We start from the raw sequence: 230,686 nt of genomic DNA, 5'->3' as shown, positions 1-230,686 counted from the left end.
TCGCCCTGGAAGTCGGTCTCCAGGCCGGCGACGATGCGCAACAACGTGCTTTTGCCACAACCGCTGGGCCCGAGCAGGCTGACGGTTTCGCGCGGTTGCAGCGCCAACTGCACGTTGTTCAGCACCGTAATGCCGGCAAAGCTCTTGCGCGCCACGCGAAGCTCCAATAACGCTTGCATACTCATTGCTCCGCGCCTTCGCCTGTGAAGGTGTCGCGCCAGGCCAGGCAGCGTTTCTCCAAGGCTGCGAGCAGGCCATCGCTGAGCTTGCCCAGCAGTGCCAACACGGTAATGGCGGCCAGCACGATGTCTGGCCGTGAGGTTTCCCGACCATCGCTGAGCAAGTAACCGAGACCCTTGGTGGCCGCGATCAGTTCGGCCGCCACCAGGAACATCCACGCCAGGCTCAAGCCGCTGCGCAGCCCCGTGAACAGGCCGGGCAGGGCGGCGGGCAGCAGAATCCGGCGCACCAGGCGTGCTCGGCTGAAACCGTACATTTGCCCGACTTCCACCAGCTTGCGATCAATATCGCGAATCGCCGCGACACCGTTGAGGTACACCGGAAAGAACGCGCCAATCGCGATCAGCACGACCTTGGAGGTTTCATCGATACCCAGCCACAGCAGCAACAGCGGCACCCAGGCCAGGCTCGGAATCGAGCGCAGCCCGGCGAAGGTCGGCTCCAGATACGCTTCGGCTTCACGGCTCAACCCCACCCAGGCGGCAAACACCAGCGCCAGGCTGGCACCGATGGCAAACCCCGCCAGTACCCGCAGCAGGCTGGCGCTGATGTGTTTCCACAACGCGCCTTCGGCCAGGTCGGTGAGGGTCACTGCGATGTCGCTGGGGGCCGGCATCTGGTAGGACGGCAGCCAGCCGATGCGTACCACGCCCTCCAGTACCAGCAGGATCAGTACCGGCAGCACCAGGCCTTTGAGCCGTTTTGGCCAGGCGCTTCGGTTGATCACCACGGGTGCCGGCAGCGGCAGTGCTTGGCTTTTATCGGTCATCACGCCTCCCTTAAGGCTTGGGCAGGGTTTGGCCAAACGAAGTGTCGATCAACTGATCGATCACGGGGTCGACATCCACGCCACGACGGACTAATTCCTCGGACACCAGGATCGGCGCGGCGGCCTTGGATGACGCCACGTCCCTGGCGCTCAGCAGCGGGTTGCTCAAGTCGGTGCGCGACAATTGCAGCTTGGCCACTTCCAGCGGCAAGCCGGCTTCGTCTGCGAGCAATTTAGCGAATTCATCCGGGTGCTTCACGGCCCAATCACGCGCCTTCTCATAGGCCCCGAGGACCTTGGTGATGGTCTGCGGGTGCTGTTTGGCGTATTGCTCGGTGACGCTGATTACGCCGTAGCTGTTGAAGTCTTTATTGCGATACAGCAAGCGCGAACCGGCCTGGATTTCACTCGCGGCCATGTGTGGATCAAGGCCGGCCCAGGCGTCTACGTCGCCTTTCTCCAAGGCGGTGCGGCCGTCCGGATGCTGCAAATGCACCAACTCCACATCATCCTTTTTCAGCCCCGCCAGTTGCAGGCTGCGCAGGGTGAACAGGTACGGGTCGGTGCCTTTGGTGGCGGCGATTTTTTTGCCTTTGAGGTCTGTGACGGTTTTGAGCGGCGAGTCTTTGTGCACCACCAGCGCGGTCCATTCAGCCCGACTGTAGACGTACACCGATTTGATCGGGCTGCCATTGGCGCGGCTCAACACCGCCGACAAGCTGGCAGACGAGGCAAAGTCGACGCCGCCACTGTTGAGGTATTCCAGCGAGCGGTTGCTGCCCTGGCTCAGCACCCAGCCGACCTTGGTGTGGGGAAGCGCCTGTTCGAGCCAGCCAAAATGCTTGAGCACCAGGCTCACGGGCGAATAGTAGGCGTAATCGAGGTTGACCTGGGCGGGGTCGGTTTCGGCGGCAAAGGCCCGGGGTTGCAGGCACAGGGCGAGGGCGCAGGCACTCAATAAAGCAAAGGGTTTCATGGAACAGCTCCAGACAAGGCGTTGAGAGAAGGCTTTTCTTATATTCAGAAAATTTAAATGGCATGTTCCATCATGCTTTAAAGGAATATGCAGTCTCTGTGCCACCTTGTGCGCAGCGTCTTTAGGCGGGTTTCTATGGGGGCGGCTGTAGCGGGAGAGGGCAAAGTGTTGAACGGCTGTTGACAGGCGAACACCTCGTATATATCCGTGTCGTATAAATAAAGACTTATTTATTCCTTTTAATGTTCGTGCCGATAACGCATTTTGAGGGCCTGCGCATTCGTGCGGATTGACCCAACAGCCAAAAGGAAAGCCGACATGACCATTAAAGCGATCAACGTGCGCAACCAGTTCAAGGGCGTGATCAAGGAAATTTTGCTGGGGGAAGTGGTGTCCGAAATTGATGTGCAAACCGCGTCCGGCATCGTCACATCAGTGATCACCACCCGCTCGGTGCGTGACCTGGAATTGAAAGTGGGCAGTGAAGTGATTGCCTTTGTGAAGTCGACTGAAGTGTCGATTGCCAAGCTGTAAATGTGTTCGCAAGTGTAAGAGCTGGGGTGCCTGTGATGGGGGGGCTTTTGGCGGGGTACATATCTGTTGTTGCGGTAACGGCGGCTTATGGTTCCGCTCTTACAGCGGGTCACTTTTGCAAGGACCGGAATGCCGGCCCAGTCAAAAGTAACCAAAAGGTCCTCGCCCCAACACTCGGTGCCTCGCTATGGCTCGGCATGCCCGCAATCCGCCAGTGATTTGGGGGGGCGATTTCAGATCAAGATCAAAAGCACAGATCAAAAGACCGCTGACTTCGTCATCGAAAAGGATGTAAGGGCCACTGCAACAGCAAAGCCATACTCGGACTAATGTGGGAGCTGGCTTGTCGAATCGTCGCACCGCTGCGATGCCATCAACTCTGTGTACCTGACACACCGAGGTGTCTGCATCGCAGGCAAGCCAGCTCCCACATTGATGTGTAGGAACCTGCCCAATGCATCAGTTGATGCGCGGCCCACCTCCGCCCGGCGGGTGCGGCTGCGGTTTGTCCGGTGGCGCATCGCTGGGCAGGTTCTTTGGCGGTGTGTTTGGGTCTTCGTAGTGCTTGTGCAAATCCCCATCCAGCCGATTACTCGACGAGCCGCCTTTGCTCGGCGTCTCCTCAAAGTGCTGCCATTCCGATTGCTGGAAGCGAAAGATGCTGTCATCGGTCGGCGTGTCGCGGCCGTGATAGTGGTGGATTTCGTAGTGGGCGTACTCGACCTTTTCCGCCCAGTCGTTTTGCAATAAACCGTCGTTGGCCAAGTCGCGATACCAATCGTTTTCCGCGTTGGTGGCCTTCTGCTTTTTGTTGTGGTCGACAAAGTAGCCGATGATCCCGCCCACCACCGCCAGCACCACGCCGACCAGAAACAGCGGCCCGGTCAATGCCGCTGCGGTGCCTGCGCCAAACAGTGCCGCCGCCCCGAGGACCCCGGCCGAGGCACCGAACGCGCCCCCGGCTACTTGCAGGCCACCGGCGGCCTGAGCCAGCGGGTCTTTGCTGTCGACGCCGCTCTTGATCGCCAAGGCGCCGAGCACGATATCGGCAAACCCTCCGACGATGTCCGTGGCCGGGCCGAGCACCTTGATCACGGAACCGGCGATTTTCGCAGACTTGGACGCGCCCAACTTGGCCGCACCGGCGGCAGCCAGGCCGTCATCCAGGTGCGTGGCCAGGCCATCGGTGGCTTGCTTGACCGCCGTATCGCCTTCGCCAAACAACTTGCTGATGCCGTCGTACTGACTGTCAGGCACCGCATCCAGCGCCGCGGAGATTTCCTTGCTGACCTTGGCGTCGATCTCGCCGCCGGGGCCAAAATCCAGCATTTTGCCGGTCACGCCTTCCTTGCCCCAGATTTCCGGCAAGGTTTTGTCCAGGCCCAGGAAGTCCACCAGGCCGCCCTTGCCCAGGGTCTCGCCGATCTTGTCACCCAGGCGCACGAAGTGGCTGGAACCACCGGCAAAACTCAGGAAGTCCTTGGCGATGCTCATGCGCTGCGCCGGGGTTTCGCCGAGTTTGCCGCCTTTGCCCACCAGTTGGTAAATCGCCGAAAACAGCGTCACACCCGCGCCAAGGGAGCCCAGGATGCCTTTGCTGTTAAGGGTGTTGAACACCTCACCGAGCATGCCGCGATCCGCTACCGCAATATAGGGTTTGCTCAGGGCCTTTTTGACGTCGGCTTCGCTGATGGTGCCGCTGTTCTTGTAGACCTCGCCGAGTTCTTCCAGGGCCTTGGTGACACCGGCCGATTTCTCCTTGCCTTGCAGCCCCTCGTTGAGGAACTTCTCCAGGGTTTCCTGGGTGCGGCGCGGCAGGTCGAGCAGGTTGCCCTTGAGCACGCCCTTGAGCAGGCCGAACAAGTCTTTGGTCGCCAGCTCCTTGTTGTCGTCGGAGATTTTGCTCGGGTCCGAGAGGATCGCATTAAGGTCGGTGGTCAAGCCGTCGGCCTGGATATTTTGCGCGGCCTTGCTGGCGGCTTCGGGGTCGAACAGCGACAGCGAGGTGAGGGTGTCACTCAAGTCCTTTTGTGCGTCGCTGGCCTTGCCCTGGTTTTGCAGGTCTTTGAGGTACAGCACGTAGTCGGGGTTGGCGGTGAGATCGAGCAGCTTCTGCTTGACCTCATCCTTGTTGGGCAACTTGTTGAGCGCGTCGTCCATTTTCGACTTGTAGTCAGCCTGGATGGTCGGGTCGTTGAACAGCTCGCCGATCTGCTTTTGCACGGCCTTGCCGTCGATGATGTCGTGCATGTCGGCCGCGCTCAGCTCGGTTTGCTTGTCATCCGACTCGCGCCAAGTAGTGTTGAACGGGCGTTTGGCTTCTTCATAGCCGGTGATGCCATGGCCATTCTGGTACGCGGCCTGGGCTTCCAGGGCGCGCACCAGCTTGGCCCGTGGGTCATCCTTGGGAATCGAGCCGTCCTTGACGCCAGCGCGGTAGGTGTCGATCAGTTGGGTGGTGGCCAACTCACTGACGCTCATGGTCGGCGACTTGTCGTCCTTGGGGTCCGAATGCACGCCGGTGTCCATGTTCAACACATCCAGGTCATCAGCCTTGGGCAGGTTGTGCTTGGTGCGGGTGTCGTCGATGGAACTGGCGCTGAAGGCTTCCCATTTGGCCAGCACGTCATCATAGAGCTGTGGGCTCAGTTCCTTGGAGACGATGACCTTGCCTTCGCTGGTTTCATAGCGGATCAGGCCGTCGCCCAGTTCATCGGGAGAGCCGAAGGTGATGTCGGTGTTTTTCAGGAAGTCATTCGGCCCGGCCAGCTTATAGCCGGCGTCTTCACTGGTGTGGATCTTGGCCCAGGTGTCGTTGGCCGTGGCCACGCTTTTGAACAGCTCGGGGCTGACGTCGGCAGACACCACCACCTTGGTGCCGTCCTGCAATTCGTAGGTGAGGACGCTGTCTTTCTGGTCGTTGTTCCAGCTGAAGTTCTTGTAGTCGTTGAGCCCGGGCACGGGCGTGTTGGCGTCGGCCAGTGCTGCACCGTTGTTCAGTTCGCCTTCAATCACGGCTTTTTTGCCGGGGTCGGAGTACACCGTATTAAGGCCCGCCAGGTAGTCGAACAACTTGGGGTTGTCTTCACGGGCGACGACGACTTTTTCGCCGTTGCTTTCGTAGCGGATCAGCCCGGGACCCACTTCGTCAACCGGGCCTACCGCAGTGCCGCCGTAGGGTGGCCATACTTCGTTGTCGGTGGCGCGACGGTAACCGGCATCTTCACTGCTGGAGAGGCCGGAGAAACTTTCATAAGCTTCCTTGGCCTTTTGGAAAGCCTCGGGGTTGTCACGCTGGCTGATCACGAACTTGCTGCCGTCCTGGGTCTCGTAGCGGATCACGCCAGGGCCGGTTTCATCGGGCGGGCCGAGGGCTTTGTAATCGGCCAATGCACCCGGCGCAGTGCCTTCGGCGCCCAGGCTCTGATAACCGGCGTTCTGGCTGGCGACCACGCCAGAGAGCGACTTGAAGTCCTGGCTGACCTGCTTGAACAGCTCCGGGCTGTCGTGCTCGCTGACGATGATCTTCTTGCCGTCCTGGGTTTCATAACGAATCAGCCCAGGACCCACTTCATCGGGCGGGCCGATGGCCTTGTAGTCGGCCAGGGCAGCAGGCGGCGTGGCGTCTTTGGCCGCGAGTTCATAACCGTCTTTTTTGCTCGCATCGAGCCCCGATGGCGACTTGTCATGGGGTTCGACTTTTTTATGGGCGCTGTTCTTGAGCAGCACAGCAAATGCTTCGCCCGATGTTGATAGAGTGCGCGGAAGGCTTTTGGGCTCGGACGAGCGATCAAGCGGCTGGGTCGACATGCCATGGAACTCCTGCTGTTGCCGGTGGGACGGGTCGGCAAAAACAGTAACAGCAGGGGTTCGGCACTCGTTGCGAAACGTTGTGAAATGCGTTTTAGCGGTGACGCAGTGCACGTTCCATGCGCTGCAAACCCTCTTCGAGCATCGATCGTGGGCAACCGAAGTTCAGGCGCACGAATTGCTGGCTGTCATCGCCAAATTCGATGCCTGCGCTCAGGCCGACCCTGGCCTGCTCCAGGAAGAACTGCTGCGGGTCGGCAAGGCCCAGGGCGCTGCAATCCAGCCAGGCCAGGTAGGTGCCTTGTGGCGCGTGCATCACCACGCCGGGCAAACGGGTTTGCACGGCGTGCAGCAGGTAGTCGCGGTTGGCTTGCAGGTACTGCACCAGCGCATCCAGCCATTCGCTGCACTGGCTGTAGGCGGCGCGGGTGGCTTCCAGGCCCAACGGGCTGACGCTGTCGACCATGCCGCAACGGGCATTGTTAAAGCGCTCGCGCACCTCGGCATTTTGCACCACGGCAAAGCAAGTCTTCAGGCCGGCGACGTTATAGGCCTTGCTCGCCGACATCAGGGTGATGGTGCGTTGGGCGATCTCGGGGCTGAGGCTGGCGGTGGGAATATGGCGACGGCCGTCAAAGCACAGCTCGGCATGGATTTCGTCACTGATGATCAGTGCACCGTTCTCCACGCAGGCGTTGGCCACGGCCAACAGTTCTTCACGCGCAAAGACCTTGCCCACTGGGTTGTGCGGGTTGCTCAGCAGCAGCGCACCGGCGCCCTTCAGCGCCTGGCGCATGGCAGGCATGGGCGTCATGTACTCGCCGTTGATCAACTCGAACGGCACTTCGATACGCGGCAGGTTCCAGTGGCCCGGGGCCAGGCGAATCGGCCGGTAGTTGGGGGTTTGCAGCACCACGGGCTGGCCCGGCTGTACGAACGCATGCAGGGCCATATTGAAACCAGGCTCGACACCGGGCAGGAACAGCAACTCTTCAGGTTGTACGCGCCAGGCGTACTTGGCCCACAGGTCCGCGATGATGGCTTCGCGCACATCCGCGCCAGCCACGCTGTAGCCGAGCACCTGCTGGTCGAGGCGTGCGTGCAGGGCTTGCAGGACGGCGGGTGGCGCGGCGATATCCATGTCGGCGATCCACATCGGCAGAACGTCTTGCGGGTAACGGTTCCACTTGGTGCTGCCGGTGCCTTGGCGGGGGTGGATCGTGTCGAAATCAAAGCTCATGGGTGGCTCGTATCAGGGAGGCAGGTGCAGGAATGGCGCTGATTCTAGCGCCATTAATTTTATAGGCCAGTGCTGATTGCCGCCGATAGCTGCAGGTGTGCCTGTTCCACGGCCCGAGCGACCGCTTCTTCACCGCGCACCATGGCGCCCAGGTAGACGAAATCCACCGAGTGGATGCCCACCGTAGACAGGATGGTGGTCATGTAAGGCGTGAGAAAGTCTGGTTCATGCCCCTTGCGCGCATTGCCGCTGCTGACCAGCACGAAGGTGCGGCGGTCCTTGAGCAGGCCGACTTTTTCGAACTGCGCATTGATGGTAAAGCTGCGATGGATGCGCACCACATGGTCGATCCAGACCTTGAGCGCCGCCGGTACGGTGAAGTTGTGCACCGGCGTGCAGAGGATCAACAGGTCGCAGGCTTCCAGTTCGACGATCAGCTGTTCCGACAACGCCGTGGCGCTGCCACTCAAGCCGCCAGGCGTAGTGAGTGCATTCGCGTATTCACGGGTCAGCGGCGCCAGCGCCTGGCTGCCGTAGTCGCGTTCGATGACCTCCGCGCCAGGCACCAGGTCGTTGAGCAAGGCACGGGCCAGCTTGAAGGTCTGCGCGGCCTTGCCGTGGGGGCTGAAGCTAAGGAGCAGGGCGCGGGTCATTGGCTCAGGTCCTGGGAAAAGTGCATGCCTCGCGGCAGCAGGCCTTGGCGGAAATAGAAACGCTGGGCCAAGGCCATATGCAGGCCGGTGTCCAGCACCAGGTAACGATAACCGCGTGCGCGGGTTTCTTCGCGGACGCGGTCGAGCAACTGCTCGCCCAGGCGTCGGCGCTGCAAGATGGCGTCTACCACCAGGTCATCGACGTAGATGAACTTGCCGTACAGGGTGTTTTCCGTCAGGCGGTAGCCGGCCAGGCCAATGACTTTGCCGTGTTCGCGTGCGGCCAGCAGATGATAGCCGTTCTGGCGCTGGCGTTGAACCTGCGCGGCGAAACTGGCGGCGTCGGTCAGGTGCGGGCGCAGTTGCTGCATCACGGCGAAGCTTGCGAGGCAGTCGGTCTCGGTTTCCATCAGGGCGAACTCAATGGGTTCATTAGTCATCAAGGTTCTCCAGATGGGCCTTGATCGCCTCCGGTACTTTACGAAAACTGATGGCCACGCGGTTCAAGGCGTTCATCAAGGAAATGGCCAGGGTCAGGTCGGCGACTGCCTTCTCGTTGAACACCGCTGCCACGGCGGCGTAGTCGGCATCCGGCACGTGGGTTTGCGCCACCTGGGTGACCACTTCGGCCCAGGCCAGGGCGGCTTGTTCACGCACAGTGAACAACGGCAAGGCTTCACGCCAGGCGGCCAGCAGCATGATCTTTTCCAGGCTTGCGCCTTGCTTGAGCAGGCCGCGGGAATGGGAATCCAGGCAATAGGCGCAGCCGTTGAGCTGCGAAACCCGCAGGTACACCAGTTCAATCAGTTCTTTCTCCAGGCCACAGCCATGCACATAGCTGTGCACGGTGCCCAGGGCCTTGTAACCAGCAGGGGCGGCGTTGCCGTAATCGAGACGGTGTTTCATGGGTAATCCTTGGGTTGCGTTAAGAGATGCGCCATTTTCGGTGGTGGCCGGGTTGCTCGACAGGGGCATGATTGGACAAGTGGGTTGGGACATGATCAGACTCCACCTTGTCGTCCTGCCGAGCCCCCTTGTGATGTCGTCATTGCCCAAATATCAGGAAATCTACCGCCGCTTCCGGTTGGCCATCGACCAGGGCCAACTCGGCCCCGGTGATCGGGTGCCGTCGGTGCGCAGCCTGGCGCTGGAACTCAAGATCGCCCGCGGGACCGTGGAGGCGGCTTACCAGTTGCTGGTCAGTGAGGGTTTTTTTGAGGCGCGTGGGCAGGCGGGCACCGTGATTGCGCGGACATTGCCGCAGGTGGCGATGAAGCCCCAGCCCGTCGCACCACCGCCGACATCGGCGCCGCCAGCCTTGCAAATGGGCCAGCCGGCGCTGGATGCCTTCCCGCGCAAGCTATGGGCACGGCTGGTCACCCAGCAAGTGCGCCGCACCGACGTCGACAGCCTGGCCATGGGCGATGTGCGCGGCGCCCAGGCGTTGCGCGTGGCGATTGCCAGCTATCTCGCGTTGTACCGAGGCGTGGAGTGTACGCCCCAGCAGGTATTTATCTGTTCGGGGTATGCCGGCTCCCTGACGCTGTTGTGCGATGCACTGCAAATGGCCGGGCAACGTTGCTGGTACGAAGACCCGGGCTATGTGCATGCGCGGCAGTTGTTGAGGCATCAAGGGGTTGAGCTGGTGCCGGTACCGGTCGACCGTGAAGGGCTGGATGTTGAGCAGGGCATCCAGCGTGATCGGCAAGCACGGCTGGCGATTGTGACGCCGGCCCACCAGAGCCCGCTGGGTGTGGCGTTGAGCCTGACGCGCCGCCAGGCCTTGCTGGCCTGGGCGCAGAAGCAGGGCAGTTGGGTGCTGGAGGATGATTACGACAGTGAGTTTCGCTACCAGGGCCAGCCATTGGCGGCGCTCAAGAGCCAGGATGTGCACGACCGGGTGATCCATGCCGGGAGCTTCAGCAAAATGCTGTTTCCGGGCTTGCGCCTGGGCTATCTGGTGGTGCCGGCAGCCTTGGTGGAGGTGTTTGGGCGCAGCGCCGAGGCCTTGCAGCAGCGCGGTGCGCAGTTGTTGCAACTGACCGCGGCGGATTTTCTCGAGCAGGGCCATTTCACCCGGCACTTGAAAAAGATGCGTCAGTTGTATGCGCTGCGAAGGGGCTTTTTGGTCGCCGCGTTACAGGCCCATTGCGCGGATTTTTTACGCGTGGATGAACAGGCCGGGGGGATTAACCTGTTGGCGCGGTTGCGGGTGCCTGTTCCGGATCAGGTAGTTGCCATGGCAGCCAATGAGGCGGGGTTGGCGGTTAACGCATTGTCAGCGTGGACCCTTGAGCCGGGAGGTGGGCAGGGGTTGTTGATGGGCTTTACCAATGTGGCGACGGCGGAACAGGCTAATGAGCTGGGATTGAGGCTGTTGCAGATACTGCGGGCATGTCACCCGTAAAGTGTGGGAGCCGGCTTTTTTGGGGGCGCTTCGCACCCCAGCGCAAGCAAGCTTGCTCGCCACGGCAAGCCCGCCCACACATTTAGATCGTGTTCAGCTTTAAATCGTCAGGGTTTTACGGGTGTTGGCAAGGTTACAAGGTTGACGTAGCCATCCCAGAATTTTTGCTGGTCGACACCAAACACCACCTTGGCTTTTTGCGTGCCCACCGGCGCGCCTTTTTTGTAGCCCAGCGCCCGGCCGTAGTCGGCGCCAAACGTGGCGTCCACATCCACCCACAGGTCGCCAGACTCAGTGACAATCTCCGGGCTCACCAGAAACAGCGCCGGCAAGCTGTCCCAGGTAAAGCTGTGGTAGCTCGGGTCTTTGTCGAACAGCGGCCCGAACTCGTGCTTGTAGAGATCGGCAATCGCACCTTTGTGGGCTATCACGCGCTGGTACACCGACTTGTCGAAGGTGACTTTCTCACACACATCGTTGGGGAAAATCACGTGTTCGATGGGTGAGCGCAACACAATCTTCGCGGCCTCCGGGTCGAACCACCAGTTGAATTCCGCCGCCGGCGTGGTGTTGCCCGGAATCTCCAGGGCACCGCCCATGTACACGATGCGCTTGATCAGCGGCACGATATCCGGCGCCGAGCGAATCGCCAGGGCGATGTTGGTCAGCGGGCCGACGGCCAGAATGGTCACCTGGTGCGGGTTGGCCCGCACGCTTTGCACAATGAACTGCGCGGCGGTTTCACTGCGCAGCTGGGTGTGGGTGGCCAGGCCATCCGGTGGCGCGACCAGCTGCGCGGGTGAAGTCGGGCGCGGGTGTTTGAACGCGCCCGGCCAGCCCGAACCAAACAGGGCTTTTTCTGCCTCGTAGGTGGCGTAGTCATGCAGCAACGGGTAGGCGGCGCCGGAGTAGACGCCGACCTGTTTTTCCACGCCCATGCGCTCTACGGCCTTGAGGGCGTCGACCTGTTCCTGGTCGACCCAGGCATTGCCGCTGACCAGGGTCATGCCCAGCAGGTCGATGCGTTTTTGCGCGTGCAACTGCGCGAGCATGATAAAGGCCTGGCCGTCATCATTGAGCACGTTGAAGTCGGTGTCGAAGATGACTTTTTCAGGCGCGGTTTGCGCTGCCTGTGCCGTGCCGGCACACAGGCCGACGGCGACAAGCAACGCGCAGCTTTTAAGAAAACCTTGCATGGTGATTCATCCGCAAAAAATTGTTGTTATTAACGGTTCACCAGTTTCGCCGGCAAGGCGATGACCAGGAAGCTGCTGAGGATCAGGCAGCCGGCGAAAAACCACAACGCACCCGCACTGCTGCCGGTGACGTCGATGGCAACTCCCATCAACGAGTTGCTCACTAAGCCTGCGATATTCGCCACCGAACAGGCCAGGGCAAAGCCGGTCGCCGCTGCGGTGCCTTTGAGGAAGGTTGCCGGCAGGCTGAAAAACACCGGCACGGCGCCGATGATCGCGGCTGAGGCAATGGCGAACAGCAACACGGTGGCGACCACGCTGTGGGTAAAGAACGTGCTGGTGGCCATGGCCGCCGCACCGATGAAGAACGGCACGATGATGTGCCAGCGGCGTTCGCGGTGTTTGTCGGAGCTGGCGCCGATCAGCAGCATGCCCAGCAGCGCCGCAACGCTGGGCAATGCAGTCAGCACGCCGATATGGAAGGTGTCGGTCACCCCGGCATTGCGGATGAAGGTCGGCATCCAGAACCCCATGGCATAGGCGCTGAGCAGGATCGAGAAGTCTATACCGCCGAGCATCCACACTTTGAGGTTGAAGAAGCCGTCACGGAAGCTGTGCTTGCTGCCGGTGGCGCCGGCTTCGTCCTTGCGCAGTTCGCTTTCCAGCAGGGCCTTTTCTTCGTCCGACAGCCATTTGGCCTGTTGGAAGGTGTTGGGCAGCGCCCAGAAAGTCAGCACGCCGAGCAATACGCTGGGCACCGCTTCGATCAGGAACAACCACTGCCAGCCACGCAGGCCGCCCATGTTGTCGAAGTGGCCCATGATCCAGCCCGACAGCGGGCCGCCGATGACGCTCGACAGCGGCAGGCCGATCATGAACAGCGCGATGATGCGCCCGCGTCGGTGCGTCGGGAACCAAGTGGTCAGGTAATACAAAACCCCCGGCAAAAAGCCGGCTTCGGCGGCGCCGAGCAGAAAGCGCAGGATGTAGAACTGGGTGGTGGAGGTGACCAGCATGGTGCAGGCCGAGAGCAGGCCCCAGGTGATCATGATGCGCGCGATCCAGATCTTCGCGCCCACTCGTTCAAGTACCAGGTTGCTGGGCACCTCAAAGATGATATAGCCGACGAAAAACAAGCCGGCACCGAGGCCGAACGCGGTTTCGCTGAAGTGTAACTGGTCGAGCATCTGCAACTTGGCGAAGCCGATGTTGATGCGGTCCAGGTAGGCGGCCAGGTAGCAGAAACACAGGAACGGAATCAGCTTCCAGGTGATCTTGTGGTAGAGCGTGGTAACGGGGTCGGCGACCGTGGTCGCGGGCGCTGCATTCGCAATGGGCATTGGGGTGTCTCCTGGCGGTGACTTATGGTTTTTATACAGCCGCTTTTTTCCAGCACTTCGGAGTGCTGTAAAAGCGACATCCAAAGGCAGTGTCAGAAGACTGAAAGCTGCACCGGCTTTTTAATGTGGGAGCTGGCTTGCCTGCGATAGCGGTGGATCAGCAACAATTATGCTGCATGACACTCCGTCATCGCAGGCAAGCCAGCTCCCACCGTTGGGCGGGGGCGGCTCACAGTTTTGTGCAAGACCGCGCTCTATGGCGCAGTTCTTCGTAACCTTTATTGCTCCCTGAACTTGCTCATCGCCTCCTGCTTGCTCACTACATCGCCATACTTGCTGTCGATGTCGAACAGGTTGGCTGCATGGGGCGCCGGGTGTCGGTCGCCGACGCATTCGCGCACGACAATGGTGCGAAACCCATGCTGCACCGCATCCACGGCCGTGGCGCGGATGCAGCCGCTGGTGGAACAGCCGGCCAGCACCACAGTGTCGATGCCCTGGGCGTGCAGCATCGGGGCCAGGCTGCTGCCGAAGAAGGCGCTGGCGTACTGTTTGGTGATCACCACTTCATCCGCCTGGGGCAATACCTCGGTACAGAACGCCGCGAGCGGGTTGCCCTCGACCATGTCCTTCATCACCGGGGCTTTCTTGACCCAGATACCGCCATCGGCGAAATGGCCGGGATGGTAGCGGATATTGGTGTGCACCACCGTAATTGCGTGCCGGCGAGCGGTGGCCAGCAATTCGACACTTTCAGCTACGGCCACCACCACTTCAGGGGCATACAGCGGCGCGCCTTCGGTGGTGTAGCCCTGCATGAAGTCAATCATGAGCAGCGCAGATTTTTTGCCGAAGCCGATGCGATTGCCCCAGACGCCCTGGTAGTTGGCGTCGGCGGATTGGTTGTTCATCTTCTCAACCCCTCATTTTTGTGTGGCGAGCGAGCTTATGTGGCGAGCGAGCTTGCTCGCGCTGGGCTGCGAAGCGGCCCCAAAAAAGCGGGAGCGCTGCGCACTCCAGCGCGAGCAAGCTCGCTCGCCACAACAAGCTCATTCGCCACATAAGCTCATTCACCACGAGTGTCAGTAAGCGCCGGACAGCAAGGCACCGGCACCGGGCACGATAGGCTCCAGGTCCAACGCCTTGAGCATCGCGTAGGTGGTGGCGATGGCGGCGGTGAGCACCGGTTTGCCGGTTTGCGCTTCAACCTTGGCCACCACCGGCAGCGACTGCATCTGCACGCAGGCAGAGAGCACGATCACGTCCACCCCTTCCAGGTTCATGCCGGCGACGATGCCCGGCAGGTTGGCCGGGTCGTGGCGCGCCACTTCGAGGTTGTCGGGGATTTCCAGGGCGCGCCAGTCCACCACGTCAAAGCCTTCTTCGCGGATGTAGTTCACCACCAGCTCGGTCAGTGGCTTCATGTACGGCGCGACGATGGCGATGCGCTTGGCACCCATCACTTTCAAGCCTTCGATCAAGGCGCCGGCGCTGGTGATCACCGGCGCGTTGGCGTCGTTATCGGCGGTGGCTTGACGCAGGCGCTGTTCGGAGTTGCGGTGATAACCCAGACCCATGGCCATGATCGCCACCAGGCACGCATAGCCCAGCACGTCGACCTTGGCGTCGGACAGCTCGATGGCGCAGCGGTCGGACTCGCCGTCCATGGCCGCCAGTTCTTCCTTGCGCACCTGCTTCATGCGCATGCGGCTGGAGTGAAAGGTAAAGCGTTCGGGGCGGATCGCCTGGCGCGCGTTAAGCATCGCCGGGATCTCGGTTTCCATGGTGGTGTTCGAACTCGGCACGATCTGGCCGATACGGTAAGGCTTGAGCATGGTGGTTCCCTTATTGTTGTGTGAGGAAGCCGTCGAGGGCGGCAAAAAAGCCTTCAAGGTCATCCCACGGAATCATGTGCCCGGCGTTCGGTACACGGGCGACCTGGATAGCGGGCTGCAGGTCCTGGATTTCGGCGATGTCTTCATCCAGGATCACGCCGCCGCGCCCGGCCACCATCAACAGGGCAGGGGCCTTGAGCTTGGGCAGGTGCTGGTGGAAGTCGACCGTGTGGAAGTCATTGAAAGCACGCACGATGGCGGGCTCATAACAGGTGTGCAGCCATTCGGCGCGCAGCTGCAGTTGCTCGACGGTCCAGGTGGCGCAGAAGGCGCGCATAGCGTCAGCGTCCATGCCGACCCGCGATTGGCGGATCGAGTCGACGTACCATGGCAACTTGCTCGGGTATTCACGGCGGCCAGGCCCGGACACTGGCGGGTCGATCAGCACCACGCGGTTGACGCCCTGTGGATGCTTGGCTGCACTGTGCACGGCAAATCGCGCGCCCATGGAGTGGCCGACCAGGTGGTAGCTATCCAGCTCAAGCGCATCGGCAAACGCGCCAATGTCCTCGGCGCAGGTGTCTGCGCTGTAGTCCAATTGCGTCCCTGTGGACGACAAGCCGCGCCCGCGCACATCCAGCACGTAAGTGTCGAACCGGGTGCCAAGACGCTCAGCCACAAAACCCCAGGTAATCGCCGGGCTGGTGATGCCCGGGATCAAAATCAGCGCCGGGCCTTTGCCGCCGTAGCGCAGGTAGTGCTGGCGAATACCATTGGCTTGCACATTGGCGCCATACAGGAAGGTACTCACGCGGCCACCCCCGATTTCAGTTCCTGGGCGTACAGGTCATAACCGTACACCCAGGCCGGGTCTTCCTGGGTGCGCAGCCAGGTGTTGGCGTTGGACACCGCTTGTACGCGGGACGCACGTTCCTTGCGGTTGGCTTCGTAGAGCTGGAACGCCGTGCGGTAGTCGCTGATACCGGTTTCCTGCAAGCAGCGGGTGAGCATGGCCGCGTCTTCGATGGCCATGCCGGCACCCTGGGCCATATGCGGTTTCATCGGGTGGCAGGCGTCACCCAGCAACACCAGGCGGCCACGGCTCCACAGCGGCAACGGGTTACGGTTGCGCAGCGGCCATTTGGTCACGCTTTCGGTGGACTCGATCAGCGCCTGCACGGTGGGGTGGTAGCCTTTGAAGGCGTCAAACATCTCTTCGCGGCTGCTGTCGACAAACGCGCCCTGGAAGTCCCATTCGGCATGGGGCACGCCGGTCACGTAGTAGTACTCGTCACGCTTGCCGGTGGTGTAGTAGACCATCATGTGGCGGTCCTCGGTCCACCACTTGATGCAGTCTTCGAACTTCAAGTCGTACTTGGCCAACTGGTCGCCACGGATCAGCGCACGGTGCGCGACCCAGCCGCTGTACAGCGGTTTTTCCACGCCGAGCAGCTCTTCACGGATCCTGGAGTTGATGCCATCGGCGCCGATCACGATATCGGCGTAGGTCACTTCGCCGTCGGCAAAGGTCAGGCGCACTTGGGTATCGGTTTCTTCGAGGTTTTCCAGGCGCTTGTTGAAGTGCAGGGTGCCAGGTTTGAGGGTCGACATCTGCAATGCATGCAAGTCGCCACGGTGCACGGTGATGTAGGAAGCGCCGTAGCCGGTGAGTGGAATACGCGAGAGGTAGTCACCGCTTTCGCCGCAACGGCTGAACCAGTGCTCGGGGTGCGAGCCCATCAGGTCCAGCTGTTTTTCGATGCCCATGCGGCGGAAGATTTTCATGATGTTAGGCCCCATGTGGATGCCTGCACCCAAGCGGGAAAACTCCGGCGCCTGTTCATAGATATCGACATCGAAACCGGCTTGCTGCAGCAGTGTGGCCGCCGCCGCGCCGCCCAGGCCGGCACCGACGATGGCGATTTTTTGTGTGCTTCCCATGGGGCGTGAACCTCTCTCTTTTTGATTTTTGGCGGCATCTGTCCGCAAGGTTTTTAAAGTGTATACGCTCATTTTTTGAAATGGGAAGCCTACGTTCATAATTTTATTTTTTGGCCGTATTTATCCTGTGTAACGGGTTTTTGCCTTTATCTGTAGTGTTTGTGTGGTTTGGTAACGTTTTGGTGTGCTACTTGCAGTTCGTCTTTAATTCGGGTCTTATCGTTATTAATTGGCGTACACACTATAAAAATGCACTAGGGTGAAGCGCGGTGCTTGAACTTGGTGCAGCCCCACAGGAGACAGGAAAATGCCGGTAAGCGATTGCGAACTGACCCAGATGTTTGAACACGTGTTGAAACTGTCGAAGGTCGACCCGACCCAGAGCGTCGCCGTGCTCAAGAGCCATTACTCGGACCCGCGTACCGTGCGTGCTGCGATGGACGCGGCGCAGCGCCTGGGGGCCAAGGTGTATGCGGTGGAACTGCCGTCGTTCAACCATCCCAAAGCGATGGGCAACGACATGACCGCCTACTGCGGCGACACCGCACTCACCGGCAATATCGCTGCCCAGCGCGCGTTGGAGGCCGCCGACCTGATCGTCGACACCATGATGCTGCTGCACTCGCCGGAGCAGGAGCAGATCCTCAAGACCGGCACGCGTATCCTGCTGGCGGTGGAACCGCCGGAAGTGCTGGCGCGCATGCTGCCCACCGAAGCCGACAAGGTGCGTGTGCTGGCGGCCGAGCAGTTGCTGAAGAAGGCGCGCTCGATCCACGTCAAATCCCGCGCAGGCAGTGATTTCCGTGCAGCGCTGGGCCAATACCCGTCGGTCACCGAGTACGGTTTTGCCGACGAGCCTGGGCGCTGGGACCACTGGCCGAGTGGTTTCCTGTTCTCCTGGCCCAACGAAGAAACCGCCGAGGGCGTGCTGGTGCTGGATATCGGTGACATCCTGCTGCCGTTCAAGACCTACACCCGCGAGAAGATCACCCTGGAGATCGAGAAGGGCTTTATCACCAAGATCCACGGCGGTTTCGAGGCCGAGTACCTGCGCGATTACATGAAGTATTTCAATGACCCGGAGGTGTATGGCATCTCTCATATCGGCTGGGGCTTGCAGCCAAAGGCGCAGTGGACGGCCATGGGCTTGCACGACAAAAACGATGGCATGTGCATGGATGCGCGGGCGTTCTACGGCAACTTCCTGTTCTCCACCGGGCCGAATACCGAAGTGGGCGGCACGCGCAAGACGCCATGCCATATGGATATTCCGCTGCGTAATTGTGATGTGTACCTGGATGATGAGGCGGTGGTGATCGGCGGCGATGTCGTTGCACCGCAAGCGTCCCTGGCACGCTGAGTTTTCAAGTGTGGGAGCTGGCTTGCCTGCGATAACGGTCTGGCAGGCACATCACGGCTAGCTGATCCGGCGCTATCGCAGGCAAGCCAGCTCCCACAGTTTGAGCGTGCTCCTTTAGTTTGAGGCTTGAGTCCGTTCACTATCCCCGCCATCATGCCGACCATCGCTAATCACCCACCGAGCCACGCCGTGCCTGATTCCTACGTTTTCTCTGAACAAGTTGGCCACCTGCTGCGCAAGGCCTACCAGCGCCACCTGGCGATTTTTCAGCAGAATGTCGGCGACTCACAACTCACCGCCGTGCAGTTCGTCACCCTGTGTGCGCTGCGCGATCACGGTGCAAGTTCCCTCACCGAACTGGTCAAGGCCACGGCCGTCGACCAGGCGACCATTCGCGGTATCGTCGAGCGGCTCAAGGCCAAGGCGCTGATTACCCTGGAACCAGATCCCCAGGACAAGCGCAAGGTGGTGGTTGACCTGTCGCCAGCCGGCGCCGAACTGGTCGCGCAAACCGCGCCGCGTGCCGCGCAGATCAGCGAGCTGACCATGAGCAACCTCAACCCCGCCGAGCGCGTGGCGGTGCTGTTTCTGCTGCGCAAGATGATCGACGACCCGCAGGAATAAACCGGCGCTGGCATCGTTTTTGCTCTGAGTTCATGTAGTAGTCACTTCACGTGCCAAGTGTGTCGCGAGGCCCCAACTCCGCGGCGCTTTTTTTTGGCTGTTTCGTGTAGTGATTGCTTCATCAACTGATACAGGCGAAGCGAATGATCAGCCCACCCATCACTGTTGCCCTCAAGGTCAACGGCCACATCCGCGAAGTCAGTGCGATGGCGGATACGCCGCTGCTGCTGGTGTTGCGCAATGACTTGCAGCTTAACGGCCCCAAGTACGGCTGCGGCCTGGGCGAGTGCGGTGCGTGCACCGTGATCATCGATGGTGTGGCGGCGCGCTCGTGCGTGTTTCCGCTGGCGGGTGCAACCGGGCGCGAGATTGTCACCCTTGAAGGGCTCGGCACACGCCAGGCGCCGCACCCCGTGCAGCAAGCCTTTATCGAGGAGCAGGCGGCACAATGCGGTTATTGCCTCAACGGCATGATCATGACTGCCAAGGCGTTGCTCGACCGCAACCCCAACCCCAGCGAAGCCCAGGTGCGCAATGAGTTGTCGGGCAACCTGTGCCGCTGCGGCACCCATATCGAAATCCTGCGCGCCGTACTGCGTGCTGCGCACCTCTTGAGCGTGGAAGGCCGACCATGACTGATATTTCCCGTGACCAATGGCTGGCCAAGTCGGGCGTCTTATTGATTGTCGATGATGTACTGCCACCTTCAGGCCCGGTGGCCAAGGGCGGCACACCGACCGTGAAACCCAAGGAACTGGGGTTGTTCATTGCGGTAAACGATGACGGCCTGGTGTATGCCTTTAACGGCCATGTGGACCTGGGCACCGGCATTCGCACGTCGCTGGCGCAGATTGTGGCCGAAGAGCTGGACCTGAGCATGGAGCAGGTCAACATGGTTCTGGGCGATACCGAGCGTGCGCCCAACCAGGGTGCAACCATCGCCAGCGCGACCTTGCAGATTTCGGCGATCCCGCTGCGTAACGCGGCCGCCGAAGCCCGGCGCTTTTTGCTCGCGCGCGCAGCGGGACGCTGGGGCGTGAGCACGGGCAGCCTCAAGGTTGAAGCCGGGGTTGTCCACGCTGCCGACGGGCGCACCACGACCTACGCAGAGTTGGTCAGCGGCCAGCATGACCAGTTGCGCATCAGCGGTGACGCGCCGTTAAAACCTGTTGAGGACTACCGCCTGGTCGGCAAGGGCGCCGCGCGCGTGGATATTCCCGGCAAGGCCACCGGCGAGTTGACCTATGTGCACGACATGCGCGTGCCGGACATGCTCCATGGCCGCGTGGTACGCCCGCCGTATGCGGGGCTCGACTGCGGTGAGTTTGTCGGCAACAGCCTGCTGAGTGTGGATGAGGCGTCCATCGCGCATATCCCCGGCATTGTCGCGGTGGTGGTGATTCGCGATTTTGTCGGTGTAGTGGCGATGCGCGAAGAACAGGCGATCAAGGCCGCCCACGAACTCCAGGTGCACTGGAAACCGTGGAACAACGCCTTGCCGGACATGAGCGATGTCGAGCAGGCCATCCGCGACAACCCACGGGTACGCCGCACGGTGCTCGATCAGGGCAACGTCGACGAAGCCTTGGCGGGCGCCAGCCAGCGCATGCCGCGCAGCTATTTGTGGCCGTACCAGATGCATGGTTCGATCGGGCCTTCGTGCGGCGTGGCGGACTATCAAGCAACCGGCAGCCGCGTGTGGTCGGGCAGCCAGAACCCGCACCTGCTGCGCGCAGACCTTGCGTGGTTGCTGGAATGCGACGAAGCGCTGATCGACGTGATCCGCATGGAAGCCGCCGGCTGTTACGGGCGCAACTGTGCGGACGATGTGTGCGCCGATGCCTTGCTGCTGTCGCGCGCGGTGGGCAAGCCGGTGCGCGTGCAACTGACCCGCGAACAGGAACACCTGTGGGAACCCAAGGGCACCGCGCAGTTGATGGATGTTGACGGCGGGCTCAATGCCGACGGCAGCATTGCCGCCTATGACTTTGAAACCAGCTACCCGTCCAACGGCGCGCCGACCCTGGCGCTGTTGCTGACTGGCCGGGTGGAGCCGGTGGCGGCGATGTTCGAGATGGGCGACCGCACCTCGATCCCGCCCTATGCCATCGACGATATGCGCGTGACTATCAACGACATGGCACCCATCGTGCGCGCCTCGTGGATGCGCGGCGTATCGGCGCTGCCCAACACCTTTGCGCATGAATCCTATATCGACGAACTCGCGTTTGCCGCGGGCGTCGACCCGGTGGAATACCGCCTGCGTTACCTCAAGGACGAGCGCGCCATCGAGCTGGTCAAATCCACCGCCGAACGTGCCAACTGGTCACCGCGCACGGCGCCGATGCAAACCGCCAACGAAGACCACCTGTTACGCGGTCGCGGTTTTGCCTATGCGCGCTATATCCACAGCAAGTTCCCCGGTTTCGGCGCGGCGTGGGCGGCGTGGGTGGCGGACGTGGCGATCGACAAACACACCGGCGATGTGTCGGTGACGCGGGTGGTGATCGGCCATGACTCGGGGATGATGATCAACCCGGCGGGCGTGCAGCATCAGATCCACGGCAATGTGATCCAGTCCACCAGCCGTGTGCTCAAGGAGCGGGTGACCTTTGAGGAGTCGACGGTGGCGAGCAAGGAGTGGGGCGGCTACCCGATCCTGACCTTCCCCGAAGTGCCCAGGATCGACGTGCTGATGATGCCGCGCCAGGACCAGCCGCCCATGGGCGCCGGTGAGTCGGCTTCGGTGCCGAGTGCGGCGGCGATTGCCAATGCGATCTATGACGCCACCGGCATTCGTTTTCGCGAGCTGCCGATAACGCCCGAACGGGTATTGGCGGCGCTGAATGCAGGCAGCCTTGGCGAGCCTGCCAAGTCGCCGGAAAAACGCAGAAAGTGGTGGTTCGGTGCACTGTTTGCCACCTTGGGCGCAGCGCTGGCCACCGCTTGGCCGTTTCACCCTGAAATCGCACCGATTGCGCCGCCCGGCGCGGGCACCTGGTCCAAGGCCACCCTGGAACGCGGGCGCTTGCTGGCGGCTGTCGGCGATTGCGCGGTGTGCCATACCGCGCCGGGTGGCGCGACCAATGCCGGCGGCCTGGCGATGCAAACGCCGTTCGGCACGCTGTACAGCAGCAATATCACCCCAGACGTAAAAACCGGCATCGGCGCCTGGTCCTACCCGGCATTCGAGCGGGCGATGCGTGACGGCATTGGCCGCGATGGACGCAACCTGTACCCGGCATTTCCCTACACGGCGTTTCGCAATATCAATGATGCCGACCTGCAGGCGTTGTATGCCTACCTGATGTCCCAGGCGCCGGTGAGCCAGGCGCCGACGCCGAATGCCATGCGCTTTCCGTTCAATATCCGACCATTGATGGCCGGCTGGAATGCACTGAACCTGCGGCAGGGTGAAATCACCCCGCAGCCTGAGCGCAGCGAGCAATGGAATCGCGGCAATTACTTGGTCAATGGCCTCGGGCACTGCGCCGCGTGCCACTCGCCGCGCAACCTGATGGGCGCGCAGAAGGGCGGCAAATCCTTTCTGGCCGGGGGCATGGTCGATGGCTGGGAGGCGCCCGCGTTGACGGGCTTGTCCAAGGCACCGACGCCGTGGACCGAGGACCAGTTGTTCAACTACCTGAGCACTGGCTATTCCGATGCCCATGGCGTGGCGGCGGGCCCGATGGGGCCGGTGGTGAGTGAGTTGTCAAAGCTGCCCAAGGCCGATATTCGTGCGATGGCGGTGTACCTGGCGTCACTTAATGGCGAGGCCAATGCCGAGGCGCAAACGGTGGCGACGGCGCCGCTGCCCAACCCCAATGGCCGACGTGTATTCGAAGGCTCATGCAAAGCCTGTCATGCCGATGGCCTGGGGCCGAAGCTGTTCGGGGTGAGCCCGTCATTGGCGAGCAATACCAATGTGTTCAGCGACCAGCCGGATAATTTGATCAAGGTGATTTTGCAAGGCATCAGCAGCCCGGCGACCCAGGACTTGGGGTATATGCCGGGCTTCAAGGACAGCCTGTCGAATGGCCAGGTGGCGGATCTGGTCGACTACCTGCGCGGGCAATTTGCGCCGAATGCGCCGGCGTGGAAAGGCCTGGAACAAAAGGTAGCGCACTTGCGCGCTAACCCCGGCACGCACTGACAGAACGCGGTTAAAACTGTGGGAGCTGGCTCTGCTGTTGCTCTGGCCCTTGCATTCTTTTCGCCGGCGAAGTCAGCGGTCTCTTGATCTGCGTTTTTGATCTTGATCTGAAATCGTCCCCCCAAATCACTAAAAATAACCAGGCAAAAAAAAGCCCGCGGGAGAGCGGGCAGAAGGGATACTTCTTAAAAATGAGCCTGCCGACTATAGGTGCCAGGCGCCCCTTTTACAGTGAAACAAAATTCATGCACGCATCAGACAATCACCGGAGAGTGGTAGAGTCGCATTTTTTTCAAGGAAGCGATGGCATGCGAAAGCTGGTAATTGGCGCATTGACAGTGGCCGCACTGTCTGGCTGTGCGGGCTCGAAGATGAAGGACGCGCGCAGCGGCCAGCCCTACAAGACCCTTGCGTCGGACAAGGCCACATTGGTGGTTGCCCAATGCATCCAGTTCGGCTGGCAGGACGAGGCCGTGTTCGGCGTGGATGCCGGTGGCTTCAAAGAGCCGCTCGAAACAGGCGGTTTTACCGTCTACACCACGGGCGGTGACTACTTTGCCGATGTGCGCGTAGCCGGTGGCGGCTCCAGCGTCAAATACTATGCCGCCCAGGACACGATGCCGGCCAAGCGGCGGTTGGCCGCACTGGTCACCTGTCTGTAGGCTGTCTCCTTAGCATTTTTCGGAAATGCCCGGCGGGACAGCCGCCGGACATTGGCCTATTATTCCTCCCGCTCGCTCGACGCGATGGCTCTTTACCAGTACACGGACGTCGAGGCCTGATCGTCGAGCGGGCCTCGTTTCCTTCCTATCGCGGCATGTAGCCCAAGTGCCAGCGCCGGGGAATCTTCAGTGACACCAGCCCCAGCACGGCGGCCAATGCGCCACTCACCAGCAGCGCCTTGAGCCCGAGCTGGTGCTCCAGCACCGCGCCGATCACGGCGCCCACGAACATGCCGACCCACGGCACCAGTTGCACCCGCCAACCGTTACGCCGCTCCCCCAGTATCCAGCGCCCCAACCCGCGACCAAAACGTGAGAGCGCGCCGGTCACATAGGTCAGGCCCACCGGCAACCCGTTGACCTCTTCCACGGCCGCATTGAGCATGCCCATGGCCAGGATCGCCGCCAGCAGCGCCGGCAACGTATCGTCGAAGGGCCACAGCGCCGCGCCGCACAACAAGGCGGCGATGCACAGCAGCAAAGGCAGCGCATGCCGGCGGCTGAAGCGGCTGACCACCACCCCCAAGGCGTTGCCCAGCACAAATACCGCCACCAGCAACAGCAGGCGCCCGGTCAGGCCCAGGTCACCGGCGCTGATTGCCACCGCCAGGCGCGTGGTGTTGCCGCTCATGAATGAAACAAAATCCCCGCTGGCCATAAAGCCAATCGCATCGGTCATGCCCGCCAGCACCGACAGGCTGGCCACCAGCATCAAGCCGACCCGCCCGCGCCAGCGTTGGCGATGGGCAAGCGCTGCATTGGCATAAAGCCTTTGGGACGAAGGCAACATAGGACCGGGCTCCGCGGTGAGATTATTCGGCCACTACCGTAGGACGCTTTGGCGGTGCATGCAATGACCTCAGACACTTTCCAGTCGCCAGCCGGTGTGCTGCCAGATCAAGTGGTGGGTCGGCCGGATCGCGTTAATGAACGCCTCGTCATGGGACACCGCAACAATGGCCCCGCTAAACCCGCGCAGCGCCTGCTCAAAGGCCAGTACCGATTCCAGGTCCAGATGGTTGGTGGGCTCGTCCAGCAATAGCAGTTGCGCCGGGGCATCGCGCCACAAGGCGATCGCCATGGCGGCTTTCAAGCGTTCGCCACCGCTCAGTTGGCCGGTGGGCTGGGTGACGCGCAGGGCGTCCAGCTGCAACAAGGCCAGGCGCGTGCGCAGCTCGGCTTCGGCCAGGGGCGTGTCGAGCAGGTTGAGTTGTTCGACGATGGAGCGCTCATCCATCAGCAGCGCCAGGTGCTGATCGATATACGCGGCGGGTATCGACACCGTGCAGGCGCCGCTGACCGCTTGCCATTGGCCGGCCAGCAGCTTGAGCAGCGTGGACTTGCCGCAACCGTTTGGCCCACGCACGGCCACGCGTACCGGGCCGTTCAAGTTGAGCGTCAGGTAAGTGGCTGGCTGGTGTGGGTCGAGCCACGGCAGTTGGGCATTTTCCAGGGTGAGTACGTGGCGGCCGTTGGGCAAGGCCGAGCCGGGCAGGGCGAGCAACGTGGGGGTTTCATCGACGACACGCGCATAGGCTTGGCGCACCTGCCCATCCAGCTCATTTTTATAGGCGTGGTGAGCGCTGCGCACCGTGCTGACGATTTCCGTGGCGGCGCCTTTCCAGCGGGCTTTGGTAAAGCGATCAACGTTGGCGGTTTCGGCATGCTTGCGTGAGCGTGCGGCATTGCGTTGCAGGCTGTCGTGATCCTTTTGCAGGCGCTTGCGCTCGCGGCTGCGTTGCAGGCGAGCATGCTCAAGTGCCATGGCGGCAGCGTGTTGTTCGGTATCGCGCTGCTGGCGATAGGCAGCGTAATTGCCGCCATACACACGCATGCCAAGGGGCGACAGTTCGACGATACGCGCCAGGGTATTGAGCAGCTGTCGATCATGGCTGACCACCACCAAGCCGCCGCGCCAGTTGCTCAAAACCCGCAGCAGCCACTCGCGCCCATGGCTGTCGAGGTGGTTGGTGGGCTCATCCAGTACCAGCAGATCCGGCGCGGCCAATAGCGCACCGATTACGACAACCCTGGCCAGTTGGCCGCCACTCAGTTGAGTGGCTGGGGCTTCAAAACCGAGTACGTGTAAACCCGCGTCATCAAGTGCGGCACGCAAGCGTTCGGCAAGGTCCCAGCGATCGTCAATCAGCTCAAGGTCACCGGCCCAGGCCTCGCCTCGGGCCATGCGCTCAAGCGCGGCCAATGCCTGGGCAGTACCGGTGATCTGCGCAAGGCTTGCTCCCGGTTGCAGCGTCAGGCTCTGTGCGACGTAGGCTACGCGGGCCTTGCCATCGAGCGTACCGCAAGAGGGCGCAAGTACGCCGGCCAGCAAGCGCGCCAGGATACTTTTGCCGCGACCATTACGGCCGACAATCCCGGTGGGTGTGTAATCAATGGACAGGGTGAGGTCGTCCAGCAAGGTTTCGCCATTGGCGAACTGGAACGACACGTGTTGCAGGGAAACCAATACGGGCAGGCGTTTGACGTCAGTCATCAGCACCTCCAAAAAAATGTCGAACAGGCCAACAAGCGCGCCAGGCGGCTCGTTGCAAATACATTTTGGAAGGCTTAGTTGTTCACGTCGGCGCTCATCCCGTGAGTCAGAAGGGACCCGCAGGCTAACTCAGCTAGGCGTGCTTGGGCAAGTCGGCGGCCAATTGCTCCAGGAACATCGCCAGCGCGACTTCTTCGGCTTTAAGGCCTTTGCGCATCCGTGGCTTGGGCAGCTTGGACAGCTCGCCCAGGCTGAAATGCTCCAACACCGCCGGGTGGATATAGCACTTGCGGCACACTGCTGGCGTGTTGCCCAACTGCTTGGCAACATCCTTGACCATCGCCACCACATGCCGCTTGGCATCGGATTCGGGCTGCCATTCCAATTCGCGCAACACCGCCAGGGCCATCGCCGTGCCGGCCCAGGTGCGGTAGTCCTTGGCGGTAAAATCGGCGCCGGTGAGGCTGTGCAAATAGGCATTCACGTCGTGGGAACTGACGGTGTGGCGCTCGCCGTCTTCGTCCAGGTACTGAAACAGATTCTGGCCCGGGAGTTCAAGGCAACGCTTGACCACCGTGGCCAGGCGCCGGTCCTTGACGCTGACCTGGTGCTCGACGCCACTCTTGCCGCGAAACTGGAACTGGATTTCGCTGCCCTTGATGTCCACATGGCGGTTGCGCAGGGTGGTCAGCCCGTAGGATTTGTTGTCGCGGGCATATTGGGTGTTGCCGACGCGGATCAATGTGGCGTCCAGCAGCATCACCACGGTGGCCAGGACTTTTTCACGGGTGAACCCAGGCGCGGCGATTTGCGCTTCCAATTGTTTGCGTAATTTGGGCAAGGCCTTGCCGAACTCTTGCAGGCGCGAGTATTTGTCGGTGTCGCGCACTTCGCGCCAGCGGCTGTGATAGCGGTACTGCTTGCGGCCCCGCGCATCACGGCCGGTGGCTTGCAGGTGGCCACGCGGGTCGGCGCAGATCCACACGTCGGTGTAGGCCGGTGGCACGGCCAACGCATTCAGGCGCTTTATTTCATCGGCATCGGTGATGCGCTGGCCTTTGGGGTCGACATACTGAAACGTGCCGCGCAGTTTTTTACGGCGGATGCCGGGTTGGGTGTCGTCAACATAATGCAGGTCGCGGGGCAGGTCGGCAGGCAGCGCAGAGTCGGGCATGGTGCAAGTTCCTTGGCAACAGATCAGGCCGGTATACCTGATTGACCGCAGGGTTTTACGCGCGTGCCAAATACTTACGCCAGTACGGCCACCGCCTTGATTTGCGCCCACAACACCTGGCCCGAATGCAGTTGCAACTGATCGCGGGAGAAGCGGGTAATCCTCGCCAGCAGTGGCGTACCGCCGGCATCCAGGCGCACTAGCACGTGGGCGCTGTTGTCCGCCGCTATTTCCTGGGTGACCGTCACCGGCAGGCGGTTGAGGATGCTGCTGGCTTCTTCGGCGTGCAGGCTGAGGCTGACGTCGCGTGCTTGCACCTTGACCCGCAACGGTTTGCCCAACGCCAGCGGAGCGTGAGCCACGCGCATTTGCAACGGGCTGTCGGGCAATTGCAGGGTGAGCAGTTGATAGTGTTCATCGTAGGCAATCACGCTGCCATTGATGACCACGCCGGCGTCATCGCCCAGCGCCATCGGCAAGTCCAGGCGAGCCAGGGTTTCGCCGATGGGGCCGCTGGCCAGCGCCTTGCCGTCGCTTAATAGCACGATGTGATCGGCCAGGCGCGCCACTTCATCCTGGGCATGGCTGACGTACAGCACCGGAATATCCAACTCATCGTGCAGGCGTTCGAGGTAGGGCAGGATCTCGCTTTTGCGCTTGCTGTCCAGGGCCGCGAGCGGCTCATCCATCAACAACAACTGCGGGCTGGTGAGCAATGCGCGGGCGATGCCGACGCGCTGGCGTTCGCCGCCGGACAAGTGCTGCGGGTGGCGTTCAAGCAAGTGGCCAATGCCCAGCAGTTCGGCGGCCTGGGCCATGTCCACACGGCGAAGCGGGCGGGCAATACGCTTGAGGCCGAACTCCAGGTTGGCACGCACCGACAGGTGGGGAAACAGACTCGCTTCCTGGAACACATACCCCAGTGCGCGCTTATGCGGCGGCACAAACACGCCGTTACGGCTGTCTTGCCAGACCTCTTCGTTGACCTGGATAAACCCGTCTTCAGCGCGCTCAAGCCCGGCGATACAGCGCAGGCAAGTGGTCTTGCCTGAGCCGGAATGCCCGTAGAGCGCGGTCACGCCACGGCCGGGCAGGTGCAGGTCCACGTCCAGGGCGAAGCCTGGGTACTTCACGTTCAGGCGTACTTCAATCATTGCGGTCAGCTCCAGCCCATCTTGGTTTTACGGCTGGAATAGAGCGCCAGCAATACGAGAAAAGCGAACACCACCATGGAGCCGGCCAGCCAGTGGGCCTGGGCATATTCCATGGCTTCGACGTGGTCGTAGATCTGCACTGAGACCACGCGGGTTTTGTTGGGGATATTGCCGCCGATCATCAGCACCACGCCGAACTCACCGACAGTGTGGGCAAAGCCAAGAATCGAGGCGGTGATAAAGCCGGGGCGCGCCAGGGGCAGGATCACCGTGAAAAACGTGTCCCATGGGTTGGCACGCAGCGTCGCCGCCACTTCCAATGGGCGCGTGCCGATGGCGGAGAAGGCATTTTGCAACGGCTGCACCACAAACGGCATGGAATAGATCACCGAGCCGATCACCAGCCCGGCGAAGCTGAAGGTCAGGGTGCCCAGGCCCAGCCATTGGGTCAACTGGCCGAAGTAGCCGTTGGGCCCCATGGTCAACAACAGGTAAAAGCCGATGACCGTCGGTGGCAACACCAACGGCAACGCGACAATCGCGCCTATGGGGCCGCGCCACCAGGAGTGGGTGCGCGACAGCCACAGGGCGATCGGAGTGCCGATGATCAGCAGGATCACAGTCGTCAGTGACGCCAGTTTGATGGTCAACCAGATGGCGGAAAAATCGGCACTCGACAGCGGCATATTCAGTTAGCCAGCTCGTAACCGTAGGACTTGATCACCGCAGCGGCTTTTGGCCCCTTGAGGTATTCAACCAAGGCTTTGGCGGCAGCGCTGTCCTTGCCTTTATTGAGGATGACCGCGTCTTGTTTGATCGGGTCGTGCATGGCCGCCGGCACGATCCACGCCGAACCGCTGGTGACCTTGCCGTCCTTGTAGATCTGCGACAGCGCCACAAAACCCAACTCAGCGTTGCCGGTGGACACGAACTGGTAGGCCTGGGTGATGTTCTGGCCTTCGACCAGCTTGTCCTTGACCTTCTCGGTGAGGCCTTCTTTAGCCAGCACTTGAGTGGCCGCCAGGCCGTAAGGCGCCGCTTTCGGGTTGGCGATGGACAGGTGTTTGAAGTCGTTTTTCTTCAGCACCTCGCCTTTGGCATCCACGTAACCTTCTTTGGCCGACCACAGCGCCAGGGTGCCGACCGCGTAGGTGAAGCGCGAACCTTTGACCGTATCGCCTTCGGTTTCAAGTTTTTGCGGGGTGGTGTCATCGGCGCTGAGGAACACTTCGAACGGCGCACCGTTCTTGATCTGGGTATAGAACTGGCCGGTAGCGCCGTAGGCGGCGACCAATTTGTGGCCGGTGTCTTTTTCGAAATCGGCAGCAATCGCCTGGATCGGCGCGGTGAAGTTGGCGGCGACAGCCACCTGGACTTCATCGGCGTGGGCTGGGCCAAAAGTAAAAGCGGCAATCAGGGTGGCCAGGGCAGTAGGGGCCAGGCGTGAGGCGCGGATCGTCATGAAGCAGCTCCTTGGGGGGGGTACGGCTTGTTATAGGTAGAAGGCTTTACCGCTATGTATGGGAATATATAGCGGTTGGCCATTGCCGGTACAGTGCAAAGTTGCCCCAAGTGTCAGTGGCGCTTGAGCTTGGCCAGCACCTGGTCGGCCAACTGGCGGGTCAAGTCATACGTAGAAATATCTCTACCCAGACGCAGCGCCTGGCCTGCCCACAGGTTGCTGAAGCCGGCTTCATCCTTAGCCTTGAGCGGCATCAAGGCGCCGCCGGCAGTGGGGAATGCGGGGGCAGACGGGTTGATCGCACCGAGTTCGCGCATCACCCGGTTGACGATGCCGCGCGCCGGGCGGCCGGTGAACAGGTTGGTCAGCGCGGTTTCGCTGGCCTGGGCATGGCGCAAGGCATAGTGGTGGGACACGCTGACATTGGCTTCGGGAGTAAACAGGTACGCAGTGCCGATTTGCACGGCCGAGGCACCCAGGGCCAATGCCGCGACGATGCCGCGTGCATCGCCAACGCCGCCTGCGGCGATCACCGGCACCTTCACCGCGTCGACAATTTGCGGCACCAGCGCCATCAAGCCGATTTGGGTGTCGAGGTCGTCACTGAGGAAAATCCCTCGGTGCCCACCGGCTTCAATGCCCATCGCGATGATTGCATCGCAGCCATGCTGTTCGAGCCAAATGGCTTCTTCAACGGTGGTGGCCGAGGACAGCACCTTGGCGCCGGTGGCTTTTACCCGGTCGAGCAAGGCTTTTTCCGGTAGCCCAAAGTGAAAACTCACCACCTCGGGGCGAAATTCTTCGACGACTTTGCAGGCGGCTTCGTCGAACGGCGCACGGTTGGACACCGGTGTTGGTGCATCAAAATCAGCGCCCAGCTCGCGGTAGTAGGGCTCCAGCAACGTTTTCCAACGGTGGTCACGCGCGTTATCAGCTGCTGGCGGTTGATGGCAGAAGAAATTGACGTTGATCGGGCTCGCGCTGGCCTGGCGAATGGTGTTCAAGGCATCGCGCAGTTGCTCGATGCTCAGCGCTGCGGCGGGCATCGAGCCCAAGGCGCCGGCTTGATTGGCGGCGATGACCATCGCTGTGGTGGTGGCGCCGGCCATCGGGGCCTGGATGATAGGCACGTCGATGCCCAGCAGGTCGAGAATTCGGGTGTCTGGCCAGGTGCTCATGGGATGCGTCTCCAGCGTGAATAAGACTTTGCGCTGTTTTAACAGGGCCATTGGCACCCGGCCAGTCTGTTTTATTCACTGGACGAGGGGGTAATTTCGTGCGCTGCCATGCGTCGATGGCGTGCCCCAACACCGCATGGATGCGCCCGGCGTTCGCGTTGTCGCCTGCGTGGCCTTGAAAAAACGCCTGGAACGCCGGGTACAGCGTGAGGCTGTCTTTGTGACTGACATTCGAAATGTATCAGGCTGACGATGTGGCGCTGGTGTGTATCGGTGTTCGCTAGCGTTTCACCGACTGTTCGCGCTCCAGCAGTTGCCGCTTGCGCTCTACGCCCCAGCGGTAGCCCGACAACGCGCCGTCACTGCGCACCACGCGGTGGCAGGGAATCGCCACCGCCAGGCTGTTGGCGCCACAGGCCTGGGCCACCGCGCGAAACGATTTGGGCGCGCCGATCTGCACAGCAATCTGCGCGTAGCTGGCGGTGCTGCCCACCGGGATGTCGCGCAGCGCCTGCCACACCCGTTCCTGAAAGGCGGTGCCGCGCAGGTCCAGGGGTAAATTCAACCCCAGGGCAGGGGCTTCGATAAAACCCACGACCTGAGCGATCAACTGTTCGAACTCATGATCTGCGCCGACCAGTTCGGCTTTGGGGAACTGGTCTTGCAGGTCGCGCAGTAAGGTGTCCGGGTCATCGCCCAATAAAATCGCACACACGCCGCGTTGGCTTTGCGCCACCAGAATCGCCCCAAGTGAACATTGGCCCACGGCAAACAAAATCGTGCTGTTGGTGCCGCCGGCTTTGTAGTCGCTGGGCTTCATGCCGAGCAGTCGGTTGGCTGATTCATAAAAGCGGCTGTTGGAATTAAAGCCCGCGTCATACAACGCATCGGTCACTGAATGCTCGCCCTTGAGGCCGTGGCGAACTTTGCGCGAACGCAGGGCACTGGCATATCCCTTGGGCGTCAGGCCGGTCACCGCTTTGAATATGCGATGAAAATGGAATGAACTCAGCCCGGCGCCACTGGCGAGTGCTTCCAGGCTGGGCGCGGTTTCGGCCTGCTCGATCTGCCGGCACGCCTCGGCCACCCGTTGGGCGTGGAGGGCCGCCAATTGAGTCTGGTCGCCGGCCGCGCGTTTGCTTGGGCGATAACCCGCCGCTTCAGCCTGGGCAGGGGTGTCGAAGAATTCGATGTTCTCCGGGCGTGGCAATCGCGAGGCGCTGCTGGGGCGGCAATACACGCCGGTGGTTTTAACGCCATAGACAAACAGGGCGTCAGCCTTGGCATCACGGGCGACGATGGCGGCCCAGCGGGGGTCTTGTTCGGTGGTCATGGCCTGCACTCTTGACGGATCACGGCCAGATTAACCGCGTTGCAGATGGCCGGCACTCTGAAGCTTGCGGTCAAATTAGCCAGCGGTGCGAAAAGTCAGGTTGATGCGCTGCGGGCCCATGACCGGATGCACGCCCTCTTTAATCGGCATCACCCCATGAAAACGCAAGCGATCCACGCCGCCCCAGACCACCACGTCGCCGTGGAACAGTGAAACTTTTTGAGTTTTGCTGCTGCGCTCATGGCCGCCAAACAGGAAGATCGCCGGCAGGCCCAGGGAGACTGAAACCACAGGGGCGCTATAGGCGCGTTCGTTTTTGTCCTGATGCAGGGACATCTTGGCGCCCGGCACATAGCGGTTGATCAGGCAGGCATCCGGGGCAAATGCGCTGAAGCCAGCTTCGGCTGCGGCAAGCGTGGCCAGTTCACGCAAAGTCTCGGGCATAGCCGGCCAGGGCTGCTGATTGCGGGGGTCAATCGGGCTGTAGCGGTAGCCGGTGCTGTCGGTGGTCCAACCCAATGTGCCGCAACTGCTGAGTGCGGCCGACATGGTGAAGCCGCCGGGTGTGACCATTTGTCGAAACGGCGATTGGGCCAACACCCGTCGCAGTTCAGGCAGCAGGCGTTCAATCCATGGCAGGGCGAAGCCCCTGAGTACGTAGGACTCTTCGCCAATCTGCTCGCGCCCCGCCGGTTGCTGCAAGGCATCCTCAGCGAACAGATCAGCCGTCGGGCCTGGCATGGGTTACAGGGCCTTGCTCACGGTGATGTCGGTGATTTCATCGGTGGCATCGTGGATTTTTGCCAGGGCTTCTTTGGCTTCTTCAACGCTTCCCGATTGCAGCAGGGCGAATTCAAAGCGACGTTCGCCATTGAGCTTGTACTTCATAACGTATTTAGTCACAGCGGTTTTCCTGTCGAGGGTTCGGCTCAGCTCAGTTTGGTGCTGGTGCGGCGAACAATGCGAATCTTGTGGGACAACGCAGGTTTGCGGGTCACGCTGATGGCGCGGCGCGTGACCACATCCAGGGTAATGTTCCAGAACCCGGTGCTGGGTGCGGTGATTTTTGCCGGGAATTTGTCGAACGCGCCGCCGTGGTAAGTGTGGCGGCCACCGTTCTTGAAACTGCGGAAATTGGCATCGCTCATCAGGCGAATGTTGCAGGTCTGCGAGCATTCGATGACAACGATGTCGCCCTCGTTGAGGTGCTCGCGCTGGTGGATGAATTTCATGGGGGTGTCTCCAGAAGGGCTTTTTCTGAAAAATCAGAATGATACGTAGGTTAAGATAGAGTTTATCAGCCCTGACGCGATTATTATCGGGTCGTCGTCGACGACTTCGACAATTTAAAACAGTTATTTCCCAAGTTTTCAGAGATAAATCCCACATGGGCGGGAGAAATTTCCTCTCTTCGCGGTCGTAGGGTCTTTATCGGAGGTTTAAGTATGAAGTGGAGTGTGTTGGTTCTGGCCTTGGCGTTAGGTGGATGTGCTTCGGTTGCAGATATCAAGCAGACCCCGCCAACCCTGGTGGTTATTTCAGGCAAAAAACCGCCTGAATATGCTGCCTGTGTGGTCCGAAAACTGGAGGCGACGCGTCGGCCGCCGCAGATTGAGCCGCATAAGGACGGTGTACAGGTGATTGTTCCGCAGAAATTCTCGGCCGACCCTTCGGCGATCTTCGAGATCGAAGAACGCTCCAGCGGCAGCAGTATCAAGCTCTATGAAAGCATGTCAAATGTGCCGATTCGCCCAGGCGACATCAAGAAAGCCGGGGAGGATTGCATCTCCGGCTGAGCCTTTGGTTTATCCGCGTACTGAACCCGATAAAAAAGCCTGACCCTGCCGTTGCAGCGTCAGGCTTTTTTTTGCGTTTATTCGGGTGTTGTCGCTTGTAGAGGGAGTGCTGATCGGGCAGGGCATCCGTTAAACTGTCGGCCATTCAATGCAAAGATGCCGCTCAAACTTTGAGTTTGCGCGGCATTAGTCCTTCCTGGAAAGCCCGTCATGAAACGAGAACACGTCAAAGCCCGACATGCCGAAGGCCAAATATCGGCCACCCATGTTATCCAGAACCCCGCCGACCTGGGCGAGTGGATCGTATTTTTCAAGAAGAGCGGCGGCCGCAGTTACTTTCTGGTCGACGATCAGGATGAGGTTGAGTCATTCCCGCGCCTGGATGACCTGATCGAGACCTTGCGTGGCCTGGGGCTCAAGTTCGCCGAGGTTCATCTGTAGTACGCAGTATTACTTGCACACCACGACGACGCTGCGGCTCTTGAAGTTGCCTACGTCTTTGCCCAGGGTCTTGTCGCTCTCCTTGAGTGCCGGCGTACCTTCGGTGCCGACGATGCGGTAACCGGTGCCCGCACACGAAGCGTCAGCTTTTTCGTAGCAACTGGCCCATGAATTGGCCTCGCCCGAGCAGTCGATGGTCAGGCCTTGCTCGCCGTTTTTCAGGTAGGTGTCGGACGTGGTGGTGCAGCCGGTCATCAGCGCCAGTGCCGCAGTCAGTGCCAGAATCTTGTTCATGTGTTGGGTCGTCGTCGAGGGTGTAGGAGGGGCGCAGACACTGTCGTGGGGCGTTCGTAGCAAGATTATAGCGAACGGCCATCAAGGTACAGACAAACACAAAAAAGCCCCGTTGACCGGGGCTTTGTGCGCAAGCAATGACGCTTACTTTTTGTCCTTGGGGCGCTTGCTCGATGCGTGGCCGGCTTCGTCCACAAACACTTCAGCCACCGCAACGGCCATGCTTTCGCTCGCGAATACCCCGGCGACGCTGTCGCCGTGGAAGTTGATCAGGTGCCAGCCGTCCGCACGCTTGGTGATCAGGTAGCCGTTTACGCCTTTTGGTTCTGACATCTATCAATCTCGTAGTCTGGTTCAAGCCAGTAATGATAGCGCCAATTGGCCCCGAGGCGCGCAAGTTGTTGCAGGTCAGTGCCCTGCCGCGAAAAGCGTGCTAAAACCATTGAGGCGCTCGTAAGCAAAGGGGCGATGGCTGGTTATGTCGCGCCCTGAGTGAATGCTCTTCGTAGGATCAGCGGAACTTACGCGCACATTTTTTCTCTATGTTGACATCGCAACGCCAGCAGGACCCATTGTAAGGTGACTGCGGCCTGATTAGACTGCGCCGAATTCCGTACGCACAGCCCTTTGTAAGGACTTATATGATCAAGAAATGCTTGTTCCCAGCAGCCGGTTACGGCACTCGCTTCTTGCCAGCGACCAAAGCCATGCCCAAAGAGATGCTGCCGGTGGTGAACAAGCCACTGATTCAGTACGGCGTCGAAGAGGCACTGGATGCCGGCTTGAACGAAATTTCCATTGTTACCGGCCGCGGTAAGCGCGCGCTGGAAGACCACTTCGATATCAGCTACGAGCTGGAAAACCAGATCAAGGGCACCGACAAGGAAAAATACCTGGTCGGCATCCGTAAACTGCTCGACGAGTGCTCGTTCTCCTACACCCGTCAAACCCAGATGAAAGGCCTTGGCCACGCCATCCTCACTGGCCGCCCGCTGATCGGTGACGAACCGTTCGCCGTGGTGCTGGCTGATGACCTGTGCGTCAACCTGGAAGGCGACGGCGTACTGACCCAGATGGTCAAGCTGTACCAGAAATACCGCTGCACCATCGTTGCTGTTCAAGAGGTCGACCCTCAGGAAACCAACAAGTACGGCGTGATCGCCGGCGACGATATTGGTGATGGCCTGATTCGCGTGCGTGACATGGTTGAAAAACCAGCGCCGGAAGATGCGCCGTCGAACCTGGCGATTATCGGTCGTTACATCCTGACGCCGGACATCTTCAAGCTGATCGAAGAAACCGAGCCAGGCAAAGGCGGCGAGATTCAAATCACTGACGCCCTGCTCAAGCAAGCCAAAGATGGCTGCGTGATCGCCTACAAATTCAAAGGCCGTCGCTTCGACTGCGGTGGCGCTGAAGGCTACATTGAGGCCACCAACTTCTGCTACGAGCACTTCTACAAGACCGGTAAGGCTTACTGATTCACGGTAGCCCGCCCAAAAAGCCACCTTCGGGTGGCTTTTTCGTTTTTCAGCCCCATGTAAGTCGGTATGCTGGTGCCCTGCCGAGGAGAGTGAAATGGCCTACGATTTTGATCTGTATGTAATTGGCGCCGGTTCCGGCGGTGTTCGCGCGGCGCGCTTTGCCGCAGGCTTTGGCGCTAAAGTGGCGGTAGCTGAAAGCCGTTACTTGGGCGGTACCTGCGTGAACGTTGGCTGCGTGCCGAAAAAACTGCTGGTGTACGGCGCGCATTTCGCCGAAGACTTTGAGCAGGCCAGCGGTTTCGGCTGGTCGTTGGGTGAAGCGAACTTTGACTGGGCGACCCTGATCGCCAACAAAGACCGTGAAATCAACCGCCTCAATGGCATCTACCGCAACCTGCTGGTTAACAGTGGCGTGACCCTGCACGAAGGGCATGCGCGTTTGGTTGATCCGCACCAGGTGGAGATCAATGGCGAGCGCTTTACGGCCAGGCACATCCTGATCGCGACGGGCGGCTGGCCGCAGATCCCGGAAATCCCGGGCCGTGAGCACGCCATAGGCTCCAACGAGGCGTTCTTCCTCAAAGAGCTGCCCAAGCGCGTGCTGGTAGTGGGCGGCGGCTACATTGCCGTCGAGTTTGCGGGCATCTTCCATGGCTTGGGCGCGCGCACAACCTTGCTGTATCGCGGCGACCTGTTTCTGCGCGGGTTTGACGGCGCAGTGCGCACGCACCTGAAGGAAGAGCTGACCAAGCGCGGCCTCGACCTGCAATTCAATGCCGATATCGAGCGCATCGACAAACAGGCTGACGGCAGCCTCAAGGCCACCCTAAAAGACGGCCGCGTGCTCGAAGCCGATTGCGTGTTCTACGCCACCGGCCGCCGCCCGATGCTCGACAACCTGGGGCTGGAAAACACCGGCGTCAAATTGGATGAGCGTGGCTTTGTCGAAGTCGACGACCTGTACCAGACCGCCGAAGCCTCGATCCTGGCCATCGGCGATGTGATCGGGCGCGTGCAATTGACGCCCGTCGCGCTGGCCGAAGGCATGGCGGTTGCTCGTCGCCTGTTCAAGCCCGAGCAATACCGTCCGGTCGATTACGCGATGATCCCGACCGCGGTGTTCAGTCTGCCGAATATCGGCACCGTGGGCCTGAGTGAGGAAGAGGCAAAGAAGAACGGCCATAACGTGCAAATCTTCGAAAGCCGCTTCCGGCCGATGAAGCTGACGTTGACCGATTGCCAGGAAAAAACCCTGATGAAGCTGGTGGTCGACGCCGACACCGACAAGGTCCTGGGCTGCCACATGGTCGGGCCGGATGCGGGTGAGATCGTCCAGGGCCTGGCGATCGCGCTCAAGGCGGGCGCGACCAAGCAGCATTTCGATGAAACCATCGGCGTGCACCCTACGGCGGCGGAAGAGTTCGTCACCATGCGCACGCCTGTAGCGGGCTGATCAGGCGTCGGCGGTTGCCTCTGGCGGCGTTGCAACGACGGCCGCCAGGCGCAATGCCTCGATACTGGCCTGGGCCTTGATCAGGTCCAGTTCCAGGGTTTTGCTCACCTGCTGTTGCTCACTCAGCGCTGCCTGGCGCGCTTGACTTTCCTCTACCGCAACCCGCAAGCGCTCCTGAAGCAAGGTGCGTTCGCTTTCCATGCGGCCCAGCTGTTCGCTGATTGTTTGCTGCTGCGCCTGTTCCTTGCGTGATTGCTCCTGCAGGGCGGTCAGTTCCTTGCTGGTCACGCGGTGCTCGATCAGTAGCCGCTCATTATCGCGATGCAGCTGGGTGATCTCATCCTGGCGCACCATGGCGCTTTGTTGCGCCTGGCGCAGATCGGCCTGCACCTGCTGCAGTTGGCCCTCATGGCGCCGTTGCTCTTGCTCGCGTTGCTCCTTCACCGCATTGCGGTAGTGCTCAAGCGCGTCGCGGGCGTGCAAGTGTTTGTCTTCCAGCGAGCGAATCTGCTCGTCCTTGTCATTCATGCGCAACTCGTAATCGCTGCACGCCTGGCTGAGCCCCGCATTGCGAGTTTGTTCGGTTTGCAGGCTGGTGCTGGCGGTCTGCAAGGCGGCGCTTTCTTCGGCCAGTGCGGCGGCCTGGATATCCAATTGCTGCTTGAGCTGGCCGTGGGCTTCTTCAAGCGTTTGAACCTGGGCGAGCAGGGCGGATTTTTGCTGCTCGAACTGCGCCAGTGCCGCGTCAATCGGCTCCTGGGCCTTGTCTTTAAGGCGTTGAGCCAGCCGTGCTACCAACTCGCCCAGTTCATCGTCGATGGGCGCCTGGGTGATGGTCAGCCGGGTTTCGCTGTCATCGAGTTCCTTCAAATAGCGATGAATCGTGGTTTTCGAGCCGGTATTGCCCATCTCGATGCGCACCGCGTCGATGCTCGGGTTTTCGCCACGGGCCAGGATCGCCAGGCGTGCCGTTTGAACCACTGCTTTGTTTATGCCGCCGCGCGCCATGAAGTCTCCGTCGATTTAGTACTGTGGTACATGGTATGTAGATACATACTTTATCACGAATAAAAACCCGTTTAAATTCATGATTTAACAGATGGGATATTGGCGTATTATCCCGTGTCAGAGCCGTTTTAACCGTTAATACACCCGCCAGCAGTACGAATAGGCCTTTCATGAGCGACCTGGACCGTTACCTCAACGCCGCCACCCGCGACAACACGCGGCGCAGCTATCGCGCAGCCATCGAGCATTTCGAAGTGAGTTGGGGCGGGTTCCTGCCAGCCACCAGCGACAGCGTGGCGCGCTACCTGGTGGCCCATGCCGGGGTGCTGGCGGTCAACACCTTGAAGCTGCGGCTCTCGGCGCTTGCGCAGTGGCACACCAGCCAGGGTTTCCCGGACCCGACCAAGGCGCCGGTGGTGCGCAAGGTGCTCAAGGGCATTCGGGCGGTGCACCCGGCACGGGAGAAACAGGCCGAACCTTTGCAGCTCAAGCACCTTGAACAGGTGGTGGCATCACTTGAGGTTGAAGCCAGGCAGGCCATTGAAGCGCAGGATCAGCCGCGCTTGCTGCGCGCCAAGCGCGACACTGCGTTGATCCTGCTGGGCTTCTGGCGCGGCTTTCGCAGCGACGAGTTATGTCGCCTGAGCATCGAACACGTGCAAGCGGTGCCCGGCGCCGGCATCAGCCTGTACCTGCCGCGCAGCAAAAGTGACCGCGACAACCTCGGCAAAACCTACCAGACGCCGGCGCTGCTGCGCTTGTGCCCGGTGCAGGCCTACAGCGACTGGCTAAGCGCCTCGGCCCTGGTGCGGGGGCCGGTGTTTCGGGGGATTGATCGCTGGGGCAACCTGGGCGAGGAGGGGCTGCACCCCAACAGCGTGATCCCGCTGCTGCGCCAGGCTCTGGAGCGCGCGGGCATTCCGGCTGATCAATACACCAGTCACTCGCTGCGCCGCGGTTTCGCCACCTGGGCCCATCGCAGTGGCTGGGACATCAAGTCGCTGATGAGTTACGTCGGCTGGAGCGACACGAAATCCGCCATGCGCTATGTTGAAGCGACACCCTTTTTGGGCATGACCTTGGCGACTCCACCGCTGCGTTGAGATTTCTTCTATTAATACAGATACCTGATAGGGAAAACCAATCGTCAGCATCAGGTTTGCCAATGAGCCACCGACGGAAAGAGTGAGTAGGATTCATCTCATCAACTTTTCAACCACTGACGGAGAGTCACCGATGCCTATCATCAACAGCCAAGTAAAACCGTTCAAAGCGACCGCCTACAAAAACGGCAACTTCGTAGACGTGTCGGACGCTGACCTGAAAGGCAAATGGTCCGTAGTCTTCTTCTACCCAGCCGACTTCACCTTCGTTTGCCCAACCGAACTGGAAGACCTGGCTGACAACTACGCCGAATTCCAGAAACTGGGCGTCGAAATCTACAGCGTGTCCACCGATACCCACTTTGCCCACGCTGCCTGGCACAACACTTCGCCAGCCATCGGCAAAATCCAGTACACCATGATCGGCGACCCAACCCTGACCATCTCGCGCAACTTCGACGTACTGATCGAAGAAGCTGGCCTGGCAGACCGCGGCACCTTCGTGATCAACCCGGAAGGTCAGATCAAGATCGTTGAACTGAACGACGGCGGTGTTGGCCGTGACGCCTCCGAGCTGCTGCGCAAAATCAAGGCCGCTCAGTACGTCGCTGCTCACCCGGGCGAAGTCTGCCCAGCCAAGTGGAAAGAAGGCGAGGCTACTCTGGCTCCGTCCCTGGACCTGGTCGGCAAGATCTAAGTCTGTGAAACATCAAGGGCGGGTTGCCGCACCTTAAGTAAGCTGCACCGCCCTCAAAACGCCCGGGCGAGATTCGCTCGGGCGTTTTTTTGTCTGCAATAAACCGAATTAACAGGAAATCGCCCGTATGTTGGACGCCAATCTTAAAGCTCAGTTGAAGTCATACCTGGAACGGGTCACCCAGCCGATCGAGATCGTCGCCTCCCTCGACGACGGTGCGAAATCCCAGGAAATGCTTGCCCTGTTGCAGGACGTAACCAGCCTCACCATGCTGATTACCCTCAAAACCGATGGCAATGATGCGCGCAAGCCGTCGTTCTCCATCAACCGCCCGGGTGCCGATATCAGCCTGCGTTTTGCCGGCATCCCCATGGGCCATGAATTCACTTCGCTGGTGCTGGCCCTGCTGCAAGTCGGTGGCCACCCGTCGAAGGCCAGTGTCGAAGTGATTGAACAGATTCGTGCCTTGAAAGGCGAGTTCAGCTTCGAGACCTACTTCTCGCTGTCGTGCCAGAACTGCCCTGACGTGGTTCAGGCGCTGAACCTGATGGCCGTGCTTAACCCGAACATCCACCACGTCGCCATCGACGGCGCGCTGTTTCAGGCTGAAGTCGATGAACGCCAGGTCATGGCAGTGCCCAGTGTGTACCTCAATGGTGTGAACTTTGGCCAGGGCCGCATGGGCCTGGAAGAGATCCTCGCCAAGCTCGACACCAGCGGTATCGAAAAGGCCGCCGAGAAAATCAGCGCCAAAGAGGCCTTTGATGTGTTGGTGGTCGGTGGTGGCCCAGCCGGTTCTGCCGCAGCTATCTACGCCGCACGCAAAGGTATTCGCACCGGCGTGGCAGCTGAGCGTTTCGGCGGCCAGGTGCTGGACACTATGTCCATCGAGAACTTCATCTCCGTGCAGGAGACCGAAGGGCCGAAACTGGCCAGCGCCCTGGAGGCGCATGTGCGTCAGTACGACGTGGACATCATGAACCTGCAGCTTGCCAGCCGCCTGATCCCGGCAAAAAATGCCGGTGACTTGCACGAAATTCGCTTTGAAAGCGGTGCGACCCTCAAGTCCAAAACCGTGATTCTGGCCACCGGTGCCCGCTGGCGCGAGATGGGTGTGCCGGGCGAGCAGGAATACAAGGCCCGCGGCGTGTGCTTCTGCCCGCATTGCGACGGCCCGTTGTTCAAAGGCAAGCGTGTGGCAGTGATCGGCGGTGGTAACTCCGGCGTTGAAGCAGCCATTGACCTGGCCGGTATCGTCAGCCACGTGACCTTGCTCGAGTTCGACAGCAAGTTGCGCGCCGATGCCGTGTTGCAGCGCAAGCTCTACAGCCTGCCGAACGTGGACGTGATCACCAGCGCATTGACCAGTGAAGTCAAAGGCGATGGCCAGAAGGTCACCGGTCTGGCGTACAAGGATCGTGACAGCGGCGAGTTCAAGACCATCGACCTGGAAGGCATCTTTGTTCAGATCGGCTTGTTGCCCAACACCGACTGGCTCAAGGGCACGGTGGAATTGACCCCGCGCGGCGAGATCATCGTCGATGCGCGTGGCGAAACTTCACTGCCGGGCGTGTTTGCTGCCGGTGACGTGACGACCGTGCCGTACAAGCAGATCGTGATTGCGGTAGGCGAGGGCGCGAAGGCTTCGCTGAGTGCTTTTGATCACCTGATCCGTACCTCGGCACCCGCTTAAATCCGGCTGCGAAAATAAAAAACCCCATGAGTGATCATGGGGTTTTCTCGTTCCCACGTTCTACGTGGGAATGCATCCGGTGACGCTCCGCGTCACGCAGAACGCTTACAGCGGCGCCGGCTGAATAATCTCAACCCAGTAAGCATCCGGGTCTTTGATGAACGCCAGGCTTTTCATGCGGCCATCGCTCAGGCGCTTCTGGAAATCACAGCCCAAGGCTTCAAAACGCTCGCAAGCGGCGACAATATCCGGCACCGAAATGCAGATATGGCCAAAGCCACGCGGGTCAGTATTGCCGTTGTGGTAAGCAAAGTCGGCGTCGTTTTCGGTGCCGTGGTTGTGGGTCAGTTCGAGGATGCCAGGGATCGACTTCATCCACTGCGTACGCGCGGCGGCGTCGGCTGGAATCTGGGCCTTGTCCACCAGGGCCAGAAAGTAGAGGCTGAATTCGGCTTCCGGGAAGTCACGCTTTTCAACCAGGGAAAAGCCCAATACGCGGGTGTAGAAGTCCAGCGATTTGGTGATGTCCTTGACCCGCAGCATGGTGTGGTTGAACACGAAGTTCGACGTGGCGGTGTCAGGTTGGGCGGTGACGCCCGGGAAAGTGTTCAGATCGTGCAGGCTCATGGGCCCTCCAGAAAAAATGGGGCAAACGCGACTCGTGACTTGAGTGGTCCCTTGGCTTGCGGCCGGCATCCGTGCCGCACCGCCATGATACGCAAGCGTTGCCGGCCGAGCCAAATGAAAAAGGTTACTCAGCCCTTGCGAGCCAAGGGTGTCAGGCTCAAACTTCGACGCTTGAACCTTGGGTGTTTTCTTGATGATTGAATTTCGTAAGCCGTTGTTGAGCGCTGTATGTGTGTTGCTGGGCAGCCCCTTTGTGTTGGCGGCCGACCCGGAAATTCATTGGCCCAGCGGCTGGCAAGTCGAGGAAGTAGTGCCCGACGACGAAGCGCCGGTAAAACCTCAGGCGGTGTCCCGCCAACGCGCAATCAAGAATGATGAAAACGGCAACACCTTGATGGTCATGGAGTTGACTGGTACACCGATTGAGGCGGGCCATAAAGTTAATCTTCAAGGCGTACTGCTGGAAATGCGCAAATCCATCCAGAAGGATTTTGCCGGCAGCGGTTATCAAAGCGTGTGCACCAAAATGCACACCAGCACATTGAGCCGTCTTGAAGCGCTGGAAACTACTTGCGTGATTACCGAGAACGGTCGGCACATATTGTCACAAACATTGGTCGGCGCAGTTGATAGCGATAAAGCCTATGTCTTTTCCTTCGCCGGTCAGGCCGAGGCCTATGAAGCCAGTAAGGCTGAAGTCAGTTCAGTGCGTGATAGCCTTAAACTTTGAGCGGGTTATCTCACTCGTTTTTGAACAAAGTGAACACTTGATTAAGTTCGTTTTCGAAGCAAAAAAAACCCCGCATCAGCGGGGTTTTTGCAGCGTCTTTCGATCAGCCGCGCAACCAGGAATCTACTGTGGCAGCGCCATACTGTTCTTTCCAGGCTTTCAGGCCGCGGTGGTTGCCGCCTTTGGTTTCGATCAGTTCGCCGGTGTGTGGGTTGTGGTAAACCTTGACCACACGTGCGCGGCGCTGTTTTGGTGCGGCGGCAGCAGCGCTGGCTTTGCCAGGGTTAGGATCAAGGATCGAGATGATGTCGCGCAGGCTTTTGCCGTAGTGCTTCATCAGCCCTTGCAGCTTTTCTTCGAATTCGATTTCTTTTTTCAGGCCGGCGTCGTTCTTCAAGGATTCCAGCTGAGCCAGCTGTTCTTGAAGGGCTTTTTCTGCTGCGCGAAATTCGGCGAGTCTGGACAAAATCTGTACTCCAATAGTGTAGTTGGCTGATATCAACTGCAGATAAAGCGTGTAAGCCAGGAGCTTTAAGGTAACTCAAAGAAAGAGGCCTTTCTGCGAGTTCAGCACAGGCAGGAAAAATTGTAGTAGTTAATGCCGCACGAGTAAATCACGGCGTTACCTAAATAAGATTATTTCATCCAGCGCACTAGATGGCTATTCAATGGCTGCTCAGCGACTTCATGAATTCTTCACAGGGTAGCGGCCGGCCGAACAGGTAGCCCTGCAGGAAGTCCACACCTTGGGCCGCGAGGTATTCGCATTGCTCTGCTGTTTCCACGCCCTCGGCGACAATACCCAGGTCCAGCTTGCCGCTGAGTTCTATGATGCTGTCCAGAATATGCCGTGAGAGTGCATCGGCGCCAATCATGGCGACAAAACTTTGATCGATTTTCAAGTAGTCGACGTTGAAGTTGCGTAAGTAACCCAGGCTGGAGTGGCCGGTTCCGAAGTCATCAATCGCGATCATCACCCCCAGTTGATGCAGGGCGTCGAACAGGCGGGCGGTGGTGTCGGTAGGCTGAATCAGTTCACGTTCGGTCAACTCCAGTACCAGCGTCACCTGGCCGGGGGCGAACGCAGCGAGAAACTCCCGGCAGTCCTGCACCAGGTCGAGGTCCTGGCAGTGACTGGCGGTGATGTTCACGCCGATATGGAAGCCCGGGGTGAAGCGCCCGGCATGCGGGGCCAGTTGCGCAGCGGTCTGGCGTAGCAACGAGCGGGTCATCGGCACGATCAGGCCAGAATGTTCGGCCAACGGTATAAACAGGTCAGGGCGAACCAAGCCTTCCTTCGGGTGCCGCCAGCGCATCAATACTTCACAGCCGGCCCATTCGCGGGTGTCGCCACGCACCACTGGCTGGAAATACGGAATGAATTCATTGGCCCCCAATGCCCGCTGCAACTCATGGGTCGGCGCGGACGAGCGCTTTTGCAGCCAGTGCGCCAACACGCCCGCCAGCACACCAAAGAACACCAGCAGACTGAACAGCGCCGGGTAGCGCGCCTCCATGTACCGCCAGACCTCACCGACAGGCATGCCGGCATCGACGCTGTACGGGTAACGCTCAGAGTTCAGGTGCTGATGGGCCACTGCAAACTGCGGCATTGCAGTGGTGTGCACCTTGCCGTCAGCGTCCAGCCAGTTGGCTCCCACTTGCAGGATCAGGTGTGCGTAGCGGCTGATCAGGCGCAAGGCGTTGGTCAGGTGATAGCCGTCAACCGAGGCAAACGCGGCTTTATCGCCATCGACCAGGCGGTAAACCAACAACGCGGTATCGGGCGTTACCGGGTTGCCGTTCATCAACCACAGCGTGCCCGCTACGTAATCGTCCGGGTTGACCGGTGACTGGTAGCTGCCGCCGAACAACGAGCTGCAATAGATGTTTTTTTGCCAGGACAAGGTCGTTGCCCGCACAAAGGGGCGCCGCGTGACCTGTTCGCGCAGTGCCAGTTGCGCGCCGTTGTCGCACGGTTGGCCGGCCAGCGGCAGCAATGCCTGGGCGGCGAGGGCGGTGTTGTCGAGCATTAAATCGAATTGGCGCACAGCCTCCAGCGCGGTTTGGGCGGTGCTTTGCTCAAGGGTGCGTTCGGCTTGCCAATGAAGAATCACAACCCCCAATAAAACGGGAACCAGGCCGCAGACACTGCTGATGAGCGCGCGTGCAGTTCGGCTTCGGGGGCCTTTGGCAGTGAGGGGCATAGAGGCAGCCAATAACAGAATAAAAAGACGGGTGTGTGCCGATGATAGTTGGCATTGCGCAGTGCCGCTCACTTGTTTGGCGCGAATTGACCTAGCCGTTCGGTCAGTTGTTGCGATTGTCTCAACTTGGCAAGATAAACATCGTTGCAAAAAGTAAGAGACTTCGGAGCACCGACCCTTCCAGCCTCTCTCTCAGCCGTTTCAGCCCACTTCTGGCGGGACGGTCGACCCTCGTCTTTCAATTGTTGAAATTCGTTTCGTAACCCGTTAACGCTACTTGATAAGGAATTACCTGCAATGAACAACATCCGATTGGCCGCTGCTTTCCTGGCTGCTACCGGCGTCGCCGCGCTGCCTGCTTTTGCCGCAGACGGTACCATCAGCCTGACCGGTGAAATCACCGGCACCACCTGCAGTATCAGTGGCGGGGCAGGCTCCGCGCCTGGCGCCAGCCCGAACTTCGCCGTTGTGCTCAACAAGGTCCAGGCCAGCGCGCTCAAGGCAAAAGGCCAGACGGCCGGCACCACCCCATTTGTTGTGCGTGTGGGTGCGTGCCCCAAGGATACGACGGTGGCGGTGTTGTTCGAGAGCAGCAGCCCGGCGATCAACCCGGCTACCGGCAACTTGAAGAATCAAGCGCCGGCCAAACCAGTGCCTGCCAGCCTGGTTGAGGTGCAGATTGTCGACGGCACTACCCAAAAGCCTATGGACCTGCGCCTGGCACTCAATTCGAGCAGTGCAAAAGTCCCCGACAACGGTGAGGTGTCGCTGCCGTTCGCCGCGCAGTACTTCGCCACCGGCGCCGCAACCCCAGGCCCGGTAAGTACGCAGGTGCTGTATTCCGTCACGTTTCCCTGATCAAGGCCCGGAGCCTGGCGGTTCGCCAGGCACTGGACAGCGCCTTGGAGGACCGCCCCATGCTTGCCCGACTCATGTTCGCAATTGCCTTGCTGCTCGCCATTTCGATGGTTAGCGGATGGCCATCCGTTGCCCATGCCGGTGTAGTGATCGATGGCACGCGGCACATTTACCCGCAACAGCGTCGCGAAATCACCTTGCGCCTGACCAACGACGACGAACGGGCTCCGCGCCTGGTCCAGGTATGGCTGGATCAGGGTGACCCGGCGTCAGACCCTTCTAACAGCGAGGTGCCTTTCAGCCTTTCGCCGCCGGTGTTTCGCCTGAACCCGCAGAAAAGCCAGGCCGTGCGCCTGGTCTACACCCAAGAGCCACTGCCGGCTGATCGGGAATCGTTGTTTTGGCTGAATGCGCTGGAGATCCCGCCCAAGGTCAACACCGAGGCCGATGCAGAGGTTGGCCCGGCGAATCACCTGCAATTCGCCTTTCGTATCCGTACCAAAGTGTTTTTTCGCCCCGCCGATCTGCCTGGCAGCCCGAACGAAGCGCACACGCAATTACGCTGGTCCTTGCGCCGCAGTACCCAGGGGACGCTGCTGGACGTGCACAACCCATCGGCCTATCACGTGACATTCAACGAGGTGGCGTTGGCCATGGGCCCGCAGCAAGACGCGCCGCTGCTGCCGGCGGAAGAGGGCATGGTGCCGCCAGGCGGCAACCTGACCCTGAGGGTGCACAAGGCCGTGCGGCCCATCCCTGCGGATGCCCGGGTGCATTTCAAATACATCAATGACTACGGCACGTTTTCCGCGCCGCAGCGTGCTCCTCTGAAGTTCTGACTATGCCTGCCTTGTTGCCATTCACGTTTTGCCAAGGCGCTGCCTGGCTGTTTTCCCACCCTCGGCTGGTGCTGTTGTTCGGCCTGCTGAGCACGCTTGTGTTATCGGCCGAGGCTGCCCCGTTATTGTTTGACCTGGAGGCCTTTACCAGCGGTGTGTCCAGCCCGGCGGATCTCTCACGCTTCAATACCAGCAATGTGTTGACGCCAGGGGTTTATCGCGTTGACGTGATACTCAACGGCCAATCGCTGGGCCGTCGCCCGATCACCTTCGTAAACCTGGACAAACAGGACGCTGCGCAACCCTGTGTGAGCGCGCAGCAACTGGCCGAACTCGGAGTAGTACTGCGCAAGTTCGAGGCAGGCGCCGAGGGGGATTGTCGCGATTTCGCCGCATGGATGCCCATGGCCAGCAGCCATGTCGATGTCGAGTCCCTGACCCTGGATGTCAGCATCCCGCAGGTCTACATCAATGGCTCCGCACGCGACTACATTGACCCCGCCCAATGGGACGCGGGCGTTGATGCCGCGCTGCTCAATTACACCTACAGCGCCGCTGCGGTGACATCAGGTGCGGGTGAAGACCGCAGTTATCTTGGCCTCGACGGCGGGGTCAACCTGGGTGACTGGCGGTTGCGCCACCAGGGCGGGCAAGCCTGGGCTTCGCGAAGCAGCCACTTGCCTTATCAAGCCACGGCCACCTACTTGCAACGCGCCGTTTCAGCCTGGCAGTCGCAACTGACCGTAGGTGACAGTTTCAGCAGCGGTCAGATCCTTGATGGCGTGCGCGTGCGTGGCGTTACGCTGGCCACGGATAACCGTATGCTTGCGCCGTCGCAACAAGGCTATGCGCCTCAGGTGCGCGGCGTTGCCGACAGCAATGCCACGGTGACGGTGCGCCAGAACGGCTACACCCTTTACGAAACCACTGTGGCGCCTGGGCCTTTTGTGATCGATGATCTCTACCCCACGGGATACGGAGGCGACCTCGACGTCAGTGTCACCGAGGTAGACGGGCGACGCAGCACCTTTGTCGTGCCTTATTCGGTGGCCCCGCAACTGTTGCGTTACCGCGCCACACACTACAGCGCAACGGTGGGCCGGGTGCAGCAGCATGGTGTGCGTGATGCCAACGCTTCAGTGTTTCAAGGCACGCTGCAACATGGGCTAGTCGATAACCTCACCGTTTATGGCGGCGCCACGCTTTCCCAGGGCTATAGCCAAGGCAAGGCGGGCCTGGCGATGAGTACGCCTGTTGGTGCATTCGCCTTGGACACTACCCACTCGCGCACACAGGTGCAGGGGCAAGCCCTGGCCCACGGACAAAGCCTTGGCCTGGCCTACAACAAGAATGTGCCGTTTTCGGGAACGCATTTTGCACTCGGCGCCTATCGCTTCTCGACCGATGGCTACCTGAACCTGCCGGACGCATTGAATGTGCGCGACCTGGGCCGTCATGGTGGGAACCTGGACAGCTATGCCCGGCAAAAGAGCCGCCTGGACCTGACGATCAGCCAGCAGCTGGGGGAGGGCACCCTGAGTTTGTATGGCAGCTCCACTGACTACTGGGCCGGGCAGCAAGGGCGCCAGACGTCGTTCACCGCCAGTTATGGGGCCAGTTGGAAGTCGCTGAGTTGGAACCTCTCGGCGCAGCGTTCGAGAGTCAGCGAGCTGTATCGGGCGAGCGACCGCGAACGCGGTGAGGATATTTTCTTCGGCCGCTCGACGCGAACCGAACGCGTTGAGAATCACTGGGTGCTGAGCCTCTCCATGCCATTGGGCGAGGGCACGCGCGCACCGACCCTGAGCAGTTCACTGTCGCGGGATGCAGGTGAGTCGCGCGGCAGTCAGCAACAAGTCGGCATCAATGGTTTGTTGGGGGATACGGCGCACACCCATTACGGGTTGGTCGGCAGTCGCGGCACCGGCGATCACGGCGGCTCAAGCTTCAACGCTTACGCGGGCTATCGCAGTAACGCAGCCAACCTGCGCGGCGGTTATGGCCAGCGCCAGGGCAATGCGCAAGTGTCCATGAGCGTCGACGGCGGCCTGATCGCCCACAGCGATGGCGTCACCCTGGCGCAAAACCTCGGTGAAGCTTCGGCGCTGGTGTATGCGCCGGATGCCCAGGGAGCGCAGCTCGGCGGTTCCGGGGTGCGTATCGACAAGCAGGGTTATGGGGTCATGCCTTCTTTGCGGGCGTACCAGCCCAACGCCGTGGACATCGACCCGCAAGGCATGCCCATGGACGTGGAATTAAAGGAGTCGAACCGTTCCGTGGTACCGACCCTGGGCGCAATATCGCTGGTCAAATTCGAGACCGTCAGCGGCCGGGCGGTAGTGATCAAAGCCACCCACCCGAACGGCAGACCCCTGCCGTTCGCAGCCCAGGTATTTGACGAGCAGGGCAACGAAGTCGGGGTGGTTGGCCAGGCGGGCAAGGCTTTTGTACGCGGGGTTGCCGACCACGGCAGGCTGACCGTGCAGTGGGCTGAGGCGGCGGGCGAACGGTGTTTCATTCGTTACCATCTACCTGCCCGTGAACCCGGTCGCCGCCAGGAAAATACAGATCAATTGGTCAGCCAGTGTCGCTACGAGGAGAGCACCTGATGAATCACACGATGAACGGTGCTCAACGCTTCACGATCAGGTTTTCCGGCGTCGTCGCACTGCTGAGCGGCTGGGCTTTCGCAATGCCTGCCCAAGCGCACTTTGGTAATGCTGGCGATTGTTCGCCCCAGGCAAACCTGAATGTCTCGATTGCGCCCATCACCTTGCAGGGCCACGTACAGATCGGGCAGGCCCTGGGCGCGGCAAACGGCTACGACTTCGATAGTGGCAATGGCTATGTAATGCGCTGTCAATACAAGGATTGGCCTATCGAACAACCCGTGACAGCGAACATAAGCATAGTCAATTCGCCGGCTACGGGGATCACGTTCAGTGCGTCCGGCCTCTCGATGCCGGTCTACGCCACCAACCTGCCCGGAGTGGGATTCGCGGTGATGGCCAGGGACCCCGGCCAGCCTTTTCACCCACTCCATCACGGCACCACGGCGTTATTAACCGTCAAACACAACAGGCCCAATGGGTGGGGGCTCCAGGGGCGGATCTACCTGGTGGCTACCGGCCCTGTCTCGGCCGGCACGATCACTGCGCGCACGTTTGCCAACTACACGCTGACCAATGTCACGACCTCAGGCCCGGGCTACGCTTCGGTAAGCCTGAGCAACGCGGTCATAGTGCCGCCGCTGCGGCCTACCTGCCATGTTTCGACACCTTCGGTTGTCATGCCGATGGGGCCTGTGGCCAGCCGTGATTTCACGGGCGTAGGCAGCTACGCCGCAAGCGTGAGCCATAGCATCAGGCTGGACTGTGCCGGGGGAACCGGTGGCAGCCTGGATATCTGGGTCACGGTGACCGACCAGACTAACCCCGCAAATCGCGGCAATCAGTTGTCGCTGACGCGTACTTCGACAGCCAAGGGTGTGGCAATACAGCTGTTGAGTGGCCCCTCAGTGCTCAACTATGGCGCCGACTCTTCGGCCGTCGACAACCTGAACCAATGGCGGGTGACAAGTACGAGCAACGGCACTATCACGATCCCTTTGACTGCTCGTTATGTGCAAACCGAAAAAATGATCCGACCCGGTACGGCCAACGGGTTGGCTTCGTTCACCATGAGTTATCGGTGAGTGCCGGTGTGTTGCAGCCCTTGCGCGAGTGTGAGGAACGCAAGGGCAGCAGGTGAGGCCTGGCGCCGGTCCAACACCGCCAGGCCGATCCGGCGCGGCACCGGCGGTGATAATGGCCGTGCCACATAACGACTGTCGACACGTTCGGGCAACGATGCCTGCGCCACGATGCTCAACCCGTCGCCACGGCTGACGGCTTCCAGCGTACTGAGCAATTGGGCACAGCGATACCGCACGTTGGGCCGCAAACGCGCGTCGCTGAACAAGCGCATCACCAGCTCTGATGAGCCGGCTTCGGTGAGAATGAACGGATCGTCACACAGCGCTTGCAAAGGTACTGATGTGCTGGCAACCAGCGCATGGGTGGCCGGCAACAACACGACAAGCTGATCCTCGAACAACGCCACGGTGTCGAAACGCTCACTGTCTGTTGGCGTGTCGGCGAGCACCACAAAACCCACGTCGACACGCCGCTCGTCCAGCCACTGGATGACTTGCCGGTCTGGCCCCTCGTCCACATGCACTTCAATGCCCGGGTAGGCCTGCCGAAAATGGCTGAGGATTGTTGGCAACAAGCGCACCGACGCAGTGGGGCCGAAGGAGCCGATGCGCAAGGTGCCGCGCTTCATGCCACGGGCGTCGGCGGCTTCCTGCTGTAAGGTCGCGGCCAGGCCGAGCATGGCACGGGCGCGCCCGAGTAATTGCGCGCCGATATCGCTCAGCTCCACCAACGTCTGGTGGCGCCGAAACAATTCCACGCCCAGCTCCTGCTCCAAGGCCTTGACCGCATGGGACACCGCCGACTGGCTGATGCCCAGGCGGTGAGCCGCACTGGTGAAACCTTGCAGCTCGGCCACCAGTGAAAAAATTTCCAGTTGGGTCAAGGTCATGAGTAAAGGCTCATTTTACGATTACTGAACATTAGTCGAAGAATATGCCAACCCTGCCACCTGTCGAGCAACTGCTAATGCATCATTCGTCTGATCGCCTCACCTACCTGAAGCTCGCCGCTGTGACCATGATCTGGGGTGGCACCTTTGTCGCCGGACGCTACCTGGCCCATCAAGTAGACCCGCTGCTGGCCGCCAGCCTGCGGTTTATCCTGGCCAGCCTGGCGCTGCTGCTGTTTATGCTGTGTGCACGCATCCCGCTGGCGCGGCCACGTCCCCGGCAACTGCTACGTCTGGCAGTGCTGGGTTTTTTCGGGATCTTTTTCTACAACCTGTGTTTTTTCTACGGCCTGCAGTACATCAATGCCTCGCGCGCTTCGTTGATCGTGGCGTTGAATCCGGCCGTGATCGGCCTGGCTTCCTGGTGGTTGTTCAAAGAGCGCCTCGGCGCTGCCAAGGTGCTGGGCATCACTTTGTGCCTGGCCGGCGCTGCGGCGGTGATCGTCAGTCGTAACCCGCAACTGCTGCAAGGTGCATCGAGTACCTGGCAGGGCGACGTGCTGGTGTTTGGCTGTGTGCTGGGGTGGGGGATTTACTCGTTGTTTTCCCGCGCGTTGAATCAAAGCCTGGGGCCGTTGCAAACCGTCACGTGGTCAGTATTGCTCGGCACCCTGATGCTGACACTGGCCACCGCGCTCACCGGACGCTTCACCGTACAAGGGGTCGTCAGCCTGCACTGGCCGCAGGTTGTGAGCCTGTTGTATTTGGGTGTGCTCGGCTCCGCGCTGGCGTACATCGGCTATTACGATGGCATCCGGCGTATCGGCGCGACCCGCGCGGGCGTGTTCATCGCGCTTAACCCGCTGACGGCGGTGATCTGCGGCGCGCTGCTGCTCGGCGAACAACTGACGTTACCCATGGCGCTGGGTGGCGCGGTGATCCTGTTGGGCATCTATCTGTGCAACAAACCCCTTGCGCAGCCCAGGGCAATAGGGATTTGATGAGAGTGCGGACAAATACTGTTACGCTGTGTAGAATCGATTTACGCATACAAGAATATGGACTTGCGCTCACGCAAGCCTCGGCCGTCAGAGACTGATGTAATCATGAAGCTACTCGGCTCCCCCCTGATCTTTGGTGACTTCCTCGCCCGCAGCGTGCGGGGTCTCTCGTGCGCGCCACCCTGCAACCTCATCCTTGCCTGTAATTGACTGCTTGCTACTTACAAGAATGATGAGGTGCCGAAATGGCCGACCAATACGAAAACCCGATGGGCCTGATGGGCTTTGAATTTATTGAATTCGCATCGCCGACTCCAGGCACCCTGGAGCCGATCTTCGAGATCATGGGCTTCACCAAAGTCGCGACCCACCGCTCCAAGAATGTGCACCTGTATCGCCAGGGCGAGATCAATCTGATCCTCAACAACCAGCCCGACAGCCTGGCGTCGTACTTTGCCGCCGAACACGGCCCGTCGGTGTGTGGCATGGCGTTCCGCGTCAAAGACTCGCAGCAAGCCTACAACCGCGCGCTGGAACTGGGCGCCCAGCCGATTCATATCGAAACCGGCCCGATGGAACTCAACCTGCCAGCCATTAAAGGCATTGGCGGTGCGCCGCTGTACCTGATCGACCGTTTCGGTGAAGGCAGCTCGATTTATGACATCGACTTCGTGTACCTCGAAGGTGTCGACCGCAATCCGGTAGGAGCAGGCCTCAAGGTCATCGACCACCTGACCCACAATGTGTATCGCGGCCGCATGGTCTACTGGGCCAACTTCTACGAGAAACTGTTCAACTTCCGTGAAGCACGCTACTTCGATATCAAGGGTGAATACACCGGCCTCACGTCCAAGGCCATGAGCGCCCCGGACGGCATGATCCGCATCCCGCTGAACGAGGAATCGTCCAAAGGCGCCGGCCAGATCGAAGAGTTCCTGATGCAGTTCAACGGCGAGGGCATCCAGCACGTGGCGTTCCTCACCGAAGACCTGGTCAAGACCTGGGATGCGCTGAAGAAGATCGGCATGCGCTTCATGACTGCGCCGCCGGACACCTACTACGAAATGCTCGAAGGCCGCCTACCAAACCACGGCGAGCCGGTGGACCAACTGCAGGCGCGCGGTATTCTGCTGGACGGCTCCTCGATCGAGGGCGACAAACGTCTGCTGCTACAGATTTTCTCGGAAACCCTGATGGGGCCGGTGTTCTTCGAATTCATCCAGCGCAAAGGCGACGATGGGTTTGGCGAGGGCAACTTCAAGGCACTGTTCGAGTCGATCGAGCGTGACCAGGTGCGTCGTGGTGTACTGACCACCGACTAAGCACAAAAAAGCCCGGCCGAGGTTAACCCCCGGCCGGGCTTTTTATTGCCTGCGCATCAGGCTTTGCGCTGACGCAGCAGATGCTTGAAACCTTCATACACCAGCACCATCACCGCCAGCCAGATCGGGATATACGTCAGCCACTGGCCGCCCTTGATGCCTTCGCCCAGCAACAAGGCCACGAACAGTAGCAACACAGGCTCCACATAGCTGAGCAAGCCGAACAGGCTGAAGGCCAATAAGCGGCTGGCGATGATGTAGCTCACCAGCGCCGAGGCACTGATCAAACCCAGCATTGGAATCAACGCATAGAGCTTGGGGTGCAGCTCGAGCACGGCAAAACCTTGTTCGCCATGCTGCACAAACCACCAGGCCACCGGCAGCATCAGCGCCATGTCCAGCCACAAGCCACCCAGGTGATCGGTGCTCAGGTATTTGCGTACCACGAAGTAGATCGGGTACCCAATGATTACCACCAGCGTGGCCCAGGAAAAACCACCGGCCTGGTACAACTCATTAAGCACCCCGAGCGCGGCAAAAAATACCGCGATCTGCTGCAAGCGCGACAAGCGTTCGCCGTAGACCAGGCGCCCGGTCAGCACCATGGTCAGTGGCAGCAGGAAATACCCCACCGACACATCCAGGCTGCGCCCGTTCAACGGTGCCCACATAAACAGCCATAACTGTACGCCCAGCAGGGCGGACGACAGCACCACGCCGCCGATCAGCCGCGGCCTGGCCGCCAGCATTCGCAGCAACTCCCACACGCGCCGCCATTCACCGCTGACGATCATGAACACCGTCATGCACGGCACGGTCAGCAGCATGCGCCAACCAAAAATCTCCAGGCCGCTCAAGGGCGTGAGCAGCGAGGTGAAGTAATACATCACGGCAAACAACACCGAGGCCAAGACCGATAAAACAACACCTTTAGACACACTGTCCTCGCGAAAGCTGATTTTTACAGAAGAAGGGGAACTTAGGTGGGGAATATAGGGTTCGTGACACTCTTTGTCACGCCGATTACAACATTTTAATGGAACACCTTCCTACCCCCGTGCCACACAAGTATGACTTTTCGCGGCTAGCATGACTGCGCTTGGTTTTGCATGGAAAGTTTTGCATGGCTTATTAATGCTCTGCAAAAAACATCGACTAATGGAAATAAGTTAGTAAGCGCGACTTTGGTGGGCGTCATCATTGCGTGATGATAACCATGGCTCTGGCAAGGACTGGTTCAGAGGGTTGCAGACTAAGACATTAGATAATGAGGTCCACCCTATGCATGGCATTTCCCCCTATTATGGCTCTACACCTGCTACCTTCAACGGCTTGCCCGGCATTATAGGCAGGTTCGGCGAAAGCGTTGCGTTTCCGAAAGGTGACACACCGTCCTGGAAAAAACTTGAAACCTATAAGACTTTTTTCGAGTCGGTCGCCAGAGATAACAACAGCGGCGTACTCACGGCGGACGGTAAGGAATTACTGGACGCGGTTGCCTCTCCAGATACTTCTAAACAACCTCGCGTCAGTGCTTATTGCTTCAACGTGGGTCCTTATTCGGCCAGGGACAGTTTTATTGTCAAACGCGAACCGATCGTGCAGGGCGCCGTGAATTTTGTATTGTGGATGCCGGAGAAGGACTTTAAATCAAGTTATGAGTTTAACAGTTATCAGGCAATCGACGATTTTCTGAAAAGTTTACCGAAAAAGACTGACGCCTTTAACGCGTTTCTTGCCCATTTTGTCGACAAGACAGCGACTTCCCCTGTCAGAACAGCAGTACAGGCGCGTGCATCCGCAACGCAAGGCAGCGCACCCAATATGCTGATAGGACCAGGCCAGCAGATCGTAGGGAATGTGTTTGAGCACTTGGATCGAACCAGTGAAAACCCTACGACAATCAGGTTTGTCAACGGGCTTGTCAATCAGCAATTGGAATCGGTCGATCACGGCAGGCCGACCTTTAGCGGCGTGCGGCCCAATGGAGAGAAAGTGGTCTATCGGTACGACTTTCACGGCAACTTGCTGGGTTCGGGTGACAAGGGGAATTTTTACTTCCTTAAAAATGGCGCCCATAGTCAATTGCCACTGGTTCCCATCACATTGCCACAACTAAGAGAGCTCGTCTTCAGGGGCAATGGTGACCTGAACTCTGTGGTCAACGCCTTCGCCAATTTTCTAGAAAGTCCATTTTCCGGGGTCTCAACGCTCCTGCAAGCGCTTGGAGTCGACAAAGCAACTGCCGATACCGTCGAACGCGGCCTGGATAACCCCGTCAATGCCGTGTTGCTTTTCTTGAATAAGAACAACGATATCGGCAGGGTATTCGGTCTGCCAAAAAGTGAAATGAACGCGATACTTACCAACTTTGCGACTACCGCTCAGGGGTTTGTGCCTGGCTATGGTACTTACAGATCTGTCGCCGCCGTGCTGGCGAAGATATTAAAACAACAACCTGTGACACAAGAAGAGGCCAGGGAAGCCGCCCATGGGTTAGGTGTAAAAGCGGATATAAAACTATAACGCGGTAACCAACAAACCCGCCCACACTGGCGACTGTGGGCGGGGTATGACTACCGACTAATACGCCCCGACACAAAATGGCTCACGTCATTAAACCCCGGCGTAGACGAATGCCCTGGCGTCACCAGCGAGTCAATAAACGCCTCATCTTCTGCCGTGATCTTCACCGCCAGCGCCCCGGTATACGCATCCCACTGCGCCTCGGTACGCGGCCCGACAATCGCCGAACTGACCGCGGAGTTGTTCAGCACCCAGGCAATTGCGAACTCGACCATTCCCACACTCCGTCCTTGGGTGTATTGCTGAATCTGCTGGGCAATGCGCAATGACTCCACCCGCCATTCGGTTTCCAGGATGCGCTTGTCCTGGCGCGCCGCACGGCTGCCGGCTTCGGGTGTCACGTCGGGGGCGTATTTGCCACTGAGTACGCCACGGGCCAGTGGGCTGTAAGGCACCACGCCCAAGCCATAGGCGGCTGCAGCGGTAAGTTGCTCGACCTCGGCCTGGCGGTTGACGATGTTGTACAGCGGCTGGCTGATGATCGGCTGGTCGACCCCCAGACGCTCGGCCACGCGAATCACTTCGGCGATACGCCAACCACGGTAGTTGGACAGGCCCCAATAGCGGATCTTGCCTTGGCGGATCAGGTCGCCAATCGCCGACACGGTGACTTCCAGCGGTGTGTCGTGGTCCTCGCGGTGCAGGTAATAAATGTCCAGGTAGTCGGTGTCCAGGCGCTTCAGGCTGGCTTCCAGTGCATTGAACATGCGCTTGCGGCTCAAGCCGCTGCGGTTGGGCAGGCCGTCCACCGGGCCAAAGCCGACTTTGGTGGCCAGCACCCAATCCGAACGGTGGCGGGCAATGGCCTCGCCGACGATTTCCTCGGAGCGCCCACCGGTGTAGACGTCGGCCGTGTCAATGAAATTGATGCCCTGGTCCCAGGCCTTGTCGATGATGCGCAGCGAGTCTTCCGTGTTGGTCTGCTCGCCAAACATCATGGTGCCCAGGGTTAGTGCGCTGACCTTCAACCCGGACTGGCCCAATGTGCGGTAAATCATGCAAAGCTCCTCATGGCAGGGAAACGTTACCCATGCAATACCAGACTCGGCGGCTCTGGAACAAGCCCTGCGCGCGTTTCTTCATACACTCAGCAAGGTCTGGCAGCGCTGCTGTAAAAAACCATGCAGCACTTTCACCCGTTCCGACACTTGCAGGCGATGTGGGCACATCAGGTTGAACGGCGTGGGCTCGCCTTGCCAGTCGGGCAGCAGCGCCACCAACCGCCCAGCCTTGATATCGCCGGCAATATCCAGGTTGGCCTTATAGGCGATGCCGTGGCCCGCCAGCGCCCAGCGCCGCACGATTTCACCGTCATCGCTCAGGTAGTCACCCGACACCTCGACCTCCTGCAGCAAGGCGCCTTGGCGAAAGTACCAGGTGCTGTTTGCCTGCCCACGGCGCATGTAGCGCAATGTACTGTGCTGCGCCAGGTCGGCCGGCGTGCGCGGTGTGCCATGGCGCGCCAAGTAGTCGGGGCTGGCGCAGGGGATACGATGGTGGCCGGGTACCACGGGCAGCGCCACCAGGCTGGAATCCCTCGGCACACCAAAGCGCAGGGCAATGTCGACGGTGTCGCGGAACAGATCCGCGTTACTGTCGTTGAGCAGTAGCTGCAGGCGGATCGTCGGGTGCGCAAGCTTGAACTCATCCAGCCAGCCGAGCAGTACATTGCGGCCGAAGTCCGAAGGTGCTGCCAGTTGCAATAACCCACTCAAGCTCTGGCCCTGTTGCTTGATCGCCTGCTCGCCTTCGGCCAGCGCTTCGAGGGCTACGCGCACGCTGTCGAGGTAGCGCCGGCCTTCTTCGGTCAGGCGCATGCTACGCGTCGAGCGGGCGAGCAAGCGGATGCCCAGCCGGGTTTCCAGGCGCTTGAGCGCAATACTTGCCGCCGCCGGGGTGAGGTTGAGGCTGCGCGCCGCCGCCGACAGGCTGCCGGTGTCGGCGGTGCGCACGAACACTTCAAGGTCCAGGGTCGAGCTCATTTGTAAAAATCCTTTAAAGATCTTGTCGTTTTACCGGGATTTTTCGCCGATTGCCAAGCTGAGAAGATCAACGCTCACTTTTTTAGCCAGGTAGTAACCCCATGACATCTTCCCTCAGCGGTAAAACCGTTATCGTGATCGGCGGCAGCAGCGGCATCGGTGCCGCCGTGGCCAAGGCCGCCAGCGCCCGTGGCGCACACGTGGTGCTGGCCGGGCGGCGTTTGACCTCGGGTGTCGAAAACGCTGTGCGCAGCGAACCGGTCGACGTCACCGACAGCGCCTCCTTGCAACGTTTGTTCGAGACGGTCGGGCGTTTTGACCACTTGGTGTTTACCTCCGGCCCGTCAGTGCGGGCAAAACCGCTGGTCGAGACCGATCTGGACGAGGCCCAGGACAATTTCAGCGTGAAACTCTGGGGTGCATTGCGCGCGATTCAGCAAGCGCTGCCATTTTTGGCAGAGCACGGCAGCATCAGCCTGACCTCGGGCCAACTGGGCCGTAAGTTGATGGCGGGGCAGTTCATCAAGACGGGTATCAATGCTGCGACTGAAGCGCTGGGCAAGCAGCTCGCAAAAGAGTTGGCACCACGGCGCGTCAACGTGATCAGCCCAGGTGTGATCGACACGCCGGCGTATGCGGGGTTGGCAGAAGAGCAACGCCTGGCGATGTTCGCCAAGGCCGGCACGGCGTTGCCAGTGGGGCGAGTCGGGCAGGCGGATGAAGTGGCGGCGGGTTATGTACTGGCCATGGAAAATGGCTTTGTCACCGGCGCGGTAATTGATATCGACGGCGGAGGCCTGCTGTAAACACTGAGCAAAAGTGTGGGGCTGGCTCGCAAAGGGCGCAGGCAGTGCAAAAAAGGTATGGCGGCACAGGCCGCCATGCCCGCCTAGTCGCAAGTCAACGCGTTGAGGCTCGGGTTTCCAGGCAGAACCTGAACGTCGCGCCATGCCCAGGGCGCTCCACCAGTTCGATACTGCGCCCATGCAGTTGCAGAATGCGGTGCACGATGCGCAAGCCCAGGCCGCCATCGCGGCGCGCGCCGCCGATGGTGAAGGCGCGCAGGAACAAGCCTTCGCGCAATTGGGCATCGATTCCGGGGCCGCTGTCGCTGACCATGACCGCTACGGCACCGGCCTCGGGCGCCAGGATCACCTCGACTTCTCCATTCACCGGCGTATGGCGCAACGCGTTGTCCAGCAGGTTGGTGAGCACCCGTTCGATCAGGCCCAGGTCGGCCATCACCGTCGGCACCTGGGGCGGCAGGGTGGCGATGAGGGTGATGGCGCGGGCTTCAGCGGTCAGTTCGAATTTCTGAAAGATATCTTGCACCAGGTCCGGCAGCGAGAAGCCTTCTATCACCGGCTGCACAAAACCGTGCTCCAGGCGCACCAGTTCCAGCAGGGACTGGGCCAGGCCGCCGACTTTACGGCTCTGGTCCAGCGCAATGCCCAGGTAGCGCCGGCGTTCTTCGGGGCTCAGGCTCGCATCCTTGAGCGACAGGGTTTCCAGGTAGCCATGCAACGACGCCAATGGCGTGCGCAGGTCGTGGGAAATATTGGCGACCATCTCCCGACGTTCCTGGTCTTGATGGGTGATGGCGCGCCATTGCTCGCCCAAACGGTTTTCCATCTGCACGAAGGCGTGGTCGAGCACGGCGATTTCATCGCCGCTGTTGAGTTCGGGAACAGCCGTTTCGGCGGCTTTCGGCGCGCCGTTAATGTCGAACTGGCCGACCTTGTCGGTCAGTTGGCGCAGTGGCCGGGTAATCCAGGCAAAGGCGATCAGGCCCGCCATCAGGCAGAGCAGGGCGACCAGGCCGATGGACCACAGGGCGATCTTCAAGGCCATGCCGGTGGCGTCCTTGGCGTCGTACACATCATGGGCTTCGCCCAGCAGCACCACGTACAGAAAGCCGGTTTGCTGGCCGTTGGCCTTGAGCGGCGCAGCACTGAATACTTTGCGCCCGTCGACGCTGCGCGGGTCATCGCCAAGGATCGGCAGCATGGCCCCGCTGAGAAAGCGTCGGACCGGCGCGAGGTCTACATGGTCACGCAGCAAATGCCCGCTGGGTGCGGCGTTACCCACCACACGGCCGTCAATATCGAGCAGGTACACCTCGACACTCGGGTTAACCAGCATCAGTTGGTTGAACAGGTTGCGCACGGCATCCGGCTTGAGGCCGTCGGCGTCCATCAGTTGGGTATCGCGGGCAATGTGCGCCGCCAGGTCGCGGGACAGGCCTTGCACCACTTCCAGTTCATGCATGTGGTTGGAACGTACCTGCAGCCAGGCCGACGTGCCGCTGCAGATCACCAGCAACACGGCAAACACCACCGACAGGCGTTGGGTCAGGGTCAACTTCATGCGGCGCTCTCGGCGAATTTGTAGCCACGGCCCCACACCGTGAGGATGCGCGCCGGGTTGGCCGGGTCGACCTCGACCTTGGCGCGCAGCCGGTTGATATGGGTGTTCACGGTGTGCTCGTAGCCCTCGTGGCTGTAGCCCCACACGGCGTTGAGCAGGTCCATGCGCGAGAAGACTTTACCCGGCTGACGGGCAAAGAAGTACAGCAGGTCAAATTCGCGCGGCGTGAGGTCCAGGCGCTGGCCTTGCAGGGTGGCGTCACGGGTCAGCGGGTTGATGAACAACGCGCCCAGCTCAAGGCTGCCGGCGTCCATCTTCAGGTTGCGCGCCATCGCGTCCACCCGGCGCAACAGTGCCTTGACCCGCGCCACCAACTCCGGCATCGAGAACGGCTTGGCCAAATAGTCGTCAGCACCCAACTCCAGGCCGAGGATGCGGTGCAGTTCGCTGGAACGCGCGCTGGTGATGATGATCGGTGTGTAGCGCGCCATGGCACGGGCACGGCGGCAGATCTCCAGGCCGTCGACGCCGGGCAGCATCAGGTCGAGGATCAGTGCATCCCAGCCACCTTGTTCGAGCAGGCCCAGGCCTTCGGTGCCATCGGCGCTGTGCACCACCTCGAACTGCTCGTCGCGCAGGTGCAGGCAGATCAAGTCGGCAATATGGGCATCGTCCTCGACCACCAGGACGCGTTTGGGCTGATCCATATAAGAAAACCTTCGCTTGTAGTCCGCGCATTGTGCGGCTTTTGCCACAGTGTAGTTATCACGAATTGTTTAACTCTGCGTGAGGATTTCGCGACCGCCCAAGGCTCAGGATGGCGACATTGTTGCTGCGGATGGGTTTTATGTGGCGAGCGGGCTTGCCCCGCGTTGGGCTGCGTAGCGGCCCCAAAAAAGCGGGAGCGCTGCGCACTCCAACGCGGGGCAAGCCCGCTCGCCACAACAAGCACGCTCGCCATGAATGCCTATGGGTTGAGGAGAATCGTATGTACTCACGTCGACAAATGCTGCTGGCCGGTGGTGGCCTGGGTGTCGCCGTCCTGGCCGGTGGCCTGCTGAAACAGCTCAACATGGTCACCGAAGTCGAAGCGGCCGAGGCCTTTGAGGTCAGCCATACCGAGGCTCAGTGGCGCAGCCTGCTGACGGCTGAGCAATTTGACGTGCTGCGCGAGGAGGGCACCGAACGCCCCTACAGCAGCACACTCAATGATGAACACCGTGCTGGCACCTTTGCCTGTGCCGGTTGCGCATTGCCGCTGTTCTCCTCGACCACCAAGTTTGACAGCCACACCGGCTGGCCAAGCTTCTGGCAGCCGCTGGACAACGCGGTCGCCAGCCACGTCGACACTTCGTATGGCGTGGTACGCAAGGAAATTCATTGTCGCCGTTGCGGTGGCCACCAAGGGCACGTTTTTGACGATGGCCCGGCGCCCACAGGCCTGCGCTACTGCATGAATGGCGTCGCCATGACGTTCACGGCGGCTTAAGCCGATGTCCATTTTTAATTCGTATAAGGGTCGATTCCATGTGGCTGCTGGTTCTCGCGTATCTGGGCGGCGTGCTGACAATTGTCAGCCCGTGCATCCTGCCTGTTCTGCCTTTTGTCTTCGCTCGCACCGGGCAGCCGTTTATGCGCAGTGGCTTGCCGCTGTTAGCGGGGATGGCGGTGACGTTCGCCCTGGTGGCCTCTCTGGCTGCGGTGGGCGGCGGCTGGGTGGTGCAAGTCAATCAATACGGGCGTTGGCTCGCGTTGCTGTGCGTTGCCCTGTTCGGGCTCACGCTGTTGCTGCCGAAACTCTCGGAGCGACTGACGCGGCCATTGGTGGCCGCCGGCAGTCGTTTGTCGGAGGCCGCCGGGGCCGATGCCAAACCGCGTCCGGGCGCGTCGTTCCTGATCGGCGTGGCCACCGGTTTACTCTGGGCGCCTTGCGCCGGGCCAATCCTGGGGCTGGTGCTGACCGGCGCCGCGCTGCAAGGGGCCAGCATCGGCACTACCTTGCTCTTGCTGGCCTACGCCGCCGGGGCTGCCACCTCCCTGGCCTTGGCCTTGCTGGTCGGCGGTAAAGTCTTTGGCTTGATGAAAAAATCCCTGGGCGCCGGCGAATGGCTGCGCCGTGGCCTGGGTGCGCTGATGCTGGCCGGTGTGGCCGCCATCGCCTTGGGCCTGGACACGGGCGTGTTGTCGCGCTTGTCGACCGCCTCAACCGGTGGCCTTGAACAAAGCCTGGTCGACACACTGAGCGCCAAACCTGCACAGAAGAGCGGGGCGATGATGGCCGGTGGCGCCATGATGGCGGCGGCCAACCACAGCGACACACTGCCTATCGAAGGCACGCTGCCGCCGCTGGAGGGCGCGGTGCAATGGCTCAACAGCCCGCCGCTGACCGCCGAAGCACTCAAGGGCAAAGTGGTGCTGGTGGATTTCTGGACCTACTCCTGCATCAACTGCCTGCGCACCTTGCCTTACGTCAAAGCCTGGGCCGAGAAATACAAAGACCAGGGCTTGGTAGTGATCGGCGTACACGCCCCGGAGTTTGCCTTTGAACGCGACGTGAACAACGTCACCAAGGCCATGAAAGACCTGGGCATCACCTACCCGGTGGCGATCGACAACAACTACAAGATCTGGCGCGCCTTCAACAACCAATACTGGCCGGCGCATTACTTTGCCGATGCCAAGGGCCAGATTCGTTATCACCACTTCGGTGAAGGCGACTACGCCGAGTCGGAGCGGGTGATTCAGCAACTGCTGCGTGAGGCCGGCGCGACCACCGTCGCCGGTGGTTTGATCGAGGCCGATGCCAAGGGTGTGCAGCAAGCGCCGGACATGAACGAGGTGCAATCGCCGGAAACCTACCTGGGCTTCCAGCGTGCAGAAAACTTCGTCACCACCGGCACGTTGGGCACCGACAAAGTGGTGAATTACCCGGCGGCCGGCCACCTGGCCCTGAACAACTGGACCCTGGAAGGCCCATGGAATGTCGGCGGTCAGCAAGCCACCCTCGACCAGGCCGGCGGGCGTGTGGTTTACCGCTTTCATGCCCGTGACCTGCACCTGGTGCTGGGGCCTGGCGCCGATGGCAAGCCGGTGCGCTTCAAGGTGACGATTGATGGCCAGGCGCCAGGCGATGCTCATGGCACCGATGTGGCGCCGGATGGCAGCGGTACCGTGACCGAGCAGCGTCTGTACCAACTGGTACGCCAGCCCGCCAGCGTTAAGGATCGCACCTTCAGCATCGAATTTCTCGACCCGCATGTGTCGGCGTATGCCTTCACCTTCGGTTGAAGTGAAAACCTGATCCATGTGGGAGCTGGCTTGTCGGGTCGCCGCATCGCTGCGATAGCGGTGTACCTGCCGACGATGATGTTGGATCTGCCGGTGCCATCGCAGGCAAGCCAGCTCCCACACTTGACCGCGTACTGGAGTGAGTTCTATGAAGCTTCTCAAGATTTTACCCGCACTGGCCTTCGCCGCTTTCGTCGGCCAAAGCTCGGCGTTCTCCTTCGGTGGTGCCGACGACGCGGTGATGATCGCACCACCGGCCATGGACCTGCCCGCCGAGCCCGGCAACCTGCAAACCGCGGTGTTCGCCGGGGGGTGCTTCTGGGGTGTCCAAGGTGTGTTCCAGCATGTGCGAGGCGTGAAAAACGCCGTATCCGGCTATGACGGCGGCGCTGCAAACACGGCCCAGTACGAGTCGGTCAGCGACGGCGATACCGGCCACGCCGAATCGGTGTCGGTGACTTACGACCCGAGCAAAGTCAGCTACGGCAAGCTGTTGCAGATCTACTTCTCGGTGGCCCACAACCCCACTGAACTGAACCGCCAGGGCCCGGACAGCGGCACCCAGTACCGTTCGGAAATCTTTGCGCAAAATGCCGAACAGCAAAAAGTCGCACAGGCCTATATCGCCCAGTTGGACGCCGCCAAAGCGTTCGACAAGCCGATCGTGACCAAGGTCGAGATGGGCAAGACGTTCTACCCGGCGGAGTCCTATCACCAGGATTTTCTGACCGAGAACCCGTCTTACCCGTACATCGTGATCAATGATTTGCCCAAGGTGGCGCAGCTCAAAAAATTGTTCCCTGACCAGTACCGCGCAGAGCCGGTGTTAGTCAAAAACCAATAACCACCCGGACTGATCGTTCCCACGCTCTGCGTGGGAATGCAGCCCAGGACGCTCCGCGTCCCAAGACGTGACGCAGAGCGTCACAAGAGGCATTCCCACGCGGAGCGTGGGAACGATCGTCTTCAGGATTTGGCCTTGGCCAGGTACGGCGCCAGCCGGCGGCCCATTTCCTCACCCAGCGCCTGCAACCCACTCAACGGGCGCACCATCACTTCAAACTCGACGATCTGCCCCTGTTCATTGAAGCGAATCATATCGATACCCTTGAGCTGTTTTTCACCCACGCGCGCGCTGAACTCCAGCACCACGTTAAGCCCATCGGCACTCGCCAGTTCACGGTGATAGGCGAAGTCTTCGAACACCTTGATCACCGTGTTGAGGATCATCGACACCACCGGCGCGCCGGGGTAGGGCGTGTGGGCCATGGGCGAGCGGAACACCGCGTCAGGTGCGAGCAGTTCGGGCAGGGCGTTGAGGTCGCGTGCGGCCAGCATGGCGTGCCAGCGTTGCAGGGTGTGGGCGGCGGCGGGGTTAAGGTGGAGTTCGGACATGGGCTGTACCTGTTCTTATGTTGGGAAGGTCGTTCACCTGCCCAACATAAGAGCGGCACTCAAGCAGGGTCAATCACCCGAATTGACAGATAAGTAACCCGAATGCACTCACACCACTTCCAGGTACGAGCTGTGAATTGCCCGCGCCAGTTCGCGCACCGTGTCGATAAAGTCCGTGAGCCGGCTGTGCAAGCCGTCCTCCAGGATTTCATCGATGCCGGTATAACGCAGCCGCGCTTCGAACTCGGCCGCCAGGCGTTGAGCCTCGCGCCCGTAACTGCCGGGCAGGTCGGCGAGGATATGGCTCAACTCCTCGATGCACGCGTGCAGTGAGCGCGGTACATCACTGCGCAACAGCAGCAACTCCGAGACCGAGCGCGCATTCAGCGCATTCGGGTACAGCTCGGTGTAAGCCTCAAATGACGACAACGCACGGAGCAGGGCGCTCCACTGGTAATAGCCGCGTGCCGAAAGGTCGCTGACCTCTTCGGATTCTTCGCCGAACATTTCATAACGCGCGTCCAGCAGACGCAACGTGTTGTCCGCACGCTCGACAAAAGTGCCCAGGCGAATAAACCGGTAGGCGTCATTGCGCATGATGGTGCCGGAGGTGGCCCCGCGAAACAGGTGCGAGCGCTGTTTGACCCAGTCACAAAAGTGGCTGATGCCATGGCGCGCCAGGCCGCCGGCGGCGATGCTGCGCATTTCCAGCCAGGTGGCGTTGAGGTTTTCCCACATGTCGGCGGTAATGCGCCCGCGCACGGCGTGGGCATTGCCACGGGCGGCGCGCAGGCAGTTGTAGATGCTGGCCGGGTTTTCTTCGTCGAGGGCGAAGAAGTGCAGCATGCGTTCGGCGTCCAGTTGTTTATGGCGTTCGAGGTAGCTGTCCAGTGTGCCGCTGCTGAGCAGCGACATGGCCAATTCATCCAGCCCGTCACTGCGCCCGGCCTGGGGCATCAACGACAGCGAATAACTGACTTCCAGCATGCGCGCCAGGTTCTCGGCACGTTCCAGGTAACGGGACATCCAGTACAGATCTGCGGCGGTTCTACTCAACATACTCAGCCCTCCACCACCCAGGTGTCCTTGGTTCCGCCGCCTTGCGACGAGTTGACGATCAACGAGCCTTCCTTCAACGCTACACGGGTCAGCCCGCCAGGCACCAGGCGGGTTTCCTTGCCCGAGAGCACAAACGGGCGCAGGTCGATGTGCCGTGGCGCGATGCCGTTTTCGACGAAGGTGGGGCAGGTGGACAGGCTCAGCGTCGGCTGGGCGATGTAGGCGTGAGGGCGCGCCTTGATGCGTTGGCGGAAGTCCTCGATTTCGGCAGCCGTTGAAGCCGGGCCAACCAGCATGCCGTAGCCGCCGGAGCCTTGGGTTTCCTTGACCACCAGTTCCGGCAAATGCGCCAGCACATGGGACAGTTCATCCGGTTTGCGGCACTGGAAGGTCGGTACGTTTTGCAGCACCGGCTCTTCGTCCAGATAGAAGCGGATCATTTCCGGCACGTAAGGGTAGATGGACTTGTCATCGGCCACGCCGGTGCCGATGGCGTTGGCCAGCACCACATTGCCGGCGCAGTAAGCGGCGACCAGGCCGGGCACGCCAAGCATGGAGTCCGGGTTGAAGGCATGGGGGTCAAGGAATGCGTCGTCGATACGCCGGTAGATCACGTCCACTGGTTTAGGACCGTCGGTGGTGCGCATGAACACTTTCAGGTCGTGCACGAACAGATCGGCGCCTTCCACCAGCTCCACGCCCATTTCCCGGGCCAGGAACGCATGCTCGAAGAACGCGCTGTTAAAACGCCCCGGCGTCAGCACCACCACATTGGGGTTGTCGAGCCGGCTCGAGCTTTTCAGGGTCTTGAGCAGCAGGTTGGGGTAGTGGTCCACCGGCGCGATGCGCTGCTTGGCGAACACTTCCGGGAACAGGCGCATCATCATCTTGCGGTCTTCGAGCATGTAGCTCACGCCGCTGGGGGTGCGCAGGTTGTCTTCAAGCACGTAGTAGGTGCCGTCGCCGTCGCGTACCAGGTCCACGCCGGAAATATGTGAGTAGATGTCACGGTGCAGGTCCAGCCCGACCATCGCCTTTTGATAACCCTCGTTGCCCAGCACCTGGTCCGCCGGGATGATCCCGGCCTTGATGATGCGCTGGTCGTGATAGATATCGGCAAGGAACATGTTCAACGCATTGACGCGCTGGATGCAGCCGCGTTCGATCATGGCCCATTCACTGGCGGGGATGCTGCGCGGGATGATATCGAAGGGGATCAAGCGCTCGGTGTCTTGTTCATCGCCGTAGAGGGTGAAGGTGATCCCGGCGCGGTGGAAGAGCAAATCGGCTTCGCGACGCCGTTGGGCCAACAGTTCCGGCGGCGTATTGGCCAGCCAGCGGGAGAAGTCCTGATAGTGCGCACGGCAGGCGCCGTTTGCGTCATTCATTTCATCAAAGAAAGATCGAGCCATTCCAGTACCTTGTCAGTGCCCAGGGTTGCCTTGGGTGGCACTGCCGCTTAAAAAAACGCATATTTTTATGAGCCTGTGGCTGAGGGTGCCAACGGGCCTGGTCCTTACTTTCTTATGGGGTCGGCTCTGGGTCGGGGGGTAACGAATGCTCCTGTATCCGGGCAGATGAATGCATTAAGCAATGCTTGTGCCGGAACGGTGTTCAAGGCAGTGATTCACTTGTGGCGAGCGAGCTTGCTCGCGCTGGAGTGCGCAGCGCTCCCGCTTTTATTGGGGCCGCTACGCAGCCCAACGCGAGCAAGCTCGCTCGCCACAAAAGCGTGGTGCCACTAAAAGCCGCTCACTACAAGGGTGCAGCGAATGCGCCAAATTGGTGCATGAACAAACTTGAACTTCATCCAGCCCCGATTCTTCTAACAAGGCTCGTCACCTTGTGGAGCACCGCCGTGCCCAGAATCATCTCTCCCAACACACCGGCAGCCGCCCTGGACGATCACAACGAGCACAATGCCAAGATTTTCGGCTCACCCAAAGACCGCCTCGATTTCTATCGCCGCGAGATCCAGTACGAAACCACCATTCTGGCCAACCGTACCGACGCCTATCTCTCGGCACAGTCGTTCCTGGTGATCGCCTTTGTCTCCGGCATGGGTAACCTGAACCCGGAGTGGGGCAAGTTTTTTACCTTGGTTGTGCCCGCGTTTCTGGCCTTCCTCGGCATTCTTAGCTCATTGAATGCCTGGCCAGGTATTCGCGCCGCCTACGAAATTATCGACCACTGGCACTACAAGCAGAGCGAGCTGCTGCGCAGTGAGCCGGTGATGGGCATGGCCTACGATGATTCGCCGCTGTTCTGCGAGACCGAATCGTCACACAAGGGCTATCGCAAGTCGCTGCTGTTCTCCATGCGTGCACCGTGGCTGTTTATGGTGTTCTGGGTGCTGCTGGGTGCCTACGCGTTTTATATCCAGGTGGATAACCCGGTCTCTTAAGCAATTTGAACTTCGTGGTGCTGCGCACACCCTTAACTCTACGCAGGCTGCGTTTTACTCAAGAGGTGACCTATGAACACCAGCAAGGACCCCCAAACCGGCAACCGTAACGACCCGGCCATCGATGGCGGCGAGCCGGCGCCCGGCACCGCTGCCGATGCGCCAAAAGACCCGAAACCTGCCAGCGACCCCAAAGCCCGGGAAAACGACTACAGTCCAGACTTCAAGCCCACGCGCGAGCCCAAGCCTGAAACCGATGCCGATATCGACACCCAAGGTGGTTAGAGGAGAAGGTCATGTCCCAGGAACTCGATGACGATGAAGAACTCAATGACCCGGGCAATGAAGACCCAGGTTCATTGATGGATGATGCAGAAGTACCGTTCAACGACCTCGATGATGCAGCGGATGTAGGCAACACCGAAAGTCAGGATTGAGCGTTCGCCTTGGCTCGTCGTTCATACCACGCCAGCTTTGGCTGAGTGCTCAGGTCATGAACGACGGCCCAGCAACTCGGTGCAGGCTGGATCAACGGGTTTCGATCAGGTATTGATCCAGGAATGGTCAGCCCCAATTTTCACGTTGAATTTGTAGCGAAGCGGAAAGTAATGCTCCTTGGCCCTCTTGATCTGTAAGGGCTCTGTTATCGGCACCACCATGCCCTGACGCGCATAGGCCTCACTCACTGTGTTTTCAATGCTGACGACTGGACCGTGCGGCACGAGTTTGACACCGTCCCACTTTGCTTCTCTAGCGAGGCCATCGAAACCTAAGTCGTACATATCGGGTCTTTTGGTTTTAAGCGTGTCATTAAACATATCCGGGCCTACGGTATTAAAAATTTTTTCCTCATACTCTTTGAATTCCTGGGTGAATTGAACGTTGCCATCGGGACCGCGACTGACGGTCGGTCGATTGTTCGCAAAATAGGATTTGTTAGCCGCAAACCGCTTGTTCATCTCCTTGATCATCTCTCCAAGTACAGGGTTGCCGGGTCGAGTAGCAAAGTTACTGGTGTTATAGAACGTTTTGTAATTGGTTACGTAATTCGTCATTGCTGCGCCGAGCAGCACATCGTCGGCGCCTGCTGCTACATCGACGGCCCCGACGTTGCTTTGGATAAGATCATCGGTGTCCAGGTAAAAACCACCGTGTTTATTCATTATCGGGTAGCGGGCTACATCCGAAGCTGCCGCCAGATTCTTCCCTTGCCCTTGTCGGAAGTAGTTGTACATTTCGCCGGTCTTCAACTGCTTGAATGCGGCATCTTCATTAAGATTGAGCACCGTCACGCCGGGAATTTTCTCCTTCAGCTTGCTTTCTATTTGTTTGAACACAGCGGGGCTGTCGGCGTCCACGTGCAGGACTGTTTTATAGCCTGAAGCTCGGGTGGCGTTTTTTGTCATGTTGTCGACCAAGAGGGTGGGAATCTCCTGGCCCGCCCAGAAATAGTTCAACGTTTTGGGCACGGGAGCCAGTTGTTTGGGGATTCTGGGAATCGACGAAATATCCACAAAGTTATAGTGATGGGCGCTGGCTTTTTTAGCCTTTTTGGACGCTTCAAGTGTTCCCCGTTGCCAGTGGCCTTTGGTAGTTCGCCAGTAATACTGCTGGCCTTGCTCGTGGGTGCCTCTCCATGCGCCGGCCGTGCTGTCGAACGCAACTTCCTGATCGACGTTTTTGTAAGTAATCCTGAATGGATTGCCTGAGGTTTCCACGCGTTTAATATCGTCCATCGGCACTACGTAGGTTCCATCTCCCAGCCTGAAAGGCGTCGGTGTGCCACCTGCGCCGGCCAGCAAACGTTCGGATCGGGATAAAGGTGCCCACCCTGTAGGGCCAAGATCCTTGACGGGTATATCGGGGCTCGTGCCGTTCGGATGGCGGATGACGCGCCGGCCGTCTTTGACTTGGGACTCAAAGAGCCTGCCATCAACCTTCACATATTCGCGTTTACTGCGGCCCACCAACACGTTGTTCTGCAACCCCGTGGTCGATAACTCGTCTGCGGCGATGTAGCGGGCTTCATAACTGTGCAGATCATCCAGTGAGCGTACTTCTCCATTGGCAGCAACGCGGTTAGGTTTAAAGTCTCTCAAGGGCAGGCCCATGGCGCGTTGCTTCAATGCATCGTATTCATGCCAATTACCCAGAAACATCACAGCCTGGCGCTCGACTGTTTCTTGGCCCACCTGGATTGTCCCGGTTGCTGCCAGGCCGTGTTGCTTGCTGATGTTCTGGATTGCGTCGTCACTGGAGATTGCTCGCAAACTATTCGAGTCGCCCGGTTTTGGCACGTCTGGGACGAAGTTCTCCAGCGGCTTGCCGTAGGCCTGCTTCGTGCGCGGATCCAAGGCGTACCACTTATGGGTTGCCTCATCGAACTTAGCCAGGGCTTTTGTGTTGCGAGCGCTGTTGGCGGCACTGAATGCGCCTTCAGCGATATCGGCCCTTTTGGCCACCTCCAACAGGTTGACATGGCGGTACGAACGGCGCAGATCATTGACACCTTTATAGGCTTTGCCGGCTACAAACTTTACGCCCCTTATCGCACTACGCGCGAGGTCATCAATACCGCCCAACGGATTGAGCGCGCCCACTGCTGCCCGCCCGACAATCTTGAACCCCAGGGCAGCTTTTGACAGCACGGAAGCACCGACAAATGAAGCTCTCGCGGCCTTGGCTGCGGAGCCGACGCCGACCACGAAACCAAAAATGTCGAACGCCAAGTCGAGAACACCGTCGGCAGTCTTGCCCTCGTTGAAATTTTTAATGGCCGACCTGAACGGAATAAAGCCCAGCAAGACCTCGCGAATGGCTTCGGTGGTGCTGTGTTCCGTCTGAAAGGTCGTTGTTCCCCTGGAATATGCGCCCAACTCAGGCAGCTTCATATCCTCAATCAATGCATCGGCCAGGTATTGGGTTCTGGCACTGGCAACGCTATCAGGTATACCCGTGGCGCCTTTGCGTTCGTCTGTTATTCCCGCGGGGTACTCACCCCTGGGCGTTATCTGGTCTGCTATATAACGTGGGCCGGTAGACGCAAGGCTGGCGGGCGGGAGTGATGCATAAAACAGGCTCGGCTGCGGGGTGATAGTGCCCTCCAGCCGGTTGATTGCGTACTGCCTGGTCTGAGGTTTACCGTTGACGGTACGCAGGGTCTCGACCAGTAACACGCCTGTTTCAACACGCTTGTCATAACTGGAGCCTTGAATGCGGTCGTAGCGAATTTCTTTGTGTACGACGATTTCGCCGAACGCCAGATTTTGCCGGTCTTCCAGTTGCAATTTCGAAATCATGACCTTGAACTGCGCCGACGTGGCCTTTTTGACGGCGTCAGAGAACGTGCGAAAGTCCTCATTGAACTGCTTGATGGGATCCGGCAGGGTTTTGAGGATTGGCAGCAGATCGCCGATATTGATTTCGTCTGATGATGAAACCCATACCGCAGGCTTTCTGTTGTCGGAATCTGGTGGTGGGGATCTAAGCGCCCTGCGATCAATGAGCAGGTCCAACAGTGAGTAGGGGCCGGGGTATACGTTGGTAGAGGGCTGCGACGTAATGCACTTTTTCTCAAACAGCGCTGGGTCCATCCCGGGGCATGCTTTTTTCAAAAGCTCGACCGCAATGGCTTTGGTGGTCGGCGTCTCGAGGAGCGGCAGTGAGGCGGCTTCGCTCATTTCGCTGATATGCCGGTTGAACGCCTCACGCACCTCGGACAGGGCTGTCTGCGTGGTCGGATAGCCCATGCCGTTGGGAACGCCCCAGGCTTTGATCGCCTCGTTCTGGGCGGCATATTCGATCTGGCGTTCCTCGTTCGAGATCGGTGCAATATTGGCCGCGAGCATGATTTGCGCGTAGTCCATGTTGGCTGTCGCGCCTGGCGCTTTCGCTTCCACGCGCGCTACCGCCGTGGTGAAGCTGACCCAGCTGTGCGAACCCATCGTCACTTCCTGCGGGATACCCTTGACCAGAAACTGCGGTGCGCGACTGGCGAGCATGAGGTGGGCCTGCACGGATGCTGTTTGCGCGCTGGAAGCGAGGCCGTTGGCAAGCAGATGCTCCTCCAGCTCCTTGACCACCCTCGAAGCCGATTTATGGCTGTTGTGGGCTGAAACCAGGGGGTAGCCCTCAATACGTGTTTCACCGTGGGCTTGGTCGTATTTCCCCACGCCCAAGGCCGCCAGCAGCCAGTCGGTGACACTGCCTTTGACTGAGCGAGCCTCGAATGTGGCTTCAATTGCCTTGCCCAGTGCGGTGCCTCTGTCTGAACTTATCAAGCTGCTGATCAACTGCCGCGGATTCAGCTGTTCCTGCGCGGAGATCGATCTGCCGTTGAGCAGATAATCCAGGACATGCTTGAAGGGTTTTAATCTGACGTCGCCGAATTTTCCTTCGGTAATTCCCGTCTTCAGTTGTGTCTGGTTGTCACGTGCAAGTGGTTCGGGCCATGTCAGCGCGCCGCCCAAGTCGCCATGGGGGGCGGCCTTGGGGGGCGTCGTGAGGAGCGCGCTGGAGAGGTTTTCCAGTTGCTCGGGGTTGGTGGGGACGTCAATGCCATGCTCCGTCAGAAATTGAAGCAGGCTGGTTTCGTTGGCGGCGCCAGTGCCCGTTGGCCGGTAGGTGCTGTCTGCAGACAGTGGCAGCGGCTGTCCCAGTTCGGGCTGGAGTTCCTCGAATTTTTTACTGCCATCCTCCAGGGCCATCGCCAGGCGTTGCAGTGCAGCACCCGCCCGGTGCCAGTTGTGGATATCACCCAGTGCCGCTTTCTGTTCCTGTAGTGTTTCTTCGCTGCGCGACTGGATCTTGTCCGCAAAGCGGCCTGGATCGAGGGTTTTGAAGTTACCCGTCTGGTGGCTGATTTCGTCCGCTCGCTTGAGCATGCCAGACAGCGTCAGGTTCTGTGGCTCCTGATAAAATCGACCGACGAGCTTCCAGGGTACAGGTACGTCCGGGCTATTGACGGGAGGCGCAAAAGGAAATTCGCCATCTATGACGCTCGCGGCCCGCAGGATAGGCCCGCTCAGGGCAGCCCACTGGCTGTCGTCCTGGCCCAGCGTGTGTAATGTGCTTAGCGGGTCAAGAAAGCGCTCACGGTAAAAGGAAATCTGACCTGATTTTGGATCGATTTTTATCGAGGTGGTATCAACCCCCAAGGCCTTGATCCACTGCTGAACATCGGGCAATTGGAAGGCATCATGCAAGTGCCTCCACCATTGGCCAAAGGTGGAGTGGGGAGCAATGTGATCGAAGTCTTCAACATGAGTGCGACGGCCAGCCAGGTTCAGGGCGATCGCGTATTGCATGGCCAGTTCGCTGTCTCCATTGGCCCGTGTGGCAGCCTGCTCTTCCTGCGGGGACGCGGTGTCACGTTTTGGCCTTGAAAGCGGCGGCAGTAGCGGCAACGTTGGAGCAGATGAAGGGCGTGCGATGATCTGATTGGAAACACTGTTCATAGTGGGCTGCCGTTGTGCGTGTGGGAATAGCGCCTCGACGTGGGAACTAACGAGGCATTTCCCTTACGTAACAGCCGCTTCGGTTTGATTCCCTGCTTCCACCGATTCAGTCGTAACCCTATATTTCGCCCCCTCCAGGCCAACCTGCCTGGCCCAGGTTCAATGTGTTTCCATTAACTGCGAACCGATGGTTTTCATCCGGATCATATCCATCAACTGGCGCAAACCCGGTTGCGACTGGCGGCGGCTCGGGTAGTACATGCACAGCGGTTCGCCCATGCAGGCCCAGTCCGGCATGACTTCCACCAGTCGGCCCTCGGCAAGCTGCTGCTGCACGCGGTCGGACAGGCAATAGGCAATCCCCACGCCTTGCAACGCAGCATTGACGATGGTTTCTGTGTCGGCCGCACTGAAGTGCCCGGGCACATCGATGCGTTGTTGGCGCGCACCGTTGCCCAGCTCCCATTTGTAGGTGGTCTTGTCGCCCAGGTACATGCGGATGCACGCGTGCTCCAGCAGGTCCTTGGGTACCTGAGGTGTACCGCGACGGGCGAGGTAGGCGGGGGAGGCGACCATGATCCAGCGCAGTGCGCCGGTCAGCGGCACCGCGACCATGTCCTGTGGCACGGTCGCACCGTAGCGGATACCCGCGTCGTAGCCTTCGGCAATGATGTCGAGCATGTGGTCTTCGACGATCAAGTCCAGGCGCAACTGCGGGTAGGCGTCGGTGAAGTCGCCGAGGATCGGCGCCAACAGCAGCACGGCTGCATCCCGTGGCACATTGATGCGCAAGCGGCCAATCGGCGCTTCGCGGTGCAGCTCCAGGGTATCGAGACCGTCCTGGATGACGGCAAAGCCCTGGGTGAGTTTTTCCGCCAGCAGGGTGCCGGCGTCAGTCGGTTCCACCGCGCGGCTGGTGCGGTACAGCAGCTTGACCCCCAGGCGCGTTTCGAGGTTGCGCATGGTGTGGCTCAGCGCCGAGGTGGTCACGCCCAGCTCATGGGCGGCATGGCGAAAACTGCGGCGCCGGATGATCGCCATGAACACATTCAGATCGGCCAATTCGGAACGATTAAAAGCCGCCATATCAAGCCTCTTTACTAGGAGTTCGGTTGCATGGGGCGTTGAGCCCTATTCAACATCGGATGATCTAGAGTAATTGTTTTCCTACGTATTTTTGCTCTTCGAGGAGTTTTTTATGCGCATCGAGACCCTCCGGATTGCCGGCATCGACAAGGCCGTCTCGCGGATTGCCCTCGGCACCTGGTCCATGGGGGGGCATTTGTGGGGCGGTGCGGACAACGAGCAGTCGATCAAGACCATTCGTCATGCATTGAACTGCGGCATCAACCTGATCGACACCGCGCCGGTGTATGGCCTTGGGCTGTCCGAAGAACTGATCGGCAAGGCCGTGCGCGGCATGCGCCACAGCGCGGTGATTGCCACCAAGGCCGGCCTGCAATGGGACGACGGCACCACCCGGCGCAATGCCACGGCGCGGCGCATCCGCAAAGAAGTCGAAGACTCTTTGGTGCGCCTGGACACCGACTATATCGACCTGTACCAGGTGCACTGGCCCGACCCGCTGGTGGCCCAGGAAGAAACCGCCGAAGAGCTCGAGCGCCTGCGCCGCGAGGGCAAGATCCTTGCCGTTGGCGTGAGCAACTATTCCTGTGCGCAAATGGACGACTTCAGTCGGCACACGGCGCTGGCCACCGTGCAGCCGCCCTACAACCTGTTCGAGCGCGCCATCGACAGCGACATCCTGCCCTATGCCCGCCAGCGCTCGCTGGTGCTGTTGGCCTATGGCCCGCTGTGCCGTGGCTTGCTGACCGGCAGCATGCACTCGGCCACCCGCTTTGCCGGGGATGATGTGCGCAAGCTTGATCCCAAATTCAAGGCGCCGCGTTTCGAGCAATACCTGGCGGCTGTGGCGGCGCTGGACAGCTATGCGCGCGAATGCCATGGCAAGTCGGTGCTGGCCCTGGCCATGCGCTGGGTGTTGGACCAAGGCCCGACCATTGCACTGTGGGGCGCGCGCCGCCCGGAACAATTGAAGGGTTTTGAAGAGGTGTTTGGCTGGCACCTGACCGCCGATGACCTGACACATATCGACCGTATTCTTGCCAGCACGATAAAAGATCCAATCGGGCCGGAATTTATGGCCCCCGCCAAACGTTAGCCTTAACGACAGGGATGTCGGCACACAAACACCATCCCTGTTCGTAGAGGTTTTTGCATGAAGCGCGGTACCGTATTCAAGAATGCTGGTGGTTTGCTTGCTGTGTTGGCTTTGCTGGGGGCCTGGCCAAAGCGATCCCCGACGCTTTCGTATCGGCGGCGCACGCTGGATGCCAATCACTGTGGCGGCTGCGCCCCCAGCTTGTCCCACATCTTCTTGCTGATCTTCTGCCGGTTGGCGTAACCGGCCCAGGGGTCATCCTTGAGCGTGCTCAAACGCTCATGCAGATTAGCCACCGTCCATTGCTGCGCACCGCGTAACCCTTTCAGTTCGTCCTTGCTCACCGGCACCGAGACCGGCAGGCCCGGGCGTGCCCGTACCGAATAGGCCGCCACCGTACTCGCGCCGCGGGCATTGCGCAGGTAGTCGATAAAGATCTTGCCAATGCGGTTTTTCGGGCCGCTGGTAGCGGTAAAGCGTTCAGGCAGTTGCTGTGCCATAAACTGTGCGATGGCCTTGGCAAAGGCCTTTACTGTCTCCCAGCCGTCCCGGCGCGCCAGCGGGATGACCACGTGCAGGCCTTTGCCACCGCTGGTTTTGACGAACGCCTCAAGGCCCAACTCATCCAGTACCGACAGGGTCAATTGCGCGGCCTCCAGCATGCTTTTCCAGGGCAGCGCCGGGTCCGGGTCGAGATCGAGCACAAACCGGTCCGGGGTTTCGATTTTGTCGGCAGTCGCGCCCCAGGTGTGCAGCTCAATGGTGCCCATCTGCACGGCGCCGAGCAGGGCTTTGGTGGTGTCGATTTCCATCAGCCGTGCATGGCCAGGGTCGAGGTTCTGGTCCAGTTGTTTGATATGGGGAATGGCCAGGCGCTCTGCATGTTTTTGGAAGAATTGCTCGCCTTCGATGCCATCCGGCGCGCGCAGTAGCGAGACCGGCCGATGGCGCAGAAACGGCAGGAGCCATTCGCTGATGCTGGCGTAAAAGTCTGCCAACTGCTGCTTTTGCGTGCCACTTCGTGGATCGATCACGCGATCGGGGTGCGTGATGTTCACGCCGTTGCCGGCTTTTTTCGGCACTGAGGCCTGCTTGAGAGATTTGGCCGCGCGCGGTTGCTCATGGATGATCTGCGCCACAGGCTTGTCGCTGCGCATCGCTACGAATGAGGCTTGGCGTACCACGCCTTCGCGGGTCCATTCGGCGAAATTGACTTCGCCGACCAGCTCGGGCTCCACCCAGTGCACGCCGCGTGCCTGGCTGCTGGTCAGCGGGTTTTGCAGTGGCGAAGTTTTGCGCGCCAAAGGCGTGAGCTGGGCGTAAATCGCTTTGAGCGCGTGCTGATCAAACCCGGTGCCGACACGCCCGGCATACACCAAGCCGTTGTCGTCATTGACCGCCAGCAGCAACGCGCCGAAGCCGGTGCGCGAACCTTGCGGGCGGGTGTAACCGACAATCACAAACTCCTGACGCAGGCGGCATTTGAGTTTGATCCAGTCGGCACTGCGGCTGGACACATACGGGCTGCCGACGCGCTTGCCGATCACGCCTTCGAGCGCCAGGTCGCAGGCGCTTTCGAAGATGTCGCGTTGGTTGGCGGCGAAGGTTTCGGAAAACCGCAGCAATTTGCTGCGGCTGCCCGACAGCGCGGATTTAAGCGCAGCACGGCGCTGTTCCACGGGCGCTTCACGCAGGTCTTTTCCGTGTAAAAAAGGTGCATCGAACAGGTAGTAAACGATGTCCAGGCTGCGGCCGATATCGAACGCATTTTGCAACGCCTGGAAGTCCGGTAAACCGTCGGCGTTAAGGCTGACCACTTCGCCATCCAGCCAGCTGTCCTTGAGCTTGAGGGCTTGGAGGGCCTTGACCTGGCGCGGCAAACGCTCGGTCCAGTCATGACCGTTGCGGGTGAACAGGCGCACATCGCCGTCGCGGATACGCGCCAGCATGCGGTAGCCGTCGAATTTGATCTCGTATTGCCAATCGCCGGGCGGGGCGCGGTCGACCAGGGTGGCCAGTTGTGGCGCGAATTGATCGGGCAGGGCGGTCTTGGCTTTCTGGCGCTTTGCACGCGGTGCAGGCGCGGGCTTGCCCACGGTGGCATCGCTGAGCACGCTTTTGGGCTGGGCCTTTACGATGTCGTAGTCTGCGGCCGGGCGGGCTTGCTGATCCTTTTCCTTGATCAGCAACCACTGCTCCTTGTCGCCGCTGCCCTTGAGGCGGGTGCGTACCAGCGCCCAATCGCCGGAGAGTTTTTCACCGACCAGGGTGAATTTGAGTTTGCCGGCTGCATACGCCTTGTGCGGATCGTCGTGAGGCTGCCAGACCCCCCGATCCCACACGATCACATCGCCGGCGCCATACTGCCCGGCGGCGATATTGCCTTCGAAGTTGCCGTAACTCAGCGGGTGGTCCTCAACGTGGACCGCCAGGCGTTTCTGGCTGGGGTCCAGGCTTGGGCCTTTGGGCACGGCCCAGCTTTTGAGTACACCATCGAGTTCCAGGCGAAAGTCATAGTGCAGGCTGCGCGCGTCGTGTTTTTGAATCACGAATGACAATGCCGAGGCTTTGGATTTGCTGGCAGGTGCATCACCTGCGGGCTCTGCGGTGATCTCGAAGTCGCGTTTGCGCGTGTATTCGCTCAGGGGCTTGGCCATGGCGTTCTCCTGCTGATGGCGGGCTCAAGAGGCCTTTTTGCTGGTTTTTTTTGCGGTCGGTTTTTTTGCTGCGGGCTTTTTCGCGGCGGGCTTGCCGGCGAGGCTGCGCTTGAGCAGTTCGGTCAGATCGATTACATCGGCAGATTTGCGTTCTTCGCTGCCGGGCTGGCTTTCGACGTCTTCTATTTTGCCGGCCTTGGCCTTCTTCGCCACCAGCGCCATGATCTTTTCCTGGAAGCTGTCGCGGTATTCGTCCGGCTGCCAGTCGGCGCTCATGTCTTCGACCAGGCGCTTGGCCATGTCCAATTCGCCCTTGGCCAGGCTCGGTTTGGTGACGTCACTGCCCAGTTCCAGTTCGTCGAGGCTGCGCACTTCGGCGGGCCAGCGCAGCATCACCAATACCAGCGCTGATTCCAGCGGCATCAGCGCTGCCAGGTGCTGTTTGGTGTGCAGCACCACATTGGCCAGGGCGACCTTGGCGGTTTTTTTCAGGGTCTCACGCAGCAGCGCGTAAACTTTGCCGCCGCGTTTGTCCGGGGCCAGGAAGTAGGGCGTGTCGATGTTTTGCAGCGGGATCTGGTCGGCGGCAACAAAGGCAATGATTTCGATGGTCTGGGTCGACTTGGGGTGGGCCGAGCGAATCTCGTCTTCGCTGAGCACCACATAGCGGCCTTTCTCAAAGGCCACGCCCTTGACGATATTGTCTTGGGTGACTTCCTTGCCAGTCGTCTTGTTGATGCGCTTGTAGCCCACCGGGTCCATGCTGCGTTTGTCCAGCCAGTCAAAGTCAACGCCCTGGGAGGACGTGGCCGAGACCAGCGAGACCGGGATATGGACCAAGCCGAAACTGATGGCGCCTTTCCAGATTGCCCTTGGCATGGCTGCGGTTCCTTGAGAAGAGTCGGTGTTCTGGTGACTCGCAGGCTGGCGCAAAAGTTTCGGCGGACGGATGCGCGGACAGATCGTGTTACATCTGATGAGAAACTATTTAATGTCGAAAGCCGAACCCAAGGCGTAGCGTGTTATCGAAAGCACGTACTACTCGCCCCAATGAGGCTTTGTCATGAACAGCTGTGTGCGTTACCTCGCCGTAGTCGCGCTGGGCCTGGCCCTCGCGCCATTGGCCCAGGCGCAGAACCTGCCCGGCAGCTACAACACCAATAACAGCCCAATCCATCGGGCTAACCCCAACAGCATGCAGGGCACCCAGCCCAATGCGCCGGCCGCCACCCGCGGGGTTCAACCCGCGCCGACCGGCCCTGCACCGACCGTGGAAAACGGCGGTATCGGCAATCGTTACCCGACGCGTAACGCGGCCCCAAGCCGTCCTGCCACTGCACCCAAAGCGCCCACTTACGATGCCAACGGCAATCGCCGGTAAGGACTCTGTCTTATGTTTCTACGCAAAACCCTGTTAGCCGCTATCTGCGCAACTCTGCTGCCCGTGACGGCCGTCATGGCGGCGGATGCCCAGCAGTTCCCCAGTGAGCAAGGCAGCATCACTGCCACCCCCATTGCCAAAGGCCTCGATCACCCGTGGGCCGTGGCGTTTCTGCCGGACAAACAAGGCTTCCTGGTGACCGAGCGCCCCGGCCACCTGCGCTTTGTCAGCCCGGACGGCAAGCTCTCTGCGCCGCTGACCGGCGTGCCGCAGGTGTGGGCCAAAGGGCAGGGCGGTTTGCTCGACGTGGTGCTGTCGCCAGACTTCAAGCAGGACCGCCTGGTCTACCTGTCGTATGCCGAAGGCGGCGGCGAGGGTGGCAAGGCCGGCACTGCCGTGGGGCGTGGGCGTTTGGCCGATGATTTGAGCGGGCTCAAAGACTTCAAAGTGATATTGCGCCAGGAGCCCAAACTGTCGACCGGCAATCACTTCGGCTCGCGACTGGCGTTCGACCGGGACGGCTACCTGTTTGTGACCCTGGGCGAGAACAATGACCGGCCGACGGCCCAGGACCTGGACAAGTTGCAAGGCAAAGTCGTGCGCATTTACCCGGATGGCCGTGTGCCGGACGACAACCCCTTTGTGGGCCAGCAGGGCGTGCGCCCGGAGATCTGGTCCTACGGCCAGCGTAACCCGCAGGGGTTGGCGTTGAACCCCTGGAGCGGCACGATCTGGGAAAACGAACATGGCCCGCGCGGTGGCGATGAAATAAACATCATCGAGCGCGGCAAAAACTATGGCTGGCCCCTGGCAACCCACGGCATCAATTATTCGCTGACGCCGATTCCGGAAGCCAAGGGCAAGGCTGTGGAGGGCACTGTGGAACCCCACCACGTCTGGGAAAAATCACCCGGCATCAGTGGCATGGCGTTCTATGACGCCGAGCGTTTCAAAGCCTGGGACCACAACCTGTTTATCGGCGCGTTGGCCAGCCAGGAGTTGATTCGCCTGCAGTTCGATGGCGACAAGGTGATCCACGAGGAGCGCCTGCTGGGCGGGTTGAAGGCACGGATTCGCGATGTGCGTCAGGGGCCGGACGGCTTCCTGTATGTGCTGACCGATGAGGACAAGGGCGTACTGTATCGCGTCGGCTTGAATCAGGACTGACAGAGGCTGATGGTCCAATGTGGGAGCTGGCTTGAAGGCCGCCAATTTTTCCTGTGGCGAGCAGGCTTGTCCTGCGTTGGGCTGCGAAGCAGCCCCTAACCCGGACGCCGAGTTTTTTCAGGAAAATTGCAGTGCCTTCACTCGGGCCGCTTCGCAGCCCAACGCAGGACAAGCCTGCTCGCCACAATAACCGGTTGTGTAGATACCTATGCGTGTGGCTTACAGGCCGAGGTCGGATAACCCCGGATGATCATCCGGGCGCCGGCCCAACGGCCAGTGGAACTTGCGCTCGGTTGCTTTGATCGGCAGATCGTTGATGCAGGCAAAACGGTTGGCCATCAGGCCGTTTTCGTCGAATTCCCAGTTTTCGTTGCCATAGGAACGGAACCAGTTGCCGGAGTCGTCATGCCACTCATAGGCATAGCGCACGGCGATACGGTTGTCGGTGAATGCCCACAACTCCTTGATCAGACGATAGTCCAGTTCCTTGGCCCATTTGCGCGTGAGAAAACCCTTGGCCTCTTCGCGGTTATGCGCGAATTCGGCACGGTTTCGCCACTGCGTGTCCAGGGTATACGCCAGCGACACGCGTTGCGGGTCGCGGGAGTTCCAGCCGTCTTCGGCCAGGCGCACTTTTTCAATGGCCGATTCACGCGTGAACGGTGGCAGCGGCGGACGTTGTTCTGCTGTCGATGACATGGGGCAGCTCCTATCAATACCAAGGTGTTGTCGAAAGTTGCTCAGCCTGTGCGTTCAAAGTCCTAATAACGTTCGCGCCATGCATTGCGCATTATCAGCTGCTGTTGAATCGCCCATGACCAGGGCAACGGTAATGGCGCCATCGATCAGAATCAGCAGGTGCGCTGCCTGCCGTTCGGGGTCGGGGGTGCCATGTGCTTTACACAGTTCGAGGGCGTACTCGAACAGTTTTTGTTTATGCGCCTTGGCCAGCAGGCGCACCGGGTCTTGCGCATCGCCGGTTTCGCCACTGGTGTTGATAAAGGCGCAGCCGCGAAAGTCTGCCGAGCCAAACCAGGCCTTGAGTGCGCTGAACAGCGCCAGCAGGCGCTCGCCGCTGCCTTCGCTGCGTTCCACTTCAGTGCGTAGCCACTGCATCCAGCGTGCGTCGCGGCGTTGCAGGGCGGCGATGACCAGCTCGTCTTTATTGGCAAAGTAACGGTAAATACTTTTGCGTGAGACGCCGGCGGTTTTCACCAGTAACTCCATGCCGGTGGCGGCGATGCCGTGCCGATAGATCAACTTCTGGGTGACGTCGAGGATAATGTCGCGGGTTTCGTTGCTGTTAATATCGTTCATGCAACAAACAGTAGAACGATCGTTCTTCATGGTCAATTAAATTTTTTCCATTGGCCACGACGAGACCTGAGCAGCCCCATGGTGTAAGCTCTGTGCCTCTTCGGATTCGACCCATTGCGAGCCTTATGCCGTCGTTCTTCAAACGCTCCCTGTTGCCCAAACTGCGTGGTTTCCCGCTGTCTCCCGATGCCATCGACGTGCTGTCCGGTGCCGCTGCGTACCGTCTGTGCCTGCTGGAAAAAATCGCCCAGGCCACACAACGCATCTACATCGTCGCGCTGTACTTGCAGCAGGACGAAGCGGGGCAGGAAATCTACGACGCCTTACACGCCGCCAAGGCGGCACGGCCCGAGTTGGATATCGTGGTGGTGGTTGACTGGTTGCGCGCCCAGCGCGGCCTGATCGGCGCCGGCAAGCAGCCGGGCAACAGCGCCTGGTACCAGGCCATGACCCACTCCCACGCCAGCGAAGTACCGGTGTACGGCGTGCCGGTGCAAACCCGCGAACTGTTCGGCGTGTTGCACCTCAAGGGCTTTGTGATCGATGACAGCGTGCTGTACAGCGGTGCCAGCCTGAACAATGTGTACTTGCACAAGTTCGACAAATACCGCTTTGACCGCTATCACCTGATCCACAGCAAGTCCTTGGCTGACTCGATGCAACACCTGGTGGAACACGGCCTGGTCGCGTCCAAAGCCGTGCATCGCCTGGACCTGCCGAACCTGCCGACCACCCGCAGCCTGCGCAATGACATCGGTGACTTGCGCAGCCGCTTGAAGCACGCGACCTACGACACCACCACAGGTTTGCTGCCCAATGGGCACTTGTCGGTCAGCCCGTTGCTGGGTGTGGGCAAGAACAATCCGTTGAACCGGGTGATCCTCGAACTCATTGCCAGTGCCCAGCATCAACTGACCATCTGCACGCCGTATTTCAACCTGCCGCTGCCGGTGACCCGCGAAATAAACCGCGCCCTGGCGCGTGGGGTGAAGGTCGACATTATCGTCGGCGACAAAACCGCCAACGATTTCTACATCCCGCCCAGCGAGCCGTTCAAGGTGATCTCGGCCTTGCCTTACCTGTATGAAATCAGCCTGCGCCGCTTCGCCAAACGCCATCAGCCGATGATCGACAGCGGCCAGTTGAACCTGCACTTATGGCGTGACGGCGACAACACTTATCACCTTAAGGGTATGTGGGTCGACCAGCGTTACACCTTGCTCACGGGCAACAACCTCAACCCACGGGCATTCCGCCTCGATCTGGAAAATGCCTTGCTGATCGATGATCCCAAGGGCGAGTGGCTGGCGCCGCGGCGCACAGAGCTCGCGCAGATCTTCCAGCACACCACGCGCATCGAGCGGTATCAGCAATTGCAGACCCTGGTGGAGTATCCGCCAGCAGTCGGCAAGTTTTTGCGCCGGGTCAGCCGGGTGCGGATTGAGCGGTTGCTTTACCGGATCTTGTAGGAAAGCGGACGCGTTACCGCAAACTCTCAGAAGGTCTTCGCCATCTTGAGAGTTTGCCTACACCCAGGTTCGTACATTTCTCTGTGGAACAGATCTAAGGGACGTGCACGCTGCCACTCGCTTGTGCGCACATACCTGCGCTCATTGAGTGGATCTCCCACCCGCAAGGGCTTGGTCGCCAGATGGTGGCCCACAACGGGCACATCCTTTCGGTGCCGGTTCAAGCGCTCAGGTTTTCACACTATTCCTCAGTCAATCGAGAAATTTCCTACTCTGCATCTCAAGAATTCTTAATATTTTCTTAACCGACTGTTTTTAGGGACGAGAACTCTCATCAACCCAACCGGTAGAGAGAATTTTTGAATGTCGACAAGCCTTTCCAAGGGTAGCGTTACAGTTGTCAGTCATCCCCACCTGTCTCAGATGCAGCTCCCCACGGGGCCTGCTGTAAAGCCTGCAACGCCTGACCCCGCTGTTTTGCCAATGATTGAAAACGGGCCGCCTGCAGGCGCACCCCGCCCGGTACGCGGACAGCTGACGCAATTCAAGTTTGAACCCGCATCGATACGCAAGACGCGCGAGGTTGCGTCTGAAAGTGACGCGCACGCCCCCGACGCTGAGCGCAAAACAGCGGTTTATCCCGCATTGGCGCAAGCAAAAAAAGCCGACAGCAGCCTGCAGAAAACCCTCACTCATCTGCTGACTACCCACAAACTGAACGCCGACCCGTTTCCTCCAGGTGCCTCGATAAGGCCCTTCATTGATGCCTACACTGAGGCGGTGAACGAGCCACAGGTGCAGGCCTGGCTCACATCCAAAGGCCTGGATCTATCAACTGCGCTTGTTTTCAGCGACAGGGTCGAAGGCACAGTGGTGGTTGACGGCAAAACAGTCGCGCGAACCTTCACGACCACCGACGGCTCCGGCTGGTGGGAGGTCAGCGCGAAAGTTTGTGCGGCGGTGAAGCAGTTGAAGCCGAGTGATATGGGTGTATTGCTGCCGGGCCAGCACACGGTCAAATTTCGCGATTTTAATGCGGTGCTCGAATTCTACGGTGTGGAATATCCGGCCCCTCAAATAGATGCAAAGGCGCTTGGGAAACGCCTGAAAAAACACGGCTGGCCGCCGATATCCGACCAGCATCGCGACCAGTGGCGCCGGCAGTATGAGCAGCTCATGCAGCACAACAGTGACATTGATGTGCGAACGCACCTCACCTCTCAGTTGCGAGGGTTGGTCAAGGACCGTGGGGAGGGTGATACGCCCACTCTGAGCGCGCAGTACGCCACCGTTTATCCTGAATCGACGCTGGCACACAAAAGTCATGCGCCCCGTGAACGTTTTGTTGAGTGGCTGGGCAGGCCGGCGTTCAAGGCTTTCATCGAGAGGTCCGGTCTGGGTGGTGCTGAGAGCGTTTACAGGATATCCAATGGAAGCCTTGAGATACGTGACTCGGCCAATCAATGGATCAGTGTTCAAGTCATTCTTGACCAAGAGATCTACAACGTTTCGATAGGTGGCAGCCCGGCCGAAAAAGCCGCTATCCACGCGCTCAATAACGACCTCCATCAACTGGTAGAGATGAGCAAGGCGACCGGGAATGCCCTGTACTCCCAGGCCGTTTATGACGTGCGGCAAGTACTGGCGTTTTCCGGGCTGGGAAGCCCCGAAACGGTTACGCAGATCAATTCGGCCATCAGTTGGCTGACCGCCAAGCTGCCACCCGCGCCAACGCAGGGTGACTATGCCCGTTTGTCACCTTATACATGGGCCCCTGGCGCGCTGTCGCCCGCTGACCTGAACGTGTTGAAGGCAGCGTCCAGCGGGCCTGGCTCGGTGTCCGAACTGTTCGCCAGCCATATGGCCCGGACAAATTTGCCCCGCGACCCTGACCTGCAACTGCAGCAGTTTTTCGACTCGCACGAGGCGATCATCAAGGCTCAGGCATTGGCGCAGCAGTTGAATATGGCTGAGGTTACCGGCGGCAAACAGCTGTCAAAGGCTACCCGCCATCAACTCCTGGCGGCCACCATCAAGGCCAGCGTCAATGCACAGATGCCTGGCAAGCCTGGGATGGTTGCGGGCTACGACATTTATCAGCCCAACAACCTTGGTCGTACCTTGGACGAAGTACGTGCTGACATTGAAGGCTTATTGAGAAAAAAGGGTGCCGACGTCAATACCGCGCCCTTGATCGCCCATATGTTGTTGGCACAGGCGGCCCCCGAGTTTCTGATCAAACCGGATCCTGGGTTATCGCCACAGGCACCTGAGGCGCTCAAGCTGTCTCCTGGCCAAGTCAGCGTGGGCTCGACCGCTTGGATGAGCCTGCGCCTGGGTTGCGCCATGGCGGAAAAACTCAGTGGGGCAGGCAGTTCGCGCGCATTGAACATCTCGGAGGCGCAAGCCCTTACCCGACTCGAACCCATGGGGCCGGAGCACGAGACGCTGATCAAATGCCTGGGGGCTGCGCCTCTGTTGGATTGGGCGGTGATGGCCGGTGTGTTTCCCAAAACCAGCGATGGGGCTTATTCCGCAGGGGATTATCGGGCGGCCGCGCAAGCGTTTGCTGACCGCCAGAGCAGTACTGTCGCGGCCTTCCAGAGCCTGACAAGTGAGCCACCTTCGCAGACGAGCCTATTGATTGATCAATTGGTTCTGTTGTTTCCCGAAATGACGCGGGATGAGATCGCCAAGATCAAGTTGACGCTGGTGACCGACAAACCGTATGACGCCAGAAACGAGGGCCACCTGGAAACACGTACCCCGTTGTTGACCGAGTTGATCCTTGCCGGAGAACCTGAGGAGGACCCTTTTTTCGTGGCTCAGCAGTGGGTGAATACGCGACTTTTTGGCGAGAAGAAATACGCATTCACGCACCCCACTATCTCCCAGGAAACCTTTGAAGAAAGAATCAAGAAGCTTCCACGTATCAAGCCGCTGGTAGCGCCGGCAGTGGACCAATACCTGGCCGACAGTCGTCGCGCACAGGAAACGGTGATCAAACTGATGATCGCCAATGCACCGCTGGATGTACGCACAGGGTTGGAGTCCGGCGATGTGGAGATTTTCACGTTGCGTGAGGAAACCGGGGAATCCCTGGCCCAGGATCAGGGGAGCGACTCGAAGGTGGTCGAAAAGAGGGCCAAGCAGGGTGTGTTGTTGCGCTACAAGAACAAGGGGCCAGAGGGAGGTTATACCTGTCTCGAAATGTTCCCGGGGTCCATGAAAGTGTGCAAGCGTAACTTGCTGTTCTCTACGCTAAAGTTGGACGGTGTGATTGAAGAGGGGACGGTCCCGTATGGTCCTTTTGCCAATGTACCGGCGGGCTATCGCAAGGCAACACAAGTAGATTTTGACCTTCAGGCCTATCAGACAGGCAGCGAGCTGCGTCCCGGCGTGCGAACCAAGGCCATTATCGAAAAGTTCGGAGAGACGTTGCCGGGGCAGAATTCGTCGAGGTGGGCCAGCAGCACGCCAGGTGCTGTGCCTAACAGTTGGGCGTCGAAAAAAACCAACGATATAGCCAGGGCCATCGTCAACGCTACGTTCGATGTGAAGCGCGAGACGCTGTTGGAATACGCCAACGCGCCGACAACGCTACAGAGAAGACGCAGTTATCCGTTTGATTCCGGAAAGGTCTTTACCCGTGAAAACCTCAGGATGGTATTAAGCCTGATCCCATTTGTGGGGGCGATTGCCGATATCGCCGACGGCAACATTGGCGCAGGCCTGAAGGGGCTGGTGATCGACTTTACTTCCTTTGCGTTTACCGGTGGGTTACGTGGCTTTTTCAGTGGGTTCAAAACGGTTGTGCCGTTCGGCAGTCGTGCGTTTACGATGACCGCGCTGAAGGGTGGATCGAAAACGTTGCGCGGTTTGTTCAACCCGCTGGACGGGGTTTTTGATGTGCTCAGGATTGGCCCCAAAGCCCTGGGGGCAGCCAGGCAGGTGCTCAGAGGCGAATTGGTTTGTGTGGGGCCAGGCTTTTTTCTGACGACCACCGCCTTTGAGAAATGCCGTTGGGGGCTTGGGGCGTATGACGCGTTAGCCCCACGGCAGGAGGCCGGCGCTTACCCAGGAAGCCAGCTGGGCGTGAGTCGAAGTTGCCCGACATATGCGGTACAAATAGACACTAAATGGTATGCGATTGATCCGGTAACGCAGACACCCACTGGTGCGCCAATTGAAGACTTCAAGCCCGACGCACCGGTGAACTAAGCACCGATAAGCCCCGAGCCGTGCATTGCGGTATGAATGCATGGCTCGGGGCTTTTAATCAGTTCAGACCCAACTTGCCGCGCAAGGTCGACAGGTCCTCAGCCAAGGTGTTGACCGGGCCCACCAGGGCCTTGCGGTCGGTTTCCTTGACCTTGTCGTAGGTCTCATAACCGCCGTCCTTGGTTTTGTACTTGGCCAGGATCTTGTCCACGGCGGCAAAGTTCTTGTCGACTTTGGCCAGGAAGACTTTGTCCTGCTTCTCGATCTGGCCACGGAACAGGTCGACGATTTTCTTCGCGCCGTCGATGTTGCCCTGGAAGTCATACAGGTCGGTGTGGCTGTAACGGTCTTCTTCACCGGAGATCTTGGTGGCAGCCACTTCTTCCAACAGTGCTGCTGCGCCGCCGACGACTTTTTCCGGCGGGAAGGTCAGGCCATCCACGCGGGTTTTGAGGTCGTTGACGTCGGTGTTGAGTTTGGCGGTCAGCGCTTCCAGACCTTTGGTGGTCTTTTCGGAGAACAGCACGTATTCGATGCGGTGGAAACCGGTGAAGTCTTCAGCGGTCACGCCTTTCTCGTGGTCGTCAACACGCGAGTCGATCGAAGCGTCGAGGTCGCTGAACAGCTCGGCGATCGGCTCGATGGACTCATAGTGCACGCGGGTCGGTGCGTAGAGCTTCTGCGCAGTGGCCAGGTCGCCTTTGTTGATGGCATCGGTGAACGCCTTGGTCTGGGTGACCAATTCGCCGATTTCTTCGGTGACGTAGATCTTGTAGTCCGACACCGGGCCTACCAGGTCCAGAGGCGCGGTGGCGGCGAAGGCTGCCAACGGTGAAAGGGTCATTAGCAACGACAACGCGATAGTCGACTTCTTCATGGGGCTTTTCCGCTCTGGGTTTGTTTTAGGTCTTGGCAGTGGTTTGAGAGTGCGTTGCAGCGAGCAGCGTGCGGCCAAGGAAGTCCTTAGGCCCCGTCACCCCAGGCAAGGTGAAGAAGTACCCGCCGCCAACCGGCTTGAGGTATTCCTCCAGGGGCTCGCCGTTGAGCCGGGTTTGCACACTGATAAAGCCTTTCTCCAGGTCAGCCTGGTAGCAAATGAACAACAGCCCCATGTCCAACTGACCGTTTTTGTTGACGCCGTTGGAGTAGTTGAACGGCCGACGCAGGATCAGGTTGGCCTGTGTCTGCGGGGTGCGCGGGTTGGCCAGGCGGATGTGCGCATCGAGCTTGGTCAACTTGCCTTCCGGGTCTTTGCTGTAGTCAGGTACTTGGGTTTCTTTGTCGCCATCCATGGGCGCGCCAGTCGGTTTGATACGGCCGATGATGCTTTCCTGTTCCTGCAGCGGCGTGCGGTCCCAACGCTCGACGAAGTTGCGGATGATGCGCACGGCCTGGTAGCTGCCGTGGGCGGCCCACGCCGGTTCGTCGCTGCCGGGCTGTACCCAGACGATCTGGTCCATCGCCTTGGCATCGTTGGAGTTCGGGTTGGCCGAGCCGTCACGGAAACCGAGGAAGTTGCGTGCGCTCTGCGCCGGTTCACCGGGTTTGGCCGGTGCCTGGGGCGGCACGCTGCCTTCCTGTTTCCAGCGCACCAGCAGCAGGTCGGGCAGGTTCTTCACGATGTCGCGCAGGGCGTGGATGTTGGTGTCCGGGGTGTTCGAGCTGAATTGCAGGCTCAGGTCGCCGTGACACTGCGCGGGTTCCAGCGCATCGTTGGGGAAGCCGACCATGCGGCTCAGGCGCTTGGGTTTGGCTGCCGCCAGGCCGAAGCGCTCATCGAACAGCGATTCGCCGACCGAGACGGTGATGGTCAGGTTATCCGGCGTGACCACCGGGCCGAGGATTCCGGAGTCGGTGGGCGGCAGTTTCGGGTCGACTTGCGGCACGGTGCCGCCGGTCATCAGAAACGCAATGCGCTCATTCAAGGTGCGGAACAGGCGCTCCAGGTCTTCGCGATCGCTGGCCAGCACGTCGAAGGCGACGAGCATGCCGCAGGCCGGGCGCGGGGTGACGATGCCGGTCTGGTGCTGGCCGAAAAAGTCGTGGTGGTCCTGGGTCTTGTCACTGCGTGGTGCGGTGGTGACTTGCTCGGCTGCGGCGGCCATGGCCGGGCAGGTCAGGGTGCTGCCGGCAATCGCGGCACCGGTGGCGGCCATGCCCAGCAGGACACGGCGACGTTGCGCGGAAAACTGTTCTGAATCACTCATCTATTAGGTCGTCTTCACTGCAGGCCGGAAAGGCCAAGGGCGGGGTCGATTCCATCGAGTGCAACGGCCAGAGCCTTGGCCTTGTCGGCGATCTGCTTGCGCTGATCGGCCGTGACGCTGTCGTAGCGGCTGTACTGGCCGTCGACTTTAAAACTGTTGAGTTGGGCATCGAAGGCATCGAGCGCGCTGTCGATTTTTGGCAACAGGTCCGCCGCTGATTTGGTCAGCAATGGGCGCATCAGGTCGACCACCTTGCGGGCAGCCTCCAGGTTGGCGGCAAAACCGTTCAAGTCGATATGGCTGTAGCGTTCCTCTTCACCGCTGGCGGCACGCACATCCGCCAGGCTGTTGAGGTTGCGCACCACAATGCTGACCAGTTGTTCCGGCGGCAGTGATTGCGCAAGCAGCTGTTGCTTGAGGGTGGTTACGTCAGTGACCAGGCGCTCGGCGACCGGGCCGAGGCCATCGAGGCTGCGCTGCTGGAACAGGCTGTATTCGAGGCGGTGGAAGCCGCTGAACGCGGGGTCTTGCTCGCGTTTTTCGAAGTAATCGGCGCGGGCGTTGATCGCGTTGTCCAGCTCGGCCAGACGTTGCGCGGCGGGAGCCAGGCGCTGATACGCTTCACGTGCCGGCACATACAGCGCCTGCGCCTGGGCCAGGTCATCGGCGGCAATGGCTTGCTGCAGCGCGGTCACGGCCTTGACCAGCGCACTGCCTTGGCCGCTCAGGTACACCCGGAACTCCGACAGCGGGCCGATAAACGCCACCATCGACGGTTTGGCCTTGGCCTGGGCATCGGACTCAGCGGTTGGCGTGACATGTAAGGTGCCGCGCGGGTTGCTCAGCAAGCCGCAGGTGATCGCATAGTCGCCGGGCAACAGGTTGGCGTTGATCACCTGGCTTAGGCCCGGCGCGATATTTTCGCGTTCTTCAATCACCAGCACGCCGTCGAGGATTTCCCATTCCACCGCGCGGTCGGAGCGGTTGATGATGCGAAAACTCGCGCGCCCGGCGGGCACGCTGATTTCATTCGGCTCGCAAGCGTGAGCGTGAATCGTCACGGCGATTTCATTGTGGTTGGTCTGACGCTTGGCGGCAGCCAATTGCGAGGCGTAATAAAACAGCGCACCGGCGGCGATCATCACCACCACCGAGCCGGCCACTGCCCAGCGCAGGGCGCGCGACGGCGGTGCCGGTTGAAGGGTTGGGTTGGACAAGAGACGGTCCTTAATGGCTGGAAACGGAAGAAGGTTGGGCGACAGGCTTGGCAGGGGCCGAGGGCAGGAAGAACATCACCAGCGCCACTACCAGATAAATCAGATAGGCACCGAGGGTGCTCACGGTCGGCGCTTCCTGGTAGCCGAACATCCCGGCGAGCACCGAACCCAACGGGCTGTCCATCGGCAGCACGGCGCTGAAGTCGAACAACACGGTTTGCAGGTGGTTCCACACCCCGGCTTCATGCAGCGCCTGCACCGAGTTGGCAAGAATGCCGGCGGCCACCACCAGGATGAACAGGCCGGTCCAGCGGAAAAACGCGCCGAGGTTCAGGCGCATGCTGCCGGTGTAGATCAGGAAGCCGACGATAATCGCCAGGATCAAGCCGAGCAGGGCGCCAATCGGGGCGCCCGGACCTTCGCTTTGCTGGAACACGGCGAGCAGGAAGAACACGGTTTCCAGACCTTCACGGGCCACGGCAAAGAACACCATGGCGATCAGCGCGATGACTTGGTGCTTGGAGCCGGCCAGTGCATGATCCAGGGATTCGTGCAGGGAATGCTTGATGGAGCGCGCCACTTTGCGCATCCAGAACACCATGGAGCTGAGGATGCCGACGGCTACCAGGCCGACGATACCTTCGAACAATTCCTGTTGTTTCTGCGGGAACTCCGCACTGACCAGTTCCAGGCCGCCACCTACCAGCAGGGCCAACGCAGCGGCCAGGAACACGCCGATCCACACGGCGGGCATCCACTGGCCACGGCCGGTCTGTTGCAGGTAACTGGCAATAATGCCAACGATCAATGCGGCTTCAATGCCTTCGCGCAGCATGATTAGAAAGGGAACGAGCATTCGGCACCGCATCAAGGCTGGATAGGATGCTAATTTGTAACATAATGATACTCATTACTAAACAGCCAATATTGACCTTTGCTGAACTGCGGCTGAACGGTGGTGGCGAATCGCAACCGCCCTTATGATGCATCCCATCTTTTGCAGCATTGAATAGCCCGATTCCCATGGCGGAAAAAGACACCATCTCTATCCATCTTGTGCGCGAAGCCTTGCTGCAGAGCTGCGCGCCCGGCACGGCCACGGTTGAAGCCTTGAGCAAGGTCGGAATAGACCCGGCGCTGCTCGAGCAGCCCGACGCTCGCGTGCCCGCCACGGCCTACGCACGCCTGTGGCGCTTGCTGGCGCGGCGCATGGACGACGAGTTTTTTGGCATGGACCCGCGCCAACTCAAGTCTGGCAGCCTGGCGTTCCTGTGCCGCGCCGCGATGGCGCAACCGAGCCTGGATGCCGGCCTGGAAACCGGCCTGGGTTTTTTGTCGCTGATGTTCGAGCAGATGCCTGCACAGCTGGTGCGCCAACAGAGCCTGGCAGAAATCGTCTTGCTCGAACCCGAACCCAAACGCGCGTTTACCTATTTCACCTATTGGATGATCGTCCACGGCGTGGCCTGTTGGCTGGCGGGTCGGCGTATCCCGATACTCGCCATTGAGCTGCGTTGCCCGCAGCCGCAATTCTGTGATGACTACCGCGTGATGTTCTCCGACAACCTGCGCTTTGATCGGCCACGCACGCGCATGATCTTTTCTGCCGACTGTCTCGACCTGCCGATCAAGCGTAGCCCGGAAGAACTCAAGCGGTTCCTGGCGCATGCGCCGGCCAACATACTGGTCAAGTACCGCGACCCGGCGAGCCTGGCCAATCGCATCAAAAATGATCTGCGCCATATGCCTGCCAATACCTGGCCCGAAACCGAAGGCTTGGCGGCCAACCTGTGTATATCGGCGTCAACCTTGCGTCGCCGCCTGGCAGATGAAGGGCAGACTTATCAGGGGCTCAAGGATAGCGTGCGCAAGGAACTGGCGATTGTCTGGCTTGCCGAGGCCGATATCAGTTTTGTTGAAATTGCCGTGCGCCTTGGTTTTGCTGATGTCAGCTCATTCTACAAAGCCTTCCGCAAATGGTCCGGCTCAAACCCAGGGCACTACCGCAGCCTGATTCTGAGTGACGCGTTGCCGTCTTTGTGACGCAGGCTCATGCGTTGATTAGCAGGAGGTAATGTGTACATACACTTGCTGCACTGCGCTTCAGAATAAGCCGATCCGTTTCGAAGGGGCGGCTCTCAGATTATTAGGCTCCTTTCTCTGGAGTACGTCTAATGAGCTTATCCCGTGTTGATACAGGCAACAGTGCGCTCTCACACCAATCAAATCCGTCACCCGGTGAGCTGAACCTGGCGACGTCAACCGGCCAAACGGACAAGCTGGCGGTTGCCGTTAAACCAACCGCTGAAGCTGACGCTGAACTGGCCACCCTGCTGAGTAGCGGGCACCAAGACGATTGGCGCTTTCAAGATTTGTCGCCAGAGACGTCGATTGGCAAATGGATGGGCCACTTTGTTGACGCGTGGAACGCGCCGTCCCTGCAGGCTTGGGTAAGGGCGCAAAATTTCGTGATGCCTAGGTTTCACATAGTGGGGTCCACCCTGACGGTACAAGCGCAAGATACCGGTAAAATCACTACATTTACCCCGTCTGATGGCAGCGGTTGGTGGCCGATCGGACGGCAGGTGATTGCCAGTGCTGCCATGCTTGATCCGCAAGCAAATGGCCTGAGCAACCCCGGAACCAGGCTTTTGCCCGCTGAGATTGCGGCGTTCTACGGCGTTCGCTGGCCCATCAACAGTACCGATGCCGACGCTCTCAAAGCCAACGGTTTTCCGGTAAAGCCTGTTGAGGAAGACCCCCTGCGGTCGCCTGAAATGCGCAAGCTGGCAGAGCGTGAGTTCATGGATGTAGAAAATGAAAGCGCATTGATAAATACGCTGCTCAGTAAGCTCAAGGACAAACCAGACAACGAGGACATCGACCTCAGAGCGATTTCCCAGGACATTGCACCGGGTTCGTCACTTGGGATTGCCAATCGCTCGGGGCTCAGAATAGTGAAGCGCTTGATGCGCGATCCTCTGATGGCACCCATCTTGAGCGCAAACCGCACAGGCGTGAATGCCCAGGTTCGGCTGGAGAATGGGCAGTTTATGGTCAGCGCCAACGGCACATCTGGACCGTGGCGCAACGTGACGGAGCAAGTTCTGGCCCATCCCACGCTCGCGCAACTGCTCGACAGTGCCATTCAGCAATCGGAAGCAACCGGAAAAATAATCAGATCACATTCAATCGGCGATGTATGGCAATTGCTGCGCTATGCAACGTCGAGCGAATTACCGGCCGTCATGACTGCCAGCGACTTGCGCAACATTGTGAATTGGAAACTCAACCCGCTACCACCAGAACCACCACTTGGCAGCTATGCCCGTAATTTTCTGGAAGATCAGCAATCACCTGATTCCCTGACCGAGGGGCAACGTATCAGAGTCCGCCGCTCAGCACCCGGCAACAACATACCCCCACAGTTGACACTGCTTGATTGCTCACCCAAACCCTGGGCAGGCCAGAGCCCGGTATCCATCCGCCAGAATGCCGACGAACTCATTAGCCAAGCGTTGACTCAAGGTGCAGGACTGAGGCGCTGTGAGCCCATTCTTGCTGCACTTAAAGACGACGGGGCAGAGGTGCGCGGGAAGGCTTCGCCAAGCTATCGCAAACAGCTGATCCTTACCCGTGATCTGCTGATCATAGATCCAACGCTGGGTACGCAGCGCAATCATATCGGCGGCTACAACCTGTACTCGGCATCAAACGCAGGAAAAACCCTGTTCGAGGTGCGTACTGAGCTTGAACAACACCTGGCCAGAGAAAAACAACTGCCCCTCGAGCAAGCCATACTGGTCACGCATGCATTGTTGTCGACCGTCGCCCCCGAGTTTCTGGTGAAGGGCGCGGATACTGTACGTGTGGGGACGTTGCCACTGGTCAGCCTGCGCGTCCACACGGCACTGGCGGAAATGGCATCTCAAGGCAGTTCGCGGCTGATGAGTGTAGAACAACTTGGCTCTCGTGCCTTACTGAGGCCGGTCTCGCCTGAACACGAACAATTGGAAGCAATGCACTGTGCCGGACCGATATACGATTGGGCCTTGGCCCAGGGGGTCGTGACCGAGGAGGATGATTACTCACCCACAGCGCTGAATGCCGCGGCAATTGCTTACAACAAGCGCGTGGAGGACAGTGGGCTAGTGGCCGCCAGCCTTGATAAGGCCAGCTCATTACTTAAAGCCCGCACGCATGTAGGTGAACAGGAATTGGAGCGTGTTTGCCCTGGCCAGAGTGAGTTCTTTAGTAAAAGGACGGTACTGTTCAAGCCCAGTTCTTCAGTTGTTAACGCTGTACCCTTGAGCAACATTGCGAACTCAGCCATCAACGCGTGGAAACCTGATACCACTGTCCTTGGGCTTGCAGCGGGGCCTTGTTCAATCAAGGATTTATACTTGTCAGGCGAGTTGACGGCTGAAAATATAAACACGAAAGAATGGAACTTTATCAACCCTTCAGATAAAACCGCGTTCGAGGCATTGAAGAATCAACTTGTAAAGTTGAAGCCGATCGAAAGCGTGTTTCTATTGCCCGTCGTGCAGGGAATTACAAGCTTGGCAACCTATCAGGGCATTGCCACGAAAATGCTGATGAGCGAATTGCCTGTTGAAGACAGGCGAAGGTTAGAGTCTGGCGAAGTCACCGTCTATGGCGCTTCGACTCAAGAGGGCGACCTCAATCAAGAAGAGGCTCAGCAAAAAATCGGGCCTGTTCTATTTCTCAGAGATGCGTCGGGCGCCAAGTGTTATGAGTTTCTCCCCGGCTCTAACCGCTACGCAGAACGCCCGGAACTGGTCGACGCCATGACGTTTATGAGTGATTCGGGTACCGATTCCTTCGGGAAAATCATGCGCCGGCGTCTAAGCCCGACACTGCCGGTTGATATTGAGGTCGTCGCGCACTTTCCCGCGCCGCCTAAGCGTCAGGACGCTTCAGCGGGCTTGCCCAATACCTATTCATCGACACGAACGGCTGAAATTCTTAGAGCCCTGCAACTGGAAAATTTGCTCGTCGACCCCTTGCTGCTGATGAAGCAAGCTGCAGGCACGACGTATAACGAAGCCGTTCAGCAGCGTTTGGATGCTATTGATAATTTCGTCATCAATACCCTGATTCCGTTCAAAGGCAATATCGAAGAGCTCGCCTCAGGCGATCGCCGTCGTGTTGCCGTGGGCGCTATTGGGCTGGGCTTGGAAATTGTAGGTGCTCTGTTTGTGGCCGCCAGTGCCGTCAGCGCGGTCGCAAAGGCAGGGTCGATAGCTGCCAAGTTAGCCGTTGCGGGTAAAGCAGTGCTGTCGATGTTTAATCTACCGGGGGCAGTGGCCGGCACGGCGAAATCCTTGTTTCGTCTCACCGCAATGGGCGTCAGAAGCGTGGGGGTGAACGTCCCTAAATCATTAGGGAAAGGACTCTCTGATTTCAGAAAACTGGTGTGTGGTAGCAAAAAAAACGCGACATTAATCAGGCTATCGCCACGCGAGCGTACGGGCAAAGAAGTCACTAACTTAGTGGGAAACATCGGATTGCCAAATACGGTTAACGGCACGATAGATTTTGCCCAGCAATCACCGCCCAAGGCGTCTGAAGGCTGAATCGTTTCTAAAACGTAACCACTGTTGTTTCGAGCAGGGATGCTCATCTCTCGCTGGTTTGACCCCGACTCTGCGCGCGCCCCGACAACTGTCGCCCTCCTGCACGACCGAGCTGAAAGCCTCACCTCAAATCATCAGCAAAAAAAAGCCCCGCGACCGAATGAGCCGCAGGGCTAAAAATTGGCTGGATGCGACCAACCAAAGGAGCTCGTTACATCACTTGCTGCTGGCGACGACCGTGTCCGGCTGCCAGCCACCGCCCAGGGCCTTGTAGATCGCGACGATGCCGCGATACAAGTCCACTTCGGCCTGGGCCTGGGAGTCTTCAGCCGCCAAGCGCTCACGCTGCGCATCGAGCAGCACCAGGAAGTCCACGGTGCCTTCGCGATAACGAATCGCGGCGAGGTCTGCGGCAGCGCGGCTGGATTCACTTTGACGAATCAGCGAGACCAGGCGCTGCTGGCGTTTGCCGTAATCACTGAAGGCATTCTCCGATTCTTCCAACGCCAGCAACACTTGCTGCTCGTAGGTCGCCAGGGCGCCATCGGCTTCGGCATTCGCACCGCGCAACCGTGCACGCACGCTGCCCAGGTCAAAGGCGGCCCAGGTGATGCTAGGGCCAAGGGACCAGGCATTGGCGGCAGCCGAACCGATCTGCGAACCACGCCCGGCGGTAAAGCCGAGGAAGCCGCTGAGGCTGACCCGTGGGAACAGGTCGGCCTTGGCCACGCCTATACGCGCGGTGGCGGCGGCCAGTTTGCGTTCGGCGCTGAGAATGTCCGGGCGACGTTGCAGCAACTGGCCGGGGTCGCCGATCGGCAAGGCCTTGGCAATCGCCGGCAGGTCTTTGGGGCTCAGGTCCACGCTCAGCTTGTCGGGGCGCTGGCCGAGGAGGGTGGCGATGCGGTTACGCTCGCGCACTTGCTCGGCTTGCAGTTGCGGCACGCTGGCTTCAACGGCGGCCAGGCGTGCGTCGGCGCGTTCTACATCGAGCTGATCGCCCACACCGGCATCACGCAGGCTCACGGTAATGGTGCGCGATTCCTGCTGGTTCTTCAGGTTGTCCAGAGCAATGCGTTCACGCAATTGAGCGCCGCGCAGTTGGCCGTAGGCGTCTACCAGTTCGGCAATCATGGTGACTTGCAGTTGGTACAGGTCGGCTTCGGCGACCTGTTGGTCCGCATCGCTGGCTTCCAGGTTGCGGCGGATGCGGCCGAACAAGTCGACTTCCCAGGCCATGTCCAGGCCCAGGTCGTAGCGCTCACTGTTGACGCGTTTGGTGGTCTGGCCCGGGATCTGGCCTTTGCCCACGTCGCTGCTGGCGCGAGAGGTGACGACCGGCATGATGTCGGTGGCCACGTCATCACGGATGGCGCGTGCCGCCCGCAGACGGGCGAACGCCACACGCAGGTCGCGGTTACCGCTCAACGACTGGGTGACCAGTTGGTTGAGGGTCGGGTCCTCGAACTGCTGCCACCAGATGCCTTCGTACTTGGCGTGGTCATAGCTTTTGGTGTCGGCGGCGGCCGTGATATTGGCCGCCTCCAATTTTTCGGTTTTGTAGTCCGGGCCTACGGCACAGGCGCTCAGCGCCAGTACCAGCAAGCTCGGCAAAAATACTTTCACGCTCATTGCTGTGTCTCCAGCTTCAAGGCCTTGGCCGCTTTGCGTGCTTCGCCGCGCTCCACATAACGACGGATCAGTACGTAGAACACTGGGGTCAGCAACAGACCGAAGAAGGTCACCCCGATCATCCCGGAGAACACCGCCACACCCATGGCATGACGCATCTCGGCACCGGCACCGCTGGACAACACCAGAGGCACCACACCCATGATGAAGGCGAACGAGGTCATCAGGATCGGCCGCAGACGCAAGCGGCAAGCTTCCAGTACCGCGGCCAGCGGATCGAGACCTTCCTGCTGTTTATCCTTGGCAAACTCGACGATCAGAATCGCGTTCTTACACGCCAGGCCCACCAATACGATCAGGCCGATCTGGGTGAAGATGTTGTTGTCGCCACCGGAGATAATCACCCCGGTGATGGCCGACAGCAGGGTCATCGGTACGATCAGGATCACCGCCAGTGGCAGGCTCCAGCTTTCGTATTGGGCGGCGAGCACCAGGAACGCCAGCAGTACGCAGAGCGGGAACACGAACAGCGCGGTATTGCCCGAGAGGATTTGCTGATAGGTCAGGTCGGTCCACTCGTAGGTCATGCCGTTGGGCAATTCATCTTTGAGCAGTTTCTCAATCGCCGCCTGAGCCTGGCCGGAGCTGTAGCCCGGTGCGGCGTTGCCGTTGATTTCGGCGGTGATAAAGCCGTTGTAGTGCATCACGCGGTCCGGCCCCGAGGTGTCGCTGACCTTGATAAAGGTCGCCAGAGGGATCATCTCGCCCTTGTTGTTACGCACTTTCAGCTGGCCGATCTGGTCTTCATCCAGGCGGAACTGCTGGTCTGCCTGCACGTTGACCTGGTAAGTACGGCCAAAGCGGTTGAAGTCGTTGGCATACAACGAACCCAGGTAGATCTGCAGGGTGTCGAAGATGTCGCTGATCGCCACGCCATGGGTCTTGGCTTTTTCGCGGTCGATGGCAGCATCGACCTGCGGTACGTTGACCGTGTAGCTGGTGAACAGGCCGAACAATTCAGGCGTGGTACGGCTCTTGGTGATGATGTTCTGCACTTCCTTGTACAGCTCGTCGTAACCCAGGTTGCCACGGTCTTCGATTTGCAGGCGGAACCCGCCGATCGTACCCAGGCCCTGTACCGGCGGCGGTGGGAAGATCGCCATGTAGGCTTCCTCGATGCTGCTGTATTTGCCGTTCAATGCACCGGCAATTGCGCCAGCGGACATGCTCGGGTCTTTACGCTCATCGAAGGGCTTCAAGGTCACGAACACGATGCCGCTGTTCGGACTGTTGGTGAAGCCGTTGATCGACAGGCCCGGGAAGGCGACGGCGGCTTCCACGCCGGGTTGTTTCAGCGCGATGTCGGACATGCGCTTGATCACGTCTTCGGTACGGTCCAGGCTCGCGGCGTCCGGCAATTGCGCAAAAGCCACCAGGTACTGCTTGTCCTGGGCCGGTACGAAACCGGTTGGCGTGTGGGCAAAGCCCAGCCAGGTCAGGACCATCAGGCCGGCGTACAGGAACAGCGCGATACCACTGCCGCGAATCACCCGGCGTACGGTGCCCACATACCCATGGCTGGCTTTCTCGAAGAAGCGGTTGAATGGGCGGAACAACCAGCCACCCAACAGCTTGTCGAGCACCTTGGAGAAGCGATCCTTCGGCGCGTCATGGCTGCGCAGCAACACGGCGGCCAGGGCAGGGGACAAGGTCAGCGAGTTGAATGCCGAGATCACCGTGGAAATGGCAATGGTCAACGCGAACTGCTTATAGAACTGACCGGTCAAGCCGCTGATAAAGGCCGCTGGAATGAACACCGCACACAGCACCAACGCGGTCGCGATGATCGGGCCGGTTACTTCGCTCATGGCCTTTTCGGTGGCCGGGAACGGTTCGAGTCCCAACTCGATATTTCGCTCGACGTTCTCCACCACCACGATGGCGTCGTCCACCACGATACCGATGGCCAGTACCAGGCCGAACAGCGACAGTGCGTTGAGCGAGAAGCCAAACAAGTGCATCACCGCAAAGGTACCGATCAACGATACCGGCACCGCCACCAATGGAATAATCGAGGCGCGCCAGGTTTGCAGGAACAGGATCACCACCAGCACCACCAGAATCAGTGCTTCGAACAGGGTGTGAACCACCGCCTCGATAGAGCCACGCACGAAGATGGTAGGGTCATAGACGATGCTGAAATCCATGCCTTCCGGGAAGCTCTTTTTCAGCTCCGCCATCTTGGCGCGTACTTCGTTGGAGATCTCGATGGCGTTGGAACCTGGGCGCTGGAAGATCGGGATCGCCACCGCCGGCTGGTTGTTGAGCAACGAGCGCAGCGCATACTGGCTGGAACCCAGCTCTACCCGTGCAATGTCTTTAAGGCGGGTGATTTCACCGTTGGCGCCGGAGCGGATAATGATGTTCTCGAACTCCTCCTCCGTCACCAGGCGGCCCTGAGTGTTCACCGACAACTGGAAGCTGGTGGCATTCGGTGCAGGTTGCGCACCCAGGGCACCGGCGGCCACTTGACGGTTCTGCTCACGAATCGCGTTGACCACATCGGTGGCGGTCAGGTTGCGCGAAGCGGTTTTGTTCGGGTCCAGCCAAACACGCAGGGAGTAGTCGCCCATGCCGAACAACTGCACGTCACCCACACCGCCCAGACGCGCCAACTCATCCTTTACGTTGAGTAAGGCATAGTTGGACAGGTAGAGCATGTCGTAACGCTTGTCCGGTGAGGTCAAGTGCACAACCATGGTCAGGTCAGGGGAAGCCTTGTCGACGGTAATACCGATGCGCGTCACTTCCTCAGGCAGCTTGGGCTGCGTGCGGGTCACACGGTTCTGCACCTGCACCTGCGCGTTATCCAGGTCGGTGCCCAGGGCGAAGGTGATGGTCAGGGTCAGCTTGCCATCGGCAGTCGACTGCGAGGACATGTACAGCATGTTCTCGACGCCGGTAATGGCTTGCTCCAACGGAGCGGCCACGGTTTCACCGATGACTTTGGGGTTGGCGCCCGGGAAGTTGGCACGTACCACCACGGTGGGCGGCACCACTTCCGGGTATTCGCTGATCGGCAGTTGGAACAGCGAGATCGCACCGGCGATCAAAATCAACAGCGACAGCACCGCTGCGAAGATCGGCCGCGAAATGAAGAACTTGGAAAAATTCATCTTGAGTTGTATCCCTTAACCGCGTGGAGTCGCGACGGCTGCGAGCTTGGGCGCGGCTTTATCCGGCGCCACTTGTTCCAGGTTGCTGGCTTCAAGCGCTTGTCGTTGTTGTGCCAAGGCGGCGAGGGTTTCCTTGCTGGCCATCGGGATCGTTTCCGGCGCAACCGGCGAACCCGGACGAATGCGCTGCAAGCCCTTCACGACGATGGTGTCGTCCTTGGTCAAACCGCTGCGCACGATGCGCAGGCCTTCGATCTTCGGCCCCAGTTCCACCGAGCGATAAGCCGGCTTGTCACCGTCCATCACCAGCACGAACTTCTTGCCAAGGTCGGTGCCCACCGCTTCGTCGTTGATCAGCACGGCGGAGTAGGTGCCGCTGCCGACCAACTTCAAGCGGGCATACAGGCCCGGGGTGTATTCGCCCTTGCTGTTATCGAACACGGCGCGACCACGGATGGTGCCAGTGGCCGGGTTGACCTGGTTGTCGACGAAGTTCATCTGGCCCAGGTGCGGGTTGCCGGTTTCGTTGGACAGGCCCAGGTACACAGGAGTGGTCGCGCCACGGCGGCCTTCGCGAGCCAGCTCGGTGTACTTGAGGTACACGCGCTCGTCGGCGTCGAAGTAGGCGTAAACCTTGTCGGTAGAGACCACGCTGGTCAGCGGCGTGGTGTCGGCGGTCACCAGGTTGCCGGCGGTGATTTCCGCACGGCTGACGCGGCCACTGATCGGCGAGGTCACGCGGGTAAAACTCAGGTTCAACTTGGCCAGGTCCAACTGCGCCTGGATCCCGGCGACAGCGGCGCGGGCTTCCTGGGCGGCGGTGGTGCGCGAGTCAGCCAGTTCAGCGGAGATCGCATTGCTCTGGCGCAGACGCTCGCCACGTTGCGCTTCGTTATCGCTACGGCTGGCGGCGGCTTTGGTTTGTGCGAGCTGGGCTTCGAGGCGGCGCACCTCAGCCTGGAACGGGCGCGGGTCGATCTGGAACAGCAGGTCGCCTTTCTTCACCAGAGCGCCTTCGGTGAAGGCCACCTGGTCGATCTGGCCGGATACGCGCGGACGAATTTGCACGGTTTCCGGGGCTTCCAGGCGACCGGTGAATTCATCCCACTCGTTGACCGGCTGTTCCAGCACCTTGGCCACACTGATTTTCGCGGGGGGCATGGCGGCCGCTTGATCCGGGGTCTTACCGCAGGCGCTCATCACCACAACGGCCAAAATCGCCAAGGGGAAGCGCAAGTGTTTGAGTGACTGTTCCATGAGGTGCATCCGCCAATGTATTTGAGATGGGCGGATCATGCGCGGCGAGGTGCTATGTCACGAATCGAATGAAACAAAGGTAACTATCATTCGGAATGATATAAGCGAGAGGCGAGCCCTCTAGAATGGCGTTTTCGTTAGGGAGCTATCAATAGGCGTGATGACAAAGGTGTATTGCGTAGCGTGCAAGGAACGAGGCTCACAACCCGCTGTCGTTGCCTCGCAACAAGATGAATCCACTCCTTCAAACGTCTTACGGTGGCGTCAGGCTGCCACGCTTACTAGCAGTCAGCCCTCCCAAAAAGTACATCAACCCGCCCGCCACAACAAAAACCACCAACATATAAAACATGCTGTACGCCGGCTGCGTAGCCAACACCCACCCACACAACACCGGCCCCAACGCCGCGCCGACATTGCCCAGGTTCTGCGCGGCGTAGTACATGCCGCGCAGGTGATTGGGCGCGATGTTATCGATGAACATGTATTCGGCCGGGAACACGATAATTTCGCCAAGGGTGAAAATCGCCATCGACAGCACCCACATCAGCAGCGTGGTCGACAGCGCAAACCCGCCCAGCCCGACAATAAACAGGCTCAGGCCAGCGGCAAGCCACCGATTCAGGTCGCGCGGGGAAATCCGCTTGCCGAGGCTGTATTGCAAACTGATAACTGTCAGGGCATTGGTGGCCACGATCGTGCTGATGATCCGGTAGGTCTCCTGAGGTGTAGTGGTGACGATCAGGTACTGCGAGAGGTAGGCCGTGAACTGGCCGAATACCACGGCACTGAGAAGTCCGCCGAGGGTAAAGCACACCAGGCGGTAATCGCGCAGCAGCAGTGTGGCGACCGCCAGGAACGCTACGGGTGGCTGGTTTGCTTGGGCCGTCTCCAAACGCCTGTCGCCCCACACGAAGTAAATAAACAAGAACCCGGCACCCAGCCCGGCTGACATCAGAAACGGCAGGCTGGCATCCACGGCGGCCAACCCCGCGCCCAGGAACGGCCCGACGGCATAACCGATATTGGTCAGCGTGTATTTGATCGAAAACGCTTCACTGCGCTGTTCAACGGGGAGCAGGCTGCCAAACCCGGCTTTTACCGCGATATCAATCACCGCATACGCCAGGTTCACCAACACCAGGCACAGGTAAAACAGCCAGAGCGCAGGCGCGATAGGGGCGCCGAGAAAGCCCAGCGTGAACACACCGCAGAAGAGCAGGATAAGCCGGTAACTGCTCATCCGATCCACCAGAAAGCCGCCATACAGGCTCAGCAGCGAGCCAATGATCAGTGTGCTGCCGATCACCAAGCCGATATCGGCGATGCTCAAGCCAAAGTGGCTCGACAAATAGATGACCAGGTAGGGCAGGGTGATTGCGCGGGCGAGCGTCAGTATCAGCGAGGCGCTCAATAGCAGGTTGAGGGTGGCGGGGTAGTTTTTCAGCGTGGCCAGCATTCGAGCCTCAGAGTCCATTTATCAGAGTACAAGCAGCTTACCTTTGAACCGAGTTCTGATTTAGGATGGTTTTTATCCAGACACAGGAACTCAATTCATGAATAAGGGCTGTGCATGTTTTCTTCAGAGCGCCTGAAGGGCATCGATGTATTCGTCTGTGTCGCGCAGTACGGCAGCTTTACGGCGACCGCCGGGAAAATGAACCTGACCGCCTCGGCCGTGAGTAAAAGCATTGCGCGCCTGGAAGCCCGTCTGGGTGCCCGACTGTTCCAACGCACCACGCGCAGGTTGTCGCTGACCGATGCCGGCGTTGCCTACCTGCGCACCTGCACCGGCGTATTAACCGACCTGGAAGAAGCCGAATGGGCATTGCAGGCTGAAAACACCGAACTGCGCGGGCGTGTGCGCATTGACCTGCCCGGCGCCTTTGGCCAGGCGCAGGTGCTGCCGATCCTGCTGCCGTGGCTGAACACTCATCCATTGCTGACCCCGCACATCTCCTTCTCTGATGGCTTTGTCGATCCGTTCAAGGAAGGCGTGGATATCGTCGTGCACATCGGCGACGACCCGGCCTGGCCGGAGACGGTAGGGCACCAGTTACTTACCCGAGAGTGGCATGTTTTATGTGCGTCCCCTGCGTATCTCACTCGCCACGGCACGCCACAGTCCGAGCGTGACCTTGAACAGCATCAGTGCATTGCCTACGGCTGGGTCGATGGTCGCGTCAGCCACTGGCAGCACGCCGGCGAACATGGCGCGACACTGCACAGCCACGTGCAGCCGCAACTGGTGATCGGCCATGGCAACGGCCTGAAGATGGCTGCGCTGGCCGGCTGCGGTATTGCACAACTGCCGTCGTGGCTGATTGAGCAACACTTGCAGGACGGGTCGCTGGTGCAAGTCTTGCCGCAATGGGCAAGTGAAGGGATGGGCATCAGTGTGGCCTGGGTCAAAAGCCGCCACGCGCTGCCCAAGGTGCGTGCGGTGGTGGAGGTGCTGGTTGCAGGGTTGGGCGCGGTTGAGTGACACTCCTTGATTTTCCGAACAAATTTTCCACAGGATGCGCAGATGCCAAACCTCCCGACACCGCCTTCCACGGGCGACGATCCTTACCTTTGGCTGGAAGACGTCGACAGCACGCAGGCGCTGGATTGGGTGCGCGCACAAAACCTCAAGGCCCACGCCCGACTCGCCGAATCCGTGTCTTTCAAGGCCATGCAGGCCGACCTGCTGGCGGTGCTCGATTCGGACAGCAATATCCCTTACGTGGAAAAAATCGGCGCCCACTATTACAACTTCTGGGTCGACGCCGCCCACCCTCGCGGCCTGTGGCGGCGGACCACGCTGGCGCAATATCGCAAGGCGCAACCGGCCTGGGAAACCGTGCTGGACATCGACGCGTTAAATGCCCTGGAAGGTGAGAATTGGGTATGGCACGGCGCCGACTGCCTGCACCCTGGCTATCAACGCGCCTTGGTTGCACTGTCCCGGGGCGGCGCGGACGCGAGTGTCACGCGCGAATTCGACCTGGTCGAAAAAGCCTGGGTCAATGATGGCTTCGAGTTGCCCGAATCCAAGGGTGGGCTGGGCTGGATCGACCACGACAACGTGTATGTGTTTACCGACTTCGGTGCAGACAGCATGACCCGCTCGGGTTACCCGCGCATCGTCAAGCAATGGCAGCGCGGTACGCCCCTGAGTGCCGCGACGATCGTCTACGAAGGCCGGCACGACGATATGTATATCGCGGCGATGCACGACAGCACACCGGGCTACGAGCGTGATTTCGTCAGCCGCACCCTGGCGTTCTACAACAACGAACTGTACCTGCGCGCCCCGGATGGCACGCTGAGCAAAATCGACGCGCCGAACTCGGCCGACAAGTCGGTGCACAAAGACTGGTTGCTCCTGCAATTGCGTGATGATTGGACGGTGGGTGATGGCTACGTGGCCGGCTCGTTGCTGGCGATCAACTTTGCACGGTTCATGGCCGGCGCGCGGGATTTCGACCTGTTGTTCGTGCCATCGGACAGCACCTCACTGGCCGGCATGGACTGGACCCGCAACCACTTGGTACTCAACGTGCTGGAGGACGTCAGAAACCGCCTCAGCGTGCTGACGCCAGGCCCACAAGGCTGGGCACGCAGCGCATTTATCGGCGCGCCGGCGATGGCGACCGTGGATGTGAGCGCCGTCGACAGCGATGACAGCGATGCCGTGTGGATGGTCACCCGAGGTTTTCTCACGCCGGTCACGCTGTCACTGGCCGAGCTTGGCGCGCAACCTGAAGTGCTCAAAGCCATGCCGGCGTTCTTCGAGGCGAGCCGGCATGAGGTTGAACAGCATTTTGCCGTGTCCAAGGACGGCACCCGCGTGCCGTATTTCCTGGTGCACGAACAGGGCTTGCAGTACAACGCCAACGCGCCGACCTTGCTCTACGGTTATGGCGGTTTTGAAGTGTCGCTGTGCCCGGAGTATTCCGGCGGGCTGGGCCGCGCCTGGCTGTCCAAAGGCGGTGTGTATGCCGTCGCGAATATTCGCGGCGGCGGCGAATACGGCCCGCGTTGGCATCAGGCGGCGCTCAAGCACAAGCGTGCGCGCGCCTATGAGGATTTTGCCGCAGTGGCGCAAGACCTGATCAACCGCAAGATCACCTCGCCCCGACACCTGGCCGTGCAAGGTGGCAGCAATGGCGGCCTGTTGACCGGCAATATGCTCACCCAATACCCCGAGCTGTTCGCAGCCGTCGTCATCCAGGTGCCGTTGCTCGACATGCAGCGCTATCACCATTTGCTGGCAGGCGCCTCGTGGATGGAAGAGTACGGCAACCCGGACGTGCCTGAAGAATGGGCCTACATCCAGACGTTTTCACCCTACCACCTGTTCGACCCGGCCAAGACCTATCCGCCGGTGCTGTTCACCACCTCGACCCGCGATGACCGCGTACACCCGGCCCATGCCCGTAAACTTGCGGCCAAAATGATCGATGCCGGCCAGGACGTGACGTACTACGAAAACATCGAAGGCGGCCACGGCGGCGCGGCGGATAATGCCCAGAGTGCGTACATGAAAGCGCTGGTCTACGGCTTTTTGTGGGAGCGCTTGAGCGCCGGCCACGGCTGACTTGCGCTGGCAGGTATGATCGGATGCCCCTTGGATAAGTGAAGAGTCAGATGCGCACACCCTATGTTTTTATCTTGATGTCGATGCTGTTGGCGGGTTGCGGCTCGTCGGGCGCAACCACTGGAAGCCATGCGTTCGAACGTCAGCCAAACGCGCCGCTGACGCTCGATGCACCGCTGGATCCTTACACCGTTGAGAAGCTCAATGCGATTCTCCATGAGCGTCCAAACTACCGGTTGCTTTCCGCGGGCCAACAGATCGGCCTGATCTCGGAGGCCTTTTTAGGCACGCCCTATGCTGCCAACAAGTTACAGGGCTCACTGAGCACGCCCGAACAGTTGGTGGTCGATTTTCGAGGCCTGGATTGCTTTACCTACCTGGATTACGTCGAGGCCCTGCGACAATCGGCAGCACAACCCGACTTTATGAAGAACCTGCTGCGCACGCGTTATGTTGATGGCGATCTCGACTTTCTGAGCCGTAAGCACTTCTACACGGATTGGGCCTACAGCGGCACGTATAAACCGGCGCAAGACATCACCGCGCAGATAAGTGCCCATGCCGTTCGCCGCGAAAAACGCCTCAACCAAAAAGCCGACGGCAGTACCTACTTGCCTGGCCTGCCGGTGGTCCAGCGTACGGTCACCTACATTCCTGCCGGTTTTATCGATAAGAAGGTCATCAATCGCCTGCACGAGGGCGATTTTATTGGCATCTATACGCCCTTGGCCGGGCTGGATGTGACCCATGTGGGGTTCTTTATCATGACGGACAAAGGCCCCGTACTGCGCAATGCGTCCTCGCATTCAGGCAGCCAGAAGGTGGTGGATTCGCCGTTTCTTACGTATGTGGCTAACACGCCGGGGATTGTTGTGCTGAGGGCCAAGGAGTAAAGGCTCATCGCCCTGTTGGCGTTCCGGATCCAGTACACCGAAAGCCTTCCCATCATTGAGCATTCAGTGTCAATTGAGCCACTGTCCCGTCAGGGAGGCGACGTTTACAGTAAGTTTGGCTGCTGCATGAGTTAACGTTCATGTACGCGCCTTTCCGATGACTCGCTGGATACCGCCCCTATGAGATATCTGCCGCCCAGTGCGACCTTGCGTGCTTCTGAAGTTGCCGCCCGCCATCCGACTGGCGCCCGACCTTAGTGACACTCGTGTCGATTTGCATAGGTGCGGGGTCGGCATGGTGGTGCACTTCCACAAGGTCAAGGTGAGGTCTTTACCGCCGCTACCTGCGAATGGGTGCATGGGGAGACACGATCTGGAACTCCATCCCCGCTGATTCGCCCACCATGCTTCAGGTCTGAATGGCTCTAAAGCGTAAATGGCGTTAGCATTCCCACCACTCGGCTTAAACAGCCTGTTTTTCAGATCAGGGTCGCATTGTGGAAAAGCTAAAACGCCTCCAAAGTGGAATCGAAGGGCTCGACGCTCTGCTCAAGGGAGGGCTGGTCGCGGGCGCCTCCTACATAATCCAGGGGCGGCCAGGTTCTGGCAAAACGATCCTGGCCAACCAACTTGGGTTCCATCATGCGAACAATGGAGGCCGGGTTCTGGTCGCCACACTGCTGGCCGAGTCACACGACCGTCTTTTTCAGTTTCTTTCTACTCTGAGCTTTTTCGACGCGTCCAAAGTGGGCGCCGACATTCAGTTTGTCAGCGCGTTTGATACGTTGGAAAACGAAGGGCTGGACGAGGTGGTAAAACTGCTTCGGCGCGAGATAAGTCGACAAAAAGCTACAGTGATGGTGGTAGACGGCTTGCTTAATGCTCGCTCAAAAGCCGACTCGCACATCGACACCAAGAAATTCATTTCCGAGTTGCAAGGGCACGCTGCTTTCGCGGGTTGCACGGTGCTGTTTCTGACCAGCTCCCGTCTCGACGACGGCAGCCCTGAACACACCATGGTTGATGGCGTCATTGAAATGGGCGAAGAGCTATTTGGCACTCGCTCGGTACGTCGTATTCAACTGCGTAAAACTCGCGGCAGTGGAGCACTGACAGGCCTTCATGAGTGTGAGATTACCGACAATGGCTTGGTGGTTTACCCTCGTCTCGAAAGCCTTTATAGCCACCCGTCCGCCCCCGACAGCGCCGACATGACGCGTATTGCCAGTGGCATTGGTTCGCTGGACGGCATATTGGGGGGCGGCCTTTACAGTTCCAGCGTGTCTCTGGTCATGGGCCCCTCCGGCATTGGTAAAACGACGCTGGGCCTGAAGTTTCTGGCCGAGTCGACGGTGGAAGCTCCAGGACTGCATTTTGGCTTTTATGAAAGCCCGCAACGGTTGCGACTCAAAGGCCAATCATTGGGTATCGATATCCAAGGCATGGAGAACAGCGGCGCCCTGAGCATTGCCTGGCAGCCTACCACTGAGGGGTTGCTGGATGGGTTGGGCGCACGCTTGTTGAGTCTTGTAGAAGAGAAGGGCATCAAGCGCCTGTTCATCGATAGCCTCAGCGGTATGACCCGAGTCTCTACAAACCCGGCGCGAACTACTGACTTCTTCAGTGCGCTGATGAATGAACTGCGCTCCAGGGGCGTAACCGTATTCGCGTCCTGGGAAATGCGTGATCTATTTGGCTCCGAGGTCAGCGCGCCAAACTCTGACCTGTCCAGCATCGTCGATAACTTGATGCTGATGCGTTTCTCTGAGAATCACTCTGAACTAAGCAGGACGCTTTCCATTCTTAAGGTACGAGATAGCTCTTATGACCCCTCCAGATTTGAGGTTGTCATCCAAGATCGCGATGTTTTCCTGAAAAAGGCTTCGAGACATGAACCTTCAGCCCCCACTGAGACATCGCCCGGTTCACTTTCTTAAGCTTTTGAGTGGGTTGAATTAACATGACCACCATCCTGGTCGTCGATGACGAGTATTTGATCGCTGACATTCTCAGCTTCGCACTGGAGGATGAGGGGTTCATGGTGGTGACTGCCAGCAATGGTCGAAAAGGACTGGAAGTGCTGGATAGAGAAAGGCCTGCCTTGATCATCACCGACTTTATGATGCCTGTTATGGACGGCCTGGAATTTGCCACAGCCGTTCGAGCCCTCCCGTGCGCTAATCAATTGCCGATCATCTTGATGAGCGGTGCTCAGGCACACATCGGTATGCAGAGATCGGATCTGTTTGATGCGGTAGTGTCGAAACCATTCAACATCGACTTGATCATTGCCGAAGTTAAAAAGCTGCTCGCCTCTGATCAGTGAGTACTGCATCTACCTACCCGGAGCCACGCAGGATCGGGCTCCGCCTGCCTAAACAATCGAGTTGAAAAAATTTTTCGAGGGGCTCTTGAAAACGTTTTGGTAGCACCTATTTTCGGTTCTACGCGATGCCGCAAACGGGTCGCGTCTTAAATCACTTGGAGAACACTCAGGAGATTTACTATGGCTACTACTCTTTCTTTGGCCCCTCTGTTTCGTCAGTCTGTGGGTTTTGATCGCTTCAACGACCTGTTTGAATCAGCGCTTCGTAGTGAGGCTGGTAATACCTATCCACCGCATAACGTGGAGAAGCATGGTGAGGATCAATACCGCATTGTGATTGCAGTGGCAGGGCTTACTGAGGAGGACATAGACATTCAGGTTGAAAATGGCGTATTGAGCGTTTCTGGTGGAAAACGTGAAAACGACGAGAAGGTGACTTACCTGCACCAAGGGATAGCGCAACGCGCCTTCCGCTTGTCCTTCCGGCTGGCTGACCATATCGAAGTGCAAGGTGCAGCGCTCACCCACGGCCTGTTAGCCATCGAGCTGCTTCGGGTTATACCCGAAGAAGCCAAGCCAAAACGTATTGAGATCGGTACTGCCGGCAAGCCAGACCAGCGTCAAGTAAGCCTGCAATAAGTGTGTTTATGGCGCTCTGCGGAGCGCCTTTTTTCTTCTGTTTTAATTAATCTCCCGTTGCCTCGTCGTTGGATGTGCGCAACGCCATCGCCTGCCATAATCCACCCGTCTCACCCCAGCCCCCCACACGGAGTCCATGCCATTCATGGTGCTGTTGAATCGATTGAGCGCGTTTTCCATCCAGGCGCGCCGGGCACTGAAGCTGGTGTGGGGCACGTCGCGGCCCTTATTCATAGGCCTGCTGTTGGCCACCATCATTGCCGGTCTGTTGCCTGCGCTGGCTGCCTGGATCGGCCAGCGCATTGTCGATGGCGTGGTGCACGCGATGCAGATTCATGCCGCCGGCAGCCAGGCGCCCGTGTGGCCGGTGATGCAGTACGTGCTGGCCGAGGCGGGCGTGTTGGCGCTGCTGGCCGCCGCCCAGCGTGCGTTGTCCATGCAGCAATCGTTGCTGCGGGTGCAGTTGGGGGTGAAGGTCAACCTGATGATTCTGGAGAAAGCCCAGACCCTCTCACTCCTGCAATTTGAAGACGCCGAGTTCCACGACAAGCTGGTGCGCGTGCGCCAGGGCGCGTCGACACGGCCGCTGAGCCTGGTCACCAAGGGCCTGGGGCTGGTGCAGAACCTGATCTCGCTGATCAGCTTTGCCGTGCTGTTGGTGCACTTTTCGCCGTGGGCGCTGGTGATTCTGGTGGTCGGCGCGTTACCGGTGTTCTTCGCCGAGACGCATTTCTCGGGCAATGCGTTTCGCCTGTTCCACCGGCGCGCGCCCGAGACCCGTCAGCAGAATTACCTGGAATCGCTGCTGTCCCACGAAACCCACGCCAAAGAGGTCAAACTGTTCGGCCTGGCGCCGCTGTTCCTCAAGCGCTACCGCGACAACGCCCGGCGCTTGTACACCGAAGACCGCCAGTTGACGGTGCGCCGGGATGCCTGGGGCTTTGCCCTGGGCTTGCTGGGCACCGCGGCGTTTTATGTGGCTTACGCCTGGGTGGTGCTGGACACCGTGCGCGGCCAGACCAGCCTGGGCCAGATGACCATGTACATCGTGCTGTTCAAGCAGGGGCAAAGTGCGATCACCGCCAGCCTCAGCGCGATTGCCGGCCTGTATGACGACAGTCTGTTTCTGTCGGACCTTTATGAGTACCTGCTAACCCCCGTGGTCGTGCCGCGTGGCCGGCTTACCCAGGGCGCGCGTCCCGGCGACGGTCTGCGCTGCGAGCACGTGGGCTTCAGTTACCCCGGCGCTGAGCGGCCGGCATTGACTGACATCAACCTGCACTTGGCGCCGGGGCAAAGCCTGGCCCTGGTGGGCGAGAATGGCTCGGGCAAAACCAGCCTGATCAAACTGCTCACGCGCCTGTATACACCGCACGCGGGGCGCATTCTGCTGGATGGCAGCGACTTGCAAGACTGGGATGAACAGACACTGCGCCAGCGCATCGGGGTGATTTTTCAGGATTACATCCGCTACCAGATGACCGTCGGCGAGAACCTTGGCGTGGGTGACGTCGATGCGCTGAACGACGAGGCGCGCTGGCGCACTGCCGCTACCCAGGGGGTGGCCGCCGAATTCATCGAGCGCCTGAGCAGAACCTACGGCACACAGTTAGGGCGCTGGCTTGGCGGCCAGGAGTTGTCGGGTGGGCAATGGCAGAAAGTCGCCTTGTCACGCGCGTATATGCGCCAGGAGGCGGACCTGCTGATTCTTGACGAGCCGACGGCTGCGCTGGACGCCGGCGCCGAGGCGGCGGTGTTCGAGCATTTTCGCGAACACGCCAAGGGCCGCATGACGTTGTTGATTTCCCATCGATTCTCCAGCGTGCGCAATGCCGACCACATCATCGTGCTGGACGGCGGGCGAATCCTGGAGGAGGGCAGCCATCACCAATTGATGGCGGCGGGTGGGCGCTATGCCGAGTTGTTCGATGTTCAGGCGCGGGGGTATCGCTAGGTACCCGAGCGGCCGTCCAATCCGGCCAAGCGTATTGTTTCAAAGTTTTAGCACGCCATGCTCACCGCAAGCCCTGCGCGCCCCGGCGCACCGCTGAAACCCTGGCGCAGAACGCCCGACAATACCTCCAGGGTATCCCTTCAGACTTTATCCATATTGGACGCCCCCGTACCCACGCGTCAGCCTGAGCCCAATAACTATAAAAGAGGCGCAACCATGACCGTGCTATTGAGTGAGCGCAGCCAGATTTTCCGGGGCGCCGATGCCTACGCGGTGTCGGACTACGTCAACCAGCACGTGGGCAGCCACTGCATTCGCCTGCCTCCCAAGGGCCGGCCCCGGGCGAGTATCAGCCATCGCACCTTCGCCAGCCTGGACCTGTGCCGCATCAGCTACGGCGCACCGGTACGGGTCACATCGGTGGCGCTGGAGACCATCTATCACCTGCAGATCCTGTTGAGCGGGCATTGCCGCTCCAGCTCCCGTGGTGAGGATGACGTGTTCGGGCCGGGGGAAATCCTGCTGATCAACCCGGACGACCCGGTAGACCTGACCTATTCCGCCGACTGCGAGAAATTCATCATCAAACTGCCGGTGCGCCTGCTGGAAAACGCCTGCCTGGAGCAGCACTGGAGCCTGCCGCAGGTGGGTATCCGCTTCGCGACGGCCCGCCACGCGCTCAGTGAAATGGGCGGCTTCCTGCCGTTGCTCGGGCTGATCTGCCATGAGGCGGAAAACGCTGCCGAGCCCCACACGCAGGGTCTGTATGAACGCATCGTGGCCAACAAGCTGCTGGCATTGCTGGGCAGCAATGTGTTGCGGGTGATCCCCCAGGCGGCCCACGGCGGTGGGTTTGAAGCGGTGCGCGAATTTATCCAGCAGCACCTGGGCGATGACATCAGCGTCGAGCAGTTGATGGCGGTGGCCAACGTCAGCGAACGTTCGCTGTACAGCCTGTTTGCGCGCCAGGTGGGGCTGTCGCCGCGCGACTATGTACGCCGCTGCAAGCTCGAACGGGTACACGCACACTTGCAACTGCGCAGCACGCGCAGCGTGACCGAGGTGGCTTTGGACCATGGCTTCATGCACCTGGGGCGGTTTGCCGAGGCCTATCGCAAATGCTTCGGCGAACTGCCGTCGCAGACCTTCAAACGCCATCGTTAAGCGACGTGCGCCGGGCGGATAACGATGTGCAGGCAGCGGATATTGACGCGCAGGGCGAACACGTACGGTGAGGGCGCCTGATACAAGAACAACGGAGGGCCCGCCCCATGATCAGTACACTCGACCGACTCGCCGGCCAATTGCGCGAGTCCGTACAGGAAGACCCCGCCACCGGAGTGTTCCGCTGCCGCCGCGACATCTTTACCGACCCCGACCTGTTTGCCCTGGAGATGAAACACATCTTCGAAGGCGGCTGGATCTACCTGGCCCATGAAAGCCAGGTGCCCGAGATCAACGATTACTTCACCACCTGGATCGGCCGCCAGCCGGTGGTCATTACCCGTGACAAACACGCCTCGCTGCATGGCCTGGTCAACGCCTGCGCGCATCGCGGCGCCATGCTGTGCCGGCGCAAACAAGGCAACAAGGGCTCATTCACTTGCCCCTTCCATGGCTGGACGTTCAGCAACGCCGGCAAGCTGCTCAAGGTCAAGGACGCCAAGACCGGCGCCTACCCGGACAGCTTCGACTGCGACGGCTCCCATGACCTCAAGCGCCTGGCGCGCTTTGAAAGCTACCGCGGTTTCCTGTTCGGCAGCCTCAGCGATGCGGTGCCGGAACTGCGCGATTACCTGGGCGAAACCCGCGTGATCATCGACCAGATGGTCGACCAGGCGCCTTTGGGCCTGGAGGTGCTGCGCGGCAGCTCATCCTATGTCTATGACGGCAACTGGAAGCTGCAAATCGAAAACGGCGCCGACGGTTACCACGTCAGCTCCGTGCACTGGAACTACTCGGCGACCATGGGCCGGCGCAACTACGAGGCCGAAGGCACGCGCACCGTCGACGCCAATGGCTGGTCGAAAAGCCTGGGCGGCGTCTACGCCTTCGACCACGGGCATATCCTGCTGTGGACGCGCCTGCTCAACCCCGAAGTGCGCCCGGTGCACGCTCACCGCGAGGCCTTGGCCGAACGCCTGGGCCAGGCGCGCGCCGACTTTATCGTCGACCAGACCCGCAACCTCTGCCTCTACCCCAATGTGTACCTGATGGACCAGTTCTCGACCCAGATCCGCGTGGTGCGCCCCCTCGCCGTGGATAAAACCGAAGTGACTATCTATTGCATGGCGCCCATCGGCGAAAGCGCCCAGGAGCGCGCCACGCGGATTCGCCAGTACGAAGACTTCTTTAACGTCAGCGGCATGGGTACCCCGGATGACCTCGAGGAATTCCGCGCCTGCCAGACCGGTTACCAGGGCGCGAGCACCCTGTGGAATGACCTCAGCCGTGGCGCCAAACAGTGGGTGGAAGGGGCCGATGAGAATGCCTTGGCCATGGGTATGCAACCGCAGCTCAGCGGGGTCAAGACCGAGGACGAGGGCTTGTTTGTGCGCCAGCATGCGCACTGGGCCCAAAGCCTGCAGCGTGCGATCGAGCGCGAACAGCAAGGGCTGATTGCCAGCGACCGCGAGGTGCAGCCATGAGCCTTGCCCCTGAGCACCTGCTGGATTTTCTCTACCGTGAAGCGCGCCTGCTCGACGACCGCCAATGGGATGACTGGCTGGCCTGCTATTCGCCCAAGGCCGAGTTCTGGATGCCCGCCTGGGACGATCACGACACCCTCACCGAAGACCCGCAGCGCGAAATCTCGCTGATCTACTACCCCAGCCGTGACGGCCTGGAAGACCGCATCTTCCGCATCAAGACCGAGCGCTCCAGCGCCAGCACGCCCGAGCCACGCACCGTGCACATGCTGTGCAACCTCGAAGTGCTGGCTGCCGACGGCGCGCAGGTGGACCTGCGTTTCAACTGGCACACCCTCAGCCATCGCTACAAAACCACCGACAGTTATTTCGGTACTTCCTTCTATCGCCTCGACATCGGTGCCGAGCAGCCGCTGATCACGCGCAAGAAGGTGGTGCTTAAAAACGACTACATCCACCAGGTCATCGACATCTACCACATCTGAGGACACCGCCATGACGTATGCCATTGCCCTGAACTTCGAGGATGGGGTGACCCGCTTCATCGACTGCAAGGTGGGGGAAAAGGTGCTCGATGCCGCCTTCCGCCAACGCATCAACCTGCCCATGGACTGCTCGGACGGTGTGTGCGGCACCTGCAAATGCCGCTGTGAAACCGGCGCCTACGACTTGGGCGACGACTATATCGACGACGCGCTGAGCGCCGACGAAGCGCAGGCGCGCCAGGTACTGACCTGCCAGATGGTGCCGCAGTCCGACTGCGTGATCGCCGTGCCGGTGCCGTCCAGCGCCTGCAAGACCGGCACCACGCAGTTTGCCGCGACGCTGGCCGGCATCACCCGACATGCCGATGCCGCGCTGCAGGTGAGTTTCGAGCTGGACCAGGCGCCGGTATTCCTGCCCGGCCAGTACGTGAATATCAGCGTGCCCGACAGTGGGCAGACACGCGCTTACTCCTTCAGCAGTCGCCCGGGCGACACGCACGCCAGCTTCCTGATCAAGCACGTGCCCGGCGGGTTGATGAGCAGCTGGCTGGAGCACGCCCAGCCGGGCGACCGCGTGGCGATCACCGGCCCGCTGGGGAGTTTCTACCTGCGTGAGGTGGCGCGGCCGCTGTTGTTACTGGCCGGTGGTACCGGCTTGGCGCCGTTCCTGTCGATGCTTGAAGTGCTCGCGCAGCGCCAGGAAACCCGCCCAATCCGGTTGATCTACGGCGTAACGCGCGATCAGGACCTGGTGATGGTCGAGGCGTTGCAGGCTTTTACCGCGCGGTTGCCCGACTTCAACCTGGTGACCTGCGTGGCTGATCCGCACACCACTCACCCGCGCCAGGGCTATGTGACGCAGCACATGGCCGACGAAGCCCTCAATGGCGGCGATGTCGACGTGTACCTGTGCGGCCCGCCGCCGATGGTCGATGCGGTGCGCGAGCACTTCAAGCAGCAGGGCGTGACCCCGGCCAGCTTCCATTACGAGAAATTCACCGCTAACGCCGTCGCCACGTGCGATGCCGCCTGAGGACTGCCGCATGACTCAACGGTTTAACAACAAGGTCGCGCTGGTCACCGGCGCTGCCCAAGGGATCGGCCGGCGTGTCGCCGAGCGCTTGCTGGAGGAGGGCGCCTGGCTGGTCGCGGTGGATCGCTCCGAGCTGGTGCATGAATTGCAGCATGAGCGAGCGCTGCTGCTGACCGCCGACCTGGAACACTACAGCGAGTGCGCGCGGGTGATGGCCGCCGCCACGGCGCGTTTCGGGCGCATCGACGTGCTGGTCAACAACGTCGGCGGGACTATCTGGGCCAAGCCTTTCGAGCATTACGCCGAGGCTGAAATCGAGGCCGAAGTGCGCCGCTCGCTGTTCCCTACGTTGTGGTGCTGCCATTGCGTGCTGCCCTACATGCTGGAGCAGGGCGCGGGCGCCATCGTCAACGTGTCTTCCGTGGCGACGCGTGGGGTCAATCGCGTGCCGTATGGCGCGGCCAAGGGCGGTGTGAATGCCTTGACGGCCTGCCTGGCCCTGGAGACTGCCGGCAGCGGGATCCGGGTCAACGCCACCGCGCCCGGCGGCACCGAGGCACCGCCACGGCGGATCCCGCGCAACAGCCAGCCGCAAAGCGAGCAAGAGCGTGTGTGGTACCAGCAGATCGTCGACCAGACCCTCGACAGCAGCCCGATGAAACGCTACGGCAGCATCGACGAACAAGCTGGCGCGATTCTGTTCCTGGCGTGCGACGAGGCCTCCTACATCACCGGCGTGACCTTGCCGGTGGGCGGCGGCGACCTCGGCTAAGGCTGTTCCATCAGCTGACACTGACTCACAACAACAATAAAGAGAGCACTGCCATGCGTAGCCATGATGTCCATTCGATTATCGATAATGCCCCGTTCAACCGCTTCCACTGGTTGATCGTGAGCCTGTGTGCCTTGCTATTGATCTTTGACGGCTATGACTTGTTTATCTACGGCGTGGTCCTGCCGTCAATCATGCGCGAGTGGGGGCTGACGCCGTTGCAGGCTGGCGCCCTGGGCAGCTATGCGCTGTTCGGCATGATGTTCGGCGCGTTGATTTTCGGCACCCTGGCGGACCGTTTCGGGCGCAAGAAAGGCATCGTGTTCTGTTTCACCCTGTTCAGTCTGGCCACCGTGATCAATGGCTTTGCCAGCAGCCCAACCGAGTTCGGTATCTGCCGTTTTATCGCCGGGCTCGGCTGCGGCGGGTTGATGCCCAACGCGGCGGCGCTGATCAACGAATACGCGCCGAAGAAATTGCGCAGCACCTTGATGGCCTTCATGTTCAGCGGCTATTCCCTGGGCGGCATGCTCGCCGCCAGCGTGGGGATTTTCATGCTGCCGGCCTATGGTTGGCAGTCGATGTTTTTTGTGGCGGTGATTCCGCTGCTGCTGTTGCCACTGATTGTGTACTGGCTGCCTGAGTCCATCGGCTTCCTGATCCGCCAGGGCCAACAAGACAAGGCTCGCGCGCTGCTTAATCGGTTGTCGCCAGGCACCAGGATCGAGGTCGACGATGCACTGGTGATCGTCGACAGCAACGGTAAAGGCGCCTCGGTGGTAGAGCTGTTCCGCCATGGCCTGGCGGTACGTACGGCGATGATCTGGGTCGCGTTTTTCTGCTGCCTGCTGATGGTCTATGCATTGAGTTCATGGCTGCCCAAGCTGATGGCCGGCGCCGGTTACAGCCTGGGGTCGAGCCTGTCGTTCCTGATCGCGCTGAACCTGGGCGGCATGGCCGGGGCGCTGCTCGGCGGCCGTTTGGGCGACCGCCTGAACCTGGTGAAAGTCGTGATCTGCTTCTTCGCCGCGGCCATGGTCTCGATCAGCCTGCTGGGCATCAACAGCCCGATGCCGGTCCTGTACCTGCTGATCTTCGTCGCGGGTGCCACCACCATTGGTACGCAGATCCTGCTGTACGCGGGGGCTGCGCAGCTTTACGGCTTGTCGATTCGCGCCACGGGCCTGGGCTGGGCGTCCGGCATCGGTCGCAATGGCGCGATTGTCGGCCCGCTGTTGGGCGGCGCGCTGATGGCGATCGAACTGCCTCTGCAACTGAATTTCATGGTCTTTGCGATCCCCGGCGCGATTGCAGCGCTGGCGATGACGGTGTTTGCCCTGAATGAGCGGCGCACCCGTATTGCCATGCCCGCTGCCCCGGCGCTGTGACTGCCAAACCGTCGGCGTTGCTCTGGCAGTTGCATTCGAGCCCTCCAGAAGACGCCTAGAGACTGTCAGGGTCGCCAAAAAACATTTTGACATGGCTCTAGGGCGGTTATTTCAGGTCGAAAAAAATAGTTGTGCCCCCATTTTTGCCCCCACTTGCACTGGCTGTGCTAGCGATCGTGAATGGCGATTCCTGATAAACACCAGTGTGGCTTTAGCTAGCTTTCAGTGTACGCCCTGAAGTCAGTATTTAATGTTCTTGTGACAGTCCTCATCCTGGCTTGGAGTTGCGTTGCAGTATTTTTATGCTGCAATGCGTCGGCAGCAGCCTTCCATCCGCGTGCAATCGATTTGTTTCTTGTTTCGGATGTGCACCAGAGTCATGCTATGGATCAATTCTGCTGAAATTGCGAGATCGCTGTGGAAGTGTCGCTCGATGGAATGAGCTTGGTTGAATCAATTGCACGAGACCTCTCTGCGCCCGGCATGACCCCTGTGCTTGCTATCGAGCGTGCTCTCGAAGCACATCTGCATGAACGATTCGCAGGAGCTTTCTCGGACATCTTGGTTAAACCTCCCAGGGTCAAATTCCACGCGATGTACTTCAAGCAACGGTACGCTTCGCTGTCAGTCCTTCTTGGTAGTGAATACGAGACTTGGTACCCGGAAATCACGCTATCCACTGCTACGTCGCACGCTTTCGATCAGATTGAGCTTACGTCTGAGTCTCTAGAATTGCTTCCCATAGTGTATGGGGGAGGGGTTTCCAAGGTTCATCAACTCAAGCGAAAAGACCTGAAGAGGCAGACAAACCACACTGTGCGGATCAATCACATCAAGCTTGGCTCAGAGGTCATCCAGGCTGTTTTGAGCCGCCTTGTGCAATCACCGCCGTCCCAGCCGCTTATCTCGAACCTCGACCCCTTGTCGAGTTCTTGGGGGCTGAGAATCGTCTCATTCGATCATATGCTGTCTGGCAAGCGACTCCTCTGTGAGTGCTCCAAAGCGTTCCATGAAAACGCCATGGCGAATGTTGAAGCTGGGGGATATCACAGGTCCGCGTTGCGTGAGTACATTTCAACGTGCGACTACGGAATGGGCCTGTGCCACTTGTGTATTGCTAAGTCGGCCCCTGAAGACGAAAGGTACGGTCCTAGTATTGAGACCAATTATGAAAGCTACCTCGATCAAGTGATGTTTGATCTGAAGGTAGATCAGAGAACCGCTCGCGCCGAGGTGATGCACGTCCTTAGGTTAAGCCGGTGGCGGCGGGAGTCCGCATTGTACGGTTTGGTGCGGGAGATTTTTCCTGATCATCAGGTTTTGCGTGAAGCCTCTCCAGGGTGGCTTGGCAGGATGAGACTCGACATTTACCTGCCAGAGCTGGGGCTCGCTATTGAGCATCAAGGAGAGCAGCACTACCGGCCTCTAAAGGTCTTCGGTGGTGAGGAGGCTCATCTACGGGTGGTGGAAAGAGACGCCTCCAAACGTAGGCTATGTGCTGAAAATGGTATTGAGGTCATTGATTTTAAATTTGATGCGCCGCTTACCAAAAGCTCCGTCAGGCAACGCCTTTCAAGATTTTTTGGGGGTTAACGAATGAAGAATTTCAGGGGTTTTGACAGTGATTTCAATATCCTCATTGAGCTGATGGTGGCAACCAGAGGCTTCAACCACCTTTCGAGCAATGGCGATGAATTTTTCTTGCCACTCAACACCTTCAGGTATGCCCCGAAATGATATTTGGCATGATGCAGGGATGGAGCAGGGCGGAAGTGGCTGGTCTTCGGATCGGACGTCATCAGTCAAGTTCATGTCTCCTTGCATAGTCCGGCCCCTTACGCCGGAGCAGGTTGCTCTTTATGATGAAAGCGCCCTTGGCCGAAGGGCGCTCAACTTAACAAGAGACGATGGCTCAGAGAGCCGGTCTGCGGCTCCATCCATGGATGGCGTAATCCAGGGTCACGATGGCAGCAGCTTCGGAAGCCACCTTGTGGAAAGTGTTGTCCTTGGTCTTGTCACCGTAATCGCTGATGCCGCGAACGACTATCACAGGCACGTTCTGCTTGTCGCAGGCGTCGAACACCCCGTAAGCCTCCATTTCAGCTACCACAGCTTTGTCGTGAATGCCTTGGAAACTCTCGAAAAGTTTCGGGTCTCGAATTAGCAGTTCGCCGGAAGCAATGGTTGCAGGGGATACTTTTAACTGGGCAGCAACCTCACCCGCTATGGATGCTATCGGCATCGCGAAGCCAAGCTTGTTCGCATGGTCTTGCAGACGATCGGGTAAGGACGCGGTTGCGAAGTAAGCATTGAGATCTTGCTGGGTAGAGAGCCCAGGTCGAGGCATTTCCGGTCGCGCTGCAAGCTTGCCACCGGCAAGCGCTGCTGCCCCTTCGTAGTACACGACGCGCTCGGACAAGATGACTTCACCAAGGCTCAGTTTTTTACGCCGGCCCGCTGCGATCCCCATCATAAGAACTTTTTTAGGTTTCAGCTCCGACAGCAGGAGCGTTGTGATGGCGGTTGCATTGACGTTGCCAGCATTGCCGAGAGAAGCGATGACGCAAGAAAGTGGGCCGTCAGGTCGTTGAATTGTCACGGGCCAATAGTGGACGCCATGTGCGGTGAAGCGCGTTGGAACATCTTCGCCAACACCGAACATTTTCTTTGCAGCTGCCAGCTCAATGGCGATAGCCGTGATGACCAGAAGGTCTGGAGAGCGTGTCGCTTCCCTGGCCACGATCTCATCTTGGAACATTTCTACGGAAAGATCTGCCAGCTTGTCCAGGCTGTGCAGCGGCTCCTGCAGAGACATGCTGTCCAGTCGGCCTTTCACCTGCTCGCCCGTGAACGGAAACAGCGTCAGGGGCTCCTTGAAGAAGTTTGCGTGAAGGCCGAGCGCTCCTTGGCCGTCCTCGCTGAACCCACCAAGGTGCAAATCAAATGGCAGCACGGGCAGCTTTCGTTTGCGCATCTTGCGGGCTCGGTCTGAAACACCTTTACCGCCACCCAGCGCAATTATCGCCGTGGCAAATTCCACTTGTTCATCACCGATGTTTCCGCCGGTGACCACGTCGTCTTCGAGGTAGATGATCTCCGCGAAATTTGCAGCCGAGAGTCGGCGGATGAACATTCGCTGCTCTGGAGTCATTTTTTTCTGCATGGCCAACTTAGAGGTCACGATCTTCAACTGGCGGGCAGGGGGGGAGCCAGCCAACAGTATTTCTGCCTCGTAGGCCACCGTCCAATCGAAGGTCAGCGCATCACCACCTTCATTGGTGGGGCAGCCTGCCAAGTAGACGACCAAGCCCCCCTGCGCAGCCAGGACGCTCTTAGTAACCGCACGAGTGAAGTCATGCGCGAAGTCGATCGTGGCCTTCTCTGTCTTCTTGGAGATGCTGCCTGCGATCAGAATGAATTCATTTTCAAGATTTGCCATCGTGACAATTCCAGTAGCTGATGTGGTGAGTGTTGGCTGGCTTCTAATCGTTATGGGTGTAGCAGGGCATAAATCTCATCCCTATTTTTGAGTGCCAGTTGAATGACTTCGGGACGTTGTTCAGCTTGATCCTCCGTGAGGTTGAGCTGGAAAAGCAGGTAGAGCAGCAACGCTTGGCGGCACTCAAGATGCATTTCTCCGTTTTCCATTGAATAGTCGCTCTCGATCAGGCGACGCTTAGCAGGACTGAGCTTGGGATGAGCCGTGAGAACGACGTCGACCATCTTGTTCCAGGCTGTATCCATCGATGCTCGCTCATGATCTGGGCCTGCGTACTGAGCACGCTTAATACGTGTCAGCGAGAAATCTCGGAAGTCATTGCGTTTATGGCAGTACGCTCGTGCATGCCAGCGATTTCCGTCATGCACTAACGCATGAGGGGTCAGCTTACGTTCACTGCCTTCGGGGTCAGTCATGGACTGGTACGTGACCTCAACTGAACCATTCTCACGAATGGCTCGCAGAATCTCACCAACAACATCTGCGTTAAGACGTCGTCCCAGTTTGGGAACGCCAGCGACGGGGGATTGCCATCCCAAAAAGCTCCCGTAAGGCACATCTGGTTGAACAGCCACGCGCAACAAATCTTCGAGGTAACGTTCAACTGCACTGGACTGAAAAACCGGCTGGAATGCTTCCGTCGCTCGGTAAACACGCGCTCGCGTGTCGTACTCCATGTTGTTAGAGGCCAGCTTTGTGTACTCGGTTATATCCAGCGAAGCTTGTGGCACCGATATGCCGAAGAAGTCAGTGAGATTGCTTCGGTTGATTTGTCCATCCCACCGCAACCGATAGTCGATGAATTCCAAGCGACGCTCCTGGCCCCAACGCGCTCCTTGCCGACCCTTAGTGGGTTGCTCGTCCGTGGGATTGGAATCGTTTGTCATGTCGAACCTCGATAGCGTATAAAAACTAGACTGCATCTAAAAACTATGCGTATAGTAATCATACGCTAGCAACCTGTTAGGTGCAATTTCTCCCTGCCATCCACCGTTTCGGTGTTTGTAGAGAATTGGCGACTGACAGCGAGCCGTTTGAATGGTGCGTGCATGAAGCAGGCGTCGTTCCGCCAATCCATCCGTCGGCATGTGGTGTAGCTGTTGGTAGGAAGGCTGTTGCAACTATCTCAACCATTTCTAGGAGGGAGCGGCCGATGCCACTTACCAATACGCAGGTCAGGTACTACGACAGTAACGTGTTGCGCTTGCCGAAGGATAAGCGCGAAACCTATAACGCCCAGGTCGATCGGCTCATCGCCGCGTTGCGCGACAGCCTTAAGAAGCAGGACAAGATATCCATCAAGCGCGTGGTGAAGGCTGGATCGTTCGCTAAGCACACCATCCTTCGGAAGACTTCCGAGGACGCCGTCGATGTGGATGTGGTGTTTTACATCAGCGGCGAAAAGGTAGATGAGGAAACGTTTTCAAGCCTGAGCCAAAAAATCTATGAGGCGCTGATCAAGCTGTATCCGAACAAAGCGGTTGAGGACTTTGAAATCCAGCGCAAGGCCGCGACCGTTACGTTCGTTGGTACCGGGCTGGACGTGGACATCGTTCCGGTCATTGAAAACCCGAACAAGGAAGGTTACGGCTGGCAGTTCGACCGTATCGATGGCTCGAAGACCGAAACCTGCGCGCCGTGCCAAGTGAAATTCGTTAAGGATCGCAAGGATCAAGATCCTGACTTCCGCACCCTTGTGCGCTTGGCGAAGCGGTGGCGTACGAAGGCCGAGTGCCCGCTTAAGTCCTTTCACATTGAGCTCATCATGGCTCACGTGCTGGAGGTGAACGGAAAAGAGGGTTCTCTGGAAAAGCGCTTTCGAGATTTTCTCCTCTACATTGTCGAGTCCGGCCTGCAGGAAGTCATCAAGTTTCCCGAAAACCGAGCTGCCTCCGATTTCACTGACCCTGTCGTGATTCTTGATCCCGTGTGCGACACGAATAACGTGGCCAGCCGGATTACTGAGGACGAACGCAAGGAAATTGTTCGGATCGCAGAGGCGTCTTGGGAAACGGCAAATTTTGCGTCTGTCGAAGGTGATTTCGAAATCTGGAAAGAATTGTTCGGTCGAGCGTTCAAGGTGGAGGATGCGGCATGACCCAGACCAGCACGCAAACGACGACCTACACCACCACAGATATCGAGGCGGTGGTGCGTCGCATAACCTCCGACCTGGTGATGATCGCTTCCAGCAGTGGAGCTGTCACTGAAGAGCGTGCTCGCGAATGGGGGAATGACATCGAACTGCTGGCCAAGAACGGCTATCTAAATTACGTCGATCTCACGCTCCTCAGTCACGGGGTCGAACAGAAGGCAACCCGTTTTTACGTCAATGAGTCGGGGACGTTAGCTAACGATCGTCCTGGCGATGCCCGCTGGCCGAAAGTTGCTGGGCCCCATCTGCGAATCGTACTGTCTCACCACAGCACTTACGATCAACAAGCACAAGAAAAATTGGCCGGGAGAATGAAGATCTCCTGGACGACGAGCAACGACGATATCAGTCACTCGCGGCTGACACAGAGCGGTGGGCGTGAATACTCCAGCAATGGCTACGGCATGCAACGCAAGGACTACACTTGATGACTAAGAACAGCGTATTCGATGCCGCAATCGACTTGCCGCAGCGGGAACTAACTGAGCGTGAGGGCGTGCTACTTGGATTTGATAGTCGTTATGAGCGTATCCACAACCAGCTTCGCCTGTTGCTCAACCAAGGCCAATTGCAGGAGTGGAGCAATACTCATCACAAAAGCGTATTGCCCATCTGCAATCTGATAGCTGACCAATATCCACTTGTAATTTTTCACGGTGACGTGGGGACAGGCAAGACAGCAACAGCAGAGTGCATTGCGAACCGAATCGTCCGTGAGTCGCGCACTGAAGATTCCGTATTGTTCAAACTGAGCAATCGGGTGCGCGGTTCCGGTAAGGTCGGTGAAATGGGAACGCTGTTGACTCAAGCCTGGGCAGAGGTGGTAGAGGCCGCGGGCAAGAACCGCCGTGCAATCTTGATCATCGACGAGGGGGATTCGATAGCTGCTTCCAGGTCTCAAAGCCAGAGTCACCACGAAGACAAAGTCGCAGTGAACACGCTAATTCAAGGTGTCGATGACCTACGGAAATACGGTGGTCGTGTTGTGGTGATCCTCTGCACTAATCGGTTGTCGGTGCTTGACGCTGCTCTACGCCGACGTGCTGCCATCGTTGAGGAGTTCACTCGCCCTGACGTTGCTGAGAGAAAAGCGCTCTTCAGCATGGATCTGGCGGGGATGGGGCTTTCGGATAAACAACTTGGTGAGTTGGCTGCTGCGACGGGAGAGCGGGGAAATCAACCCGCCTGGACATACTCTGATATTCGCACTCGGTTATACCCATCAGCAATGGCCAAGGCTTTTCCAGATCGAGCCTTGAGCTTCAAGGATCTGACTGAGTCCCTTTTGTCGATGCGTCCGTCTCCCGTCATGGAAGACAACTGACGCATGCTGTCCATGGTAGCGGTGCTACCCACACGTAGAACATTCCAATGCAAGCGGAGCATGTATGAAGGCAGGTAAAGAGATATTCGTGTCGGTCGACGTTGAGGCTTCAGGCCCAATTCCTGGCAAATACAGCATGCTTTCCATAGGGGCATGCGTCGTCTCAGACGTCGACGCTCAGTTTTCCTGCTATATCAAGCCCATTTCTGATGACTTCGTCCCGGAGGCAATGGAGGTTACGGGTCTCTCGCTAGAGAAGCTTCGTGCAGAAGGTCTGGAGCCGAAAGAGGCAATGTCTCGCTTCAAGACCTGGATCGATTCATTGGCTTCCGATAGCGAAACCGTAGTGTTCGTGGGATTCAATGCATCCTTTGACTGGGGGTTCGTGAATTATTATTTTCACCAATTTCTCGGTGAAAATCCATTTGGTATAGCTGCACTGGACATCAAGTCGATGTATTTTGGTGCTTCAGACTGCACATGGAAGATGACGCGATCTAGCGAAATAGCAAAGGTGGTTAATCCGGAATGTGCCGGCGACCACGATGCCTTGCATGACGCTATTTACCAGGCGGAATTGTTTTCTCTGATCCGTAAAAAAATTATGGAATAAAACTCCTTCGCTATCTTTTTTGTCCTGGTTTTATTAATTGTAACTAGCTTAACTCTGCTCTGGCGGGGAGGGTAGAGTGTGGCTCCTCCAACGAGTGTAAGGAAGGGAAATGGGATCTCGTGGCTACTTGAGTTTTATTAAAGATAATCCAGTTTACAAAAGTGCTGAAAAGGACTGGCATGTTGAGCTGACAGACTACACGGTTTTTTGGTTTGATCTGTTAGTGAATCCACCCGTCGGTGTCGACTACCAGAAACGCATTTCAGACCAGCTACGTGCCTACCGAAAAGAAGTCGAAGAATGTAATGATAAGCGCTTTGTCTACTTCATTGCGTCTAGAGATAAAGTGCGGTTTAGTACCAAGAAGGCCCCTGAGTATAGCTGGACTAAGAAAGAAGTAATTATTCACCTAGAGATGGGTTCGAAAAGAAAGCCCAAGAAAGTCCGACTTCCAGCTTTGCCCGAGCTGATAGGTGTTCAGCTTCCAGTAATTTTCGATGAAGGTCGATTCATCGGGCTTTGGGGCCCTGGTCAGTCCTATGCAGCAGGGTTCACTGTGCACGAGTTTTTGATGATGCATAACATAAATCTTGGAATTGACACGGAGGTTCTATACGTCGGCTCCACCGACGATCCTGCTCGCCGCCCGTTAAAACGAGATCACCGCGGCTACAGTGACTCACTGTATGGTATCTCTACAACAGAAAAAGACGTATTTGTTTATTATAATTTGTTCAAGGCTCTCTCAATTACAAAAGAAAGCCCGTATGCACTTCATTTTATTTTAGGTAATTCGATGATTGATGAGGTGCAGAAAAAAGAAGAAGGCCTGTTGCTTGAACATGGCCTTATCCATTACTTTGGTGCGAAGAGCCAGGAGAAAAGTAGAGAGCAGGAGTATGGGAGGCTGCGAGAGGGTATGAGCAGGCTGAAAGAGAATTACAAGATCGCTTCTGTTAACTTTCACATGGAAGCAGAAACTTCGACTGAGTATTGGACGCTATTTTCTAGTCAAGTGCAGAGTGGTCATCGTCACTGGTTTTCTCTTACATTGGATAATGGCCAGGTAAAAACTGGTGATGCCAAGAATCCGCTTATGCAGTCTAGCGGTGTTGAGCAGGCTGTGGTGAAGAAGTAGTTTTAGCGAGCTATTTGGCAATCATGGCCTTTGAATGTTGATATGAATTTTGGAAGATGGTTAGAGGTCAGGTGATACATTAAGTGCTATTCTCGATCTTCTCAAGGCGAAACTTGACGTCGCTGGGTTGCAATAATAAACAATCGTGGTATTCCCTAGGTGCGTGCCCAGTAGCTTCCGTAAAAAGGATTTTTAAATTATATGTTACCTGAAGAATTTGATGAGCTCAGCTCTGGTGCTAGCGAAATCGCCTTGGTCAAGACGACTGAGGTAATTGCTGATCCACTAGGTCATCTCTCTGCCGAGCAAGTTGAAAGTATTTATCAACGATATCTACAAGGCGAAAAGGTCAGCGAGCTATTAAATGAGTTTTCCATCAAATCTAATGCAAACTCACTTTTACCGCTCCTTCCTAATTTGGAACGTAAAGATCTTTCGTGTCCTCATTGCACTGCCCATGCGACTCAGAAGCGTGCTGCCCGAAATAGAACTGCGAATAGACCGGTGTGCACCGGGTGCGATCACACTTACGCGATCTATCGGGGCGATACCTGTGGTTGTAGGGGTTGTATAAGTGAATACTTAGGCCAGCTCAATGGCGACGGTATGCACTGCAGAGTCCCCTACGAGGGGTTGACGCTTCGTGAAAAAGTAATCTTGCTCGCTTCTCTTATGATGGCAGCCCCAACTGACGTGACGTGTTTATCATTTGTACAGCTTCAACGATGGCATCGCCGGTTGGCACCTACGTCCGGGTATCAAGATAAGTGCATCAAAGATTTATTCAGTAGGCGTATCATCCTGGTATCCCCGGAAACATCGTTTGATGCGCTAGACTTTTATCGCACATATGAACGATATGACTTTTTGTGGTGGGTTCCTAATGTCAGCGATGGTGCTGACGGCATAGCCTTAGATATTCAGTCTCTTCAGATGCTAATCGCTTATGACCTGGATAGAAATAAGGCTGAACTTGAGCCTGTTTTGAAAGAGCTAATCTATGAGATTGCTGAAGAAGAACTCATAGAGTATCTGAACTACCGAGTGGAGAACGCATCGGTAAAGTTCAAGGCCGAGCGCGCAACACGCGAGGTTTTGAGGCCTTTGCTTGCCTCTAGCTCTGTCAGCAACATATTTAGCATTATTTGGAAGGCTGTTAAACAAGCGGATAAATCGCTTGAGAAAGGAGTTTTCAAGGGGGCCACACATGCCGGTAACTGGATCCCATCTGCCATCGTGCGTGTGGCTGAGGAGGAGAAACAGTACGAATATGACCGATTGAAAGGGTCTAAAATCTGTCAGATTTCTGAGGTCATTTACAGCCTGATTCTAGACGACCCAGATGGTAGCTTTAAGATGCCTCTGCCGCGTTACACCGCCGAGGTGATGCGACCGGTGCTCGAAGGTATCAGTAGCGCAAAAGGCGCGAAAATCGCGTGATTCTGTCGAGAGGCAAAGTCAGCAGAGGGCGTACGCTCCCTGCTGAATTTTATTGCACGTCACTTGCGGGGTTTACCCGCATCACTCCGCTTATCTCGAATCTGTCCATCTTGATTTCGAGAGCGTGGCTGCTCACCACCGCCTGGCTTGGGAACGTTGACGTCTTTGTTGATAGGGCGACGATCTGTCATACGAAATCTCCTTCATGCGTTAAGGATATTACGAAATACATCGGTCGACAGCAGGCACATCAGATGGAAACCACGTTATATGGTGTTTTTTGATTTGCTTTACCACAACATAGTGTGTTTTTTGCTGGGTTAGCAATTGTTTTGGATCACATCCTATGGCGCTAGAGCAAGGGGGCTGCGGATAGAGCAACTATTGGCACAGCCATACGAGCCGGACTTGCCGGTGCGCTCAGGAATCAAGCTATCATCTGGCCATTACTGTTACGTACCAAGGATGGGCGGATAGGCACCCTAAATGGGCGCTTACTCCATCTGTTGATCCGATTGCAAGCAAGGAGAATCGCAGTGAGATCCCAGGTTAGAATCATCGACTCGACGCAGTTAAAAAACGCCAACCCGAACCTTGTAGATCCTGTCGGTTACCGCAAAAGCGGGCTGAGCTTGAATCACATCATTGGCTGTCCACTCGATTGCAGCTACTGCGTTCGTCATCTCTATGGAAATTTCGATCAGCGAACGCCGCAAGCATTGATGAGCGATGAAGAAGCCTTCCAGCGATTTATCACTCACCGGTATTTCCAGCCTCATATCACACCCATTCAGTTGTTCAACCGGGCCACCGATCCGATGCTCCCCGAGGTCAAGAGTCATACTCATAATCTGCTGCGTATGCTTGATGAGGCCGGGCTGACCAACAATGTGCTTGTGATCACTCGATGGCGTGTATCTCAGGACGATTGCGAGCGCTTCAATACGCTCAGAAATATCAAGCTGACAGTGCTGGTTACGTACTCAGGAATTGATGATCCGAAGATCGAGCCCATCAAGTCTTCGATCGCTGCCAACAGTCTGAAGATGCTGTTCCGCCATGCCAGGCACTACAAAGTGGTGTTGTATTGGCGCCCAATCGTTCCAGGGCTAAACGACTCGTTTGAACACATTGCAAAGGCCGCGGCGCTGGCCAACCATGCCCATGCGACCGTATTTAGCGGTCTGTTCTATCGAAAGGAAATAGCCGAGTTTTACCAGAGCCAAGGAATCCCTGAACCTTACAAAATGACGGCAAGACGAAAACTACTCCCGCTGGAAGATGAGCATAGGTTGCTCAGATTGTATGGGGAACAGAATCAGGTGACACCGATCTTCCACAAAACCTCTTGCGGAGTCGCCTTTGCGCATGCGCAACCCGATTACAACGGACACTTCGGCATCACCGAACTATGCGATACCTGCCCTAGCTCCCAATTCTCCATCTGCAAGGCGGCATGGAAGAAGCCAGATCAGCAGATTCTCAATCGAATGTGCCACGAGCTGGGTGCTGTGGAAGACCCGCAGGTGAACGACCGTGCGATTGTCGTTCGTGGCCTGGATGAACAGCGTCGTTACTATTTACAGCACTCACTAGGCTATCAGGTGCACGACGCTGACAAACCCCATCACTACGCGCGCCATGGCCGCGCCGAGGCTACAAGGAATCTCTGATGCTAAAAACAGACTTCGCCTGGCCCTCTGAACCAATCATCATCGTAGACGTTGAGGGCAATGGGCATACGCCACCCGACTTGGTCGAGGTGGGAATCGCCTCATTTCCACCGACGGAAAACCGCGAGATTTTGTCTTGGTTAATCAAGCCCGTCCACCGGATCACTTGGCAGGCCCAGCGAATCCACGGTATTAAAAACGCGGAGCTGGAAAATTGCCCATCCTGGACTGAGATCATGGATGACGTCGAGCAGCAACTGCAGAGCCGATGGTTCGTCGCGCATAATGCGTCGGTCGACTATGGCGTGATGAAGCGTCACCTACCCGAATGGTCGCCAGTGGGGGTCATCGACACTTTGAAACTTGCTCGTCACGTCTACCCTAACGCCAAGAGCCATCGGCTTGAGTCATTGCTCATTGACACAGGGTTGCGCGACAAAGTCGCCGACCAGCTCCACCGAGCAGCAGATGATGCTTATGCGACGGCCTTATTGCTTGATCATCTCATCGAAAAGTCAGCTGTCAGCACTTGGAAGGACATCTGCAAAGTCGCGCAGCTCAAAACGCAACCTCACGAGCAATCGCCTCCCCCGGAGCAAGGAAGCCTATGGTGAAGCCTGTTCTTTTAGGCGTCACTGGAACCCACTCCACGGGGAAATCCACCTTCTGTGAAGCGCTCAAAGTTTTACTTGAGTGCAAAGGCATCTGCGTTGCTACCATCCCATCGTTCGGGAAGCTGGCGGTACAGCAAGGTATCCCGCTGCTCACTCAGCATACCTACGACTCCACGATGTGGTTTATCGACCGTACGCTCGAGGCGCAACGAGCAGCGGTTGACACTGCCGAGGTGATATTGGTCGATCGACCGATCATGGATGCCGTGGCGTATTGGAATGCCGCAGTCGAGCATCGAGGTACACCTGCACCGATGCACCAGGTAGACGTGGTCAAATCATTAATCACCAGCCAGCTTCCTGGCTACACGACGATCGTTGCGACCAGGCTTGATAGCTCCATTGCTCTTGGTCCAGGACGCGATACCAACTTGCCTTTCAGGGCGTCCGTCGACAGCCATTTGCACCAGATTTTGAGCGACTTCGGGATCCAGCATCAGATGCTTGTTCCTGACGTACGGGATGCTCTTCTCGATAGCTTACATACCCATATCCTTCGAAAATTGGAGCACTTATGACCGCCGCCCGTACGGGACTCTTGGCAGGAAAGCAGGTTCGGCGCCTCGGGTTTGGCACCATGAGGCTCACGGGGCCGGGCATCTGGGGCCCACCAGCTTCAGAAGCTGAAGCTGTTCAGCTCCTGCGTAAAGCGGTGGAGTTGGGCGTGCAACACATCGATACCGCTGACGCCTATGGGCCAAATGTGGCCGAGGGGCTAATTCGTAAAGCGTTGTTTCCCTATGCCGACGACCTGATCATTGCAACTAAAGGTGGCTTCACCCGTCAAGGTCCCGGCAAGTGGACGCCATGCGGCGTTCCTGCGTATTTGCGCCAGTGCGTTGAGATGAGCCTCAGGCAGCTCAACGTCGAAGCGATAGATCTGTATTACTTGCACCGTGTCGATCCAAAAGTCCCCTTGGCTGACCAGGTCGGGGAGCTTGAGCAGATGCGACAAGAAGGGAAGATCAAATGCCTGGGCTTGTCGAAAGTCGATATTCCTCAAATCACGCAGGCGATTGCGATTGCACCCATCGCCGCGGTTCAGAATCAATTTAGCATCCTGGATAACCAGTCCGAGGATGTGATCCGCTGGTGTGAGCAGAACGAAATAGCGTTCATTCCCTACGCGCCTCTGAGCGCCGGAAGGTATTTTTCAACCGGTGAGGTTCGAGGCCAGTCCGCCTCGGCAACCCATGCCTTGAAATGGCTTCTGAACTACTCGCCGGTCATGTTCCCAATTCCGGGCACATCCAGAGTTGAGCATCTGGAGGAAAACCTCAGATCGGATATTGAGGGCTAGCACCTCGTGCGCTCTCTCATTCGACACATTGGCCTATGGGCTATTTTTCCCAGCTGCTCGAGTGGCACTCTAGTGTTTACCGATGGAGATTGGCTTTGAGTACCCGCATCCCACCTTTTAGTTCGCAACACGTAGAAGCTGCATGTCGAGTTCTGGCTGATACGGAACGTGGCTTGAGCGGCACTCAAATTGGATATCTCCTCCAAGACATTCGCGTTCCGGACGCCGACGCCAACAACACCAAGTGGAAGCGCTTGTTCAACGCTTTGGCACAAATGCAAAACCAGCATCAGGTCGGGAACCATCTCATTCTTTTCATCAACAGCGCTATGAATCCTGTGAGCTACGCCCGGGATCGTGAGGCCTTTATTTGGCGCAGGGATGAGCTCAACGTTGTCCTAGCATTCTCGGGATTCTATGTGCGCGATGATGGAAAGGTCGGGCGTGCGGACAAGGCAACCACACTGGATGTGGCCCGTGCCCGTGTAGGCCGGCTCAAAGCTGCGCTAGAAGCCCGAGCAGTACATGAGGAGGTTATGAAATATTGTAGGGCAGAACTGTTGAGCGAAAATTACTTCCACGCCGTATTTGAGGCTACAAAGGGGATTGCGGCACGAATCCGAAATCTTTCGGGCTTGAATGGTGATGGCGCCGATTTGGTGACAAAGGCTTTCCTTGGGCAAAGCCCAATGCTTGCCTTGGGCCCCCTGGCCACCGAGTCTGAGAAAAGTGAGCAGAGGGGATTTGCGAATCTGCTAATCGGACTGTTCGGCGCCGTCCGCAATCCTTTGGCGCATGCGACGAAGATAGATTGGCCTATGTCCGAGCAAGACGCCCTCGACATTCTCACGATGGTATCGCTGATGCATCGTAAGCTTGATGTCACCCGAAAGATAAACCCTTAGGTTCAGTAGGGTGAGCCAGCGGATTTCTTCAGCCCCTTCGTCCCGACTCACCTCTATCGAGAAAAATGCGATGCCGGTCTATTTCATTGGTCAGGTACAGGCCAACAATTGCATCCACATCAAAATTGGGCGCGCTAGCGACATCACGCGCCGGCGTGGTCAGCTACAGACCGGTAGCCCCTTTCCTTTGGAGGTGATGGGCTGGATTCATTCAGAAAATGATGCAGCTCTTGAAAGGAAGCTCCACATCCATTTCGCGCCACAGAGGCAGATAGGAGAATGGTTCCGGATCGAACCTGCTGACGTCTTGCCCATCCTGATGGATGAAGGCGAAGATGGATTCATAGCGAAAAATGCTGATGCATTCGAAATCACGGGGTATGGGCGAGACGCGTTACCGGAATACATGGGCGTCTGGGCGTGGGGTGATTTGGAGATCCAAGAGTGCTGCCCGTTTTGTGGATGCTTTTGCGGTATGCATTACCAAGACGCTTCCTGCATGTACCACTGCATCAATTGCGATGTGCTCACAGACTTTTCGGATATCTCGCGGGAAGATCGTGATTGATCCCCACGCCTCGAACTTTCTCGATCATGGCCGTGAAATAAAGGTTCGCTAAGTGAAGGCGCTGCCGCGGATCGGTGGCCCAGTGAAAAAACGCGAGATTGGGTATTCGTGGCGGGGGTGGAGGTGATCAACGTCTAAGCCCGCGCGCGCTTTTTTTAAGGCGATTCTCATGTGGAGAGTAAACACGCCAATGAGCTACTAGGCATGAAAGGCCAGGGGTGAGCCATGCCTTTTCTCACCAATGTCTCCCAGCCGCAAGTTCTTCCTTGATCTCAGGCACCAAGAGCGCAAACAACCGGTTGTATTTGAGGTCTTGGCGGTATGCCGGATCTTTGCTTCGCAGAGCTTCTCGAATGATTTTTCGGCGTTTCTCCCACGTCTTTTTCGTGTCCTGGGAAGCCAACGACTCTGCTTGGTGAAAAGCTTCCAGTGTCCAGCCGAAAGGCAACAAGTAGGCTTTGTAGTAGTCGAATGCAGTGTTCGTCACATTGATTAGGCGGGGCAGGCGGTAGCCAATGGGGCGACCATATCTTGCGCTGAGAACAATGGATACTGCGCCATGAAATCGGCCCTCATGAAATGAGCGAGGCAGCGAAATCTGAGGCATCGCGAGAATTATACGTTCTCGCAGCTCGCTCCAGACCATGTCAGCCTCAGGCTCCTCGCTGGTACCGTGTTCTAGCCAAAAGTCGTGGAATTCTTGGCGAAGTCGGGCAGGAGCGATCGTTTCCTCCAGCTCTTTTCGGTGGGTCACGTAGTCGTAGAAATAGACCAGTTGTTGTTCCGTATCGACAGTTAGCTGATCAAGAAACACCTCTTTTTGATGCCATTCGTTGAAGATCATCCGACCTTTGAGATGTGGAACCGCGTACCAGCAGGTCAGCGCCATACGTTTTGCTTCTCGGGAGCGCTCCAACGTTCGCTCATTCACAACGAAGACGTTCAGGTTATTGAGGTAGAAAATATCCTGTTCAGCGGTACGGTTTTCTTGGGGATTGAAGCCCTCGAAAACCCACACGATGGCACCACCGTTGACGCGGTAGAACTCTCTTCTGCCTACGATCTCCGTAAGAAAGGTAGTGGACAGCTGGACTTCAAACGCAAACCGCTGCTGCTTCCGGTAAACTTGAACATCAGGCTTGCGCCATGTTGCCCGGTCAGCGATGGGCATTCCACGCCATACCTTTTCAACCTCTGGTTCCGAGCAGGTCGAATCGGCATACAAGCTGTCCTTAATAATGCCTTTGAGTCGCAGGTGAGCTGCGCTTTCTTTCGCAGCGTTGTATTTCATCCGATTGATCTGATCGACGCTGAATGCCCCTTTAGTCGATATCGGGCAGCCCCTGGTGCCTTCTTCATCCGGATGGTGACGGAAGTGAAACCGCCGCTGTTGCGTAAGCACGAGCATCACCGCACCGCCGCAAATCCTGCATATCAGCCATGGCTGATTCGGGTTGCGAGCGTAGCGGCCGGCGAGTTCGTTCCTATCCTGTATTACGACCACCAAATCGCGCCTCAGGAACGTGTCTACGTCCAGAGGCTCCCCGTTATCGAGACTTAGAATTTCGTTTAGCAGCATTTGTTCCGTAGGCTGGGCTACGTCATAAGTGAACATTGATCACTCCCTGATTGGTCTTGCATCCTGGTCTGATGGGTGGAACGCATCATTCCTATTGAAAGGTCGCGGGGCCGCTATGATGCCATCACGCCCATTGAGTCAAACCTCAACCGGCCGTGCATTGATTTAGGTGGGACTTACGGGAAGAAAATGGCTAGCCGTCCGGCAACTCACCTACCCGATCCCGGCCATAAGAGCTAGAGGGTAATTCGCCATACGCTTACACCCGTTCCTCATTGATCGTGTTGGTCTCCGTCACCCTTGGGTCATGCCGCTATGTTCGGGGGGAGGACAGTATCGCGTCCCTGCACCGGGCCGGCAGTATTTCAGAGGTGCCAGAAGATAGTAACCGACAAGCTGAGGTGATCGGATAGCGCTCGACGGCGGTTTGGGAGCAGAAGCGTATGACTTTTTCGAGAAGGGGCTGTTGGACCTCAGGCTGGGGGCATCCTTTTCAAACCATCCAAAGCATGCCCTCAGATATGCCCCCAATGTAGCAATCCACTGGAAGTGGATGGATCTCCATTGCCTATGGAGCGGCAGAAATGATCAGCTAAACAGCCTGCCCAACGATACCTAGAGACTCTCAGGGTCGCCGCTGAACATTCCGCCTTGTCCGACGGGGTGCTGAATCATGGTGACGTCCATGTGTCGCTGTTTCCTCATGTTGAATAATCAAAGACCTGTAACAGGCCACTTTCTACTGGGGGAGTACTACTCGACGACATTGTCTGGGCCAGTGCTTCCCAAGATGTTTCGTCCATACGGGAACGATCTGTCGAGCCTTGGTTCAACCTTTGCGCGCCACCCACACCGCTTGAATCGCATCTCGCATCTCTTCTGATGCGTTGAAAACCGTTTGACGGAAGCGATTGCTGGCTCCGGTTGAGGCATTGATCTCATATGCTTTGGGCGCTCGGGAGGACCAGGTATCGGGAGAAGGTAGAGCCCACTCAAATTGAAGTGGGACGAAGAATTCCTCGTCCGCATCCCCGCTGTAATCGGTGATCTGCACCCCCCCGGTTGCCTTACCTTTGGCGATCACCCCAACGCCGGTGTGGTAAAGGAATACAGTGGACCCTTTACTAATGCGTCGAACCGCATTTTTGCGGTCGTAGTAGGCAGCCGCCTTACCTTTCTTTCCATCGCCAAGCATGTCGCGCCAGGCGTCGTCCATGTAGGTGCGGTTGGTGTTGACGATGAAGATGCCCGGGTTGACCTCCATCAACAGGTCTAGCTCGGGGTTGTAGGTGTCGAACTGGATGAATGGGTTGCCCGCCACCTGATACAGCTTGTACGTAAGGCTGTCGATGTGGACACCCTTTTTCGACCAATACTGAATCGCCTCCAGAGTGTCACGGTCGACACCATTCGTGACGACGACGAATCGCTGGTCTTGATTGAACTCTTGCTCCTTAAGAGGAGCCTCAAGCCCAAAATACTCTTGATGACGCGTACTCAGGGCACCCTCTAGGCGCTGTTGGCTCTGGACCATCGCTTCCAGTTGTACATAAGTATAGCGACCGAATTTTTGCCCGTAGCGCATGACTTGAAGCAAGTTCTCGGCACTGGATTGCCACCGCTTCAGCTCGAATATAAAAAGGGTGCCCTTGCGGTCGAGGGCTAGAATATCAGCCTCTTCTTGGAACTGTCGTTCCTGGGCTAGCAGCATAAGCTGCTCTTCTGGGATCAATTCCACGAGGTGTGACGCCAGAAACTCCTCGATGTACTTCTCGCTGATGCCTAATGCATCGGGGCGTTCTATCGGTACGCGACGACTGCTAGCGAGAGCCGGTATGGTCAACTCGTAAAGCATTTGTGCTATTCCTTAGCTCCGCGATCAGCGGGCGCAATGATGGCGATTCAGAATTAGTTTGCAGTTTGCCTTCTGTTAAGAAGAGTGGAAAGCCGGCTGTACCATCTATGGCGCTGGGGCAATGTCCGCCTCAAGCCTGCTTAGCTCACGATTGCAGGTCTTTGAATAACCAGGCCTTGAACTGCTCCACTGCGGACTGCCGTCGTTGTCTCCGCGGAAGAACGACGTGATGCCCAACATAGCGCACCGATTCACTGCCACCTTTTAGCGGGGCAAAAAATTTGCCCGCAATCAGTTCTTGGCCTGCACTGCCAGGATGTAGATTTTTTGACGATGACCAAGTCAGCGACTTCTTCACCATCGGCGAACCTCGGCGGTTTCAAGAGGGAATAGACGTGTCCTGCGTCCGCAGGAAGTCGAAGAGCTGCATGCTCAACGGGGCGTGTATGTTGGCGCTGATGGAAAATTGACCCGCCGGGGATGCGGCGGAAATCTTGGACTACCTGGAGGTAGTTCATGTATTCATACGAAGACCGTATCCGAGCGGTCAAGCTCTACATCAAACTGGGCAAGCGAACCGGGGCAACTATTCGTCAGTTGGGCTACCCGACGAAGAACTCTTTGAAGAGCTGGCACGCAGAGTATGAGCGATGCCTCGACCTGCCGCGTTGCTACGAGAACTCGAAGTCGAAGTACTCACCGGCCCAAAGGGAAAAGGCTGTCGAGCACTATCTCGAATACGGTCGCAACATCGCCGCTACCATCAAGGCGTTGGGCTACCCCGCGCGGGATTCTTTGCGTGCCTGGATTTACGAAATGCACCCCGAGTTGCATACGCGTGTTGTCAGTCGATCAGACGGGTTAGCCCGGCCGCCAGCGGTGAAGCAGGCAGCGGTCATCGCGCTGTGCACGCGAAAAGAAAGTGCGAAAGCCCTGGCTCAAAAGCTGGGCGTGTGCAGGCCGACCTTGTACAACTGGAAAAACCAGCTACTCGGCCCAGAGGTATCCCCATCCATGAAGTGTCGACTTGAACCCTCATCGTCACCGGAACGAGAGGAGTTGCAGCGGCAACTCGAATCTCTCCAGCTCGATGTTCGCCGTTTGCAGCTTGAACATGACCTGTTGATGAGGGCGAATGAACTCATAAAAAAAGAGACGGGCATCAACCGGCAAGTCCTGACCAATCGGGAGAAGACATTGCTGGCTGATGCCCTTAGGCATAGGTACTCCTTGCTAGAGCTGCTTGACGCGTTGGGCTTGGCCCGAAGCTCCTATTTCTATCATCGAGCCCGAATGCAGGTCGCGGAAAAGTACACCGAAGTGCGTCGTGCCATGGCGGACATATTCGAGCGCAATCATCGTTGCTATGGCTACCGTCGGATGCGAGCTTCGTTGAGCAGGCAGCGTGTGCGCCTTTCAGAGAAGGTGGTGCAGCGCTTGATGAAGCAGGAGTGCCTAGTCGTCGCCAAGCCGAAACGGCGTCGATACGGTTCCTACCTCGGGGAGATCAGTCCGGCGCCGGAAAACCTCCTCAACCGCGACTTCACGGCCCTAGCTCCGAATGAGAAATGGCTGACCGACATCTCGGAGTTCCAGATCCCGGCAGGCAAGGTGTACCTGTCCCCCATGATCGACTGCTTCGATGGGAAGGTAATCAGTTGGTCGATCGGCACGCGTCCCGACGCCGAGCTTGTGAACACGATGCTGGATGCAGCTATCGAAACGGTGGCCAGTAACGATAAACGGCCTGTTGTTCACTCCGATCGTGGCGCTCACTACCGCTGGCCCGGCTGGTTATCGCGCATCGCTGATGCGAAGCTGATTCGTTCGATGTCGCGCAAAGGCTGCTCACCAGACAACGCGGCTTGTGAAGGTTTCTTCGGCCGACTGAAAACGGAACTGTTCTATCCTCGCAACTGGCAGTCAACGAGCATCGAGCAGTTCATTCAGGCCTTGGATTCATACATTCGCTGGTACAACGAAAAACGTATAAAGATTTCCCTCGGCGCGCTCAGTCCCATTGAGTATCGTGAAAGCCTGGGCTTAGCGGCATAACCAGTCCAAGTTTTTGTCCGCATCCCCACCCTGCCGATTGAAATTTGACCCAGGGCGGATTGCTGATTTTGTTACCAGCAACTGTGGATAAGTCTACCAGCGCAGCTGCTGTTGCCCCCACTCCTTCGCTAGCCCAGTTCAGTTGTTTAAGACCTGCCACACGCAGCCATGTAGCAGGCCGTCGTCGCCATGAAATCAGAACGGCTCATCGTCCTCCGGTTCTTGGCCGCCCTTACGCTTTCGCTCCCGTGATTTGATCTTGGCCTGGGCCGCCAAGCTACTGTGTTGCAGGCGATAGGACTCGTTACCGGTTTCGACGATGTGGCAGTGGTGGGTCAGCCGATCCAGCAGGGCGGTGGTCATCTTGGCGTCGCCGAACACGCTCGACCATTCGGCGAAGCTCAGGTTGGTGGTGATCACCACGCTGGTGTGTTCGTACAGCTTGGACAGCAGGTGAAACAGCAACGCACCGCCAGCCTGGCTGAACGGCAGATAACCCAGTTCGTCGAGGATGACCAGATCCATGCGCAGCAGTGCCTGGGCGATCCGCCCGGCTTTGCCGTCGTGTTTTTCGCGCTCCAGCAGATTGACCAGATCGACCGTGGAGTAGAAGCGCACGCGCTTGCCATGCCGGGTGATGCCGGACACGGCCAGCGCGGTGGCTAGGTGGGTTTTACCGGTGCCTGGCCCACCGATCAGCACCACGTTCTGCGCGGTGTCGGTAAAGGCCAGGCTGGCCAGCTCGCTGATCAGGCGTGCGTCGGCGCTAGAGGCGTTGAAATCGAAGCTGGCCAGATCGCGGTGCATCGGCAGCTTGGCCATGTTCATCTGGTGGCTCACCGAGCGCATGGCGCGATCTGTGTGCTCTTGTTCCAGCAGGTGTTCGAGCAGCCACTTGGACGAGGCTGTGTTCGACTCACCCTGTGCAGTTAACTCCGCCCAGGCCGTGGCCATGCCGTGCAGGCGCAGCTCCTTGAGTTCCGCCATCAAATCACGCATGACCGACCTCCTCGGCCTGGCCACGCAGGCGGTCGTAGCGCGCCGTGTTAGCGACGGGGGCTTCCTTGAGCGACAAGTGGGTTTCGACGCTGGGTGGTGGTTCGGATGCTGTCAGCCGTGCCACGACATTGAGGATGTGTTCGGCGCTCAGGCTGCCGCTTTCCAGTACCAGCTCAACAGCCACCAGCACCGCATCGAGCCCGGCGACCGGTACGGCAGCCAGAACTTGCGCCATGATCCGGTCACCGCCGGCATGACGCCCCAGACCGTGCTTAAGCTGACGCAGCGGCGCCGGCAGATCAGCAAAGGGCGCGCCGTTGCGCAGCGCACCGGGCTTGCGTTCGATCAGCGGGAGGTAGTGCTGCCAGTCATAGCTGACCTGGTCGCGATCCAGCAAGCGGACATGGCTGGCGATCAGCGCGTCGTCAGCCACCACCTCGATTCGCGTCGGATACAAACGGCTGCTGACCCACTTACCCGCGTACTCACACGGCACCGAGTAGCGGTTGCGCCCGACGCTGACCAGGCAGGTGCTGGAGACCCGCGCAGGCCGCTCGACGTAACCGTCGAATGGCGCTGGCACAGGCATCAGTTCAGCGCGCTCCAACTCCAGCACTTCGGCCACACTCAGCCCGCTGTATTGAGGGTGCGTCAGCTCGCTCCAAAGCGCGCGGCAGCGCTGGCCCAGCCAGGCATTGAGTTCCTCGAAGGAGTGAAAATGACAGTCCTGGGCGTCTAGCCAGATGCGCCTACGGCTGTCTTGCACGTTCTTTTCAACGATGCCCTTTTCCCAACCAGCGGCGACGTTGCAGAAGTCCGGATCGAACAGGTAATGCGCGCACATCACCGCAAAGCGCGCATTCACCGTCCGGCCTTTGCCCTTATTGACCTTGTCGACGGCCGTCTTCATGTTGTCGTAGATGCCCCGGCGCGGCACGCCGCCCAAGGAGCCGAACGAGCGTGTATGGGCGTCAAATAACATCTCATGGCCCTGGCTCGGATACGCCACAAGCCAGAACGCACGGCTGGCACACAGCTTCAGATGTGCCACCTGCATACGCCGGTAAATGCCGCCGACCAGCAAGCCTTCCTCGCTCCAGTCAAACTGAAACGCCTCGCCAAGAGCAAAGGTCAGCGGCACAAAGGCCTGCGACGCCTTGCCCTGTCCCCCTCGCCAGGCACGGATAAACGCGGTGAGCTGGCTGTAGCCACCGTCATAACCTTCGGCTTTGATTTGCGCCAACAGCGCCTTGGCACTGCGCCGCTGTTGCTTGGGCCGCAGCGAATCGGCTTTTAGCGCCTGCTCCAGCGTGGCGTGAAAAGGGCTGAGTTTGTTGAAGATCGCGCGGCGTTGGTAGACCGGCGGCTTGGCCTCAGGTGCTCTGACCCACTTGCGAATCGTGTTGCGCGCCAACCCGGTGCGCTTGGCTATCTCATGCAGCGACAGCTTGTCGCGGAAATACATCCGGCGGATTTTGCCCATCATTTCCATACTGATCACCCTGTGTTCTCCTGCTCAAAAATTGAGCAGAAGCAGTTGAACACCTGGGTCAGTTTTCAGTCGGCAGAACAGCCTCTACTGGGTCAGTTTTCGGTCAGCGGCAACAGCGTGTAGTAGATGGCGTCCAGAAGCGCTGCACGTCCCAACCAGATTTCTGCGTCAGCCGCATTGCTCGGCTGCGGATGTCTCCACCACGGATCACCGTGCATCGGCTCAATGATGCGCTGCCAGTAGTTCTCCAGGTTCGTTGTGCTCGGGCTGACACCGAAGTTTTCGCACAAGTCCTTCCGGTTGGCCGAATCGATGCACACGAATGCGTCAGGCCGCTTCATCGCCAAGAGCCTAGTCGCGGTCGGTAGTCCGCCGACTCGCCCGTCCTGATCGAAGGCTGCTCTGAACGCTTTGCAGTAGCGGTCGTAGTCGCGCTGCGTGACCGCGTCCATCAACGGGATGAAATCGAGGGCGTGGGAGAGACCTGTGGGCGCTTCGATGACCAGGTTCGCGAACGTCCCACTTGCGCCCATGCTCCCGAAAAGCCCGTAGTCCACGCCTGGCTGCTGAGACTTCTTGCGCCCGAGAGTGCCGGCGACCAGCTTGCGGTCGTCCTCGTTCCACTTCGCGTAGGGTATGCCAGTCGCGAAAAGGGCGCGAGCCTTTGTCAGAACGCCCAAGCGCTCCTTAAACAGGTGCGCAGACGGGTGTGATGAGTTTCGGACCTGCACGAGGTAGTCCGCCCAGCTCATGTCATGTGGCGCGCGCTTGGTATTCGGCTTAGAAGGTGGCCGAACGTCAGCAAACTTGATCAGTTCCTGTCGCGCAGCCGTCTTAGCTGCGTACTGGTGACGGTACCGAAAGAGGAACTCGTGAGAAATGTCCTCCGCCCCCTTCCACGCTTCTGCGACGAAGCGACTGAGCTCTACCAGCGCTGCATCGTCGAGCGAGCCATCAAGCAGCACGCTCGCCTCGACGTTTCGGCTCATCGCCGCCTTAGTGAGATTTGGACTCCCTACCACGCCGCGTATGCGTTGCCCGTTACGAAACAGGTAGACCTTCGGGTGGAACAGATCGCCCGTAGGAGGAACGACGGCTGCGGCCGCTAGCGCTGCTGCCCGCTCAAGCACCTCGGGCTGCGTCTGGAACATATGAGTGCCGACAACGAAGTGCTCGAACTTCGAGCTGTATTTCATCGCTGCCTCGAAGACCGCGTTCTCGGTCGCCCAGGCTACTGCCCATTGCATCGACTCGCAGTTCTCAACCAGTGCTATGAGTGTCGACTGCGTCTGCGAAGCCGACAGGAACTTCACATCCATCTCTGCTTTTCCTCTTGTTTCTATTTAACTAAGTCCGGTGCGCTTCTGGGAGCGTCAGGAGAGGCGGACTGCTCGTGCAGCGACCGGCATGTAGAGCCATCGCTCGCTCACGGGCTTGCCGGTCGCGTTGAGAAGGGCACGACCATAGGACTCGAGCTGCGGGCCGTGCTCAGCCACCAAGTCCTCGTCTCTGGCCGAGCCACCGGGGTTCGATTTGTGGTCCATGAGAATCCAACTATCTGGCAGTTCAACCAGCAAGTCGATGCGGCCCCGGATACGAGTGCCGTTAGGGCCATTCGCTTCGATGGGCACTTCGACGTAAACGGGGCAGTCAGGCCAGCGCTTGGCTACCCAAGCTTGGAACGCTCTGGCCTGGGCGCAAACGGCTTCCTTATCCACAGAATGAGCCACGGCCCAGGTCATCAGGATTCGTTCGACGTCAGGGGCTGAAATCCCGCCAATCACGCCGGCGCGAGCGATGCACAGGTGGAGCGCCGTGCCCAGCGATGCCATGTCGGGCTTGCCCGCCAAGCTTAGCCGGACTCCTACTGCGTCAGTCTCGACTACCTTGAACATGCCGCCCGAGGCAGAACTCGGTTGATGCCACAACGGCTCGGCCTGCACGCGCGGACGAGCTGTGAACCAGCGGCAGGCCTCTGAGGCTTTGGCAGGTGGCTCGGTTGAGCAGTCATCCTTGTTCCACGACCTCGATAGTCTGGAGAGCTGCTGGCCGTCGGGTATCGCTATGGTTCCTGAGTCGCCGAACAACAGCTCGGCTGCGCCTTGAATTTCGCCGACCCAGGCGCGCCCCGCCCCTGACTTGCGAACGAACGACACTGCGACGTTCATATCACGCGCGCGGGTCAGGCCCACATAGAGAAGGCGCTTGTTCTCCGCCAGGGCTTCTGCCTGCATGGCTTGACCAGTGGCGCTGGCTTCGGCGTTGAGGGCGGCTTGGGGCTGGGACCGTTTGCCCCAGGTTTTCAGCCAGCAGTGTACGAAGCGGTTGGCGAGCGGCTGCCGCGGATCGAAGCCCCCAACTGTTCTCGCGCGCACGCCCCAAAGTGAACTGCGTGCTGTCGCATCGAGGCTTGTCAGCACGACGATTGGCCACTCCAGCCCCTTGGCTCCGTGATAGGTGAGGACCGAGACTGAGTTGTCTGCTGAAATGGCCCGGTTATCGTCCTCTGCGCTGGCGAGTTCGTCCAGCCAACGAAGCATGCTGCTGACGGTCGCCGGTCGCTTCGCGGCGACACACTCGTCCTCGAAAGTCTTTCCGAGCTCGACCAGTGCCTCGACATTGGACAGCCTATTGCGGCTCTCGTGAGGGGAGGTGGACCATTGGCCGACCAGCCGCACTACTTGGGACTCGGCAGCGGCAAGTCGCAGCACTTCCTGTGGCGTCAAAGCCATTAGCGTTGGACGCAGCTCTTCCAATCGGGCCAGTAGCGGATGGGCGCTGTCACCCTTCGTCAGCCACTCGTGTGACCTCACCCCATCGGTGGCTAGGTATTGCAGCCTGTCTGCAAGCCAGGTCTCGATCGGAGTGCCATCGGCAAGGGTTAGAACCAGCGCCGTGGCGACGGTGTCGGTTGCGTCGTTCATGCGCCTCAGACAGGCCATGACATAGATGGCTTCGGCAGTCCCCAACAAGCCGGAGCGTGGGCTGGCTGACGGGATGCCCCAGCGCGTGAGCGACGTGACGGCAAATTCGACCTGGTCGTTGTAGCGACACAGCACTCCGACATCGCCGGCCTGAATCGGTCGGAGCTCCTTGGTGTCCTTGTCTTCAACCTTAACCCCGGACTCGAGCAGCTCGCGGATGGCCTGGCCAAGGCCTAGGTAGTCCGAGTCGTTTCGGCTGCTCTCGAAGTTCCAGTTCAACAGCGCGGGCTGGTCCGGAATGTCCTTCCGCAGAGGCTGCAACCGAACCTGCTCAGGCGTCAGGTCGGGCTCGAACGCAGAGTTGAATACACTATTAGTGAGCAAGACCTGGCTTTCGGTGGAGCGCCTAGAGATGTCCAGAGCCTTCCCTATGACTCCGCCCCAGCTCTTGATGGCGCTGAGAACGCCGGAAATGAGGCTTGAGTCAGTTCCGCGGAAGCCGTAGATAGCCTGCTTGGGGTCGCCGACCCACACCGACTTCTTAGCCAGTTTGGCCAGCTCGACGAAAAGCGCCAGTTGGAGCGGGCTGGTGTCCTGGAACTCATCGACCATGATGAGATCCAGTTCTGCCGCCAACACTTCACGGACGGCTGGCTTTGTCCTCAATGCACGTAGCAGCAACACCTCTTGGTCGCTGAAGTCGACTGCACCCAGCGCCTTCTTTGCCTGCTCGTAGGCGTCGAGAACGTCGGCGGCCAGATTGAACACCTTGTCAAGGTACCGACGGACCTCGGCATGAAAGGCCGGGTGAGACTCGTGGGCCTGAGCTGCGGACTTGACTGGTGCCACGATATCCCTGACCTTAGCGCCGGCGTCAAACCCGGCTGCGCCGATCCAGTCGGGCCAGCACCAGCGTCCTTCACGGAAGAGGCGATCCAGTTTTTGCAGCCCGTCGAGGCCTTTTAAGAGGTTGTCTGCAACTTTGGCGCCGACAGCCTGCTGCTGTTCTACGTAGGCGGTTACTTCCTGGTGCGCCTTGGCCAACGCGGTCGCCAATGCCATGGTCGGGTCCAGCCCCACAGTTGGAACAGGCCAGTTCGCGAGCATAGCGTCTGCGTTCTGAGTACCCATCACGCGAAGCGCCCCTGGCTCAATGTCGTTATCGAGCGCGGCCTTGACGACAGCCTCAACAGTCTTGGACCAGTCCGCCTGTTCGATGCCAAACCGCTCTGTGAGCCAAACTAGTTCCGCTTGTGCGTCGGCATCCATCGACTCGGCCAGCGTGGCTTTGAGCAGTCTCTTGGATTGACCTTCACCCAGGACAGTCTGGTCGGGAGACAGGCCCAACTCGAAGCAGAACCGCTTAAGCATCTGACCGCAGACACTGTTGACGGTGCCCAAGCGGGCTTGGCCTATGGCGGTGGCGAGGTCGATACGGCCCTTTTCAAGAAGCCAGGAGCGGGCGCGTTCGCGCAGCTCGGTAGCGGCCTTCACCGTGAAGGTCGTGGCCAAGATGGCGTGAGGCCGTGCCGTGCCAGATTCGAGGGCTTGTGCGAGAGTTCCGGTCAGCTTGTAGGTCTTACCACTGCCGGCGCCTGCGCTGATGAATTCGATGTTGTTCATCACTTCCAGCCTCCCAGCAAGATAAGGTGGTCTCGGTCCCATTTGCTTGGACCGTTGACCGGAAGGGTTCCCTCAGGGCCCTGGTACTCGTCGTTCGGATCTTCCGGAACGACTTCGATGGTCCCGGCGTCCAGCTGCTGCTTGCGCCACTTCCAGGTAGCGCGCGCGCGGTCCAGTAGATTGGAGACGGTTACGCCGTCCGGCGGTCTTCGGACTTGCGCTTTTGGGAAGATGTCGGCAGCGGTGATGTACAGCCCGCCACTTTCCAGGATGAAATAGGCAAGCGCGGCGGGTGCGATACCGCTTGTTTGCTCTATGAGGCTGGAGTAGAGCGCCAACTGTAGGTGCTCGCCAGAGCGAAGCAGTCCAGCGTAGTAGGTATCGCCTCTCCACTTTATGTCCACGGCGACAGTTCGCTTGTCACCAAGCGTGACCAAGAGGTCAATTTTGCCGATCAGCGGGACTGCTCCCAAGGTTCCTCTGAACTCCACCTCCGTCTGAACCTGAACGGCACCAGCGAGCCTGAGGTGATCTAGGAGACTGCAGATGGCTAGTTCGCAGACCTTCCGGAAGTGCTGCTGCGTTACCCCTGCACCCTGCATGAGTAGTACAGCGCCTTCAGTCAGCAAGAGCGAGTCTGCTTCGGCGCGGAACCACGCAACGGCATTGGAGTTTGACAAACTCAAGGCATCGTTGTGCGCGAAGAGTTTCTCGAGCACCCGATGAGCGAGGATACCCAGCAGGCGGTTGTCCTCATCCACCGCCAGGACGGAGGTCGGATCCAGCTTCGCCACTCGTTTCAGAACGAATAGGGCTGCGTCATTGAAGAGTTCGTTGAGCGTAGTGAACGACTGTAAAGCGTCGCCGAGCTGCACGGGATGAGGGAGTTGGATGTGTCGTGAAGTTGCGGGCAGCGACTGAGGTGCAAGCACCTCGGCGGTTACCCCGAGAAGTGTGGAGTCGAGTGCAATGTCCAGGTCAAGCGAAGCGGACTCGATATCCGGTACGAGCTTCTTAAGAAGCTGGCGAATCGGATGTACTTCTGTACCGGGGGGAGGGCAGACGATGATGAATCTTTTTCTCGCAGCAAGTAGTGGCCGCAGCCACTTCAGTGCTAACGATACAAGCTCACGCGCCGGGTCTCGCAACTGGACACCTAATTGAGTAAGAGCGTTCACCTCGGCAGGAGACCAAGGCAGAGGCGAGGGCAGGGCAGGCGTAGATGGCATCCACCAGATCACCTCATCAGCTGCTTCGATGCACGCGGCTGCCGTGCTGGTCGAGCGCATGCAACCGACATGGGAAACCGCAGCGGGGTTGGTTGCCCCGGCGGGCGTGGCGTGGGCGACCAACTGCTCGACTTGCCGAGGCAGCACCGTGGCCAACCCTTGCCGAGCCAGCTCGATCAATGCTTCATGGACGGCCGCACATTGGCTATGCGCCGCCGTAAAGCTCGCCGCATCAGCGGATTCACCTGAGAGGCGAAGCCGCATAGCCTCCTTCATCCGGGCGACGCGAGCAATCAGTGCATCGACCGGCACTCCATCGGTGCGTGACCAGCGCTCTGACTCCAGCCAGAAGGTAATTTCATCTGCTACTTTCTGGGCATCGTTACCCGCTGCGATCTTGGCCTTAGCCGCCGTCCAGGCTTCGCTCCCAATTCCAGGCTGCTTGGCGACAGCACGAGCGAGCCTGCCTCTCGCAGGACGACTGAATGGGCCAACTGGGTGCGTCAGGAAATCCAGCAGCCGGTTCATGTCTATTGGTTCCCAGCACATTTCCAGGGCAAGGATTAGTGCCTGTAGGGCTGGGCGGAGCTGACTAGGGCGTTCGAACCCGCAGTTGACCCCACCGGTCGCGGACAGCGACACATCTAGCGAGTCGCCGGCCTCCTCAGCCAGGATCAGCCGGTCGCCGGGCTGGTGCGAGTGTTGTGCGCTCAACCAGTGTTCGGCGGTCGTGGCCGCGAGAGCGTGCACCAGCAAGACACTCCCGTCGGTTTGCACGGTCAGATTGCCCGCGGAGCCTCCAGCCACAACGGTTAGGGCTTGCTCTTGCAACGCACGGAGTTGGCCTTCTCCCTGTGGCTCGGGAAGTCGGACTTCGACCGCTGGCAGGCGCTCGAGCACCTGCCGCCAGAGAAGTGGGAAGTCCTCGGGCGGGTCAACCAGGTGAACTGACTTGATGGGGCCGGGGCCGGACGCACTCAGAGCCTGTATCACCAGGTGCAAGCGCTCGGCCTCTCCGGGCGGCAGCGTTTCGAGAGCTGCCTTTTCAATGGCGGCAAGCTCCTGGATTCGCGAAGTATGCTCTGGATTCGCACTGCCGTCCCAACCGCCAAGCCGCCACTCGTCACGCCAGGTCAGGAGGCGCGCAGCCGTACCAATGCTGTCGGCCTTCAGGGACGCACTGTAGAAGCGCGAGTTGTTGTCATGGACGCGCAGCAGGCCAGAGTAGATGGTCACGCGTCTTGCCTTGGACGCTTCTGGCGCGCTTAGACCAAGGTAGGTCTCCAGCAGGGACAGGAATCCGAGGCGGCCCACTATCGGGGTGTTGAAGAAGTTCGTCGGGGACGGACCCTGACGGGTATCCAAGAAAAGGCCAAAAGTGATGTGCATGCTACGGTTGACTTCCTTGACGACAATCCAATGCAGGCGTCCTATTGCATCTTGTTCCCCTGCCCCTAGTCGACAAGACTAACCGAAAGCAACCATTCACGTACGACGGAAAATTGCTGAGAGCGGCTGTCAGACCACAATTGCCTGTGTGTCAGATATCGCAGCAAGGCAGACACGGAACCGCGCCTACTGAATTTCCGCTCTTTACCGTTAGCAGCCTTTCTCCAGCTAGAGGTCTGGTAAAGCCTGCTGGACCCCTGGAGTGAGCAGCCGACTTTTGGCAGCGTTTTGAAAAGCGTCGGAGTGATACCTGAATTCAGCTTGGCGACTTACACTTGAAATATTAATTGCACAGCAGGTATCACTCGGTTGCTCACGCACTTGGGCCGAGGAGAGCATCTCATCGGCCTACCTTCACTCCGTGGTGTGTGGGAACAACAACGGGTGACTTTTCTAGAAAGGAACTGTTGGACTTCAGGCTGGGGGCATCCATTTCAAACCATCTAAAGCATGCCCTCAGATGTGCCCCCCAATGTAGCAATCCACTGGAAGTGAATGGAGCTCCATGGTTTGTGAAAAGGCAAAAATGATCAGATAAACACGCTGTCCGACGCCGCCTAGATTCTCAGGGTCGCCGAAAATATTTTCGGCCTGGCTCTGCACCATATTGACGGTCTTGGTAGTAATGCTCGTTTTTGGCGATCCAGAACGAGCGGTACCGAAATAGCGATCCTCGCTCGTGCGAGATGACCACCTGATTGCTAGAGAAGATGCCCTTGTCGGGTAGACCTCGTCTTTCTTAACCCAGAGATCCAGAGATGAGGGGGGAGAGGCAGGCGGTGATGCCTGCACGCCATTACCAGAATGGGGTCGTGCCCTTGCTCGATCACGGATAGCCCTAGGTATGCCTCGTCACTCTTGCAGGCTGTTTCCAGCATAGACATCGCTGATTCACCATCAGCTGTGATAGGGATTTCGGTGAGTACCGCGCCATGACGTTGGTCATTTTTGTAGAGGTGATCTTCGGAGTCGCTTTTGACCATCCAAAGCTGGCAGCAGCAGTGCCTCAAGGATTCGTTAGCGAAGTCTGCAAACGCCTGCGTATGTTCATTTGCCCCGTCGATAGTAGCCCAGAGCAGCAGCAGCGGAATCAACGTGCTTCCAGAGGTGTGCCATTTTCTATAATCCTCTGTTTGCTCTAGGGGATGAGCAATCAAATCGCGGTAGCGTGAAACATGGGTGGGATAGCGATCGTGAACACTATACGCGAACCGATAATGATCCAGGATCATCGAGCAATAGCTAGGAGCCAGGTCTCGGAACTCTTCCAGATGGGAAAGGAAAAATAATGCCGTAGCTATGTCAGTAGACTGAGTGTCTGTGCACGGGCTTAACAGGCAGTCATTATTTATTATCAGATGATATATATGTTTCGCGAGCTGCTTGGAGTTTGTTTTATGCTCTAATCGCTGGCTATCGTCAATGTTTACGTGTCTGGACTCCCATAGTATCCATAGACCTCGTTGAGCAAGTCGTCCTAGAATTTCAAACAGCTTAAGATTGGTGTCTACTGGGCTGTTAGGACTTACCGCTGCTGAAACCGCATGCCGATTTTCAACAATGGGAAGTATTTTTTGGCCGTAGTATTCATCCCAGATTCGAAAATGGAGATGAAGTAGCTCGACGAAAGTAGCACGCAGATTTTTTGAAGCTGGCGCTGTTGATTTGTCTTTTATGAACTCCCAGGCATGAAGGATCACAAGCTCACTGGCCTTGTAAGGGGCTTCTAGATTTTCGGCTTCTCGTGCCCAAACGTAGAGGACAGAGAGGCACACATATGTCTTCCTGAGTGCGGTCAGGCTGCTTTTACGATCGGGTAGTTCATTGGGCAGTAAGCCATTCAGCAGGAGCGAGAAGTTTGCATAAGAAACCTCCGGCTCATCAAGCATCGCAATAGACTTCTGAAAATAGCTGCGCAGGTCTTTGGTGACTAGTTGTTCATGTAGAATCCCATCGCTTAGGAGCCCGGCGAGCTTGTCGCCATTCCACTCCTCGAAATCGACACCATACCTTTCGCAATGAACTTTCATTAGACCAGTTATACGCGCTCTCATAGGCTCCTGGATATCGCCTCCGAAGCAGATACAGATGACTTTTTCTAAATTTTTAAACTCGGGTGGCACACGTGATGGGAAATAGTTAAAGATTATGTCACTAATGGAGCTAACCAATGACTGGTTTGTTTGATCCCAGTCATTGCGGGTTAGGTCGCCTTTTTTAATCGTAAACGCATAGAGTTTTTTTTCGCCAGAAACGGTTGCAGGCCCTACCGCCAGAACGTCGACGCCCGCTTGATCAGTGCCTTTGCCAGGGCGAGAGATTACGTTATATCCCAGCTCGCTCAACAGGTCGGGAAGAACGACATCCAACTCGTCACGTTCACGTAGTGCCGCAACATATTGTTTAAACACTAGCTTCACGAACGGATCTCCATTTTGTAATGAAATAGCATCTTGCGTAGTGAAACAGGCTCAAATAAATATTGACGGGGTAGTTCGAGTTTATGGCTGAAGACGGTTGCTTCGGTTTCAAAGGGATGAAGTTCGCCATCTACTGGTGCCAAACTAACGACCCCATTCCCATAAAGCAGTGTCCGTTCGCGAAACAGGTCTGCCAGAAAGGAATCTTTCCTGCCTTCGTCCAAAGCCTGCTGAATCTGATCACTGTATCGTTCAAACTCCATTTGCCTGTGCAGTGCAGGGGGTTTGAGCTCATGCAGGAGGGGCGCTTCTCTGATTCCTTTAAGGTAATCATCGAGTAGATCCGTCGCCTCCCTGATCAGACTGGAGGCACAATCATTGCCGTTCGCGACAGTGGCCAGACATCCCTTTGCAATATTTGGATAGTTGATGAGTACAGGGTCAAACAGCAGGTCTCGAACTTCTGCTCGTTGCTGGGGTGGGGCTGAACTTCCCAGAAGAATGAGGAGTGCGGCCAACGATACTGGGTGATGGAAAAAGTGACCGATTGCTTTGCGAGCAATGAAACCATATTCCTTCGGTTCAAAGGTGAAAGGCGTACCTTCAAAGGTGAACTGATGAGGTTCCTCTAGCCCTAGGAATAAAGCGTTGTTTAGCTCACTACAAAGACGATGGTCTCCTATTTTCAGCCAATTGAAGACCCAAGCAGTCAAGATTGCAGGCTGGCCTTTGAGGAGCACTTGAACGACGCTCTGGAAGTGGCTGAGCCGGTGTTCGGATTTCCCACCATCCTTGAGAAGCAGGTGCTGCAGAAAGTCTTGCGCGCGTGCCACACCGCCGGCTTTGATAAGCCTTTCCAAAAAAAAATCCAGATTTGAACAGTCACCTGCCTGGAGCGGGGCATCTTGTGAAACTTTGAGCATCGAATCCCATAGGCGCTGTTTGAGGTGTCCAGAGTTGTGTGCAAGCGTCCAAGCAATCTTCGACGTCACCGCTGGCGTCGGTGGCTCCGCCGTTTCAAGTATGAATGACTGCATCGCTGAATGAACTGCCGGAGGTGCTACCTCGAACCAGCAGACTACAGCATCTATCAATGACGCACGCAAATCGTCTGAGCGATCGTGTCCAATGACTGTGCGGAAAACATCAATCGTGTTCTGCCAGCCTTGCTCCTTCTTGAAGGAGGCGTGCCGAAGTCCTTCGATAGCCTGGAGCCTATAGGACTGATTCGGGTGGACTAGATACGCGTAGATTCGCTCCGCATGGTGTTCCGCTTCGAATTGTACGGCCTCTGATATCGCGGCCTTCAGGGTTTGGAGTTTCTCGTAACGTTCATCGCACTGATCGACAAATTCAAAAACTTGTTCGATCCGATCACGGCGCTTATGGCACCAGGATCCGAGTATTTTCGAGATGTCTCTCCAGTCATCGACGGGGTCATAAAGGCGCTCGATGACGTCCAATAATGGTGCAAAAGGGATATTCAGCTTGCCCAGCAGGCTAGCGTAGACCATCCGACCAATTAATTTTGAATGGCCTGGGTAGTGACTCAAGAAGTCTGATGATAACCCTTCAGCTAAGTCGAGGTGGCCTTGGTTGTGTATCTCGGAAAGGGTATCAGTGTATGGCCCATACTCGCTTGGCCAGCAGTCCCAATGCCGTTTGAAGATAGCCTCGATCAGAGTGCCCTCTCGCACCTTTTTCATGATCTCGGCGTGCGAAGGCACAGCCATAGTGAATCTCCATGTTCCCGTCGGTGCGCATGATATCTTCACGCCGCAGGGTATGCCCATAATCAAGCGTGTTTCATTTTTCGGAATACCTTCCTGGCCATCCCCCCGGCGCATGATGAGGCTCGGGGTGCGAATTGAATCGCCCCGGGTTTCTTAAATACCGTCATAAGAGAGCTTGTGGGCCAGCAAGTCCAATTGCTGAGGATTACTCACGAGGAGGCAGCCAGTTTGGTTTCATCGCCAGTCTCCGAATCGCTCAGCGCCGCCGTTCATTCGCGTTGAGCACATGACACGGCCTGCATACGGCTTGGAGGATTGCAGTCTGATGAGCATCATCAAGAAGCTGCAAAGCAGCGTGCCCTAGCGGCAAAGAGAATGGCTCTTTGTCCAGCCAGTTAAAGCGGGAAAATATCTCCTCGATCTGCGGAGGGCTGAGCGTCTGAATTATCTGGGTGACCACAACGTTGAACTCAGGAGACACGTGGTCAACTTCACTTGAGGGGGTGTTCCCGCAACGTTCGCATATTGGGTGTGTCGATCTATAGCTAGAAATTATAGGGTGTGCGGCATCCCTGAGCGCGCGATCCAACCAGGCCATTTCATCGCGAGAGTCGATGCATTGCGTCCATGAGACCCCGTGCCAGCCATGTGCTGGAAAGTAGCCTTGGAAATCATAAGCTGCTCCGTGTCGGGGTAGTTTTCGAAAGAGACTAGGGCGAAGGCGTTGCGCCGCGCAGTGGTAATGTTTCTGGAGTATGAGGTCGGAAATGAGGGAGGACTCAAATTCCTGTCCGAAATCAACCGCTGCAATTTCCTCCCGAATCACCTCCTTCAGGCGGGTTTTCGTCATCCCTCGAAAGAACTCTTGGTAATCCCCCCATTTTTAGCATTCACCAGAAATAGAGGTCAGGCCACCAGGGCCGGTAATCCCCCCATTTTTAGCATTCACCAGAAATAGAGGTCAGGCCACCAGGGCCAATTTCTGTTTGGGAGTGATTCCTTCGAGGGCCATATTCGGGCGTTCGTGATTGTATGTCCAGATCCAGTTCGTCCCGTAGTTCTGAACTTCAGCTATCGATTCAAACAAGTAATGGCCCAGCCAGTCGTAACGTACCGTGCGGTTATAGCGTTCGACGTAAGCGTTTTGCTGCGGGTTGCCCGGTTGAATATATTCCAAACGGATACCCTGTTTCTCGGCCCAGCCAGTGAGTTTGGCGCTGATGAATTCGGGGCCGTTATCACTGCGGATTGTCTGCGGTTTACCGCGCCATTCGATGACCTGATCCAGCGCGCGCACCACACGCTCAGCCGGAAGCGAAAAATCAATTTCCATGCTCAGGGCTTCCCGGTTGAAGTCGTCAATCAGATTGAAAACCCGAAAGCTGCGTCCGTCCGACAATTGATCGTGCATGAAGTCCATCGACCAGCACTGGTTACTGGCTTCAGGCACAGCCAGTGGCTCGGGTTTCTCGCGCACGATACGTTTGCGCGGCTTGATCCGCAGGTTCAGCTCCAGCTCGCGGTAAATCCGGTACACGCGCTTGTGGTTCCAGCGGTAGCCTTTGACGTTGCGCAGGTACAGAAAGCATAAGCCGAAGCCCCAGTTTCGCTGGTTGTGTGTCAGACGGATTAAATGATCGGCAATTTCGGCGTTTTCAGACGCCAAGCGTGGCTGATAGCGATAGCAGGTGATACTGACCAGAAAGGCCAAGCATGCCAGCCTGATACTGCACCGACCCGAGCGAACCACGTCTTGCGCCATCTCTCGTCGCCGAGATGGCGTCACCACTTTTTTGCCATGGCTTCCTGGATGATTTCGGCTTTAAGGCGCTCTTCGGCGTACATTTTTTTAAGCCGTCGGTTCTCTTCCTCCAGCTCGCGCAAACGGGCCATCAGCGAGGCATCCATGCCGCCGAACTTGGTACGCCATTTGTAGAACGTGGCCGAACTGATGCCATGCTCGCGGCACAGCTCTGGGGCTGGGGTTCCAGCCTCTGCTTGCTTGAGGATGGCCATGATTTGACTGTCTGAAAAACGCGATGTCTTCACGCAAAATTTCCTTGATCCGGTCAGGAGAAAATTCTACTTCTGATGCGTACTTTTTTCAGGGGGGATTACCTTTGGATCTCTACCGAAATAAATTTAATAGATAAGTTATTCATTCAAATCCCACTTCTTTCCATGAGTGCGTGCGAGTTCCTTTCCTTTTGATGTCGCCAGAGATGCCAGCAGATTAGTCATCTCTTGATTTTCAGGGACGAATTGAGAGTAGTCAGCTTGTTCAGAGGGTCCTGCCAAACCAAGGGGGGTGATACGTTGGCAGCGCTGCCAGCCTTCGACATCCTGGTACACGACGTGCTTCCTGACGAACCTCGTGTCTTTCTCAACGTCGATAATGAATCGCTTGAGCTCTTCATTTGAATGAGTCAGCGCTAGAACCAAGTAGCCATCCACCACGGATCCTTTTTTTTCCAGCCGTAGGAGTCCTGCGTCTAGAAACGCTTCAGCATGCTTTGTTTCTATCCAGGCTTCCTCCGCCGTAGCGCCGTCGACGCGCACAAGCAAAACAGATGCAAAAGTAGTCGACCAATACTTCAATTGAGTCGTTGGAGGAGGGCCCGGCCAGTGAGGATCGTCTATAAACGTCAAGACACCATTCTCCGGGGATGTGAACCCGGCTTCGGTTGCTCGCTCATCCAAGAGCTTAATCAGGTCACTGAGCATCTAGTGTTTTCCTGCGAGTAGATATGTCATCCATAAAATCTTCAGCGGGTATAGCCTTTGCCTTGTCATACATAGACTCGACCCCGTCGAGAGCGAAGAAGTAGACCTTATTCACCATTGCTACATCGGTGATGGAGTCTTTTCTGTTCGGTGGAGCTGAAATGTCGAAGCGCTCTGGACTGGTTTCCTCATCTTCGGTGGTCTCACCGGGCTTGGCATCCTCAACGCGACCAATGCAATTGGCGAAAACAACAAGTTGTGGATGATTGGCAGTACCTCTAGCCCATCGGTAAAGGTCGTTCGCCATATCTCTTACACCGAAATCGTCATTTGCCCACGCCAGCACGTTGTACTCGCCTTCAGCGTTGCTGAACTGCAGGTGGCCTTTCGTCCCAGACTCGCTGATCCAAGCAGAGTCTTTGTGAGACTTGAGGTAGCTCAGCGCTTTCACAGCTCTCATCACATATTTTCCGGAGGAGGCCATCTCTTCTAACGTAAAATCGTTATCGGGCCTTACTCCGTACCTGGTCTGATAGGCAAAGCCCTGCGAGTCTTTAATGCTTCCTGCTTGCACTAGTGTGTCAAGCCGCTGGAATTCTTCCTTTACCACGTCAAGATAATAAGCGTCCGGCGGATGACGGTCGAAGAGTTCGTGGAACTCTAGCGCAGCTGGTTCCAGGTCATCTTCGACTACACCATCTTGCAATCTATGGCCCTTCACACGCTCCAGAGACCCATTCGCGTCCCATGTCAGCGTGAGCGTCATCCCACCACTGGTGCTCCTGCGCATGACACGGCTTGGAGGCTGTATCCCTGGTAGGCTCGAGCGGGTGCTGTGTGCTCCGTCTGCAGCTGGAAAAATCCCGGTTGCGCTGTGAATCTTCATCGCACAATTTCGCAGCTGCTCACTGTTGGCCGCCGCAACTACAACCGAAGAAGCCAGCCGTCTTGCGTAGTAATCCGGCAGAGATTTAGCGATCCCCTTGAGGTCGGAGATGTGTTGAGAGGCGAGGATCAGATTCTGTCGGCGTTGCCGATCGTCAGCTTGGCTCGCGATAATTCTCCGCAATTGAGAGTTTTTATTCTGGAGTGGATTAGTGAAATCATTTCCTAAGGTAGGCCAGACGATAAGATCCTTGAAAGCAAGCCTAAGAGAAATGTTACCTCGATCAAAGTCAGTATTATTGGGTTCGTTTTCGACCAGAACATAGCAGTTGATAAGCCCTTCGGCAGGGTCGGTTACCCAGCACCATCCCGCCCTGAATTTCTGTGCGGGTGCCGGCTTCCAGGAAGGGTCTATGGACGACATTCCGTCGGTTGCAGTCCAGTCGATCAACATAGCGCCGGTGACCTCTCCGCATCCGACTACGAATACGAGAGGATTTGGGTAGGCTTTTACAAGGGCGTTTATGTCGCTCCACTGCCCAGGAGCAGCGCCTGCCGAACCTGCCGCGAGCACTACGGGGCGGTTACCAAAAGTTTGCTCGAATATCCCCACTTCTGGAGCAAGCATGGTCTGTAGAAAAGGAATTAAATCCTTACCTTGGATGAGTCCGACATTGAGTTGATCGCCCTCACGCAGCTCCCGATCAATGTACTCTGTACGGATCTTTTTCAGGTACGGTTCGTCAGCACCTGAAAGCGCTCCACCTTGAGATACTAGATAGTCACGAATGCTTTCGATAATCGCGGCGCTATCGGATTCTAGTTGGAAATAGGTACGTTTTACTGTTGGGTACTTTGTCACGAGGCTTGAAAGGCTATCTTTCTTGAAAACCGCAGTCCGTAAGTGCGGAATCCATTGCCAGACAATATTGCACAGCTCCGCTTTTGAGAGGTCTTTGAGCAGTGGGTGTTTTTTTAGGGTTTCAGACCTGGTGCGCACAGTGCCGCATTTGGTCTGGAAGGTCGCACGCAAATCATCAAAGCGCGCCTGCCCCGTGCCTTGCATAAACTCAAAAAGCTTGGTGCTGACGCTATCGGCAACTGCCACGTAATATCTAAAGGGAGTTCCCGGAGCCGAGCAGATTTGAGGTCTGATGTGAGCATATAAAAAGAATTTACAGATCTCATAAATCAGTGCTTCGAGCTCGAGTGTTGTCTTTAAGCGCTTGCACTGAATTACGCCGACGGGATTGCCATCGTTGAACAAAATTACGTCACGCCCTTGGTCTGCGCCGTCATTTAGACGACTTACAGTGTCGAACCAGTCCTCTGAGCCAGCTTTCAGTTCAGCGCGAAAGACATCAGCGACCAAAAGCTCAAAATGAGCATCACCCATTCGTTCGAAAGGTAGCTGACCGGAGTCGAGGGTGAACAGTTCGGGAGCTTGAGTTCTGTCCTCTCGAACAGCCGCTTCGTCTTCTGGGGAGATGAATGATACTGCTTCTTCAGCCAATTTTTGCTCCTAGCATTGAGTGACTGACATTGTGCGGGAAGCGTACTTTCCTCTTGAATGTAAGTCCTGACGACCATTTCGCGAATCGCGGAGCCCAGGATCCATCCGTTGTTAGAAAAGCTGCGTAGCTCCGAAACGCTCCGACAAGGAAGCGGGGCAATGCCAAGCTGCCATCATCATAAGCCGTGCGGCGATGAGTAGCTAGAATGTCCAGACGAAGAGGGCGTGGCTAGCATTGCTGCGGTTCAATTGGTGACGTTCGGACTTTACCGTAGCAGGACTTATCTTCCACTACCCCCCGCGTAACGGTCTCTAGCGCTAGGCGACCCGAAGTGGTGATCGAGCGACGTTCCTACCCGCCCCTGAAGAGGGAGCGCGATGGCAGAGTCTCATCACAGCCGCTCTCCGGGTTGGACAAGCGGTCGAGGCGGATGGCCGCAGTGGCGATTCGTTACAGCCTGGGCCATGAGCGGTGACGGTGCTTGACGACTTGGGGAATGTGAGCGTTCGAAAGCAGGTGCAATTGTGGCTAAACCATCGAATTGAAAAAAATGAGGCCGCAAGACTGTTATTGATCGTGAAAGGACTGAGTGCAGAGGACGCAATCTGGGAAGTACTGGCGATACAGAACGTCGTAGGGATCCAATACCCTGCTATGGAAATTTAATCACTGGCGATTTTAAGAAAAGGATTGTCGGCAGGCACAATGTTGAGTAACAACGCCGGAGTCTCGAGTAGGTAACCTTTGAGATTTGCTTTCTTCCGAGGACCTTCGACCTGACAGATCCATATGTTCAAGCCATCATTACGTTTTCTGTGGGTCTTCAGTTTCTCAAACTGTTTCTGCACCCAGCGCCATTCTTCGATCTCTTGACAGGCGCCCTGAGAGATACCAGGAAACTCCTGCGCATAGCGTTGAAAGAGGCCAGGTGTAACCAGAAACACAGTACCGCTTACCGTGTGGATTTTAGCCTTGCTGTCGTTGATGATCAGCTTGTGGCTTTGGATGCCTTCCTTGACCCAATTCAGGAAAACTTGGCCTGGGTTGTCCAAAGGAGAGCTTGAGACTTCGAGAGGATTTTCTGACGGCGTATCACGTACTTCGGGATCTCCCATTTCGAACATATCCAGCAACGTTCCGAGGTAGTCGGCATCTTCCATCGCCATCGAATTTTCCAGCGATTGGTTTTGATACGATTCTGTTCCGCCTGTCTTGAGGGCTGGTGCCGATGCCGGAGCGTTAGCCAGGTGGTTATCGACAGCAATGCTCACCATTCCGCTGAAAGCCTCAGGCCGGTCTTCGTTTCCCCAAATCAACGCCGGTTGAAGACGCAGAAACGTAAAGCTCTGCTGCCAGTTCCCCTGCGCAACAAGCGCAGTCCAGATGGCTTTGCCTTCTGGCGTGGACTCGACCAGCCCATGCGACTGCAGTTCGTCGAACACCGCGAGGTTGGACGAAGGAATACCCTCAATCGCTTGCGACAGCAGATAGGCTCGCAGCTTGTCGGTGACCGTCTTACTGACCAGCCAGAGTGCGTCTTGAGTGAGCCATCCCGCAGCACCCGGCTGGTTGAGTTTCAGCTCGTACTGAACCAGATGACGCAGTCCGCTGATCAAGTGATGTTGCAGCGAATGAATCGGCGCTTGCAGCGCCTTACTCGGGTTGCCACCGATGTTCTGCGCGGTGGAGACGCGGTCGGCCTGAATGACCAATTCGCCCAGCACGCCGGCACGTTCGTATTGACCCGCCAGGACATACAGCAGGCAGGCCCACAGCGACGGAAATCCACTAAGCCAATCGAAGATCGGACGGTCGAGAATCTGGGTGTAGAGCAAACCTGCAGCGGCGCCGTGCAGGTGATAGTCGCGACCTTTGACATAGCGAAAGCGGTAGGGCTGATCCAGGGGACCGTGCCAAGGATGCCAAATACGGCCATCCCGACGCTCGACCTGCAGGTCCACGGCGATCTTGCCTATGTCATGCAGCAGGGCGCCATAGGCGATGCCAGCCGACCAGGCATCCGTCTGGGCGGCTTGGTCTTCGGGCACGGCGCCGGTGGGGAGCAGATAGGATTGACGCAGTTTCAAACTACAGGCGACCAGTTCCAGTCCATGGTCGAGCATACCGCCGAGATACGCATGGTGGTGCGTCTCGCTGGCCGGGAGTTGCTGGACCAGTTCGGCATAGCGATGAATCGGATGCAAGTAGAGCTGGGTGAATTGGGTGTGGGAGAGGGCGGTGTACTGCCAGATGCGATCGAGTAACTGGCGGCGGTGCTCCGCGGCTAACAAGCTGTGAGCCGACTCGATGGGCAGGTAACCTTCGGCGATGTTGACGGTCGGTGGCGGAGGGGGCTTCTGCCTTTTGCGGCGAAACAGGTTGAGCATCGTGACCTCCGGGAAGTGGCTGGGTCAGTGGCCTTTAGCCTTTTCGGATAGAGCTCTTACCCTTGAGTTCCCATTCCCTTCCAACCCTTACCCGTCCTTTTTGGCTCGTGTCCCTTTGCATGACAATCGGAATATGGATACGGCTAGGCATCGTTTTGTTGGGGCTAGTACGGCAAAGATAAGAGTCGGTACACTGCGGTGCGAATTTTCTCGGGGCTTGCCATGAATCTGACAGACGCCACGCTGGTGCTGCTGCTTGCGGCACGTATCCATGGGACAGACGAAGCCGTCAGAGCCTCGGCGAAGAGCGTGGTCAAGAAGTTGCCGCGCAGTAAGCGTGATCTGATCTACAAGGTGATCGATAGCCGTAGTCCGCTCGAACTGGTGGATTTTCTGGCGCAGAACCTGGATGCGGAATGACAGGCTGCGGTTGTGCGTCGCTCTCTTGTACTTTGCGTGAGTGGTCCGCGGCCTGAAGTTTTTTCTGGGCGCAGAAAAAAGGGCTCAACTCGCGTTGGGCCCTGTGAAGCGATTGCTGCGGTGAGGTAACGATTAAGCCCCATCGTTCATGCACAGCGAGTCATCCAAGACCGCTTGCTTCAGTTGCTGCTCCAGGTTGAGTACATATTCCGAGGCGCTTCGGGCGTGACCACTGGCGCGGAAGATCGCACGTTTGTCAGCCTTGAGCAGGCCGAGCCAGGAGTCGATGTAGCCCTCGTGCCGAAGCTCTCCCTGTATTCCGGTGTAGGCACATAAAAACGCAGCACCCATTTCGGCGATCAACTCTTCAAACGCGTAGCCTGGTGAGCCGTACGGACAGACTGACGTCACGCCTTCGCGCTGTAACCGAGCGTGATGCCCGGTCCAGTGCGTCAGCTCATGCAGTGCGGTGGCGTAGTACCCACCTTCATCGTGAAATTGTGCTTTTGTCGGCAGTTGGATGAGATCCCTGATCGGGTGGTAAAAGGCTTCGTCGGCAGATCGATGAACGATGCGTGCACCTGAACTTAACAGCAGATTTTCCGCAGCACTGTTGGGCTGGAAGGGATCACTCTGTTCCGTCTCGAGCAGGGTGTCATTGAGCATTTCGAGCCCCTCCGTTTGCTCGATGTTGAACAGAAAATGTGTCCTGAGAATGCCAAAGTGAGCGACCTTGGGTTGACCGTTCTCATCGAGGATCGGTTGGCCTGACTCGGTCTGTTCCTCGCGGTCCATCGGCTTGTAGAGCACCGCCAAAGTGCTGTGTTCCCCCTTACGGATGTGCCCACCCGCCTTTCTGGCTTGATTGAAGGTCAGCCAACGATCTTGAGTGAATCCCTGCAACCTGGCCTCGGCCCAGAGCAGCGGTAAATTGATGCCCGAATACGGACGTCGCGTGACGGCATTGATGGGGAAGGGTTGATGACGACTGACGTCAGCTGAGCCACTTGAGGACCAGGGTTTGATCCAGGGGGTAACGCCTTGGTCCAAAGCTTTAACGATCTTGTCTGTCACGTCTTGGTAGATATCGCGCATGGCAATTTCCTCGAGAGAAAGCGGAGGAACGCCGCGCCCGTTAGGGAGGGTTCCCCGGTGGGTGATGTGCTGGATTGATGCAGGTCTTGCATGGCGTCCGAATGTGGAGGTGGGCGCTGTCAATTGCGCTTAGCGCTGGTGTTCTCCTGCAAGCGCTATCAGCAAGGCGCCGGGCTGACCCGGTTCTTGGAGTAGGCTCAGACTCAATTGCAGTAACGGGTCGTGGTCTACGTGATCGGTTGGTTCAATGTGGATTACCTCGAACAGCACGCAGGGCTTGTTTGGATAGGCCAGATGGGCTTCGAAGGCTGCGCGCAGTACGTGGCTCAACCGATCGACCTGCAGCTTCTCAGCGTGATCGGATTGCTCGAGCAGTACTGCGCGTTGCCACGCGCCAGGGGTGAACACAATGGGCAACCGAAGGGTGTTCAGTGTTTCCGGTGTGAGTAAGTCGGACATGGTATGTCTCCGTTAAATACGCGAAGAAACCTGTCCCGTGCGGGGGAAAGATTTCCCCGCGGTGGGTTGAAGAAAATCAAGAGGGCTTACCTCACGAGCAAAGCTCGAAAGGCGCTCATAAGGGCAGTAGGCGTTCATCACCGTAGAAACGGTCACCGTGCGAGCCACCGAACGCTAATCGCACTTGGGGAGAACCATCACCGAGGTGACATAGTCTTGAAGGTCCTGACTATCTGGGCAGGTGCTGTCGATAACAGCGATCCGTACCTTGTATTTAGCCGCACGATTTATCTGGGTCAATCACTGTAGAGACGCTGTTTCACGGGGCTTGTCTTCTGGCTTCCAATGAGGGTTTTTCGACCGGGGAAACTGATAAGCGGTCAGGCATGGGCCGTTTTCAGTAGTAGGCTGTTACTCCTGTCTCAACCATGAAAACGCTCAGAAGAGGGCGAGAGCATGCCGACTCAGCAGCCTGTTCAGAATTCACGTGGCCACCGCTGGGCGTACGCATGTGGCATGTCGGTAAAGCGTGGTTATCGCAAATTGAAAGCGTTTGAGTCCCGCCTGGCTGAGCGTGCGGTGACGGCAGGTATGCCCGCAGGTAAATTACTTGTTCGCGGGAGCTTTCTGATTGCCAAGCTGGCATTGATCGGAGGACTGCTTTTTGTAGGTTTTTGGGCGCTCCTGTCATTGATGACTCTAATGGTTTTGTATTGGGTAATCGCCCATCACCGACTCAACGACTCAAAGGACTTTTACGGTGCTCAGGCATTCGGCGATCCTTATGGCGAGTACGAACTCAATCGTGCACCGGGACAGCCTGATCTAGAAGAGCATTAGTGGGTTGTCGTTAGCTTTTTCTGATTGAAGTACCTGCAGAGATCAGAGCGTCAGTACCTTTCGAACCCGCATTTTGTGCACTGAGAGTCCCTTTCCCTAGCATGCCTTCTGCTATGGAACCTACGCTATATCCTGCCCAACTCATGGTGGCTAGAAAAACCATCGGCAGCACGATGAACATTGCCCCCATCACATACTCGATCACCTGCGCGGTGACCGTCCCATCCATAAACCCGGATGTGGGCAGCGACAACAGCACCTGATTGGAAGCCGAAACCTGGTTGTACAGGGTATCGAGCATGCTGGAGTCGACCCAGCGTGCTAACTCCCACCAGAAGCTCAGCATGTGTAGGGTGAACAGCGCGAACGTCACCGTCATGACGGTCTTCAGCTGATAGGTACTGACCAGCAGAATCAGCGGCAAGCTGATGATGACGCCCATGATGAGGAAGGCCTGCACCATTGGCAGAGCGGCGCGTAGCGCATTCATCGCCGGGAAGTTACTGAAGGAACCGAGGGCCAAGCCGGTGTTGGTGGCCAGGTTATTGAGCCCCTGATTGATCGAGCCGCCGCGAGCGCTGGAGCCATAGTCCTGGTACACCTGTCCGGGCGACATGGACATCGATTGCTGGCGCGGGCTGACCAGCTCGCGCAAGGTGGCATCCTCGATCTCGTTGCTCGAACGGCCAGTCAACCAACCTTTCAGCTGAGTCAGCAGTGAAGGATCGACTTGCTTGATCAAGCGCCCGCGCAAGCCGACACCGCTGTCGCTCCACCACTGCTTGCAGGTGGGGTAGCCGGCGCCATTCTCCAGCCGCGGCAAGGAAACATCGCGGTTTTCATCATAGGGCCAGCTGACTCGCGGCGTGCGTGAACGATCCGTATCGTAGTAGCCAGGCGTATCGAGCAAATAGCTTGAGCCTATCCAGGACGCATCATGACTTTGTGCCTTGTCCAACTGCGGGCGGTTGGTGAACAGCCGAGAACGGGAATAGCCATAGCAGTCGCGGGTGAAGTCGGCGACTTCCTGCAGCAGTACCTGGCTGTCGATGCGCGAACTGTCGATCTCCATGCGCATCTGCCGGATATCCGGTGCGCAGGGAATGGAGGCGGTGGCTGCGGCGGTTACCCCTTTGCTCAAGGCATGCACCAGAAACCACCAGATCGGCACGTTGGCAGAGCGTTCGCCGATGGTGTTGAAGGTGGTCCCCCAGGTCGTTTCCACCGGCTTGGCCACACTAACGCCGCAGCGCTGGCTCGACGCATCATCAAACGCCATTGAGGCGAGGCTCAACGGAAAGACCGGCGCGCAGCCGAACAATACAACGATGTAGGCTAGCCATAAACGGTTCTCGATCCGCGGTACCGAGAGCAGTCCCTTGTTACCTTCATCCGCGCCTTGCTGACGGGCAGACAACCATTCCTGGAGGATGATCGCGCCGAAGGGCGCGGCAAACAGCCCGGTGTCGGACAGGACGCTCCAGAGTCCGTTGTTAATGATCCAGGCCAGCAGGGAGAGGTAAAATTCCAGGTAGCTGTTGGTGCTCAGGAGCATGGTGGTGACCTCACAGTCGGGTGAGTTCGGCGCAGGTAAAGAGCAATAGCCCTAATGTCCCGATGCGTTTCACGCGCAGTCGATCCTGGGGTCGCTGTCGGTAGCGCTGAAGCAAATCCCACCAGAGCGCAGAGAGGGCGCCGTAGAGCAGGGCACGCCACCCCCGCAGATAGGGTCGTACGGATTCGAATGCCTGCTGCCAGGCCTCGAAACTACCCAGCGCAGTGCGGCCGATCCATGCGCCCAGTGCAGCGGTCAGGATCATCACTGCGGCAATCCCCAGACTTGAAAGCAAAGTGAATAGCGGTGAGCGTTTCATGGCTCACTTGCGCCTTGCGTCAGCATCATTAAGTCGACCGGGCTCGGGGTCGCCTTGCTCGACGGTACGCGATGCGTCGGCACCACCGGCATGCCGGTCGAGCACCAGGCTGGCGGTGTTGGTGGCCAGCATCTGCCGGACCTGCAGTTCGGTCTGCAGCAGGCGTATTTCGCGCTCCAGGGTGTCGATGTTTTTCGTCAAGGCGCTCTGTGCCGGCTCGGCTGAGGCGATGTTCGGTTCGTGACTGCCCGCCAGCAGGGTGCGCAGTAGCAGCAACGCTTTGTCGAGCACACTGGACAAGGCCGTCTCACTGGCCAGGCGCCTCGCCAACAGGTCCTGATCGGGGTCGTCACGCAGGGCTTCGACCACACCACGGGTCACCGGCAGCATCGGGCTGGAGGCTTTCGCCAGGTTGTCAGGGGTAGGCGGCAGAGAGCCAGACAACAGCCCTTGCAGGGCCTTGAGGCGCTCGTTATAGGCCTCCTGGATCAGCGGCGTCAGTCCGCTGCCAGCGGTCGCACGCAGAGTTTCGCAGCTGTCGCAGGTCGCGACTTCGCTCTCGCCCAGTACGCGGACGGCCCATTCGGATTCCTCTTGGGGCGAGGTCCAAGTCTGGCAAATAGCCCCGCCTAAGCAGTCGCTGCTACTGATCGAGGCGCTGTCATCCACCGACCGGTTATGCAGCAGGTTGTAGCCTGCTCGCACTACGTCGGAAGTCACCCGGATGGGGGGCTGCCCACTACCTCCAGCCTTCTGGCCGCCGACCCAGGACACCCCATTACTGCCGTTACGGGCCTCGGTGTTTTTCACCGCGGCCACAGCATCACCGCCGGTTTGCTCCAGATTGCCCTGCATTTCCTGGTTCTTGGCCAGCGCGCCCCAGCCGGCTTGACCGACCTTGTCCGCCATCTTCTCGGCCATAGCCTGGCAGGTCAATTTGGAACGATCGAAGTCGATGCGGCCCTGCATAACGCCGTTACTCAGCAACTCATAGAGACCGGGATTGGCGCGCTGGATGATCAACGCTGGCAGCGACATTACCGCTTGGGTCGCGTTCTGCACGATGCTGCCCATGATCTGCTGGAAACCTTCGGTGGCGCCGTTCAGCTGGTTCTGCAGGGTATTGGTGAGGCTCATGTTTCCGCACATCATGTTTGCTCGCCAGGACCCGCCGACACCGAGACCACTGGGTCGGTAGAGCGAACTCGGTGAGCCGACTGCCGAGCCGCCACCAATGGTGTACATCACTCGGTCGTCGAGTACTTCGCCTTGAGTACCCAGGCGGTAATCGCCCTCGGCGGCGTGGGCATGAGTGGCCATGGCGAGCAGTCCACAGAGCAACAGGCTCATCACGCCCAACCATGATCGCGCGCAAAGCCGACTCATGATGCACCGCCTTCGAAGTCGATACTGAACAGAAAGGTCTGCCCCTCACGTTTGCAGCAGCTATAGGGACGCCACAGCGACCAGGCGTAGCTGCCATCCTCGCTCTGTACCGGATCGCTGGGGAAGGTGGCGCACGTCGGCTGAACCTGGGGGTAGAGCAATTGCCATTTGTGGGTCGAAGCGTCGTTTTCAACGATCGGGCCAGGCGGCCAGTAGCCGTCGCGTTTGGCGGGCGTGAGTGGTAAGTACACATGCGGCTGCCAGTTGCGGGTAATCACATCGCCGACCCGTTGCGCCATGACTGCGGCCGCCTTGAAATCGTCGGGCTGCACCAGAAAGCCCTGCCGGGGATAAACGTTGCCCCACATGTTTCCAGAAGCCTGACGTCCGATTTCACGGATCCCCGGCATGAGGGATTCGGGGTAAAGACTTTCCGGTATGCCATGGCGCCATGCCAGCGAGTCCAGGGTGCTCAGGTAGTAGGGCATGAACGCAGTTGCACCGCTGGCGCAGGCATAGCCGGATTGAAAGGCCAGTCGTGTGGCGGCCCAGCCACCGGGGTGGCCGATGCCATCGACGTTCTTGAAGCGGGGCAGGTTGTCGCGGTGGGTGTTCGGGGTGATCAGGTTACCGCCACCTTCCGCACCACTGATGGGAGCGGAGAGGGTGGCCATCTCGGTCCATGGGTTATTGCCGGTGGTGGCGTAGCTCGAGACCACCAGCTCAGGAATGAAATGACGAACCTTGGTCGAGGTTTTGACTGTGCAGCCGAAGGGCGTACAGAACAGCCAGAAACAAATGCCGACGACCCTGTAGGCGAGGCAACTTGGCGATAACACCGAGGACGTGATGCTGCCGGTATCCAGAGCCACGCTTGGTCCGCACGCCAGCAGGATGCTCAGCGCCAAAGGTCGTAGCTTCTGGTGCGCAATTGATGGGCATACGGCAGACATGATCCAGGCTCTTTGGGTTAATGGCCTGGACACGTTCGACGATCGAACATACACCGTCAGTGATAAAGCTGAAGCTGGCGTTGTCGGTTTACAAGGATTTGCAGGGTGACGAGATGGCTATTCGATGGTCAGTGCACGGCGAAGGGCGTCTGGCTCGGTGAGTAGCTGATCCGTCGTGATTTCAAGAATGTTGGCGAGTTTGCACAGGACCATCAGCGACGGATTGCCCGTGCATCGTTCGATTTGACTGACGTAGGTACGATCGACCTCGGCCATGAGCGCCAACTGCTCTTGGGTAAGGTTCTTTATACGTCGCATTATGCGGATGTTTTCCGCCAGTTGCAGACGCAGCTGTTCGTAGTCTTGAGTCATGCGCGCAAATTGCGCCTTGAGGGACTCTCAATCCACGGGATATAGTCTACATTGGTATTGATCTAGGCCATTTGATGCACATACCTGTTATCCAGCGTTCATTTGGTTTCGTTATGATTTCGAGGCTGGGTCCAGTGTCTAACAATAAAATCAGAACTCTAGGGTGTGTATGGACGAAAACTACATTTCAATTCCTGCGGCGGATGGTTGCTCAAGTCTTCTGACACCTTGGGGCAACGAATTTGCTCCGATGATCGAGCGTGGCGTGCAATGCGCCCAGGCTTGGCTTGATACGCCCGGCGAGATCCCCCTATGGTGGGAGCTGGCGCAAACCCGCAAGACCTTTCCTGTCGGTGACTGCCAAGATGCTTTTGAAGCCGGATTCCTGTTGAGGATTCAGCAGCGGCTTCGAGGCGCATCCTAATATCCTGTCGCTCGCTTTTGAGCGCGACACCTGAATAGATTTCCCTATACGGATTCTATGCCTCGCGCTCGATCGATCCGTTCTGCTACCCGATAAGCCGCTTCCAGCTCTGAGCAGCCGTTCTCCTGCATCAGTGTCCAGCGCTCGGCTTTTTCCTCGGGCTCCGTCATGGCCAGGGCGAGATAGAGGCTGGGTGGCACGGCTCGAAACAGCGTTTCGAGTTTTTTCGACAGCACGACCCCCTCAGTGTATTTTCCCGGCTCTTTACTGGCGGAGAGCAACAAGGCCTTTTGTGCCGGCGTGAGCTTCTTGAAGCGAGCGATTTCTTCAATCTCCGCCGGCGGCATGTTCAAACAAATCCACCATTCGATCATGTTGAGCATGGTCTGCGCAGCAGTGGGGAAGTCGGCAAGATTTTGCGTCGCTAGCCAGAACCAGGCACCGAGCTTGCGCCACATCTTCGTGCCCTTGACCACGAACGGTGCCAGCAATGGGTTCTTGGTAATGATATGGCCCTCGTCGGTGACCATGATGATCGGTCGGCCCAGGTACTGGTCGCGCTCGGCAAGGTTGTTCACGGTGTTCATCAGGCTGATGTAGCTGATGGACATCTGGGCTTCGTAACCTTCGCGAGCGTAAGTGGCCAGATCGACAATGGTGACATCGCTCTCAGGCCAGGGCGTGCCCTCGCGATCGAACAGTTCACCCTCGAAACCCTGGCAAAACAGGTCGATGGACTCGCCCATTTCCTGGGCACGTTCGCGACGTTTCTCTGGCAGGTGCGGGGCGGCGGCGACACGCAGCAACGCGTCGCGCACGTCGCGGGTCAGCACCTGGCGGTTCGCTGCGACACAGGTCTGCGCCGCATCGAGAATGCACTCGCGAACCAGGCTGCGATCGGCTCGACTCAGGCGCGCCTCTTCCTTGGCCTCGCCGCCGGTGATCATCAGGCGAGCGGTGATTTCCAATTCGCCGAGAACATCGCGTTGGTCTTCGCGACTGGCTACCGCCTCATCGTCCAGCTCATCGATCGACAGACTCGCCACCTGATCCGGCTGCTCGACCAGGCGCCAGGCATCGGCGAACGGGGCGAGACTGACCGAGGCGCCAGGTTTCAATTGGACCTTATTGACCGACAGGCCCTGTGTCGCGAAGTAGTCGCCCTGCAAACCAAACGAATTGCCGGCCTCGACGATAAATAAGCGTGGGCGGTACACCGCCATGATCTGCATCAACAGGGTGACCAGGGTGGCCGACTTGCCGGCACCGGTGGGGCCGAACAACAGCAGATGGCCGTTCATGGCCCGGTCCAGGCGTGACAGAGGGTCGAAGCTCAGTGGCGAACCGCCGCGGTTGAACAGGGTGATGCCCGGGTGGCCGGTGCCGGTGCTGCGACCCCACACCGGAACCAGGTTCGCCAGGTGCTGGGCGAACATCAGCCGCGTGTACCAGTTGCGCGTGTCGCGGGTCGGGTTGTAAGCCATCGGTAGCCAACGCAGGTAACTGTTGCAGGCGGCGACTTCATCGCCTTCGCGTACCGGTTGCAGCCCCGCACCCAGCAACGCGTTGGCCAGGCTGACCGAGCGCTGGTGCAATTGCTGCTCATCGTGACCGCGCAGGTAAAACGCCAGGGTGCCCCGGTACAGCTTGTGCTGGCGGCCGATGATCGCGCGAGCCTCTTCGACATCATGACGGGTCTGGGTCGAGGCCAGGTTTTCACCGATGGCTTTGCGGGCCAGGCGATTCAACTGCTCTTCGAGCACATCCTGCGGTTTGACCACCAGGGTCAGGCTCATCACCGTGCCTTCAGGCAACTGGTCGAACAGCGCGTTCACCGCGTCACCCTTACGGGTTTCGCCAGTGAGCTGACCAATCAGTGGGGCCCGGCGCAGCTTGTCAACCACCATGACCCGGTGGGGTTGATCGTCGAAAAACCAGAGTCCGTGCTGCACATCCGAACGCGGTTCATTGAAAAACAGCCGTTCGGCAAAATCGTGATCAAAGGGCAGCTCCAGCGACTCACCGTCACCCGACTCCGGATAGGCAACACGGCGGTAGAACTCCTCGGGTGCTTCATTGGTGAGCGTGGGCGCCGGATTGAACCAGGGCACTAACCAGGCATACAAATCTCGCCCATCGACTCGCGTCGATTGCACCCCGCACGCCTGCAATGAAGCAGCGATACGTTCACAAGCCTGTTGCAGGGATTGCACCGGGGTGAGCCCCGTCGCCTCTGCGTCAGACTCAAGCCAGCGATAGACCACTAGGCGCACCCGGCGGTTACTGCCGCGCCAGGGCAGGCGTGTCACCTCCTTATCCTCAAATAGCCCACTGGGCTTGGCGATGGCCTTCAGATGACGGCGGCTGAGCGCTAAATACGCCTCGGTGAAGACCGTACCTTGCGCACTGTCTCGAATATAGCCAGTCAGACGGTTCAGGTAGGGGGTGAAGTCGTTGTCGTCCTGGCAGAAAAACTGCGCCACCCAAGGCGCCTGATCCAGTTCATCAAAACTGTCCTGCAGGGCATCCTCGAGGGCATCGCGCGCTGCCATCAACCAATCAGGTTCACGCCCTTCGGTGCCGATGGGTCGCAGCTCGAACACCGCGCCCACCGAACGATTGTCATCGAGCAGAAAACATTGCTCGGTGTCGAGGTATTCGACCCAAGGCAGGTGATCGGTGAAGCTGGGGTTGTGCGCATACAGTGCGGCTTCATCGGCCAAGGTGGCGCGAGAGTACAATGGGTGGCGCCAGGCTTTCCACGCAGGAGTTCGGTTCCCCGAGTCGCCGGTACGCACTACAAGTCTTCCTGACGTTCACCCGGCAATGCGTACTGCACGCGTTGGTAAAACGGAAAGGCTGTGGAGTAACCCGGAACCGGTGCCTGCTCGGTGCCACTTAAATGCGGATATACGTACAGCACCAGATCGGGATTGGGCAGGCGCGGGAACAAATTTCGGATCTCGTTCGTCGCTGTGCGCGTGTACGGTTCTTGGAGTGAGGCGGAGAAATCTGCCTGGACCAGCGGACGCCGTAACTGCTGCCGAGCATCCAGCAGTTGCTGCTGAGTGCTTTGCGAACCGGCGCCGTTCCAAATGTCCAGCATGGTTTGCTCGCCATGGGGCAAAAGCGTGTCCTTGTCGGTGGAACACCCCGTCAGGACCCAGCAGAGCAAGCTAATCCAGGTCAGGCAGAGAAGCATGGTCTTTTTCATGGCGAACGCTCCGGCCCTTGGGCTCGTAGTCGATGGTGATCTCATGGTCGAGGTGCAGGGTGACTTGGGCGGCCGGTGGCACGTACACGGCAGCAAAGGCCTCGCCATACAGCTTGTTCACCCACTCGCGGATGTCGCTGACCCCTCCACTGAGGATCGAGTTCAGCGCGCTGTTGCCCGTGCTGTTGGTAACCCCGAGTGTGCTACCGCCTGAACTGATCACGCTGCTGTTGTTCTGCTCATCCCCGAGCAAGGCGGCTACACCGGCGCCGGCCGCCGTGATCAGGCTCTGGCTACCGAGGTACTGCTGGGCGTTCGAGCGGCGCTCGCCAGCGATGCAAGGAATGCCATACGGATCGGACAGGTAACCGAGTCCACCGCGGATCTTGTCGGTGTTCGAGCTCTGGGTGGAGGCATTGCGGCTGGCTACCGCCTTCGGCTGAGGCACCGTACGGATAGTGCCATCGGTAAACACAAAGGTGATTGACTCGACCTGTCCGCGGACGCAAGACAGGGTCCAGTCACCGGACGCCGTGCCGCTCATTACGGCGCCCGCGACTTCTGGCAGGTCGATGCCGTTGGCGGTCAGGTTCTCGGGGCCAACCAACACCTTGAAGGGGTAGGGATCATTCACTGTGCCGTCCACCGGGACTCGGCCAATCAGCGCAGTCATCGCGACCGAGCCCATCAATGTCGCGTTTTCGGGAATGGTGTAGACCGGCTTCGCGCCTTCGGTACGATCAACGGATCGCGTGAGGTCATGCTCACCCTGGGTGACCGCACGTAGCTGTTTCTGGCCGCGATCAATCGCGTTATCGTTCAAGCCTTCCAGTGAGTTGAAGGCAGTAGGCAGACTCAGTGCGGAGGCGGTCTTGGTTTTGCCTCGGGCGCTGGTGGACGGAGCATCCGAGGGTTCAATCCACTGCAGCGCATCATTGGCAGAGTGTTGCCCCTCGAATTGAGCCCCATCGCCCGGCTCAAGCCCCAATCCGATCGGCATGTCCTTGCTTTTGCCAGCCAGCCCCGACAACTGGTCCTGCAATTGCGTCAGTAGACCGCGAGCCTGACGACTGTCTTGTTCCGCTTTGAGTCGAGCCTCGTTGGCTTGGCGGCGGCCTTCGTCGACCTGCTGGGTCACGCTGCCAAGGGCGGTCTGGATACGTGAGTCGACGCTGTTTTCCCGTTCGCGCAGACGGTTGTTTTCCGTCTGCAGCGAATCATTGTGTTTCTTCAACCCGAGCATGTCGCTGCGCATGGCCTTCACCTGGCCGACCAGGGTGGCGACCGTATCCCGTGGAGTATCGCCCGCAATGCCGAGCGACTTGGCTTGCTCGGCGGATAACTGAATATTGCCCTGATCAACTGGGGGCTCTGGAGAGGGCGTGCTACTCCCCGCGACCCAGCTTTTCAGGATAATCATCACCACGCCCAGCAGCGCAGCCGGTACCAGCCATTTGAGCAAGGCGTTAGCTTTCATCGTCAGCACCTCGCGCAACGGGCGGGAGCAGCACCGCTTGTTCGAGGCCGGCACCGCGAGTGACGAGATAGGCGATCGTAGTGTCTTCGGCACTGCCGACCGGCCCGAGGAAAGCATGCTGGAAGGCCGCGGCGAACAGCTTGGCCTGAAGCCGGCGCGGATCGAGTTGCACCGTCGCTGGACCACGATTGCGCAACTTCACCGCCGTCACCCAGTAATCACCGAGTCGCCAGGCGGCGATGGGCGTGCTGGACACGTTTTCGGTCGGCAGCAAGGTCGGCAGTTCGCTGCGCAGCTTGAGCGGTACGCGGCTTACGCCGGGTAGGGATTCTACGGTGCGCAGCGACGCGTACAGGCTCTGTGCGGCATAGCGGGTCAACGCGACCGGGATCGGCGTACGTTCTTGAACAGGGGCGGTGCTAGATTCTGCCTCGGCAGCCTGCACCGGAGCATGCTTGAGAATACGCACAGGCTCCAGCGGTTGATCGCCGGGCGTGGTCGCGATATCCAGCAGGATGATCTCACCCGTCGCGACCGATTGCAGTTGCAGTCGGGTCGGGGCAATGGCTTCCGACGCGCGCAGGTACAGCGTGCCGCCGGTGGATTGCACGCGCAGCTTGCCCGTCAAGGTTGAGGGCACGCCGACGCGAACAGCCTCATCGACAAAGACCACTCGCTCCTGATTGATCACCAGCGGGACCGCGAGGGGGAGGCGTTCCCAATGCATCAGCTCGACGGCCTGTGCCGCGACTCCCCACAGCGTTAGTGCGACGGTGAGTCCCAGGGTCGACATCCGCTTCATGGTTCACCTCCAGGCAGGAAGATTTTTTGCGGAGTGCCCTGGTAGCAGTCCAGCGCCAGCCCCCACTTGTTGCGCTCGGGATCCAGGTCAAAACGCACCACGCGCAATGGATAGCGCACCACCACCCGTTTTACCGGTTCGGCGGCGTAATACTCATCGGCGTTGAGGTCGAGCTTGACCAGCCAGCTGTCGCGGTCGAGTTGCTTGACCCTGAGTTCCGGATCTTCGCTGTAGCCGCGGCCCAGAACTTCGTAGACGCCACGCACCCGCTGGCGCAACTCGCCGGCGGCCTTGCGGTACTCGTAGTCACCGTCGAGGAAGGCCTTGCAGGCGGGTGTCAGGTAGGACTGCAAGCCATAGATGGCGCGGCGATAGTCCTGCTCGCCATCCGAGGGCCAGCGGTTGAGCTGACCAAAGATGTACAGGGCAAAGGCATACACATTCTCCGAGGGGATATCCCACCACTTGCGCGTGCTGCCCGAGCGCAGATCTGGCGGTACATGTACGGTCAGATCGGTCGGTGCCGAGCGCCAGCCATACCAGAGTCCGCCACAGAGCAGAGCAAGGATCACTACCGCCAGACGCAGGCTGAAGATATGGGCCTGTTGGGCATCGACCTTGTTCCGAAATCGGCTCATGGCTGCCACCGTGACAGGGCAGGACGCAGCCGACGTGAACGGCGGACCGTCCAGGCACCGGAGTGGAGGATCAGACTGCCGCGACCCAAGCGCCAACGGCTGGCGAGCATCCATTCGAGTTTTCGGTACAACCAGGTCTCGGGGCGAGCCCGTTTGGCCCGGCGCAGTAGCGTGCCACCGGCCAATAACACCAGCGCCATACCGGCGATCATGCCGGTCGGCGCTATGGCAATGGAAGCGGTGGCAATCGCTAGAGGAACGCCCAGCAGCAGGCCAATGACGGCGCCGGCGCCGAGTGCTACCCACATCTCATCATTGGTCAACCCTCGCAATACGGCGGGATCACGATTGAGTCGCTCTGGAAGAAAGACCAAGGTGCCGTCGGCAAGGCGTTCGATAGTGTCGTTCATGCCGACCTCACAGAATGGCGGCCGCCTTGGTCAGGAACCAGATGATGATCACCACCAGCAGGGCACCGATGCCGACCACTGCACCCAAGTCCTTCCAGGTCTTTCGTTGGTTTTGCACGTCGGCGTACACGGTCAACGAGTGCCACGCCACCCCCAAGAAAGCGAGTAGGGCGATCAGCAGACCGAGCAGGATGCCGCCGTCGTAGGCATAGTTTTTGATCGTCTCGATCAAACCGGATCCTTCGCCGCGCGAAGGGGCTTCCATGGTGGGGAGCTCGGCAAAAGCCAGGCTTGGGCCGAGCACCAGCAGCAGTCCGATCAAGCGCTGGCTCGCACGATCACGCAGGTTGTTTTTCAGAGGGGTAAAGCACTTGAGCATGGCGGCGATCTCCTGGGTTAGGACAGGGTGAAGAACATCAAAACCAGCAAGGTGAGCAGCACGCGTGCGGCGCTGCCGCCGAAGGCTCCAAAGCGCACGCTGCCGCTCGCCCAACCCCGGTAAGCCGTCCACATCACCCAGGCGCACCACAGCAAGGTCAGGACGAGAACCAGGGACAGCCACAGCGTCGAACTGCTCTGCGGTGCGAAGCCGGCGGCGTTTTGGAACGCAGCGATCTGAACGTCAGTCATGCTCATGGCGAGGGCTCCGCAATCGGAGTGTCGAGGCGGTAATCACCGACCAGTTCACTGGGGTCGCGGGGTTGCGCACGGGAGGGGAACAGATAGCTCTGCACCCCTTGGCGGATGCGCTGAATGTCCTGGGTCAGTCGGGGGTAGTCGAATCGATAGCGTTCGATTGGTTCAAGGGTACGGGCTGCCTCCGCTCGCGTCGCAAGGCGTTCGAGAGTGTCGAGTTGCTGCTGGACTAGGCTGAGCTGTTCCTGCTCATGAGTCGATGCGGCATAGCCGCTGCCATGAGCGATGGCCAGTGAAAGGAATAACAAGCAGCGAAAGACGGTAGTCGACATGATGCTGGTCCATGTGGAGATGGCGTCAGCATCAAGTTGGGGGTTGAATTACTCAGTATAAAACGCGAGATGGGATGTATCGCTTTTTTGGAGGCGAGCGGAAGAAACTTACCCACACATACACTAGCAATCGATTGGGCGAAAAAGAGAGCCCAGTCTAGCAATCCTTCCCCATTAGTAATGTGTTGCTCATAGGGCAATGAGTGGATTCACTTCTGCTTGAAACGCGTATGGGTGACGAAGAGTCAATCATCGCTTAGCATGGGGGCGTTCACTTCTCATTTCCCTAACCTGAAGGAAGTTTCACATGTCTCGTTTGGCTGAATTTCGCAAGCTTGAACAACAACTGGCCGAACAGCTCGCAGAGCTCGAGTCGATGAAAAGTGACTCCGGTCTGAAAAAAGAAATGGAATTTGAGAGCAAACTACGTGCGTTGCTTGGCGAGTACGGCTTCAGCTTGAAGAACATCATTGGCATCCTGGACCCAGAGGCTGGCCGTCGTACCTCTGCACCAATAGTTGCCTCCGTAAAGGCCATCCGTAAGGCTCGCGAAGTGAAGATTTACAAGAATCCAAACTCGGGTGAGGTGATCGAAACCAAGGGAGGAAATCATCGACAACTGAAAGAATGGAAAGTCGAGTTTGGCGCAGACGTTGTTGACTCGTGGCGTACTCAGTAAGATCGGTTTGATGACCAAGGGCCTGTAAGGGCCCTTTTTTATCGGTGAGAATGATAAATCCAGAGTACAAGTCTTGACCCGGTCCTGCACCAGTTTAATTGCTGGTTAGATCCTTGAATTTCGCCCAAATCTTGGAAGCCTACATTTCATCTGATGCTCTAACCCATAATGGGAGTCGAGGACGACCTCTAGCAGTTTTATTTGCATTCGTATGGTGTGTCAGTTTTGGGTCGCAGGATAACTATCCTGGCATCGTGACATGTAAAGAAAAACTGGTTTTTCCGAATCAGAGATACTTCTTGAATGTCGTTGCCGTGATTGCCGTAATGATGCCGAGCATCACCGCACAAGGGAAAAACACAGCCATGGGATTGAGCGAAAAGGGTAGGGACAAGTAGATAACCCAGGGCACGATCAGCAGTGGTATCACGGCTCGTTTAGCTCGATGGTAGACAAAGCTACTTTCTCGCCCTGCGCCAAATTTACGTAGGTCCCGGCGCATCAGTCCATCGACAAAACCAGTGAACATGGCCAGCAGAAACAGGGGGATGGCCAGGACCAGAATGGTAAGGCGCACCACGAAGGTAAAGGTGACATACACAGCCGTCAGCATGAAATCCTCAATGGTTACGTAGAACTGGTTGATCCAATCCCAGAAGCCATTGCCATGGTTAGGCCCCCGCGCCTGCTGGGCAAAATCTGCAAAGCCGGTCTTGACCAACAACCACTGATTGAGAAAATCCAGTAACTGGATGATCGTTTGCCCAGGCTGCTGGAGGATGAGTGAAGATTTGAAGTGTTGGCTAAGCCAGCTCAGTTCATTGGTCAGCATGGCCTGGCTGTGCCGCCAGCCCTGATCGCCCCAAAAGAGCAATAGGCCTGCAAACTCGATCAGGATCGAGAACAGAAACGAGGCGATCAGTACACCAATAATGCGTAAAACCAAGCCAATCACCGAGACGATTAATCCTGGGCGCTGGATTGGTTGTGGCGGCGTGTTCTGGGTGGAAGTCGCCATCGTTCACTCCATTGTGCGTTGCAGAGTTGATGCCATCACGATCCTTTTGGATAGTTTTCTGCTGAGTCAAAAACCTGCAGCAGGGGCGGGCTACCCGACCTGATCCAGATCGAAGTTGGTAGTTGGGCCGCCACCGCTTGCGCTCCACCATTGCCCCGCCTGCGCGTTATAGTTCGCCCGCATTCGCTGGGTCAGCTCCTGCAGGTCCTTAGGCATGGCATCGTCGTTGGAGGGTTTTGGCAACGGCATGCGGACTTTCCAGAGCTGGCCACCGGCCTGGAAGGAGAACATTTGCCCCTTGGGTAAACTGACGATATGAGCCGGCTCGATCAAGGGCACGCTGGTGCTACTGACGCGGTCTTGCGAGGAGGACGTGAAGTCCGTGTTGGCCTCAGGATCGGAGGTGTCGGTGGCACCCGACACCAGGGTCTTGGTCAGCACGTTAACCTTGGGCAACTGTTGGGTGAGCAGTTCCGCAGTGGCGGTTTCGCGCACCCGCAGCATCTGCAGGGTGTTGAAGTTGCCAATAACCTGGCCAGCTTTAGCGCGATTGCCGATACGTGCTTCGATATCGCTGAGGGTCTGGGTGTAGGCGGTTACCTGGATACCGGCTCCGCCGCCCTTATTGATCAGCGGGATGAATTCATCACCCATCAACTCGTTGAATTCATCTGCGTGGAGGTTGATCGGCAACTTGTCACTGTTGTTACCCGATTGGGGCAGGCCATGGTCGATGCCGTGTTTGTAGATGTGCCCGGCGACCGAGACCAAGTCGGCGAACATGGAGTTGCCTACAGCGGCGGCCACCTCGGCGTCGGTCAGCGCATCCAGACCGACGTAGACGATGCCGCGCTTACGGATGATCTGCATCCAGTCGAAGATTGGTCGCGGGTCATCTAAATCGGTGTAGTTGGGGGCCAGTAACTGGGCGGTCTTGCCGGTGGTGAGTTTTTCCAGCAGCGGCAGTAGCGAGGCAACGATTTTGTCGAAGTAAGTACGGTCATATCGTACCGCCGAACGCAGTCCGTCCAGTACCGGATCAAATACCCGCTTCACCGCCAGGTACTGCTCGATGGCCACGACACGCTTTTCGCGCCCGATCATATGTCGGGGAATGTTTTTCTCGGTGAGTTTGCCTTCAAGCTGGACGATCACTTCCCACGCCTTCGGGTCAGTTTTGGCGAAAAACTGCTGGGCGTATTCGATGAACAGTGCGTCGATGTTGACCACATGCCGTTGGATCTGCAGGTAGTCCGGGCGTCGACCCAACTCGATCAATGCGCGGGCGATGATGTTGACGAAACGCCAGGCGAACTCACGGAAGGCTGCAGAGTTACCTTCACCACTGAGCTGCCCAGCGATGCGCGATGCCACCTCCGAGATGCGTCCGAAGCGTCCCACGGCGTTGTAGCGGGCGGAGATCTCCGGCCAGCCCAGATGGAACACATAGAACTCCTTTTCCCGACCGGCCCGTTTGGCCTCGACGTACATGCGCTTGAGCAGGTCGGCATCGCCCTTCGGGTCGAAGACGATCACTACCTCGTGTTCAACGCGGTGTATGTCCTGGGTGATGTACACCTCGGCGAGTCGCGTTTTGCCTACACGGGTCGTGCCGAGCACCAGTGTGTGTCCGACCCGTTCGCCCAGCGGCAGGCTGACTTCCGTTTCGTCGGGCTCGACGCCATGCAGTAGCGGCGAGCCACCTACCGGAGGCAAAGGGCGCAACGGATTGAAGGCGCTGTCCCAGGCGGTAACACGGGCCAGTGTCGAGAACGGAAACGGTGCATGTTCCAGGCGCCGTTCGAGTGCTCGGGCCAGGCGGTAACGGGTCGGTTGGTCGACATAATGAGCGACAGCCGGATCCTGAGCCTCGACCAAGCGCTGGGTGTGCAGGTTTGTCCAGCGAAAGCCGCGGCCCATGAACAACCACTTACGACTGACCGGAATCTGCCGACTGGTCAGCTCGTAGCGGGGCAGCCGGCGGATATTGCGCCGATAACGCAGCACTTCCCAGGCTTGGCGCAGTCGGATCAGACCGAACAGGGTATAGGCCAACGCCGCAACCAGACCGATCTCGGGTGATAGGGCCACGGCCAAGGGTGAGTACACGCACAGCACTGTAGCGGCGATGCAGATCGCCACGGTGTACAGCTCCACCGCTGGCCGGAGCTTGGACTCCATTGCATGGTCGGCCATGGCTTGGACTCACTGTTCCAGTGATGTGGCGGTGATCAATACGGGGTAGTGCTCTATCTGCAGGCGAGTGGCGATGTCGTTGCCGTTGACCGGCAGGATGGTGATGCCCGGAGCGGCTGCTCGAATCCGGGCTAGGACTTCAGTATCGGCCACTTCGACGGCGAGGCCGGCCGCGCCCATTTCCTGCAGTTCAGCTGCGCGTTGACGCAACCAAGCCAGTGATTGGGGATCCTCACCGACCAGGAAAAATGGCCGCAAGCCCGGCATGTTCAGGGCGCGAGGCGTGATTTTGCCGGGGCTCAACTGAGAGCTGCGGATGGGCAGTATCCAGGCTTCATCGGTAACCGTGGACAGGTCCGCATGCATGGCCCGATCAGGCTGGATCTTGTTGTTTATTAGCGGCCTGGCAACCTGAAAATGGGGGCGGGTGAAGTCGCTAGGCTGATCCCCGGCTACGGTCAACTCCGGCTGCGCGAAAGGTGCCAAGAGCAAGATGAAGTAGCATGTAAGTGGCATTCGCTTCATGGTGGTGTGTCCTGTTTGAAGGCAATCAGCAGTCGTTCGAGTTGCCGGGAAAAACCTGCGCGGTAACGTGCGGCTGGCGCTCCTCCCGCCGGGCGGTGATAGCGTCCGGCAGCCAAAACCCAATCACCGGTGGTAGCGTGATGCTCCTGCAACAGCTCGGCGGTCACCGCGAGATTTCGGTAGGGATCAAGGGCTTCGCAGGGACTGGAAAAGCGTTGTCCGTGGTAACCCAGGTTGGTTTGCCCGAGACCGACATCGACCCGCTTGGCGTCATGTCGGGCGAGTGCCTGAAGTAAGGCGTGACAGGCGGCCTGGCGAGTGGCGAAGCGGTAAGGGCTACCGGCGATGTTCAGGGTCCAAGGCCAGGGCCGCAGGCGACCACGGACGCGAATACCACTCTCCTGCAGGGCAATCGCGAACAACACCGTAGAAGGAATGTCGGCGTCATGCGCCGCCAGTTGGTAGGCAGGAGGCGGCAATTCGTCAGCTTGGACGGCGAGCATCGTCAGCATGAGCGCAATAGCACTCAGTCGAGGCGTTGCCATTGTCCGTTCACCTGTTGAAATGTGGCAGGCAATGGCCCCGGGGCACCCAGGTTGAACCAGCGACCACGGTCATGGTTCAGGGTGATCTGCCGACGTTGGACCCTTGCCGGATCGATGTCCGCTTGCCGAGCCCAGCTACGGATGCGTTCATCCTGGCCTTGGCTGCCCACCAGATAGATATCGAACGCCGTGTCACTGCTTTGCAGACGCTGCGCTTCGGCGGTGCACGCTGGGCAATGGTCCTCGACAAACAGAGCTTGGCGCGGCGCGACCGCTGAGTTGGTAGGGGATGGGGATGCCATGCCCTGGATCGGCAGCAGCCCGGGAAACAGCTTGGCCCAGGCCGCGGTGTAAGCGTTTTGGTAAGCCAACTCGCGCTCGGCGCGTTTGGCTTCCAGCGCTACCTGTAATTCGGCATAGCGCTGGCGCTCTTGGTCGGTCTGGGCCTCGACCCCGAGTGCGGTCAACGGATCGAGGTTCGGGCTCCAGAAACCGCGCGGGCCGGCTTGGATCTGTTCGAAGCGCGTCCACTCCTGCTCCGTCAGACCCCAGCTCGCCGCCTGTTCAGAGTCAGAGCGCTCCAGCGGAGCAGACTGCGTGTCCTGGGTCCGTGACTGTGTCGTGACGGGGTTGCCCACCGCAGCGCCCATGGCCAGTAGCGAAGCGAGACAGACAACGGTGGGCAGTAGCGTTCTGTTCATGATTGCGTCTCAAGGGAGGTGCACGGTCTGATCTGGCTGAGCGGCCACCGCGAAGATGGCTGAGTTCGGCTCCAGTATTTTCAGGCGCCAAGCCCCTTGCTGCTCACCGCTATGCAGCAGCCGGACATCCGTGAGCGAGCGACTGTCATGAGGTGCGACCGCCAGAAAGCGCTCACCACCGCGGGACTCGACACTCAACACTGAAAACGGTGGCGAGAGCGGGGTGGGTTTGGGGCGAGCGGTCTTTTTCGGTTTGGCCGTGGAAGACGTCGATGGTGGTGTTGATGGCTGGGTTCTGAGGTCCAGGAGCTGTTGCTCGACTTGCTCAAGGCGTGCGCGCAGCGCTGTCAAGTCTGCCTGGGTGGCGCGGGCTGCGAGACCATCACGCAGTTCCTGTATCTCTTGCGCCCACTGATCCAACATCGGATCGAGGGTATTGGCCTGTTGCTCACCAGTATCGACCATCTGCTTCAGGTCTTTCAGCGCATACTGCAGCTCCTCCTGGGCGTCCTTGAGGGCGCTTGAATCATGTTGCAGGGTGTCCAGGGTTTGTAGATGTTGGGTGTTCGTGCTCTGCAGTTCGGCCACGCGTTGATACTGGTTATACAAACCACCGCTCAGGCCGGCGATCGCCAGGCACAGCAGCCCAATGATGAGGGTTTGAAACGTCGAGGCTCTCATGGACGTGCCTCCAACAGATGGGGCGAGACGGGTGTGATTGGCGTGACGCTAGCCCCCGTTTTTTGTTGTTCGAAGCAGACCGAACGGCCGACTTCATCGGTCTTGAGTTGCCAGGCGAGACCAGCCAGCACTTGCAGCGCGCGGCGCAAAGAGATCGGGCCGAGCCGGTAATGGGCTGCGGGCAGGGGCCGAGTAAACAGCACCCTCACGGACGCGGTAACGGGGCAGAGCGAATAGCCCGAACGCTGCAATACGTACTGCAATGCATCCTGCACCGAGGGGTTAAGGCTGGACGGGATGCTCACGTCAATGATTTGGGCAAGAAGATCGCGTTGTTCCGTGGTGGGCTCGGTGCTGACCAGCGTATAGCGGCCATAACGAAGTTCTGCCGGATGGCTTTCTTCGGCTTTGCCCCTCGAGTGCTGGGCCTGATTGGAGCCACTGCCGATTTCTGGTTGGGTCGGCAATGGGGTGGGGATTTGCGCGGTGCAGGCGCTCAACAAACCCAGCAGGCAGACATGCGTGAAAAAACGCTCCATGGATGAAACCTCATGTCAGATTCAGTGCAGAACCTGACATGAGGTGAAGGAGCGATTCAGTGAGAAAGTTGATTCGAGGCGGGTCGTGTTAAAGCCGAACACGTTGTTACTCATCGAAAGTGGCGAGCCCATCCAAGACGGTAGCGTCGGGGTCGAAGATCAACAATCGTACATCCGCCAATGCCGCCAAATACAGTACGTTGACCAAGGCTTCCGGTGTGCCTGCGTCGAGTTGTTCTTGTCTCAAGCTTGAATAACGTTTGCCCTCAATGTTCAGCACGTTTTCGTCCGTCCATGGTGTGCCGATCAGTTTGCAACCGATGCCGCAGCAATCCGGCAACGTGAAAAGCTCGAACAAGAGGCCAGTTTGTCTCGGCGCGGAGTGACTGACCCAACCTTCCAGATAGAACATCGCTTCTTCAGGAAGGTGGGCGGTACTGATTTCCCAGGCTCGACTGTAGTGTCCCGTTTCGAAGCGCAAGCGGTGGACCATGGCTTGGGCTTCTTCCAGGGAGTATAGGTCGCCGACGTGATGCCGCTCGTTGAACATTTGGCCAATCACGGCGTAGATCACTTGGCGCACCAGCCCGGTTGATTGGCAGCGTTCATCCAACTCATCCGGAATGGATTGGCCTTCGCTGATCAAGGCGAAATCGTCATTGAACAGGCAGGGGAACAGTTGCAGTTCATCGTCGGGCAGATGGGCCTGTGAGTCGTGCACGGGTCGAAAGCAGGGAGGACAGTCGTCTTCGTAGGTGATCAGTAGCAGTCGTTCGATATGAAGGTTGTCGTAGCCGCGAGCAAATGGGTTGGAGGCTGCCGGTAGGGTTGGGGCTTGGAGTGTGGGGTTCATGAGGGGGAGCTCTAGGATGAAAATGAACAAGGCGCCCGAAGGCGCCTGTGAGGGTTAAAGCCAGCCATATTCGGCAAGGGAGAGAGGACGGCCTTCGCCCACGATGAAGTGATCCAGCACGTGCACTTCGATCAAGGCCAAGGTCTCCTTCAACCGTGCGGTCAAGACGCGATCTGCCTGGCTGGGTTCCGTACACCCCGAAGGGTGGTTGTGCACAAAAATGGCCGCCGCAGCGTTATGCGCTAGGGAGCGCTTAACGACTTGGCGGGGATAAACGCTGGCGCCATCAATGCTGCCGTGAAACAGGACTTCGAATGCCAGCACCCGGTGTCTGGCATCGAGGAAGATCACACCAAAGACTTCATGCTCTTGTTGCACAAGATGCAGTTTCAGGTAGGAGGCCACAGCGTCAGGCGACGTCAGGTTAGGGCCGCGGGCGAACAGCCGACGATCTAGAATATGCAGTGCTTCGTCGATCACCTGGTTTTCTTGGACGATACGATCAGCCTCGAAATCCGAGGTCTCAATCAGTGTGAGTTGGGTGCTCATGGTGGTACCTCCGAAGGGAAGAATCAGGGGTACACGCCCGAGGGGAGTGGTGTCCCCTAGGTGGGTGTGGAGTTGCGGGCGTTAGCAGATGGCGCGCTGTTTACAGCCGCGTGAATCGGTGGCGTTGACCGTGTAGGTGTGAACCACAACCGTCGCAGGGCAATGGGGAAAATGCTTTTATTCCCCAGCCAGTTTCGGGATCGAAGTCGGCACTGATGGGCATTAACCGAACCAGTCCTCGATAGATGCCGGCGATGCGTTTCTCAATTTCATCCGTCGTGTAATAGAGCGATAACGTGCTGTAGTCCTCGTAAGCAGTAGCGAACAGGCAGTCGTCGCAAAGCCAGAAGGATTCCATGTTGGTTCTCCTGTGCGGATTGAAGAAAAGGCGCTCGACGGAGCGCCTTGCTGAGGAACATCGTGGACTGTTCAGGCGGACTGAACGGTACGGGTGGCATCACGGCGGGCCGTGCGGGGAGTGGGTGGAGATTCAGGTTCGACCCGAGCCTCTGTTGGGTTTTCGATCGCCTCCGCTTCGGCATCAGCCGACGTTGGGGATGGCTCACTGTTTGGCGCTTGCTCAGCTGGTGCTGTTGTTTCCTGCCTGGCGGGCGCTTTGTACTCGAACGTGCCGTTGACCTTGATCCAGTCAATGAACAGCAAGCGACCTTTCAGGCTGGCGCCCGGTTGACCTTGTTTATCGCCTTTCTCGTAGAGAAACGGATCGATCCACAGGTCGCCGATACGGAACGACAGCAAGACCTTTTTCTCAGCTTTGACGGCGTCCATATAGAGACGAATCAAGCGTTCAGCTTCACCCCCAGCGACTTTGCAGTCGAAACGGGTGTACTCCACCGCATCGGTGGCACCGTGCAGGGCTGCGATATCGCAAGCCATGAATGGCTGGCCGCGGCGGACTTGTACTTCACGAACACGGTTGAGATAACCGATACCGACGGTGTGCAGGTTGAAGTAAGTGGTCGCTTCTTGGTATTGGTTGGCGTGGGCCATGGTGGTTCTCCTGTTTCAAGGGAAAACGGCGACGCACAGCCCCTGACGGGGAAGTGAGCCCCCGTCAGGGTGGGTAAGGTGAAGGCGAGCGATGAACGACTCGCCACCGGCAAGCCGATGACGATCAGAACGATGCGTCTGGGAAATAGCGGTGCAGCAGAGGAGCGTCTGCGGTGGTGATCCGAAGGCATGGGGTAGTGGGCATTCATCACCGCTGAAGCGGTAACCGCGCGAGCTTCCGAACGCTAATCGCACTTGGGTAAACCACCACGAACGTGGCGTAGCCTTAAAGGTTCAAGCTACCTGGGCTGGGCTGTCAACGACAGCGAACCACGCCCTTTGTATAAGCCTGTCACAGGGAAGCGTCAAGACGCTACAACCCGATTTTTTACGCCTGGAATACGGTAGCAGTCACTGGAATGAAAAAATGAAGAGTAGGCCTGACGAGGCGCCAGGCGAGGAAGAGAAAAGCCACCTTTGACGGTCTTCGCAGTCACAAGCTCCTCGCAAAACTTGGTTTAACTGCGCCATTATTCGCCAACCGACCCTTATCGTGGCCTGGATCGGAACCTGCTGGCACGCATCCGCGCACAAAGGGTGCCCAGTGTTTCCCCGGTGGGCTCCGGGGCTGAATACGATCGCCGAAGCGGATGACCGCTATTGCCTGGTAGAGGCAATAGTGGTCGTCCGCCACCGTGATCAGGTCGAGCACAAAATGGGAATGAAATTCCGCAGAAGAGAAGGCTCCGAACTCAAGGAGTCCGACCGAGCTACCCGGAGCGAATCGGTCTTGGGTCGCCGTTGGCGAAGTTCCTGAGGCACTACAGCAGAGATGGTGGGATCACGTCAAGCCAGTGAGCGATCCCGCATAAGCCACTACATTGAGCACGATGAAAGAGGTTACTTACTGCCGAGATGAGCGGCCAATTGTTCGATGGTTGCCAGGATAAAGGCGCGGTCAATTTTTTTGCCTTGGCCCGTGAAATCGGATAACACTTTATCAACTTAGAGAGGGATCAGCCGCCGTTGATGATGCACTGATCTCCCCAATACTCATGTCGATCTCCAGTGAAGCGTCATGAGCGACGCGTATCTTTTCTGATTGGCACTGTTCCCTTACAGTCGGGGTAGTGGGAGCATGACCAGAACGGCCCTGATTTCCCCTTTCGCCTGCGCATTGAGGCGTTGCAAATGGGGCAGGTCGGGCCGGCTTCGACCGGTATCGCCAAGGTGAGTGCGCCAGAGTGTTCGACCAATTGTGCAATCCAGTTCGCCTGCTTGGCGACGAACGCATCCAGGGTCAGACGTCCCGCTTCGATTTCGTCCAGAGCCTGTTCCCAGATCGCGGTCATACCCGGATCCGCGACTGCAGCGGGTACCGCTTCGATCAGAGTATGGGCCGCTGCGGAGGCCATTAAGGCGCTTTTTTTCTTCAGCAAATAGCCGCGATCAATCAACCCCTTGATGATACCGGCTCGTGTGGCTTCGGTACCGATTCCGGTGGTGTCCCGAAGTTTCTGTTTCAGGCGTGGGTCGTTGACCAGCTTGGCTACGTTTTTCATCGCCTTGATCAGATCGCCTTCGGTGAGAGGTTTGGGAGCGGTAGTACGCAAGGACTTGAGTTCGACGTCGCTCACTGCGCACTGAGTACCCTGTTGCAGGACGGGCAATACTTGGTGCTTTTGACTGAGTTCATCCTCCTCGGTGTTTTCGTAGAGCAAGCCTTTCCAGCCCTGGATCAGGATCTGCTTGCCAACAGCAGTCAAACACTCTCCGCCGCATTCCAGTTCGATCTGAGTTCGATCAAACTCTTGATGCGGAAGAAATTGCGCTAGGTAGTGGCTACGAATCAGTTCGTAGACTTGGCGTTCTTGTTCGGACATCCGCGCCAGGTTCGCCGGCTCGGTGGTGGGGATGATGCCGTGGTGCGCGGTGACCTTGGCATCGTTCCACACGCGGGAGTGCAGTGATCGATCGAGTCTTCCGAATGTGGGCTGCAGCGCCGGATCCGTTTTGAGCAGGGCATCGAATACCGCGGGCACCTCATTGAACATACTCTCTGGCAAATAACGGCAATCGCTGCGTGGGTAGGTGGTGGCTTTGTGGGTTTCATACAGGGCTTGGGCGATGTTCAGGGTTTCCTGAACGCCGAGTCCCAGCTTGCGCGAGCAGACTTCTTGCAGTGTGCTCAGGTCGAAGGGCAGGGGCGGAGGTTCTCGGAAACGCTCAGTCTGCAGCGAGAGTACTGTGGCGGTCTTACCGCTAGAAATCTCTTGGGTCGCCTGAATGGCCAGCGCTTGTTGCAGGCAACGACCTGCCTCGTCCTGCCCTGAACTGGGTGGTAACCACGACGCGATGAATGGTTGCCCCATTGAGGACAGGTGCACCTCCACTTCCCAGTAGGGCTCCGAGACGAAACTGGCAATCGCACGATCCCGATCGACTACCAGACGTAAAGTGGGTGTCTGGACGCGTCCAACCGACAATACACCGTCGTAGCCCGCCCGCCGACCAAGAAGGGTAAACAAACGACTCAGGTTCATGCCGATCAGCCAGTCGGCGCGGCTGCGGGCGAGGGCCGAGTGATAGAGCGGGAAAGTCTCCTGACCGGACTTCAGCGAAGACAATGCTTTGCGAATCGAGGCCTCATTGAGTGCGGACAACCAGAGGCGCTGGACGGGGCCTCGATACTCGCAGAGCTCCAGCAGCTCGCGGGCAATCATTTCACCTTCGCGATCGGCGTCGGTCGCGATGACAACACTGGAGGCTTCACTCAGCAGGTGTTTGATGATTTTGAGCTGCGCGGAAGTCTTGGGTTTGACCTCAACTTGCCACTGCGTGGGAATGATCGGTAGTTGATCCAACGACCAGGATTTGTACTGAGCACCATAAGCTTCAGGTGGGGCCGTCTCCAGCAGATGGCCGATACACCAGGTGACGGTTGTCTCTGTGCCGATCAGGCAACCATCACCACGCCGAGTGGCCCCGAGTACCTTGGCGATGTCCCGACCCTGGGAAGGTTTTTCGCAGAGGAAGAGGCGCATAGAACTGCTCCGGATTGAGTTCGGAGCAGCGTTGTTGGAAACAGCAGTTGCGAGATATGAGAAACCTGAATTGCAGGTTCCTCATATTAGAAGGTGAGGGCAGGCTTGAATGGGCCGAGGCTGCTAACCCGTTGCGGTTGGACGGCAGTGTGGATCTTCACGAGCAGCGTGTAGAAACACGCCAGCAACTTCGCGCAAAGGCGCAATTTTTATGCCTGAAGTCTGTCAGTCCGCAGGCGGCTGCCCACTGCGCTTTCTGGGTTTCGACGCTGGTGAACTGGCCTGTTCTGTACTTTTCCCGACGTGTGTCGCAGATGCCGCGGGTTCACTGGATCGTTCCCGCATAACCACACAGTGCACCCGGTGAGGCAGAATGCCGACTCGACGGGCCTCAATCTTGAAGGTCACCCGCGCATTGTCTTTGCTGTCCTCCCACTCATCGCGTACGGTGCGGCCTTCGACCAGCACACGCATACCTTTCTGGTACAGGATGCTCCAGTGTTCAGCCTCGCGGTGCCAGAGCTCAACCGGCGCCCAATAGCCACCTCGATCTTCATAGCTGCCCTCGCGTGGCACGGGGTTGTCGAAGTACACATTCAGCCGTAGCAAACGCCGTGGCTCGTCATTGCCTGAGGCGAATTCCTGGAACTCTGGCGGACTGCCGATGTTGCCTTCGCCGACGAAAAAAGTACTCATCGTGATATCTCCACTGCGGTTGTGAACTGGCGCAGCAGCCGTTCGGCACTGTCCATTTTGATCGCGCAGGTCGTGGCCTGGCGGTAGAGCGAATGCACCACACTCATCTGTAGGTTCAGTGCGATGCGATTGCATTCGAAATAGCGCAATCCCTCGCGTACGACCTGCGGCAAGGCTTTGTTGCAGACCTGGCGTTCCCAGACCGCCACCCCCATACGGGTGAAGTCACGGGTGCGCCAACGCAAAAAGGTGCTGCCAGCGCTGGTGTTCTGCAGCACCAATCGGATATCCAGCAGTGAGTAAGGGGGCTGTCCGGCTTGCTGTACAACAGCCTCCATCAAGTCACATAACTGCGCCTCGATTTCCCTCGCCATCTGTGCCAGGTGCTCCAACTCCCCCTTACCCTTAAAGGGCTTTAAAAGGCCTTTTAGGGAGGCTGCGTGTTCGAGTTGCCGATAGGCCTCTTGTGTCAACGTTTCGAAGGGCATCTGTTGAGCCGAAGTCAGGGGATTCATACTTCGTCCTCCGTCTCATCCACTGTCGCAGACGACTCTCCCGCTTCCTGGGCCAGCGCGTCAGCGTCATCCACTGCCACAGCGCCGCGACGAATGATCGGTGGCGCGAACTGGGAGCGGCGATGACCCTCAAGGATGTCTATCGGGGGCAAGCCCAACTTCTCGATGGCCGCATTGGCACGGGCATTATTCGCCGCCATGTCATCGCGCGTGACGCCGGCATGCCGATAGCGCTGTGCCTGACCGAACAGGCTGCGCAGCAGATGGGCACCGTCGTCGATCCAGGCTTCCATGTCGACGCGGCCAATCAGGGCTGTGTGATGGGCCAATAGGGTACGACGCACCAGGGTGTCGTAGTCGGTCAGCAAGTAGACCGCCAGAAAACCCAGCTGGCTGCCGATGTACAACGGCAAGGTGACGGGGTGGATGTTGAGGTTGTCGCTCATGTCGATCTGTGTCGGCAGGTCCTGCCTGATCCGATCCAGCTGTTGGGTCAGTTCCAGCATCCCGGCTTTGGCCTGCATCAGTTTTTCTTCGAGTTGTACGATGGCCCAGTCGGCATAGGGGTCGTCCTGGGCCGCGGTTTGTTTGATCAGGTTGGTGACACTGATGTAGCCGGCCATACCCATGATCGAGTGGACGCCTTCGCGGGCGGCCCGACCTTGCCAGATACGGGCGGCATGATGAGTGTGCAGGGTCAGGGTGATGCTGCTGCGCAATGAACCCAGGTTTAGTTGATAGTGATCGGCCACGGTGTTGTCCTCGCATAAGCTTGGACGGGAACGTTGCGACAGACGAGGGTCAAGGACAGCCAAAAAGCTGAATGCGGTCTGTTCGGTTTGGTTTAAGAGGGCTAACTGTGGAGACGTCAGTGGATTTGATGCCAGTGGCATCAAATCCACTGACGTCTACGTTCATGGGAAGCATGTCTCTGCTTTTCCCTAAAAGTTTCATAGTTTGGTCCGACGTGTTCGTAGAGTGGAACTCCATGGATTTGATGCCACTGGCATCAAATCTACTGACGTCCACCGCGTTTGCCACGCAGTTGGCGCAGCTCATTCAGGCACGCTTGGGCGAGGGCGGATGCGGGTTCGCCCTGTTGTCGAGATGGCCGCGAGGGGGCGGGTGAGGGCGGTTCTGCAATGGGTGACGGTTCGACCTGACCTGCCCAAGGACGAAAGTCGCCTTTCAGTGCTCGCTGGACCAGGCCCATCAGATAGGCCGCTGGCTTGCGGATACCACCGGCCGCACAGCGTGCCCCCGCTTCGTTGAGCACCGCCTGACGATCCGCTGGTTTGAGCTTGTTCAGCGCCACGGCGACGGCCTGACGCTCGCTTGGACTCAGGTGCAGCGGATCGGGCCAGTGCAGGTTATCCACCGCTGGGGTCGCGCGCGGTACAGTACAAGTACTTTCTTTTAATACAGTACAGGCGGCGTTCGGATTCCGAACGGTGCCGGAAACGCTGGTGTTCAAGCCTGGTTCGGATTCCGAACGAAGGTCTGCACGATTCCGAACGCGGTGATCGCCACCCCGTTCGGAGTCGCGTAACGCGTCAGCGGTTGCCTGATCCAATCCTTGCTGTGTCCAATGTTCGCCCCAACTGTCGAGCCGCGTCGGTAACCGATCCCGATCGATATTCGTGTCCTGGCGGACCTCCTCCACTACGTGCTGGGCGACAATACGCACCGCCTTGGTGGCATGAGCGAGGGCATGTCCGACCAGCTCCAGGTAATCCTGATCCAGTTCCATGGCCTCTGCGGGGGTTAACGGCTCATCGTGTAGAACATACAGAGAACCTTGATGACGTCCGTTGATCTGATCGCGGGCGTGACTCACCAAGCTGAGCCAGCGGGTCAGTCTGAGCATCGTCAAGACGCGGGCGATGGTTTCACGGGAAGCTGATGCACCGTAGGGCACGCTCGACAGGTACGGCTGCAAATCTTCATAGCGCGGCGTGACCACGCCCTGGCCTTGCAACATGAGTCGAAACACTTGCCAGGCATTACGTTCCAATGGCGTCAGCCGATGATCCAACAGCAGGCGACGCGGCACGACTTCGTGTGATTGGCCACTGAACAGAAAGCCAGCCTGCAGAGCCTGGTTGGAGGATTGTTCAGTGGTCGGGCGAGTGGGCCAGCGTTCACTCAGCTGCTGGGTGCATTGCTGCAGGACACGCTGCCAGCGACTGGAAGGGGCAGTGTTCATGTTTCGTTGCTGTAATGGTCGATCTGTTGCCACACGATGGTCAAGCTGATCTGTTGTTCTTCGGCCAGCATCATCATGGCGTCGAGCTGATCCTCGGTACCGTCCTGAGCGCGTAGCTGGCACCATCGCTGCCAGAGCGCATGTTCCTGGGCTTCGCTCAAATGCTGAGGGCGGCCCTTACGGGTTTCTATCTTGAGCAGGCGTCGGCGCAGGGCGGTTTCCGAATGCGCCAAGCCGAAGCATTGGTACATGATGGTGCTGCTGGCGCCTAGCTTGAGCGCTCGGTTGATCAAGCGCTCGTTCTGCTCGTCGCGCTGGGCTTGTTCGATCAACCGATGCAGCACCGGCGAGTCAATCTTGACCTCAACCCAGGGTACAGTGGCATGGGCCAGGCGCGACAGCGTGGTGGGCGGTAAGGATTGCAACAGATAGATATCATCCTCACCCAGTCCGAGTGCCTTGCAGCGTTGCAGATTACCCAGGCGCAGTTCATGCAGCACCTGGGTCAGCATGGCCTGGTTGAGCACATTGAAGGACAGGCTCATAGCAGCTCCTTCGGTGAGTCGTCTTCAGGGGGAAGTGTTAAGTCGATCAGGCGACGGGCTAGGCGGATCAGGCGATACAGTTTGATTAACAGGCTGTCGGGCAGTCGCTCCAGTCCCACATCCACAGCGGGACGATCTGTCAGGGGGAGTTGATAGATGCCCAACAACAGTTGGCCGAACAGGGCTGAGGGCAGTTGCTTGCGATCCTCCCAGTTCACGTCGTCTTGAGCGCGCAACAGGGCCAGGAGCATTAGGTGAACGCCGGTCGCGCGAGGCGCGGCAAGATCAAGTCGCTCGATGTTCAGACTGAAACCCAAGCCAAGCTGCTGATCGATGATGCTCTCGGGATGTCCGGCATAGGTCGCCATTTCCCGCGCCAGTCCGGCAATGGCTAAACGCAGTTGTTCGGGGGTATTTAGTGCTGGTGCAATGGTCCAGATGTCGTCGGTCGAGCAGGCCTCGAAGGTCGGTGCTGTTTCGGTGGAAGTTTCGCGCTCGATCTGTTTGCGAATCTGTTGAACGCGTGACGTAGGACTGACTGCTAATACGGCAGTTGTTTCGGGCGGTGTGAACTGCTCCTCTCGCGCTGTTTCGGTCTGGGACTTGGTCTCAGTTGATTTGGGATGAGGATCGGAGGAGAGAGGTTCTGCCGCGGCGTCATCATCGCTCAGCAGATGGTAGTTTTCTCGAGGCGTGGTGACGACAACGTCAGGTGTCGGGATGACTCGTTGGGTATCGATCAGCTCCAGCGCCAACATGCGGCTGGACTGTCCGAGCAAGCGGCTCATGCGTTCGATCAGTTCATCCTGGATCTGCTCAAGATCGAAGGACTCGGGGTCTGCATCAAAGTAGCCCAGGGTGTCGAGCCAAAACTCGGCGAACGCAATGGCGGCGGTTGGATAACGGTTCCAGGTTCGTTGTGCCTGGCTCCGCAGACCGATCAGGCGTTCGATCTGGGGCTTACCCAATCCGGCATACAGAGTTTGCGGAATGGCGGGCAGTAAGTGTTCGAGGGTGTCGAACATTCGGCTGATGTGCGACTGAGAAATTGGGTAGCCTCCAGCGGCAAGACGTCGTGCCAGTTCACGTTGCGAGAGCACATCGCCATCTGCTTCGAGCATCGACTTGAGTTTGGCTACCGCCAAAGCCCGTTCGATGAAAGTGAGTTGGCCGTGCAGATCACTTTCAGCCAGATGGCCGAGCAGGGCGCTGATTTCATTGCTCCAAGGCCGGAATAGGCAGTGAATGCGAAAGAAGCGTTCGTCACGGGTTTCCTGCCACAGCTCGCCGAGAATCGCCAAGCGCGTATTGCCACCGTTGCGGATGATGAAATAGGTTTCTCCCGGCCGACGAGTAATCGGTGGCGGATGGTCCAGCCCGCGTTCACGGATCGAGGCCTTGATATCGTCGTAAAGCGGATTACGGATGAAACGCGGGTTGTGTTCGTAGGGTCGCAACTGCTCCAGGGTAACCAGCATAGGGGTGTCGATCACTGGATCGGACAGCCGCTCCAGTTCTGGACCCCGAGGGAAGTGGTCCTGGTGCAGCTTGTCGGTGATCTCCTCCTGACTGAGCTTCTTCATTTGAACAGCCTCAGTTAACGCCGGTTACGCAAATGGTCACCGACCTCAAACTTAACGATCTCGGCTGTTCCCGAACCTTCGAAATACCGAGACAGTTTCGCGAGAAACCAACCCATGGCCGAGCGCCCACGCTGCAGGCGAAAGACCACAGTGCAGTACTCTTCACTAGGTGGATGATCTTGCCGAATGGATGGCTGAACGATGATGGGAAACTGATCCAACATCCAAAGACTCCTCGCCAAACGCTGTTGGCCTCAAGGTTGAACAAACAAAATACCGTCTTCGGAATTCGCCTTATCGAACCTCTGCGTATCTACTCAACCTAGAAATCGCTTCGCGCCATTCCGGAAACAACTCAATAGCCAGCGCTTGCATGGTTTCCAATGCTGAGGACGAGCGTCGTTCACGTGACTGGCGAGTCTCGATACGGTGGGCTGGTAGACCAAGGGAGGCGGCATTGAGATAAGCCACTCGGTCTGGAACTACGGTGTCTAGAACTGAGATGTTGGTCACCTTAGCGAAGCTTTCACGCAGGCCATTGATGATCATCCGGCTGTCTACCCGATTGGCGTTCACTTGGTTAAGCAATAGCCGCAAGGGTGGCGGCGAAATGCCCAGGTGACTAAACGGTTCGAGCTCACTGAGCAGCTTCAAGGTACCGCGGCGCAGTTCGCGGGCCGCGAGCATTTCCGGAGTGATAGGGGAAAGGGCGAGATCGGAGGCTAATAGGGCCACCTCCAGCAGGACGCTGCGTGCACCCTGCGTGTCGATCAACAGCAGGTCATAATGGGGGCGCAATATACTTAACAGATTGCGCAGCCGCAGCCGTCCATCCGGGGCGTGTATTAACAGTGAGCCAAGTCGGCCTTGGTCATCGTTGGATAGGATCAGGTCAAGTCCTGTAATCACTGTCTTGGAAATGAACTGCGCAGGGGTTGTTAAGTTGAATGCGATGAACTCGTACGCACCCACATCAGCCTTCTGACTCAAGGCGTAATAGCTGGAGAGGGTGGGTTGGCTATCCAGATCGAGTAGCAGAACACGCAGACCCGCATCTGCCAATAGACCGCCAAGGTTGGCGGCTATTGTGGTTTTGCCTACCCCACCTTTGGTGGAGACCACCGAAATCACACGCATGGCATCAGGCCAGTTTATCTAAGCGTTCAACGACCCACTGCTCAATCTCCAGCGAGTCCCAGCCGACCGCACGCATGCCAATGCGTCTAGCCTGAGGAAATTTACCTTCCTTCATCAAGTTGTAGATGTGGGCACGCTTGAAACCGGTTTTACGCTCTACCTCGTCGCGCCGCATGATATGACGTTCGATTTGTTTTGGCGTCGCAGCAACGGTGGGGGAGGATTGATGGGACATGGTGGTCACTCCTAGAGCCAGATGGCGTTGGGTGGGAAGTGACCTGGATTCAATACCAAAAAACACTGCCGGTCATTGCAATGCAACGTCGGTGATTGCGGTGCAACCCTCATCTTTTGGCTTGGGCGAGACTACGTTTTGCGGCCGCAAATTTCTCATCCAACGATCGCTTGCTCAGCCCTGGTACTCCGTCGTAATACGCGGTTATGGAGTCGACGATGGAAGCCTGGCTATCGAATATAGAGTGCTTTCTTCCTGTTGAGGACGATCCCAGTATGGTATTTACCAGCGCTCCAATTACATTCAGGTAGCTCGCTTTGCTTTGGTTACTGACCTGCTCTTTGTTTTCGGCAAGCACGCGCAGATTCTCGCGCTCCAGCCCAGCTGCTTTGAGCTCATCGATCAGCGTTTGGAGGTGTTTCTCGGTTGCCTTTAACTGCACCTGTAAGGCGTCCCGATCTGCTTGTAATATCAAGTAGGTGCTGTAATGGATCGCAACCTGATCGGCGGCAACTGGGCTGAAAAGGAAGGTGGGGCGCTGATCTGGATGGTAGTGAAACATCCACCGCTTTAAATCCGAATGCCTGACAGTCAGTAATTTAATATCGACGGGAGTACCTGGTGCAACCGTAGTTCCCAGAGCTCCGTAAGGTAGTTCGTGGTTTCGAATGGCATCCAGAATTTTTTCTGTGTTGATGTGCAAGCATGGCCATTGTGGAAAACCGTGGATAATTTGCCCTGGGCTGTCCCATGTTGACTCCAGAATCTGAGCCTCATGAGCAATAAGATCGCACCAGCGTATTGCTGCTTCGATGGGACTATAGAACAGCTTTTCAATCGAGCGGAAGCTATTGAGATCGTACATAGAGGTAGCCCTGTTATCAAAGGGCAGACCCGCTAGGTAACGTCTAAAGATCCAGCATTTGATCTAGGCTTCCATGCGGTTGCTGTCCTATATTCCCTGATAAGTCACAATTTCTGTCGTCCTGATGCGTTTTTTCAGGCGGTATGTGAGGGGTGGCTATTCTAAGAATGCCGAGCCGTTCCCCTCACAGGACGGTTAGGACATCGCAAAACAAAACTAAGGATGGACACGATATCGCAACTATTTTTACCTCTCAGCTGTCTCTCCTGCTGGCTGGAGCCCTCATCAACTCCATCCACCGTCATAACTATTTTCGAGGCGCTGATGCAGGTGCCGGCCTTGTTCAACGTCCAATATTTCGGAGACCATCAGACCACACAGGAACCCTCGCATTTGATGATATGTGTTCACCGCTCCCGCATGATTGAGGGCCTTCCAGCGATATGCTTCGACCTGAGGTCGTAAAAGGGGCAGCTCTTCTCTATCGTCCACCAACTGGCACAAGTCATCAAAAAACTGGTTGGCGGCCGCGATGGCGGCGATGACTTGTAGGGACTCATACATAAATCGACCTCCTTCCCGTTGCTACCTGCCTGGAACGGAAAACTGACGATAATGCGGACCTCGCCATCTATGTAGCTTAGAGCGCAGCCGTGATCTGCAGCTGCGTATCACTATCACCACTATGCGTTTCTGACATCGCTTTATCTCCGTGCCCAAGGCCTTTTTTTTGGATGGTAGACGGGTATGCATCGTTAGGTCTCACATTCGTTTTAGAAGATACGCGCTTCCTGCTAACAACTGACTTAAACGAACCCGCTCGCTTGATGTACTGCCTAGCATGGCTAGTGAGTGGCCCGTAGACGGTACTGGCGTTCAATGGGGGTTAGGTGAAGATCCTTCTTCTGATAGGTGCTAGCTAGGTCATGAAATCTACGATCCAGCACTAAAGTTGCCGACAGGGCTTGGCAGCCCAGGCCTAAGGCGACAACTGCAGGAGAAAAACGCCATAGCCCCAAAGGAGAAAATGTCTATGGCGGACGGCCACTTGCCTAATAAATAGGATTACTCCTATTTATTAGGCAAGTGGCCGCTAAAACGGTTTTTTACTACTTGTGCCTCTAGCTTGTCATCTATTTATCAAGATTGTATGAAGAGTCTATCAATTTCTTATCAATGGCCGGATATTCAGAGACTTAGATGATGAGTGGTCGATCAATCTGTAGTGATATTCAAATGCGACCCTTTGGCAGATAAGACTTGGACTACTGATCGCTGGCCGTTATGTCTGCACTTAGTTGCTTGACACGGACTGGGACCTTAAGCATGTACCCCAGTCTCATTAGGCGAAATCTATATTCGAATAGCGTGGAGGCTATCCACAGCTCTCTGAGCCTGAGAGCTGTTGCTCCAGCGCAGCCATTCGCCATGCCGCCGCAACAGTTATTAGTACGGCTGCTTCGGTCTATTTTTGATATATCATTATGAATCAATTGGTTGGAGTGTTTTTTGGCGAGAACAGTATTTTTTTTATAAAAATTGACGTCTTAACGAAAAATTCACAATAACTCGACCGTTTATTAATGGGCTCGGCCTAATTTGAGAGGCCATGATAATAAAAAAGGTGCTGTGATGGCCCAAACGTCCACGTTCGAGCGCTCGCTTATCCTCAGCAAGCTTGAATTGTATGCCGAGCGGCTTGCTGAGCTAGCGTTCAATCTTAAACGCTCAGGCCATCCCCATGATGCCGTGAAGCTTATGGTCGAGGTGGAGCAGTTGATCAACGTAATAGATCGCCTAAAGGCAATAGATATTGATTAATCTGTGATTAGCGCCCGGTTTTGAGCTCATCGTTCTGAGCAAGGTGAACATCCTAGGTCTCGCTGGATAGGCCTTTTTGTCGCAGAGGCCCGCCATCAGGTCGGAGATAGACAAGTCAACGTGCATCGGATCCGAATGCAGCGGGTAATCCACACTCAGTATCTCGACTCCGCGAATTGATCGGCATCGGCCTGATCCAGCCCTGGAGCGATGTGGGGAGTTGTAGGACACACTGTAGCTGTTTAAGCTCTACACTTACTTGGTCAGGCTTCGGGCCTTAGCAGGGCGTACCAGCGTGAGTCACTCTAACCCGCGTTCGCAGGAACTGTGCGCAGAATGCTTTAGCAAGGCACTAAATATACGGCGGCCCTATTATTCAAAGAACACATGCGCTGTTGTTGGTCTTCCGGTTGCGAAGTGGCTGTAGCTGGCGGGTGTAAGGCTTCCTCTGCTTGAAGTCTATTCTGCTGTAGCTGAGTGGCCGCAAGCTTTTGTCTCAGCGGTTGTAGGGCTCTAGGACTGTTAGGCGAAATCTTCTCCAATTCGGCATCAGTTTCCAAAACAGATGGCCGAAAAATCCCCATGGTGACCAATTGCCGATCCTGCTCAAGCGTGCTCATGGGTTTGCGAGCGAGAGTGTCAGAGTTGTTACGGCGCATCCGCCCTAAATGCCCACGGCAGACAAAACCATCACGAATTTTCTTGTGGTGCTCATGTGATTTCTCCCTTCACAGTCTTTGCCCAATGGAACGCAACGCTACGACAGAGGGGAAAGCTCGTCTAGCGCCGCTCATGCAGTTCAATCTGCGCTGAAGTGGCGTGAAGAGCGTCCGATCGGTTGCAATAGCGCCGGCGTTTCGTCGGAGCATTACTTCCAATGGTAATCATCCGTACTCTCGCTCAAGGCTGGGCCCGTCGGCGAGACATCGGTCACATCGAAAAATGGTTGCGACCGACGCCCGGTATCGCCCAGCGCCGGGAAGGCGTCCTCAGTCGGACGCTTCCATGTCTAAACGTGCTGTTCTTTCTCCTTGTTGGTGATCCGCTCCCCGATGGCGCCCGCGAAAAGCAGGTCATACAACACTGGGATCAACCCTAATGTAACTAAGGTGCCGAGTGCCAAACCACCAATTAGCGTGATCGCCATGCCTGTCCACAAAGGGCCGGCAAACATCATCAACGGGATCAGTCCGACAATGCAGGTCAGTTTGGTCATCAAGATAGGCCTTAGCCGTTCTACTGCTGCCGTCAGGACAGCATCGTGACGGGATTGGCCTTCGGCGACACCCACCTCGATTCGCTCAAGCAGCAGCACCGCGTTATTCACAATGATCCCTGCCAAGGACAGCAATCCAAATGTGGCCATAAATCCAAACGGATAGCCGGTCACCACCAATGCCAGCGCGGCGCCAATCAGTACAAATGGGATACTGGCAACGATGATCAGCAGTTTTCGGAACGAGTTGAATTGCCAGACGAACAGTAACAACATCGACAATACGGCAACTGGCATATATTGCACTAACGACTCATTGGCCTCAGCGGACTCCTCCATCTCCCCGCCGATTTCCATATGATACCCAGGTGGAAGTTTAAACTCTGCCACCTTAGGTGCAATCTGCGCGACTAGGGTCGCCGCCGTCAGTTCGGGATTACGGCCTGAGATGGTAATGGTCCGGTTTAAGTTCCGACGCTGAATCGCAGAGGGCTCCGAACTGAGTGTCACCTGCGCTACAGCCGCCAGCGGAACCGGCGAGCCGTTCGCTTGCGGGTAGATCAATGTGCTACCCACGTCTTCAGCTTGGTCACGCTCAGTCATCGACCCACGCAGCATGATAGGCACTGTCGTGTCATCGTCATGGATCTGAGACACCTGTGCGCCTGAGTATCGAGTCTGTAACGCTTGAGCGACATCGGCGCTAGTCACGCCAGCGCGTCGGGCGCGCACCTGGTCAACCACCACTTCGTAACGTGAGATTCGAGCATCCCAATCGTCCTGCACGTTGACCGTGCCTGGCAGACCATGCAAAGCCTTAGCTATATGGTCGGCCGCTGCACGTAATACGGTCTCGTCCGGTCCGCTGATACGATAGACCGCTTTTCCAGACTCGGTGGTGCCCAGCGAAAATCGTTTTGGCTCAGCACGCACTTGCGGGTACGCCTCAAGCATATGGTTGCGCACACGAGCGATCACCGCATCCATGTCGCTGCCTTGGCGCACACTGATGGTGAAGTAGCCGGCGTTCGTCGCAGGCAGCGGTGGATTTAATCCCAGTACGATGCGTGGGCCACCGTCTGAGACGTAGCCGATGCTGTCGACAATTTCTGGATTTTCCTGGTCATTCGCTAGCCAGTTGCTGATGTCCTTGACGGTCTGCAGTGTCTGACGAGAATCGGTACCCGGTTCTAGCGTCAATGGCATCTGAAATTGCAGCCGATCTGATTCAGGCAAAAAACTGTAGGGGAGGGACGCGAGTACCGCAACGGCTCCAGTCAGCATAACCAGCATCACGGCAATGAACATCAGTTTATGGAGCATAAGCGCTTGGATAACGCGTCGATAGCCCCGATACAGTTTTGAATCGTAGGCTGCCTGATTATTGTCTGCTGGGGCGTGAGCTTTGGCAAAGTAAAGGCATAACAAGGGTGTCACCGTCAGGCTCAATACCCACGACCCCAGCAGCGTTACAGCGAGCACTATCGGAAGTGATCTCAAGTACTCATTTGTGCTGGTCTGCCCTAGGAAAAAAGGTGAAAACGCCAACACAATAACCAAAGATGAAGTCAATAGGGGAATCGCTAGCGTACGCCCTGCCTCTATGCAAGCAGAGCGACGTTCCTCTCCGGCCTGAAGACGTCGTTCGATGTCTTCGGCAATCACAATGCCATTATCCACCAGAAGTCCCAGGGCGATGATGATCGCTGCGATGGACACCGTTTGCAGTTCGACCTTCAGCGCGCTCATGACAATTAATGACCCGAGAATGGTTAGCGGCACGATTGCCCCCACCACAAGCCCGGTGCGCCAGCCCAGAAACAACATCACCACAGCCATCACGATAATGACCGTCTCGGCCATCACGCTATTCATCTTGCCCATTTCACGCTGAACCACGTCGGCCTGGAAGGTCACGACGTGTTGGGAAAAACCGGCCGGTAGTTGTTTGGCGATTTCGTTCAATCGTTGGCGTAATTGGAGGCCGAAAGCTGCGATGTTCTGGCCGGATGCCATCGAAACGGCAAGTACGACGGCCGGTTGCCCCTCATAAATTGCCGCCGTTTCCGGCGGATCGGCTGGCATCAAACGAACGTCTGCCAATTCACCCAACGCCACAACTGTTGTGTCATTGCCCCTCGGTGCGGAGATCAGAAAGCGACGCAGGTCGTCCTGAGTTCGCATCTCACCGGTAGTCATCACGGTGAAAGCTGATCCGGAAACAGAGGGCAGTCCTCCAGGCGTCACAACGTTTTGAGTACGCAGTTGCTCCAGTACAGCATTGGGACTCAGCCCGAGGCCAGCCAGGCGCTGGCGGTCAAATTCCAGGTAGATGCGTTCTTCTTGCAAGCCGTATATAGAGACACGTTCAACGCCTGGCAATGCGTAGAGCTGCTCACGAGTATTTTTAAGTTGCTCGCGTATTTCGCTCATGCTGAAGCCGGGCGCGGTAACTGCGACGGACGCCACGGCCACGCGGCCGAAATCATCATCAACAAACGGCCCCAGGCTGCCCTGCGGGTACCCTGCAGCTGCCTCGTTCGCCTTAGCGCGTACACGCTGCCATAGCGCACTAAGGTCTTTGACCTGGTCGTAGGCAGTGATCTGAATCATCGCGCTTCCGGGGCGCACGGTTGTGATGATCTTTTTGATGCCCGCCAGTTCACGTAACTTTTCTTCGGTCGGTCTGGCGAGCAAATTTTCTATGCGCTCTGCCGGCATACCCGGAAAATAAATTGCAACGAGCGCGTCACGAATGGTGATCGTTGGCTCTTCTTGGGAGGGAAACCGCAGAAACGTCAATACCCCGCCTATCAAAATTAGCAGTGCGGTAAATAAGGTCAGCCGGCTCGCGCCGAGTGCGCTTCGAGTCAGGTTCATAAGGCTTTGTCTCGGCCAATGTGTGTGGCGGGTTGATACAGACGTACCGCCTGACCATCAACCAGGAATGCAGCGCCTGCGACCACGACGGTTTCGCCGACGGCAATGCCGTCATGTACGAGTATTCGACCGTTTTCCACCGTTTCGGGGGTGATCTCGCGACGGCTGACCTTGCCAGTGCCTGCGTCGTACACAAAGACACTTGCTTGTTTGCTATTTGTTTGCGGGATAAGTGCTGTCACCGGCACAGAAGGCGCACGCGCTTGCGTTATTGGCAACGTAATTAGCACCGTCTCGCCGCTGCGCAGTTCGCTGCTTGGTTCGACTGGACGGAATATGGCTTGAACCAGCGCGCCATTCTCCAGGCGGCTGGACAGGCTTTCCAATCGGATGGAGATGGCGTGCGCAGGGTTTGCGTTTGTATAGGCCGATGCGACATCTCCTGGCTTGAGTGTAGTGACCAACGCCGCAGGAAGCATGCCGACGACTTCAGCCTTCTCGGCGCCCTCAATCTGAAGCACGCTTTGTCCTGCTGTCACATCTACGAAAGGTTGAACTGAACGAGCGACGATGCGTCCATTAAATGGCGACACAATGGCGCTGGTGCGCACGGCTCGACTGGCCAGCGCTTCTGTAGCCTTTGCGCTGTCCAACTGCTCTTTGGCACTCAGGTAGGCTGCGCGAGCAGCGGCGAGGGTCGCGGGTGAGATCACCCGATCATCAAACAATGCTTGTTGCTGGCGGAAATTCAGCTCTCGTTCGGCTTTTTGCGCGTTGGCGGCGCTCACGTCCGCACGCGCCTGTTGTAGTTTGAGTTGTGCAGGCTCTGGATCAAGCCGTGCAAGTGTTTGTCCGCGCCGAACCGTATCGCCGACATCCACGGCAATGGAGGCTATACGGCCTGAACCTTCAAAGCTCAGATCAGCGCGTTGTTCAATCCGAATCCTGCCCGTGATAGGAAGGCGATTGCCCTGGCTATCACGTACGGTTTCAACCTTCACCGAACGGGGTGGGGTTTGTGGGGGCGGCGTTGAACTGCCGCATCCCGCAATTAGACTTAACATCATTAGTAACGGTACAAAAGGCGCGCGAGGGGCATGGATCACGACATGTATTCCCGATGTTTGATAGTTAAGCGACCGCCGTCTAGCGGGGTCAGAACGTATAACTGATGGAGGTAACGGCGCTCAGTGCGCCTTTGCGTTCGATCAGAGGGCTGTCCTCAACTTTTCCGCCCAATTCCGATGCGGTTACCAGCACATACGTTGACCAGTTTTCGTCAAATTTATGAGTCCAGTTCGCGTTCAGAGAGTACTGATTCAGGCCGCCTCCAGGGGTAAATGAGGTAAACCTCGATTGCTGAGATTGCTGACCAGTTACGCCGAAGTAGGCCTGGTTGTAGCGATGATCAGCAGCTCGGACGTCAAGCCCAAGCACAATGATGTCTCTTGACTGGTTCAATACCGTCGCTTCGAGCCCGGCGCGATAGCGTGTGCCCCTTTCTCCGCCATCCAGCGCAAATTCAGCTTCGCCATTGACCGAGAGCCACGGCGTCAATTGCTGACTTAGATACAGAATACTGGTGGCTGTGCTGTCGACCTCGCCCATGCCTGAGAGTCGGTTAGCCCCAGGTCTGAAGTCGCTATTGCGATCATCCCTGCCAGCGTCGTAGAAAAATGACTGACTGATGTAGAAGCCGGAAGGCGACTGCCATTGCAAGCCTAGCCCTCGATAGGTATCAACAAAAAAAATGCCACGGCTTAGCGAGAGAACCGGAACCGGTACACTCCGGTAATCCTTTGAGCCCATGTAGCGGGGCCCACCAGCAACACCGACACCGACGCTGGCTTGAGTTTCGCCCCCAAAGATGCTGTCGGTGATTGCAGCTGTTTCAGCCTGCGCCTGAAGAGCCAGCGGCAAGGACATCACCGAACCGTAGAACACTTGGGCAACAGAGCGTCGTAATGCGTATGCAGAAAGTTTTTTCATGATTTTTTTCCTAACGTTGCTGGAGCGTTCATGCTTACGCCATAGAAGGCGTGGAAAAGGGCGATACGATTGAGGGCTAAGTCCCGTTGCGCGAAAATACCGTCGATGCGGGTTCGGTGGAGCCGCAGGCGTGCCGACAACAGCCGCGGTTGGTCCTCCCATCCTGCGTCGAAGCGCGCAGTCGCTCGCCGAACACGTTCATCCTCTATGATCCCCAGTCCACGCTCGCTGCGCACTCGTTCAATCAGCGCGTTGCGGGCTGTGAGCACATCGGATACTTCTCGGAACGCTGATTGCACGGTTCTTTCGTAGTCGGCCACAGCCGCCTGTTTACGTAGCTGTGCCAGATCGAGATTGGCGCTGTTACGGCCATGATTGAAAATGGGCAGCGTGATTTGAGGAATGAAGGTCCAAACGCGGCCACCTGCATCGAATAGGTTTCCCAGACCATCGCTGGCAGTACCCAATGAGGTACTCAACGTAACTGATGGAAAGAACGCGGCTCTGGCTGCGCCGATGTCAGCATTGGAGGCCCGTAGCTGCTCCTCTGCCTGAAGGATGTCGGGACGTTCAAGCAGTACCTCAGAGGGCAAAGAATTCAACCAGTCGAGCGACTCATTCGGGTTGGCCAATTCTTCGACCTTGCCCGCAGGGGACGCGCCGGCGTAGCCAGTCAGCAACTGCAGCGCATTTCGTGCGGCAGCCGCGTCGGTTTGAGCCTGCTGCATGGTTGTGTGTGAGTGTTCGGTGTCGCTGCGTTGCAGGTTCACTTCATCTTCAGATAATGTCCCAACGTCTTGTTGGCGTTTGGCCAGATTGAGCAGGGTCAGCGTATCGAGATATGCGTTTTGCAGTTGTTGCGCTTGAGCCGCTGCTGCGCGGTCAATGACATAGGCACGTAGAACTTCTGAAATCAGAGCACCGCGAAACGCGCGTTGTCCTTGAGCACTGGCCAGATACCGATGCCTGGATGCGTCGGAAAGACTGCGAACCCTGCCAAAGAAATCCAGCTCGAAATCCGATGTACCAATGGTCGCAGCACTCAATTTCTGTCCGTAGCGAGCGTCGAGGCTGGGATCATTGAATTTCTGCCGGAAGCGTTGGACTGAGGCGTTCACGCTGGGTAACTGCTGTGCACGATCAATTCGATTTAGCGCGCGTGCTTGTTCGACCTGGAGCGTTGCGACTTTAAAGTCACGATTGTTAGCCAAAGCACGTTCGACGAGCGGGACAAGATCATCGCTTGTCGAAAACGCCGTAAGAAAAAGGTGTTCCTGGGGAGAGAGCGGCTCCGATCGTCCTTCCGGAACCTTCGAAGTGGGAACAGTCGAGCTGTCAAATCGTGCTGGAATCGGTGCTTCAGGTCGCTGGTACGTTGGTGCCAGTGAACAAGCAGATAGACTGATGACTACAGGGAGCAGCACCCCGAATACCAGTATCACACTGCGTCGGAAGAAACCGGTCTGATTCTCTGTTGGTAAGAAAGTAGCCATCAACTCAACCATTCGCTGTTATCTTGGAGTGAGATGGTGGCAGCAGACTTTCAAGAATCGTTGCGGAAATTATCAAGGTTTTATTAAGAGGCTCGTATGGTAGGTAAAAGAATACTGGTGGTTGAGGATGACGCCTTGAGTGCAAGTACGCTTGAGGCCTACCTTCGCCGAGACGGTTTTGAAGTGGCTATTGCTGAGGACGGTCTTCGGGGTGTTGAAATGCACTCACGCTGGAAACCGGATCTGGTGTTGCTGGATGTCATGCTGCCCAAGTTGAGCGGCACGGAAGTTCTTTCCGCTATTCGCCGTTTGGGTGACACGCCGGTCATTATGGTGACCGCAATCGGTGATGAGCCTGATAAGTTAGGTGCACTTCGCTATGGGGCGGATGACTACATAGTCAAGCCTTACAACCCGAAAGAAGTTGTCGCCAGAGTGGTCGCTGTGCTGCGCCGAACAGACTCCAGTCGTCTTATATCAAAAGATCAACTACGCGATGGTGCGCTGTTGGTGGATCTTCAAACATTTACCGCGCATGTTGAAGGTCCGGAGCAGGGCAGTGTTGTGTTGGACCTTACGCCTACGGAATTTAATATATTGGCGACGTTGCTGAGAGCTCCCTTCAAAGCATTTACCCGTGGTGAACTGTTGGAGGCGTGCTTACCAGAGAGCGGAGCTTTAGATCGAGTCATCGACGCGCATATCCATAATCTTCGTCGCAAGCTGGAGACCAATGGTGTCGCCAATGTTTTGGTTACCGTGCGGGCCGTCGGCTACCGGTTCCGGGGGGCGCAGTGAAATTACCGTTTTCGCGTAAACATCGCTCGACACTCTGGTACTGGGTCTGCTTGCGGATGAGTGCGCTCGCACTAGGTGTCATCTTCAGTATCGCCTTTGGAATGTGGCTACGATTTGCAATTTGGGATTACAGCACGACCCAGCAGATCCCCGCGACGATACGACCCGAACTCGAGGAGCTTCGCGCAGATCCGCATCACAATGAGGCTCGCTTATGGGAGCTATTCCAACGTTATTACGATGTACGTGACTTTCTCCCCGGTATCGCGAGCCGTGATTGGCTGTGGCTTGCCTCATTCATCATGATCTCAATTCCCGTGGTTATTTTAGGCGGGTTATTAGCCTCTCGCTCTCTGTCTCGGCAGTTTTCAGATGTGGCCCGTGCCGCTCGAAGGGTAGCGCAGGGCGATTTTTCGGTACGTGCGCCGAGCGTCCCAGGTGCCCCTGCCGAGATTATAAAACTGGCGAAAGACTTCAATAGAATGACTGCCAAGCTCGAGCAATACGAGCGTGAGATCCGGGTATCCAGTGCCGTACTTGCCCACGAGTTAAGGACACCTCTTAATGCAGCGGCAGGGCGTGTGCAAGGCATGCTGGATGAGGTCTTTCCCAGTGATCCGCAACAGTTGATGCTTGTCAAGGGCCAACTTGATCAGTTGAATCGGCTGGTGGGTGACCTGCATCTATTGTCTCTAGCCCGCGCGGGTCAGCTAGCGATGGAGAAAAGTCTATTTTCGGTGAGTTCGCTGGTGTCGGAGCGACTTGAGTGGGCATCACCTCAACTTGCTGTGGCTAATGTCATCACCCAGGTCGATGTTGGGCCTGAGTTAATGTTGCTGGCTGACAGAGATCGGCTTGGCCAAGTCCTTTCCATTTTGATCGATAATTTGATCCACTACGCCGCACAGGGTCAGTGCTTAGAAATAAAGGTCAGTCAATGTGAAAGTGCGCTTCACCTGATTGTTGCCGATCGGGGACCTGGGGTGGAGGATGACCAGTTGACGCGTATATTCGACCGTTTCTGGCGAGCGGAAAGTTCTCGCGCCCGTCCTTTGGGAGGGACTGGGTTGGGCTTGTCAATTGCTTCCGCTATTTGTGACGCTCACGGCGGTTCTATCAGCGCATACAACCGTGAAGGGGGTGGGCTAGCCATTCGCATGTCAATTCCCTATGGCTGATTCAGGAGGAAGAGCATGTCGCTTGCTCACTGCTTGGATCAGCGATTAATCAAGCAACAGCAATGTGCCAATAGCATGCTTGAGATTGCCTAACCTTCCTGCTCGGTGAATTATTGAGGCTGTGACGAGTATAAGCGCGGCTCTCGAGTGCGTCCTGACAGCGCTGAAGGTGGGTAGCAGGATTCTCGGTCCTTGGCCGGCAAAGCGTACTCGAAGCGACGAAATCAGGATCCGATTAACGTCCGAATAGCATCTTGATCAAATCTTGATATTTTCCAAATCGTTTATTGAAAAACAGCGTGTAGCCTTGTTCCGAATGCTTAATGGTGTGCCGGCGTGGTTTATGTTGGTGTGCACTTTTTATTCAAGTCAGTGAGCATGTCTAAGTCCGCTTTCTGCGCTTGCGTATTAATCGAACTGACTGCCGGAACAACGTTTAGGAACACTCTTATGCATCAGTGTGATGACTGGATTATCTGTGAGCACTGCGATTCAGTCTTCGAATCCTTGCCGCTGAAGCCAGGTCAGACATCCATTTGCACGCGTTGCGATGGTGTGCTCCAGCAAGGTTCAGCGCTGACGATTGAGCAGTTGTTTGCAATCTCGATAGCCAGCGCGCTTTTGTTCGTATTTGCTAATGTTTTTCCCGTAATCGATATAAGTTTTCAGGGTGCGGGTAATCAAGCAACATTGTGGTCATCCGTATGGGCGCTTGCACGAGGAGATATTACGCCAATTGCCTTCGTAGCAGGTGTATGCATCATACTAGCCCCAGGGCTGCAAATTGGTCTCTTGTGCTGGTTACTTGGATTTGCCTACCAGGGTAGGCGTGCACCGGGGTTTAAGGGGTGTATGCGGCTTTTAGTGAAGTTGAAGCCCTGGAGCATGCTGGAAGTATGTCTGCTCGGTATTTTGGTCGCCATCATTAAACTAAGCGGGCTGTTAGATGTGCGCCCAGGTATGGGTCTGGTTGCATTAGTATTACTCTGTATTGTGAGCATCATTGTCACCAGCAAAAGTATGCAACGGCTATGGGATGAGGCAAAGGACGTATGACGATTCAACGTCCGCCAATTGCTTCAGAGTTGCAACTGGTTCTCTGTCACACCTGTAAGAAGGCAAGTTCCAGTGATGCATTAATTTGTTCGCGCTGTGGCGCGACATTGCATAGACGCAAACCCAATAGCCTTGTTAGAACCTGGTCACTTCTTATAACGGGCTTGCTATGTTATGTGCCCGCCAATTTGTTGCCGGTGATGCGCACCGATATTGTCGGTAATGGCCGCGAGAGTACGATCATGAGTGGTGTGCTCGAACTTTGGAAGGGCGGGGCATGGGACATCGCGGCGCTCATTTTTATAGCCAGCGTTGTAGTGCCCTGTATGAAGTTTCTGATTATGTTCGTGTTACTCATGAGCACCCAACGACGTAGCCGATGGCGCACCTTGGAGCGCGCTCGTCTCTATCGCGTCGTAGAGCGCATTGGCTACTGGTCGATGCTTGACGTGCTGGTCGTCGCTTTGCTTGCCGCACTGGTGCAGTTTCAAATGCTGAGCAATATCGAGCCACGAATTGGGATTGTTTTTTTCGGCCTTGTCGTGGTCTTCACCATGATGGCCTCTATGAGTTTCGATCCCCGTCTTATCTGGGATGCTGAGGTTGAAGATGTCTGATCAATTTAATGTCAAAACTCAACGAAAGCCTGAAGCGCCGGGTGTAAAGGATCGAAGTAAGGGGGTCTCGTTGGTTTGGTTACTACCCATAGTGGCGGCATTAATTGGCTTATCGATGGCGGCGCACAGCATCCTGTCAAAGGGGCCTGAAATAAAAGTGACCTTTCTCAGTGCTGAAGGCTTGGTTGCTGGAAAAACACAGGTCAAATACAAAAATGTTGTAATTGGGCAAGTCTCCGACATTACCTTGAGCGACGATCGTGACCACGCGGTGGCAACTATTCAGTTAGACCAAGCCGCCAAGGCGTTTACGGCTCAGGATTCACGTTTTTGGGTGGTTCGCCCTCGAATCGGCGCGCAAGGTATTTCAGGCGTGGATACGCTTTTGTCTGGCGCCTTCATCGGAGCTGACCCTGGCGAGTCCCATGACACTAGAATCGTTTTTAAGGGTTTGGAAAGTCCACCGCCAATTACCTATGGACAGAAAGGCAAGCGCTATACATTGAGTGCAGATGACCTTGGCTCATTGGATGTTGGTTCGCCTGTCTATTACCGTCGCATCGAAGTTGGACAGGTCGTTTCATATCAGTTATCCGCCGACGGTAAGGGCGTAGAAATCGAAATTTTCGTGACTGCTCCGAATGATGCCTTTATCACCACAGGCACTCGTTTCTGGAACGCCAGCGGTGTGGACGTCAGCTTTGGAGCGGATGGGCTGAAGGTTAATACTCAGTCAGTCGCCTCGATCGTGTCGGGCGGCATTGCGTTTATGGAGCCGCCCTATGGGAATGATGCGAAGGCAGCAGACGAGCGCGGCGCGTTTCCACTCTTTAAAGATCAGGCGACAGCTTTGGCACCGCCTGATGGTGAACCGTTTTTCATTCGTATGCATTTTGATCAGTCAATGCGCGGCTTGGCGATCAATGCCCCGGTGGAGTTTCTAGGGGTAAATATCGGCAAGGTGGTGTCAACCGATTTGGACTTCAACCGTTCGACTAATAACTTTGCAGTCGTGGTCGGTGCGGTCATTTATCCCCAGCGCTTGGGCCAGGCCTATGAACAAATACTGACAGCCTATGATGCTGGTCATGATGAAGATGGTAAAAAATCAGCCCAGCTGATATCGATCTTTGTCAAAGAGGGGCTGCGCGCTCAGGTCAAAACGGCAAACTTGCTGACGGGGCAGCTTTATGTCTCTTTTGATTTCGTCCCTCATGCCCAACCTGTACCTTTTAACCTTGCGGCCAGACCTATGGAAATGCCTACGATCCCCGGGAGTTTAGACAAGTTGCAGGATCAGGTGCAGCGGATTGTGGAAAAATTGAGCAAAATTCCGGTCGAACGTATTGCGGATAACCTCAATGCCAACTTGGTCGAAATGCGTAAGACGTTGCAGCAAGTTAACGGGCAAGTCCTTCCGCAAATGCGGGATGCTTTGGGGCAGACTCAAAAGACACTGTCGGTAGTCAATGAAAGTTTTGCTGAAGACTCACCACAGCGCCAGCAATTTGGCCAAGTCATGGATGAAGTCCAGCGTTCCGCTCGATCAGTGCGCGTACTCAGTGATCTTTTGAGCCGACACCCCGAAGCGCTGATTCGCGGCAGAGTAAAGGAAGGCGAACCCGATAGCTTTCGTTCGAGTACGTCTGCCTCATCAGCTCAACCGGCGGAGTCTTCCAAGTGAACATACGTTTCTGTTGGTTCGCGGCGTTTCTGGTATTGGCCGCTTGCAGTTCTGCGCCCACTCGCTATTACACCTTGCTTCCTGCTACAGATTCCGCCAACGCCAACGCCGCCGTGCCATTTCAATATTCACTTACGACGGTCAATGTACCCGTTCAGGTTGATCAGCCTCAGATCGTTGTTCGTCAAGGTGAGAGCAGTATGCGGATACTTGAAACGGAGCACTGGGCCGCGCCCTTGGCAGATGAGGTGAGAGTGGCGTTAAGTCATGAGTTAAGGCTGCAAATGGGCCGCGTCGACGGGGCAGGGCTTGCGCGCGAGCCTGGCTTGCCCCATGTTTCTCTCCAGGTTGACGTACGCCGTTTTGAGTCGGTCCCGGGTCGTTACTCATTGGTTGAGGCCGCCTGGAGCCTAAGACGCACTGGCATTGATGGTGCTCATCGAAGCCTGACCTGCGGCTCGGTGATTCGTCGGGGCGCCGGTACTGGAATAGAGGCCTTAGTGCTGGCTCACCAACGAATAGTTAAAGAACTCGGCAGTCGTATCGTGGGTACGGCGACGCATTGGATGGCGGACTCGAATGCTGGTTGTCAAATCAATGCCTCTCTAGCAGCTCTGGCTGGGGCAGACTAATACTTAGGCACTTAAGAGGAAACCTAATGAAAAAGTGGATTTGGCTTTTCGCAGCCATAGGGCTCGAAGTCGTGGCGACGCTCTCACTTCGAGCCGCTATGGATAACCCTCAATGGTTCGTTGTCGTCGTCTGCGGGTACGTGGGCGCCTTCGTATCGCTATCGATGGTTCTACGTAAGGGCATGGCTATTGGAGTGGCCTACGGCATTTGGGCGGCTTGTGGCGTTGCGCTTACAGCGGTAATGGCACACGTTATTTTCGATGATTCCCTGAGTTGGATCATGGGCCTGGGGATCGCTTGCATCATTGCGGGCGTATGGTTGGTCGAAATAGGCGCAGGTGCGGCGCATGGGAAAATGGAGCAGACACGATGAGTTGGGTCTATTTGATCGGCGCGATTTTGTTTGAAGTCTGCGGAACACTGTCCATGCGTGCTTCGGATGGTTTTCGCCGCAAAATCTGGATTTTGCCCGTCGCGGCATCCTATCTGATTGCCTTTTCGTTGCTGAGCTTAACCCTCGCTGAGGGGGTGAGTATTGGGGTGGCCTACGGAGTCTGGTCTGCAAGCGGCGTGGCGCTGACGGCAATTGTTGCAAAGCTACTTTTCAAGGATCCACTGACGAAGCTAATGGGGTTAGGGATTATCTTCATCGTCGGCGGAGTGTTGTTAATCGAACTCGGAGCGCAGCACGCCAGCTGATTGATCTGCAAAAGCTGTTAGTTCATCTCGTGGGGAGTGTCATGGAGCGGGATTGCTCCCCTAAGGCCGCTTGTTAGAGTCATTCCTATTTTCTAACAGTTGGGCCTTTCGCAACGCTCACTCATAATGTTGATTACGAGCAGGTATTTATATGAAAAAAATCATCTTGGGTGCTCTTGCACTCTTACCCTTATCTTTTGGCGCTCAAGCGATTGAGTTTTCTTCTGCCATTGGATCGACCAGTCAGGGTGGCCTAACCGCTCGAGCAGGCGTGGGGATGGCTTGGGATAAGTCGTGGTTCCAAAGCTCGACGGGTAAGCTGACGGGGTATTGGGACTACGGGTATACCTATTGGGAGTCTGGCAAAAAAGCCGGCGCGCGACATTCGCTCTCTTTTGCTCCCGTTTTTGTCTACGAGTTTGGCGCTTCATATGTTAAGCCCTTCATAGAGTTGGGCGTGGGAGTTGCGGTTTTTTCCGGCGGCAGTGCCGGTGACAGAGAGCTTGGATCCGCTTTCAATTTCGAGGACCGGTTAGGCGCAGGATTGAAGATAGGGGACACACAGCGAGTGGGTGCCCGGGTTATTCATTACTCAAACGCAGGTATCAAAGAGCCGAATGACGGAATTGAATCATTTTCACTTTTTTATAGTCACGCTTTTTAGCGATAGGCATCGGCGGCAATCATTTTTGAGTTTTCTTTTTGATATTGGAAAGTAAGGGCGTAATTTGATCTGATGTTCTTCCGCGTCATCGTCCACTTGATTTAACTATTCTTGTCGGATGACTCTTCTATGTTCAACTGCTCAGAAAATTTCTGAGTTTAATATAGTTGACTTCATCATGAAAGGCCGTCACTGACGTTATTGACTAATCAAAGTTAGCCCTAGCATGGGCACTCCCATGCGTGCAAAAGGAAGCGAAGATTATGCTGGTGTCTGGAATGAAGTTTTTTAATAGGACAATTTTTGTGCCGCCAAGCCGCCCTTCGATGGCAGCCTGTCAGTTGCGGTTTAGTGTTGTGTTAGCGGTCGTCATTGGCAGCATAAGTGGGTGTGCATCGCATACCCCAGTTAGGTCTGATCAGGCGCAGTCCTATCAGGGGTTGGTGTCAAGCGGGGAAAATGTCATGTCGATCCCTCCCCAACCTGGGGACTTTGGCCGATATAGGTTTGCGATAATTGAGCCGGTTCTGATTTCTCCAGCCGTATCAGAAGAAATTTCCCCTGACGTAGGCGCAGAAGTTCTCGGTGTGTTGCAGGACAAGCTCAATAGTGAAATGCAGAAACAGTTCTACCTGTCAGGCGGGGAGGGGGTTACTGAACCTATCCTACATGTCAAAGTACGCATTACGCGTATCACGGAAGCCTCTCCGGTGCTGAACACGCTCACCTCCCTCGCTATTGGTCCATTACTCAACGGCGCTTTAGCTGTTGAGTTGGAAGCAGTGGATGGGGTGACCGGCCAGCAGAAGGCGATGCTGCTGTGGGCAGACTCAGGTGGAATAAAAGAGTTTTTCGGCAATTACAGTCGAAGTTCACACGCGTTGACACTTGCTGCTAGATTTTCCGTAGAAGCAACGCAGTTTTTGTCTCCGTTGGGCAGACCCTTGCAATAAATGCCCGGCCCTCTATCGGAGGTATGAGGTAACGGGCGCGAGAGAGGCTGTATGGTGTGGTATTGATCAGCTGCTTGCGCCGCCTAGTTGGCGTTCGTTGCGCTCCAGTGTGTATATCTGCTTCGATTATAAGCGCTGGCCTTCGTCTTGCGCTCGGGTGTCAAGCCGCCCGATAGAGGATGGGGTGAACAGAAGACTCAAGTGCCATTCTTCGATGTACATGTTCATTCGTTTACCTGCATTACGCAGATGCCGCTCTGCCGGCTCGCCTACCTTCGCTGAGTATCGAGCTTGAATCGCCAAAAAATTGCATGGCGTTCGTTTTGTACGTCCTCGACAAGCTCATGGTAGTTTGTGGCATTGTTGCTTCGTGCCTCGCGTATAAGACGACGGACACTATGATCCAGATACTCATTCAGCGCTTTAAAGTGGGGGGGCGCTGCAAAGATGGCCTGGTGACACGCATAGTCCTACTCGTCGCCCAGGCGATCATTGACAATCGCATATTCCATCCCAATCAGGGCTTGGCGAATCCTTTGAGGTCCTCGACGGTGTGACGTGTTGCCGCTAGACGAGTGGCGGCTACGTCGATGGGTGATCAAAAACTCCAAGATGTGCAGGAGCGAGTTTTCTTCGCCCAACGAGACCTCGCTCAGCCTAAAAGCGTGCCGCTCTCCACGCTTGGCGACAAAGGCACCTTTGCCCCGTTGCATTGTAATCAGGTCTTCAAATTTGAGTTGCGACAGCGCTTCACGCACCACAGCTCGGCAAACGGAGAACTGTTCGAACAATTTCCGCTCGCTCGGCAGTTGATGTTGGCCGTGGTATTTTGATCGATATGGGCAGACTCCGCGTCAAGGAATATGGACCGAGGTGAAATATTCAACCATATTGATCTCATAGCTGCCGCCAAGGCTCAGGGGGTTGAGATCCAGAAGCACGATATTTTTCTTATCCGGACTGGATGGATTGGTAGGTTTTATAAAGTTTCAGCGGAAGAGTTTTATGAAGATTTTTTAGAACCTGGCCTCAGCTTCAGCCCAGAGCTGGTCCATTGGTTTCATGAAATGGAAATTCCTAACCTTGTAACCGATACAATAGCCAGCGAAGTTACTGTCGATCCGGTGAGCGGCGTCCAATTACCTCTGCATAATGCACTTATGCGAAACCTAGGCGTGACATTCAGCGAGATCATCGCGCTGGATGCATTCGCTGGAGATTATGCGCGTGATGTGCAATGGACGTTTTTGTATACAGCAGCACTTTTAAAAGTTGTAGACGGAAGCGGGGCTCCGGTGAACCCTGTCGTGATTAAGTGAGGGGGCGAGGGAGCTCGTAATAAGGGGATTGTATAGATAGTATGGTGCTGGCCTGAACTGGGTCAGCGCCGATTGTAAAAAAATTAGATAACTTTTATGTTCGGTGAGGTGTGCCAGGTAGTTTTTGTACTTTTCTGAAATCCGATCGCGATCATCATAATGGCCAGCTTCCGTCGCCGTGGATTGCACGCCGATGGTAAGCCTAACATACCGCAGTAAATACCGCCTGTCGTCCAACTGCACTCTTGTTTGCTCGTGTAATCAACCGGTCACATAGCCACAGCAATCTCTCAGAGTCCTAATAAGCTTAACGCTTTAGGCTTGATGGTCTTTGTAAATTTTGAAGGTCAATCCTTCAAATTCCCAATATATCTGATCGGGGAATGCAATGAGTTCGTTAACCCAGATTTTTCAGCAGTTTAAAGCAACCGAACCGTTTCCTCCCCCATCAGACTGGCTTCAAGGACGAACGGTTTATGGTGGCTTGTCCGCCGCGCTTTCATTGCACATAGCGATGTTAGAGGCTCCAGCGCAGCTGCCCGCACTGGTATCTGCGCATGTGTCCTTTTTGAGTCCTTGCTCTGCATCTCAGACGTTCAGCGCGAAACACTTGTATGAGGGGAAGTCGCTGATCTCAATGGCGGCAGACACTGTTTCTGAAGATAGACATATTCTACATATGGTCATGCAGTTTGCTCGCCCCCGAGTGAGTAAGATTATCCACGATTTTACGCGAATGCCTGATGTAGGCGGTCCGCATATCTACCCAGTTTTAGTGTTGGACCATAATGCTCCTCCTTGCGCTCACAATTTTGAATTTCGTCCGGCAGGCGGTGCGTTACCGTTTTCAGGTGCAGCGATACCAGAGTTAATTGTCTGGGCTAGACATGTTGACGCCGAAGGCGTCGACGCCACTGTCGCGTTGATTGCACTCGCTGACTGCGTGCCGCCGGGTGTTAGTGCTTGTTTTGATACGCCCGCGTTGTTTAGCACTGTTTCTTGGGCGTTCGATTTACCAAACCCTTCAACTGTAGGTGATTGGTTTTTGATACGTACATTTAGCCTAAAAGCCGGTAACGGTTACTCTTTTCAAAGCTTAGATGTCTGGGATGAGAGTGGAGCGCAGGTATTAACGGGGCGCCAAACAGTAGCTATTTTCATCTAGCCCAATGGATTGGAATAACCTAGTTCGTTACTAATGCTCACACTGCTTGCCAGTAGTAATGCTCGAAATTGCTCTTTAACGTCCTCAGAATCCATCACAGCATCAGGGCCGGAAAGATTGATGGCGGCCACGACGTGTCCGTTATGATCTCTGATCGGCGCGGCAATTGCGGTTGAGTAATCGGATCGGTGCAATACCCAGCCCCTGTCTCGGTCTTCGCTAATCAAATTTTGTAGTTCAAGCAACGTACGCGGTGCGGGTGCTGGATAATCGTCCAGCCGGACAAGCTGGTATAACTGCCCTAGCTCTATTTCACTCAATGAGGTAAGGAGCATGCGGCCCATGGCCGTGCAATGACAGGCGATGCGCGTACCCACTGGGATGTTTACGGAAAGCCTTTGCGCGGCAAACGCCCGATACAGGTACAGGCTATCGGTCTGCTCGCGAATGCTCAGGTGGCAGGACAAAGAGGTGCGATCACGCAGTTCGTTCAGGTGCGGCATCGCTACTTCGACTAGGTCGCGACTGGCCAGATAACTGAAGCCATCGCTTATTACCCGTGCGCCGAGTTCGTACTGGGTGTTCTGCTTGTTCAGGTAACCCATGCTGGTTAACGTGAACAGAATGCGGTAAACCGCCGAGTTACTAACGCCCAGACGCTCGGCGATATCCTGCAGGCTCAGGTTGCGTGTGTGGGCGTTGAACATGCCCAGTACGCTGAGCCCGCGGGCGAGGGCGGGGACGCTGTAGTCGGCTTCCTTGGCGGACACTTCCGCTATGTTCATGGATACTCCTTGATAACGACCTTTCTACTATCTGTGGCTCCATGGTTTGCAGGCGGTCACATCATTGAAATCGCCACTGCCGGCAAACGGAGTTGCTGCAGGGATAGAGCTCACTGAAGTGTCTCTATCTTCAGCTCCTGCCCATCGAATTCGGCCATGGCATCCAGTACAGCGCCTTTGAAGTACGCAAGCGACGCGCGGTCGAAGAGGATCTGGAACGCCGGCTGCCCTATCGATCCAAGGTTGATCACGATCACGTTGATGCGCGCTGCAGAGGTCTGCGCAACGGCGCCTGGCGGGAACGCGGCAGGACGCAGGTCGACGCCGCAGAGCTTGGCCATGACCTCGGCGATGGACACGCCGCTCAAGTGAAGCCAGGCATGGCTGTCCTCCCGGGGCAGCAGATAGTTGGCGCTGTGATCCAGCTCCCAGCGCGCTTCCTCATCGGCGATGCGTTCGCCACGGTCCTGAAGACTGCCGAGGATCAGGTATTCAGTCTGTGACAGACGCGCCACATAGCTGCCATCGGCCTGAGTGATCGCCCGGTTCGGCGCATCCGGCAGGCTGAAGCCCCGGGCCTGCAAGTAATCGGCGCTCTGCTGACCGCGAAAGCCAACCCTCGGCACTTCGGTCAGGTCGACCAGCACACATTGTTGTAGAGCGCCGAGCTGAAGTGGAGCGGGTTCGATGTAGCTTTCTGTGTTGAGGCTCGACATGTCAGAGCTCCTGGCGCTGGTTTTCAGGATCGAAGAAAGGCAGTTTCACCACGGTGGCCTGGACTATCACGCCGTCCTCGACACGAATCGAAATCTGCTGCCCTGGCTGGCTTTGATCGAACGCGGCGTAGGCCAGACCGATGATCTTGTCCAGGGATTGCGAGTACTCGCAGGACGTCACGTTGCCGCTGATGTCCCGACCGCTGAGCACCAGATGGCCTTCCAGCGGTTGCGGACTGGCCTTGGGCAGCGTGAAACCCACCAGTTTGCGTTTCTGCGGCTGGGCTTCGAGGATGTCCACCGAGCGGCGGCCTACGAAGAACGGCTTGGTACGGCTCACCGCCCAACCCATGTCGATCTCGCCCGGATGGGTCATGCCGTCGGTGTCCTGACTGATGATCACGTGGCCCTTCTCCAGACGCAGCAGGCGTTGGGTTTCGACGCCGAACGGGCGGATATCGAAGGCTTTGCCGGCTTCCATCAATGCGTCCCACAGCTTCAATGCGTGACGAGCGGGAACGTGGATTTCATAGCCCAGTTCGCCGACGAAACCGACCCGCAGCAAGCGCGCCTTGATCCCCGCCACAGTGCCCTGACGCACACCCAGATAAGGAAAACCTTCAGCCGAAAGATCCAGATCCTGGCAGACCTTTTCCAGCACTTTGCGTGAATCCGGTCCTGCCACGTTGACCGCCGAAATCGCCGCCGTGACGTTGGCGATGTCCACATTCAGGCGCCACTGTGCGTTCCACTTGAGCATTTGCTGATAGATGCGATCAACGCCGCTGGTGGTGGCGGTGACGTAAAAATGGTGCTCGCCGAAGCGTGCGCACACGCCATCGTCAATGACCACGCCGTGCTCGTTGGTCATCAGCGCATAACGGGAGCGACCAATCGGCTGCTTGAGGAAGGCGAAGGTATACATGCGGTTGAGCAATTCGGCGGCGTCCGGACCGCGCACGTCCAGACCGCCCAAGGTCGATACGTCGATGATGCCGACCTTGTTGCGCACGCGCAGCGCTTCGGCCTGCATGCATGCCTCACGCTCGGTGGTCTTGCCGTAATAAGCCGGACGCTGCCAGATGCCGGCGGGCATCATTTTCGCGCCAGCCTCCACATGCCGTTTGTGCATTGGCGTCTGCCGGTAGGGGTCAAACGCACGCCCTGCGACGTGGGCCAGCTTCTCGGCCTCAAAGGGCGGACGAGCTGTGGTGACGCCGGTTTCGCTGATGCTGCGCTGGGTCGAAGCAGCAACCAGTCGCGCTGTCGGCAATGCCGAATGACGCCCCTGGGATGGGCCCATTCCTACAGTGGAGTAGCGCTTGACCAGTTGCACGTCGCGGTAGCCGATTTTGGTGGCGTTGATGATGTCGCGCACTTGCAGGTCTTCATCGAAATCGACGAAATCCTTGCCTTTGGGGTGCGGGAAGATCGGCCACGGGAAGTTGACCTGCGCTTCAGGGCGCATCGCCAGCGGCTTGGCGGCCAGATCCAGATCAAGCGCCATGACGATATCGGCAGCGGCATGAATGGCGTCGGCCAGCACGTTGTCCAGCGCGTGATAGCCGTGGGCCGAGCCCGCAACGCTGAGGTTTTTCGGCAGACCGCTGAGGTTGAACTCCGCCAGTTGGTCGTCGTAGGCCAGCTTACCACCGGCCTGACACAGCAGCTGATAGACCGGCATGTAGCCGCCGGACATGCACAGCAGATCGCAATCGACAACCAACCCGCTGCCGGCGACCTGACCTTGCCCGGTGATCGTGCGGATGTCGGCGCCGCTGACGTGATGCATGCTTTTTTCGTGCAGCGCCTCAAAAACCGTGCTGCCGAGATGGCAGGTGATGCCGCGCTTTTCCAGCGCCAGCAGCAGTGCGCGGTCGGCGGGGTTCCTGCGCATGTCCACCAGCGCAGCCACTTCTACGCCCTGATCGTGCAGGTCCAGCGCGGCCAGATAACCGTCATCGTTGCCCGTCAGCACCACAGCGCGCTTGCCCGGCTTGACTGCGTAGAGCTTCATCAGGCGTTGCGCGGCACTGGTCAGCATCACGCCAGGCAAATCGTTGTTACGAAAAATCACCGGCTGGTCGAACGAACCACTGGCGATCAGGCATTGCGTGGCGCGCACTTTGTACATGCGCTTGCCCTGAATCACCGGCAGGTAGTTGTCAGTGAACCAGGCGTTGCAAGTGGATTTTTTCAACACGCGAATGTTGGCGTGGCCTTCGACGGCGCTGACCAGTTCACGGCGCACGGTCTCGGCGCGAGTGCCTTCGAGATCGAAGCGGGCGTAAGTCAGCGAGCCGCCGAGGACCGGCTGTTGCTCAATCAGCAGCACTTTGGCGCCAGCGTTGGCGGCAGTCAGTGCGGCCTGAAGACCGGCAGGGCCTGCGCCGATCACGGCCAGATCAGCGAACAAATAGGCTTTGTCGTAATACTCGGGCTGGAATTTCAGATCGAGCACGCCCAGGCCGGCCTTCTTGCGAATGATCGGCTCCCAGAGTTTCCACGCGCCCTTCGGCTTGTAGAACGAGCGGTAATAAAAGCCCACCGGCATGAACTTGGAGAACTTGCCGAGGTAAGCGTCCTTGTCGTTGTCCAGCGAGCCGTTGAAGTTCTGCCCGGTGACCTGCACGCCGCTTTCCAACAAGTGACTGTCGGCCAGCACGTTGGGCTCGCTGGGCAACTGCACCAACGTGTTGGCGTCTTGCCCGGCCATGGTCAGGGGGCCGCGTGGTCGGTGGTATTTGAACGAGCGAGACAGCAGAAAGCGGCCGTTGGCAAGCAGGGCGCTGGCGATGCTGTCGCCGGCAAAGCCCTGATACGGCTTGCCATCGAAACTGAAATCCAGCGGCTGACTGCGGTCGATTAACAGACCCATGGGGGCGGGAAGGCGGCTCATCGGGCGGTCTCCTTGGCAGCGACGACGAACTCGACGCGCTGGCTGAACAGCTCTTTGGGATCGAAGGTGAGCAGGATTTCGTCGCTGCCGGTGTGACGCTCGGCCAGGAACCAATAGCTGGACGGGTTGTGAATCCACCATTCGCGAACCACACCCAGAACGTCTTCGCTGTTGAACACGTAATCGGCCCACTCGGCGTCGCTGCAGGTCTGAGGATCGGGCATCTGCTTGAACTCGCCGCCGTAGGTGAATTCGCTGATATTGCGCGGCCCGTTGAGCGGGCAAGTCATGATTTTCATCTCTCTCTCCTTACTCAATGGCGGTCAGTGACTGGCCGCTGTCGCGCCCATTTCGTTGACTTGCTGGAAGGTCGAAAACCGCTCCAGACCGAACGGTCTAATCAGTTCCGGCACCTTGCCGCCGCTGGATACAAGCTCAGCCATAGTCTTGCCGCAGATCGGCGTGGCCTTGAAACCCCAAGTGCCCCAGCCAGCGTCCAGGTAGTAATTCTTCACCGGCGACAGGCCCATGATCGGGCTGTAATCCGGGGTCATGTCGGTGATCCCGGCCCACTGGCGCATCAGCTTGGCGTTGGCCAGGAACGGGAACATTTCGATGGCGTGGGCCAGCAGGCTTTCTTTCAGATCGAGTGTCGAGCGGGTGTTGAACAGCGGGTAGGGATCGGAGCCGCCGCCGAACACCACTTCGCCACGGCTGGTCTGTTGCACGTAGCAGTGCAGGGCGGACGAACTCACCAGCGGGTCGAGGAACGGCTTGAACGGCTGGGTGACCATGGCTTGCAGCGGGAAGGTCTGGATCGGCGAGCGAATCCCGGCCTTCTTCATCAGCTGCGAGCTCATGCCTGCGACGGCCTGAACCGCGCAGCCGCACTTGATGGTGCCGCGATTGGTTTTAACCGCCGTGATGGTGCCGTTTTCGATGACCAGTTCCTGAACTTCAGTGAGCTGATGAATCTCCACGCCACGCTTGGCCGCCTGCTTGGCGTAACCCCAGGCCACGGCATCGTGCCGCGCCGTGGCGCCGTCGATGTGCCACAGGCCGGCAAGTACGGGGATGTGCCCCGGATCAAGGTTGAGCGACGGCACCAGTTCGCGAATCTGCTGGCGGTCGATCATCTCGGTGCGACCTCCGAAGTGTTTGTTGACCTCGGCGCGCTGACGAAACGAACGCACAGTGGCGTCGGTGTGGGCCAGGGTCAGCTGGCCCCGGTGCGAATACATGATGTTGAAGTCGAACTCGTTGGAGAGGCCTTCGAACATGCGCACCGATTCGGCGTAGAAACGCACGCCTTCGCTGGTCAGGTAATTGGAGCGGATCACGGCGGTGTTTCGCGCCGTGTTGCCGCCACCCAGATAGCCTTTTTCCAGCACCGCGATGTTGGTGATGCCGTGGTATTTCGACAGGTAGTACGCGGTGGCCAGGCCATGGCCGCCGCCACCGATGATCACCACGTCGTAGGAGGATTTGAGTTCTTTCGGCGCAGGCAGATCGACCTCGACCGGGTATTCCGAGCTGAGCCCGTATTTCAGGAGATTGAAAGGCATACGGCCTCCAAGGGGCTGCTGTGCAATTGGGACTGCTGAACGGCAGCGGTCACGGTGTTTTTCATCAGGAAGGCGATTGTCATCGGCCCGACGCCACCCGGCACCGGGGTGATCGCCGAAACCTGGGGCAGGGCGCTGTCGAAATCGACGTCACCCACCAGGCGGCTGCGGCCGTCTTCTTCAATACGGTTGATGCCGACGTCGATGACCACTGCACCTGGCTTGAGCCAGCTGGCGTCGATCATCCGTGGACGGCCGACGGCGGCGACGACGATGTCGGCCTGACGACACAGAGCCTTGGCGTCGACACTGCGTGAATGCACCACGGTCACCGAGCAATGGGCCTTGAGCAGCAGGGCTGCCATGGGTTTGCCGACGATGTTCGAGCGGCCGATGACCACTGCGTGCTTGCCGCTCAGGTCACCGCAGGCGTCTTCGAGCAACCGCATGCAGCCGCTGGGCGTGCAGGGCGTCAGCACATCGCGCCCCTGGCTCAGGCCGCCGACGTTTTCGCTGTGAAAACCGTCGACGTCCTTGCCCGGCGCGATGGCCTGCAGGACACGGGTTTCTTCGATGTGTGCAGGCAGCGGCAACTGCAGGAGGATGCCGTTGACGCCGTCGTCTGCGTTCAGTTCGGCGATCAGCTTGAGCAGCTGCGCTTGGGAGGTGTCTGTGCTCAGGCGGTACTCCAGCGAGCGGATCCCGGCCTCTTCAGCGCGCAGGATCTTGTTGCGCACGTAGACCTGACTGGCCGGGTCCTGACCCACCAGAATCACTGCCAGCGCAGGCTCGATGCCTTCGAGTTTCAGGTTTTGCACGTCGGCTTTGACGTGGGCGAGTACGCGGGCGGCTGCGGCTTTGCCATCGATTATTTTGGAAGTGCTCACCGGAAGATCACCGTTCTGTCCTTATTGAGGAAAACCCGGTGCTCCAGGTGGTATTTCACCGCCTTCGACAAGGCAACGGTTTCGGTGTCACGACCGGTGGCGACGAGATCATCCGGCAGATACACGTGATCCACGCGCTGCACTTCCTGTTCGATGATCGGGCCTTCGTCCAAGTCGCTGGTGACGTAATGGGCGGTGGCGCCGATCAGCTTCACGCCGCGCTCGTAAGCCTGGTGGTAAGGCTTGGCACCTTTGAAACCAGGGAGGAACGAGTGGTGAATGTTGATGGCCCGGCCTGACAGTTGCTTGCAGAGGTCATCGGAGAGGATCTGCATGTAGCGGGCGAGGACCACCAGATTGGTGTCGGTCTCGTCGACCACTCTCATCAGCGCTGCTTCCTGCTGGGCCTTGGTGTCCTTGGTCACCGGCAGGTAGATGAAACGAATGCCTTCGCGCTCGGCCATGGGGCGCAGGTCGAGGTGGTTGGAAACGATGGCGGTGATGGTCATGTCCATCTCGCCCTTGTGGTAGCGGTAGAGCAGGTCGGTGAGGCAGTGATCGAACTTGCTCACCATGAGCAGCACACGCATGGGCGCGCGGGTGTCGTGCAGTTCCCACTGCATATCGAACGCCTTGGCCACGTCTTCGAAACCGGCCTTGAGCTGGGCGATGTCGCCGGCGTGACCGTCGTTGAAACGGAACACCGCGCGCATGAAGAATTTGCCGCTGAATTCGTCGTCGAACTGCGCCATTTCACCGATGTAGCAGCTGTTGCCCGCCAGGTACGAGGTGACCGCCGCAACGATGCCGGAGGTCGCCGGACAGCTGATCTTGAGAATGAAATGGTTCTTTTCGTGTTGCATGGCATGTCCTCTGGAAGATGGCGGCAGTTCAGCAAATGGCTAACGATCAGCGCGAGAAATTCAGGGGTGAACAGGTAATTCGTGGATGAATAAAATTTCCTATCAGGAATTAAATATTCTCAAAGACTGTTTTATAGGCGAAAGGAAATGACCCGTCCAGAGGTTTCTGGAAACATTTTTAACTGGTGGGAATTATTGACTGGCTATGCTCTGTGGGAGCGCGGCGCTGAGCTGTAGCAAGCCGGCTTGCCAGCGACAGCGATTATGAAGGCGCGATCGTCGGTAAGCAGGACTGCCCGGGGATGGGGTGTGTAGCGATGAAAGGTTTTATTCCGCTGAACCGCCGTAATTCATGATCGACAACAACCGTATCGGCACCTGCACCAGTTCTTCCGGCCCATGAGGGATGTCGCCGTCGAAGGTCAGGCTGTCGCCCGCTTCCATGTGATACAGCTGATTGCCGTGGCGATACACCAGTTCGCCTTCCAGCAGATGCAGGAACTCCGTGCCCGGGTGAGAGAAGGTCGGAAATTCTTCGCTGGCGTCGTCCATGGTCACCATGTATGCCTCGAAACTCTTCTTCGGCCCGCGGGTGTGGTTGAGCAGGTGGTAGGTGTGGCCCTTCTCGGTGCCGCGTCGCACTACTTCCAGTCCTTCGTCATGCTTGACAAGCAGGGCGCTACTGCCTTGCTGGTCGTACTGGCTGAACAGCTTGGACATGGGCATGCCAAGCACGTCGCACAAGCGGCTCAGGTTATCCAGACTGGTGGAGACCTGAGCATTCTCGATTTTACTCAACATGCCCTGGCTGATTCCTGCGATGCGCGCAACATCGGACAGCTTCAATTCCTGCGCTTGCCGCTGACGCTTGATTTGGATACCCAGATATTGCTCAAGCTTCAACTTCGGTTGTTGTTCTACGGGCGTATTCATCGGGTATGCACGGTTTCCGTTCAATAAAATTAAATTCGCACCAGGAATGTGCGATTTGATTTATGGCTGCTCTATCTGCGACAGGATTATTCCCCTAGTGAAAACGATTTTCACATATGCAGAGCGGAAATTCCCCTTTATCAGCCTTTTTTTGCGCGCATTGCCGAGTTGGCAAGAGGCTTGCATTCCTGTTGAGAAAATAAGTTTCCTGCTTGGAATAAATAGCCACCAGGCAACAGAACTCTCATGCGTAGTTTTTCACCAGGAGTGAATGAATAGGATGTCGGGACGACTTTGCGTGGTCGCGATACGATCAGAGCTGCACTCGCCAAACGGTTCGCAGACTCTCCCGATATTCAGTGGACTGAAGGAAAAAACTGGATTATTGGCAACAAAGCACTCAGTGAGTGGCGTGTTCGTGGCACTGCTCCGGGGGGCGCTAACATCGATATAGTCGGCTGCGATCTATGGGAGTTTGAAGACGGGCTTATCGTCAAGAAAGACACCTACTACAAACAGAAAACATGATCGCAATGCTTCCTGCTAGTGACTGAAGCGCTAAGCTGTTGAGTTTATTTTAAAAGTGCCTCAGCAGTATGCGCAACAATGGTCACGAGCGGGATTGTTGTAGGCGAATTAAATATGCTTATTGGCAGTCAGTGCGCTTAATGGAATTGCGGGCGTGTGTTCACGACTCTTATGAAATGTCGATGAGCTTGTGGCTGTTGCTTGTAGTGGCCTGTCTCATATGAAATTAGCATTTGTAACGCTACTCCTGACGCGGGGAGCGGGTTTGAGTGATTCTATTTCTGAATAAATATCTACATCTTAACTAAGCGGATGATGACAATGCAAAAAATAATTAGAGAGGCAACACAAAACCTGTATGTGGATCCTGCTAACGCGGCCAAGACGGGGGATAGCTATATGTGTGAAGCGTCGCCCCAATTGATAATTGGCATTGGCGGTACAACCCGACCAGGCTCGTCGACAGAGCGAGCGTTGCGCATGGCATTAAAGGCAGCTGAGGAGCAGGGCGCGCGGACGATACTTTTTGACGGTCCTTTCCTTGCCTCCCTTTCCATGTATGACCCAGCTTCGGAACGTAGCGACGCAGAAAGAGAGTTGATCGAGGCTGTACGTAGTGCTGATGGACTAATTATTGCTAGCCCTGCTTACCACGGCGGCGTATCAGGTTTGGTGAAAAACGCGCTCGACCTGCTTGAAGAGACGTCTAAGGATACACGTCCGTATCTACATGGCCGACCGGTAGGACTGATTGTGACGGCGTATGGTTGGCAAGCAACTGGCGCTACCCTGGCTTCTCTGCGCACCATCGTTCACGCTCTGCGTGGTTGGCCGACACCATTTGGCGCTGGTTTTAACACCTTAGAGTCTCGATTCAGTGATGATGGGAGTTGTTCCGATGGTTCGGCTGCCAACTTGCTGGCACTGGTGGCGCAGCAAGTAATGAGCTTCAGTTTTCTTGATAAGAAAGCATAAGTAGTGGCCGTTTTTCCAAGTTCACAATAGTTCGATGGAGTACCGTATCGTTTATTCGTATGCAGGGCTATCGACAGGAGCATGTCAAGCTATGGCTGCCGATGGCAATCAAAGCTGATAATCCTTGTCGTATGCCATCATTTGGATGACTACGTGCGACCGAATGTCCAAGCACATAGCGTCGCCATGCTTAAAAGCATAGTTTTCGGTGCCTGCATTTAAATATATATTGTTGGTCTCGGTTACCAAGGGTGTTATTGGTTTTGATTGAGAGCGGCCGAAGAGTCGAGGGTTTATTTTTGTTGATGAGTACTCCATTGAGCCAAGACGATGGATGGAGTGTATAACCTCAATAAAAAATACCATAGCCTGTAGCCGGTGGCGTATTGATTCAGAATACTGGGCCTCATCGCTGCGTCGCTTGCGAGATATTAAAATATTTGTTGGTGCTCGATAAAGGGGCACCCATGTGTTGCCGCGGTGTAGGTGCGCACGCGTGCATATTTTCCATCTTGCGTTAATAACAATCACATAAGTTGATTGTTCTTCTGCTCTGCGATGCGTCCTGAAGGGGAACTGTATTAATGCTCAAAAATATATCGTTAATGTTTAAGCTCTCTTTGCCGCCAGCTGCGGCGCTTATTGGCTTGCTGCTGTTCGTAGCCTATACGGCCCTCCAGCTTGATAATAATGATGTCCGGCTCGTGACCCTGGAAGAACGAAGCTATCCGACTCTTGAAAATGCCGATGCGGTGATTTTCCAATTTTCCCGCGTGCCTGGCCTTCTTAATAACGCGGTCTCCGCTGGAGAAATGGGAACCTTTAACGATGCGCAAAAAGTTCTGGCGGAGATTGGTGTTAAGCAGCGAGCACTGCAAAATTTAACCCAAGAGCAACCTCCGCGAAATGAAGAACTGATCGCATGGATTGCCGCCGTAAAACGCTATACCGAAAATGCATTTTCGGCCACCGAGCTATTGTTAAAAGGTGCAGCTTTTGAGGATCTGCGCCCAAGCCTGGACCGTATGGCAAGCGATTTGGATCAAGCGGAAAAAGCAGGGGATTTATTTCGTAGCCACGCCTATGAGGATTTCCATACCAACCTATCGAAAACTCGTACCGAGAACGTTACGACCACTCGAGTGGGGTATGGTCTGAGTGCGGATTTCGGAACACCGTGACCGGCCGTTTCGGTTGATCGTGACCGCTCATTTCGCTAACGCGTGACCGCTCATTTCGGTAGCAACGTGACCGATTCTCCGCCTGTTCCGAAACAGGTGGTCACG

General features: G+C 57.8%; 203 protein-coding genes and 1 pseudogene (1 of these 204 cut by a window edge). 83 read left to right on the top strand and 121 right to left on the bottom strand.

The window, feature by feature from the left end; translation table 11 throughout:
* The 3 genes in view from HBO23_RS13165 to HBO23_RS13155 are tightly spaced (at most 10 nt apart) and all read right to left on the bottom strand, a layout consistent with a single transcriptional unit that may run on beyond the window.
* On the bottom strand, nucleotides 1–185 hold the 5' end (the start) of the coding sequence (locus HBO23_RS13165) for an ABC transporter ATP-binding protein (RefSeq protein ID WP_169985873.1). The gene continues 532 nt to the left of window position 1, outside the view; 185 of the gene's 717 nt are visible here — the first part of the coding sequence; the start codon lies at nucleotides 183–185; the stop codon falls past the left edge of the window.
* On the bottom strand, nucleotides 182–1,009 hold the full coding sequence (locus HBO23_RS13160; RefSeq protein ID WP_017135461.1) for an ABC transporter permease: 828 nt from the start codon (nucleotides 1,007–1,009) through the stop codon (nucleotides 182–184). Before HBO23_RS13160 ends, HBO23_RS13165 begins: the two co-directional genes overlap by 4 nt.
* Nucleotides 1,010–1,019: 10 nt before the next feature.
* Nucleotides 1,020–1,985: an aliphatic sulfonate ABC transporter substrate-binding protein gene (locus HBO23_RS13155; protein ID WP_170038388.1), complete on the bottom strand. Its 966-nt coding sequence runs from the start codon at nucleotides 1,983–1,985 to the stop codon at nucleotides 1,020–1,022.
* 318 nt (nucleotides 1,986–2,303) lie between these two features.
* Here HBO23_RS13155 and HBO23_RS13150 point away from each other — a divergent pair, with 318 nt between their 5' ends.
* Nucleotides 2,304–2,519 carry a TOBE domain-containing protein gene (locus HBO23_RS13150; RefSeq protein WP_003173733.1) on the top strand — a complete coding sequence of 72 codons (216 nt, stop codon included), beginning with the start codon at nucleotides 2,304–2,306 and terminating at the stop codon, nucleotides 2,517–2,519.
* A 459-nt stretch (nucleotides 2,520–2,978) separates the two neighbouring features.
* Here the strand turns inward: HBO23_RS13150 and HBO23_RS13145 are convergent, their stop codons facing one another.
* From HBO23_RS13145 to HBO23_RS13125, 5 genes are all read right to left on the bottom strand, one after another.
* Nucleotides 2,979–6,329, bottom strand: a complete 3,351-nt coding sequence (locus HBO23_RS13145; protein ID WP_170038386.1) for a hypothetical protein — start codon at nucleotides 6,327–6,329, stop codon at nucleotides 2,979–2,981.
* A 94-nt stretch (nucleotides 6,330–6,423) separates the two neighbouring features.
* Nucleotides 6,424–7,569, bottom strand: coding sequence for a PatB family C-S lyase (locus HBO23_RS13140; protein WP_169985881.1), 1,146 nt, complete (start codon nucleotides 7,567–7,569; stop codon nucleotides 6,424–6,426).
* A 59-nt stretch (nucleotides 7,570–7,628) separates the two neighbouring features.
* Nucleotides 7,629–8,222, bottom strand: coding sequence for an NAD(P)H-dependent oxidoreductase (locus HBO23_RS13135; RefSeq protein ID WP_099549886.1), 594 nt, complete (start codon nucleotides 8,220–8,222; stop codon nucleotides 7,629–7,631).
* Nucleotides 8,219–8,662 (bottom strand): GNAT family N-acetyltransferase, encoded by a 444-nt coding sequence (locus tag HBO23_RS13130; protein WP_170038384.1) that lies wholly within the window; start codon nucleotides 8,660–8,662, stop codon nucleotides 8,219–8,221. The genes HBO23_RS13135 and HBO23_RS13130 overlap by 4 nt, the downstream gene beginning before the upstream one ends.
* Nucleotides 8,655–9,128, bottom strand: coding sequence for a carboxymuconolactone decarboxylase family protein (locus HBO23_RS13125; protein WP_170038382.1), 474 nt, complete (start codon nucleotides 9,126–9,128; stop codon nucleotides 8,655–8,657). The genes HBO23_RS13130 and HBO23_RS13125 overlap by 8 nt, the downstream gene beginning before the upstream one ends.
* Nucleotides 9,129–9,261: 133 nt before the next feature.
* Here HBO23_RS13125 and HBO23_RS13120 point away from each other — a divergent pair, with 133 nt between their 5' ends.
* The gene (locus HBO23_RS13120) at nucleotides 9,262–10,629 is read left to right on the top strand and encodes a PLP-dependent aminotransferase family protein (protein ID WP_170038380.1); all 1,368 of its coding nucleotides are present in this window, start codon (nucleotides 9,262–9,264) and stop codon (nucleotides 10,627–10,629) included.
* A gap of 107 nt (nucleotides 10,630–10,736) precedes the next feature.
* On the opposite strand, the gene HBO23_RS13115 is transcribed toward HBO23_RS13120, so the two are convergent.
* The 6 genes from HBO23_RS13115 to HBO23_RS13090 all read right to left on the bottom strand — a co-directional run bounded on the left by HBO23_RS13115 (nucleotide 10,737) and on the right by HBO23_RS13090 (nucleotide 16,941).
* A complete protein-coding gene (locus HBO23_RS13115) occupies nucleotides 10,737–11,825 on the bottom strand; it encodes a nucleoside hydrolase (RefSeq protein WP_170038378.1) in 1,089 nt (362 codons plus the stop codon).
* A gap of 29 nt (nucleotides 11,826–11,854) precedes the next feature.
* Entirely contained in the window at nucleotides 11,855–13,165 is a 1,311-nt protein-coding gene (locus HBO23_RS13110) for an MFS transporter (RefSeq protein WP_017135470.1), read from the bottom strand.
* A gap of 278 nt (nucleotides 13,166–13,443) precedes the next feature.
* A complete protein-coding gene (locus tag HBO23_RS13105) occupies nucleotides 13,444–14,076 on the bottom strand; it encodes an N-carbamoylsarcosine amidohydrolase (RefSeq protein ID WP_099549881.1) in 633 nt (210 codons plus the stop codon).
* Between the two features lie 171 nt (nucleotides 14,077–14,247).
* Complete coding sequence (locus HBO23_RS13100; RefSeq protein WP_170038376.1) at nucleotides 14,248–15,000, bottom strand: Asp/Glu racemase; 753 nt, start codon at nucleotides 14,998–15,000, stop codon at nucleotides 14,248–14,250.
* Nucleotides 15,001–15,010: 10 nt separating this feature from the next.
* A complete protein-coding gene (locus HBO23_RS13095) occupies nucleotides 15,011–15,811 on the bottom strand; it encodes an alpha/beta hydrolase (protein ID WP_170038374.1) in 801 nt (266 codons plus the stop codon).
* Entirely contained in the window at nucleotides 15,808–16,941 is a 1,134-nt protein-coding gene (locus HBO23_RS13090; RefSeq protein WP_017135474.1) for an FAD-dependent monooxygenase, read from the bottom strand. Before HBO23_RS13090 ends, HBO23_RS13095 begins: the two co-directional genes overlap by 4 nt.
* A gap of 307 nt (nucleotides 16,942–17,248) precedes the next feature.
* On the opposite strand from HBO23_RS13090, the gene HBO23_RS13085 reads away from it, so the two are divergent.
* The 5 genes from HBO23_RS13085 (at nucleotide 17,249) to HBO23_RS13065 (ending at nucleotide 23,740) form a co-directional block, all read left to right on the top strand.
* A complete protein-coding gene (locus HBO23_RS13085; RefSeq protein WP_170038372.1) occupies nucleotides 17,249–18,301 on the top strand; it encodes a 2,5-dihydroxypyridine 5,6-dioxygenase in 1,053 nt (350 codons plus the stop codon).
* A 189-nt stretch (nucleotides 18,302–18,490) separates the two neighbouring features.
* Complete coding sequence (locus HBO23_RS13080) at nucleotides 18,491–18,925, top strand: MarR family winged helix-turn-helix transcriptional regulator (RefSeq protein WP_026013564.1); 435 nt, start codon at nucleotides 18,491–18,493, stop codon at nucleotides 18,923–18,925.
* A gap of 143 nt (nucleotides 18,926–19,068) precedes the next feature.
* The gene (locus HBO23_RS13075; protein ID WP_017135477.1) at nucleotides 19,069–19,560 is read left to right on the top strand and encodes a (2Fe-2S)-binding protein; all 492 of its coding nucleotides are present in this window, start codon (nucleotides 19,069–19,071) and stop codon (nucleotides 19,558–19,560) included.
* On the top strand, nucleotides 19,557–23,078 hold the full coding sequence (locus tag HBO23_RS13070) for a molybdopterin cofactor-binding domain-containing protein (protein WP_170038370.1): 3,522 nt from the start codon (nucleotides 19,557–19,559) through the stop codon (nucleotides 23,076–23,078). The genes HBO23_RS13075 and HBO23_RS13070 overlap by 4 nt, the downstream gene beginning before the upstream one ends.
* A 308-nt stretch (nucleotides 23,079–23,386) precedes the next feature.
* A complete protein-coding gene (locus HBO23_RS13065; protein WP_170038368.1) occupies nucleotides 23,387–23,740 on the top strand; it encodes a hypothetical protein in 354 nt (117 codons plus the stop codon).
* Nucleotides 23,741–23,885: 145 nt separating this feature from the next.
* Here HBO23_RS13065 and HBO23_RS13060 read toward each other — a convergent pair whose 3' ends face one another.
* The 11 genes from HBO23_RS13060 to HBO23_RS13010 form a co-directional block, all read right to left on the bottom strand.
* Nucleotides 23,886–24,590: a YoaK family protein gene (locus tag HBO23_RS13060; protein WP_099549874.1), complete on the bottom strand. Its 705-nt coding sequence runs from the start codon at nucleotides 24,588–24,590 to the stop codon at nucleotides 23,886–23,888.
* Between the two features lie 69 nt (nucleotides 24,591–24,659).
* Entirely contained in the window at nucleotides 24,660–26,294 is a 1,635-nt protein-coding gene (locus tag HBO23_RS13055) for an ABC-F family ATP-binding cassette domain-containing protein (protein ID WP_170038366.1), read from the bottom strand.
* A 133-nt stretch (nucleotides 26,295–26,427) separates the two neighbouring features.
* Nucleotides 26,428–27,468 carry a DNA topoisomerase IB gene (locus HBO23_RS13050; RefSeq protein WP_099549872.1) on the bottom strand — a complete coding sequence of 347 codons (1,041 nt, stop codon included), beginning with the start codon at nucleotides 27,466–27,468 and terminating at the stop codon, nucleotides 26,428–26,430.
* Between the two features lie 74 nt (nucleotides 27,469–27,542).
* Nucleotides 27,543–28,622: a molybdenum ABC transporter ATP-binding protein gene (modC, locus tag HBO23_RS13045; protein WP_170038364.1), complete on the bottom strand. Its 1,080-nt coding sequence runs from the start codon at nucleotides 28,620–28,622 to the stop codon at nucleotides 27,543–27,545.
* Nucleotides 28,623–28,627: 5 nt separating this feature from the next.
* Nucleotides 28,628–29,314 carry a molybdate ABC transporter permease subunit gene (modB, locus tag HBO23_RS13040; RefSeq protein WP_169986425.1) on the bottom strand — a complete coding sequence of 229 codons (687 nt, stop codon included), beginning with the start codon at nucleotides 29,312–29,314 and terminating at the stop codon, nucleotides 28,628–28,630.
* On the bottom strand, nucleotides 29,311–30,084 hold the full coding sequence (gene modA / locus HBO23_RS13035; RefSeq protein ID WP_170038362.1) for a molybdate ABC transporter substrate-binding protein: 774 nt from the start codon (nucleotides 30,082–30,084) through the stop codon (nucleotides 29,311–29,313). Before modA ends, modB begins: the two co-directional genes overlap by 4 nt.
* A gap of 113 nt (nucleotides 30,085–30,197) precedes the next feature.
* Nucleotides 30,198–31,262 (bottom strand): nitronate monooxygenase, encoded by a 1,065-nt coding sequence (locus tag HBO23_RS13030; RefSeq protein WP_170038360.1) that lies wholly within the window; start codon nucleotides 31,260–31,262, stop codon nucleotides 30,198–30,200.
* Nucleotides 31,263–31,542: 280 nt separating this feature from the next.
* On the bottom strand, nucleotides 31,543–32,595 hold the full coding sequence (ada, locus tag HBO23_RS13025) for a bifunctional DNA-binding transcriptional regulator/O6-methylguanine-DNA methyltransferase Ada (RefSeq protein ID WP_138452423.1): 1,053 nt from the start codon (nucleotides 32,593–32,595) through the stop codon (nucleotides 31,543–31,545).
* A 75-nt stretch (nucleotides 32,596–32,670) separates the two neighbouring features.
* The gene (gene alkB, locus HBO23_RS13020) at nucleotides 32,671–33,336 is read right to left on the bottom strand and encodes a DNA oxidative demethylase AlkB (protein WP_169985899.1); all 666 of its coding nucleotides are present in this window, start codon (nucleotides 33,334–33,336) and stop codon (nucleotides 32,671–32,673) included.
* 3 nt (nucleotides 33,337–33,339) lie between these two features.
* Nucleotides 33,340–33,498, bottom strand: coding sequence for a hypothetical protein (locus tag HBO23_RS13015; RefSeq protein WP_017135489.1), 159 nt, complete (start codon nucleotides 33,496–33,498; stop codon nucleotides 33,340–33,342).
* A gap of 26 nt (nucleotides 33,499–33,524) precedes the next feature.
* On the bottom strand, nucleotides 33,525–33,827 hold the full coding sequence (locus tag HBO23_RS13010; protein ID WP_003173824.1) for a DUF1883 domain-containing protein: 303 nt from the start codon (nucleotides 33,825–33,827) through the stop codon (nucleotides 33,525–33,527).
* A 213-nt stretch (nucleotides 33,828–34,040) separates the two neighbouring features.
* Here HBO23_RS13010 and HBO23_RS13005 point away from each other — a divergent pair, with 213 nt between their 5' ends.
* Both HBO23_RS13005 and HBO23_RS13000 read left to right on the top strand, forming a co-directional pair.
* Nucleotides 34,041–34,391 (top strand): hypothetical protein, encoded by a 351-nt coding sequence (locus HBO23_RS13005; protein ID WP_065929976.1) that lies wholly within the window; start codon nucleotides 34,041–34,043, stop codon nucleotides 34,389–34,391.
* Nucleotides 34,392–34,601: 210 nt separating this feature from the next.
* Nucleotides 34,602–34,832, top strand: coding sequence for a hypothetical protein (locus HBO23_RS13000; RefSeq protein WP_017135491.1), 231 nt, complete (start codon nucleotides 34,602–34,604; stop codon nucleotides 34,830–34,832).
* Between the two features lie 9 nt (nucleotides 34,833–34,841).
* On the opposite strand, the gene HBO23_RS12995 is transcribed toward HBO23_RS13000, so the two are convergent.
* Complete coding sequence (locus HBO23_RS12995) at nucleotides 34,842–35,126, bottom strand: hypothetical protein (RefSeq protein ID WP_017135492.1); 285 nt, start codon at nucleotides 35,124–35,126, stop codon at nucleotides 34,842–34,844.
* Nucleotides 35,127–35,270: 144 nt separating this feature from the next.
* Complete coding sequence (locus tag HBO23_RS12990) at nucleotides 35,271–35,459, bottom strand: hypothetical protein (protein ID WP_017135493.1); 189 nt, start codon at nucleotides 35,457–35,459, stop codon at nucleotides 35,271–35,273.
* A 308-nt stretch (nucleotides 35,460–35,767) separates the two neighbouring features.
* On the opposite strand from HBO23_RS12990, the gene galU reads away from it, so the two are divergent.
* Both galU and gorA read left to right on the top strand, forming a co-directional pair.
* Nucleotides 35,768–36,607 carry a UTP--glucose-1-phosphate uridylyltransferase GalU gene (gene galU / locus HBO23_RS12985; RefSeq protein ID WP_003212579.1) on the top strand — a complete coding sequence of 280 codons (840 nt, stop codon included), beginning with the start codon at nucleotides 35,768–35,770 and terminating at the stop codon, nucleotides 36,605–36,607.
* Between the two features lie 97 nt (nucleotides 36,608–36,704).
* Complete coding sequence (gene gorA, locus HBO23_RS12980; RefSeq protein ID WP_170038358.1) at nucleotides 36,705–38,063, top strand: glutathione-disulfide reductase; 1,359 nt, start codon at nucleotides 36,705–36,707, stop codon at nucleotides 38,061–38,063.
* Here the strand turns inward: gorA and HBO23_RS12975 are convergent, their stop codons facing one another.
* Nucleotides 38,064–39,071 (bottom strand): DNA-binding protein, encoded by a 1,008-nt coding sequence (locus HBO23_RS12975; RefSeq protein WP_170038356.1) that lies wholly within the window; start codon nucleotides 39,069–39,071, stop codon nucleotides 38,064–38,066.
* Nucleotides 39,072–39,241: 170 nt separating this feature from the next.
* Here HBO23_RS12975 and HBO23_RS12970 point away from each other — a divergent pair, with 170 nt between their 5' ends.
* From HBO23_RS12970 to ahpF, 3 genes are all read left to right on the top strand, one after another.
* Nucleotides 39,242–40,174, top strand: coding sequence for a site-specific integrase (locus HBO23_RS12970; protein WP_170038354.1), 933 nt, complete (start codon nucleotides 39,242–39,244; stop codon nucleotides 40,172–40,174).
* Between the two features lie 133 nt (nucleotides 40,175–40,307).
* Nucleotides 40,308–40,871, top strand: coding sequence for an alkyl hydroperoxide reductase subunit C (gene ahpC / locus HBO23_RS12965; RefSeq protein WP_010210361.1), 564 nt, complete (start codon nucleotides 40,308–40,310; stop codon nucleotides 40,869–40,871).
* Between the two features lie 127 nt (nucleotides 40,872–40,998).
* Complete coding sequence (gene ahpF, locus HBO23_RS12960) at nucleotides 40,999–42,564, top strand: alkyl hydroperoxide reductase subunit F (protein ID WP_170038352.1); 1,566 nt, start codon at nucleotides 40,999–41,001, stop codon at nucleotides 42,562–42,564.
* 105 nt (nucleotides 42,565–42,669) lie between these two features.
* Here the strand turns inward: ahpF and gloA are convergent, their stop codons facing one another.
* Nucleotides 42,670–43,191, bottom strand: a complete 522-nt coding sequence (gene gloA, locus HBO23_RS12955) for a lactoylglutathione lyase (protein WP_017135498.1) — start codon at nucleotides 43,189–43,191, stop codon at nucleotides 42,670–42,672.
* Between the two features lie 193 nt (nucleotides 43,192–43,384).
* On the opposite strand from gloA, the gene HBO23_RS12950 reads away from it, so the two are divergent.
* Nucleotides 43,385–43,921: a DUF4946 domain-containing protein gene (locus HBO23_RS12950; protein WP_017135499.1), complete on the top strand. Its 537-nt coding sequence runs from the start codon at nucleotides 43,385–43,387 to the stop codon at nucleotides 43,919–43,921.
* A 103-nt stretch (nucleotides 43,922–44,024) separates the two neighbouring features.
* On the opposite strand, the gene HBO23_RS12945 is transcribed toward HBO23_RS12950, so the two are convergent.
* Both HBO23_RS12945 and HBO23_RS12940 read right to left on the bottom strand, forming a co-directional pair.
* Nucleotides 44,025–44,387 (bottom strand): histone-like nucleoid-structuring protein, MvaT/MvaU family, encoded by a 363-nt coding sequence (locus tag HBO23_RS12945; RefSeq protein ID WP_017135500.1) that lies wholly within the window; start codon nucleotides 44,385–44,387, stop codon nucleotides 44,025–44,027.
* 199 nt (nucleotides 44,388–44,586) lie between these two features.
* Entirely contained in the window at nucleotides 44,587–46,128 is a 1,542-nt protein-coding gene (locus HBO23_RS12940; protein WP_170038350.1) for an EAL domain-containing protein, read from the bottom strand.
* 297 nt (nucleotides 46,129–46,425) lie between these two features.
* Between HBO23_RS12940 and HBO23_RS12935 the strand changes: the two genes are divergently transcribed.
* Genes HBO23_RS12935 through HBO23_RS12920 form a run of 4 tightly spaced genes read left to right on the top strand, consistent with a single transcriptional unit; the run spans nucleotide 46,426 to nucleotide 51,519 of the window.
* Nucleotides 46,426–46,986, top strand: a complete 561-nt coding sequence (locus tag HBO23_RS12935; RefSeq protein WP_099549862.1) for a fimbrial protein — start codon at nucleotides 46,426–46,428, stop codon at nucleotides 46,984–46,986.
* A 59-nt stretch (nucleotides 46,987–47,045) separates the two neighbouring features.
* Nucleotides 47,046–47,825: a fimbria/pilus periplasmic chaperone gene (locus HBO23_RS12930; RefSeq protein ID WP_017135503.1), complete on the top strand. Its 780-nt coding sequence runs from the start codon at nucleotides 47,046–47,048 to the stop codon at nucleotides 47,823–47,825.
* A gap of 2 nt (nucleotides 47,826–47,827) precedes the next feature.
* Nucleotides 47,828–50,434 carry a fimbria/pilus outer membrane usher protein gene (locus HBO23_RS12925; protein ID WP_170038348.1) on the top strand — a complete coding sequence of 869 codons (2,607 nt, stop codon included), beginning with the start codon at nucleotides 47,828–47,830 and terminating at the stop codon, nucleotides 50,432–50,434.
* Nucleotides 50,434–51,519, top strand: coding sequence for a fimbrial protein (locus HBO23_RS12920; RefSeq protein WP_170038346.1), 1,086 nt, complete (start codon nucleotides 50,434–50,436; stop codon nucleotides 51,517–51,519). The genes HBO23_RS12925 and HBO23_RS12920 overlap by 1 nt, the downstream gene beginning before the upstream one ends.
* Here the strand turns inward: HBO23_RS12920 and HBO23_RS12915 are convergent.
* The gene (locus HBO23_RS12915; protein ID WP_017135506.1) at nucleotides 51,510–52,409 is read right to left on the bottom strand and encodes a LysR substrate-binding domain-containing protein; all 900 of its coding nucleotides are present in this window, start codon (nucleotides 52,407–52,409) and stop codon (nucleotides 51,510–51,512) included. The two genes, HBO23_RS12920 and HBO23_RS12915, sit on opposite strands and share 10 nt — an antisense overlap.
* Nucleotides 52,410–52,486: 77 nt before the next feature.
* On the opposite strand from HBO23_RS12915, the gene HBO23_RS12910 reads away from it, so the two are divergent.
* Nucleotides 52,487–53,410 (top strand): EamA family transporter, encoded by a 924-nt coding sequence (locus tag HBO23_RS12910; protein ID WP_170038345.1) that lies wholly within the window; start codon nucleotides 52,487–52,489, stop codon nucleotides 53,408–53,410.
* A 245-nt stretch (nucleotides 53,411–53,655) separates the two neighbouring features.
* Nucleotides 53,656–54,732 carry a 4-hydroxyphenylpyruvate dioxygenase gene (gene hppD / locus HBO23_RS12905; protein WP_017135508.1) on the top strand — a complete coding sequence of 359 codons (1,077 nt, stop codon included), beginning with the start codon at nucleotides 53,656–53,658 and terminating at the stop codon, nucleotides 54,730–54,732.
* 56 nt (nucleotides 54,733–54,788) lie between these two features.
* Here hppD and rarD read toward each other — a convergent pair whose 3' ends face one another.
* Complete coding sequence (gene rarD, locus HBO23_RS12900; protein ID WP_017135509.1) at nucleotides 54,789–55,670, bottom strand: EamA family transporter RarD; 882 nt, start codon at nucleotides 55,668–55,670, stop codon at nucleotides 54,789–54,791.
* Between the two features lie 343 nt (nucleotides 55,671–56,013).
* Between rarD and HBO23_RS12895 the strand changes: the two genes are divergently transcribed.
* A complete protein-coding gene (locus tag HBO23_RS12895; RefSeq protein WP_170038343.1) occupies nucleotides 56,014–57,258 on the top strand; it encodes a hypothetical protein in 1,245 nt (414 codons plus the stop codon).
* Between the two features lie 50 nt (nucleotides 57,259–57,308).
* Here HBO23_RS12895 and HBO23_RS12890 read toward each other — a convergent pair whose 3' ends face one another.
* Nucleotides 57,309–58,316 (bottom strand): aldo/keto reductase, encoded by a 1,008-nt coding sequence (locus HBO23_RS12890; RefSeq protein WP_017135511.1) that lies wholly within the window; start codon nucleotides 58,314–58,316, stop codon nucleotides 57,309–57,311.
* Between the two features lie 81 nt (nucleotides 58,317–58,397).
* A complete protein-coding gene (locus tag HBO23_RS12885; protein WP_170038341.1) occupies nucleotides 58,398–59,300 on the bottom strand; it encodes a LysR family transcriptional regulator in 903 nt (300 codons plus the stop codon).
* 101 nt (nucleotides 59,301–59,401) lie between these two features.
* Here HBO23_RS12885 and HBO23_RS12880 point away from each other — a divergent pair, with 101 nt between their 5' ends.
* On the top strand, nucleotides 59,402–60,106 hold the full coding sequence (locus HBO23_RS12880; protein ID WP_170038339.1) for an SDR family oxidoreductase: 705 nt from the start codon (nucleotides 59,402–59,404) through the stop codon (nucleotides 60,104–60,106).
* Between the two features lie 94 nt (nucleotides 60,107–60,200).
* Here the strand turns inward: HBO23_RS12880 and HBO23_RS12875 are convergent, their stop codons facing one another.
* Together HBO23_RS12875 and HBO23_RS12870 are read right to left on the bottom strand one after the other, a co-directional pair.
* Nucleotides 60,201–61,667, bottom strand: coding sequence for a HAMP domain-containing sensor histidine kinase (locus HBO23_RS12875; RefSeq protein WP_170038337.1), 1,467 nt, complete (start codon nucleotides 61,665–61,667; stop codon nucleotides 60,201–60,203).
* Nucleotides 61,664–62,374 (bottom strand): response regulator transcription factor, encoded by a 711-nt coding sequence (locus HBO23_RS12870; protein ID WP_017135515.1) that lies wholly within the window; start codon nucleotides 62,372–62,374, stop codon nucleotides 61,664–61,666. Before HBO23_RS12870 ends, HBO23_RS12875 begins: the two co-directional genes overlap by 4 nt.
* 281 nt (nucleotides 62,375–62,655) lie before the next feature.
* Between HBO23_RS12870 and msrB the strand changes: the two genes are divergently transcribed.
* From msrB to msrA, 3 genes are all read left to right on the top strand, one after another.
* Entirely contained in the window at nucleotides 62,656–63,156 is a 501-nt protein-coding gene (gene msrB / locus HBO23_RS12865) for a peptide-methionine (R)-S-oxide reductase MsrB (RefSeq protein WP_169985910.1), read from the top strand.
* A 38-nt stretch (nucleotides 63,157–63,194) separates the two neighbouring features.
* Nucleotides 63,195–64,955, top strand: coding sequence for a cytochrome c biogenesis protein DipZ (locus HBO23_RS12860; RefSeq protein WP_170038335.1), 1,761 nt, complete (start codon nucleotides 63,195–63,197; stop codon nucleotides 64,953–64,955).
* Nucleotides 64,956–65,103: 148 nt separating this feature from the next.
* Nucleotides 65,104–65,799 carry a peptide-methionine (S)-S-oxide reductase MsrA gene (gene msrA, locus HBO23_RS12855; RefSeq protein ID WP_170038333.1) on the top strand — a complete coding sequence of 232 codons (696 nt, stop codon included), beginning with the start codon at nucleotides 65,104–65,106 and terminating at the stop codon, nucleotides 65,797–65,799.
* A gap of 122 nt (nucleotides 65,800–65,921) precedes the next feature.
* Here msrA and HBO23_RS12850 read toward each other — a convergent pair whose 3' ends face one another.
* The 3 genes from HBO23_RS12850 to HBO23_RS12840 all read right to left on the bottom strand — a co-directional run bounded on the left by HBO23_RS12850 (nucleotide 65,922) and on the right by HBO23_RS12840 (nucleotide 68,821).
* On the bottom strand, nucleotides 65,922–66,350 hold the full coding sequence (locus tag HBO23_RS12850) for a nuclear transport factor 2 family protein (protein ID WP_017135518.1): 429 nt from the start codon (nucleotides 66,348–66,350) through the stop codon (nucleotides 65,922–65,924).
* Between the two features lie 108 nt (nucleotides 66,351–66,458).
* The gene (locus tag HBO23_RS12845) at nucleotides 66,459–67,409 is read right to left on the bottom strand and encodes an alpha-E domain-containing protein (RefSeq protein ID WP_017135519.1); all 951 of its coding nucleotides are present in this window, start codon (nucleotides 67,407–67,409) and stop codon (nucleotides 66,459–66,461) included.
* Nucleotides 67,410–67,411: 2 nt separating this feature from the next.
* Nucleotides 67,412–68,821 (bottom strand): circularly permuted type 2 ATP-grasp protein, encoded by a 1,410-nt coding sequence (locus tag HBO23_RS12840; protein WP_017135520.1) that lies wholly within the window; start codon nucleotides 68,819–68,821, stop codon nucleotides 67,412–67,414.
* A gap of 446 nt (nucleotides 68,822–69,267) precedes the next feature.
* Here HBO23_RS12840 and HBO23_RS12835 point away from each other — a divergent pair, with 446 nt between their 5' ends.
* From HBO23_RS12835 to HBO23_RS12825, 3 genes are all read left to right on the top strand, one after another.
* The gene (locus HBO23_RS12835; RefSeq protein WP_026013566.1) at nucleotides 69,268–69,813 is read left to right on the top strand and encodes a hypothetical protein; all 546 of its coding nucleotides are present in this window, start codon (nucleotides 69,268–69,270) and stop codon (nucleotides 69,811–69,813) included.
* A gap of 72 nt (nucleotides 69,814–69,885) precedes the next feature.
* On the top strand, nucleotides 69,886–70,098 hold the full coding sequence (locus HBO23_RS12830) for a hypothetical protein (protein WP_170038331.1): 213 nt from the start codon (nucleotides 69,886–69,888) through the stop codon (nucleotides 70,096–70,098).
* An 11-nt stretch (nucleotides 70,099–70,109) separates the two neighbouring features.
* Entirely contained in the window at nucleotides 70,110–70,250 is a 141-nt protein-coding gene (locus HBO23_RS12825; RefSeq protein ID WP_170038329.1) for a hypothetical protein, read from the top strand.
* 105 nt (nucleotides 70,251–70,355) lie between these two features.
* Here HBO23_RS12825 and HBO23_RS12820 read toward each other — a convergent pair whose 3' ends face one another.
* Together HBO23_RS12820 and HBO23_RS12815 are read right to left on the bottom strand one after the other, a co-directional pair.
* Nucleotides 70,356–75,269 carry a glycosyltransferase gene (locus tag HBO23_RS12820; RefSeq protein ID WP_262378185.1) on the bottom strand — a complete coding sequence of 1,638 codons (4,914 nt, stop codon included), beginning with the start codon at nucleotides 75,267–75,269 and terminating at the stop codon, nucleotides 70,356–70,358.
* 159 nt (nucleotides 75,270–75,428) lie between these two features.
* Nucleotides 75,429–76,355, bottom strand: a complete 927-nt coding sequence (locus tag HBO23_RS12815; RefSeq protein ID WP_017135525.1) for a LysR family transcriptional regulator — start codon at nucleotides 76,353–76,355, stop codon at nucleotides 75,429–75,431.
* Between the two features lie 112 nt (nucleotides 76,356–76,467).
* On the opposite strand from HBO23_RS12815, the gene HBO23_RS12810 reads away from it, so the two are divergent.
* Nucleotides 76,468–77,451: an aldo/keto reductase gene (locus HBO23_RS12810; protein ID WP_099549847.1), complete on the top strand. Its 984-nt coding sequence runs from the start codon at nucleotides 76,468–76,470 to the stop codon at nucleotides 77,449–77,451.
* Nucleotides 77,452–77,627: 176 nt separating this feature from the next.
* Here the strand turns inward: HBO23_RS12810 and ligD are convergent, their stop codons facing one another.
* Both ligD and HBO23_RS12800 read right to left on the bottom strand, forming a co-directional pair.
* Nucleotides 77,628–80,108: a DNA ligase D gene (gene ligD, locus HBO23_RS12805; RefSeq protein WP_170038327.1), complete on the bottom strand. Its 2,481-nt coding sequence runs from the start codon at nucleotides 80,106–80,108 to the stop codon at nucleotides 77,628–77,630.
* A 24-nt stretch (nucleotides 80,109–80,132) separates the two neighbouring features.
* Entirely contained in the window at nucleotides 80,133–80,987 is an 855-nt protein-coding gene (locus HBO23_RS12800; RefSeq protein ID WP_170038325.1) for a Ku protein, read from the bottom strand.
* Between the two features lie 184 nt (nucleotides 80,988–81,171).
* Here HBO23_RS12800 and HBO23_RS12795 point away from each other — a divergent pair, with 184 nt between their 5' ends.
* Both HBO23_RS12795 and HBO23_RS12790 read left to right on the top strand, forming a co-directional pair.
* Nucleotides 81,172–81,489 carry a hypothetical protein gene (locus tag HBO23_RS12795; protein ID WP_099549844.1) on the top strand — a complete coding sequence of 106 codons (318 nt, stop codon included), beginning with the start codon at nucleotides 81,172–81,174 and terminating at the stop codon, nucleotides 81,487–81,489.
* A 12-nt stretch (nucleotides 81,490–81,501) separates the two neighbouring features.
* On the top strand, nucleotides 81,502–82,656 hold the full coding sequence (locus HBO23_RS12790) for a PQQ-dependent sugar dehydrogenase (protein WP_170038323.1): 1,155 nt from the start codon (nucleotides 81,502–81,504) through the stop codon (nucleotides 82,654–82,656).
* 219 nt (nucleotides 82,657–82,875) lie between these two features.
* Here HBO23_RS12790 and HBO23_RS12785 read toward each other — a convergent pair whose 3' ends face one another.
* Complete coding sequence (locus HBO23_RS12785; RefSeq protein ID WP_017135531.1) at nucleotides 82,876–83,355, bottom strand: nuclear transport factor 2 family protein; 480 nt, start codon at nucleotides 83,353–83,355, stop codon at nucleotides 82,876–82,878.
* 54 nt (nucleotides 83,356–83,409) lie between these two features.
* The gene (locus HBO23_RS12780) at nucleotides 83,410–83,973 is read right to left on the bottom strand and encodes a TetR/AcrR family transcriptional regulator (RefSeq protein ID WP_099549841.1); all 564 of its coding nucleotides are present in this window, start codon (nucleotides 83,971–83,973) and stop codon (nucleotides 83,410–83,412) included.
* A gap of 125 nt (nucleotides 83,974–84,098) precedes the next feature.
* Between HBO23_RS12780 and pssA the strand changes: the two genes are divergently transcribed.
* Together pssA and HBO23_RS12770 are read left to right on the top strand one after the other, a co-directional pair.
* Complete coding sequence (pssA, locus tag HBO23_RS12775) at nucleotides 84,099–85,442, top strand: CDP-diacylglycerol--serine O-phosphatidyltransferase (RefSeq protein WP_017135533.1); 1,344 nt, start codon at nucleotides 84,099–84,101, stop codon at nucleotides 85,440–85,442.
* A 363-nt stretch (nucleotides 85,443–85,805) separates the two neighbouring features.
* A complete protein-coding gene (locus HBO23_RS12770) occupies nucleotides 85,806–89,663 on the top strand; it encodes a hypothetical protein (protein WP_170038321.1) in 3,858 nt (1,285 codons plus the stop codon).
* A 58-nt stretch (nucleotides 89,664–89,721) separates the two neighbouring features.
* On the opposite strand, the gene efeO (HBO23_RS12765) is transcribed toward HBO23_RS12770, so the two are convergent.
* The 4 genes from efeO (HBO23_RS12765) to efeU are packed head-to-tail and all read right to left on the bottom strand — an operon-like array spanning nucleotide 89,722 to nucleotide 93,943.
* The gene (gene efeO / locus HBO23_RS12765; protein ID WP_017135535.1) at nucleotides 89,722–90,540 is read right to left on the bottom strand and encodes an iron uptake system protein EfeO; all 819 of its coding nucleotides are present in this window, start codon (nucleotides 90,538–90,540) and stop codon (nucleotides 89,722–89,724) included.
* A gap of 25 nt (nucleotides 90,541–90,565) precedes the next feature.
* Complete coding sequence (efeB, locus tag HBO23_RS12760; protein ID WP_170038319.1) at nucleotides 90,566–91,870, bottom strand: iron uptake transporter deferrochelatase/peroxidase subunit; 1,305 nt, start codon at nucleotides 91,868–91,870, stop codon at nucleotides 90,566–90,568.
* A gap of 14 nt (nucleotides 91,871–91,884) precedes the next feature.
* The gene (gene efeO / locus HBO23_RS12755) at nucleotides 91,885–93,087 is read right to left on the bottom strand and encodes an iron uptake system protein EfeO (protein WP_170038317.1); all 1,203 of its coding nucleotides are present in this window, start codon (nucleotides 93,085–93,087) and stop codon (nucleotides 91,885–91,887) included.
* Between the two features lie 10 nt (nucleotides 93,088–93,097).
* Nucleotides 93,098–93,943, bottom strand: a complete 846-nt coding sequence (gene efeU / locus HBO23_RS12750) for an iron uptake transporter permease EfeU (RefSeq protein ID WP_170038315.1) — start codon at nucleotides 93,941–93,943, stop codon at nucleotides 93,098–93,100.
* A gap of 167 nt (nucleotides 93,944–94,110) precedes the next feature.
* Between efeU and HBO23_RS12745 the strand changes: the two genes are divergently transcribed.
* Together HBO23_RS12745 and HBO23_RS12740 are read left to right on the top strand one after the other, a co-directional pair.
* Nucleotides 94,111–95,130: an AraC family transcriptional regulator gene (locus tag HBO23_RS12745; RefSeq protein ID WP_017135539.1), complete on the top strand. Its 1,020-nt coding sequence runs from the start codon at nucleotides 94,111–94,113 to the stop codon at nucleotides 95,128–95,130.
* A gap of 131 nt (nucleotides 95,131–95,261) precedes the next feature.
* Nucleotides 95,262–98,687, top strand: coding sequence for a hypothetical protein (locus HBO23_RS12740; protein ID WP_170038313.1), 3,426 nt, complete (start codon nucleotides 95,262–95,264; stop codon nucleotides 98,685–98,687).
* Nucleotides 98,688–98,903: 216 nt separating this feature from the next.
* Here HBO23_RS12740 and HBO23_RS12735 read toward each other — a convergent pair whose 3' ends face one another.
* From HBO23_RS12735 to HBO23_RS12720, 4 genes are all read right to left on the bottom strand, one after another.
* Nucleotides 98,904–100,319, bottom strand: a complete 1,416-nt coding sequence (locus HBO23_RS12735; RefSeq protein ID WP_099549834.1) for a TolC family protein — start codon at nucleotides 100,317–100,319, stop codon at nucleotides 98,904–98,906.
* Nucleotides 100,316–103,495, bottom strand: a complete 3,180-nt coding sequence (locus HBO23_RS12730; RefSeq protein WP_017135542.1) for an efflux RND transporter permease subunit — start codon at nucleotides 103,493–103,495, stop codon at nucleotides 100,316–100,318. Before HBO23_RS12730 ends, HBO23_RS12735 begins: the two co-directional genes overlap by 4 nt.
* Nucleotides 103,496–103,510: 15 nt before the next feature.
* Nucleotides 103,511–104,752, bottom strand: coding sequence for a multidrug efflux RND transporter periplasmic adaptor subunit MexE (mexE, locus tag HBO23_RS12725; protein ID WP_058419743.1), 1,242 nt, complete (start codon nucleotides 104,750–104,752; stop codon nucleotides 103,511–103,513).
* Between the two features lie 253 nt (nucleotides 104,753–105,005).
* Entirely contained in the window at nucleotides 105,006–106,211 is a 1,206-nt protein-coding gene (locus HBO23_RS12720) for an MFS transporter (RefSeq protein ID WP_170038311.1), read from the bottom strand.
* 114 nt (nucleotides 106,212–106,325) lie between these two features.
* Here HBO23_RS12720 and HBO23_RS12715 point away from each other — a divergent pair, with 114 nt between their 5' ends.
* From HBO23_RS12715 to HBO23_RS12650, 14 genes are all read left to right on the top strand, one after another.
* The gene (locus HBO23_RS12715) at nucleotides 106,326–107,237 is read left to right on the top strand and encodes a LysR family transcriptional regulator (protein ID WP_170038309.1); all 912 of its coding nucleotides are present in this window, start codon (nucleotides 106,326–106,328) and stop codon (nucleotides 107,235–107,237) included.
* Nucleotides 107,238–107,279: 42 nt separating this feature from the next.
* Nucleotides 107,280–109,334, top strand: a complete 2,055-nt coding sequence (locus tag HBO23_RS12710) for a prolyl oligopeptidase family serine peptidase (protein WP_170038307.1) — start codon at nucleotides 107,280–107,282, stop codon at nucleotides 109,332–109,334.
* Nucleotides 109,335–109,384: 50 nt separating this feature from the next.
* Entirely contained in the window at nucleotides 109,385–110,227 is an 843-nt protein-coding gene (locus HBO23_RS12705) for a DUF1460 domain-containing protein (protein ID WP_170038305.1), read from the top strand.
* A 497-nt stretch (nucleotides 110,228–110,724) separates the two neighbouring features.
* Nucleotides 110,725–112,164 (top strand): ATPase domain-containing protein, encoded by a 1,440-nt coding sequence (locus HBO23_RS12700; RefSeq protein ID WP_170038303.1) that lies wholly within the window; start codon nucleotides 110,725–110,727, stop codon nucleotides 112,162–112,164.
* A 23-nt stretch (nucleotides 112,165–112,187) separates the two neighbouring features.
* Nucleotides 112,188–112,553, top strand: coding sequence for a response regulator (locus tag HBO23_RS12695; RefSeq protein ID WP_065930162.1), 366 nt, complete (start codon nucleotides 112,188–112,190; stop codon nucleotides 112,551–112,553).
* Nucleotides 112,554–112,733: 180 nt separating this feature from the next.
* Nucleotides 112,734–113,192, top strand: coding sequence for an Hsp20 family protein (locus tag HBO23_RS12690; RefSeq protein ID WP_056859925.1), 459 nt, complete (start codon nucleotides 112,734–112,736; stop codon nucleotides 113,190–113,192).
* Nucleotides 113,193–113,337: 145 nt separating this feature from the next.
* On the top strand, nucleotides 113,338–115,146 hold the full coding sequence (locus HBO23_RS12685; RefSeq protein WP_170038465.1) for an ABC transporter ATP-binding protein: 1,809 nt from the start codon (nucleotides 113,338–113,340) through the stop codon (nucleotides 115,144–115,146).
* Nucleotides 115,147–115,362: 216 nt separating this feature from the next.
* Nucleotides 115,363–116,310: an AraC family transcriptional regulator gene (locus tag HBO23_RS12680; protein WP_170038301.1), complete on the top strand. Its 948-nt coding sequence runs from the start codon at nucleotides 115,363–115,365 to the stop codon at nucleotides 116,308–116,310.
* Nucleotides 116,311–116,417: 107 nt separating this feature from the next.
* A complete protein-coding gene (locus tag HBO23_RS12675) occupies nucleotides 116,418–117,794 on the top strand; it encodes a Rieske 2Fe-2S domain-containing protein (protein ID WP_170038299.1) in 1,377 nt (458 codons plus the stop codon).
* Complete coding sequence (benB, locus tag HBO23_RS12670; RefSeq protein WP_170038290.1) at nucleotides 117,791–118,279, top strand: benzoate 1,2-dioxygenase small subunit; 489 nt, start codon at nucleotides 117,791–117,793, stop codon at nucleotides 118,277–118,279. Before HBO23_RS12675 ends, benB begins: the two co-directional genes overlap by 4 nt.
* A 10-nt stretch (nucleotides 118,280–118,289) precedes the next feature.
* A complete protein-coding gene (gene benC / locus HBO23_RS12665; RefSeq protein ID WP_170038288.1) occupies nucleotides 118,290–119,312 on the top strand; it encodes a benzoate 1,2-dioxygenase electron transfer component BenC in 1,023 nt (340 codons plus the stop codon).
* A gap of 10 nt (nucleotides 119,313–119,322) precedes the next feature.
* The gene (locus HBO23_RS12660) at nucleotides 119,323–120,084 is read left to right on the top strand and encodes a 1,6-dihydroxycyclohexa-2,4-diene-1-carboxylate dehydrogenase (protein WP_099549812.1); all 762 of its coding nucleotides are present in this window, start codon (nucleotides 119,323–119,325) and stop codon (nucleotides 120,082–120,084) included.
* 53 nt (nucleotides 120,085–120,137) lie between these two features.
* Nucleotides 120,138–121,472: an aromatic acid/H+ symport family MFS transporter gene (locus HBO23_RS12655; RefSeq protein ID WP_170038286.1), complete on the top strand. Its 1,335-nt coding sequence runs from the start codon at nucleotides 120,138–120,140 to the stop codon at nucleotides 121,470–121,472.
* Nucleotides 121,473–121,889: 417 nt separating this feature from the next.
* A complete protein-coding gene (locus HBO23_RS12650; RefSeq protein WP_170038284.1) occupies nucleotides 121,890–123,065 on the top strand; it encodes a hypothetical protein in 1,176 nt (391 codons plus the stop codon).
* Here HBO23_RS12650 and HBO23_RS12645 read toward each other — a convergent pair.
* The 3 genes from HBO23_RS12645 to HBO23_RS12635 form a co-directional block, all read right to left on the bottom strand.
* Nucleotides 123,045–123,278: a hypothetical protein gene (locus HBO23_RS12645; RefSeq protein WP_170038282.1), complete on the bottom strand. Its 234-nt coding sequence runs from the start codon at nucleotides 123,276–123,278 to the stop codon at nucleotides 123,045–123,047. The two genes, HBO23_RS12650 and HBO23_RS12645, sit on opposite strands and share 21 nt — an antisense overlap.
* A gap of 106 nt (nucleotides 123,279–123,384) precedes the next feature.
* Nucleotides 123,385–124,911, bottom strand: coding sequence for a purine phosphorylase (locus tag HBO23_RS12640; RefSeq protein WP_170038280.1), 1,527 nt, complete (start codon nucleotides 124,909–124,911; stop codon nucleotides 123,385–123,387).
* A 50-nt stretch (nucleotides 124,912–124,961) separates the two neighbouring features.
* Nucleotides 124,962–125,780: a WYL domain-containing protein gene (locus HBO23_RS12635; protein WP_262378184.1), complete on the bottom strand. Its 819-nt coding sequence runs from the start codon at nucleotides 125,778–125,780 to the stop codon at nucleotides 124,962–124,964.
* A gap of 344 nt (nucleotides 125,781–126,124) precedes the next feature.
* Between HBO23_RS12635 and HBO23_RS12630 the strand changes: the two genes are divergently transcribed.
* From HBO23_RS12630 to HBO23_RS12575, 12 genes are all read left to right on the top strand, one after another.
* The gene (locus HBO23_RS12630) at nucleotides 126,125–127,069 is read left to right on the top strand and encodes a CBASS oligonucleotide cyclase (RefSeq protein WP_170038276.1); all 945 of its coding nucleotides are present in this window, start codon (nucleotides 126,125–126,127) and stop codon (nucleotides 127,067–127,069) included.
* Complete coding sequence (locus HBO23_RS12625) at nucleotides 127,066–127,554, top strand: hypothetical protein (protein ID WP_170038274.1); 489 nt, start codon at nucleotides 127,066–127,068, stop codon at nucleotides 127,552–127,554. Before HBO23_RS12630 ends, HBO23_RS12625 begins: the two co-directional genes overlap by 4 nt.
* Nucleotides 127,554–128,450, top strand: coding sequence for an ATP-binding protein (locus HBO23_RS12620; protein ID WP_170038272.1), 897 nt, complete (start codon nucleotides 127,554–127,556; stop codon nucleotides 128,448–128,450). Before HBO23_RS12625 ends, HBO23_RS12620 begins: the two co-directional genes overlap by 1 nt.
* Nucleotides 128,451–128,514: 64 nt before the next feature.
* Nucleotides 128,515–129,063, top strand: a complete 549-nt coding sequence (locus tag HBO23_RS12615) for a 3'-5' exonuclease (RefSeq protein ID WP_170038270.1) — start codon at nucleotides 128,515–128,517, stop codon at nucleotides 129,061–129,063.
* A 109-nt stretch (nucleotides 129,064–129,172) separates the two neighbouring features.
* Nucleotides 129,173–130,201 (top strand): hypothetical protein, encoded by a 1,029-nt coding sequence (locus HBO23_RS12610; protein WP_170038268.1) that lies wholly within the window; start codon nucleotides 129,173–129,175, stop codon nucleotides 130,199–130,201.
* Between the two features lie 201 nt (nucleotides 130,202–130,402).
* Nucleotides 130,403–131,641, top strand: coding sequence for a hypothetical protein (locus HBO23_RS12605; protein ID WP_170038266.1), 1,239 nt, complete (start codon nucleotides 130,403–130,405; stop codon nucleotides 131,639–131,641).
* Between the two features lie 536 nt (nucleotides 131,642–132,177).
* Nucleotides 132,178–133,314 (top strand): radical SAM protein, encoded by a 1,137-nt coding sequence (locus HBO23_RS12600; protein ID WP_170038264.1) that lies wholly within the window; start codon nucleotides 132,178–132,180, stop codon nucleotides 133,312–133,314.
* Complete coding sequence (locus HBO23_RS12595; RefSeq protein ID WP_170038262.1) at nucleotides 133,314–133,928, top strand: 3'-5' exonuclease; 615 nt, start codon at nucleotides 133,314–133,316, stop codon at nucleotides 133,926–133,928. The genes HBO23_RS12600 and HBO23_RS12595 overlap by 1 nt, the downstream gene beginning before the upstream one ends.
* Complete coding sequence (locus tag HBO23_RS12590) at nucleotides 133,925–134,506, top strand: AAA family ATPase (RefSeq protein ID WP_170038260.1); 582 nt, start codon at nucleotides 133,925–133,927, stop codon at nucleotides 134,504–134,506. Before HBO23_RS12595 ends, HBO23_RS12590 begins: the two co-directional genes overlap by 4 nt.
* Nucleotides 134,503–135,288, top strand: a complete 786-nt coding sequence (locus HBO23_RS12585) for an aldo/keto reductase (protein ID WP_170038258.1) — start codon at nucleotides 134,503–134,505, stop codon at nucleotides 135,286–135,288. Before HBO23_RS12590 ends, HBO23_RS12585 begins: the two co-directional genes overlap by 4 nt.
* 95 nt (nucleotides 135,289–135,383) lie before the next feature.
* Nucleotides 135,384–136,193: a TIGR02391 family protein gene (locus HBO23_RS12580; RefSeq protein WP_170038256.1), complete on the top strand. Its 810-nt coding sequence runs from the start codon at nucleotides 135,384–135,386 to the stop codon at nucleotides 136,191–136,193.
* Between the two features lie 10 nt (nucleotides 136,194–136,203).
* A complete protein-coding gene (locus tag HBO23_RS12575) occupies nucleotides 136,204–136,761 on the top strand; it encodes a GIY-YIG nuclease family protein (protein WP_346343058.1) in 558 nt (185 codons plus the stop codon).
* A gap of 235 nt (nucleotides 136,762–136,996) precedes the next feature.
* Here the strand turns inward: HBO23_RS12575 and HBO23_RS12570 are convergent, their stop codons facing one another.
* Both HBO23_RS12570 and HBO23_RS12565 read right to left on the bottom strand, forming a co-directional pair.
* Entirely contained in the window at nucleotides 136,997–138,376 is a 1,380-nt protein-coding gene (locus tag HBO23_RS12570; RefSeq protein WP_170038254.1) for a DUF6035 family protein, read from the bottom strand.
* Nucleotides 138,377–139,169: 793 nt separating this feature from the next.
* On the bottom strand, nucleotides 139,170–140,195 hold the full coding sequence (locus tag HBO23_RS12565; RefSeq protein WP_170038252.1) for a hypothetical protein: 1,026 nt from the start codon (nucleotides 140,193–140,195) through the stop codon (nucleotides 139,170–139,172).
* A gap of 516 nt (nucleotides 140,196–140,711) precedes the next feature.
* On the opposite strand from HBO23_RS12565, the gene HBO23_RS12560 reads away from it, so the two are divergent.
* Nucleotides 140,712–142,250, top strand: a complete 1,539-nt coding sequence (locus tag HBO23_RS12560; protein WP_039615185.1) for an IS3 family transposase — start codon at nucleotides 140,712–140,714, stop codon at nucleotides 142,248–142,250.
* 195 nt (nucleotides 142,251–142,445) lie between these two features.
* Here HBO23_RS12560 and istB read toward each other — a convergent pair whose 3' ends face one another.
* The 11 genes from istB to mobH form a co-directional block, all read right to left on the bottom strand.
* Nucleotides 142,446–143,249 (bottom strand): IS21-like element ISPst3 family helper ATPase IstB, encoded by an 804-nt coding sequence (gene istB / locus HBO23_RS12555; RefSeq protein ID WP_011911830.1) that lies wholly within the window; start codon nucleotides 143,247–143,249, stop codon nucleotides 142,446–142,448.
* Complete coding sequence (gene istA, locus HBO23_RS12550) at nucleotides 143,242–144,741, bottom strand: IS21 family transposase (RefSeq protein WP_170038461.1); 1,500 nt, start codon at nucleotides 144,739–144,741, stop codon at nucleotides 143,242–143,244. Before istA ends, istB begins: the two co-directional genes overlap by 8 nt.
* 92 nt (nucleotides 144,742–144,833) lie before the next feature.
* Complete coding sequence (locus tag HBO23_RS12545) at nucleotides 144,834–146,060, bottom strand: phospholipase D family protein (protein WP_170038250.1); 1,227 nt, start codon at nucleotides 146,058–146,060, stop codon at nucleotides 144,834–144,836.
* Nucleotides 146,061–146,114: 54 nt separating this feature from the next.
* Nucleotides 146,115–149,288 carry a UvrD-helicase domain-containing protein gene (locus HBO23_RS12540; RefSeq protein ID WP_170038248.1) on the bottom strand — a complete coding sequence of 1,058 codons (3,174 nt, stop codon included), beginning with the start codon at nucleotides 149,286–149,288 and terminating at the stop codon, nucleotides 146,115–146,117.
* Nucleotides 149,288–151,906 (bottom strand): PD-(D/E)XK nuclease family protein, encoded by a 2,619-nt coding sequence (locus HBO23_RS12535; protein WP_170038246.1) that lies wholly within the window; start codon nucleotides 151,904–151,906, stop codon nucleotides 149,288–149,290. The genes HBO23_RS12540 and HBO23_RS12535 overlap by 1 nt, the downstream gene beginning before the upstream one ends.
* Before the next feature lie 761 nt (nucleotides 151,907–152,667).
* The gene (locus HBO23_RS12530; RefSeq protein ID WP_170038244.1) at nucleotides 152,668–154,386 is read right to left on the bottom strand and encodes a chemotaxis protein; all 1,719 of its coding nucleotides are present in this window, start codon (nucleotides 154,384–154,386) and stop codon (nucleotides 152,668–152,670) included.
* Nucleotides 154,383–156,119: a hypothetical protein gene (locus HBO23_RS12525; RefSeq protein ID WP_170038242.1), complete on the bottom strand. Its 1,737-nt coding sequence runs from the start codon at nucleotides 156,117–156,119 to the stop codon at nucleotides 154,383–154,385. The genes HBO23_RS12530 and HBO23_RS12525 overlap by 4 nt, the downstream gene beginning before the upstream one ends.
* 961 nt (nucleotides 156,120–157,080) lie before the next feature.
* Nucleotides 157,081–158,168, bottom strand: a protein-coding gene (locus HBO23_RS12520) for an IS3 family transposase (protein ID WP_170038240.1) whose coding sequence is annotated in 2 segments (ribosomal slippage) — nucleotides 157,081–157,916 and nucleotides 157,916–158,168 — 1,089 coding nt in all. Because the reading frame shifts where the segments join, the coding sequence is not laid out codon by codon here.
* A gap of 105 nt (nucleotides 158,169–158,273) precedes the next feature.
* Entirely contained in the window at nucleotides 158,274–158,843 is a 570-nt protein-coding gene (locus HBO23_RS12515; protein WP_054092849.1) for a hypothetical protein, read from the bottom strand.
* Complete coding sequence (locus HBO23_RS12510) at nucleotides 158,833–161,241, bottom strand: ABC-three component system protein (protein WP_170038238.1); 2,409 nt, start codon at nucleotides 161,239–161,241, stop codon at nucleotides 158,833–158,835. Before HBO23_RS12510 ends, HBO23_RS12515 begins: the two co-directional genes overlap by 11 nt.
* Nucleotides 161,242–161,904: 663 nt before the next feature.
* A complete protein-coding gene (mobH, locus tag HBO23_RS12505; protein ID WP_170038236.1) occupies nucleotides 161,905–163,629 on the bottom strand; it encodes a MobH family relaxase in 1,725 nt (574 codons plus the stop codon).
* A 222-nt stretch (nucleotides 163,630–163,851) separates the two neighbouring features.
* Here mobH and HBO23_RS12500 point away from each other — a divergent pair, with 222 nt between their 5' ends.
* The gene (locus HBO23_RS12500; RefSeq protein ID WP_007901093.1) at nucleotides 163,852–164,049 is read left to right on the top strand and encodes a hypothetical protein; all 198 of its coding nucleotides are present in this window, start codon (nucleotides 163,852–163,854) and stop codon (nucleotides 164,047–164,049) included.
* A gap of 132 nt (nucleotides 164,050–164,181) precedes the next feature.
* Here HBO23_RS12500 and HBO23_RS12495 read toward each other — a convergent pair whose 3' ends face one another.
* Both HBO23_RS12495 and HBO23_RS12490 read right to left on the bottom strand, forming a co-directional pair.
* Nucleotides 164,182–165,144 (bottom strand): zincin-like metallopeptidase domain-containing protein, encoded by a 963-nt coding sequence (locus HBO23_RS12495; protein WP_122810397.1) that lies wholly within the window; start codon nucleotides 165,142–165,144, stop codon nucleotides 164,182–164,184.
* 129 nt (nucleotides 165,145–165,273) lie between these two features.
* Nucleotides 165,274–165,603, bottom strand: a complete 330-nt coding sequence (locus HBO23_RS12490) for a hypothetical protein (protein ID WP_170038234.1) — start codon at nucleotides 165,601–165,603, stop codon at nucleotides 165,274–165,276.
* Between the two features lie 456 nt (nucleotides 165,604–166,059).
* Between HBO23_RS12490 and HBO23_RS12485 the strand changes: the two genes are divergently transcribed.
* Entirely contained in the window at nucleotides 166,060–166,443 is a 384-nt protein-coding gene (locus HBO23_RS12485) for a DUF3742 family protein (protein ID WP_170038232.1), read from the top strand.
* Between the two features lie 10 nt (nucleotides 166,444–166,453).
* Here the strand turns inward: HBO23_RS12485 and HBO23_RS12480 are convergent, their stop codons facing one another.
* From HBO23_RS12480 to HBO23_RS12460, 5 genes are all read right to left on the bottom strand, one after another.
* Nucleotides 166,454–167,998: a conjugal transfer protein TraG N-terminal domain-containing protein gene (locus HBO23_RS12480; protein WP_170038231.1), complete on the bottom strand. Its 1,545-nt coding sequence runs from the start codon at nucleotides 167,996–167,998 to the stop codon at nucleotides 166,454–166,456.
* A 10-nt stretch (nucleotides 167,999–168,008) separates the two neighbouring features.
* Nucleotides 168,009–168,317: a hypothetical protein gene (locus HBO23_RS12475; protein WP_153332683.1), complete on the bottom strand. Its 309-nt coding sequence runs from the start codon at nucleotides 168,315–168,317 to the stop codon at nucleotides 168,009–168,011.
* Nucleotides 168,318–168,320: 3 nt separating this feature from the next.
* Complete coding sequence (locus HBO23_RS12470; protein WP_153332681.1) at nucleotides 168,321–169,703, bottom strand: integrating conjugative element protein; 1,383 nt, start codon at nucleotides 169,701–169,703, stop codon at nucleotides 168,321–168,323.
* Nucleotides 169,700–170,656 carry a TIGR03756 family integrating conjugative element protein gene (locus HBO23_RS12465; RefSeq protein WP_153332679.1) on the bottom strand — a complete coding sequence of 319 codons (957 nt, stop codon included), beginning with the start codon at nucleotides 170,654–170,656 and terminating at the stop codon, nucleotides 169,700–169,702. Before HBO23_RS12465 ends, HBO23_RS12470 begins: the two co-directional genes overlap by 4 nt.
* Before the next feature lie 117 nt (nucleotides 170,657–170,773).
* Entirely contained in the window at nucleotides 170,774–171,028 is a 255-nt protein-coding gene (locus HBO23_RS12460) for a helix-turn-helix transcriptional regulator (RefSeq protein WP_153332677.1), read from the bottom strand.
* Nucleotides 171,029–171,197: 169 nt separating this feature from the next.
* Here HBO23_RS12460 and HBO23_RS12455 point away from each other — a divergent pair, with 169 nt between their 5' ends.
* The gene (locus HBO23_RS12455; protein ID WP_103408631.1) at nucleotides 171,198–171,452 is read left to right on the top strand and encodes a LasR-specific antiactivator QslA; all 255 of its coding nucleotides are present in this window, start codon (nucleotides 171,198–171,200) and stop codon (nucleotides 171,450–171,452) included.
* Nucleotides 171,453–171,496: 44 nt separating this feature from the next.
* On the opposite strand, the gene HBO23_RS12450 is transcribed toward HBO23_RS12455, so the two are convergent.
* The 9 genes from HBO23_RS12450 to HBO23_RS12410 are packed head-to-tail and all read right to left on the bottom strand — an operon-like array spanning nucleotide 171,497 to nucleotide 178,961.
* Complete coding sequence (locus HBO23_RS12450; RefSeq protein WP_170038229.1) at nucleotides 171,497–174,250, bottom strand: conjugative transfer ATPase; 2,754 nt, start codon at nucleotides 174,248–174,250, stop codon at nucleotides 171,497–171,499.
* Nucleotides 174,250–174,666, bottom strand: a complete 417-nt coding sequence (locus tag HBO23_RS12445; protein WP_153332674.1) for a TIGR03751 family conjugal transfer lipoprotein — start codon at nucleotides 174,664–174,666, stop codon at nucleotides 174,250–174,252. Before HBO23_RS12445 ends, HBO23_RS12450 begins: the two co-directional genes overlap by 1 nt.
* Nucleotides 174,629–176,143: a TIGR03752 family integrating conjugative element protein gene (locus HBO23_RS12440; protein ID WP_153332672.1), complete on the bottom strand. Its 1,515-nt coding sequence runs from the start codon at nucleotides 176,141–176,143 to the stop codon at nucleotides 174,629–174,631. The genes HBO23_RS12445 and HBO23_RS12440 overlap by 38 nt, the downstream gene beginning before the upstream one ends.
* A complete protein-coding gene (locus HBO23_RS12435) occupies nucleotides 176,133–176,945 on the bottom strand; it encodes a TIGR03749 family integrating conjugative element protein (RefSeq protein ID WP_153332670.1) in 813 nt (270 codons plus the stop codon). Before HBO23_RS12435 ends, HBO23_RS12440 begins: the two co-directional genes overlap by 11 nt.
* The gene (locus HBO23_RS12430) at nucleotides 176,942–177,583 is read right to left on the bottom strand and encodes a PFL_4703 family integrating conjugative element protein (protein WP_153332669.1); all 642 of its coding nucleotides are present in this window, start codon (nucleotides 177,581–177,583) and stop codon (nucleotides 176,942–176,944) included. The genes HBO23_RS12435 and HBO23_RS12430 overlap by 4 nt, the downstream gene beginning before the upstream one ends.
* Nucleotides 177,580–177,993, bottom strand: coding sequence for a TIGR03750 family conjugal transfer protein (locus tag HBO23_RS12425; protein ID WP_135307261.1), 414 nt, complete (start codon nucleotides 177,991–177,993; stop codon nucleotides 177,580–177,582). Before HBO23_RS12425 ends, HBO23_RS12430 begins: the two co-directional genes overlap by 4 nt.
* Before the next feature lie 7 nt (nucleotides 177,994–178,000).
* A complete protein-coding gene (locus HBO23_RS12420) occupies nucleotides 178,001–178,372 on the bottom strand; it encodes a TIGR03745 family integrating conjugative element membrane protein (RefSeq protein WP_020300904.1) in 372 nt (123 codons plus the stop codon).
* Nucleotides 178,373–178,389: 17 nt separating this feature from the next.
* Nucleotides 178,390–178,629, bottom strand: coding sequence for a TIGR03758 family integrating conjugative element protein (locus HBO23_RS12415; RefSeq protein WP_029290855.1), 240 nt, complete (start codon nucleotides 178,627–178,629; stop codon nucleotides 178,390–178,392).
* Entirely contained in the window at nucleotides 178,626–178,961 is a 336-nt protein-coding gene (locus HBO23_RS12410; RefSeq protein WP_153332667.1) for an RAQPRD family integrative conjugative element protein, read from the bottom strand. Before HBO23_RS12410 ends, HBO23_RS12415 begins: the two co-directional genes overlap by 4 nt.
* Before the next feature lie 307 nt (nucleotides 178,962–179,268).
* Between HBO23_RS12410 and HBO23_RS12405 the strand changes: the two genes are divergently transcribed.
* The gene (locus HBO23_RS12405) at nucleotides 179,269–179,640 is read left to right on the top strand and encodes a histone-like nucleoid-structuring protein, MvaT/MvaU family (RefSeq protein WP_069787764.1); all 372 of its coding nucleotides are present in this window, start codon (nucleotides 179,269–179,271) and stop codon (nucleotides 179,638–179,640) included.
* Between the two features lie 286 nt (nucleotides 179,641–179,926).
* Here HBO23_RS12405 and HBO23_RS12400 read toward each other — a convergent pair whose 3' ends face one another.
* The 23 genes from HBO23_RS12400 to HBO23_RS12295 form a co-directional block, all read right to left on the bottom strand.
* On the bottom strand, nucleotides 179,927–180,658 hold the full coding sequence (locus HBO23_RS12400; RefSeq protein ID WP_153332665.1) for a TIGR03747 family integrating conjugative element membrane protein: 732 nt from the start codon (nucleotides 180,656–180,658) through the stop codon (nucleotides 179,927–179,929).
* Between the two features lie 90 nt (nucleotides 180,659–180,748).
* Nucleotides 180,749–182,854, bottom strand: coding sequence for a type IV conjugative transfer system coupling protein TraD (gene traD / locus HBO23_RS12395; RefSeq protein WP_153332663.1), 2,106 nt, complete (start codon nucleotides 182,852–182,854; stop codon nucleotides 180,749–180,751).
* A 9-nt stretch (nucleotides 182,855–182,863) separates the two neighbouring features.
* Entirely contained in the window at nucleotides 182,864–183,379 is a 516-nt protein-coding gene (locus HBO23_RS12390) for an integrating conjugative element protein (protein ID WP_153332661.1), read from the bottom strand.
* Nucleotides 183,376–183,924 (bottom strand): lytic transglycosylase, encoded by a 549-nt coding sequence (locus HBO23_RS12385; protein ID WP_153332659.1) that lies wholly within the window; start codon nucleotides 183,922–183,924, stop codon nucleotides 183,376–183,378. Before HBO23_RS12385 ends, HBO23_RS12390 begins: the two co-directional genes overlap by 4 nt.
* Nucleotides 183,906–184,625, bottom strand: a complete 720-nt coding sequence (locus HBO23_RS12380) for a TIGR03759 family integrating conjugative element protein (protein ID WP_153332657.1) — start codon at nucleotides 184,623–184,625, stop codon at nucleotides 183,906–183,908. The genes HBO23_RS12385 and HBO23_RS12380 overlap by 19 nt, the downstream gene beginning before the upstream one ends.
* Nucleotides 184,626–184,634: 9 nt before the next feature.
* The gene (locus tag HBO23_RS12375) at nucleotides 184,635–185,306 is read right to left on the bottom strand and encodes a chemotaxis protein (protein WP_153332655.1); all 672 of its coding nucleotides are present in this window, start codon (nucleotides 185,304–185,306) and stop codon (nucleotides 184,635–184,637) included.
* Complete coding sequence (locus HBO23_RS12370) at nucleotides 185,303–185,845, bottom strand: PilL N-terminal domain-containing protein (RefSeq protein ID WP_153332653.1); 543 nt, start codon at nucleotides 185,843–185,845, stop codon at nucleotides 185,303–185,305. The genes HBO23_RS12375 and HBO23_RS12370 overlap by 4 nt, the downstream gene beginning before the upstream one ends.
* Before the next feature lie 106 nt (nucleotides 185,846–185,951).
* Nucleotides 185,952–186,698 carry an ABC transporter substrate-binding protein gene (locus tag HBO23_RS12365; RefSeq protein ID WP_153332651.1) on the bottom strand — a complete coding sequence of 249 codons (747 nt, stop codon included), beginning with the start codon at nucleotides 186,696–186,698 and terminating at the stop codon, nucleotides 185,952–185,954.
* 54 nt (nucleotides 186,699–186,752) lie between these two features.
* Nucleotides 186,753–187,247, bottom strand: a complete 495-nt coding sequence (radC, locus tag HBO23_RS12360; protein ID WP_153332649.1) for a DNA repair protein RadC — start codon at nucleotides 187,245–187,247, stop codon at nucleotides 186,753–186,755.
* 100 nt (nucleotides 187,248–187,347) lie between these two features.
* On the bottom strand, nucleotides 187,348–187,605 hold the full coding sequence (locus tag HBO23_RS12355) for a hypothetical protein (RefSeq protein WP_153332647.1): 258 nt from the start codon (nucleotides 187,603–187,605) through the stop codon (nucleotides 187,348–187,350).
* Nucleotides 187,606–187,676: 71 nt separating this feature from the next.
* On the bottom strand, nucleotides 187,677–188,258 hold the full coding sequence (locus HBO23_RS12350) for an STY4534 family ICE replication protein (RefSeq protein ID WP_153332645.1): 582 nt from the start codon (nucleotides 188,256–188,258) through the stop codon (nucleotides 187,677–187,679).
* 1,076 nt (nucleotides 188,259–189,334) lie between these two features.
* Nucleotides 189,335–191,302 (bottom strand): DNA topoisomerase III, encoded by a 1,968-nt coding sequence (locus tag HBO23_RS12345; RefSeq protein ID WP_153332643.1) that lies wholly within the window; start codon nucleotides 191,300–191,302, stop codon nucleotides 189,335–189,337.
* A gap of 225 nt (nucleotides 191,303–191,527) precedes the next feature.
* On the bottom strand, nucleotides 191,528–191,998 hold the full coding sequence (locus tag HBO23_RS12340; RefSeq protein ID WP_153332641.1) for a single-stranded DNA-binding protein: 471 nt from the start codon (nucleotides 191,996–191,998) through the stop codon (nucleotides 191,528–191,530).
* Nucleotides 191,995–192,513 carry a DUF3158 family protein gene (locus HBO23_RS12335; RefSeq protein WP_153332639.1) on the bottom strand — a complete coding sequence of 173 codons (519 nt, stop codon included), beginning with the start codon at nucleotides 192,511–192,513 and terminating at the stop codon, nucleotides 191,995–191,997. The genes HBO23_RS12340 and HBO23_RS12335 overlap by 4 nt, the downstream gene beginning before the upstream one ends.
* Nucleotides 192,510–193,265 (bottom strand): PFL_4669 family integrating conjugative element protein, encoded by a 756-nt coding sequence (locus HBO23_RS12330; RefSeq protein WP_170038227.1) that lies wholly within the window; start codon nucleotides 193,263–193,265, stop codon nucleotides 192,510–192,512. Before HBO23_RS12330 ends, HBO23_RS12335 begins: the two co-directional genes overlap by 4 nt.
* 263 nt (nucleotides 193,266–193,528) lie before the next feature.
* Nucleotides 193,529–194,719: an STY4528 family pathogenicity island replication protein gene (locus tag HBO23_RS12325; protein ID WP_153332637.1), complete on the bottom strand. Its 1,191-nt coding sequence runs from the start codon at nucleotides 194,717–194,719 to the stop codon at nucleotides 193,529–193,531.
* A complete protein-coding gene (locus tag HBO23_RS12320; RefSeq protein WP_153332635.1) occupies nucleotides 194,716–195,264 on the bottom strand; it encodes a DUF2857 domain-containing protein in 549 nt (182 codons plus the stop codon). The genes HBO23_RS12325 and HBO23_RS12320 overlap by 4 nt, the downstream gene beginning before the upstream one ends.
* On the bottom strand, nucleotides 195,261–196,847 hold the full coding sequence (locus HBO23_RS12315) for a ParB family protein (RefSeq protein ID WP_153332632.1): 1,587 nt from the start codon (nucleotides 196,845–196,847) through the stop codon (nucleotides 195,261–195,263). The genes HBO23_RS12320 and HBO23_RS12315 overlap by 4 nt, the downstream gene beginning before the upstream one ends.
* A 14-nt stretch (nucleotides 196,848–196,861) precedes the next feature.
* Complete coding sequence (locus HBO23_RS34110) at nucleotides 196,862–197,071, bottom strand: hypothetical protein (protein WP_096143078.1); 210 nt, start codon at nucleotides 197,069–197,071, stop codon at nucleotides 196,862–196,864.
* Between the two features lie 70 nt (nucleotides 197,072–197,141).
* The gene (locus HBO23_RS12310; protein WP_096143079.1) at nucleotides 197,142–197,984 is read right to left on the bottom strand and encodes a ParA family protein; all 843 of its coding nucleotides are present in this window, start codon (nucleotides 197,982–197,984) and stop codon (nucleotides 197,142–197,144) included.
* 4 nt (nucleotides 197,985–197,988) lie between these two features.
* Complete coding sequence (locus HBO23_RS12305) at nucleotides 197,989–198,219, bottom strand: AlpA family transcriptional regulator (protein WP_070411909.1); 231 nt, start codon at nucleotides 198,217–198,219, stop codon at nucleotides 197,989–197,991.
* 109 nt (nucleotides 198,220–198,328) lie between these two features.
* Nucleotides 198,329–199,084: a hypothetical protein gene (locus tag HBO23_RS12300; protein WP_169990187.1), complete on the bottom strand. Its 756-nt coding sequence runs from the start codon at nucleotides 199,082–199,084 to the stop codon at nucleotides 198,329–198,331.
* 285 nt (nucleotides 199,085–199,369) lie between these two features.
* Nucleotides 199,370–199,648 (bottom strand): hypothetical protein, encoded by a 279-nt coding sequence (locus HBO23_RS12295; protein WP_096143080.1) that lies wholly within the window; start codon nucleotides 199,646–199,648, stop codon nucleotides 199,370–199,372.
* 1,068 nt (nucleotides 199,649–200,716) lie between these two features.
* Between HBO23_RS12295 and HBO23_RS12290 the strand changes: the two genes are divergently transcribed.
* The gene (locus HBO23_RS12290) at nucleotides 200,717–200,905 is read left to right on the top strand and encodes a hypothetical protein (protein ID WP_096143081.1); all 189 of its coding nucleotides are present in this window, start codon (nucleotides 200,717–200,719) and stop codon (nucleotides 200,903–200,905) included.
* 1,009 nt (nucleotides 200,906–201,914) lie between these two features.
* On the opposite strand, the gene HBO23_RS12285 is transcribed toward HBO23_RS12290, so the two are convergent.
* The 4 genes from HBO23_RS12285 to HBO23_RS12270 are packed head-to-tail and all read right to left on the bottom strand — an operon-like array spanning nucleotide 201,915 to nucleotide 208,495.
* Nucleotides 201,915–205,001, bottom strand: a complete 3,087-nt coding sequence (locus tag HBO23_RS12285) for an efflux RND transporter permease subunit (protein ID WP_096143082.1) — start codon at nucleotides 204,999–205,001, stop codon at nucleotides 201,915–201,917.
* Nucleotides 204,998–206,107, bottom strand: a complete 1,110-nt coding sequence (locus HBO23_RS12280) for an efflux RND transporter periplasmic adaptor subunit (protein ID WP_143129371.1) — start codon at nucleotides 206,105–206,107, stop codon at nucleotides 204,998–205,000. Before HBO23_RS12280 ends, HBO23_RS12285 begins: the two co-directional genes overlap by 4 nt.
* A 49-nt stretch (nucleotides 206,108–206,156) precedes the next feature.
* Nucleotides 206,157–206,990: a MipA/OmpV family protein gene (locus tag HBO23_RS12275; RefSeq protein ID WP_096143084.1), complete on the bottom strand. Its 834-nt coding sequence runs from the start codon at nucleotides 206,988–206,990 to the stop codon at nucleotides 206,157–206,159.
* A complete protein-coding gene (locus HBO23_RS12270; RefSeq protein ID WP_200583633.1) occupies nucleotides 206,987–208,495 on the bottom strand; it encodes an efflux transporter outer membrane subunit in 1,509 nt (502 codons plus the stop codon). The genes HBO23_RS12275 and HBO23_RS12270 overlap by 4 nt, the downstream gene beginning before the upstream one ends.
* Before the next feature lie 84 nt (nucleotides 208,496–208,579).
* On the opposite strand from HBO23_RS12270, the gene HBO23_RS12265 reads away from it, so the two are divergent.
* From HBO23_RS12265 to HBO23_RS12205, 13 genes and pseudogenes are all read left to right on the top strand, one after another.
* Nucleotides 208,580–209,281 (top strand): response regulator, encoded by a 702-nt coding sequence (locus tag HBO23_RS12265; RefSeq protein ID WP_096143085.1) that lies wholly within the window; start codon nucleotides 208,580–208,582, stop codon nucleotides 209,279–209,281.
* A 56-nt stretch (nucleotides 209,282–209,337) separates the two neighbouring features.
* Nucleotides 209,338–210,459, top strand: a complete 1,122-nt coding sequence (locus tag HBO23_RS12260; protein ID WP_153332838.1) for an ATP-binding protein — start codon at nucleotides 209,338–209,340, stop codon at nucleotides 210,457–210,459.
* 450 nt (nucleotides 210,460–210,909) lie between these two features.
* Nucleotides 210,910–211,515, top strand: coding sequence for a paraquat-inducible protein A (locus tag HBO23_RS12255; RefSeq protein ID WP_096143087.1), 606 nt, complete (start codon nucleotides 210,910–210,912; stop codon nucleotides 211,513–211,515).
* Nucleotides 211,516–211,517: 2 nt separating this feature from the next.
* Nucleotides 211,518–212,132 (top strand): paraquat-inducible protein A, encoded by a 615-nt coding sequence (locus tag HBO23_RS12250; RefSeq protein ID WP_096143123.1) that lies wholly within the window; start codon nucleotides 211,518–211,520, stop codon nucleotides 212,130–212,132.
* Nucleotides 212,125–213,816, top strand: coding sequence for an MlaD family protein (locus HBO23_RS12245; RefSeq protein ID WP_096143124.1), 1,692 nt, complete (start codon nucleotides 212,125–212,127; stop codon nucleotides 213,814–213,816). The genes HBO23_RS12250 and HBO23_RS12245 overlap by 8 nt, the downstream gene beginning before the upstream one ends.
* Nucleotides 213,813–214,448, top strand: a complete 636-nt coding sequence (locus tag HBO23_RS12240) for a PqiC family protein (protein WP_096143088.1) — start codon at nucleotides 213,813–213,815, stop codon at nucleotides 214,446–214,448. Before HBO23_RS12245 ends, HBO23_RS12240 begins: the two co-directional genes overlap by 4 nt.
* A 26-nt stretch (nucleotides 214,449–214,474) precedes the next feature.
* Nucleotides 214,475–214,822: an SMR family transporter gene (locus HBO23_RS12235; protein WP_096143089.1), complete on the top strand. Its 348-nt coding sequence runs from the start codon at nucleotides 214,475–214,477 to the stop codon at nucleotides 214,820–214,822.
* Entirely contained in the window at nucleotides 214,819–215,148 is a 330-nt protein-coding gene (locus HBO23_RS12230) for a multidrug efflux SMR transporter (protein ID WP_096143090.1), read from the top strand. The genes HBO23_RS12235 and HBO23_RS12230 overlap by 4 nt, the downstream gene beginning before the upstream one ends.
* A 151-nt stretch (nucleotides 215,149–215,299) precedes the next feature.
* Entirely contained in the window at nucleotides 215,300–215,812 is a 513-nt protein-coding gene (locus tag HBO23_RS12225) for an acyloxyacyl hydrolase (protein WP_096143091.1), read from the top strand.
* Nucleotides 215,813–216,075: 263 nt separating this feature from the next.
* A complete protein-coding gene (locus HBO23_RS12220; protein ID WP_096143092.1) occupies nucleotides 216,076–216,765 on the top strand; it encodes a DUF3313 family protein in 690 nt (229 codons plus the stop codon).
* Nucleotides 216,766–217,355: 590 nt separating this feature from the next.
* Nucleotides 217,356–217,598 (top strand): hypothetical protein, encoded by a 243-nt coding sequence (locus tag HBO23_RS33850; protein ID WP_229752096.1) that lies wholly within the window; start codon nucleotides 217,356–217,358, stop codon nucleotides 217,596–217,598.
* Nucleotides 217,580–218,084 (top strand): annotated as a pseudogene (locus HBO23_RS12210) (cyclase family protein); the annotation flags it as partial. The gene HBO23_RS33850 and the pseudogene HBO23_RS12210, both read left to right, overlap by 19 nt.
* Nucleotides 218,085–218,472: 388 nt before the next feature.
* Nucleotides 218,473–219,249, top strand: a complete 777-nt coding sequence (locus tag HBO23_RS12205; protein ID WP_096143093.1) for a thioesterase family protein — start codon at nucleotides 218,473–218,475, stop codon at nucleotides 219,247–219,249.
* On the opposite strand, the gene HBO23_RS12200 is transcribed toward HBO23_RS12205, so the two are convergent.
* From HBO23_RS12200 to HBO23_RS12165, 8 genes are all read right to left on the bottom strand, one after another.
* The gene (locus HBO23_RS12200; protein ID WP_096143094.1) at nucleotides 219,246–220,034 is read right to left on the bottom strand and encodes an IclR family transcriptional regulator; all 789 of its coding nucleotides are present in this window, start codon (nucleotides 220,032–220,034) and stop codon (nucleotides 219,246–219,248) included. The genes HBO23_RS12205 and HBO23_RS12200 overlap by 4 nt on opposite strands.
* A gap of 110 nt (nucleotides 220,035–220,144) precedes the next feature.
* A complete protein-coding gene (locus HBO23_RS12195) occupies nucleotides 220,145–220,750 on the bottom strand; it encodes a sarcosine oxidase (RefSeq protein ID WP_096143095.1) in 606 nt (201 codons plus the stop codon).
* A 1-nt stretch (nucleotide 220,751) separates the two neighbouring features.
* On the bottom strand, nucleotides 220,752–223,649 hold the full coding sequence (locus HBO23_RS12190) for a 2Fe-2S iron-sulfur cluster-binding protein (RefSeq protein ID WP_096143096.1): 2,898 nt from the start codon (nucleotides 223,647–223,649) through the stop codon (nucleotides 220,752–220,754).
* On the bottom strand, nucleotides 223,646–223,948 hold the full coding sequence (locus HBO23_RS12185) for a sarcosine oxidase subunit delta (RefSeq protein ID WP_096143097.1): 303 nt from the start codon (nucleotides 223,946–223,948) through the stop codon (nucleotides 223,646–223,648). Before HBO23_RS12185 ends, HBO23_RS12190 begins: the two co-directional genes overlap by 4 nt.
* 24 nt (nucleotides 223,949–223,972) lie before the next feature.
* A complete protein-coding gene (locus HBO23_RS12180) occupies nucleotides 223,973–225,214 on the bottom strand; it encodes an FAD-dependent oxidoreductase (protein WP_096143098.1) in 1,242 nt (413 codons plus the stop codon).
* A complete protein-coding gene (gene folD, locus HBO23_RS12175; RefSeq protein WP_096143099.1) occupies nucleotides 225,196–226,101 on the bottom strand; it encodes a bifunctional methylenetetrahydrofolate dehydrogenase/methenyltetrahydrofolate cyclohydrolase FolD in 906 nt (301 codons plus the stop codon). Before folD ends, HBO23_RS12180 begins: the two co-directional genes overlap by 19 nt.
* Nucleotides 226,098–226,964: a formyltetrahydrofolate deformylase gene (gene purU / locus HBO23_RS12170; protein ID WP_096143100.1), complete on the bottom strand. Its 867-nt coding sequence runs from the start codon at nucleotides 226,962–226,964 to the stop codon at nucleotides 226,098–226,100. Before purU ends, folD begins: the two co-directional genes overlap by 4 nt.
* Before the next feature lie 327 nt (nucleotides 226,965–227,291).
* Nucleotides 227,292–227,897 (bottom strand): cupin domain-containing protein, encoded by a 606-nt coding sequence (locus HBO23_RS12165; RefSeq protein WP_096143101.1) that lies wholly within the window; start codon nucleotides 227,895–227,897, stop codon nucleotides 227,292–227,294.
* 849 nt (nucleotides 227,898–228,746) lie between these two features.
* On the opposite strand from HBO23_RS12165, the gene HBO23_RS12155 reads away from it, so the two are divergent.
* The gene (locus tag HBO23_RS12155) at nucleotides 228,747–229,400 is read left to right on the top strand and encodes an NADPH-dependent FMN reductase (RefSeq protein ID WP_229752097.1); all 654 of its coding nucleotides are present in this window, start codon (nucleotides 228,747–228,749) and stop codon (nucleotides 229,398–229,400) included.
* Nucleotides 229,401–229,984: 584 nt separating this feature from the next.
* Nucleotides 229,985–230,581 carry a hypothetical protein gene (locus HBO23_RS12150; protein WP_170038225.1) on the top strand — a complete coding sequence of 199 codons (597 nt, stop codon included), beginning with the start codon at nucleotides 229,985–229,987 and terminating at the stop codon, nucleotides 230,579–230,581.
* The last annotated feature ends 105 nt before the right edge of the window (nucleotides 230,582–230,686 follow it).

The organism is Pseudomonas sp. WS 5532 (assembly GCF_012985445.1).
Lineage (GTDB): Bacteria > Pseudomonadota > Gammaproteobacteria > Pseudomonadales > Pseudomonadaceae > Aquipseudomonas > Aquipseudomonas edaphica.
This window is presented reverse-complemented; position numbering and strand designations above follow the sequence as displayed.

Coding starts and splice junctions, on each gene's coding strand:
- HBO23_RS13120 (WP_170038380.1), top strand. CDS start 9,262: ATGTCGTCATTGCCCAAATATCAGGAAATCTACCGCCGCTTCCGGTTG.
- HBO23_RS12920 (WP_170038346.1), top strand. CDS start 50,434: ATGAATCACACGATGAACGGTGCTCAACGCTTCACGATCAGGTTTTCC.
- HBO23_RS13070 (WP_170038370.1), top strand. CDS start 19,557: ATGACTGATATTTCCCGTGACCAATGGCTGGCCAAGTCGGGCGTCTTA.
- HBO23_RS12890 (WP_017135511.1), bottom strand. CDS start 58,316: ATGATTTACCGCACATTGGGCCAGTCCGGGTTGAAGGTCAGCGCACTA.
- HBO23_RS13060 (WP_099549874.1), bottom strand. CDS start 24,590: ATGTTGCCTTCGTCCCAAAGGCTTTATGCCAATGCAGCGCTTGCCCAT.
- HBO23_RS12790 (WP_170038323.1), top strand. CDS start 81,502: ATGTTTCTACGCAAAACCCTGTTAGCCGCTATCTGCGCAACTCTGCTG.
- HBO23_RS12470 (WP_153332681.1), bottom strand. CDS start 169,703: ATGAGTCGGCTTTGCGCGCGATCATGGTTGGGCGTGATGAGCCTGTTG.
- HBO23_RS12560 (WP_039615185.1), top strand. CDS start 140,712: ATGTATTCATACGAAGACCGTATCCGAGCGGTCAAGCTCTACATCAAA.
- efeB (WP_170038319.1), bottom strand. CDS start 91,870: ATGAGTGATTCAGAACAGTTTTCCGCGCAACGTCGCCGTGTCCTGCTG.
- HBO23_RS12810 (WP_099549847.1), top strand. CDS start 76,468: ATGCGCATCGAGACCCTCCGGATTGCCGGCATCGACAAGGCCGTCTCG.
- HBO23_RS12300 (WP_169990187.1), bottom strand. CDS start 199,084: ATGTACGATCTCAATAGCTTCCGCTCGATTGAAAAGCTGTTCTATAGT.
- HBO23_RS12925 (WP_170038348.1), top strand. CDS start 47,828: ATGCCTGCCTTGTTGCCATTCACGTTTTGCCAAGGCGCTGCCTGGCTG.
- HBO23_RS12320 (WP_153332635.1), bottom strand. CDS start 195,264: ATGAGCCTGTCCTTCAATGTGCTCAACCAGGCCATGCTGACCCAGGTG.
- benB (WP_170038290.1), top strand. CDS start 117,791: ATGAGCCTTGCCCCTGAGCACCTGCTGGATTTTCTCTACCGTGAAGCG.
- HBO23_RS12490 (WP_170038234.1), bottom strand. CDS start 165,603: ATGTCCGACTTACTCACACCGGAAACACTGAACACCCTTCGGTTGCCC.
- HBO23_RS12565 (WP_170038252.1), bottom strand. CDS start 140,195: ATGCTTTACGAGTTGACCATACCGGCTCTCGCTAGCAGTCGTCGCGTA.
- HBO23_RS12975 (WP_170038356.1), bottom strand. CDS start 39,071: ATGGCGCGCGGCGGCATAAACAAAGCAGTGGTTCAAACGGCACGCCTG.
- HBO23_RS12315 (WP_153332632.1), bottom strand. CDS start 196,847: ATGAAGAAGCTCAGTCAGGAGGAGATCACCGACAAGCTGCACCAGGAC.
- HBO23_RS12295 (WP_096143080.1), bottom strand. CDS start 199,648: ATGTATGAGTCCCTACAAGTCATCGCCGCCATCGCGGCCGCCAACCAG.
- HBO23_RS12860 (WP_170038335.1), top strand. CDS start 63,195: ATGTGGCTGCTGGTTCTCGCGTATCTGGGCGGCGTGCTGACAATTGTC.
- HBO23_RS12620 (WP_170038272.1), top strand. CDS start 127,554: ATGACTAAGAACAGCGTATTCGATGCCGCAATCGACTTGCCGCAGCGG.
- HBO23_RS12615 (WP_170038270.1), top strand. CDS start 128,515: ATGAAGGCAGGTAAAGAGATATTCGTGTCGGTCGACGTTGAGGCTTCA.
- HBO23_RS13125 (WP_170038382.1), bottom strand. CDS start 9,128: ATGAAACACCGTCTCGATTACGGCAACGCCGCCCCTGCTGGTTACAAG.
- ada (WP_138452423.1), bottom strand. CDS start 32,595: ATGACCACCGAACAAGACCCCCGCTGGGCCGCCATCGTCGCCCGTGAT.
- HBO23_RS12830 (WP_170038331.1), top strand. CDS start 69,886: ATGAACACCAGCAAGGACCCCCAAACCGGCAACCGTAACGACCCGGCC.
- HBO23_RS13145 (WP_170038386.1), bottom strand. CDS start 6,329: ATGTCGACCCAGCCGCTTGATCGCTCGTCCGAGCCCAAAAGCCTTCCG.
- HBO23_RS12815 (WP_017135525.1), bottom strand. CDS start 76,355: ATGGCGGCTTTTAATCGTTCCGAATTGGCCGATCTGAATGTGTTCATG.
- HBO23_RS12845 (WP_017135519.1), bottom strand. CDS start 67,409: ATGTTGAGTAGAACCGCCGCAGATCTGTACTGGATGTCCCGTTACCTG.
- HBO23_RS12685 (WP_170038465.1), top strand. CDS start 113,338: ATGGTGCTGTTGAATCGATTGAGCGCGTTTTCCATCCAGGCGCGCCGG.
- HBO23_RS12525 (WP_170038242.1), bottom strand. CDS start 156,119: ATGGCTGTGCCTTCGCACGCCGAGATCATGAAAAAGGTGCGAGAGGGC.
- HBO23_RS12245 (WP_096143124.1), top strand. CDS start 212,125: ATGTCTGATCAATTTAATGTCAAAACTCAACGAAAGCCTGAAGCGCCG.
- HBO23_RS13085 (WP_170038372.1), top strand. CDS start 17,249: ATGCCGGTAAGCGATTGCGAACTGACCCAGATGTTTGAACACGTGTTG.
- HBO23_RS12730 (WP_017135542.1), bottom strand. CDS start 103,495: ATGAATTTTTCCAAGTTCTTCATTTCGCGGCCGATCTTCGCAGCGGTG.
- HBO23_RS12365 (WP_153332651.1), bottom strand. CDS start 186,698: ATGAACCCCACACTCCAAGCCCCAACCCTACCGGCAGCCTCCAACCCA.
- mobH (WP_170038236.1), bottom strand. CDS start 163,629: ATGCTCAACCTGTTTCGCCGCAAAAGGCAGAAGCCCCCTCCGCCACCG.
- HBO23_RS12800 (WP_170038325.1), bottom strand. CDS start 80,987: ATGCCAAGGGCAATCTGGAAAGGCGCCATCAGTTTCGGCTTGGTCCAT.
- HBO23_RS13010 (WP_003173824.1), bottom strand. CDS start 33,827: ATGAAATTCATCCACCAGCGCGAGCACCTCAACGAGGGCGACATCGTT.
- HBO23_RS12150 (WP_170038225.1), top strand. CDS start 229,985: ATGCTCAAAAATATATCGTTAATGTTTAAGCTCTCTTTGCCGCCAGCT.
- HBO23_RS12480 (WP_170038231.1), bottom strand. CDS start 167,998: ATGCTCCTGAGCACCAACAGCTACCTGGAATTTTACCTCTCCCTGCTG.
- HBO23_RS12870 (WP_017135515.1), bottom strand. CDS start 62,374: ATGGATCAGCCCAAACGCGTCCTGGTGGTCGAGGACGATGCCCATATT.
- HBO23_RS12885 (WP_170038341.1), bottom strand. CDS start 59,300: ATGAGCTCGACCCTGGACCTTGAAGTGTTCGTGCGCACCGCCGACACC.
- HBO23_RS12705 (WP_170038305.1), top strand. CDS start 109,385: ATGCGCACACCCTATGTTTTTATCTTGATGTCGATGCTGTTGGCGGGT.
- HBO23_RS12405 (WP_069787764.1), top strand. CDS start 179,269: ATGTCTCGTTTGGCTGAATTTCGCAAGCTTGAACAACAACTGGCCGAA.
- HBO23_RS13150 (WP_003173733.1), top strand. CDS start 2,304: ATGACCATTAAAGCGATCAACGTGCGCAACCAGTTCAAGGGCGTGATC.
- alkB (WP_169985899.1), bottom strand. CDS start 33,336: ATGCCAGGCCCGACGGCTGATCTGTTCGCTGAGGATGCCTTGCAGCAA.
- HBO23_RS12385 (WP_153332659.1), bottom strand. CDS start 183,924: ATGGCAACGCCTCGACTGAGTGCTATTGCGCTCATGCTGACGATGCTC.
- HBO23_RS13115 (WP_170038378.1), bottom strand. CDS start 11,825: ATGCAAGGTTTTCTTAAAAGCTGCGCGTTGCTTGTCGCCGTCGGCCTG.
- HBO23_RS12335 (WP_153332639.1), bottom strand. CDS start 192,513: ATGAATCCCCTGACTTCGGCTCAACAGATGCCCTTCGAAACGTTGACA.
- HBO23_RS12380 (WP_153332657.1), bottom strand. CDS start 184,625: ATGAACAGAACGCTACTGCCCACCGTTGTCTGTCTCGCTTCGCTACTG.
- HBO23_RS12465 (WP_153332679.1), bottom strand. CDS start 170,656: ATGTCTGCCGTATGCCCATCAATTGCGCACCAGAAGCTACGACCTTTG.
- HBO23_RS12495 (WP_122810397.1), bottom strand. CDS start 165,144: ATGCGCGATATCTACCAAGACGTGACAGACAAGATCGTTAAAGCTTTG.
- HBO23_RS12220 (WP_096143092.1), top strand. CDS start 216,076: ATGCTGGTGTCTGGAATGAAGTTTTTTAATAGGACAATTTTTGTGCCG.
- HBO23_RS12460 (WP_153332677.1), bottom strand. CDS start 171,028: ATGACTCAAGACTACGAACAGCTGCGTCTGCAACTGGCGGAAAACATC.
- HBO23_RS33850 (WP_229752096.1), top strand. CDS start 217,356: ATGGGTGATCAAAAACTCCAAGATGTGCAGGAGCGAGTTTTCTTCGCC.
- HBO23_RS13160 (WP_017135461.1), bottom strand. CDS start 1,009: ATGACCGATAAAAGCCAAGCACTGCCGCTGCCGGCACCCGTGGTGATC.
- HBO23_RS12515 (WP_054092849.1), bottom strand. CDS start 158,843: ATGCTCAGTGACCTGATTAAGCTCTTGGATGAGCGAGCAACCGAAGCC.
- HBO23_RS12285 (WP_096143082.1), bottom strand. CDS start 205,001: ATGAACCTGACTCGAAGCGCACTCGGCGCGAGCCGGCTGACCTTATTT.
- HBO23_RS13065 (WP_170038368.1), top strand. CDS start 23,387: ATGCGAAAGCTGGTAATTGGCGCATTGACAGTGGCCGCACTGTCTGGC.
- HBO23_RS13105 (WP_099549881.1), bottom strand. CDS start 14,076: ATGAACAACCAATCCGCCGACGCCAACTACCAGGGCGTCTGGGGCAAT.
- modC (WP_170038364.1), bottom strand. CDS start 28,622: ATGATTGAAGTACGCCTGAACGTGAAGTACCCAGGCTTCGCCCTGGAC.
- HBO23_RS12710 (WP_170038307.1), top strand. CDS start 107,280: ATGCCAAACCTCCCGACACCGCCTTCCACGGGCGACGATCCTTACCTT.
- HBO23_RS12420 (WP_020300904.1), bottom strand. CDS start 178,372: ATGCTCAAGTGCTTTACCCCTCTGAAAAACAACCTGCGTGATCGTGCG.
- HBO23_RS12310 (WP_096143079.1), bottom strand. CDS start 197,984: ATGCGTGTGATTTCGGTGGTCTCCACCAAAGGTGGGGTAGGCAAAACC.
- HBO23_RS12190 (WP_096143096.1), bottom strand. CDS start 223,649: ATGAGCCGCCTTCCCGCCCCCATGGGTCTGTTAATCGACCGCAGTCAG.
- HBO23_RS12375 (WP_153332655.1), bottom strand. CDS start 185,306: ATGAGAGCCTCGACGTTTCAAACCCTCATCATTGGGCTGCTGTGCCTG.
- HBO23_RS13100 (WP_170038376.1), bottom strand. CDS start 15,000: ATGCTCAAGCCTTACCGTATCGGCCAGATCGTGCCGAGTTCGAACACC.
- msrA (WP_170038333.1), top strand. CDS start 65,104: ATGAAGCTTCTCAAGATTTTACCCGCACTGGCCTTCGCCGCTTTCGTC.
- HBO23_RS12935 (WP_099549862.1), top strand. CDS start 46,426: ATGAACAACATCCGATTGGCCGCTGCTTTCCTGGCTGCTACCGGCGTC.
- HBO23_RS12910 (WP_170038345.1), top strand. CDS start 52,487: ATGCATCATTCGTCTGATCGCCTCACCTACCTGAAGCTCGCCGCTGTG.
- HBO23_RS12340 (WP_153332641.1), bottom strand. CDS start 191,998: ATGAGTACTTTTTTCGTCGGCGAAGGCAACATCGGCAGTCCGCCAGAG.
- HBO23_RS12370 (WP_153332653.1), bottom strand. CDS start 185,845: ATGGAGCGTTTTTTCACGCATGTCTGCCTGCTGGGTTTGTTGAGCGCC.
- HBO23_RS12795 (WP_099549844.1), top strand. CDS start 81,172: ATGAACAGCTGTGTGCGTTACCTCGCCGTAGTCGCGCTGGGCCTGGCC.
- HBO23_RS13075 (WP_017135477.1), top strand. CDS start 19,069: ATGATCAGCCCACCCATCACTGTTGCCCTCAAGGTCAACGGCCACATC.
- gloA (WP_017135498.1), bottom strand. CDS start 43,191: ATGAGCCTGCACGATCTGAACACTTTCCCGGGCGTCACCGCCCAACCT.
- HBO23_RS34110 (WP_096143078.1), bottom strand. CDS start 197,071: ATGTTGGATCAGTTTCCCATCATCGTTCAGCCATCCATTCGGCAAGAT.
- HBO23_RS12255 (WP_096143087.1), top strand. CDS start 210,910: ATGCATCAGTGTGATGACTGGATTATCTGTGAGCACTGCGATTCAGTC.
- HBO23_RS12275 (WP_096143084.1), bottom strand. CDS start 206,990: ATGAAAAAACTTTCTGCATACGCATTACGACGCTCTGTTGCCCAAGTG.
- HBO23_RS12205 (WP_096143093.1), top strand. CDS start 218,473: ATGAGTTCGTTAACCCAGATTTTTCAGCAGTTTAAAGCAACCGAACCG.
- HBO23_RS12290 (WP_096143081.1), top strand. CDS start 200,717: ATGGCCCAAACGTCCACGTTCGAGCGCTCGCTTATCCTCAGCAAGCTT.
- HBO23_RS12390 (WP_153332661.1), bottom strand. CDS start 183,379: ATGAAGCGAATGCCACTTACATGCTACTTCATCTTGCTCTTGGCACCT.
- ahpC (WP_010210361.1), top strand. CDS start 40,308: ATGCCTATCATCAACAGCCAAGTAAAACCGTTCAAAGCGACCGCCTAC.
- HBO23_RS12235 (WP_096143089.1), top strand. CDS start 214,475: ATGAAAAAGTGGATTTGGCTTTTCGCAGCCATAGGGCTCGAAGTCGTG.
- HBO23_RS13110 (WP_017135470.1), bottom strand. CDS start 13,165: ATGCCCATTGCGAATGCAGCGCCCGCGACCACGGTCGCCGACCCCGTT.
- istA (WP_170038461.1), bottom strand. CDS start 144,741: ATGGAAATGATGGGCAAAATCCGCCGGATGTATTTCCGCGACAAGCTG.
- benC (WP_170038288.1), top strand. CDS start 118,290: ATGACGTATGCCATTGCCCTGAACTTCGAGGATGGGGTGACCCGCTTC.
- HBO23_RS12930 (WP_017135503.1), top strand. CDS start 47,046: ATGCTTGCCCGACTCATGTTCGCAATTGCCTTGCTGCTCGCCATTTCG.
- HBO23_RS12895 (WP_170038343.1), top strand. CDS start 56,014: ATGCATGGCATTTCCCCCTATTATGGCTCTACACCTGCTACCTTCAAC.
- HBO23_RS12230 (WP_096143090.1), top strand. CDS start 214,819: ATGAGTTGGGTCTATTTGATCGGCGCGATTTTGTTTGAAGTCTGCGGA.
- HBO23_RS12185 (WP_096143097.1), bottom strand. CDS start 223,948: ATGAAAATCATGACTTGCCCGCTCAACGGGCCGCGCAATATCAGCGAA.
- HBO23_RS12675 (WP_170038299.1), top strand. CDS start 116,418: ATGATCAGTACACTCGACCGACTCGCCGGCCAATTGCGCGAGTCCGTA.
- HBO23_RS13000 (WP_017135491.1), top strand. CDS start 34,602: ATGAAACGAGAACACGTCAAAGCCCGACATGCCGAAGGCCAAATATCG.
- HBO23_RS13030 (WP_170038360.1), bottom strand. CDS start 31,262: ATGAGCACCTGGCCAGACACCCGAATTCTCGACCTGCTGGGCATCGAC.
- HBO23_RS12695 (WP_065930162.1), top strand. CDS start 112,188: ATGACCACCATCCTGGTCGTCGATGACGAGTATTTGATCGCTGACATT.
- HBO23_RS12585 (WP_170038258.1), top strand. CDS start 134,503: ATGACCGCCGCCCGTACGGGACTCTTGGCAGGAAAGCAGGTTCGGCGC.
- HBO23_RS12155 (WP_229752097.1), top strand. CDS start 228,747: ATGCAAAAAATAATTAGAGAGGCAACACAAAACCTGTATGTGGATCCT.
- purU (WP_096143100.1), bottom strand. CDS start 226,964: ATGCAACACGAAAAGAACCATTTCATTCTCAAGATCAGCTGTCCGGCG.
- HBO23_RS12200 (WP_096143094.1), bottom strand. CDS start 220,034: ATGAACATAGCGGAAGTGTCCGCCAAGGAAGCCGACTACAGCGTCCCC.
- HBO23_RS12225 (WP_096143091.1), top strand. CDS start 215,300: ATGAAAAAAATCATCTTGGGTGCTCTTGCACTCTTACCCTTATCTTTT.
- hppD (WP_017135508.1), top strand. CDS start 53,656: ATGGCCGACCAATACGAAAACCCGATGGGCCTGATGGGCTTTGAATTT.
- HBO23_RS12455 (WP_103408631.1), top strand. CDS start 171,198: ATGGACGAAAACTACATTTCAATTCCTGCGGCGGATGGTTGCTCAAGT.
- HBO23_RS12345 (WP_153332643.1), bottom strand. CDS start 191,302: ATGCGCCTCTTCCTCTGCGAAAAACCTTCCCAGGGTCGGGACATCGCC.
- HBO23_RS12325 (WP_153332637.1), bottom strand. CDS start 194,719: ATGAACACTGCCCCTTCCAGTCGCTGGCAGCGTGTCCTGCAGCAATGC.
- HBO23_RS12475 (WP_153332683.1), bottom strand. CDS start 168,317: ATGAAACGCTCACCGCTATTCACTTTGCTTTCAAGTCTGGGGATTGCC.
- HBO23_RS12265 (WP_096143085.1), top strand. CDS start 208,580: ATGGTAGGTAAAAGAATACTGGTGGTTGAGGATGACGCCTTGAGTGCA.
- HBO23_RS12625 (WP_170038274.1), top strand. CDS start 127,066: ATGACCCAGACCAGCACGCAAACGACGACCTACACCACCACAGATATC.
- HBO23_RS12735 (WP_099549834.1), bottom strand. CDS start 100,319: ATGAGCGTGAAAGTATTTTTGCCGAGCTTGCTGGTACTGGCGCTGAGC.
- ligD (WP_170038327.1), bottom strand. CDS start 80,108: ATGGCCAAGCCCCTGAGCGAATACACGCGCAAACGCGACTTCGAGATC.
- istB (WP_011911830.1), bottom strand. CDS start 143,249: ATGCGTGATTTGATGGCGGAACTCAAGGAGCTGCGCCTGCACGGCATG.
- HBO23_RS12545 (WP_170038250.1), bottom strand. CDS start 146,060: ATGGATGTGAAGTTCCTGTCGGCTTCGCAGACGCAGTCGACACTCATA.
- traD (WP_153332663.1), bottom strand. CDS start 182,854: ATGGCCGACCATGCAATGGAGTCCAAGCTCCGGCCAGCGGTGGAGCTG.
- HBO23_RS12940 (WP_170038350.1), bottom strand. CDS start 46,128: ATGCCCCTCACTGCCAAAGGCCCCCGAAGCCGAACTGCACGCGCGCTC.
- HBO23_RS12485 (WP_170038232.1), top strand. CDS start 166,060: ATGCCGACTCAGCAGCCTGTTCAGAATTCACGTGGCCACCGCTGGGCG.
- HBO23_RS12260 (WP_153332838.1), top strand. CDS start 209,338: ATGAGTGCGCTCGCACTAGGTGTCATCTTCAGTATCGCCTTTGGAATG.
- HBO23_RS12350 (WP_153332645.1), bottom strand. CDS start 188,258: ATGGCCCACGCCAACCAATACCAAGAAGCGACCACTTACTTCAACCTG.
- pssA (WP_017135533.1), top strand. CDS start 84,099: ATGCCGTCGTTCTTCAAACGCTCCCTGTTGCCCAAACTGCGTGGTTTC.
- HBO23_RS13155 (WP_170038388.1), bottom strand. CDS start 1,985: ATGAAACCCTTTGCTTTATTGAGTGCCTGCGCCCTCGCCCTGTGCCTG.
- HBO23_RS12415 (WP_029290855.1), bottom strand. CDS start 178,629: ATGAGCATGACTGACGTTCAGATCGCTGCGTTCCAAAACGCCGCCGGC.
- HBO23_RS12400 (WP_153332665.1), bottom strand. CDS start 180,658: ATGGCGACTTCCACCCAGAACACGCCGCCACAACCAATCCAGCGCCCA.
- HBO23_RS12180 (WP_096143098.1), bottom strand. CDS start 225,214: ATGCCTTTCAATCTCCTGAAATACGGGCTCAGCTCGGAATACCCGGTC.
- HBO23_RS13050 (WP_099549872.1), bottom strand. CDS start 27,468: ATGCCCGACTCTGCGCTGCCTGCCGACCTGCCCCGCGACCTGCATTAT.
- HBO23_RS12540 (WP_170038248.1), bottom strand. CDS start 149,288: ATGAACAACATCGAATTCATCAGCGCAGGCGCCGGCAGTGGTAAGACC.
- HBO23_RS12720 (WP_170038311.1), bottom strand. CDS start 106,211: ATGCTGGCCACGCTGAAAAACTACCCCGCCACCCTCAACCTGCTATTG.
- HBO23_RS12785 (WP_017135531.1), bottom strand. CDS start 83,355: ATGTCATCGACAGCAGAACAACGTCCGCCGCTGCCACCGTTCACGCGT.
- HBO23_RS12435 (WP_153332670.1), bottom strand. CDS start 176,945: ATGAAGCGGATGTCGACCCTGGGACTCACCGTCGCACTAACGCTGTGG.
- HBO23_RS12595 (WP_170038262.1), top strand. CDS start 133,314: ATGCTAAAAACAGACTTCGCCTGGCCCTCTGAACCAATCATCATCGTA.
- HBO23_RS12535 (WP_170038246.1), bottom strand. CDS start 151,906: ATGCACATCACTTTTGGCCTTTTCTTGGATACCCGTCAGGGTCCGTCC.
- HBO23_RS12605 (WP_170038266.1), top strand. CDS start 130,403: ATGTTACCTGAAGAATTTGATGAGCTCAGCTCTGGTGCTAGCGAAATC.
- radC (WP_153332649.1), bottom strand. CDS start 187,247: ATGAGCACCCAACTCACACTGATTGAGACCTCGGATTTCGAGGCTGAT.
- HBO23_RS13135 (WP_099549886.1), bottom strand. CDS start 8,222: ATGACCCGCGCCCTGCTCCTTAGCTTCAGCCCCCACGGCAAGGCCGCG.
- HBO23_RS12680 (WP_170038301.1), top strand. CDS start 115,363: ATGACCGTGCTATTGAGTGAGCGCAGCCAGATTTTCCGGGGCGCCGAT.
- efeO (WP_017135535.1), bottom strand. CDS start 90,540: ATGAAGAAGTCGACTATCGCGTTGTCGTTGCTAATGACCCTTTCACCG.
- HBO23_RS13130 (WP_170038384.1), bottom strand. CDS start 8,662: ATGACTAATGAACCCATTGAGTTCGCCCTGATGGAAACCGAGACCGAC.
- galU (WP_003212579.1), top strand. CDS start 35,768: ATGATCAAGAAATGCTTGTTCCCAGCAGCCGGTTACGGCACTCGCTTC.
- HBO23_RS12875 (WP_170038337.1), bottom strand. CDS start 61,667: ATGAAGTTGACCCTGACCCAACGCCTGTCGGTGGTGTTTGCCGTGTTG.
- mexE (WP_058419743.1), bottom strand. CDS start 104,752: ATGGAACAGTCACTCAAACACTTGCGCTTCCCCTTGGCGATTTTGGCC.
- HBO23_RS12740 (WP_170038313.1), top strand. CDS start 95,262: ATGAGCTTATCCCGTGTTGATACAGGCAACAGTGCGCTCTCACACCAA.
- HBO23_RS12445 (WP_153332674.1), bottom strand. CDS start 174,666: ATGAAAAAGACCATGCTTCTCTGCCTGACCTGGATTAGCTTGCTCTGC.
- HBO23_RS13055 (WP_170038366.1), bottom strand. CDS start 26,294: ATGACTGACGTCAAACGCCTGCCCGTATTGGTTTCCCTGCAACACGTG.
- HBO23_RS12640 (WP_170038280.1), bottom strand. CDS start 124,911: ATGGCAAATCTTGAAAATGAATTCATTCTGATCGCAGGCAGCATCTCC.
- ahpF (WP_170038352.1), top strand. CDS start 40,999: ATGTTGGACGCCAATCTTAAAGCTCAGTTGAAGTCATACCTGGAACGG.
- HBO23_RS12500 (WP_007901093.1), top strand. CDS start 163,852: ATGAATCTGACAGACGCCACGCTGGTGCTGCTGCTTGCGGCACGTATC.
- HBO23_RS12840 (WP_017135520.1), bottom strand. CDS start 68,821: ATGGCTCGATCTTTCTTTGATGAAATGAATGACGCAAACGGCGCCTGC.
- HBO23_RS12745 (WP_017135539.1), top strand. CDS start 94,111: ATGGCGGAAAAAGACACCATCTCTATCCATCTTGTGCGCGAAGCCTTG.
- HBO23_RS13090 (WP_017135474.1), bottom strand. CDS start 16,941: ATGGGAAGCACACAAAAAATCGCCATCGTCGGTGCCGGCCTGGGCGGC.
- HBO23_RS12715 (WP_170038309.1), top strand. CDS start 106,326: ATGTTTTCTTCAGAGCGCCTGAAGGGCATCGATGTATTCGTCTGTGTC.
- HBO23_RS12825 (WP_170038329.1), top strand. CDS start 70,110: ATGTCCCAGGAACTCGATGACGATGAAGAACTCAATGACCCGGGCAAT.
- HBO23_RS12355 (WP_153332647.1), bottom strand. CDS start 187,605: ATGGAATCCTTCTGGCTTTGCGACGACTGCCTGTTCGCTACTGCTTAC.
- HBO23_RS13005 (WP_065929976.1), top strand. CDS start 34,041: ATGAAGTGGAGTGTGTTGGTTCTGGCCTTGGCGTTAGGTGGATGTGCT.
- HBO23_RS12425 (WP_135307261.1), bottom strand. CDS start 177,993: ATGAACGACACTATCGAACGCCTTGCCGACGGCACCTTGGTCTTTCTT.
- HBO23_RS12880 (WP_170038339.1), top strand. CDS start 59,402: ATGACATCTTCCCTCAGCGGTAAAACCGTTATCGTGATCGGCGGCAGC.
- HBO23_RS12655 (WP_170038286.1), top strand. CDS start 120,138: ATGCGTAGCCATGATGTCCATTCGATTATCGATAATGCCCCGTTCAAC.
- HBO23_RS12195 (WP_096143095.1), bottom strand. CDS start 220,750: ATGTCGAGCCTCAACACAGAAAGCTACATCGAACCCGCTCCACTTCAG.
- HBO23_RS12915 (WP_017135506.1), bottom strand. CDS start 52,409: ATGACCTTGACCCAACTGGAAATTTTTTCACTGGTGGCCGAGCTGCAA.
- HBO23_RS12690 (WP_056859925.1), top strand. CDS start 112,734: ATGGCTACTACTCTTTCTTTGGCCCCTCTGTTTCGTCAGTCTGTGGGT.
- HBO23_RS12305 (WP_070411909.1), bottom strand. CDS start 198,219: ATGTCCCATCAATCCTCCCCCACCGTTGCTGCGACGCCAAAACAAATC.
- HBO23_RS12430 (WP_153332669.1), bottom strand. CDS start 177,583: ATGAGCCGATTTCGGAACAAGGTCGATGCCCAACAGGCCCATATCTTC.
- HBO23_RS12970 (WP_170038354.1), top strand. CDS start 39,242: ATGAGCGACCTGGACCGTTACCTCAACGCCGCCACCCGCGACAACACG.
- gorA (WP_170038358.1), top strand. CDS start 36,705: ATGGCCTACGATTTTGATCTGTATGTAATTGGCGCCGGTTCCGGCGGT.
- HBO23_RS12165 (WP_096143101.1), bottom strand. CDS start 227,897: ATGAATACGCCCGTAGAACAACAACCGAAGTTGAAGCTTGAGCAATAT.
- HBO23_RS12410 (WP_153332667.1), bottom strand. CDS start 178,961: ATGTCGACTACCGTCTTTCGCTGCTTGTTATTCCTTTCACTGGCCATC.
- efeU (WP_170038315.1), bottom strand. CDS start 93,943: ATGCTCGTTCCCTTTCTAATCATGCTGCGCGAAGGCATTGAAGCCGCA.
- HBO23_RS13140 (WP_169985881.1), bottom strand. CDS start 7,569: ATGAGCTTTGATTTCGACACGATCCACCCCCGCCAAGGCACCGGCAGC.
- HBO23_RS12660 (WP_099549812.1), top strand. CDS start 119,323: ATGACTCAACGGTTTAACAACAAGGTCGCGCTGGTCACCGGCGCTGCC.
- HBO23_RS12780 (WP_099549841.1), bottom strand. CDS start 83,973: ATGAACGATATTAACAGCAACGAAACCCGCGACATTATCCTCGACGTC.
- HBO23_RS12570 (WP_170038254.1), bottom strand. CDS start 138,376: ATGTTCACTTATGACGTAGCCCAGCCTACGGAACAAATGCTGCTAAAC.
- HBO23_RS12440 (WP_153332672.1), bottom strand. CDS start 176,143: ATGAAAGCTAACGCCTTGCTCAAATGGCTGGTACCGGCTGCGCTGCTG.
- HBO23_RS12770 (WP_170038321.1), top strand. CDS start 85,806: ATGTCGACAAGCCTTTCCAAGGGTAGCGTTACAGTTGTCAGTCATCCC.
- HBO23_RS12610 (WP_170038268.1), top strand. CDS start 129,173: ATGGGATCTCGTGGCTACTTGAGTTTTATTAAAGATAATCCAGTTTAC.
- HBO23_RS12990 (WP_017135493.1), bottom strand. CDS start 35,459: ATGTCAGAACCAAAAGGCGTAAACGGCTACCTGATCACCAAGCGTGCG.
- HBO23_RS12270 (WP_200583633.1), bottom strand. CDS start 208,495: ATGGTTGAGTTGATGGCTACTTTCTTACCAACAGAGAATCAGACCGGT.
- msrB (WP_169985910.1), top strand. CDS start 62,656: ATGTACTCACGTCGACAAATGCTGCTGGCCGGTGGTGGCCTGGGTGTC.
- HBO23_RS12995 (WP_017135492.1), bottom strand. CDS start 35,126: ATGAACAAGATTCTGGCACTGACTGCGGCACTGGCGCTGATGACCGGC.
- HBO23_RS12850 (WP_017135518.1), bottom strand. CDS start 66,350: ATGTCCGAACTCCACCTTAACCCCGCCGCCGCCCACACCCTGCAACGC.
- HBO23_RS12820 (WP_262378185.1), bottom strand. CDS start 75,269: ATGAACAGTGTTTCCAATCAGATCATCGCACGCCCTTCATCTGCTCCA.
- HBO23_RS12630 (WP_170038276.1), top strand. CDS start 126,125: ATGCCACTTACCAATACGCAGGTCAGGTACTACGACAGTAACGTGTTG.
- HBO23_RS12950 (WP_017135499.1), top strand. CDS start 43,385: ATGATTGAATTTCGTAAGCCGTTGTTGAGCGCTGTATGTGTGTTGCTG.
- modA (WP_170038362.1), bottom strand. CDS start 30,084: ATGACGATCCGCGCCTCACGCCTGGCCCCTACTGCCCTGGCCACCCTG.